This is a genomic window from Roseburia yibonii (assembly GCF_014297335.1).
GTDB classification, from domain to species: domain Bacteria; phylum Bacillota; class Clostridia; order Lachnospirales; family Lachnospiraceae; genus Roseburia_D; species Roseburia_D yibonii.
In genome coordinates, this window is record NZ_JACOQH010000001.1 from 288,358 (window position 1) to 519,043 (window position 230,686).

General features: G+C 47.1%; 208 protein-coding genes, 1 pseudogene and 1 riboswitch (2 of these 210 running past the window's edge). Of the genes and pseudogenes, 19 read left to right on the forward strand and 190 right to left on the reverse strand.

Annotated features, from left to right (window positions below; all coding sequences use genetic code 11):
* The 11 genes and pseudogenes from pflB to H8Z76_RS01515 form a co-directional block, all read right to left on the reverse strand.
* Positions 1–1,698 carry the 5' portion of a formate C-acetyltransferase gene (gene pflB, locus H8Z76_RS01465; RefSeq protein ID WP_022515509.1) on the reverse strand. 555 nt of this gene lie to the left of the window's left edge, so only the first 1,698 of its 2,253 coding nucleotides appear in the window; it begins with the start codon at positions 1,696–1,698; its stop codon lies beyond the left edge, outside the window.
* A gap of 67 nt (positions 1,699–1,765) precedes the next feature.
* Positions 1,766–2,059 (reverse strand): DUF2325 domain-containing protein, encoded by a 294-nt coding sequence (locus H8Z76_RS01470; protein ID WP_022515508.1) that lies wholly within the window; start codon positions 2,057–2,059, stop codon positions 1,766–1,768.
* A 216-nt stretch (positions 2,060–2,275) separates the two neighbouring features.
* Positions 2,276–3,340, reverse strand: a complete 1,065-nt coding sequence (locus H8Z76_RS01475; RefSeq protein WP_147617923.1) for an iron-containing alcohol dehydrogenase family protein — start codon at positions 3,338–3,340, stop codon at positions 2,276–2,278.
* A 156-nt stretch (positions 3,341–3,496) separates the two neighbouring features.
* Positions 3,497–3,973 (reverse strand): transcriptional repressor, encoded by a 477-nt coding sequence (locus H8Z76_RS01480; protein WP_022515506.1) that lies wholly within the window; start codon positions 3,971–3,973, stop codon positions 3,497–3,499.
* Between the two features lie 15 nt (positions 3,974–3,988).
* The gene (locus H8Z76_RS01485; protein WP_022515505.1) at positions 3,989–4,126 is read right to left on the reverse strand and encodes a FeoB-associated Cys-rich membrane protein; all 138 of its coding nucleotides are present in this window, start codon (positions 4,124–4,126) and stop codon (positions 3,989–3,991) included.
* 30 nt (positions 4,127–4,156) lie between these two features.
* Positions 4,157–6,308, reverse strand: a pseudogene (feoB, locus tag H8Z76_RS01490) (ferrous iron transport protein B).
* A gap of 51 nt (positions 6,309–6,359) precedes the next feature.
* Positions 6,360–6,581: a FeoA family protein gene (locus H8Z76_RS01495; protein ID WP_022515503.1), complete on the reverse strand. Its 222-nt coding sequence runs from the start codon at positions 6,579–6,581 to the stop codon at positions 6,360–6,362.
* 33 nt (positions 6,582–6,614) lie between these two features.
* Positions 6,615–6,827, reverse strand: a complete 213-nt coding sequence (locus tag H8Z76_RS01500) for a FeoA family protein (RefSeq protein WP_022515502.1) — start codon at positions 6,825–6,827, stop codon at positions 6,615–6,617.
* 170 nt (positions 6,828–6,997) lie between these two features.
* A complete protein-coding gene (locus H8Z76_RS01505) occupies positions 6,998–8,485 on the reverse strand; it encodes an ATP-binding protein (protein WP_186981432.1) in 1,488 nt (495 codons plus the stop codon).
* Positions 8,482–9,813, reverse strand: coding sequence for a vWA domain-containing protein (locus H8Z76_RS01510; RefSeq protein ID WP_186981433.1), 1,332 nt, complete (start codon positions 9,811–9,813; stop codon positions 8,482–8,484). Before H8Z76_RS01510 ends, H8Z76_RS01505 begins: the two co-directional genes overlap by 4 nt.
* A gap of 38 nt (positions 9,814–9,851) precedes the next feature.
* Entirely contained in the window at positions 9,852–11,030 is a 1,179-nt protein-coding gene (locus H8Z76_RS01515) for a leucine-rich repeat domain-containing protein (RefSeq protein ID WP_186981434.1), read from the reverse strand.
* Positions 11,031–11,137: 107 nt separating this feature from the next.
* Between H8Z76_RS01515 and H8Z76_RS01520 the strand changes: the two genes are divergently transcribed.
* Both H8Z76_RS01520 and H8Z76_RS01525 read left to right on the forward strand, forming a co-directional pair.
* A complete protein-coding gene (locus H8Z76_RS01520; RefSeq protein WP_022515498.1) occupies positions 11,138–11,860 on the forward strand; it encodes an AzlC family ABC transporter permease in 723 nt (240 codons plus the stop codon).
* Positions 11,850–12,158, forward strand: a complete 309-nt coding sequence (locus tag H8Z76_RS01525) for an AzlD domain-containing protein (RefSeq protein ID WP_022515497.1) — start codon at positions 11,850–11,852, stop codon at positions 12,156–12,158. The genes H8Z76_RS01520 and H8Z76_RS01525 overlap by 11 nt, the downstream gene beginning before the upstream one ends.
* 5 nt (positions 12,159–12,163) lie before the next feature.
* On the opposite strand, the gene H8Z76_RS01530 is transcribed toward H8Z76_RS01525, so the two are convergent.
* From H8Z76_RS01530 to H8Z76_RS01545, 4 genes are read right to left on the reverse strand one after another with little or no spacing between them, the layout of a single operon-like run.
* Positions 12,164–12,823 (reverse strand): HAD family hydrolase, encoded by a 660-nt coding sequence (locus H8Z76_RS01530; RefSeq protein ID WP_186981435.1) that lies wholly within the window; start codon positions 12,821–12,823, stop codon positions 12,164–12,166.
* Positions 12,820–13,230: a CBS domain-containing protein gene (locus H8Z76_RS01535; RefSeq protein ID WP_186981436.1), complete on the reverse strand. Its 411-nt coding sequence runs from the start codon at positions 13,228–13,230 to the stop codon at positions 12,820–12,822. The genes H8Z76_RS01530 and H8Z76_RS01535 overlap by 4 nt, the downstream gene beginning before the upstream one ends.
* 26 nt (positions 13,231–13,256) lie before the next feature.
* Positions 13,257–13,406: a hypothetical protein gene (locus H8Z76_RS01540; protein ID WP_022515494.1), complete on the reverse strand. Its 150-nt coding sequence runs from the start codon at positions 13,404–13,406 to the stop codon at positions 13,257–13,259.
* Positions 13,407–13,424: 18 nt separating this feature from the next.
* A complete protein-coding gene (locus tag H8Z76_RS01545) occupies positions 13,425–13,691 on the reverse strand; it encodes a hypothetical protein (RefSeq protein ID WP_022515493.1) in 267 nt (88 codons plus the stop codon).
* A 119-nt stretch (positions 13,692–13,810) separates the two neighbouring features.
* Here H8Z76_RS01545 and H8Z76_RS01550 point away from each other — a divergent pair, with 119 nt between their 5' ends.
* Positions 13,811–14,569 carry an exodeoxyribonuclease III gene (locus tag H8Z76_RS01550; RefSeq protein WP_186981437.1) on the forward strand — a complete coding sequence of 253 codons (759 nt, stop codon included), beginning with the start codon at positions 13,811–13,813 and terminating at the stop codon, positions 14,567–14,569.
* On the opposite strand, the gene H8Z76_RS01555 is transcribed toward H8Z76_RS01550, so the two are convergent.
* From H8Z76_RS01555 to H8Z76_RS01600, 10 genes are all read right to left on the reverse strand, one after another.
* Positions 14,566–15,747: an alpha/beta hydrolase gene (locus H8Z76_RS01555; protein ID WP_186981438.1), complete on the reverse strand. Its 1,182-nt coding sequence runs from the start codon at positions 15,745–15,747 to the stop codon at positions 14,566–14,568. The two genes, H8Z76_RS01550 and H8Z76_RS01555, sit on opposite strands and share 4 nt — an antisense overlap.
* Positions 15,748–15,760: 13 nt before the next feature.
* A complete protein-coding gene (locus tag H8Z76_RS01560; protein WP_186981439.1) occupies positions 15,761–18,397 on the reverse strand; it encodes a bifunctional diguanylate cyclase/phosphodiesterase in 2,637 nt (878 codons plus the stop codon).
* Positions 18,397–19,872: a methyltransferase gene (locus H8Z76_RS01565; protein WP_186981440.1), complete on the reverse strand. Its 1,476-nt coding sequence runs from the start codon at positions 19,870–19,872 to the stop codon at positions 18,397–18,399. Before H8Z76_RS01565 ends, H8Z76_RS01560 begins: the two co-directional genes overlap by 1 nt.
* A 65-nt stretch (positions 19,873–19,937) precedes the next feature.
* Entirely contained in the window at positions 19,938–20,585 is a 648-nt protein-coding gene (locus H8Z76_RS01570) for a peptidoglycan recognition protein family protein (RefSeq protein WP_186981441.1), read from the reverse strand.
* A 2-nt stretch (positions 20,586–20,587) separates the two neighbouring features.
* Complete coding sequence (locus H8Z76_RS01575; RefSeq protein WP_186981442.1) at positions 20,588–21,112, reverse strand: cob(I)yrinic acid a,c-diamide adenosyltransferase; 525 nt, start codon at positions 21,110–21,112, stop codon at positions 20,588–20,590.
* Between the two features lie 75 nt (positions 21,113–21,187).
* Positions 21,188–21,607, reverse strand: a complete 420-nt coding sequence (locus H8Z76_RS01580) for a hypothetical protein (RefSeq protein ID WP_186981443.1) — start codon at positions 21,605–21,607, stop codon at positions 21,188–21,190.
* A 1-nt stretch (position 21,608) separates the two neighbouring features.
* Positions 21,609–22,079, reverse strand: coding sequence for a helix-turn-helix domain-containing protein (locus tag H8Z76_RS01585; RefSeq protein WP_147617910.1), 471 nt, complete (start codon positions 22,077–22,079; stop codon positions 21,609–21,611).
* A gap of 221 nt (positions 22,080–22,300) precedes the next feature.
* Positions 22,301–22,858, reverse strand: coding sequence for a hypothetical protein (locus H8Z76_RS01590; RefSeq protein ID WP_186981444.1), 558 nt, complete (start codon positions 22,856–22,858; stop codon positions 22,301–22,303).
* A gap of 86 nt (positions 22,859–22,944) precedes the next feature.
* Positions 22,945–24,735 (reverse strand): aminopeptidase P family protein, encoded by a 1,791-nt coding sequence (locus H8Z76_RS01595; protein ID WP_186981445.1) that lies wholly within the window; start codon positions 24,733–24,735, stop codon positions 22,945–22,947.
* Positions 24,736–24,752: 17 nt separating this feature from the next.
* Entirely contained in the window at positions 24,753–25,745 is a 993-nt protein-coding gene (locus H8Z76_RS01600; protein ID WP_022515482.1) for an asparaginase, read from the reverse strand.
* Positions 25,746–25,885: 140 nt separating this feature from the next.
* On the opposite strand from H8Z76_RS01600, the gene H8Z76_RS01605 reads away from it, so the two are divergent.
* Positions 25,886–26,923, forward strand: coding sequence for a M42 family metallopeptidase (locus H8Z76_RS01605; protein WP_186981446.1), 1,038 nt, complete (start codon positions 25,886–25,888; stop codon positions 26,921–26,923).
* A gap of 60 nt (positions 26,924–26,983) precedes the next feature.
* Here the strand turns inward: H8Z76_RS01605 and H8Z76_RS01610 are convergent, their stop codons facing one another.
* The 8 genes from H8Z76_RS01610 to H8Z76_RS13740 all read right to left on the reverse strand — a co-directional run bounded on the left by H8Z76_RS01610 (position 26,984) and on the right by H8Z76_RS13740 (position 36,518).
* Complete coding sequence (locus tag H8Z76_RS01610) at positions 26,984–27,199, reverse strand: helix-turn-helix domain-containing protein (RefSeq protein ID WP_147617906.1); 216 nt, start codon at positions 27,197–27,199, stop codon at positions 26,984–26,986.
* 17 nt (positions 27,200–27,216) lie between these two features.
* On the reverse strand, positions 27,217–27,930 hold the full coding sequence (locus H8Z76_RS01615; RefSeq protein ID WP_186981447.1) for a DUF2975 domain-containing protein: 714 nt from the start codon (positions 27,928–27,930) through the stop codon (positions 27,217–27,219).
* A 255-nt stretch (positions 27,931–28,185) separates the two neighbouring features.
* A complete protein-coding gene (locus H8Z76_RS01620) occupies positions 28,186–29,934 on the reverse strand; it encodes a peptide ABC transporter substrate-binding protein (protein ID WP_186981448.1) in 1,749 nt (582 codons plus the stop codon).
* Positions 29,935–30,003: 69 nt separating this feature from the next.
* Complete coding sequence (locus tag H8Z76_RS01625; RefSeq protein WP_147617903.1) at positions 30,004–30,978, reverse strand: ABC transporter ATP-binding protein; 975 nt, start codon at positions 30,976–30,978, stop codon at positions 30,004–30,006.
* Positions 30,968–31,978: an ABC transporter ATP-binding protein gene (locus H8Z76_RS01630; RefSeq protein ID WP_022514233.1), complete on the reverse strand. Its 1,011-nt coding sequence runs from the start codon at positions 31,976–31,978 to the stop codon at positions 30,968–30,970. Before H8Z76_RS01630 ends, H8Z76_RS01625 begins: the two co-directional genes overlap by 11 nt.
* Before the next feature lie 14 nt (positions 31,979–31,992).
* Positions 31,993–33,066, reverse strand: coding sequence for an ABC transporter permease (locus tag H8Z76_RS01635; RefSeq protein ID WP_147617902.1), 1,074 nt, complete (start codon positions 33,064–33,066; stop codon positions 31,993–31,995).
* An 11-nt stretch (positions 33,067–33,077) separates the two neighbouring features.
* Positions 33,078–33,989: an ABC transporter permease gene (locus H8Z76_RS01640; protein WP_147617901.1), complete on the reverse strand. Its 912-nt coding sequence runs from the start codon at positions 33,987–33,989 to the stop codon at positions 33,078–33,080.
* A gap of 576 nt (positions 33,990–34,565) precedes the next feature.
* Positions 34,566–36,518: a [Fe-Fe] hydrogenase large subunit C-terminal domain-containing protein gene (locus H8Z76_RS13740; protein WP_186981449.1), complete on the reverse strand. Its 1,953-nt coding sequence runs from the start codon at positions 36,516–36,518 to the stop codon at positions 34,566–34,568.
* A gap of 207 nt (positions 36,519–36,725) precedes the next feature.
* Here H8Z76_RS13740 and asnB point away from each other — a divergent pair, with 207 nt between their 5' ends.
* Entirely contained in the window at positions 36,726–38,579 is a 1,854-nt protein-coding gene (asnB, locus tag H8Z76_RS01650) for an asparagine synthase (glutamine-hydrolyzing) (RefSeq protein ID WP_186981450.1), read from the forward strand.
* A gap of 4 nt (positions 38,580–38,583) precedes the next feature.
* Here asnB and H8Z76_RS01655 read toward each other — a convergent pair whose 3' ends face one another.
* Positions 38,584–38,949, reverse strand: a complete 366-nt coding sequence (locus H8Z76_RS01655; protein WP_186981575.1) for a winged helix-turn-helix transcriptional regulator — start codon at positions 38,947–38,949, stop codon at positions 38,584–38,586.
* A 131-nt stretch (positions 38,950–39,080) separates the two neighbouring features.
* On the opposite strand from H8Z76_RS01655, the gene H8Z76_RS01660 reads away from it, so the two are divergent.
* Complete coding sequence (locus H8Z76_RS01660; RefSeq protein WP_186981451.1) at positions 39,081–39,407, forward strand: cupin domain-containing protein; 327 nt, start codon at positions 39,081–39,083, stop codon at positions 39,405–39,407.
* 108 nt (positions 39,408–39,515) lie between these two features.
* Here H8Z76_RS01660 and H8Z76_RS01665 read toward each other — a convergent pair whose 3' ends face one another.
* The 13 genes from H8Z76_RS01665 to H8Z76_RS01725 all read right to left on the reverse strand — a co-directional run bounded on the left by H8Z76_RS01665 (position 39,516) and on the right by H8Z76_RS01725 (position 53,683).
* A complete protein-coding gene (locus H8Z76_RS01665) occupies positions 39,516–40,100 on the reverse strand; it encodes a dipicolinate synthase subunit B (protein ID WP_186981452.1) in 585 nt (194 codons plus the stop codon).
* 3 nt (positions 40,101–40,103) lie between these two features.
* On the reverse strand, positions 40,104–40,883 hold the full coding sequence (locus tag H8Z76_RS01670; RefSeq protein ID WP_186981453.1) for an NAD(P)-dependent oxidoreductase: 780 nt from the start codon (positions 40,881–40,883) through the stop codon (positions 40,104–40,106).
* Positions 40,884–40,943: 60 nt separating this feature from the next.
* Positions 40,944–43,520: a heavy metal translocating P-type ATPase gene (locus H8Z76_RS01675; protein ID WP_186981454.1), complete on the reverse strand. Its 2,577-nt coding sequence runs from the start codon at positions 43,518–43,520 to the stop codon at positions 40,944–40,946.
* Between the two features lie 27 nt (positions 43,521–43,547).
* Positions 43,548–43,865, reverse strand: a complete 318-nt coding sequence (locus H8Z76_RS01680; protein ID WP_147617895.1) for a metal-sensing transcriptional repressor — start codon at positions 43,863–43,865, stop codon at positions 43,548–43,550.
* A gap of 98 nt (positions 43,866–43,963) precedes the next feature.
* A complete protein-coding gene (locus H8Z76_RS01685; protein WP_186981455.1) occupies positions 43,964–45,103 on the reverse strand; it encodes a hypothetical protein in 1,140 nt (379 codons plus the stop codon).
* An 18-nt stretch (positions 45,104–45,121) separates the two neighbouring features.
* Positions 45,122–45,637, reverse strand: coding sequence for a shikimate kinase (locus tag H8Z76_RS01690; RefSeq protein WP_022515525.1), 516 nt, complete (start codon positions 45,635–45,637; stop codon positions 45,122–45,124).
* Between the two features lie 12 nt (positions 45,638–45,649).
* Positions 45,650–46,414 carry a type I 3-dehydroquinate dehydratase gene (aroD, locus tag H8Z76_RS01695; RefSeq protein WP_186981456.1) on the reverse strand — a complete coding sequence of 255 codons (765 nt, stop codon included), beginning with the start codon at positions 46,412–46,414 and terminating at the stop codon, positions 45,650–45,652.
* A 17-nt stretch (positions 46,415–46,431) separates the two neighbouring features.
* A complete protein-coding gene (aroE, locus tag H8Z76_RS01700; protein WP_186981457.1) occupies positions 46,432–47,301 on the reverse strand; it encodes a shikimate dehydrogenase in 870 nt (289 codons plus the stop codon).
* A 51-nt stretch (positions 47,302–47,352) separates the two neighbouring features.
* Positions 47,353–50,034, reverse strand: coding sequence for a translation factor GTPase family protein (locus H8Z76_RS01705; protein WP_186981458.1), 2,682 nt, complete (start codon positions 50,032–50,034; stop codon positions 47,353–47,355).
* A gap of 41 nt (positions 50,035–50,075) precedes the next feature.
* Positions 50,076–50,480, reverse strand: a complete 405-nt coding sequence (locus tag H8Z76_RS01710) for a hypothetical protein (RefSeq protein WP_147617891.1) — start codon at positions 50,478–50,480, stop codon at positions 50,076–50,078.
* A 32-nt stretch (positions 50,481–50,512) separates the two neighbouring features.
* The gene (locus H8Z76_RS01715; protein WP_186981459.1) at positions 50,513–51,886 is read right to left on the reverse strand and encodes a hypothetical protein; all 1,374 of its coding nucleotides are present in this window, start codon (positions 51,884–51,886) and stop codon (positions 50,513–50,515) included.
* 6 nt (positions 51,887–51,892) lie between these two features.
* A complete protein-coding gene (locus H8Z76_RS01720) occupies positions 51,893–52,363 on the reverse strand; it encodes a hypothetical protein (RefSeq protein WP_022515518.1) in 471 nt (156 codons plus the stop codon).
* Positions 52,364–52,663: 300 nt separating this feature from the next.
* Positions 52,664–53,683 carry a LacI family DNA-binding transcriptional regulator gene (locus tag H8Z76_RS01725; protein WP_186981460.1) on the reverse strand — a complete coding sequence of 340 codons (1,020 nt, stop codon included), beginning with the start codon at positions 53,681–53,683 and terminating at the stop codon, positions 52,664–52,666.
* Between the two features lie 383 nt (positions 53,684–54,066).
* Here H8Z76_RS01725 and H8Z76_RS01730 point away from each other — a divergent pair, with 383 nt between their 5' ends.
* Positions 54,067–56,502 carry a GH36-type glycosyl hydrolase domain-containing protein gene (locus H8Z76_RS01730; RefSeq protein WP_186981461.1) on the forward strand — a complete coding sequence of 812 codons (2,436 nt, stop codon included), beginning with the start codon at positions 54,067–54,069 and terminating at the stop codon, positions 56,500–56,502.
* Between the two features lie 100 nt (positions 56,503–56,602).
* Here the strand turns inward: H8Z76_RS01730 and H8Z76_RS01735 are convergent, their stop codons facing one another.
* The 63 genes from H8Z76_RS01735 to H8Z76_RS02045 all read right to left on the reverse strand — a co-directional run bounded on the left by H8Z76_RS01735 (position 56,603) and on the right by H8Z76_RS02045 (position 135,691).
* On the reverse strand, positions 56,603–57,502 hold the full coding sequence (locus H8Z76_RS01735; protein ID WP_186981462.1) for a glycosyltransferase family 2 protein: 900 nt from the start codon (positions 57,500–57,502) through the stop codon (positions 56,603–56,605).
* Positions 57,503–57,525: 23 nt separating this feature from the next.
* Complete coding sequence (gene arcC / locus H8Z76_RS01740; protein WP_186981463.1) at positions 57,526–58,458, reverse strand: carbamate kinase; 933 nt, start codon at positions 58,456–58,458, stop codon at positions 57,526–57,528.
* A gap of 118 nt (positions 58,459–58,576) precedes the next feature.
* Positions 58,577–60,034, reverse strand: a complete 1,458-nt coding sequence (locus H8Z76_RS01745; RefSeq protein ID WP_022515632.1) for a S1C family serine protease — start codon at positions 60,032–60,034, stop codon at positions 58,577–58,579.
* A gap of 129 nt (positions 60,035–60,163) precedes the next feature.
* Positions 60,164–61,996: a glutamine--fructose-6-phosphate transaminase (isomerizing) gene (gene glmS, locus H8Z76_RS01750; protein WP_022515633.1), complete on the reverse strand. Its 1,833-nt coding sequence runs from the start codon at positions 61,994–61,996 to the stop codon at positions 60,164–60,166.
* 97 nt (positions 61,997–62,093) lie between these two features.
* Positions 62,094–63,449 (reverse strand): LCP family protein, encoded by a 1,356-nt coding sequence (locus H8Z76_RS01755; protein ID WP_147617883.1) that lies wholly within the window; start codon positions 63,447–63,449, stop codon positions 62,094–62,096.
* 100 nt (positions 63,450–63,549) lie between these two features.
* Complete coding sequence (locus H8Z76_RS01760) at positions 63,550–64,284, reverse strand: glycosyltransferase (RefSeq protein WP_186981464.1); 735 nt, start codon at positions 64,282–64,284, stop codon at positions 63,550–63,552.
* 16 nt (positions 64,285–64,300) lie between these two features.
* The gene (gene cps2T / locus H8Z76_RS01765; protein WP_186981465.1) at positions 64,301–65,461 is read right to left on the reverse strand and encodes a beta 1-4 rhamnosyltransferase Cps2T; all 1,161 of its coding nucleotides are present in this window, start codon (positions 65,459–65,461) and stop codon (positions 64,301–64,303) included.
* 1 nt (position 65,462) lies between these two features.
* Positions 65,463–66,872, reverse strand: a complete 1,410-nt coding sequence (locus H8Z76_RS01770; RefSeq protein WP_186981466.1) for a sugar transferase — start codon at positions 66,870–66,872, stop codon at positions 65,463–65,465.
* Between the two features lie 111 nt (positions 66,873–66,983).
* A complete protein-coding gene (locus tag H8Z76_RS01775) occupies positions 66,984–67,187 on the reverse strand; it encodes a DNA-directed RNA polymerase subunit M (RefSeq protein ID WP_186981467.1) in 204 nt (67 codons plus the stop codon).
* Between the two features lie 39 nt (positions 67,188–67,226).
* Positions 67,227–68,777: a glycosyltransferase family 2 protein gene (locus tag H8Z76_RS01780; protein ID WP_186981468.1), complete on the reverse strand. Its 1,551-nt coding sequence runs from the start codon at positions 68,775–68,777 to the stop codon at positions 67,227–67,229.
* Positions 68,761–70,005: a lipopolysaccharide biosynthesis protein gene (locus H8Z76_RS01785; RefSeq protein ID WP_186981469.1), complete on the reverse strand. Its 1,245-nt coding sequence runs from the start codon at positions 70,003–70,005 to the stop codon at positions 68,761–68,763. Before H8Z76_RS01785 ends, H8Z76_RS01780 begins: the two co-directional genes overlap by 17 nt.
* Before the next feature lie 15 nt (positions 70,006–70,020).
* On the reverse strand, positions 70,021–71,796 hold the full coding sequence (locus tag H8Z76_RS01790) for a hypothetical protein (protein ID WP_186981470.1): 1,776 nt from the start codon (positions 71,794–71,796) through the stop codon (positions 70,021–70,023).
* A gap of 13 nt (positions 71,797–71,809) precedes the next feature.
* A complete protein-coding gene (locus H8Z76_RS01795; protein WP_022515642.1) occupies positions 71,810–72,751 on the reverse strand; it encodes a glycosyltransferase family 2 protein in 942 nt (313 codons plus the stop codon).
* A 32-nt stretch (positions 72,752–72,783) separates the two neighbouring features.
* Positions 72,784–73,137, reverse strand: coding sequence for a DMT family transporter (locus H8Z76_RS01800; protein ID WP_186981471.1), 354 nt, complete (start codon positions 73,135–73,137; stop codon positions 72,784–72,786).
* Between the two features lie 73 nt (positions 73,138–73,210).
* A complete protein-coding gene (locus H8Z76_RS01805; RefSeq protein WP_186981472.1) occupies positions 73,211–74,947 on the reverse strand; it encodes a glycosyltransferase family 2 protein in 1,737 nt (578 codons plus the stop codon).
* 163 nt (positions 74,948–75,110) lie between these two features.
* Positions 75,111–76,406, reverse strand: a complete 1,296-nt coding sequence (locus H8Z76_RS01810; RefSeq protein ID WP_186981473.1) for a hypothetical protein — start codon at positions 76,404–76,406, stop codon at positions 75,111–75,113.
* A 56-nt stretch (positions 76,407–76,462) separates the two neighbouring features.
* On the reverse strand, positions 76,463–77,659 hold the full coding sequence (locus H8Z76_RS01815; protein ID WP_243240378.1) for a UTP--glucose-1-phosphate uridylyltransferase: 1,197 nt from the start codon (positions 77,657–77,659) through the stop codon (positions 76,463–76,465).
* A gap of 168 nt (positions 77,660–77,827) precedes the next feature.
* Positions 77,828–79,870 (reverse strand): glycosyltransferase family 2 protein, encoded by a 2,043-nt coding sequence (locus tag H8Z76_RS01820; protein ID WP_186981475.1) that lies wholly within the window; start codon positions 79,868–79,870, stop codon positions 77,828–77,830.
* 19 nt (positions 79,871–79,889) lie between these two features.
* Positions 79,890–81,917 (reverse strand): hypothetical protein, encoded by a 2,028-nt coding sequence (locus H8Z76_RS01825; RefSeq protein WP_186981476.1) that lies wholly within the window; start codon positions 81,915–81,917, stop codon positions 79,890–79,892.
* Positions 81,918–81,977: 60 nt separating this feature from the next.
* A complete protein-coding gene (locus tag H8Z76_RS01830; RefSeq protein ID WP_186981477.1) occupies positions 81,978–82,523 on the reverse strand; it encodes a hypothetical protein in 546 nt (181 codons plus the stop codon).
* 189 nt (positions 82,524–82,712) lie between these two features.
* Positions 82,713–85,892: an N-acetylmuramoyl-L-alanine amidase gene (locus H8Z76_RS01835; protein WP_186981478.1), complete on the reverse strand. Its 3,180-nt coding sequence runs from the start codon at positions 85,890–85,892 to the stop codon at positions 82,713–82,715.
* A 144-nt stretch (positions 85,893–86,036) separates the two neighbouring features.
* A complete protein-coding gene (locus H8Z76_RS01840; RefSeq protein WP_186981479.1) occupies positions 86,037–87,374 on the reverse strand; it encodes an ATP-binding protein in 1,338 nt (445 codons plus the stop codon).
* 197 nt (positions 87,375–87,571) lie between these two features.
* On the reverse strand, positions 87,572–89,587 hold the full coding sequence (locus H8Z76_RS01845; protein WP_186981480.1) for a DUF5722 domain-containing protein: 2,016 nt from the start codon (positions 89,585–89,587) through the stop codon (positions 87,572–87,574).
* A gap of 106 nt (positions 89,588–89,693) precedes the next feature.
* Positions 89,694–90,821 (reverse strand): acyltransferase family protein, encoded by a 1,128-nt coding sequence (locus H8Z76_RS01850; protein WP_186981481.1) that lies wholly within the window; start codon positions 90,819–90,821, stop codon positions 89,694–89,696.
* A 34-nt stretch (positions 90,822–90,855) separates the two neighbouring features.
* Positions 90,856–94,521, reverse strand: a complete 3,666-nt coding sequence (locus H8Z76_RS01855; RefSeq protein ID WP_147617868.1) for a hypothetical protein — start codon at positions 94,519–94,521, stop codon at positions 90,856–90,858.
* A 74-nt stretch (positions 94,522–94,595) separates the two neighbouring features.
* Positions 94,596–95,243 (reverse strand): HAD-IA family hydrolase, encoded by a 648-nt coding sequence (locus H8Z76_RS01860; RefSeq protein ID WP_186981482.1) that lies wholly within the window; start codon positions 95,241–95,243, stop codon positions 94,596–94,598.
* The gene (locus H8Z76_RS01865) at positions 95,236–96,183 is read right to left on the reverse strand and encodes a glycosyltransferase family 2 protein (protein ID WP_186981483.1); all 948 of its coding nucleotides are present in this window, start codon (positions 96,181–96,183) and stop codon (positions 95,236–95,238) included. The genes H8Z76_RS01860 and H8Z76_RS01865 overlap by 8 nt, the downstream gene beginning before the upstream one ends.
* A 63-nt stretch (positions 96,184–96,246) precedes the next feature.
* Positions 96,247–97,977: a hypothetical protein gene (locus H8Z76_RS01870; RefSeq protein WP_186981484.1), complete on the reverse strand. Its 1,731-nt coding sequence runs from the start codon at positions 97,975–97,977 to the stop codon at positions 96,247–96,249.
* Between the two features lie 5 nt (positions 97,978–97,982).
* Positions 97,983–100,523, reverse strand: coding sequence for a trigger factor (locus H8Z76_RS01875; RefSeq protein ID WP_186981485.1), 2,541 nt, complete (start codon positions 100,521–100,523; stop codon positions 97,983–97,985).
* A gap of 11 nt (positions 100,524–100,534) precedes the next feature.
* Complete coding sequence (locus H8Z76_RS01880; RefSeq protein WP_147617863.1) at positions 100,535–101,800, reverse strand: lipopolysaccharide biosynthesis protein; 1,266 nt, start codon at positions 101,798–101,800, stop codon at positions 100,535–100,537.
* Complete coding sequence (locus H8Z76_RS01885; protein ID WP_186981486.1) at positions 101,763–102,866, reverse strand: glycosyltransferase 87 family protein; 1,104 nt, start codon at positions 102,864–102,866, stop codon at positions 101,763–101,765. Before H8Z76_RS01885 ends, H8Z76_RS01880 begins: the two co-directional genes overlap by 38 nt.
* Positions 102,867–102,881: 15 nt before the next feature.
* On the reverse strand, positions 102,882–103,943 hold the full coding sequence (locus H8Z76_RS01890) for a polysaccharide pyruvyl transferase family protein (protein WP_186981487.1): 1,062 nt from the start codon (positions 103,941–103,943) through the stop codon (positions 102,882–102,884).
* 26 nt (positions 103,944–103,969) lie between these two features.
* Complete coding sequence (locus tag H8Z76_RS01895; RefSeq protein ID WP_186981488.1) at positions 103,970–105,259, reverse strand: glycosyltransferase 87 family protein; 1,290 nt, start codon at positions 105,257–105,259, stop codon at positions 103,970–103,972.
* Between the two features lie 33 nt (positions 105,260–105,292).
* On the reverse strand, positions 105,293–106,219 hold the full coding sequence (locus H8Z76_RS01900; RefSeq protein ID WP_147617859.1) for an NAD-dependent epimerase/dehydratase family protein: 927 nt from the start codon (positions 106,217–106,219) through the stop codon (positions 105,293–105,295).
* 17 nt (positions 106,220–106,236) lie between these two features.
* Positions 106,237–108,033 carry a thiamine pyrophosphate-binding protein gene (locus H8Z76_RS01905; RefSeq protein ID WP_186981489.1) on the reverse strand — a complete coding sequence of 599 codons (1,797 nt, stop codon included), beginning with the start codon at positions 108,031–108,033 and terminating at the stop codon, positions 106,237–106,239.
* A gap of 1 nt (position 108,034) precedes the next feature.
* Entirely contained in the window at positions 108,035–108,547 is a 513-nt protein-coding gene (locus H8Z76_RS01910; RefSeq protein WP_186981490.1) for a GtrA family protein, read from the reverse strand.
* Between the two features lie 8 nt (positions 108,548–108,555).
* Positions 108,556–110,154: an aldolase catalytic domain-containing protein gene (locus H8Z76_RS01915; protein WP_186981491.1), complete on the reverse strand. Its 1,599-nt coding sequence runs from the start codon at positions 110,152–110,154 to the stop codon at positions 108,556–108,558.
* Positions 110,155–110,163: 9 nt separating this feature from the next.
* Positions 110,164–111,513, reverse strand: coding sequence for a lipopolysaccharide biosynthesis protein RfbH (rfbH, locus tag H8Z76_RS01920; protein WP_186981492.1), 1,350 nt, complete (start codon positions 111,511–111,513; stop codon positions 110,164–110,166).
* Between the two features lie 12 nt (positions 111,514–111,525).
* Positions 111,526–112,581, reverse strand: a complete 1,056-nt coding sequence (rfbG, locus tag H8Z76_RS01925) for a CDP-glucose 4,6-dehydratase (protein ID WP_334299044.1) — start codon at positions 112,579–112,581, stop codon at positions 111,526–111,528.
* Positions 112,578–113,357: a glucose-1-phosphate cytidylyltransferase gene (rfbF, locus tag H8Z76_RS01930; protein ID WP_186981494.1), complete on the reverse strand. Its 780-nt coding sequence runs from the start codon at positions 113,355–113,357 to the stop codon at positions 112,578–112,580. The genes rfbG and rfbF overlap by 4 nt, the downstream gene beginning before the upstream one ends.
* A 153-nt stretch (positions 113,358–113,510) precedes the next feature.
* On the reverse strand, positions 113,511–114,521 hold the full coding sequence (locus H8Z76_RS01935; RefSeq protein ID WP_186981495.1) for an acyltransferase family protein: 1,011 nt from the start codon (positions 114,519–114,521) through the stop codon (positions 113,511–113,513).
* A gap of 16 nt (positions 114,522–114,537) precedes the next feature.
* The gene (locus H8Z76_RS01940; protein WP_186981496.1) at positions 114,538–115,296 is read right to left on the reverse strand and encodes a hypothetical protein; all 759 of its coding nucleotides are present in this window, start codon (positions 115,294–115,296) and stop codon (positions 114,538–114,540) included.
* Positions 115,297–115,310: 14 nt separating this feature from the next.
* Positions 115,311–117,674 carry a rhamnan synthesis F family protein gene (locus tag H8Z76_RS01945; RefSeq protein WP_186981497.1) on the reverse strand — a complete coding sequence of 788 codons (2,364 nt, stop codon included), beginning with the start codon at positions 117,672–117,674 and terminating at the stop codon, positions 115,311–115,313.
* 17 nt (positions 117,675–117,691) lie between these two features.
* Positions 117,692–118,426 carry an ABC transporter ATP-binding protein gene (locus H8Z76_RS01950; protein WP_147617850.1) on the reverse strand — a complete coding sequence of 245 codons (735 nt, stop codon included), beginning with the start codon at positions 118,424–118,426 and terminating at the stop codon, positions 117,692–117,694.
* A gap of 9 nt (positions 118,427–118,435) precedes the next feature.
* Positions 118,436–119,212, reverse strand: a complete 777-nt coding sequence (locus H8Z76_RS01955; protein WP_147617849.1) for an ABC transporter permease — start codon at positions 119,210–119,212, stop codon at positions 118,436–118,438.
* 10 nt (positions 119,213–119,222) lie between these two features.
* A complete protein-coding gene (gene rfbC / locus H8Z76_RS01960; RefSeq protein WP_147617848.1) occupies positions 119,223–119,798 on the reverse strand; it encodes a dTDP-4-dehydrorhamnose 3,5-epimerase in 576 nt (191 codons plus the stop codon).
* Positions 119,799–119,902: 104 nt separating this feature from the next.
* On the reverse strand, positions 119,903–120,781 hold the full coding sequence (gene rfbA, locus H8Z76_RS01965; RefSeq protein WP_147617847.1) for a glucose-1-phosphate thymidylyltransferase RfbA: 879 nt from the start codon (positions 120,779–120,781) through the stop codon (positions 119,903–119,905).
* 17 nt (positions 120,782–120,798) lie between these two features.
* On the reverse strand, positions 120,799–121,638 hold the full coding sequence (locus tag H8Z76_RS01970; RefSeq protein ID WP_186981498.1) for an NAD-dependent epimerase/dehydratase family protein: 840 nt from the start codon (positions 121,636–121,638) through the stop codon (positions 120,799–120,801).
* 41 nt (positions 121,639–121,679) lie between these two features.
* Complete coding sequence (gene rfbB / locus H8Z76_RS01975; RefSeq protein WP_022516607.1) at positions 121,680–122,765, reverse strand: dTDP-glucose 4,6-dehydratase; 1,086 nt, start codon at positions 122,763–122,765, stop codon at positions 121,680–121,682.
* A gap of 58 nt (positions 122,766–122,823) precedes the next feature.
* The gene (locus H8Z76_RS01980) at positions 122,824–122,982 is read right to left on the reverse strand and encodes a DUF2304 family protein (protein WP_022516606.1); all 159 of its coding nucleotides are present in this window, start codon (positions 122,980–122,982) and stop codon (positions 122,824–122,826) included.
* Positions 122,983–122,996: 14 nt separating this feature from the next.
* On the reverse strand, positions 122,997–123,683 hold the full coding sequence (locus H8Z76_RS01985; protein WP_186981499.1) for a glycosyltransferase family 2 protein: 687 nt from the start codon (positions 123,681–123,683) through the stop codon (positions 122,997–122,999).
* A gap of 24 nt (positions 123,684–123,707) precedes the next feature.
* Positions 123,708–124,532: a glycosyltransferase gene (locus H8Z76_RS01990; RefSeq protein ID WP_186981500.1), complete on the reverse strand. Its 825-nt coding sequence runs from the start codon at positions 124,530–124,532 to the stop codon at positions 123,708–123,710.
* A 1-nt stretch (position 124,533) separates the two neighbouring features.
* The gene (rfbD, locus tag H8Z76_RS01995; RefSeq protein ID WP_186981501.1) at positions 124,534–125,409 is read right to left on the reverse strand and encodes a dTDP-4-dehydrorhamnose reductase; all 876 of its coding nucleotides are present in this window, start codon (positions 125,407–125,409) and stop codon (positions 124,534–124,536) included.
* A 12-nt stretch (positions 125,410–125,421) separates the two neighbouring features.
* Complete coding sequence (locus H8Z76_RS02000; RefSeq protein WP_186981502.1) at positions 125,422–127,470, reverse strand: DUF2142 domain-containing protein; 2,049 nt, start codon at positions 127,468–127,470, stop codon at positions 125,422–125,424.
* Between the two features lie 13 nt (positions 127,471–127,483).
* Positions 127,484–129,145, reverse strand: coding sequence for a 2-isopropylmalate synthase (gene leuA / locus H8Z76_RS02005; RefSeq protein WP_186981503.1), 1,662 nt, complete (start codon positions 129,143–129,145; stop codon positions 127,484–127,486).
* 6 nt (positions 129,146–129,151) lie between these two features.
* The gene (locus H8Z76_RS02010) at positions 129,152–129,418 is read right to left on the reverse strand and encodes an HPr family phosphocarrier protein (protein ID WP_022516599.1); all 267 of its coding nucleotides are present in this window, start codon (positions 129,416–129,418) and stop codon (positions 129,152–129,154) included.
* Between the two features lie 24 nt (positions 129,419–129,442).
* Positions 129,443–130,792 (reverse strand): phosphoglucosamine mutase, encoded by a 1,350-nt coding sequence (glmM, locus tag H8Z76_RS02015; RefSeq protein WP_186981504.1) that lies wholly within the window; start codon positions 130,790–130,792, stop codon positions 129,443–129,445.
* A gap of 35 nt (positions 130,793–130,827) precedes the next feature.
* The gene (locus tag H8Z76_RS02020) at positions 130,828–132,066 is read right to left on the reverse strand and encodes a CdaR family protein (protein ID WP_186981505.1); all 1,239 of its coding nucleotides are present in this window, start codon (positions 132,064–132,066) and stop codon (positions 130,828–130,830) included.
* The gene (gene cdaA / locus H8Z76_RS02025; RefSeq protein ID WP_186981506.1) at positions 132,032–132,940 is read right to left on the reverse strand and encodes a diadenylate cyclase CdaA; all 909 of its coding nucleotides are present in this window, start codon (positions 132,938–132,940) and stop codon (positions 132,032–132,034) included. Before cdaA ends, H8Z76_RS02020 begins: the two co-directional genes overlap by 35 nt.
* A 32-nt stretch (positions 132,941–132,972) precedes the next feature.
* Positions 132,973–133,989 carry a hypothetical protein gene (locus tag H8Z76_RS02030; protein ID WP_186981507.1) on the reverse strand — a complete coding sequence of 339 codons (1,017 nt, stop codon included), beginning with the start codon at positions 133,987–133,989 and terminating at the stop codon, positions 132,973–132,975.
* 27 nt (positions 133,990–134,016) lie between these two features.
* On the reverse strand, positions 134,017–134,412 hold the full coding sequence (locus tag H8Z76_RS02035) for a hypothetical protein (RefSeq protein WP_147617835.1): 396 nt from the start codon (positions 134,410–134,412) through the stop codon (positions 134,017–134,019).
* A gap of 123 nt (positions 134,413–134,535) precedes the next feature.
* Complete coding sequence (locus H8Z76_RS02040; protein WP_022516593.1) at positions 134,536–134,940, reverse strand: class I tRNA ligase family protein; 405 nt, start codon at positions 134,938–134,940, stop codon at positions 134,536–134,538.
* Between the two features lie 13 nt (positions 134,941–134,953).
* Positions 134,954–135,691: a ComF family protein gene (locus tag H8Z76_RS02045; protein WP_186981576.1), complete on the reverse strand. Its 738-nt coding sequence runs from the start codon at positions 135,689–135,691 to the stop codon at positions 134,954–134,956.
* Positions 135,692–135,907: 216 nt separating this feature from the next.
* Here H8Z76_RS02045 and H8Z76_RS02050 point away from each other — a divergent pair, with 216 nt between their 5' ends.
* From H8Z76_RS02050 to H8Z76_RS02060, 3 genes are read left to right on the forward strand one after another with little or no spacing between them, the layout of a single operon-like run.
* Positions 135,908–136,921: an ABC transporter substrate-binding protein gene (locus H8Z76_RS02050; RefSeq protein WP_186981508.1), complete on the forward strand. Its 1,014-nt coding sequence runs from the start codon at positions 135,908–135,910 to the stop codon at positions 136,919–136,921.
* A gap of 10 nt (positions 136,922–136,931) precedes the next feature.
* Positions 136,932–137,849 carry an ABC transporter permease gene (locus tag H8Z76_RS02055; protein ID WP_022516590.1) on the forward strand — a complete coding sequence of 306 codons (918 nt, stop codon included), beginning with the start codon at positions 136,932–136,934 and terminating at the stop codon, positions 137,847–137,849.
* Between the two features lies 1 nt (position 137,850).
* Positions 137,851–138,645, forward strand: a complete 795-nt coding sequence (locus H8Z76_RS02060) for an ABC transporter ATP-binding protein (RefSeq protein WP_147617833.1) — start codon at positions 137,851–137,853, stop codon at positions 138,643–138,645.
* A gap of 65 nt (positions 138,646–138,710) precedes the next feature.
* Here H8Z76_RS02060 and recD2 read toward each other — a convergent pair whose 3' ends face one another.
* From recD2 to secA, 21 genes are all read right to left on the reverse strand, one after another.
* On the reverse strand, positions 138,711–140,933 hold the full coding sequence (gene recD2, locus H8Z76_RS02065) for an SF1B family DNA helicase RecD2 (protein ID WP_022516588.1): 2,223 nt from the start codon (positions 140,931–140,933) through the stop codon (positions 138,711–138,713).
* A gap of 74 nt (positions 140,934–141,007) precedes the next feature.
* On the reverse strand, positions 141,008–141,358 hold the full coding sequence (locus tag H8Z76_RS02070) for a hypothetical protein (protein ID WP_022516587.1): 351 nt from the start codon (positions 141,356–141,358) through the stop codon (positions 141,008–141,010).
* 12 nt (positions 141,359–141,370) lie between these two features.
* Positions 141,371–142,189 (reverse strand): flagellar hook-basal body protein, encoded by an 819-nt coding sequence (locus H8Z76_RS02075; RefSeq protein ID WP_022516586.1) that lies wholly within the window; start codon positions 142,187–142,189, stop codon positions 141,371–141,373.
* 28 nt (positions 142,190–142,217) lie between these two features.
* Positions 142,218–143,018 carry a flagellar hook-basal body protein gene (locus H8Z76_RS02080; RefSeq protein WP_147617831.1) on the reverse strand — a complete coding sequence of 267 codons (801 nt, stop codon included), beginning with the start codon at positions 143,016–143,018 and terminating at the stop codon, positions 142,218–142,220.
* 65 nt (positions 143,019–143,083) lie between these two features.
* The gene (gene mreB, locus H8Z76_RS02085) at positions 143,084–144,079 is read right to left on the reverse strand and encodes a rod shape-determining protein (RefSeq protein WP_022516584.1); all 996 of its coding nucleotides are present in this window, start codon (positions 144,077–144,079) and stop codon (positions 143,084–143,086) included.
* Between the two features lie 484 nt (positions 144,080–144,563).
* Positions 144,564–147,416, reverse strand: coding sequence for an excinuclease ABC subunit UvrA (gene uvrA, locus H8Z76_RS02090; protein WP_186981510.1), 2,853 nt, complete (start codon positions 147,414–147,416; stop codon positions 144,564–144,566).
* 8 nt (positions 147,417–147,424) lie between these two features.
* On the reverse strand, positions 147,425–149,416 hold the full coding sequence (gene uvrB / locus H8Z76_RS02095; RefSeq protein ID WP_207723083.1) for an excinuclease ABC subunit UvrB: 1,992 nt from the start codon (positions 149,414–149,416) through the stop codon (positions 147,425–147,427).
* A 65-nt stretch (positions 149,417–149,481) separates the two neighbouring features.
* A complete protein-coding gene (gene rhuM, locus H8Z76_RS02100; RefSeq protein ID WP_243240381.1) occupies positions 149,482–149,928 on the reverse strand; it encodes a RhuM family protein in 447 nt (148 codons plus the stop codon).
* Between the two features lie 407 nt (positions 149,929–150,335).
* Entirely contained in the window at positions 150,336–151,076 is a 741-nt protein-coding gene (locus H8Z76_RS02105) for a DUF2971 domain-containing protein (protein WP_186981511.1), read from the reverse strand.
* A 150-nt stretch (positions 151,077–151,226) separates the two neighbouring features.
* Positions 151,227–151,454, reverse strand: coding sequence for a hypothetical protein (locus H8Z76_RS02110; RefSeq protein WP_186981512.1), 228 nt, complete (start codon positions 151,452–151,454; stop codon positions 151,227–151,229).
* Complete coding sequence (locus H8Z76_RS02115) at positions 151,444–151,935, reverse strand: DUF3990 domain-containing protein (protein WP_186981513.1); 492 nt, start codon at positions 151,933–151,935, stop codon at positions 151,444–151,446. Before H8Z76_RS02115 ends, H8Z76_RS02110 begins: the two co-directional genes overlap by 11 nt.
* A complete protein-coding gene (locus H8Z76_RS02120) occupies positions 151,932–152,132 on the reverse strand; it encodes a DUF3791 domain-containing protein (protein WP_243240382.1) in 201 nt (66 codons plus the stop codon). The genes H8Z76_RS02115 and H8Z76_RS02120 overlap by 4 nt, the downstream gene beginning before the upstream one ends.
* 333 nt (positions 152,133–152,465) lie before the next feature.
* Positions 152,466–153,650 (reverse strand): lysylphosphatidylglycerol synthase transmembrane domain-containing protein, encoded by a 1,185-nt coding sequence (locus tag H8Z76_RS02125; protein ID WP_186981515.1) that lies wholly within the window; start codon positions 153,648–153,650, stop codon positions 152,466–152,468.
* Entirely contained in the window at positions 153,644–154,408 is a 765-nt protein-coding gene (locus tag H8Z76_RS02130; protein ID WP_186981516.1) for a glycosyltransferase family 2 protein, read from the reverse strand. The genes H8Z76_RS02125 and H8Z76_RS02130 overlap by 7 nt, the downstream gene beginning before the upstream one ends.
* Before the next feature lie 2 nt (positions 154,409–154,410).
* A complete protein-coding gene (locus H8Z76_RS13840; RefSeq protein ID WP_330594927.1) occupies positions 154,411–154,578 on the reverse strand; it encodes a hypothetical protein in 168 nt (55 codons plus the stop codon).
* Complete coding sequence (locus H8Z76_RS02135) at positions 154,575–155,276, reverse strand: DUF368 domain-containing protein (RefSeq protein WP_330594928.1); 702 nt, start codon at positions 155,274–155,276, stop codon at positions 154,575–154,577. The genes H8Z76_RS13840 and H8Z76_RS02135 overlap by 4 nt, the downstream gene beginning before the upstream one ends.
* 94 nt (positions 155,277–155,370) lie before the next feature.
* Complete coding sequence (locus H8Z76_RS02140; RefSeq protein ID WP_186981517.1) at positions 155,371–155,934, reverse strand: response regulator transcription factor; 564 nt, start codon at positions 155,932–155,934, stop codon at positions 155,371–155,373.
* Positions 155,935–155,993: 59 nt separating this feature from the next.
* Positions 155,994–156,146, reverse strand: coding sequence for an ATP-binding protein (locus tag H8Z76_RS13540; protein WP_243240383.1), 153 nt, complete (start codon positions 156,144–156,146; stop codon positions 155,994–155,996).
* The gene (locus tag H8Z76_RS02145) at positions 156,109–157,083 is read right to left on the reverse strand and encodes a sensor histidine kinase (protein WP_243240384.1); all 975 of its coding nucleotides are present in this window, start codon (positions 157,081–157,083) and stop codon (positions 156,109–156,111) included. Before H8Z76_RS02145 ends, H8Z76_RS13540 begins: the two co-directional genes overlap by 38 nt.
* Before the next feature lie 120 nt (positions 157,084–157,203).
* The gene (locus H8Z76_RS02150) at positions 157,204–158,406 is read right to left on the reverse strand and encodes an FprA family A-type flavoprotein (RefSeq protein ID WP_147617828.1); all 1,203 of its coding nucleotides are present in this window, start codon (positions 158,404–158,406) and stop codon (positions 157,204–157,206) included.
* A gap of 162 nt (positions 158,407–158,568) precedes the next feature.
* Positions 158,569–161,139, reverse strand: coding sequence for a preprotein translocase subunit SecA (gene secA / locus H8Z76_RS02155; RefSeq protein WP_186981518.1), 2,571 nt, complete (start codon positions 161,137–161,139; stop codon positions 158,569–158,571).
* A gap of 213 nt (positions 161,140–161,352) precedes the next feature.
* Here secA and H8Z76_RS02160 point away from each other — a divergent pair, with 213 nt between their 5' ends.
* A complete protein-coding gene (locus H8Z76_RS02160; protein WP_022514757.1) occupies positions 161,353–161,610 on the forward strand; it encodes a TIGR03905 family TSCPD domain-containing protein in 258 nt (85 codons plus the stop codon).
* A gap of 467 nt (positions 161,611–162,077) precedes the next feature.
* Here H8Z76_RS02160 and H8Z76_RS02165 read toward each other — a convergent pair whose 3' ends face one another.
* Complete coding sequence (locus H8Z76_RS02165) at positions 162,078–162,524, reverse strand: DUF2752 domain-containing protein (protein WP_186981519.1); 447 nt, start codon at positions 162,522–162,524, stop codon at positions 162,078–162,080.
* 157 nt (positions 162,525–162,681) lie between these two features.
* Here H8Z76_RS02165 and H8Z76_RS02170 point away from each other — a divergent pair, with 157 nt between their 5' ends.
* Positions 162,682–163,455, forward strand: coding sequence for a DUF975 family protein (locus tag H8Z76_RS02170; protein ID WP_186981520.1), 774 nt, complete (start codon positions 162,682–162,684; stop codon positions 163,453–163,455).
* Between the two features lie 28 nt (positions 163,456–163,483).
* Here the strand turns inward: H8Z76_RS02170 and glpK are convergent, their stop codons facing one another.
* The 7 genes from glpK to prfB all read right to left on the reverse strand — a co-directional run bounded on the left by glpK (position 163,484) and on the right by prfB (position 171,486).
* Positions 163,484–164,995 (reverse strand): glycerol kinase GlpK, encoded by a 1,512-nt coding sequence (gene glpK, locus H8Z76_RS02175; protein WP_147617825.1) that lies wholly within the window; start codon positions 164,993–164,995, stop codon positions 163,484–163,486.
* Between the two features lie 164 nt (positions 164,996–165,159).
* Positions 165,160–166,362, reverse strand: coding sequence for a cofactor-independent phosphoglycerate mutase (locus H8Z76_RS02180; RefSeq protein WP_022514752.1), 1,203 nt, complete (start codon positions 166,360–166,362; stop codon positions 165,160–165,162).
* Positions 166,363–166,412: 50 nt separating this feature from the next.
* A complete protein-coding gene (locus H8Z76_RS02185; RefSeq protein WP_186981521.1) occupies positions 166,413–167,615 on the reverse strand; it encodes a homoserine dehydrogenase in 1,203 nt (400 codons plus the stop codon).
* A 26-nt stretch (positions 167,616–167,641) separates the two neighbouring features.
* Positions 167,642–168,085, reverse strand: a complete 444-nt coding sequence (locus H8Z76_RS02190) for an ACT domain-containing protein (RefSeq protein WP_022514750.1) — start codon at positions 168,083–168,085, stop codon at positions 167,642–167,644.
* A 186-nt stretch (positions 168,086–168,271) separates the two neighbouring features.
* On the reverse strand, positions 168,272–169,570 hold the full coding sequence (locus H8Z76_RS02195; protein ID WP_186981522.1) for an SPFH domain-containing protein: 1,299 nt from the start codon (positions 169,568–169,570) through the stop codon (positions 168,272–168,274).
* A 43-nt stretch (positions 169,571–169,613) separates the two neighbouring features.
* Complete coding sequence (locus H8Z76_RS02200; RefSeq protein ID WP_022514748.1) at positions 169,614–170,342, reverse strand: zinc ribbon domain-containing protein; 729 nt, start codon at positions 170,340–170,342, stop codon at positions 169,614–169,616.
* Positions 170,343–170,357: 15 nt separating this feature from the next.
* Positions 170,358–171,486 (reverse strand): peptide chain release factor 2 gene (gene prfB / locus H8Z76_RS02205; protein ID WP_186981523.1). Its coding sequence is split into 2 segments (ribosomal slippage): positions 170,358–171,410 and positions 171,412–171,486, totalling 1,128 coding nucleotides; the frame shifts between segments, so codons are not numbered across the junction.
* 173 nt (positions 171,487–171,659) lie between these two features.
* On the opposite strand from prfB, the gene H8Z76_RS02210 reads away from it, so the two are divergent.
* A complete protein-coding gene (locus H8Z76_RS02210) occupies positions 171,660–172,682 on the forward strand; it encodes a LacI family DNA-binding transcriptional regulator (RefSeq protein WP_186981524.1) in 1,023 nt (340 codons plus the stop codon).
* Positions 172,683–172,702: 20 nt separating this feature from the next.
* Here the strand turns inward: H8Z76_RS02210 and H8Z76_RS02215 are convergent, their stop codons facing one another.
* From H8Z76_RS02215 to trxB, 21 genes are all read right to left on the reverse strand, one after another.
* Positions 172,703–174,481 (reverse strand): glycoside hydrolase family 13 protein, encoded by a 1,779-nt coding sequence (locus H8Z76_RS02215; RefSeq protein WP_186981525.1) that lies wholly within the window; start codon positions 174,479–174,481, stop codon positions 172,703–172,705.
* On the reverse strand, positions 174,478–175,323 hold the full coding sequence (locus H8Z76_RS02220) for a sugar ABC transporter permease (protein WP_186981526.1): 846 nt from the start codon (positions 175,321–175,323) through the stop codon (positions 174,478–174,480). Before H8Z76_RS02220 ends, H8Z76_RS02215 begins: the two co-directional genes overlap by 4 nt.
* Positions 175,320–176,207, reverse strand: a complete 888-nt coding sequence (locus tag H8Z76_RS02225) for a carbohydrate ABC transporter permease (protein WP_022515835.1) — start codon at positions 176,205–176,207, stop codon at positions 175,320–175,322. The genes H8Z76_RS02220 and H8Z76_RS02225 overlap by 4 nt, the downstream gene beginning before the upstream one ends.
* Before the next feature lie 30 nt (positions 176,208–176,237).
* A complete protein-coding gene (locus tag H8Z76_RS02230; protein ID WP_186981527.1) occupies positions 176,238–177,527 on the reverse strand; it encodes an extracellular solute-binding protein in 1,290 nt (429 codons plus the stop codon).
* Positions 177,528–177,685: 158 nt separating this feature from the next.
* Positions 177,686–178,117 carry a hypothetical protein gene (locus H8Z76_RS02235; protein WP_022515833.1) on the reverse strand — a complete coding sequence of 144 codons (432 nt, stop codon included), beginning with the start codon at positions 178,115–178,117 and terminating at the stop codon, positions 177,686–177,688.
* A 78-nt stretch (positions 178,118–178,195) separates the two neighbouring features.
* Positions 178,196–178,999, reverse strand: coding sequence for a class I SAM-dependent methyltransferase (locus tag H8Z76_RS02240; protein WP_186981528.1), 804 nt, complete (start codon positions 178,997–178,999; stop codon positions 178,196–178,198).
* Between the two features lie 63 nt (positions 179,000–179,062).
* Entirely contained in the window at positions 179,063–179,215 is a 153-nt protein-coding gene (locus tag H8Z76_RS02245; RefSeq protein WP_186981529.1) for a hypothetical protein, read from the reverse strand.
* Positions 179,216–179,381: 166 nt separating this feature from the next.
* Positions 179,382–180,095 carry an alpha/beta hydrolase family protein gene (locus tag H8Z76_RS02250; RefSeq protein WP_186981530.1) on the reverse strand — a complete coding sequence of 238 codons (714 nt, stop codon included), beginning with the start codon at positions 180,093–180,095 and terminating at the stop codon, positions 179,382–179,384.
* Positions 180,096–180,097: 2 nt separating this feature from the next.
* A complete protein-coding gene (locus H8Z76_RS02255) occupies positions 180,098–181,090 on the reverse strand; it encodes a zf-HC2 domain-containing protein (protein WP_186981531.1) in 993 nt (330 codons plus the stop codon).
* Positions 181,083–181,559: an RNA polymerase sigma factor gene (locus H8Z76_RS02260; RefSeq protein ID WP_147617815.1), complete on the reverse strand. Its 477-nt coding sequence runs from the start codon at positions 181,557–181,559 to the stop codon at positions 181,083–181,085. Before H8Z76_RS02260 ends, H8Z76_RS02255 begins: the two co-directional genes overlap by 8 nt.
* A gap of 80 nt (positions 181,560–181,639) precedes the next feature.
* Entirely contained in the window at positions 181,640–182,347 is a 708-nt protein-coding gene (locus tag H8Z76_RS02265) for a DNA alkylation repair protein (RefSeq protein ID WP_186981532.1), read from the reverse strand.
* Positions 182,347–183,600, reverse strand: coding sequence for a S41 family peptidase (locus tag H8Z76_RS02270; RefSeq protein WP_186981533.1), 1,254 nt, complete (start codon positions 183,598–183,600; stop codon positions 182,347–182,349). The genes H8Z76_RS02265 and H8Z76_RS02270 overlap by 1 nt, the downstream gene beginning before the upstream one ends.
* Before the next feature lie 72 nt (positions 183,601–183,672).
* Positions 183,673–185,004: a murein hydrolase activator EnvC family protein gene (locus tag H8Z76_RS02275; RefSeq protein ID WP_022515825.1), complete on the reverse strand. Its 1,332-nt coding sequence runs from the start codon at positions 185,002–185,004 to the stop codon at positions 183,673–183,675.
* A gap of 83 nt (positions 185,005–185,087) precedes the next feature.
* The gene (gene ftsX, locus H8Z76_RS02280) at positions 185,088–185,996 is read right to left on the reverse strand and encodes a permease-like cell division protein FtsX (protein WP_022515824.1); all 909 of its coding nucleotides are present in this window, start codon (positions 185,994–185,996) and stop codon (positions 185,088–185,090) included.
* On the reverse strand, positions 185,986–186,672 hold the full coding sequence (gene ftsE, locus H8Z76_RS02285; protein ID WP_022515823.1) for a cell division ATP-binding protein FtsE: 687 nt from the start codon (positions 186,670–186,672) through the stop codon (positions 185,986–185,988). The genes ftsX and ftsE overlap by 11 nt, the downstream gene beginning before the upstream one ends.
* A gap of 14 nt (positions 186,673–186,686) precedes the next feature.
* Positions 186,687–187,778 carry a PucR family transcriptional regulator gene (locus H8Z76_RS02290; protein WP_147617813.1) on the reverse strand — a complete coding sequence of 364 codons (1,092 nt, stop codon included), beginning with the start codon at positions 187,776–187,778 and terminating at the stop codon, positions 186,687–186,689.
* Positions 187,779–187,930: 152 nt separating this feature from the next.
* Entirely contained in the window at positions 187,931–188,788 is an 858-nt protein-coding gene (locus H8Z76_RS02295; protein ID WP_022515821.1) for a YitT family protein, read from the reverse strand.
* A gap of 12 nt (positions 188,789–188,800) precedes the next feature.
* On the reverse strand, positions 188,801–189,478 hold the full coding sequence (locus H8Z76_RS02300) for a WecB/TagA/CpsF family glycosyltransferase (protein ID WP_186981534.1): 678 nt from the start codon (positions 189,476–189,478) through the stop codon (positions 188,801–188,803).
* 221 nt (positions 189,479–189,699) lie between these two features.
* Positions 189,700–189,921 carry a hypothetical protein gene (locus H8Z76_RS02305; protein WP_186981535.1) on the reverse strand — a complete coding sequence of 74 codons (222 nt, stop codon included), beginning with the start codon at positions 189,919–189,921 and terminating at the stop codon, positions 189,700–189,702.
* 266 nt (positions 189,922–190,187) lie between these two features.
* Positions 190,188–191,537 carry a C40 family peptidase gene (locus H8Z76_RS02310; RefSeq protein WP_186981536.1) on the reverse strand — a complete coding sequence of 450 codons (1,350 nt, stop codon included), beginning with the start codon at positions 191,535–191,537 and terminating at the stop codon, positions 190,188–190,190.
* Between the two features lie 130 nt (positions 191,538–191,667).
* Positions 191,668–192,582, reverse strand: a complete 915-nt coding sequence (gene trxB, locus H8Z76_RS02315; protein WP_147617811.1) for a thioredoxin-disulfide reductase — start codon at positions 192,580–192,582, stop codon at positions 191,668–191,670.
* A gap of 164 nt (positions 192,583–192,746) precedes the next feature.
* On the opposite strand from trxB, the gene H8Z76_RS02320 reads away from it, so the two are divergent.
* Positions 192,747–192,935: a YjfB family protein gene (locus H8Z76_RS02320; RefSeq protein ID WP_022514548.1), complete on the forward strand. Its 189-nt coding sequence runs from the start codon at positions 192,747–192,749 to the stop codon at positions 192,933–192,935.
* 50 nt (positions 192,936–192,985) lie between these two features.
* On the opposite strand, the gene fliB is transcribed toward H8Z76_RS02320, so the two are convergent.
* The 10 genes from fliB to H8Z76_RS02370 form a co-directional block, all read right to left on the reverse strand.
* Entirely contained in the window at positions 192,986–194,188 is a 1,203-nt protein-coding gene (gene fliB / locus H8Z76_RS02325; RefSeq protein WP_186981537.1) for a flagellin lysine-N-methylase, read from the reverse strand.
* A 1-nt stretch (position 194,189) separates the two neighbouring features.
* Entirely contained in the window at positions 194,190–195,992 is a 1,803-nt protein-coding gene (pepF, locus tag H8Z76_RS02330; protein WP_186981538.1) for an oligoendopeptidase F, read from the reverse strand.
* 20 nt (positions 195,993–196,012) lie between these two features.
* Positions 196,013–196,876: a YitT family protein gene (locus H8Z76_RS02335; protein ID WP_147617809.1), complete on the reverse strand. Its 864-nt coding sequence runs from the start codon at positions 196,874–196,876 to the stop codon at positions 196,013–196,015.
* 24 nt (positions 196,877–196,900) lie between these two features.
* The gene (locus H8Z76_RS02340; RefSeq protein ID WP_022514544.1) at positions 196,901–199,039 is read right to left on the reverse strand and encodes a YhgE/Pip domain-containing protein; all 2,139 of its coding nucleotides are present in this window, start codon (positions 199,037–199,039) and stop codon (positions 196,901–196,903) included.
* Positions 199,023–199,457, reverse strand: coding sequence for a hypothetical protein (locus tag H8Z76_RS02345; protein WP_186981539.1), 435 nt, complete (start codon positions 199,455–199,457; stop codon positions 199,023–199,025). Before H8Z76_RS02345 ends, H8Z76_RS02340 begins: the two co-directional genes overlap by 17 nt.
* 16 nt (positions 199,458–199,473) lie before the next feature.
* Complete coding sequence (locus H8Z76_RS02350) at positions 199,474–201,822, reverse strand: YhgE/Pip domain-containing protein (RefSeq protein WP_022514542.1); 2,349 nt, start codon at positions 201,820–201,822, stop codon at positions 199,474–199,476.
* Between the two features lie 172 nt (positions 201,823–201,994).
* Positions 201,995–203,815, reverse strand: coding sequence for a glutamine--fructose-6-phosphate transaminase (isomerizing) (glmS, locus tag H8Z76_RS02355; protein WP_186981540.1), 1,821 nt, complete (start codon positions 203,813–203,815; stop codon positions 201,995–201,997).
* A gap of 327 nt (positions 203,816–204,142) precedes the next feature.
* Positions 204,143–204,745 carry an AAA family ATPase gene (locus tag H8Z76_RS02360; RefSeq protein WP_022514540.1) on the reverse strand — a complete coding sequence of 201 codons (603 nt, stop codon included), beginning with the start codon at positions 204,743–204,745 and terminating at the stop codon, positions 204,143–204,145.
* Positions 204,746–205,051: 306 nt separating this feature from the next.
* Entirely contained in the window at positions 205,052–205,549 is a 498-nt protein-coding gene (locus tag H8Z76_RS02365; protein WP_022514539.1) for a flavin reductase family protein, read from the reverse strand.
* A 90-nt stretch (positions 205,550–205,639) separates the two neighbouring features.
* Positions 205,640–206,347 carry a FadR/GntR family transcriptional regulator gene (locus tag H8Z76_RS02370; protein WP_022514538.1) on the reverse strand — a complete coding sequence of 236 codons (708 nt, stop codon included), beginning with the start codon at positions 206,345–206,347 and terminating at the stop codon, positions 205,640–205,642.
* Between the two features lie 212 nt (positions 206,348–206,559).
* Between H8Z76_RS02370 and hypB the strand changes: the two genes are divergently transcribed.
* The 4 genes from hypB (at position 206,560) to H8Z76_RS02390 (ending at position 211,418) form a co-directional block, all read left to right on the forward strand.
* The gene (gene hypB / locus H8Z76_RS02375) at positions 206,560–207,228 is read left to right on the forward strand and encodes a hydrogenase nickel incorporation protein HypB (protein WP_022514537.1); all 669 of its coding nucleotides are present in this window, start codon (positions 206,560–206,562) and stop codon (positions 207,226–207,228) included.
* Positions 207,228–209,960, forward strand: a complete 2,733-nt coding sequence (locus tag H8Z76_RS02380) for an FAD-dependent oxidoreductase (RefSeq protein WP_186981541.1) — start codon at positions 207,228–207,230, stop codon at positions 209,958–209,960. The genes hypB and H8Z76_RS02380 overlap by 1 nt, the downstream gene beginning before the upstream one ends.
* Positions 209,960–210,304 carry a hydrogenase maturation nickel metallochaperone HypA gene (locus tag H8Z76_RS02385; protein WP_022516577.1) on the forward strand — a complete coding sequence of 115 codons (345 nt, stop codon included), beginning with the start codon at positions 209,960–209,962 and terminating at the stop codon, positions 210,302–210,304. The genes H8Z76_RS02380 and H8Z76_RS02385 overlap by 1 nt, the downstream gene beginning before the upstream one ends.
* A gap of 76 nt (positions 210,305–210,380) precedes the next feature.
* A complete protein-coding gene (locus H8Z76_RS02390) occupies positions 210,381–211,418 on the forward strand; it encodes a DUF5692 family protein (protein WP_022516578.1) in 1,038 nt (345 codons plus the stop codon).
* 37 nt (positions 211,419–211,455) lie between these two features.
* Here the strand turns inward: H8Z76_RS02390 and pdxT are convergent, their stop codons facing one another.
* The 18 genes from pdxT to H8Z76_RS02480 form a co-directional block, all read right to left on the reverse strand.
* Positions 211,456–212,028, reverse strand: a complete 573-nt coding sequence (gene pdxT / locus H8Z76_RS02395) for a pyridoxal 5'-phosphate synthase glutaminase subunit PdxT (RefSeq protein ID WP_147617803.1) — start codon at positions 212,026–212,028, stop codon at positions 211,456–211,458.
* Position 212,029: 1 nt separating this feature from the next.
* Positions 212,030–212,908, reverse strand: coding sequence for a pyridoxal 5'-phosphate synthase lyase subunit PdxS (gene pdxS / locus H8Z76_RS02400; protein WP_186981542.1), 879 nt, complete (start codon positions 212,906–212,908; stop codon positions 212,030–212,032).
* Between the two features lie 115 nt (positions 212,909–213,023).
* Positions 213,024–214,694: a sensor domain-containing protein gene (locus tag H8Z76_RS02405; protein WP_186981543.1), complete on the reverse strand. Its 1,671-nt coding sequence runs from the start codon at positions 214,692–214,694 to the stop codon at positions 213,024–213,026.
* A 310-nt stretch (positions 214,695–215,004) separates the two neighbouring features.
* On the reverse strand, positions 215,005–215,487 hold the full coding sequence (ribH, locus tag H8Z76_RS02410) for a 6,7-dimethyl-8-ribityllumazine synthase (protein ID WP_022516582.1): 483 nt from the start codon (positions 215,485–215,487) through the stop codon (positions 215,005–215,007).
* A gap of 34 nt (positions 215,488–215,521) precedes the next feature.
* A complete protein-coding gene (locus H8Z76_RS02415) occupies positions 215,522–216,733 on the reverse strand; it encodes a bifunctional 3,4-dihydroxy-2-butanone-4-phosphate synthase/GTP cyclohydrolase II (RefSeq protein ID WP_186981544.1) in 1,212 nt (403 codons plus the stop codon).
* 14 nt (positions 216,734–216,747) lie between these two features.
* Positions 216,748–217,377 (reverse strand): riboflavin synthase, encoded by a 630-nt coding sequence (gene ribE, locus H8Z76_RS02420; protein ID WP_186981545.1) that lies wholly within the window; start codon positions 217,375–217,377, stop codon positions 216,748–216,750.
* Positions 217,362–218,468, reverse strand: a complete 1,107-nt coding sequence (gene ribD / locus H8Z76_RS02425; protein WP_186981546.1) for a bifunctional diaminohydroxyphosphoribosylaminopyrimidine deaminase/5-amino-6-(5-phosphoribosylamino)uracil reductase RibD — start codon at positions 218,466–218,468, stop codon at positions 217,362–217,364. The genes ribE and ribD overlap by 16 nt, the downstream gene beginning before the upstream one ends.
* A 175-nt stretch (positions 218,469–218,643) precedes the next feature.
* A riboswitch (FMN riboswitch) is annotated at positions 218,644–218,758 on the reverse strand.
* A gap of 36 nt (positions 218,759–218,794) precedes the next feature.
* Positions 218,795–219,502 carry an SDR family oxidoreductase gene (locus H8Z76_RS02430; RefSeq protein WP_186981547.1) on the reverse strand — a complete coding sequence of 236 codons (708 nt, stop codon included), beginning with the start codon at positions 219,500–219,502 and terminating at the stop codon, positions 218,795–218,797.
* A complete protein-coding gene (locus H8Z76_RS02435; protein ID WP_186981548.1) occupies positions 219,503–220,555 on the reverse strand; it encodes a spore photoproduct lyase family protein in 1,053 nt (350 codons plus the stop codon). It lies immediately after the preceding gene.
* Entirely contained in the window at positions 220,527–221,414 is an 888-nt protein-coding gene (locus H8Z76_RS02440) for a hypothetical protein (protein ID WP_186981549.1), read from the reverse strand. Before H8Z76_RS02440 ends, H8Z76_RS02435 begins: the two co-directional genes overlap by 29 nt.
* A gap of 92 nt (positions 221,415–221,506) precedes the next feature.
* Positions 221,507–221,926, reverse strand: a complete 420-nt coding sequence (gene atpC / locus H8Z76_RS02445; protein ID WP_022515950.1) for an ATP synthase F1 subunit epsilon — start codon at positions 221,924–221,926, stop codon at positions 221,507–221,509.
* Between the two features lie 12 nt (positions 221,927–221,938).
* The gene (gene atpD / locus H8Z76_RS02450; RefSeq protein WP_022515949.1) at positions 221,939–223,345 is read right to left on the reverse strand and encodes a F0F1 ATP synthase subunit beta; all 1,407 of its coding nucleotides are present in this window, start codon (positions 223,343–223,345) and stop codon (positions 221,939–221,941) included.
* 50 nt (positions 223,346–223,395) lie between these two features.
* Complete coding sequence (atpG, locus tag H8Z76_RS02455) at positions 223,396–224,286, reverse strand: ATP synthase F1 subunit gamma (protein WP_022515948.1); 891 nt, start codon at positions 224,284–224,286, stop codon at positions 223,396–223,398.
* A 6-nt stretch (positions 224,287–224,292) separates the two neighbouring features.
* Entirely contained in the window at positions 224,293–225,795 is a 1,503-nt protein-coding gene (atpA, locus tag H8Z76_RS02460) for a F0F1 ATP synthase subunit alpha (protein ID WP_147617794.1), read from the reverse strand.
* A gap of 4 nt (positions 225,796–225,799) precedes the next feature.
* Positions 225,800–226,303, reverse strand: coding sequence for an ATP synthase F1 subunit delta (gene atpH, locus H8Z76_RS02465; RefSeq protein ID WP_022515946.1), 504 nt, complete (start codon positions 226,301–226,303; stop codon positions 225,800–225,802).
* The gene (gene atpF, locus H8Z76_RS02470; RefSeq protein WP_022515945.1) at positions 226,284–226,790 is read right to left on the reverse strand and encodes a F0F1 ATP synthase subunit B; all 507 of its coding nucleotides are present in this window, start codon (positions 226,788–226,790) and stop codon (positions 226,284–226,286) included. The genes atpH and atpF overlap by 20 nt, the downstream gene beginning before the upstream one ends.
* A gap of 24 nt (positions 226,791–226,814) precedes the next feature.
* Positions 226,815–227,039, reverse strand: coding sequence for an ATP synthase F0 subunit C (gene atpE, locus H8Z76_RS02475; RefSeq protein WP_022515944.1), 225 nt, complete (start codon positions 227,037–227,039; stop codon positions 226,815–226,817).
* 39 nt (positions 227,040–227,078) lie between these two features.
* Positions 227,079–227,741, reverse strand: a complete 663-nt coding sequence (locus tag H8Z76_RS02480) for a F0F1 ATP synthase subunit A (protein WP_022515943.1) — start codon at positions 227,739–227,741, stop codon at positions 227,079–227,081.
* Positions 227,742–228,142: 401 nt separating this feature from the next.
* Between H8Z76_RS02480 and H8Z76_RS02485 the strand changes: the two genes are divergently transcribed.
* Positions 228,143–228,850, forward strand: coding sequence for a hypothetical protein (locus H8Z76_RS02485; RefSeq protein WP_186981550.1), 708 nt, complete (start codon positions 228,143–228,145; stop codon positions 228,848–228,850).
* Between the two features lie 54 nt (positions 228,851–228,904).
* Here the strand turns inward: H8Z76_RS02485 and serS are convergent, their stop codons facing one another.
* Together serS and H8Z76_RS02495 are read right to left on the reverse strand one after the other, a co-directional pair.
* On the reverse strand, positions 228,905–230,197 hold the full coding sequence (serS, locus tag H8Z76_RS02490; protein ID WP_022515942.1) for a serine--tRNA ligase: 1,293 nt from the start codon (positions 230,195–230,197) through the stop codon (positions 228,905–228,907).
* A 316-nt stretch (positions 230,198–230,513) separates the two neighbouring features.
* Positions 230,514–230,686: the end of an oleate hydratase gene (locus tag H8Z76_RS02495; RefSeq protein WP_186981551.1), read on the reverse strand. The gene runs 1,807 nt beyond the window's last position; only the last 173 of its 1,980 coding nucleotides appear in the window; its start codon lies beyond the right edge, outside the window — the gene reads right to left on this strand; the stop codon is at positions 230,514–230,516.

Below are 230,686 nucleotides of genomic sequence, written 5' to 3' on the forward strand. Positions count from 1 at the left end.
ACGTTCGTCATCGTTACCGTATTTCGGGAAGTCTCCGGTAGTCTCATAGTCAACTGCCAGTCCGTTCTCGTCACGGATTACTTTTACTTTTGCGTATTTGATCGCGCTTAAGGAATCAACTACATGAGAGAATCCCGCAATACCGGTTGCGAAAGTACGTCTTACATCGGTATCAATGAGCGCCATCTGAGATGCTTCATAGTAATATTTATCATGCATGTAATGGATCATGTTCAGGGTCTCAACGTATGTCTCAGCCAGCCATGTCATCATTGCATCGTATTTTTCCATTACTTCATCATAATCCAGATATTCGGATGTGATCGGGCGGTAAGCCGGTCCTACCTGGACTTTGTTCTTTTCATCCACACCACCGTTGATCGCGTAAAGCAGACACTTTGCAAGGTTTGCTCTCGCGCCGAAGAACTGGATCTCTTTTCCTGTCTCTGTTGCGGATACACAGCAGCATACAGAATAATCATCGCCCCATACCGGACGCATAACATCATCATTCTCATACTGAATAGAGCTTGTAGCGATGGAAATATGAGAAGCATATTTCTTGAACGCTTCCGGCAGATGAGAAGAATATAATACCGTAAGGTTCGGTTCCGGAGAAGGTCCCATGTTCTCTAAGGTATGTAAGAAACGGAAATCGGTCTTTGTTACCTGGGAACGTCCGTCCATACCAAGTCCTGCCACATCAAGTGTAGCCCAAACCGGGTCACCGGAGAACAGCTGGTTGTAAGATTCGATTCTCGCGAATTTTACCATACGGAACTTCATGGTCATGTGGTCAACCAGTTCCTGTGCAGCTTCCTCTGTCAGAGTTCCCTTTGCCATATCTCTTTCGATATAGATATCAAGGAATGTAGATACACGGCCAACACTCATTGCGGCACCGTTCTGTGTCTTGATTGCTGCAAGATAAGCGAAGTACAGCCACTGGAATGCTTCCTTGGCGTCTTTTGCCGGCTCAGAAATGTCAAATCCGTAAGATGCTGCCATTTCCTTCATGCCACGCAGTGCGCGGATCTGATCTGCGATCTCCTCACGAAGGCGGAATTCTTTGCTTCTCATGCCGCGTCTTGCGGTTCCTGCGAAGTCTTTCTGTTTTTCTTCGATCAGGTAATCAATACCATAAAGGGCAACCCTGCGGTAATCGCCTACGATTCTTCCTCTTCCGTAAGTATCCGGAAGTCCGGTTAAGATCTTGTTGTGACGCATCAGTTTCATTTCCGGTGTATATACATCGAATACTGCTTCGTTATGTGTCTTGTGATATTTGGTAAAGATCTCATGCAGTTTCTCGCTTGGTTTGTATCCATACATGGTACAGGACTGCTCTGCCATCTTGATACCGCCGTACGGCATGAATGCACGTTTTAACGGTTTGTCAGTCTGAAGACCTACAACCTGCTCAAGATCCTTCATGTCATCGCTGATGTATGCCGGACCATATGCTGTAATGGAAGAGACAACTTCTGTCTCCATATCCAGCACGCCGCCTTTTTTTCTTTCTTCTTTCTGAAGTTCCTGCAGCTTGCCCCATAATTTATCGGTAGCCTCTGTCGGTCCTGCCAAGAAGGACTCATCTCCGTCATAAGGCTTATAGTTGTTCTGGATAAAGTCTCTGACATCTACGCCTTCTTTCCATTTTCTTCCTGAAAATCCCTGCCACTGTTCAAATTCTTTCATTTCTGCATCCTTTCTTTTTTCTTTTTTATGAAATGATCGCAAAGCAAAGCTTCACGATGCTGTCTCATTACGCGCCTAATCTTTCTGTTGCTTCATCTAAGATCTCACAGAGCGCACTTCCGCTGCTGGTGTGGCATCTCACCACATCGGCATTTGATTTTTCTGCTTCTGTCACCGCACATTTCACCATCTTGTGGGATACGGTATTTGTAAACAGAATAATAAGATCCGGGCTTCCGATCTGATTTCTGAAGTTTCCCGGCATCTGGGTAAATACCTTTGCCTTACAGCTATGTTCCTTGCAGATTTTTTTATATTGACTGACCATGCGGTCATGTCCACCTATAATAACAACACTCATACATGTACCTCCTATTGATAGAGTTCCTTATTAGTTACCACTAACTCTTGTTTATAATATCTAATAATTCTCCAAAAAGCAAGCTTACTATTCATCTGCTTTTCTCAATAAGGGTCTTTTGCGCTGTTTCCTTTTTATGATATCGGATATATGAAAGAAAAGCAAGCCATATCATGACCTGCTTTTCTCATAGAATGAACGTATCGACAAACCGCCTTATTTTTCCTGTTTAAACACTCTTTTTAACGTCTCATCTTCCCATAGGATCTCTTTTGCCAGCCTGCGGTATTTTTCCTCGTGCAGATAAGTATGGCGGAACGGCTTGATGGATGGTGCAAGATCGATCGCGCGCTCAAAGTCCTCCCGCTTCATATCCAGTGTGGCAACATAGTCCCAGAATCCCGTGTCTGTAAAAATCGTATTGACACGCTTGTAACGGTGATCCTGCACCCGGCTCATCAGATAGGTCGCGACCCCGACCTGAATGCCGTGTAACATCGGCTGTTCCAATGTCTTATCCAACGCGTGCGAGATCAGATGCTCACTGCCACTCGTCGGTGCGCTGCTGCCCGCGATCTCATTTGCGATCCCGCTCATTGCGAGGGAATCCACCAGTTCGCGCAAAAACAGATCCTCATGGATGTCCGTAAACGGCGTGCGCACAAAACTGTTCACGGCTTTTTTCGCGATCATCATCGCAAAGTCATTGAGCGTTGTGTAGCCCATGCGGTCTTCATATACCCAGTCATAGAGCGCCGTGATCTTTGACACCAGATCCCCGATTCCGGAATATAAAAACTTCTCCGGTGCGCTCTTTATGATATCCGTATCCACAACGATCCCATACGCCAGTCTCGCCGGCACGGATGTTCTCCTTCCGTTTACGATCAGTGACGCGCTCGCACTGGAAAATCCGTCACTTGACGCGGATGTCGGTACACTGATGAACGGCAGCTTGCGCAGATATGCCGCGTATTTCGCTACGTCAATGACCTTGCCGCCTCCGATGCCCACGATGACCTGCGCCTTCGGTTCGATCGCAAACGCCAGTTCAATGATGTCTTCGATTTTTGTGGAATCCAGCTCTCGGTACTCCATGACCGTAACGCCTTCCTCTTTTAACGAATCCATGACATCATGCCCGAACATATCGATCAGCCCGTTTCCAAAGTAAAGGACTGCATGCTCCATGCCGTTCGATCTGATGTATTTTCCAAGATTTTTTAATGTTCCCTTCCCGACCTTTAAGATCGTAGGGATCGCAATGTGACTGCCTGCCATAATTTTCCTCCGTTTTCCCCATTTTTATGCTGATTCATCTGATAGTCCTGTAAATTTTATTATACCACATTTTTTCAGTATCATTGCAAAAAAACAAAGCGGCACAGCCCAAAGGCCATGCCGCTTCGCGGTAATAAACATATTTTTTTCGGTTCGCTACTTTCCGCACTCGCAGGGAGTCACAACTACATTTCTGACCTCCTGATTGTCGATATAGCCGCATGCCTTCATTCCGGCACGGATCACGGCATTCCACATTTTTGCGGAAAGATTGCAGGTCGTGTGGTCACTGAGTTCCACGCAGCATGCATTTTCCTCGAGGCACTCCTCCCCGCAGGAAATCTTATACATATTTTTCCTGCTGATCGCGCCGATTTCTTCCAACGTATTTACCATGCGGTATACCGTGGCAGAACCAATCTTCCCATCCAGTTTTGATGCTTTGTAGTAAATTTCCTTGCAACAGGAACAATCCTCTTCCAGGATAATATCAAGAAGCATCAACCGCTGTTTTGTAATACGGCATCCCTCTTCTTTTAATTTCTGGATGATCATTTCCTTCTGCATCTGTGTTCTGTGATAACTTCTGGCATCCGCCTTTCTTTCGCTTTTTCCGGAAAGATTTTTCGACATTTTCGCCCCTCCTTTTTAGCTGCAGTGTCCTCCACAATTCTTACAGTCACCGCCGCACTGGAGAGATTTGCCATTCTTCTTATCGCGGACCATGCTCCGGATCACCAGAGCGATCACTCCAAGAAAAACAACTCCTGTAATCACTGTTCCCATAGCTCACTACCTCCTTATTGCGTGCAGTGCTTATTTTGCGCTTGCTACGCTCTTTACATTTACATTTAATGTTTCGCTTTCTTTATACGGACGGAATAACAGATATAAGAATCCAGCCACGCATACGAAAGCAATGATTGTTCCGATTCCAAATGCTCCGGTTGTGATCAGAGTACCGATCTGGTAGATGCACATTGCTGCCACATAAGCCAGAATACACTGATATCCGATTGCGAACCAGAACCACTTTGTATTGTTCATCTCACGCTTGATAGCTCCCATCGCTGCAAAGCAAGGCGCGCATAACAGGTTGAATACCAAAAAGCCGTAAGAAGCGATCGGTGTCATAACGGTTGCAAGGCTTCCCCAGATTTCCTGTCCGTCTTCTGCGACTTCGCCGAATCCAAAGAGAAGACCAAAGGTTGCTACAACGTTTTCTTTTGCGATCAGACCGCTGACTGCGGCAACTGCCATCTTCCAGCCTTCGCCTACCTGTGTCCATCCAAGCAATCGCGCTACCGATCTTAGCCAGGATACTGTCGTTTAACTGCTCTGCTTCGAGCATTCCAAAGCCACCGTCAACCCATCCGAAGCTCATTAAGAACCAGAGAATGATAGTGGAAAGTAAGATGATGGTTCCGGCTTTCTTGATGAAAGACCAGCCACGCTCCCACATACTTCTTAATACGTTTCCAACTGTCGGCCAGTGATATGCCGGAAGTTCCATAACGAACGGAGCCGGTTCACCGGAGAACATTTTTGTTTTCTTTAAGATAATACCTGAGCAGATGATCGCTGCAACACCTACGAAGTAAGCACTCCATGCAACCCATCCTGCATTGTCGAAGAACGCACCTGCGATCAGGGCGATGATCGGTAATTTTGCTCCACAAGGGATAAATGTTGTTGTCATGATGGTCATCTTACGGTCACGGTCGTTTTCGATCGTACGGGATGCCATGACACCCGGCACACCACATCCACTACCGATTAACATCGGGATGAAGGATTTTCCGGAAAGTCCGAATTTACGGAAGATACGGTCCATGATAAATGCTACACGGGACATGTATCCACAGGATTCCAGGAATGCAAGGAAAATGAATAATACAAGCATCTGTGGTACGAATCCAAGTACTGCGCCGACACCGGAGATCACACCGTCAACGATAAGTCCGGTCAGCCAGTCTGCGCATCCGATGTTTTCAAAGAAGCTCTGTGCTCCAGGAACGATCCATTCACCAAACAGGGTATCATTGGTCCAGTCGGTAAGGATAGATCCGATTGTTGTTACAGAAACATAGTATACAATGAACATAACAACCGCAAAGATCGGTAATGCCAGGAAACGGTTTGTTACGACACGGTCGATCTTATCGGAAACAGAAAGTTCACCTTTCTTGGTTCCCTTTGTCACACATTCATCTATAATAGAAGAAATGTATTCATAACGTTCATTTGTGATAATACTTTCGGTATCATCATCAAACTCATCTTCCAGAGTTTTGATCTCAGCGGATACATCCGGTGAGTGTTTCATCTGCTCTTTGATCTTGTCATCTTTCTCAAGAAGCTTGATCGCGAAGAAACGTTTCTGATCTTCCGGAATATCATCAAACAGTTTTTCTTCTACTGTCTGGATAACGCTTTCCACCTGCGGATTAAATTCATGTACTCTGGCAGAAGCGTCTTTCTTTCCGGCTGCCGCAACTGCTTTTTCTGCAGCTTTCTGAACGCCGGTACCCTTTAACGCTGAGATCTCAACGACTTCACAGCCCAGTTTCTTGCTCAGCTTGTCGATATGTATCTTGTCGCCTGTCTTTTCCATGATATCAACCATGTTTACAGCCATGACAACCGGAATGCCAAGCTCCATGAGCTGTGTGGATAAGTACAGGTTTCTCTCGATGTTGGTTCCGTCTACGATATTTAAGATCGCGTCCGGTCTCTCTGTGATGAGATAGGTTCTCGCCACCACTTCCTCAAGCGTATACGGGGACAGTGAGTAAATACCCGGTAAATCCATGATGGTGACATCTTTGTGTCCCTTTAACTTACCTTCCTTTTTTTCAACTGTTACGCCCGGCCAGTTACCTACGAACTGGTTGGAACCCGTAAGCGCATTGAATAATGTTGTTTTTCCGCAGTTTGGGTTACCTGCTAACGCAATTTTCATTGACATTTTCATACTCCTATCTTTTATTAGTTTTCTCTAACTTATGGCAAAAAAAAATTACTCTACCTCGATCATCTCGGCATCTGCTTTTCTCAAAGAAAGCTCATAACCGCGAACGGTTACCTCAACCGGATCTCCAAGCGGTGCTACTTTCCTTACATAAACCGGAACACCTTTTGTAATTCCCATGTCCATAATACGTCTCTTTACCGGACCTTCACCCGTAAGTTTTTTTACGGTAACAGTCTGCCCGCAGGCAACTTCTTTCAATGTCTTCATAATCTGCTCCTTCTTGTGATTTTTTGAAAATTGTTAGATCATGATCTTATTTGCCATATCTTTTCCAATGGCAACTCTGGAATCCTTCACATTCACGATCATGTTCCCGCCTGTCTCTGATACAACAGTCACGGTACCACCTGTCACAAATCCGAGGTTTTCCAAAAACTTTCTTGTCTCTTCTTTTCCACCGACCTTCTTAATGATATTCGGTTCTCCGGCATTTGCCATTGTGAGCGGCATCATATCATCTCCTCTTTTCCGTTATCTTTATTGATAATCATTTTCATCACTTCGTTGGTTAGTATACTCTAACGATTATTAGATGTCAATAATGTTATTGATAATTTTTTCTCACTTTTTCTTCCGTTTTTGACAAAAAAAGACAGAGATTTTTCCCTGCCTTTTTCCTTCCTTTACCGGTTCAGTTCGGATAAGAGTTCTGCCTTTCTCGTTCCGATCAGAAGTGTTTCCTTATACTGTTCATATTTTTCCGATGGATGCTCCGCAAGGAAACGGGCCGATCCGGCGCTCACCGTAAGTTCGGTCACAAAAAGCACCATCTCCTCGCCGTCCTCAAACGCTTTCTCCATAAAGTCAAACGCATGTGCAAGCGCTTCTTCTGCGTTTCGCTCCTCGCGTTCTAACTTCTCACGCTCACGGTCAAATCCTTCTTTTGCCATAAAAAAGCTCTCTTTCGCGTCCAGCTGTTCTCCCGGCACGTTTTCCTTCAGGCACGCAAGCAGTTTTTCCCATCCGCTTTTTTCTTCTTTCGTCAGAAATCCGCCCTTTTTCTCCGCCTCATAAACTTTTTGCTTTTCTTCAAGCAAAGTCCGGTAGAACTCTGCCGGTGACGCGGCGTTCCCAACTCCGGCACGGTATTCTTTTAAGAAGGCATACCACGCATCCAGCAGACGTTTTGTCTTTTCCGCACAGTCAAGATATCCAAAGAGTCCGTCAAGCAGCAGGTGTACCACACTGAATCTCTCGTCAAACGCCGCCTGATAAACCCGCCCGTAGACATCGGATCTCACTTTTCCCGCAAGGATATCCGCGATCCCGTAATCATCCTCATATTTCTGATACAGATCCAGATATGCCGACACATCTTCCGCGACATCGGGATGATGCAGAAATTCGCCGATCACTTCCTCGGTCACCGGAATGTCAAGCTCCCGGTAAACCGCCATCAGACTGCTCAAATCTTCCCATCCGCGTGCCGTCACAAAACGCAGTCCATCCACATCCGCTTCCACACGGTAGAAATTTTTCGGCCGCAGTTCCAGATAGCTTAAAATCGCGCTGTTGATCCGTTTCTCCCTCGCATACGGTTTCCATACCGAAAAATCCGCCTCGATATCAAGCTCGCGCACACGGTCAAGCGTGACCATATCAAAATCACGCACCGACTTATTATATTCCGGCGGGTTTCCTGCCGCTACAATGATCCATCCCTCCGGTACCGCCTGGTTTCCGAACGTTTTACATTGCAGAAACTGGAGCATCGTAGGCGCAAGCGTTTCCGACACGCAGTTGATCTCATCGATAAAGAGGATCCCCTCTTTTGTTCCCTGATCCCGGATCTTGCGGTAAACACTCGCGATGATCTCGCTCATCGTGTACTCCGTCACCGAATATGTTTTTTCCGAAAAAGTCTCCTCACGGATAAACGGAAGGCCGACCGCGCTCTGTCTGGTGTGATGGGTGATCGTATAGGAAACCAGCCCGATCCTGCACTCGCGCGCGATCTGTTCCATGATCTGCGTCTTTCCGATCCCCGGCGGTCCCATCATTAAGATCGGACGCTGGCGGATCGCCGGGATCCGGTACGCACCACTCTCATCTTTCTTCAAATACGCCTGCACCGTATGTTTGATCTCTTCTTTTGCCTGTCTGATATTCATATCTGTTCTCCTGATCTCTCTCTTTTTTCTTTCCTGCCAAATTCCTCCGGCTCCAGCCGAAGCCGCATTGCCCATGGCGGAACCGCGCTCTCGTCATAATCGTCCAAAAACAGGAACGCCGTCTGATAGGCCGGCTTCTTTTTGGGGTAAATTCCTTTTCCATCCGTAAAATACAAAAGCCCTTTCAGGTTTTTGAAAACGCCCTGCTCCACCAGTTCATTGATATAGGAAAATGCCGGGCGGAAATCGGTTCCGCCTCCGCCCACGACCGTAAAATCCGTAAGCAGCTGCTTTAGCTCCTCCCTGCTTTTTATTTCCACATCACTTCTCACCTTCTCATCACACTGGATGATGTGCATCCTGCACTGCGTAAAAAAGCTGTCCTGCTCACTCAGCACTGCAAACGTTTCCTTTAAAAAGTTCCGGATCAGTTCCCCGCTTGTAGAATAGCTGGTGTCAAGCACCACGGCAAATTCCTGTATTTTTTTCACTTCCCGGCTCTCTAACGGTTCGATCAGCGGCATGTTCTTATATATATGAAGTCCGTATGTATAATAATTCAGATCAAATTCATCGGGATCGCATGTGATTTCCTCCCGCAGCACCGAAAATTTCTGTAAAAAATCCCTGTAACTGCGTCGGCTCTTTCCCGCCCGCACCTGTGCCGCAAGCAGCTGTTCTCCCTCTTCCTTTTCTTCTCCACGGCGTTTCTGCTCCAGAGTCATCTGCCTTGCGACTTTGTTCCATTTCTTCTGTGCCGCTCCTGCCGCCGCGCTTAACTTCTCCTCCTTCGGCCAGTATCTGTGGTCATCTGTATAAAATTCCATCTGCAATGCACGGATATATTCTGCATCTGTTTCTTCTATTAATATACGGTAAATGACCGCGGCGGAAACTGCCTGTTTCTCCCTTCGCATTTTTTCGTAAAACTGCTGCCTCATGTAACTGAGCGCCCGCCTGGTACATGGCTTGTCCAGCCTGTCGATCGTGTACTCCACCGCGATATCGCACGCCAGCCCATAAAGTGTCCGTTCAAAATTTCCTCCGATCCAGGGATGGGAAAAAATGCAGTGCAGTATCGTGTGCAGATACGCGCGGTCCAGATACGCCGGATTTTTGCGAAATACCGAGATCATCCATTCCGGTGCAAAATAAAGCCTGTTCCCGTCCGTCGCGAACGCGTTTAATTCGGTATCCGGTTTTCGTTCCAATACGGAAAATGCAGGCTGCAGGAAACGCAGATCCACACAGATCTCATTTCTCAAAAAATCCAGGATCTTTCCCGCCATGCGGGCTTCCCATTCGCTCTGTGTCTCAATATGCAGCATCTCTTTCTCCTTTCCCCGGATTTTTTTCCTGACATTCCTTAAAAATCATCAAATCCGTCAAATGTATAGCGCTCTTTTGTTCTTTCCACATCAAATTCTTTTTTCCACGTTAAAAGGCTCGCCGCACCCTCTGTCCATGCCGTTTCCGCAGCAAATGCCGCCGCTTCGTTTAACACTCCACCCGCGAGAAATTTCCGCTCGCAGAGAAATTTCAACTGTTCAAGATCCCTTTCCCGGATCAGTCTTTTGGCAAGAGAAAAGCTGTGCTCCCTGACATACGCTTCATAGAGGTTTTGCTCTGTCCCTTTTAAGTCCACCGGATAAAGCAGCCTTGCTGCCGCAAGTTGAACCAGCGTATCTTCATTTTCCTCCACACAGGCGCGCGGAAAGATCTTATCGTACTGCGCTGGCTGCACAACACCTTCTGAAAATGCCTGTCTCGCCCGGAATCCCTCTCCTTCTATATTCCGTCCAAAGATATGCGCGGGCGCAATCTCATCGTAAAATTCCTGATACTCCGGGTAAAAGATCTTTGCCCGGATATTTCCTCCACACAAAAAGGAAACCGTGATATCCCATGAGATCTGGGCGAGGATCTGCTTTAACCCGGTTTTCTCCCGCACATCCGCCATCACAATCAGAGCCTTTAGCTTCCGGCAGTTCATAAACGCGTCACTTCCGATCCCGCAAAGATTCTTTCCCACGGTAAGCTCTTTTAGATTTCCGCAATTATAAAAAGCCAGACTTCCGATCTTTTTTACAGACTCCGGCAGACGGATCACTTCCGGATAATTCCCGGAAAACGGTGCCAGTCTGCCCTCCGTTTCTTTTTCATCCACTCCGGCAGAAAAGACGCGCACACCCTCTCCCGGCAGATGCTCCGCCTCCGCAAAACAGTAATCTCCGATCTCGGTAAGCAGACATCCGTCTATCCTTTCCGGCAGCACCAGATCCGGCACCTCACAAAAAGCCCGGAGCAGCCTTGCATTTCCATCTTCTGTTTTCTGCCATAAAAAGCGGTATGCTCTCTCTTCTGTCACCTTTCCAATTTCCTTTCGTTTTGTCTCTCCTGTGTCTTTGACGGCTTCGACAAATTGCGTGGTATGTCCGACCATGCCATACAACTTCCACATACAGTTTTTCGATGTTCCCGCAAACTGCCGTGCCGGAGAACGGAGCGCCGTACTCTGCCGGGAAAAAGATCTGATACAACGCATTTCGTATTTCTCTGCCTTTTATTATAAATACTCACTGGACGAATTTCAAGAAAACGGTTACAATATCTGTTATGTAAAATTGGTATTACTAAGGAGAATAAAACAAAATGATCGAATCAAACAAGACCTGGTATCGGAAGGGACTGACCGATGGTGTTCCCATCGCGCTCGGTTACTTTGCCGTGTCTTTTACTCTGGGCATCACCGCGAAAAACGCCGGTTTTGCTCCGTTTCAGTCCATGCTGACCAGTATGCTCATCAATGCCTCTGCGGGCGAATTCGCAGGCTTCACGCTGATCGCCGCCGGCGCCGGCTTTCTCGAGGTTGCTGTCATGGAATTTATCGCCAACGCGAGATATCTGCTCATGTCCTGCGCGCTGAGCCAGAAGCTGTCCCCGGACACGCCGCTTAGGCACCGGCTGATCCTTGGCTTTTATATCACGGATGAATTTTTCGGGCTTTCGATCGCGCGCCCCGGTTACTTAAATCCCTTCTATACTTATGGGATGATCACACTCGGCGGACCGGCATGGGCACTCGGAACTCTGCTCGGATGTATCATGGGAAATGTGCTTCCGGTCAGCATCGTAAACGCGTTGAGTGTCGGACTGTATGGTATGTTCCTTGCCATCATCATACCGCCGGCAAGAAAGAACAGGGTGATCGCAGGACTCGTCGTCATCTCCATGGCTGCCAGCTATCTTTTTGAAAAGCTTCCGGTCGTGCGTGACATTTCATCCGGTATCCGCATCATACTGCTCACCATTCTGATCGCGGGCGCAGCCGCAGTACTTTTCCCGATCAAGGAGGAATCTGAACATGAACGCTAAAATATATCTCTACATCGGTATCATGGCACTTGTGACCTATCTGATCCGGGTGCTTCCACTGACACTGATCCGAAAAGAAATAAAAAACAGGACAATACGCTCCTTTTTGTACTATGTCCCATATGTCACGCTTGCAGTCATGACATTCCCTGCTATTTTGAGCGCCACCGGAAGTATTTACTCCGCATGGGCAGCGCTTATTGTGGGTGTCCTGCTCGCATTTAAGGGACGCAGCCTGTTTCAGGTCGCTGTATTCTCCTGTATCGTTGTATTCGTTTTAGAATTGTTTATCTGCTGATTCGATCAGCATTTATTTTCCTGTTCGATCACCGGAATGAGACCGTCCAAAGACTTTGCCACCGCAAAAAGCTCTTTTTTCAAGGTCTCGTCCGGTTCGGTGAGATCCGGTACCATAACCGTCTTTAATCCGGCATCGAGTGCCGCCCGAATCCCATTCGGGGAATCTTCCACGCCCATGCAGTCGCAGGGCTTTTCTTTTATCTTTTCACAGGCATACAGATAAATGTCCGGCTTTGGCTTGCCATTTGGCACCATGGTCGCACAGACAATATGATCGAACTTGTCGTAAATTCCGATTTCTTTTAAGTAACGCGCTGCGCGTTCTTCATCTGTCGCGGTTGCCACAGCGGTCTTTATGCCGTGCGCACGCAAAAAATCAAGCAGGGTATCCACACCCGGTTTTTTTTCGATCCCCTGCTCTTTCAAGACCTGATTCATCAGTTCCTTCCTGCGGTTTCTGACTTTCTCATAATCAAATTCTTTTCCAAACCGCTCCTGTAACAGAGGTCCCGCGTATTTCGCCGCAAGGCTGCGCAGCTCAAGTCCGTTTTCTCTTGTAAATGGAAATCCCGCTTCTCTTGCTGCCTGACACCAGCAGCGCACCAGATGTTTCTCTGTATCGATCAGCACGCCGTCCATATCAAATATAACTGCTTTTATCATTTTTCTTTTTCCCTTTGATCGTGAAAATATTTGATCACGTCTTTTCTTGTAATGATCCCCATAAAGCTGCCCCTGTCGTCTACGACCGGGACAAAGTTCTGATCCATGACACGGAGCAAAAGTTCGTCCATCGTCTCATCGATCTTGACCGGCATATTAAAGCCGCTCCGCATGATGTCCGTGATCCGGTACGCCTCCTGGTCATGCATATCCGCTGTTCCATGCGCTAACATATGCCAGAGAAAATCCCCCTCACTGACAGTTCCTACATATCCGCCGTCACGGTCAATGACCGGAATCGCTGTATAGCCATGTGTATGCATCTTTTCGAGCCCCTGGCGGATCGTATTGTCATTGTATATATACGCGACCTCACTTTTGGGCCGCAGCAACATTACTATGTTCATTGCCTCATCCCTTAACCCTGTTTTTCCTATTCTGCTTTGTCATACTGCATGACAAGCGCTTCAATGGCAAGATCGATCGTCCGGTCTGCTGTCATATCGTCAAAGCAGACTTCCAGATTCTGGTTTTTGATCCGGTTTAAAACCTCAAGTGCCTTACTGATCTCTGTCTTTTTCATGGCGTTTTCCCCGCTTTCTTATTTTTCCTCTTCCGGCAGGATAATCTTGTTTTGCATTTCCTTATCCATACCCTGTATGATCTCTACCGCTTCTTTGCGATGCGCCGGATGCGTCAGTACTACACAGACTTCCTTTGCGCCGTGATATCTGCTCCGTTTCAGAAACGGTACCTCATCCCACCGTTCCGCATAGGGCACTCTGTGGCGTATCAGTAAAAACATCACTTTTTCCTTTACTTTTACGTCTGTGATCCTGCACAGTTCAATGTCTTCTACACGTTCCATAATTCATAACCTCCAACATAAATACTATACTACGAAACAGGCTAAAAATCAAATTGAACAAAGCCGCGTAATCTCTTATAATAGACTTAAAAAAATGAGGCTTTAAATAAGGAGGCACTATGAAATTTATCTCTTGGAATGTAAATGGTCTGCGCGCATGCACCGGAAAAGGTTTTCTTGATTTCTTCCATGCGATCGATGCGGACATCTTCTGTTTACAGGAAACAAAACTGCAGGAGGGTCAGATCTCCCTTGACCTGCCCGGATATCACCAGTACTGGAATTACGCCGAAAAAAAAGGCTATTCCGGCACTGCCATATTTGCAAAAGAAGAACCCCTGTCCGTCCGCTACGGCATAGGGGTTGATCTGCACGATACCGAGGGGCGTGTGATCACCCTCGAATACCCGGCGTTTTATTTTATCACCTGCTATACGCCAAACTCCCAGAGCGAGTTAAAACGGCTTTCGTACCGTATGCAGTGGGAAGATGATTTTCTTTCCTATCTGAAAACTCTCGAAAAAGAAAAGCCGGTCATCCTCTGCGGCGATCTGAATGTCGCGCATCGGGAGATCGACTTGAAAAACCCAAAGACCAACCGGAAAAACGCCGGCTTCACCGATGAAGAACGCGCAAAATTCTCTGCGCTTTTAGACAGCGGTTTCACCGATACGTTCCGCCATTTTTATCCGGACGCGGAAGGCATTTATTCCTGGTGGTCCTACCGGTTTAAGGCAAGGGAGAAAAATGCCGGATGGCGGATCGACTACTTCCTTACCTCAAAGTGCCTGGATCCGCACTTAAAGGACGCGAAGATCTTAACCGACATCACCGGCTCTGACCACTGCCCGGTAGAACTTGATTTCGATCCGTCCTAAGACAGACGTGCGTGGTCTTTCCACACGGTTTCAAAAAAGTTAAGCATCTCTTCACTCCAGCGTCTGGATGAACAGCCATAGGCAAGCCCGACTCCATGATCTCCGGTCGGATAAAGCTCGCATAAGTGCGGCACACCTGCTGCCGCAAGCGCTTCATCCAGGCGTTTTGTATTGCTTGCCGGCACACAGCCGTCGTCCTCATTCGCAAACGCGTAGGTCGGCGGATAATCTGCCGTGACATGCGTCTCCACGGACAGCTTTTCTCTCAGTCCCGGCTTTTCCTTTGTGTTATTGCGGTAACTGCCCTCATGATATTCCAAGGTAAAACTGATCACCGGATAAAGCAGCGCCACGCCATCCGGACGCGCCGTAACTTTCTCATACTGTGCCGCTGCCTCTTTGGATCTTTTCTTCCACTCTTCTAAAATGTTTTCCTTTAATTCTTCGTACAAATACGCTTCACTCGCGCAGAGATGTCCGCCTGCCGAAGATCCGACCACAACGATACGCTCCGGATCTATCCCGTATTCTTTCGCGTGAACACGCACATGCATCACCGCAAGCGCCAGATCCATCTGGGACTGCGGATAGCAGTTCGGCGCGATCCTGTAGTTTAAAAGAAACGCTTTATAGCCTCCATCACGCTCCATGCGCTGCGCAAGCTGGATCCCCTCCGAATACATGGATAACATCTCATATGCTCCGCCCGGGCACAGAATGACCGCAGGTCTCTTTTCCGTAACATCTTTTGTTTCCTGCGCTGCCGCTTCCGAAGGATACGGCGGCACGGAAGCTTCTCCCGCTGTATGCGCAAATGCCATATTGTCCACAGCCGGATTTCCGGTAAACAGCCACACACCTTCCGCGCAGTTTAAATCCGCGTCCGGTATCCCGTCCTTCCAGCCGGCTGTCGCACCGTCTTTTTCCCAGAGCGGCACAAACATAAAGTTTTTCTTTTCCGCCGCCATCTCTAAGAGATTGGCACTTTCCACCAGCGCCTCCGAGAGGAACGGCTGTCCCCACTCCATCGTATCCTCTTCTTTTATCTTCGCCATGGTATCGCTGTAATGTTCTTCCTGTATCCGTGAGATCCAGCAGGATGGAAAGAGATTGCCCAGTGCCCGCCCGATCGGCTCTTTTCCTTTTATTTCTTCAAAGGTATGATCCTCTGTAAACATATGTTTTCCCCTTTTACAGATATTTTTCTTCAAAGTCGATCGCGCGCATCGGCCGGTTAAAATAAAATCCCTGGATATACTGCACCTTCATCTGGCGCAGCTTGTCCAGCTGTTCGTCCTTTTCCACGCCTTCCACGCACATGCGCACACCGATCGTATCCGCAAGCTCGGAGACCATCTTGACAAACACTTCCGAGTAATCGTCTTTTCCGATGTCCACAACAAAGCAGCGGTCGATCTTGATCACGTCGATCGGCAGTTCCCTGATGTGGTTAAGGGACGAGTAGCCGGTTCCGAAATCATCCAACGCCACCCAGACACCCAGCTGCTTGATCTGCGCGAGCACACGCTTCATGCGCGCCATATCATTGATCGCAAGGCTCTCTGTCACTTCGAGCGTCAGATTGGTCGGTTTTAATTTTGTTTCCTTTAGCACACGGCGGATGCGGTCAACCATGTCATTCTGTAACAGCTGGACGACCGAAAGATTCACGTTGATACGATATTCCGGATGTCCCATGTCGTTCCAGTATTTGCAGCGTTTGCATGCCTCCTCCAGGATGAAATCCCCGATCGGGTTGATCAGACCGAGATACTCGGCAAGCGGGATAAATTCGGAAGGTGAGACAAATCCCATCTTCTGGGAATTCCAGCGGATCAGCGCCTCCGCGCCGGAACACGGATCCCCGGGCTTTGAGATATCCACGACCGGCTGATAATACACCTCAAACTCCTTGCAGGAATCCAGCGCCGCGTCATGCATATTTTTTTCAAGTTCCAGCCGCTTAAAGGAGGTGGATTCCACATGGTCGTCATAATATTCCACGCGGTTCTTTCCGCTCTTTTTCGCCTCATAGAGCGCAATATCCGCCTTTTTGATCAGCTCCTGAACGGTATCTCCGTCCTTCGGGAAACGCACGACGCCCATACTCATGGAACAGTAATAATCGGCTCCCTTTAAGAACCACGGTTTGGTAAAGATCGCCTGGATATCCCCGAGGATCCGGTTTAACATGCTGAAATGATAATGTGAAACGATGATGATGAACTCATCGCCGCCCATCCGGTAGCAGGTCGTCTCGATTCCGGAAACATGCTGCAGGCTGTGTGAGATCGCCTTTAAGAGCACGTCGCCGTACTGATGACCGAGTCCGTCGTTGATATGCTTAAAGTCATCAAGATCGATGTAGAGCAGCGCGCCCTGTCCGCCCGCATCCTTGGTTCTTTTGATATATTCGGTCAGATCCTGTTCACAGCGCATACGGTTGTAGAGCCCTGTTAAGAAATCATTGTTTGCCTGGCGCTCGATCTTCTGCTGATATATCTTTTTATCTGTCACATCATAGATCGTACAGAGCATGACCGATCTGCCGTTGACCCAGTGGATCTGTGTGTAACAGATGTCATAGTAGCTGTTCTCAAGATCCGAATACACTTCCATGCTCTTTCCCTGCGGTCTTCCGGTATACTGTTCCTCTAAGAGCAGTTCAAATTCTGCCACGTCTTTTTCAGATTTGAACATCTCATGAAACTGCTGGTTGGTATAAAGTATCTTTCGCGTGATCGGATCTTTTACACAGATCCCGCATCCCACATTTTCCAGGATCGCCTCCAAGGACATGTAGGAGCTTGCCAGGGAATTGCTCGCGACCCGTCTCGCCAAAATGCTCTGCAGCACCTGCTTTGCGTCATGGATAAATTTGATGTCCGCCGATTCCCATATCCGCTCTTTTTCGGTCTCGTAAAAGCAAAGGTACATTCCGGTCTCTGCATGCACCTCGATCGGGATCGTCATGGCTGCCTTCGCGCCCATCTTTTCAAATACTTCCACAAAACGGGACGGAAGCGGTGTGTCGGAAGATATCACAAACGGTTTGTCCGTGAGAAACGGGATCTTCGCAACCGGAATCTTCTGCACGAGATCCCGATGGGATGGAAGCCCCTGTGCCGTCCACTCACAGATCATGTCCGCCGTTCCCTGATCCGGGCTTACTTTGAGCAGGCAGGCATTTCCGATCTGTAAAAATTCACACACCTCTCTTAAAATGCTCTTCGCGGTCTCCGTAAATTCCCGCTCGCTCACGATCTCCTGCACAATCGCGGACATTGCCTCATTCCGCTTTAACTCCGCTTCCGCGCGCTCTTTCTCCTCAATACTCTTAACCGATGCCTCCTGCGCGAACGCCTCATCGATCTTTGCCGCGAAATACTGTCTCGAAAGCGTGGTGAGAAAACGCATGGATTTGTAGAAGTGATCCGCGGATGTGGTTCCCATGGTCTTTGGCATATCTTCCGGGATTTCCCCGATGTCACTGAGTACCGCAAACACGATCCAGACTGCGATCGGTTTTCCGCCCATCCGGATCACCGCACCACACAGTTTGATGTTTTCCTCCGCAAGCGGTTCCTCGATCATATCCTCCACTTCCGTGGCATAAAGCCGCTCTAACAGCTCCCTGTACAGTTCTTCCGGTACTCTTCCTTTGATAAAAGCCTTTTCTTCCTCCGTACCATACAGTTCCCCGATCGTCCTTTTTTGGCTGTCCAGACACATCGTGTAAAGATCATTCGCCTCACAGAACCGCTCCTGCATTTCTTTTGTCAGCTGCAGATCGATCAGCCGTTCTTCCGGCACAATACTGCGTTCCATCACAACTCACCTCCCTTATATCCGATCACAAATACATAATATCCGTCTTTTTTCCGCATGCAGTACTCCTGTAAGAGCTTATAACTGCCATCCAGACGAAGCTGCTTTTTTATAAATCCGATCTCATTGGAATATAAAATAAGCACTGCTTCCCGCTCAAGATGTTCTTTTGCCTTCGCAAAAAAGCGCGCGTAAAACGCATCCTGTTCTTCTTTGGTCTTTTTTCCACGCGGCGGCATGTCCGTAATGATCTCATCAAATTTATAATCATGCGTGAAATCGAAAAAGTCGCGGTTGATATACCAGATGCGGTCGCCCGCGTTCTGTGTGTTCTCTCTCGCTTTCGCGATCGCCTCTCCAAACAGATCGATTCCGTACATCTCCCTTGCCGGTACCAGTTTGTTCCGCTCGATCAGCATCGTGCCAACTCCGCAGAACGGATCCATGATCTGGGCGTCCTCTTTTAGATAAGGCTTAACTAACTGCATGATCAACGCCGCCTGTGCGGGATGGATCGATGCCGCAATGCTCATCTTCCGGTAAGCAAACCGCTTCATCGGGATCGTCTGAAGTTTCACACACGGGAAAAATCTGCCACTCCTGGTCTGGATCAGGCGGAGCTCCACCTCATAATCCGTTGCCGAGTTTATGAGCTGCCGGTCCGTCTTTTCCTCGATCACTGCTGCCACCTTTTTGACAAACGCTGTTTTTTCATCCGGTGACATCGTGCTGCGCACTTCGATACGGAAGAAAAACGGTGCTCCGCTGTCGTGGCATTCCAAAAGCAACGGAAGCAGTCCACAGTCTGCAAGAATCTCTCCGGCTTCTTTCGCATCCGTGCCGATCTCTCTTTTATGCGGTACGACAAAAAGCAGTTCCCGGTATGTGCGGATCGAAAGCAGAGGTTTCAAATCCCGCGTTGCCACAAGCACACCGAGCGGATGTGGCTTCGTCTTTCCGTATACTACCTGTCTTGCCGTCACATCATAGAAATCTTTTCCGGTCGTAAGGATCACGACATTTTCCCTGTCATACCCGGTAAACGTATGCTTTTTTCTCTCTCCATACTTCGCCAGGATCCTGTCCAGTTCCTTGAGTTGGGCGTTCACATGCTTTTTGTCTTCCTCTTTGGGGCTGCACTCACCCAGTTCCCGGTAAATATGCTTTAATTCTTCAATAATTCCACCTGCGTCAAGCTTTCCGATCGCGGAAAGATAGGAACTTTTTACAAATTTTTTTTCTTCCTTTTCATACGCCTCATATAACGGTTTTAATGCCTCCTGTGCGCCCAGATCGCCAAGCACCAGCGCCGCGTTTTTCCGTTCTTTCGGATCTTCCGCAGAAAGCAGCCCTATAAACACCGACGTATCCGCCTGTTCCGGCACCGCCTCCTCTTTCATGCACTGGCGGAACTTCGACAGGTTCTGCCGCACATCTTCCCCGTTTTTTATTGCTTCATATACCGCTTCTATCATAAATTTTCCTTTTCGTTCTTTTGTCTTATCTGTTTCCATTATTTTACTTGATTCCCATTTATTTATCAAGACGTTTCCAGCTCACTCTTAAACTGCTCCCACGCCTCCGGGTGCTCCACATAATACTTCGGACACAGCTTTCCGGTCACATCATAATGCCGGATCACCTGATCCGCCGAAAGCCCGTAACGCCGGCAGAGCCAGGACGTAAGCGTCACAAGCGACTGGTACGTCTCCGGCCGGAACTGCCCGGTCTCATCCGGGATACAGCATTCGATCGAGATCGTATCATCATTCCTGTCATTCGACGCATAAGAGATCTCATTGCATGGGATACACTGTACGATCTCACCGTCTAACCCGATGATGAAATGACTGCTCGCGTGTGTCTCGCCGGAATCTTTTAACCCTTCAAAGTAATCACGGTTCTGACGCGCGCTGCTCCCCGGGTTTGCCGTATAATGGATCACGATCCCCCGGATCGGTCCGATCGCCGTTCCCGGTCTCGAATACGGATTGACCGTCAAAAGTTCCACATCAAGCGGCGGTCTCCCGTCGGCATCCTCCATTGCCGTCTGTGTCGCAGCCGTCCTTTTTTCCCTCTGCCAGATCAGCACCCCAGTCAGACACAGCCCGGTCACAAGAAGCACGGTCAGCACACGGGCGAGTGCCTGTTCTTTTTTGCGTCTGTTTCTTCTTTTGCTCTTTTTCATTGTTACCTTTCTATTCCGTCCCTGCCTGTGATGCCACGGTCGAACGGATGCTTTTCTTTTCGTATCTCCGAATCATAGTCGCTGCGTTCCCTTAACGCCGCAGAAGGATTTCTGCCGGTCAGGACTACCTCCAGCCCGTCCGGTCTGTGATCTAAAAAGGAAAGAAGCTCCTCCTCTTTTATCATCCCACTGCTGCACGCCCCGACGGCTTCGTCTAGGACTAACAGGTCATAATGCTCTTTTTTTACCAGTTGTCCGATCTCTCTTAGATAATTCGTATAATAGGCTGCCGCCGCTTTTTTTTCTTCCTCTGTCATCCGGAACGTAAAGCCGAATTTTTCTGTCGCGGAAAACACGGTGATCTGCGGGATCTTTTTTAACACCGGAATCTCCCCGGAAGTCCCGTCCTTTAAAAACTGGGTAAACAGCACGCTCCCGCCATTTCCGGCACACCGGACGCTGAGTCCGACCGCCGCTGTCGTTTTTCCCTTTCCATCCCCTTCATACAGATGTATCAGTCCGTACATAGTTTTCCTCCACTTTCTTTCTATTATTTATTATACCCGCTTTTTACCTGCCGGAAAAGAAAAAAATACCGGACTTTATTCTTCCGGTATTTCCTGAGTCTGTATCATATAATCTTCGGTCGGCGCATTATAATAGATGACCATGTCCTGCGTCGGATATGTCATGCCGAGTTTTCTCGCTTCCTGTTCGATCCACGCGTAGTCTGCCGCGTCCATCATGCGCTTTTTCGTGTCTGTGTTCTCGCTCACGATATGGTTTAACTCTGACTGGAGACCTGCCACATGGAGCGCCTGACTGCGCACCCGCATCTCCAGAAAGACCATCGACATGCAGAGTCCGATCATAACAAGTAAGACGGCGATATTTGCCGCTGTCTTGTATTTGTGTCTGCGCAGTTCTTTGCGTTTTTGTATCTCTTCGTATTTTCTTTTGTTTTCCTGCTCTATTTTATCATAATAGTAATCAATGCACCGTTCCGCAACGGTGGTTGCCATATCAATCTGCATCTTTTTTTAAGCCTTTTCTCACCTGGCGCGCCAGCCATTCGGTATCCTCCGGTCTGCCTGCCGCGACAACCCGAAGCATCTGTTCCTCACTTTTATATTCCCAGGCGATCTCCGGCCATCCTCCCCTTTTCTCATCGATCTGCTTTCGCAGCTTTTTTACGATATTTTTCCACAACTCTTCTGTTTTACAGGGGATATCCAAAATCCTGCATTCCATTTCCTGTGGTCGCTGTGACCCATGCAAAAAATCCGACACCAGCTCATCCAAAAGCTCCGTAAACGGCTCTGTGACATCCGCTTCCCGGAACAGGGATTCGATATCCTGTTGTGTGAAACGCCACTGGACTCCGACTTTCTTTCCGTGCAGGGTGCCCTCTTTTAAATAATTCCGAATCGTCCGGTCTGTCAGTCCGGTCAGCGCCGCCACATCCGCAACTGTGTACCACTTCTGTTCCAGCATACCGGCATCCTCCTTTATAGATTTCATTATATTTCATTTGTTTTCCTATGTAAACCTATATTTTACAAATTTTACACGTTTTTTGTTTTATTTTCCTTGTTTTTCATATATTTTCCTATTGCATTCCATTTCCAGCCAGCAGCCGTCAGGAAAGAATTTCCTATGATTCAAAAAGGCTGCCCCTGCGGTTTTCACCACAGGAACAGCCTTTTTGTTCTGTTCTATGCTTTTAAATTTAACAGGCTTCGTATTTTTGTCGGCGTTGTGACTTCCGTCGTCATCACATATTTCTGCACCCCGACCAGATAAGCCTCATCCGGGCTTCCTTCGTCTATGGGATCACAGGGCACCTCGTCTAAGGCACCGTCACCTGCCTGCGTTACCGGAACTAACACCCGCTTTAAGACCAGTTTTCTTTTGCGGATCGCTTCCCGTTCCTCTCTTCTTTGCTTCTGCTCTTCTTTTTTTCGTTTTTTCTCCGCGATCTCATCCGCTTTCTTCTGGTTTTGCTCTAAGATATCGCTGATATGGTCGCGTGCCCGGCTCATGCAGTCCGAGACGATCTCCTCACTCAGTGCCGCAAGAAGATCATTTGCCGCAGTGCGCGCCTCTTCCATGGACGTTCCTTTCTCCATTGCGGTCGTAAGGATATGCACTGCCTGCTTTTGTCCTTCTTCTTTTTTCCGTGCGGTCTCCTCTAACTGTTCCTTCCGCCTGCGGAGCGCGTTCTGATCTGCCAGCATTGCTGTCGCTCCGATCTTTTTTCCATCTACTGTCATGCTCTGCCTCCCGGAAAATCCAAATTTATCTTCCGGTATTTATATCGGCAGGAACCGTGACTTTCTAAAGCCGGATCTTTGGTTTCTTAAATCGCGCGGGTCTCATGCGCAAGCCATCTGGTTTCTTTCTCATCCAGATAAGGGCTGATCTTTTCAAAGACCTCTGCATGATATGCGTTTAAGCGCGCTCTTTCCTTTTCTGTCATAAGGGACGGATCTACCGCGTCAAGATCAAACGGCACAAAGGTGAGCGGTTTGAACTGTAAAAATTCACCGTATTCATTTTCCATGTATTTCTCGCACACGATCAGATTTTCCAGACGGATGCCGTATTTTCCTTCCAGATACAGACCCGGTTCGTCCGATGTGATCATGCCCGCCTCAAATGCTGCGCTCTCGTTACGCTCCGGAACCTGTTTCCAGCGGAATCCGTTCGGTGCTTCATGTACATTCAGATAATAGCCGACGCCATGTCCGGTGCCGTGGTTGTAATCGAGTCCCATCTCCCAGAGTGCTTCCCTCGCAAGATAATCAAAGTTGATCCCAAGGCAGCCCTTCCGGAATTTTGCGGAAACAAGATTCAGATTTCCTTTTAATACCGCGGTAAAATGCTTTTTCATCTCATCCGTGATATTTCCAAGCGCAACGGTTCTTGTGATATCGGTCGTTCCCTCGAGGTACTGTCCGCCGGTATCCAGAAGTAAGAAGCTGTCCGCTTTGATCTCCTTGTCTGTTTCCGGTGTCGCGGAATAATGCACGATCGCCCCGTGCTCCGCATATGCCGCGATCGGGCCAAAGCTCTGTCCCCTGTAATTTTCTCCCATCCGACGGAACTCATCTAATTTTTCCGCAACGGAGATCTCGGTCATCGGGATCTTTCCGACATTCGTCTTGATCCAGTGCAGGAATCTGCACACCGCCACACCGTCTTTGATGTGCGCTTTTCTTTCATTCTCCACCTCAACCGGTGTCTTGACTGCTTTCATAAGGACGGTCGGACACGGTCTGTCCAAAACGGGCACTTCCGCCGGGATATTGCTTACGATCGCGAAATTGGCCTTGGAAGCGTCAAGCAGTACGGTGTGCTTTTTATTGATCTTTTTTATATCCTCGTACATCTGATCGTAAGGATAGAAAGATACTCCTGCCGCCTCCAGTGCCTCGCGCACCGTGTCATCCAGAACCTTTTCATTGATGTAAAGGCGGATCTCCGTTCTGCCAAGCACCAGATAGGAGAGCACGACCGGATTATACGCCACGTCATTGCCACGGATATTTAAAAGCCATGCGATATCATCGAGCGATGACAGGACAAAGAGATCCGCGCCCTGTTCTTCCATCACTTCCCGCACTCTTCTTATGCGTTCTTCTCTTGACTCGCCGGTGTATTTTTCATCCAGCAACGTGACCGGTTCCGCAGAAAGCGCCGGTCTGTCCTTCCATACAAGATCGACCAGATCCTGCTCATAGACAACACCCGCTCCCTTCTCTTCCAGATCTCTTTTTAACGCAAATGCCTCTTTCGCATTGACCGTGCGCCCGTCAAAGCCTAACGTCTGTCCTTCTTTTAATTTATCTACCAAAAACGCGTGTACGGTAGGGACTCCCGGTTCTCCCATCTTAAAAAGATCGATCCCGCTTCCCGCAAGCTGCTTGCCCGCCTGTAAAAAGTATCTTCCGTCCGTCCAGAGCCCTGCCATATCCTGTGTCACCACAAGCGTGCCCGCAGATCCGGTAAACCCGGACATATAAGCTCTGCATTTGAAATGATCGCCCACATACTCCGATCCGTGAAAATCATCGGTCACAATCATATACGCATCGATGTTATGCGCTTTCATCTGTTTTCTTAATTCTGTAATAGTTTCCTTTGCCACGATATGCACCTTCCTCTTTATCTTTCTATATCGTAATTGATCTTTTTATAAAACAGCTTTCGTATATCCTCGTGGGTATATGCTTCCGCCATCACCCACATCATCTTGGTAACGATTGCTTCGATCGTCATGTCGTAGGCCTCTAAAATCCGTGGATTCTGTTTGAATGTCCGTCCCACTTCATAAATATCAAGATTGCTTCCCTCCATCGGCACCTGCGTTGTGATAACGACCTCGGTTCCGGCATCGATGAGCTCCGCGATCTTCTCTTTGTATTTCATGGATTCCAGACTCGGGATTCCGCCTACTCCGAACCCTTCTATTATAACCGCATCATAACGATTTTTCAAATAGTCCAAAATCCCGGCATCCATGCCCGGTACCAGCTTTAACACGAAAATATTCTCATTTAACCGGTCGTAAAATTTTACCGGTTCATCTCCCTGCTCTTCGATGTAATGGAACACCTTGTTGTCGCGTATCACTGCCTTGTGCGGAAAATTTACACTGGAAAACGCGTTGAAGCTCTTGCTGCGCACCTTTCTTCCCCGCGTGCCCGCGATCACTTCCCCGTCAAACACAAAGCTGACGTTTGTGGACACGTCCGATGTTGCGTACAGGATACTCTGTATCACATTGCTCTTTGCATCTGTAATGTCCTCATTGATCGGTTTCTGCGCGCCGGTCAGCACGATCGGTTTCCTGCTGTTCTGGATCAGATAGGAAAGCGCCGCCGCGGTATACGCCATCGTATCCGTGCCATGCAGCACCACAAATCCATCGTATCTGTCGTACTCCTTATGGATGGTGTCCGCGATCGCGATCCAGTTTTCCGGCTGCATATTCGTACTGTCCAGATTCATGAGCTGAACCGCGTGCAGACAGCACATCTCACGGATCTTTGGCACATAATTTAAAAAATCTTCCATCTCGATCTGCGGCATGAGCCCTTTTTCCGTAGAACGACAGGCGATCGTTCCTCCGGTCGCAATGACTAATATCTGTTTCATAGGTGTATCCTTTCCCAAAAAATACCGCTGTATTCCATTGTATTATCCCTTTTTCTGTTATATATTATCTAAGTATGAGATACCGGTTCTATCCGTATCTTCAATCTTTTACATTATATAAACAGAAAAGAGGTTTTTCAATGGATACCGAAAAGTATTTCGATTATATTTTATCTGAGACGCAAAAGATCCTCGCGATCGACAGTCCGTCCGGTTTTACCAGAAATGTTGCCGACTATGTACTCTCCGCTTACCGTGCGCTCGGCTATGAGCCGGTACAGACGGTAAAGGGCGGCGTGTTCTGTGAGATCGGCGGTGCCGACACGAAGGATGCCCTGCTCATGGAAGCGCATATTGACACTTTAGGTGCCATGGTTTCTGAGATCCGTCCAAACGGTTATCTCGCACTCTCTCCGATCGGCGGCATGAACGCAAACAATGCGGAGGCGGAAAACTGCACGATCTACACGAGAGACGGCAGAACCTACACCGGCACTTTCCAGCTGCAAAACGCCTCCATCCATGTCAATGGGGATTACGACTCCACAAAAAGGACTTACGAAAACATGGAAGTGGTGCTCGATGAAATGGTCTCCTCCAAAGAGGACACACTCGCGCTTGGTATTCTGCCGGGTGATATCGTCTGCTTTGATCCGCGCACGACATACACCAAGAGCGGCTACATCAAGAGCCGTTTTCTGGATGACAAGTTGAGTGTCGGCATTCTGCTCGGATTTGCCAAATATGTGAAAGAAGAACAGATCGCGCTTCCAAGAAAAGTATATCAGCACATTACCGTTTATGAGGAAGTCGGACACGGCGGTGCCGCTTCGATCCCATCCGATGTCACCGAAGTTCTTTCCGTAGATATGGGCTGTGTCGGCGACGGTCTTACCTGCCGCGAACACCAGGTGTCGATCTGCGCAAAGGACAGCAGAGGGCCTTATAACTATGACGTTGTATCCGGTCTGATCGCCGCCGCGAAACGCAAGAATCTGGACTTTGCCGTTGACATTTATCCGCATTACGGCTCCGATGCCGACGTGGCGCTCACCGCTGGCTACGATGTAAAACACGGGCTCATCGGCTCCGGTGTCTATGCATCCCACGGCTATGAACGCAGCCACAAGGACGGCGTGATCAACACCTTCTTACTGCTGACCGAATATCTGAAATAATTGTTCTTTAAACAACAGGGCGGAGCATCCTTTTGATGCCCCGCCCAATTTTTTTGCTTTTTACTCCTCATCCTTCTGATATTCCAAGATATCTCCCGGCTGACAGTCGAGCACCTCGCAGATCGCCTCTAATGTTGAGAAACGGATCGCGCTGATCTTTCCGGTCTTGATCTTGGAAAGATTCACATTCGACACACCCACGCGCGCTGACAGCTCATTCAAACTCATTTTCCGGTCTGCCATTACCCGGTCCAGACGTAATATGATTTTTCCCATTGCTTTTCCCTGCCTCTTTATAATGTCTCATCCGATTCTCTCTGCAGCACAGCGCCATACTGGAAGATATACGTCAGTGCCAGGATCATAAGCACAACAAATACCATATTGAAATTTACGGACAGTGAAAATTTTACCCGGTTGTTAAAAATTCCCTCGGATGCCATATCCGAAATGCTGGAAAATACCACCCACGGAATCAGCGAATACGCAAACATCCTCATCTTTTTGATGACATCCTCCTCAAATGGGGACTGGCACTTCCCAACTGCTTTAAAAAGCGCCCCGATAAAGAAAAGTGTGATCAGTGTCATAATAAGGTGAAGCGTCACCGCCACCAAAGGCCCTACCAGTTTTCTCAGATTAAAGTCACCCATTTTCCCGTTTCCGCTCATCAGGATATGACTGCCTTTGGTCTCAAATTTATCAATTCCATAGGAAACGCCCTCTAAATCCAATTCGGTTCCTTTTTCATATCCATATTCCGAAAGATCTATATCCGCTAATGCTTCCTCTGCCGCATTTTTCCCTACGACAGACGCAAGATTTACATCAATATTTGCCGTTCCCGCCATACGGATATGAAGTGTATCCTCCGGCAGTACCGCCAGCACGATCGCTGCCATGATCGTTCCAACCAGCCCGAGGATCACAAATATCCGCAGGATGATTGTGATTATACTTCCTGCCTTTCCCATTTTATTGATCTTACTGATCGCATCTTCTTTCATAGCCTCGTTCCTCCATTAACATTTTTCGTTATTTTTTTAATGTTTATCGTTAAATGTATTTTAACAGAGGCTTTTTCTCCTGTCAATAGATTTTTAATGTTTATCGTTAAATTTTATATGTTTTATCATAATTTTTTACTTTATCCTATATTTTCTATTAGTAGTCGCACCACAAAAAAACTGCTGCCCTGCGACCTTACGGTCGCAAAGGCAGCAGCCTTTTTGTTTTACATCAAATCACTGCTTACACTGCAATTATTCGATGGTTGCATACATAAAGTATTTGGTACCGAATTTTGTATTGTAGATGCCGGTTACATTTGTCTTGCACATATAATCGTCATTGTAGAAGTAGATCGGTACTGCAGCCCAGGTATCCATGAGCATATCTTCTGCCTGATGTAACATCTGTACACGGGCAGTGTTATCTGTTGTTGTTCTGATCTCGCTGATCAGGTTATCATATGCTGTCCAGTCCGGTGTTGCGCTGTTTTCCGGGTTCTTTCCTAACTGCGCATCATTGTTTCCGGAATCAGAAGTGAAAATCTCAAGCATGTTGATCGGGTCATCGTAATCTGCGATCCATCCTTCACGCGCAATAGAGAATGCACCTGCTTTACGATCATTTAAGAATGTATCCCACTCTTCTGTCTTAATGGTTACATCAACACCGATGGAAGACCAGTCAGACTGGATTGCTTCTGCAATTGCCTGATGTGCTGTGTTTTCATTGATCAGATATTCTACAGAGATCGGGTTCTCATCACTTAAAGTTCCGTCATCGTTGAACTTGTAACCGATGCTTTCCAGTAATTCTGTCGCTTCTGCTTTTGCAGCATCGAAATCATATTCTGCTGTGTAGTATCCATGAGAATCCGCATCCGGATAATCATAATCATCTTCACGGAAGATTCCGCCGTTACCATCAGACATTCCGTCCGGAACGAACGCGGTAGCAACCTTCTGTCCGGTCTGACCGATGTTCTCTGCAATGTAGCCACGGTCGATCAGGATGCCAAGTGCGTGACGTAAAGTCGCTGCGTCTTCTGCAGACATTCCGTCAAACATCTTGTCGTTTACGTTGAATGCGATATAGTAGTTTCCTAACTGATCATCAACATGGAAATCAGCGTTGTTGATCACAGATGCAACTTCATCACTCGGAATGCTGTCGATGAAGTCAAGGTCTCCTGCGTTGTAAGCGGAGAATGTAGCAGTATCATCTGCGGATAACATGAACTCAAGTTTTTCTACTTTTACATTATCTGCATCGTAAAAGTACGGGTTCTTTTCATATACCATGGATTCATTGTGTTTCCAGGATGTGCACACATACGCACCGTTGGATACGAATCCAGCTTCAGCGCACCATGCGCCCGGGTTTGTTCCGTCTGCGTTTGCTGCTTCTACTGCTGCCTGCGGTACCGGCATAAATACAGGGAATGCGCAAAGCTGCAGGAAATATGGGCACGGAGCAGCAAGAACTGCTGTTAAAGTATTTCCGTCTGCCTTTACATTGATGGTGTCACCATCTTTTGCAAATACATCGAACAGATAAGAATAATCTGCTGCAGTCTGAGGATCTGCTGCTCTCTTCCAGGAATATTCAAAATCTGCTGCGGTCAGATCAGAGCCATCGCTCCATTTCAGACCATCTTTTAAAGTAAAGGTGTAAGTAAGTCCGTCATCACTTACGGTATAGTCAGATACCAGAGCCGGGACCGGATTGCTGTCCTTGTCAAAGGTAAACAGACCTACAAAGCTGTTTGCTGCCAAAGCTGCGCCATCAACGGTTGTATTTAATGCCGGATCCAGTTTATCCGGTTCACTCGCAAGGTTGATGCGAAGGGTAGAGCCGTCAGAAGTAGATACAGAACCTTCTGTAGACGCTTCGGTAGACGCTGTACCTGTGGTGCTGTTGCTGCTTGCAGATGAACCACAGCCTGCGAACATGCTGGTAGCCATTGCTGCAATTAACATTGCTGATACAATTTTCTTCTTCATAATATTCCTCCTGAAAATATTTATTAATTAAACATACCGCAGACGGTACGAATAATTCTCTCTCATGTCCTAGCGGTTAAAGCAGGAAACCATATGTCCGTTTCCTCTGTCCGTCAGGGAAGGGCATTCTTTCGCGCACTGCTCGGTCGCGTAACGGCATCTGGTGCGGAACGCACAGCCGCTCGGCAGATTCATCGGGCTCGGAACATCTCCCTCTAAGATGATACGCTTGCGCTCTTTTGCCATGTTCGGATCCGGCATCGGGATCGCGCTGAGCAGCGATTCTGTATACGGATGCAGCGGATTTTCATTTAATTCATCCGCGTCCGCGATCTCTACGATCTTACCAAGATACATAACCGCGATACGGTCGGAAATATGATGTACGACCAGAAGGTCATGCGCGATAAAAAGATACGCAACACCTAATTTTTCCTGCAGGTCTTCAAACATATTGATGACCTGTGCCTGGATGGAAACATCCAGCGCGGAAACCGGCTCGTCGCAGACGATGAAGCTCGGATTTACCGCAAGTGCGCGGGCAATTCCGATACGCTGTCTCTGTCCACCGGAAAATTCATGCGCGTAACGTGTCGCATGCTCGGCATTTAAACCGACGAGATCCATCAGTTCGAGGATCTTTTCTCTGCGCTCCGCTTTGGAGCTGTAAAGCTTGTGTACATCCAGTGGCTCTCCGATGATATCTTCTACGGTCATACGCGGATTTAAGGAAGAATACGGATCCTGGAATACCATCTGCATCTCCTTGCGCAGTGACTTGATATTTTTATCGGTCACTTTTTCCCCTTTGAAGATCACATCTCCGCCGGTTGGTTTGTATAACTGGAGTAAGGAACGTCCAACGGTCGTCTTACCGCAGCCGGACTCTCCTACCAGTCCGAGTGTCTCGCCCGGTTTGATCGCAAAAGACACACCGTCTACTGCTTTTAACGGGATCGTCTTTCCAAATCCGGTCTTGATCGGAAAATACTGTTTTAAGTCATTTACTTCTACCAAATATTCATTCTTGTCATTACTGCTCATTGCTGATACCTCCGTTTTCGGCCTCATACTGGGCTTTTACATTCATCCAGCAGCTTGCAAGATGTGTTTCGCCTACGCGAAGTTCTTCCGGTACTGTGTCCAGACAGATCTTCATTGCTTTGTCACAGCGGGCACAGAACGCACAGCCCTTTGGCATATTTAACAGATTGATCGGTGTACCGCCGATCGGTACAAGCCGTTCTTTCATACGGCTTACGCTCGGAATGGAGCGAAGCAGTCCCTTGGTGTATTCATGACGTGGATCATAGAAGATCGCATCCGCGGTACCACGCTCACAGACACGTCCACCATACATGACGATAATCTCATCACACATGTCGGCAATCACACCGAGGTCATGTGTAACCATGATGATCGCCATTCCCATCTTCTTCTGCAGTTCCTGCATCAGCTCTAAGATCTGTGCCTGGATCGTTACGTCAAGCGCGGTCGTTGGTTCATCCGCGATCAGGATATCCGGTTCACAGGCAAGTGCCATGGCGATCATCACACGCTGGCGCATACCGCCGGACAACTCGTGCGGATACTGTTTCAGACGTTTTTCCGGCTCATTGACACCGACTAAGGTCAGCATCTCGATCGCGCGCTCCCTTGCCTGTTCTTTGTTACGGTCCGTGTGGAGCAGAATCGCTTCCATCAGCTGGTTTCCGATGGTAAATACCGGATTTAAGCTGGTCATCGGATCCTGGAAGATAATGGAACATTTCTTTCCACGAAATCCCTGCATCTGTTTTTTGTTCCACTTGGTGATATCCTCACCCTTATATAATACCTCACCACTTACGATCTTTCCGGTATCCGCAAGAATCTGCATAATGGAATACGCGGTAACACTCTTTCCGGAACCACTTTCTCCTACAATTCCAAGTGTCTTTCCGGCTTCCAGATTAAAGGAAACGCCGTTTACCGCCTTTACCTCTCCGGAATCTGTAAAAAATGATGTATGTAAATCTTTTACCTGTAATAAATATTCACTCACTGTCCATGCCTCCCTTATTTCTTCAGCTTCGGATCTAATGCATCACGAAGTCCGTCACCTAACAGGTTAAATGCCAACACGATAAGGACGATGGTAACAGCCGGGAAAATCAGTTTGTACGGATAACTGGTCAGTCCGTCTCTCGCCGCGTTCGCCAGGGAACCAAGCGACGGCATCGGAGCCTGTACACCAAGACCTAAGAAACTTAAATAGCTCTCGGTAAAGATTGCGGAAGGGATCTGCAATGCTACGGAAATAATGATAACAGAAAGACAGTTCGGCAGGATGTGCGTACGGATGATCCGGGATGCCGGAGTACCGATCGCTCTCGAAGCCAGTACATAATCGTTCTGCTTGATCGTAAGGATCTGTCCACGCACCAGACGCGCCATACTTACCCAGTATAACAGTCCGAATACGATAAACAAAGATAACATATTACTTCCGAGTTTTGCAAAGACCGTTCCCTTGATCGCCGTTCCAAGCGTTTCTCCAAGTACCACGCTAAGCAGGATGACCATTAGAAGATCCGGCAGTGAATATATGATATCGACAATACGCATCATGATCAGATCGACTTTTCCACCCGCGTAACCGGATATGGAGCCGTAGACCACACCGATGATAAGGACGATGATACTTGCGAACAGACCGACACTCAAAGAAACTCTTGTTCCGTAAACCACACGGATAAAGTAGTCACGGCACTGTTCGTCAGTTCCGAAAATGTGCGGGAATACAGTACCGCCTTTTTCGATGTATTTCTGTTCCATTTTTGAATAGGTAAACGGTGCGAGGTTCTTCGCTGTCTTATCTCTCACTCCGTCTACGGTAATGATCTCCGAATAACCGTACGGTACGATCTTCGGTGCGAAAATGATCACAAGAAGGATCAGGATCAGTACGATGATACTTCCCATCGCCAACGGGTTTTTCCGCAGACGTTTCATACTGTCCTTAAAGAAAGTGGTGGACTCACTCATGACATCCTGCTGCTTTTTCTCTTCTTCGGTCGCAAAATCAAATTTACTTAAATCTATCTGTGCGCTGAGCACATTCTTCTTCGGCATTCCGTTCTCATTAGACATATCCGGGCCTCCTATTCCAAATTAATTCGCGGATCAATGCACTTGTATGCAATGTCGGTAAGCAGGTTCGCAATGACCATGATGATCGCAAGGAACATGGTGGTTGCCATGATCATCGTATAATCACGGTTGTAAATGCTGGTAACGAATTTCTGTCCCAGTCCGCCGATCGTAAAAATATTTTCCACGACCATGGAACCTGTGATGATATACGCGATCTCCGGCCCTACATAGGTAACAACCGGGATCAGGGCATTCCGCAGTGTATGTTTGAAAATAACCTTTGCCTGGGAAACACCTTTGGCACGCGCGGTACGGACATAATCCTGTCCCAGCGCATCCAGCATACTGGTCTTTGTCAGACGGGTGATATATGCCATCGGATATAACGCCAGTGAGATCACCGGAAGCAGGTAGTTATGTGAGTGTGCGCTCCATACCTGGATCCATCCGAGTTTGATACAGAACAGGTAGAGTAAGAGCGTCGCCAGAACGAAACTCGGCATCGCCGTCATAAGGGTCGTAAAAAATACGATCAGACGATCCGGCCATTTGTTTCTTGTCAGGGCTGCGATACTTCCGAGTACAACACCGAAAATAACGGATATGAGAAGCGCCATGCCACCAAGCTTCGCACTGATCGAAAAACTGGTGGACATTGTCTGCCAGATATCACGTCCGGTCTTGATACTTACCCCCCAGTCACCGTGCAGCAGGTTTCCCATATAAATGAAATACTGTTCCACAATCGGTTTATCCAGGTTGTAACGTTTCTCTAATACTGCCTTTACCTCCGGGCTCGTTGCCTTTTCTGTGTCAAATGGTCCGCCCGGAATCGCATTCATGGCAAAGAATGTGATTAAGCTGATAATGACCAGCGTAACAATCGCAAGACCAATTCTTTTTATGACATACTTGTTCAAAAAAATCCTCTCCTTAACTTGTAGTATCGTTGTCATCACTGTCCGTCTGACATGTACGTTTGTCTTTTATTTACTTCGGGTAAAAAAAAAGCGTATAGTATAACCTATACACTCCCTTGTGTCATACCTTCCATTCTTATACAATTTCCGCATATCAGGCTTTACAGTCGTGAATGATTTTAAAATGTTTTTTTCAATCTGTCAAGGTTATTTTTTGCTTTCGGCATCTTGCATAAACGCCGTTTTTCTCCATTTTTCGCCATTTTTGTGTCGTGTTTTTATTAGTTTTTGCCGCATATATATACACCGTGTTTTTCATGCCCGGCAAGATGTCCGTCTGATGCGTACACCCGTTTTTCCTACCTCTGCACTCGGTTTTTTAGTTTTCGCTGACTTACGCCATTTCAATCAAAACGGAAGAACTGTGTTTTCCTGATTTTTTCAGATTGTTTTTCATTCAAACACAATTCTTCCGCTTTCTCATTGGCTTTTCTTTTTACTTTTATTCACTTTTTCTTCTTATTCTTTTTTTGTTACATTATAATAGGAAGAAACTTATTAAAAAATATTTTGTTTTTATTCCGAAACAAGCGACTGCAGGCTCGCTTTTACATGATCCGCCGTCTCTAAGATCACCTGTGCGGAAGCGGATATCTCTTCGGTGGAAGCTGCCAGATTCTGTGTACGGTCATTGACTGCATGCACGATCTCCATCAGCTTGTCGGCATCCGCAACGATCGAACTGATCGACGCGAGGATCTGCTCCTGGCTCTCACTGCTGCGGTTCGCGGTATTTCTGGAATCCGTAGCAAGATTGTTGATCTCTCCCGCAACAACCGCAAATCCTTTTCCTGCCTCTCCTGCTCTTGCCGCCTCGATACTTGCGTTTAACGCAAGCAGGTTTGTCTGGGACGCAATGGATACGACCTCGGCATTGTTCTTCGAAAGTTCTTCTAACAGCTTTTCGATATCTCCCATCGCGTTGCTCAAGTTCTCGCAGAACCGGAATACTTCCTGCATATCGCCGGAAATTCCCGTACTCTCGTTGGCATTGTTCTCATTTCCCGCCGCCATGTCATCCACAGACTGATACAGGGTCGCGAACTCCTCATTAATCGTGTTGACCGCTTCTAACACTCTCTTACGCCCGTTCTCTACTTCAATCTTTTCCTGCTTTACTTCCTCGGCCAGCTCTTCCGCGTGCTCTTTTTCGATCTGCACGATGCTCTTTACATAATGGATGCAGTTTTCTTTCCGGTTAAATCCGTTAAAGATCGCCTCTGCCATCTGTTTACAGGACTGATAACCGCATGCGGAACAGTCGATGGTCTGTTCTTTTTGTGTATTCTTATTCATGGAAGCAAATATCTCATTTAACTGTGTGGCACTTGGTTTCTCGTAGGTACACTGCGCAGAACGGTCTGTGTACCTGCGCAGATAATCGGAAAGATCCAGGTTCTTAAACTGCTGGTTTAATTTTTTTAAGCGCTGTTTCGGAGAAAGCTTCTTCGCCCACGCGCTCATGCCTTTATCTTTTTTAACGGATTCCCGGATCTTTAACAGTGCGCACAGCGCGTCATCGGTATTTGCTTTGTCCTCTTCGACCGCGGTACCGCAGATACAGCCGTTTGCACAGTTTAACGCATCGATGAAAAGATACGGGGTCTTGTCCTTCGCGATCTTCTCCCTGTTGCGCTCAAGGTATTCATACATGTGTTTTTCACCCTCGATCTGACGGATAAACACACTTTCACCAAGGAACCAGTATACATTTTCTTTGAGTCCGCCCGGTGTCGGGTAAATGGAACCAAGTCCGTACTCTACCTCATCGGTCGCATTCTCTCCTGAAATGCCGTGTTTGCGGATATACTGCATCAGATGGTCAAAGGTCACATTATAGGAAATATAACCACCGTTGTTTCCATCCTCGATCTCCATTTTCTTTGCGATACACGGGCTTAAAAACGCGAATTTGTCGGTAATGCCCATCTGCTTTCTGGCATAGATTGCCGCGCACATCATCGGGCTCTGTACCGGAAACAGCTTCGGCAGAAGTTCCGGCAGATAACGCTCGATATAGCCGACAACCGCCGGACAGGGCTGTGAGATCCCGCCGGTAAATCCATATTTGTCAATATAATTCAAATATCCCCAGGTAGTAATATCCGCTCCGAAGGAAACGCTGATCATGCGGTTCACTCCGAGCTTTTTCAGTCCTCCGAGCACCGTACCATATTCCGATGGGTAGTTGGCTTTGAATGCCGGCGCAATCAAAAGTGATATCCGTTCGCCCTTTTTCAAATCTTCAAAGAAGCGCTCTGTATCATCCGCAAATTCTCTTGCGTGGTGCTCACATACATCAAAACAGGCGCCACAGGCAATGCATTTGTCACTATCCACGTCAATTCGGTTAATTCCGTCCACGACATGTGACACACATGCACCCATGCAACTACAGACGCTGATACACTTATTGCATCCGATACAATTATCATTTGTAAATACAAGTGCGTTTTTCTCTTCTGTCATAAAACTCCCTCGCTCTCTAACTGTCTACTTGTTGTTTTATTGTCTGAATCTATTATATCATAATTGCATAGTTTTTTAAAGTTTTTTCGCACTTTTTCGTTTGTTTTGCACAATTTTATAAAATGATTCAGATGAAAAAACGCATGTTTTGTTCTGTTCTTTCATATCCTAGTTACTGAGAAATTATTTTTCAGGAACAGTATTCTTATGTGTGGTATTTCAGGTTTTTTTGATGCCTCCGCCGACTTTACGGCAAAGCGGCATCTTTATGAACAGATCTTACAGGATATGAAACAGGCACTCACCCCACGCGGCCCGGATGATTCCGGTGTTTTTCTCACACAGGACTGCGGACTTGCCCACACCAGATTATCAATCATCGATCCGGCGGGCGGGCATCAGCCCATGACGCGGACAATAAAGGACGCGTGCTGTCACATCGTATACAACGGGGAGATCTACAACACCGATGTATTAAAGCGCAGGCTTCTCTCACACGGCTGCGTCCCGAAGACCACGTCCGATACTGAGGTGATCCTGTTATCCTATCTGACATTCGGTGCCGATTTCATCCGGGATGTGGACGGGATCTTCTCACTCGCGATCTACGATGAGAGACACCATTCCCTCACCCTCTTTCGTGACCCGTTCGGTGTCAAGCCATTATTTTACACAATCCAAAACGGAACCTTTCTGTTTTCCTCCGAACCCAAAGGCCTGTTCTGCTTTCCCGGCGTAAAAGCCGTCTTAAAACGGGACGGACTCAATGAGCTTTTAGGGCTCGGCCCCGCGCGCAGCCCCGGACACGGGATCTTTTCCGGCTTTTTTGAACTTCCCGCCGGTACACGTCTCTGCGTGACAAAAGCCGGCATCCGAAGCTCCTCTTATTTTTCTTTAAAAAGCCATCCGCACGAAGATTCCTATGAGGAAACGATTGAAAGGACACGTTTTCTTGTCACTGACGCGATCAGACGCCAGATGGTGTCCGATGTCCCGGTCTGCACCTTTTTATCCGGCGGCGTCGATTCCAGCCTGGTATCCGCCGTCTGCGCCGCCGAGACAAAGAAAAAGGGGCATACCCTTGCCACCTACTCGTTTGATTTCACCGACAATCACCGTTATTTTCAGGCAAACCGTTTCCAGCCCTCGGAGGATCGCCCCTATGTGGAAAAGATGGCCGCTTTTCTGGGCAGCGAACACCACTTTTTAGAATGCACCAACCAGATACAGGCTGACTATCTGAAAAAATCCGTGGATGCCCATGACTTTCCGTGTATGGCGGATATTGACGCCTCTCTGCTGTATTTCTGCGAGCAGGTTTCGGCACACCACAAGGTGGTTCTGACCGGCGAGTGCGCGGATGAGGTGTTCGGCGGTTATCCGTGGTTTCACCGGGAAGAATTCCTCTCCTGCGGTACATTTCCATGGACACCTTCTTTGGCTCCGCGCATGCAGCTGTTAGATCCGGAGCTGCTTCGCACATTGGATATGGAAGCTTATGTAAAACAGGTTTATGACGATGCCATTACCCATGTGGATATTCTGCCGGGCGAAAATGAAACCGAGGCAAACCGGCGGCGCATCGGTTATCTCAACATCCGGTTTTTCATGCAGACGCTGTTAAACCGCATGGACCGCACCAGTATGTCCTGCGGTCTGGAGGCGCGCGTCCCGTTTGCCGACCGCACTCTGGTCGATTATGTTTTTAATATTCCGTGGGAAATGAAAGCAAAGGACGGTGTCGTAAAAAATATCCTGCGCCAGTCCGCAAGGGGACTTCTGCCCGACGAGATCCTGTTCCGCAAAAAAAGCCCATATCCCAAGACCTATGATCCCGGATATGAAGCGCTCTTAACAGACCGCTTAAAAGACGCGCTCTCAGATCCTGCCTCGCCCCTGCTTCCGCTGTTAAATCAGGAAGCGCTCCGGCTCTTTTTAGAGCATCCGAAAGATTACGGCGCACCCTGGTACGGGCAGCTTATGGCAGGCCCGCAGATGATCGCGTATCTGCTCCAGCTTGAATATTTTCTCCGCAAATACCATGTTTCGATAGAGCTTTAATCTCTTATTCGGAATCGTCGTTTCTGTGCTGTTCTCCCCAGGTACACATGGAGACCAGGATCGGGATCAGCGATTTTCCTCTTTCTGATAAACTGTACTCGACTTTTGGTGGAATCTGAGGATACTCATTTCTGATAATGAGTGAATCGGATTCCATCTCTTTTAATGTGTTGCTCAAAGTTTTATGCGAAATATTTCCCAGACAGCGCTTCAGTTCATTGTAGCGCATGACAGGCTTGCGCCCGGCAAGCCAGTAGATGATGATCAGTTTATATTTTCCGTTGATCAAAGATAGGGTATAGCCAAAATTGGTGTCACAGAGATCCTCTCCCGTATGGCAGCATTCTTTTGTTATCGTCTGCTTCGTCATTTCCATTCCTTTCCACGCTTTCCCAAAGGTAAGTATATAACCTTAATGTGCGTACTTTCTTTTTATTTTATCATAATTTATATTAGAAAAAACGGCAATCCTAAATGGGGGAATAAAAAAAGGAGACTACTATGAACCAGAATGTAAAAACAAATGAAGTATTCGCATTAAAAGACCTGATTTCCTACGAAGAGGGAAGCATTGCCAACATGGACGTGGCAAGCAACGACAGCATGAAATATGTCTTAATGGCCTTTGATGAAGGCACAGGGCTCGCACCGCACCGCGCACCGGGAAACGCGATCGTCTTCGCGCTGGAAGGAAAAGCAATGATCGGATATGAAGGCAAAGATTACGAGCTCTCTGCCGGTGAGTGCTTCCGCTTTGAAAAAAACGGACTTCACAGCGTAACCGCAAACAGCAGATTTAAAATGGCACTTTTACTGATCCTCGAATAAACTTCTGCTCTGACCAAAAAAGATCTCCGAATCGCAGTCTTCGCATTCGGAGATCTTTTTTTCATGCGGCTTAAAACTTACCGGAGGAGAAACGCGGACAGATGCGCGCTAACGCAAAAGCACCGGCTGTAACTGTCTGCCCGCGCATGCCGCCTCGATCGTATCCGGGATCCGCCCCACGTCCGAAATCAGGGAGTTTGGCTTCTTTGCCGGGTCATCCTGGCCAAACGGTACAAAGTAAATGTGCTTTACATTATATAACGCCCCGATATTCTTAAAATTCATTCCCATCGCGTCATTGGTGGAGAGTGCGACCACAAGCGGCCTTTCGTTGCGCAGATGGGCTTTCGCCGCCATGAGCACCGGGGTATCGGTGATCCCAAGCGACAGCTTCGCGAGTGTGTTTCCGGTGCAGGGAACGATGATTAAGACGTCAAACAGCTTTTTCGGCCCTGCCGGCTCCGCCTCCGGAATCGTGAAAATCCCGTGTTCCCCGGTGATCTTTTGTACTTCTGCCACAAAATCCGCCGATTTTCCAAAGCGGGTATCGAGCTTTGCCGCATTTTCCGAAAATACCGGGATCACACGCCAGCCATGCGCTTTTAAATCCCGCAGTGTTTCTTTTATCTTCTCATGTGTGCAAAAAGATCCTGTAATGGCAACACCCACAGTCTTTTTATTTTCTGTTTCCATTCCCTATTCCCCTTTTTTTCTCACATCCATCTCTTTTTCGATCACATCCGCCAGTATCTTCGCCGCTGCCTTCGGCGCGTAACGTGCCGGAAGTCCCGGACACCGTTTCGCGCAGATCCCATATGCTTTGCAGATTTCCAGATTCACACCGCCGTTCCCGGACGCGAGATCCAATATACAGACCTCTTTTTTGCATCGTGAAAGCATCTGTCCCGTAAAAAGCGGCTGTGGCACTGTGTTTACGATCAGTTCATAGGCTCCGGGATCCGCATGCGGCCTCCATGTGGCACCTGCTGCTTCCACTGCCTGCCTTTTTTGGTCTTCCTTTTCAAATACATCCACGTCCGCCTGACACGCCGCCAGCCGCTCGGCGATCCGGCTTCCGCATCTCCCGAACCCACACACCAGACAGCGGCTTCCACAGAGATTTTCCTTCATGGCGCAGATCGCCTCCGCAAGGATCCCTTCCGCGACGGACACCGCGTTTTTTTCCGCCACCCCGTCCGCTTTCATGTAATCCACGACCGTGATCTTTTTTTCTTTCGCCTGACACGCCACACTCTGCCCGAAATTTGCGCCGAAAACAATCTGCCCCGGCACAAGCTCCTCTTTGATCTTTCCAAAAAAAGTCTCTGTCTCCGGCAGCGGCAGCAAAATGGCATCAAAAAAACCGGCAGAAGACTCCTCCGCGTTTTTTGCGACATGCCCTCTGTTTTCGAGAATTTCTTTTAAACAGCGCTGTCTCTCATCTTTTCCATAGACAAGGAAACGAAATTGTTTCATCTTTCCATCCTCCTGCCTATATCTTATGCGGATTTCTTCTGCCGGTTCCTGATTTTTCTTTTACTGAATGCCCTTTACTTCATATCCCGCATCGGTCACTGCTTTCTTTAAGACCTCTGCTGTTACGGATTCTTCTGCCTTTACGACCGCGTTTTTATTTTCCAGGCTTACGGAGACTTCCTTTACCCCATCAATGCCTGCAAGTGCCTTTTCTACGGTTCCTGTGCAGTGTGAGCACATCATTCCTTCAATACTGATCGTTGTTTCTTTCATTCCTTTTTCTTCCTTTCTTATGATCTCTTTTTCTACCGGTTCCGGTTCTGTTTTCGCTTCTGCTTTCCCGGAGAGCTTTACGCCCTTTAAGCGGAGCGCGTTGCTGACCACGCAGATACTGCTTAAGCTCATTGCCGCCGCCCCGAACATCGGATTTAATTTTATGCCAAACGCCGGATAAAGCACGCCTGCCGCAAGCGGGATCCCGATGCTGTTGTAAAAGAATGCCCAGAACAGGTTCTGCTTGATATTGCGGATGACCGCCTTGCTTAAACGGATCGCGCGCACGACATCAAACAGATCGTTTTTCATAAGCACCACATCCGCGCTCTCGATCGCCACATCCGTTCCCGCGCCGATCGCGATACCGACATCGGCACGCGCAAGCGCCGGCGCATCGTTGATGCCATCGCCGACCATGGCAACCGTGTGTCCGCCTTCTTTGAACTGTGCAACCTTCTCTTCTTTCTGTGCCGGAAGCACACCTGCAATGACTTCATCCACGCCGACTTCTTTCTGGATCGCGCGCGCAGTCACTTCGTTATCCCCGGTCAGCATGATCGTTCGAATGCCAGCCTCACGCAGCGCTCCGATCGCATCCCGGCTGGTCGCTTTGACCACATCCGCAACGGCAAGGATACCGATCAGCGTCTTTTCCTTCGCAAATAAGAGCGGTGTCTTTCCCTCGCCCGCGAATGCTTCGATCCTTGCTTTGTGATCTGCCTTAAGCGGGATCCCGTTTTCTTCCATCATCTTTTCGTTTCCGGCGAAATACAGGGTTCCACCCACTTTTCCCCGGACGCCCTTTCCAAAGACTGCCTCAAACTGTTCTACCGGCTGCACGGTGATCTCATTTTCTTCACAGTATTTTACCACAGCCTCCGCAAGCGGATGTTCGCTGCCCTTTTCCAGGCTTCCCGCCACCGCGAGCAGTTCCCGCTCTGGCACTTCTCCAAAGAGCGCCACGTCCGTGACGACCGGTCTTCCCTCCGTGATCGTTCCGGTCTTATCCAGCACTACCGTATCTACGAGATGCGCCGTCTCAAGCGCCTCCCCGGATTTGATCAGAATGCCGTTCTCCGCGCCTTTTCCGGTTCCGACCATGATAGCCACCGGTGTCGCAAGTCCGAGCGCGCACGGGCAGGAAATAACAAGTACCGCGATCGCGCTGGAAAGCGCCGCCTCCACGCCGGTTCCGCAGAGCAGCCAGATGATCGCTGTCACGACCGCGATCGAAATGACCACTGGGACAAAGATTCCCGCGATCTTATCCGCCAGTCTCGCGATCGGCGCCTTACTGGAAGATGCCTCCTCGACCAGCCGGATGATCTGTTCGATCGTAGTGTCCTCTCCGACTTTGGTTGCCCGCGCCCGGATAAATCCGGATTTGTTGATCGATGCGGAGACCAGCTTATCCCCTGCCTTTTTGGATACCGGCATACTCTCTCCGGTGATCGCGGATTCATCGAATGAGGATTCTCCCTCGATCACAACGCCGTCTACGGCAACCGCCTCGCCGGGCTTAATGAGAAAAATGTCACCGAGTACGACATCCGCTGCCGGGATCACGGTTTCTTTTTCATCCCGCACGACTGTCACGGTCTTTGGCGCCAGATTCATGAGCTTTGTGATCGCCTCGCTGGTCTTTCCCTTGGATTTGGTCTCCAGATATTTTCCGACCGTGATCAGCGTCAGGATCGTTCCCGCCGATTCAAAATACAGATCATGACGGTACTGCATGACTACCATCATATCTCCGTGTCCGAGTCCGTAGCCGATCCGGTAAATTGCGAACACCCCGTAAACGATCGCCGCCGTTGCGCCGAGCGCCACCAGCGTATCCATATTCGGCGCCTTTTTCGCCAGTGTCTTAAATCCGTTCTTAAAATATTTCTGGTTTGCGATCAATATCGGCACCAGAAGCAGGATCTGGGTAAACGCATAAGTGATCGCGTTCTCATCCCCGTAGAGGTACTTCTGCTCAAATACCGGTCCCGCGATGCCGAGCGCTTCGTAAAGCATATGCCCCATGGAAACATACATTAACGGGATCCAAAATATAATGGATATGATCAGCCGTCTTTTCATCGCAAGCACCGGATCTTTCTTAACTCCGGTCTCTTTTTCTGCATTTCCTTTCGCCGCACCGTGCTCCTGCTTGACCGCTGCGCCGTATCCTGCGTCTTCCACCGCTTTTATGATCATGCCGGTGTCTGTGGTCTTCTCATCAAACTCCACCTGCATGCTGTTGGTGAGCAGGTTGACACTTACTTTTGTCACGCCGTCTACCTTGCTGACACTCTTCTCCACATGGGAGGAGCATGCCGAACAGGACATTCCCGTAACATCAAAATTTTCCTTCATAATCTCCTCTTTTGCTCCTTTCTTCCCTTATTTCATCAGTTTTTTCAACAATTCGCACAATTCATCCACTGCCTCTTCATTTCCTTCTTTAATATCCTCCGAAACACAGGTTTTTATGTGTCTCGCCAGCAGTTCCTTGTTAAAACTGTTTAACGCCGCCTGCACCGCAGACACCTGCGTTAAAATATCCACACAGTAACGGTCGTCATCCACCATCGCGCGGATACCGCGAACCTGTCCCTCGATTTTATTTAAGCGGGTCATCAGGCTCTTTTTTTCCTGCATCTCCCGATGTTTGTGCTTTACCGCATCATCGTCGCTGCCGCAGCAGTGTTCACATGCCATATCACATCCCCCTTTCATATACCCCCACGGGGTATGCATTATATATAAAACAATCCGGGCACTTTGTCAAGTACCCGGATCCTTTTTTACAATTTTTATCATTTACCACAATCAACCGGAAGCACCGGACTGTCCACACCGAACGCCTGCGAAAAGATATGAAGCCCGTCTTTTTCCTGTAAAAAAAACATCGTTCCATATTGGTTCCCGCTTTCCGGATCTTTCGCAAGAAAGCGCTCTTTCCCGGTAGTCAGATCATGCGCGTAAACGCCGCTTTTTTTCTGCAGATATACGATGTTTCCGCTGATCGAGAAACCGGCGATCTGCTCCCCTTTTCCTGCTTCATAGAGCAGTTCGCACCGCTTGTCTGCCGGATCGTATCTGTAATAGCAGTCCCTCACCTTAAAATCGATGGACGGATTTTTCTGATACCCCCATCCCCCTCTTGCATACTGGGACAGGAAATAAAAACAATCGCCTGAGACACCGGTAAGTTCCGGTGAAGTACCGCCCTTTCCGCCGCTGATCTCCAAAATCTCCGGCGCATATTTTTCCAGACAGACCATCTCTCCATCCATTCTGACGTAGGTATTGTACGGCAGACAGGAGTACACAAAGCCGGACGTTTCCTCCTCCACACAGACGAGCTGCGGTGTCTCCTGCGCAAGCGTGAGATCTGTCGTCAGCAGATAATCCCCGTACCGGTAGGCCGCGTAATGCTCATTTTCTTCCTCCGGCTCCTGCGTTTTTACCCATTCGGTCAGATCTTCCACAGTGCCGTCATCCTCACAGACGAAAAGCGCATAGGCATACGTCTCTTCCTTATTGTTTTTATAATCTTTCCGGCGCGCATTGACAAAGATCTCGTCTCCGTGCGCTTTCATTCCGGTCACATAATAATCCTGTGACAGTTCTTCTGTCTTTTCCTCTTTGAAGCGGTAAGCATACAGACTTCCGCCATACTCTGTGGTATAAAAAAGCAATTCGCTTTCCGTACACGCCATAAAAGCAAGATCGTCTGCGTGAGTAAGCGTCTCTCCCGTGTCCGCGTCACGGATCGCATCGTTTTCATACACATAGGTACTGCTGCCGTTTTCACACAGATAGGTACTTCCGCTGACACTTCCATCCACGGAAAGCACCTCGCAGTTGGTCACATTTTTTGAACCGCACCCACTGACTGTAACTGCCGCCATCCCACAGATGAACAGCATGCCAATATTATTTTTTCTTCTCATAGATTCCCCTGCGCATTTTTATGCAAATGCTGCCAAAATTTCCCGTGTGATCTCTTCCGCGCTCTTCTGATCTGTCGCAACGACCACATCCGCCACCGCAAGGTAACGATCTTTTCGTTTTTCCATCAGCTCACGGATATAGTCCACATTCATGTTACCGTTTAAGATCGGACGGTCTGTGCTGTCCTTCACACGCTCATAGATCGTCTCCGGTGTCGCGGTGAGCAGTACGATCTTTCCGCACTGTTTCATCAGTGCCGCGTTTTCATCACGCATGACCGCTCCGCCGCCACAGGAAATGATGATCCCCTTTTTTTCCGTCAGATCTTTTAACAGCGCGGTCTCCGCGTCACGGAAATATGTCTCTCCTTTTTCCGCAAAAATATCGGAGATTGCCATCCCCTCACGCTCCACAATGAGCGCGTCCATCTCTGCGCGCGGGATATGGAGCTGACGCTCTAACTCTGCCGCAACCGTGCTTTTTCCGGCGCCCATAAAGCCGATCAAAAATATATTTTCTTCCAGTTTTTTCATAATCCTCTCCTACTATGCCATATTTTCATGCAAAAGTGTCAGTACCTGCCGCAGCTCCTTCGCATCCATCTGCCCAGGCGCGGATGCCTTTCCCGCGGTTCCAAAGGTCAGTGCCGAGCCAAAAGCCTCTCCGCTGATACGGCTTATCAATCCCGTCCCCGCCATGGACATGGTGATGATGGGGCCGCTTATCTCTTCCTTGGCTTTCACAGTCGCCAAAAGCAACGTCAATACATCCGCTTTCTTTTCCGGCATCACCGCGATCTTCGGGATATCCGCTCCAAGCGCTTTCATACGAAGCAGCCGCTCTGTGATGACTTCCTGCTCCGGCGTCTTCTTAAAATCATGGTTGGACGCAATGACTTTCACACCCGCCGCATGCGCACACACGACCAGCTCTTTTAACGTATCCTCTCCGGTGAAAAGCTCTGCATCGATCAGATCAACCAGGCCACTTTCCGCCGCCCTCTGATTTAAACGGACATACGCCTCCTTATCAAGCGCGCGCTCGCCGCCCTCGCCTTTCGTCCGGAACGTAAATAAAAGCGGGATCTCACCCAGTATCTTCCGCAGTTCTTTTAAGACCGCGCACACCTTATCTTCATCTTCCACATCTAAAAACCAGTCCGCGCGCCACTCCACGACATCCGGTTTTACCGCCTCTGCCGCTTCTGCCGCAGCTTTGATCTCCGCCTCCGTCGTTCCGACGACCGGAACACAGATCTTTGGTATGCCCGCTCCGATCTTTACTCCGCGGACTTCTATATAATCTGCCATTTCTTTTCCTCTCGCGTTTAGCTGAAATATAACTCTTTGACCTCTTTGACCGGCATATCGCATCCGGTATAGAGCTTAAATGCCGCAACGCCCTGCCACAGAAGCATTCCTTTTCCTCCGATACAGGTGCATCCCGCCTCTTTTGCCTCTCTTAACAGTCTGGTCTCTTCCGGATTGTATACCGCATCCGCAACGACCAGTCCCGGGCGGAACGCCGTAAGATCCTTGACCACGCTCTCATTTTCCATCGGTTTCATGCCGACGATCGTCGCATTGGCAAATATATCACTGCTCTTAATTTCCTCGGTCATCTTTGCGACATCCGCGATGTCATAGACATTGACCACGATGCCCGGCACCTCTTTTTTGATCTTTTCCGCCGTCTCTAATGTTCTTTCAAAAAATTTGTCCTTGATGTTAAAGATCGTGATCTCTCTTGCGCCATCTAGGGCACACTGCACCTGGATCGCGGTCGCAGCTCCGCCGCCGCCGGCTACTGTGATCTTTTTCCCTTTGATGTCAATGCCATGATCCTTTAAATTGTTGACAAAGCCTTCTCCGTCCGTGATGTAACCGGTCAGCTTTCCATCATCGTTTACGATCGTATTGACTGCACCGATGATGCGTGCCGCAGGTGACAGTTCATCCATGTGTTTTGCTGCCTCTGTCTTGCATGGCATCGTCACATTCATCCCGCGCATCTTAAAAAGCTTCATTGAGGAAAGCGCGTCCGCCACTTCATTTTCTTTAATATCAAATGCCACATAGGCATAGTCCAGTCCGAGTTTCTCAAAGCTGTAATTGTACATTGCCGGTGAGCCGGAATGTCCGACTGGTGAACCGATCAACGCCAAAAGTCCTGTATGTCCTGAAATTCTTTTTTCCATTCCAATGTCCTCCATCTTCTTTATCCTGTCTTCTATCATAACTTTCCTTGGTCAGAATGACAAGTCCCCGTCTTCCCGGATCTTTTTTATCTGCTCCGCCATCTTCTCGTCCAGATCGTCTAAAAGATAGGTTTTCGTTTTTTCCTGAACCTGCGCTGCCTTATGGTTTACATAATTCTCATTCATGCGTTTTTTCGCGTCCGCGATCTCCGCTTCCAGTTCCCGCGATGAGATCAGCGCGCAGCCGGCTCCCCGTATGATGATCTGTTCCAGTCCATCCGAGGTTGCCACCGTAACGCAGTATCTGCGGCCGTTTTCATGCGCAAACTTCTCGATGAACTGATCCGCTGTCTCCGCCTCTTTCGTAAACACCACATGGATGTTGTGGTAGTCCGAGATCTCGGTCGGATGTCCCGCAACCCGGTAGGCATCAAAGACCACGATCAGCTCGCAGCCGCGGATGCCCTGATAATCACAGAGGATATCTAAAAGCTTTCCCCGCGCCCCGTCGAGATTTACCTTTGCAAGTTCATTTAACTCGTCCCAGGCAAAGATCACATTATAACCATCAACCAGCAGGTATTCCTTTTCCTGTACTTTTTTCGCGGCACTGCGCACCACCGGATCCGCATAGACCGGTCTGGTTTTGGGTCTACTCCATTTTCTGGTACTGCCGCTTTCTTTTTTATTCGCGTGATAGGTACGGTCCAATATCGCGTCAATCTCCTCCGGATCCAGCCATTCTTCCTCCGCATAGGCCGCCTGTTCCCTGCCCGCGCTTCCATCAAAAGACGGTTCCAAAGAGTGGTTTTCCTCTGCCTGGTTTTCGATATGCATGTAATTTTTTACTTCCTGCCAGGGAACGATAAATCCTGCTCCATGCGCGCAGAATACGGATCCCGTCGGATTTAGCAGATCCGCCTCCGGATCATAGCCGATCTGCCCGATCACTTCCTCGGCATTATGGCAGGGGCGATACCCCGCCAGGGTAAGCGATAATCTTCCGCGTCCTCTGGTGTATGCGGTTACATCCTTTGCGTAATCCTGCATAGTCGCTACCGGCGCGCTGCCGCTTAAATACGCTTTCCCGTCTTTTGTTTCCGGCGGCTGCATCGTGCCGTACCTGCGGTCAATGTCCGTCATCGCCCGCCCGATCAGCTCTTCCGGGATTTCCAGCCTAAAATCATACCATGGCTCCAAGAGCACGCTTTTTGCCTGCATGAGCCCCTGCCTGAGCGCCCGGTAGGTCGCCTGCCTGAAGTCTCCGCCCTCGGTGTGCTTCACATGCGCGCGTCCCGCGACCAGCGTGATCTTCATATCCGTGATCGCGGATCCGGTCAGAACTCCCACATGTTCTTTTTCCTTTAAGTGTGTCAGGACTAACCGCTGCCAGTTCTTTGCCAGCATATCTTCACTGCATTCTGTAAAAAACGAAAGGCCGCTGCCCTCTTCTCCCGGCTCCAGGCGCAGATGCACCTCCGCGTAATGGCGTAACGGCTCAAAATGTCCCACACCCTCCACGGTATCCGCGATCGTCTCACGGTACACGATATGTCCGGTGCCAAAATCGACCGACACCCCAAAGCGTTCCTCGATCCTCGTTTTTAAGACCTCGATCTGCACCTCCCCCATAACTTTTATGAGGATGTCCTTTGTCTTTTCATTCCATCCCACATGTAACTCCGGTTCTTCCTCCTCGATCAGCCGCAGTTTTTTCAGCATGACCGCCGCGTCCACTTCCTCCGGCAGGATCAGCCGGTACGTCAGCACCGGCTCTAAGACCGGCACGATCTTTCCTTTTTGTGTTCCAAGTCCCATTCCCGGCACGGTTTTTGTGAGTCCGGTCACTGCACAGACCATTCCAGCCTTGGCCTCATCCACCGTCTCGTACCGGTCGCCGGAATAAATACGGATCTGATCTGCCTTTTCCTCAAGTTCCGGGAACACAGTCTTCACCGGAAGGCTTCCTCCGGTCACTTTTAAAAACGTAAGCCGTTTTCCCGTCTCGTCCCGCATGATCTTAAAAACGCGTGCGCCAAAGTCCTCCGGGGACTCCGGCACACACGCGTATTTTCTTATGCCATCCAAAAACTCCTGCACGCCCTCTAACTTCAAGGCGGAACCAAAGAAACACGGAAATACCTTCCGCCGCGCGATCATCGCGCAGATCTTCTCCTCGGATACCCGGTTCTCCGCTAAAAATTCATCCAGCGCAGTTTCCTCGCACATCGCGATATTTTCAAAAAAAGCTTCACTCTGATCGTCCGTAAAGTCCACACAGCCATCCCCAAAGCAGTCCTTTAGTTCCTCCATGCGCGCTTCACGATCCGTTCCCGGCTGATCCATTTTATTGATAAACAAAAAGACCGGGATCCGGTATTTTTGCAGCAGACGAAAGAGTGTCTGCGTATGCCCCTGTACTCCGTCCGCGCCGCTTATCACAAGAATGGCATAATCGAGCACCTGAAGCGTGCGCTCCATTTCCGCGGAAAAATCCACATGCCCCGGTGTATCCAAAAGCGTGATACTGAGATCTTCCATCTTTAAGAGCGCCTGTTTGGAAAAGATCGTGATCCCGCGCTTTTTTTCCAGCGCATAGGTATCCAAAAAGGCATCTCCGTTATCTACTCTTCCCACTTTGCGGATGCTCCCGCCCGTATAGAGCATCCCCTCTGACAGCGTTGTTTTCCCGGCATCTACATGTGCCAGTATTCCTACGACCAAACGTTTCATCTGTTTCCTTCCTGCTCACACAGCTTTTGTATTGCTATTTATCAACGGTCGTTCCAGTGATGGATCAGGCTTAAGATCCCATGATAGATACTACGCACCAGCGCAAATATGAAAAACATCACAAAAAATCCGACCACACCAAACACGATATCCGCGAATTCCATATTTCCGGTATTCGTGACCTTCTGCCCGATCTCGATCGCGAATGTGATCACCAGTATCACCGTAAATACATAGATCCATGCGATCACCATGACATGCCCGGTTCTTGCCAGCCACTTAAACAGCGGGTATACAATAAAGATCAGTAACATGCCGATCGCGCCGATCACCAGAAAATGAAGCTGCTTATCTGAAAAATCATATTCATATTTATCATTCAGCCCCATGATATAATTATGTATCTTCGCGACATATTCAATCATCGCGTATAAAAACTTTTTCAAACCGTTCTCCTTCCTTTCTCACCGGACATCCCCTAGATCGCGGATGCCGCCATAAATCCTCCAAACAGGGAGATCACAAGCATACATGCGCCCGCAAGTCCGATTGCCTGCGCCGCCTTCGGATGTTCTTTCCACTCGGTATCATGCCACTCGATCAGTGCCGCCGCCGTCACAGCGATCGTCATATACAGATATAAAAATGTACGCGATTCCGACACAAAGATGGTCGGAGAAAATCCCATGACCACGCGGGACGCAAGTCCGATCGCAAGCAGGAAGAAGCAAAACAGAAATTCTTCCCAGGATCCCGCCACCCATGCGAGCGATACCAGGATGCACAGTAAAACAAGCAGATATAATACGAACGGCAGATAAGAATATCCCCATACATAATTATATCCGTTTATGATCTCATTTTTCTCCAGTACGCTTGCGAGTTTTGCATAATGCTCACTAAACGAATCTCCAAAAAATGTGAGCACAGCCGTGATACATACCGGGATCAGGGACACGAAACGCTCCATAAATCCCTTCATCCGCAAAAACACCAGGACGGCCAGCACAAGCGTGAATGCAAAAAACAGAAGATTTCCCGAAGAGATCAGGTGTTTCATGGTATCCACAAATCCAAGATCCGCCTTGTCGACCAGATTGTACATTTCATAATTCTGCAGATAATTTGCAATCTCCTCATTCTTTCGCGCCGCGTTTCCCGGGCATTTCAGAATGAATAAAAATTCCGCAAGCCCAATCAACAGATACGGCGCCAGCACAAGCACCTGTTTTCCCTGCTTTTTCACAAAGAGGATCCACAGGAAGCATAAGCCCTCTATTCCAAGTAAAACCGCGCACATCTGCTCGGCATTTGCCGCATAGATCATCGCCGGAAGATACAGGATGTGCATCCACCATGCCACCCGCTCACCGCGGAGTACACGCGCCGTCCCTGTAAGCACAAACACTCCGAGCGCAAGCGGCCAGATATAATTTGTTGTTGTCGCGATCCAGCCCGCGCCGCCAAGTTCCGCGAGCGGATAGATCAAAAGCAGACCGACCAGGACCCAGTTCGTGCGCGCTTTGTCTTTTGTTTTTCCAAAGACTGCGGAAAGTGAACACGCGAGCAGCATCCACATGCCCCAGTCAAGGAGCTTATACAGGCGCATATGTCTGGAAACATATACCAGTGCCGCCTCGATCACCAGTCTCGAGCTCCAGCCATGATAGCGGATCGTAAGATAATCCTTCAGGGAATAGGCATCGAGCTGGTTTCTGAAAAACCACATGGCATCCGTTCCCGGACCTTCCCGCATCATCCAGTGATAGATGAGCTGAACCCCGGCAAAAAACCAGAACGGAAGATATTCCTTTTTCGTAAGTTTCTTAAATAATGTCTTTAAACGTTCCATATTTCCTTACTCCACCTCCTGATCCGGATCGATCAGTATCCGTCTTCCATTGCATTCATACAAGAGCATCAGTTTTCCTTCCGCCTTCTTTTTATAAACCGCGCTCTTAAAGCCGCAGTAGTCATAATTATGCCCGTCATCCACATTCTCGGTGATCTCCTCACGTTCCACCGTCTCCGTCGGGAGCGCATAATAGATATTTTTTGCTTCATCATACATGAGTACCCGCATACAGGATACATTAATATCTTCCCCCGGGAGATATGCATACCCCTGCACCGAAACATAATTGTAGAAATTTCCAACCTCTTCTATCTGATATACGATCGTTCCATTGTCTGTCTCACAACCGGAAACATCGATCACTTTTACCCGCTGGTTCATTCCGTACAGCAACAGCAGAAAGAGTACTGCGCACACTGTAAACACTGCTGCCACAAGTGCTGCAACCTTCCTACCCTCATATTTTTTAAACATACTTCATCCTCCTGTTTCCTTCCTCATTTATGGCAGAAAACGCCTTTATTATAATACCGCTATGCCAGTTTTTTTTCAAGTTTTTCCATGCAGGCACAGCGTCCATTTTCATCCGCAATAAAATAAAGTGTGCGCTTACCGCACACTTTCGCGCGCGAGCGGTATGTTCAACATAAACTTCATCTCCGCGAGCTGCGCATCCCCGCGGAGCGTTTTTAAATCATAGGAAGGAATTTCCTATGATTCAAAGAAAGCCGCCCACGGTTTATCCGCAGACGGCATAAAGTTCTTCTTATTTTATTAAGTTTTCGGCGCATCCCCTACTGACTGTCCGGGCAACAGTGTCCCCTCGATCACCACCCGCTCGATAAACGTTGTTTTCGGATTTTCGATCGCCGTGATCAGGCGTCTTGCCGCCTCTCTTCCGATCTCATCCATATTCTGTGATATGGTCGTGATCTTCGGGTGCAGTAACTGCGACATCAGAATTCCATCGTAGCCCGCGATCGAAATGTCATCCGGGATCTTTCTGCCCGATTCAATGATCACATTTCTCCCGCCGATCAAAGAGGTGTCATCCGGGTACAGGATACAGGTTGGCGGATCATCCAGCTCAAAAAGCTCCCTGGTCTGAACCGCAGTTCCCTTCGTCTCAAGGTACGCGGCAGTCCGCACATATTCCTCCGGGACATCAAGCTTTAATTCCTCGCACACACGGTAAAAGCTCGCCAGACGGTCTTTCGTAACATAGGAATTGGTCTGCCCGTGAATGTAGGCGATCCTGCGGTGTCCCCTGCTGTATACATAGCGGACAAGATCTTCCATTCCCTTTACATTATTCGAACATACCGCAGTGCAGTTATAATGGATATAATCGATCGTCACTTCCGGCAGATTACTGTCCATAAGCTCCATCACCTGTGGATCGTGATAATCCGCGCAAACGATCGCGACTCCGTCAAAATTGCGGTACTTGCAGTGCTCATAATAAGACATCTTTCTTTTTTCAAAAGAAGTATTTAAAAACGTGATATCATAGCCCTGCGACTCCGCCTGTGTCTTAAAACCGTTTAAAACACTCGAAAAGTATTCATGTTTTAAGCCGCTCCCGGCCTCTTCCTCAAACAGTACACCAAGACTGTAGGAACGTTTTGTTTTCAATGCCCGTGCCGCAGAATTGGGGAAATAGCCCATCTCTTTCGCCGTTTCCCGGATCCTTGCCTTGGTGCTTTCGCCAATGTCCTTCTGGTCATTGAGCGCCTTACTCACTGTGGCGGTTGAAACTCCGCATTTTTTTGCAATGTCTTTCAGTGATACCATTTTTTACTCCTTGCGCGCCGCTTATCGCAGGTGCTTAATCGTTTTCGTCTTTTTATTATACGTCCATTCTCTCAAAAATGCAATAATAATTAGATGTTTTTATTGTATTTCACTGATTTTTCATGTGATATTTGTGCATTTTTATATGTTTACGAAACTTCTTTGCTTTTTTATCGCTCCATTTTCTGCCGCACCGTCCCTTGTCTCTTTCCACAAAAGTTTTTCTTTTTTTTGTGTAATCTGCTATTTTTCCTGTTTTCATCCGGTTATGAATTGCATTTTTACTTTTTCTACTATATACTTGGTATCAAGAACAATATTACTTAATCGTTTTCGTGATGTGTTGTAACATACGATTACATTGATATCAGGAGGATTATACTATGAAATTCGGACATTTTGACGACGTGAACAAGGAATATGTGATCACTTCACCGCGTACCCCGCTGCCGTGGATCAACTACCTCGGCTGTGAAGATTTCTTTTCCTTGAAATCAAATACCTGCGGAGGATACAGCTTTTACAAAGACGCGAAGCTCCTTCGCCTGACCAGATACCGCTATAACAACGTACCACTGGACAGCAACGGTCTTTACTACTTTATCAAGGACGGAGATACCGTATGGAATCCGGGCTGGATGCCGACCAAGACCGAACTTGACGACTACAAATGCCGCCACGGTCTTGGCTACTCCGTTTTTGAAGGAAAAAAGAACGGCATTTCCGCCGTCCTCACCGATTTTGTCCCGATGGGCACTGCGTGTGAAGTAAACAAACTGACTCTGACCAATGAATCCGATGAGAAAAAAGATTTCACCCTGTTTTCCTATGTGGAATTCTGCCTGTGGAATGCCATGGACGACATGACCAACTTCCAGCGTAATTTCAGCACCGGCGAAGTCGAGATCCACGGATCCACGATCTACCACAAGACCGAATACCGTGAACGCCGGAACCACTACGCGATCTTCTCCGTCAACACGGACATCGACGGATTTGATACCGACCGCGATTCTTTCCTTGGCGCATACGGAGAAAACCGCGCTCCGGAAGTTGTGATGACCGGAAAAGCCAAAAATTCCGTTGCAAGCGGCTGGGCTCCGGTTGGTTCCCACCAGATCAATATTTCCCTGGCTCCGGGCGAAAGCAGAGACCTCGTCTTTGTACTCGGCTATGTGGAGAACAAAAAGGACGAAAAGTGGGAAGGTTTAAATAAGGTAAACCGCAAACCGGCGGAAGCTATGCTCACCAAATTTGACACAACCGAAAAAGCGGATCAGGCACTTGCCGACTTAAAAGCTTACTGGAACGGTCTGCTCTCCCATTTCACCGTATCTTCTTCCGAAGAAAAACTGGATCGCATGGTCAACATATGGCACCAGTATCAGTGTATGGTCACCTTCAATATGTCCCGTTCGGCTTCCTACTTTGAATCCGGCATCGGCAGAGGCATGGGCTTCCGTGATTCCTGCCAGGATCTGCTCGGTTTCGTACATCTGATCCCGGATCGCGCAAGACAGCGTATCCTCGATATCGCTTCCACACAGTTTGAGGACGGCAGCGCTTACCATCAGTATCAGCCGCTGACCAAAAAGGGAAATGCCGATATCGGAAGCGGCTTCAATGATGATCCGCTCTGGCTCATTGCGGGAACTGCCGCTTACATCAAGGAGACCGGTGACTACTCGATCTTAGACGAGATCACACCGTATGATAACGACGCATCCAAGGCAACCGACTTTATGGAACATTTAAGACGTTCCTTCAACTATACCGTAAATCATTTGGGCCCGCACGGTCTTCCGCTGATCGGACGCGCCGACTGGAACGACTGCTTAAACTTAAACTGCTTCTCCGAAGAACCGGGTGAATCTTTCCAGACCTTCGGACCATCGGAAGGACCGAATGCAGAATCTGTCTTCATCGCCGGAATGTTCGTAAAATACGGCAAAGATTACGCAGCGATCTGCCGTCACAGAGGGCTTGAAGAAGAAGCAAAAGAAGCAGAAAAACAGATCGAAAAAATGGAACAGACCGTACTCGATGCCGGCTGGGATGGCGAATGGTATCTGCGTGCCTATGACCATTACAAACACAAGGTCGGTTCCAAAGAATGCGAGGAAGGAAAAATCTTCATCGAGCCACAGGGCTTTTGTGTCATTGCCGAGATCGGCTTAAAAGACGGCTACTGCTTAAAGGCCATGGAATCGGTAGAAAAGCATCTGGACACCAAATATGGTATCGTACTGCTCCAGCCATGCTATACCAGATATCATGTAGAGTTAGGTGAGATCACCTCCTACCCGGGCGGCTACAAGGAAAATGCCGGTATCTTCTGCCACAACAATCCATGGATCTCTATCGCAGAGACGGTAGTCGGACGTGGAAACCGCGCATGGCAGGTATACACGAGAACCTGCCCTGCCTACATTGAGGATATCAGCGAGATCCATCGCACCGAACCATATGTGTACTCCCAGATGATCGCAGGAAAAGACGCGCCAAACTTTGGTGAAGCAAAGAACAGCTGGCTGACCGGAACCGCCGCATGGACGTTCCTTGACGTTTCGCAGTACATCCTCGGCATCCGCCCGGACTATGACGGACTGGTTGTAGATCCTTGTATTCCGGCATCCTTAGACGGCTTCTCTGCAAAACGTGATTTCCGTGGCGTAACCTATCACATCACGGTCAAGAATCCGAATGGCGCAGAAAAAGGTGTTGCTTCCATGACCGTAGACGGCACTCCGGTAGAAGGAAATATGATCCCGTTTGACGGCTCCAAAAAAGAAGTTCAGGTTGAAGTTGTAATGGGATAATCCAGAAAGCGGGATGCGTTCCGCATCCCACTCTGACAACTGCCAATACAAAAAGAACATGTTTCGGAAATTCCGGAACATGTTCTTTTTATAAACGTTTTTATAACATCCGATTGATCAGATACAGCCCTTTCACCACGATGTTGTCCAGGCGTTTCTGACGATAGATCTTTTTGTTAAATATAAGCCGGATACGCGCCGCAAAACTGGTCTTCGATGCGAGGAGCAGCTGCACCAGCTCGTCCTTTTCTTTATTTCCATGATACTCTTTGGCAAAATTCGCGATCTGCTTTCCGAGCATCCCTCTCGTCTTTTTTAAGAACTTCCACTTGTTTTTTATCATTACAAGCGCACTTCTGCTCGATCCCAGCTGATTGTCGCCATGCTGACGATAGAGGATGTACGCGCCCTTGTCAAAAATGACCGTTCCAAGATAAGATGCCACCAGATAGCACCACCAGTCATGCCAGATCGCATTCTTTGGCAGATGTCCCTTTACCTCATCGATCAGCGCCCGGTTCATCACTGCGGTACACCCGGTACACATACTCTCAATCAGCGCGTTGCCAAATCCCGGAACCGCATCGGGAATCTCACCCTCCGGCAGACGGTTTAAATCCTGATCGACCAGAATCTGGTTGCTGCAATAAAGCGCCGGTCCATCAAGCGCCTCCAAACGTTCTACCGCAACCTCGATCTTATTTTCCAGCCAGTAATCATCCTGGTCTGAAAACGCCACATAATCCGCATCGCATTTCTGGATCAGTTCGAGGAAGCTTCTCGTAAGTCCCTCATTTTTCCCCGGAAATACATACAGATTCTCGTGCTGTTCCTGATACTTCTTTAAAATCTCAAGCGTCGCGTCCTTTGATCCGTCATCCCGCACCAGCACCTCGATGTTTGGCCAGGTCTGACGGAAAATACTGTCTAACTGTTCTGCAAGATACCGCTCCCCGTTATAAGTAGACATCAGTATCTGTACTTTTTTATCACTTTGCATATGGCATGATTGCCCTTTCATTTCTATTTGTGGATCAGAGTGCCGTTTGTCGTGTTCATTCCGCTGTGCGTCTCATCCAGCTTTGTAATGAATACTTTACGGATCGCAGAGTCACCGATGAAATCGATGGCAGCTTCAATCTTAGGACGCATGGTTCCTTCCTCGAACTGTCCCTCTTCCATATAGCGCTTTGCCTCTTCCACGGACATGGAATCGATCGGTTTTTCTGACGGTGTGCCATAATTCAGGCATACCTTCTGCACGCCGGTCAGGATAACGAGTGTCTCGGCGTCTACCAGTTCTGCAAGCTTTCCTGCCGCAAGATCTTTTTCAATGACCGCACTCGCGCCCTGTAAATTATTTTCCTGCATCAGAACCGGGATTCCGCCGCCGCCACATGCGATCACGACCTGATCCGCGTCACTGAGTGCGCGCACCGCGTCGATCTCCACAATATCGATCGGCTTAGGTGCCGCAACGATCCTGCGGTAACCATCCTCGGTCTTCGTCACATGGTTGCCCTTCTTTTCTTCCGCTTCTGCTTCCTCCTCGGTCATAACCCGTCCAATGACCTTGGTCGGATGATAGAATGCCTCATCATAAGGATCTACACACACCTGGGTCAGCACTGTCGCAACCGGCTTGTAGATCCCACGGTTCAAAAGCTCCGTGCGGATCGCGTTCTGTAAGTCGTAGCCGATATATCCCTGGCTCATTGCGGAGCAGACACTCATCGGAGTTGCTGTGTACTCCGGATAGAGACGGCAGAACTCGGACATTGCTGTGTGGATCATGCCTACCTGCGGTCCATTGCTGTGTGTGACAATGATCTGATAATCATCTTTTATAAAATCAGCGACTGCCTTCGCTGTCTTCTTTGTTGCTTTTTTCTGTTCCGGAAGCGTAGTTCCCAGCGCATCGTGTCCCAATGCGATCACAATCTTCTTTTTTTTCATCAAAGTCGACCTCCCACAAAATATATCTCTATGTTAGCACATTTTAGACTTCTCCACAACCTCTAAACCGGAAAAAGACCGGAGAAAGTCTCCGGTCTGTTCCTTATTCTATCATATTTTACTGCTGCGGCTTTGTACCGAGTGTTACGGTAACGGTCTGTTCCGTGTACTGTCCGTTCGCCGGCCGCTGAACGGTAACTTCTACCTGGGTACCCGGTGCGTAATACTCGAGCGTATCCTTCAAGTCAGACATGGTTTTTACATCGGTTCCGTCAAACTGAGTGATGATATCTCCCTGCAGAATACCTGCCTGTTCTGACGGTGATCCACTGACTACCTGCGCAACATAGATACCGATCGGCATCTTATAAGCAGACGCGATCTGTGAAGTTACGTTAACACCGTTGATACCGATGTAGGAAGCGGAATCCGCTGCCTGTCTGCTGATCAGCCGGTCAATGATCGGCGCTGCCTTGGAGATCGGGATGGAATAGCCCATACCTTCCACCTGGGTATCCGAATACTTCATTTCATTAATACCGATGACTTCGCCTTTCATATTAAGCAAAGCGCCGCCACTGTTACCAGGATTGATCGCCGCATCTGTCTGAAGCAGCTCGTTTGTGATCTCTTCACCGGTCGTCTCATCCTGCATGGAAACGGAACGGTTGACTGCACTGATGACACCGGTTGTTACGGACTGTCCGTATCCGAGTGCGTTTCCGATCGCGATCGCGCCCTCACCAACCTGAAGGCTGTCCGAATCACCAAGTGTCGCTACCTTTACCTGGCTTAAAGTATCCTGCTGCATGCTGCTCTTTGCTACCTGAACTACCGCAAGATCGCTGGATGCCGCAGTGCCCTTTACTTCCGCTGATGCCGTGGAGTCATCAATAAACTGGACGGTCAGTGTTGTCGCGCCCTCTACCACATGGTTGTTGGTCGCGATATATAAATAATCATCGTCCTGACTTACAATGATACCGGAACCGGCGCTCTCGCTTTCACGGGTTCCTGTCTGTCCAAAGAAGTTCTCATACTGCTGCTCACTCATATTGGTGATCGCAACGATGGACGGCATTACTTCCGAAACAATTCCGGAAACATCCGATACGGAGGTTGCTGTACTTGAGGTATCTGTCGTATCGACTGCGTCTTTTCCGGAGCTGTCCTTTGCGGACTGCTTTAAGTGCGTAGTCTCTTCTTCCTCCTGTTCTTTTACGTTCGCCGTCTGTGTGGTATTGCTTCCGGTCAGTCTGCCGACTGCGTAATTGGTTCCGGCAAATACACTGCCTCCGACCAGTCCGAATACCAGCGCGATCGCAACACATTTTGCAAGTTTTTCTCCAAAGCCGCCTTTTTTGCGTTCTTTCTTCGGGCGTTTCTGTTTCGGATCATTCATCCCGCCGCCCATGTTCGCGCCATTCATATTGGCTCCGGCATTTGCGCTCCAGGAATTCTGTGCGTTTCCCGAGCTGCTCCATGTTCCGCTTGTATTCTGGTTATCATTATTGTAATTGTACTGATTGTTGTTATATGAAGAACCAGAAAAGTTGTTGTTCTGATTGTTATCCATAACGATTTCTCCTTTCGTCTCCTCTGATATCAGTTCCTCTTTTTCTTTTGTGACATCAGTCTAGTATATAATTGTGACGCTTTTGTGATAATAGATAACAATTTCCTTTTCTTCACAAAAAATCCATAATTATTCAACCGTAACCGATTTTGCGAGGTTACGCGGCTTGTCTACGTCGCATCCCTTGCCGACCGCCACATAATACGCGAAAAGCTGTAATGGGATGATCGCGAGGGAATTGGTGAAATATCTGTTGGTCTGCGGCAGATAGATCACATAGTCCGCAGCCTTTTCGATCTCTGTATTTTCCTCGTTGGTGATGGCAAGCACAAACGCCCCGCGCGTGCGCACCTCGACAATGTTACTGATCGTCTTTTTATAGAGGTCCTTCTGTGTCACCACTGCCGTAACCAGAGTGCCGTCCTCGATCAGTGAGATCGTGCCGTGTTTTAATTCTCCCGCCGCATAGGCTTCGGAATGGATATAAGAAATCTCTTTTAATTTGAGGGATCCTTCCAGTGAGATCGCGTAGTCGATCCCCCTGCCAATAAAAAATACATCTTTTGCCGCAATATAGCGGTTCGCGAAACGCTGGATCTTCTCCTTATTATGGAGTAACATCTCGATCTGATCCGGCAGCTTCTTTAAATCCGTGATCAGCTCTGTCGTTTCACTTTCTGTGATCTTTCCACGCACCTGCGCAAACTTGATCGCAAGCAGATAAAGTGCTATTAACTGTGCGCTGTATGCCTTTGTGGTCGCCACCGCGATCTCCGGACCTGCCCAGGTATACATTACCTTATCCGCCTCACGCGCGATCGAGCTTCCGACTACATTTACAATGCCAAGTGTCATGATCCCGCGCTCTTTCGCCAGACGCAGTGCCGCAAGCGTATCCGCGGTCTCCCCGGACTGGCTGATGATCACAACAAGCGTTCCCTTCTCAAGGATCGGATCCCGGTAACGGAACTCACTCGCGACATCCACTTCCACCGGAATGCGCGCAAGCCCCTCAAAGATGTACTTGTTCGTCACACCCGTGTGATATGCGGAACCGCAGGCAACGATATGGATCTTCTGAATGGACGCGATCTCCTCGTCTGTCATGCCAAGTTCTTCGATCACGATCCTGCCGTCTTTGATCCTCGGGCTTAAGGTATCGCGCACGGTCTTCGGCTGTTCATACATTTCTTTTAACATAAAATGCTCATAGCCGCCTTTTTCCGCCGCATTGATATCCCACTCGATCGTTTTGGATTCTTTTTGTATGATCTCACCGTCCACATTAAAAAATTCAATGTTTTTCTCGGAAAGTCTGGCGATCTCCTCATTTTCGATAAAATATACTTCTCTGGTATATTTTAATACTGCCGGGACATCCGAAGCGATCAGATTTCCTTCTTTTCCTTTTCCCACGATAAGCGGGCTGTCTTTCCGCACAGCATAAACCACATCCGGTTCATCCGCGAACAGAATGCCGAGTGCGTAAGATCCCTCCACGCGGTGCATGATCTTTGTCACTGCCTCGAGCGGATTTTCACACTTTTTATAATAGTAATCCAGAAGATGTGCGATAACCTCGGTATCTGTCTCGGAAATAAAGGAATATCCCTTTTCGATCAGCTGGTTTTTCAGCTTTAAATAGTTCTCAATGATCCCGTTGTGTACCACCGCGATCGTATGATCCGCGTTAAAATGCGGGTGCGCATTGACATCCGACGGTTCTCCGTGCGTTGCCCAGCGGGTGTGTCCGATCCCAACGGTTCCCGGAAGCAGTTCCCCGCCATGCGTCAGCTCATTTAACACCTTCAAACGTCCGGTCGCTTTTTTGATATTGATCTGCGCTCCGTCATACACTGCCATTCCCGCTGAGTCATAGCCACGGTATTCCAGCTTTTCGAGACCATCCAATAAGATCGGCGCAGCCTGTTTTTTTCCAATATATCCAACAATTCCACACATAGTCTTTCCTCACTTTATCTTTGTTTTCTTTATACAACAAAGGTCTGCCCCCGCATAACCGCGGAAGCAGACGCTTCTTTTTACTGTTACTTACTATCTATTCGGTTTCGGTACTTTCTACATCATCTGTCTTCGTATGATCTTCCTCCGTCGGATCGGACGTCTTCACCGCATCATCTGCCGAATATCCTGTCTTGGTCGTGATCTTGTCACTGATCGCCTCTACTGTGTTGGACGGCGTATAATTCTCATCCTCAAACAGGAAGGTATGGAGTTCTTCCACGTTTGTCGTAAGATCGCAAGGAATGACACAGTCACCCTGTTTTCCGACATTGGCCGTGTTCTTATAGAACGGGAATCCACAGGTATCTGCCAGTTCATAACTCTGCAGATATACTGCCATGCCAAGAAGCTCCTTATTGGAGTAGCTGGTGGAAACTTCCTCTGTCATCTTATCCACGATCTTGGTCAGTGTGGCGACATCTGCCTTCTTTGCCTTTTCGATCAGCTTTGTGATGACAGTTCTCTGACGGAGCGCACGACGGTAATCGTCACCGGCTGTATAACGGATGCGGGCATAGGCCGTTGCCTGTACACCATCGAGGTTATACGTTCCACCACCATCCAGATAATGTGCTTCTTTTCCGGTTACCTGCGCAACCTCCCCGATGTAATCCTGGTGTTCGGTCTCACCGTTCATGATCGCAGCTTCTTCATCTGTGATATCCATGGTGATTCCGCCGAGCAGATCCACACAATCCGCAACCGCGTTAAAGTCTACAGATACATAATCTGTGATATCCAGATCGAGGTTTTTATTTAACATGGAGATCGCCTGTGTCGGACCTCCCTTGGAATATGCCGCATTTGCTTTCGCGAAGCTGCCGTCTGTGGTATCCATATCCAGATAAGTATCACGGTAGATGGAGACCATGCGGACTTCCTTGGTATCGTTGTTGATACTTACCACAATGATACTGTCGCTTCGTCCGGTATCAAAATCACCGTTGGAACGGTTGTCCAGTCCAAACAGCGCAATGTTCGTATAACCGGAAAGCAGCGCCTGTGTCTCACTGTCCAGCTGGTTGATCGTAAGATCTTCCTCTTTGATCGTACCGCGGTCGATCTTGTTTAATTTCATCCAGACGCCGAGGATCAAAAGTAAGATCAGCAGTACGATGATCTCAATGACATAAATGATCACTTTTCTCTTTTTGCGCTGTTTCTTGGTCACTTTCTTTCCACCCGGTCTGTTTCCGTTTGGATTCGGACGTGTATTTGTATTACGCTTTCCTCCCTGCTGGGATGTCGTTCTTCTTCTCTCACCCTGACCGGAATGCTGACTGCCGCTCCGCTGCTGCGCCGGTCTGCGTGTACCGCCGGAAGATGATGTATGTGCACCAGATGGTCTGCTTCCAGACGGTCTGTTTCGATTTCCATTCTGTTCGCTCATTGTTCTCTCCATTTCTCTCTATGTATTACGATAAACAACCAATTAACTATATAATAAATCAATTCTTGTGTCAATATTTTCCCCTTTTCTTAATAAAGGTTTAATTTTTAAGGCGCCGCAGCTGCCTGTGCAGCGCGCGCAGGAAAACAATCCGGTTCTTTATCATAACCGGTACCGTATTGTGGGAAAAATCTGAATTGTTATGCTCATGCCTGCGGTAAAAAAGCAGTTTTTCCGGCATAATACAGGTTCCGCTTCCCTTCAGGTCATTGAGTACCCCGATCCACTGGTCATGCATCTGGATCTCCTCCGGTATCGGCAGGATCCACTGCAATACTTCCCTGCGGAATGCCATACAGCAGCCCATATAAGTATTTTTTATGATATTGGCGCATGCCCCGGCTTTTGATCCACGATACGCAAAAAAAGAAGGCATGAGTTCTTCCGTATGATCCTCATTGACGACGACCGCGTCATGCATCACCAGCGAGACGCCCTTCGCTTCAAATACCCCAAGCATCTTTTCCACCTTGTCATCCGCCCAGATGTCATCCTGGTCTGCAAGGAAAATATAATTTCCCAGACAATGTTTTAACGCATTCTCAAAATTTTTCTTGATCCCGCTTCCCGGCCCCTGCACCACACGCACCCGCGCGTCCTCTTTTGCAATCTCCGCCAGAAATTCCGGGGTCTTATCCGTAGATCCGTCATCCGATATGACAAGTTCGTCCTCCGCGGTCAGATTTTTCAAAATGGATATTACCTGCTCCCTGATGTAGGGCAGTCCGTTATAGGCTGCCATCGCGACAGATACCCGCTTTTTGTTCTCTTCCATATTATTATCCTGTTTCCTACTTCTGCTCTAAAAACAGTTTTTCATATTTTTCTATGATATAAGGCCAGCTGTAATCTTTTCGGATCCGCTCCTTCGCCCGCTCACCAAGCTCTTTTCGCTCCGCTTCCTTCATCTCATCCGCACGCTTTAAGAGTCTGCCGAGATTTCCCGGCTCCTTGCTCCAGTATAACGCGCCGTCTCTTGCCACTTCTGAATTGAACCCGACATCCAAAAGCAGATTCAGATCCGTGCTTCCGAGCGCCTCAAGCAGGGACGGATTGGTTCCTCCGACCTCATGCCCATGCAGATATCCGTAGGCATTTTTCCGGATCAGCGCAAGCAGAGCCGCGTCATATACGGTTCCGACAAATTTGATCCGCGCATCTTTGTCAAATCCGGTCTCCGCCTGCAGTTTTTCATAGAATTTATTGTGCTCCACATTCGTGATCAGCACAAAGTCCTTATCGGTTCTGGACTCCATAAATTCCCGCAGCATGGTCTCATAATTATTCTCCGGCACAAAGCGTCCGACCACCAGATAGTATCCGCCGCTTTTCACGCCGTGTTCCTGATACCACGCATCCAGTTTCGCTGCGGTCTCCGCAGTTTCTTTTTTTGCTTCCGCCGCTCCATAGGCGATATATGTCGTTGCCGGATGATATTTCGCATAGCTTCTTCTGATATAGCTTTCGATATTCTTTGAATCACAGATCAGAAGATCTGCGTGCTTTACCATGAGCTTTTCGGAAAATTTCCAGTATTTCCGTATGAGATAATTCCACTTGGCACGCTTCCACTCATGTCCATCCGGGTTTACATAAAGTTTTGCCCCGCATGCCGCAAGGCGCTTCTTCCATGTTCCGATAAACGGCCCGATCCTGCATGCAAGCACATAGACCACCGCGTCTTTGATGTTATTCTTTCTGATATCATGCAGACACCAGGCGATCGCCTTTAAATCATAATAAACCGCCTTCGCAGGTCCTATGGACGGCACCACGAGATGAAAACACTCCGCGCCGTTATAGCGCACAACCTCTGCCTTTTCATCCATGCATGCCACATGATACACGATCTCTTCCGACTGGCGCCCCGCCGTCAGCTGCTCCACAAACGTTTCAAAACCGCCATAGTTTGCAGGGATTCCCTTGGAGCCTATAATATAAATATGTCTCATTTTATTCTGATCCTCGTCCGGTCACTACGACCTTGATAGTTTTTAACAGGATTTTGATGTCAAGTCCAAGATCCCAGTGCGCGATATAATAAGTATCCAGTCCGACCACTTCTTCAAAATCTTTGATATCGCTGCGTCCGCTGACCTGCCACATTCCGGTAAGCCCCGGTTTGATCCCGAGTCTCGCCTTGTGTTTCAGATCATAATTTTCAAATTCTTCCACGGTCGGCGGTCTGGTTCCGACCAGGCTCATATCGCCTTTTAAGATGTTCCAGAACTGCGGCAGTTCATCGATGGAATATTTCCGCATGAATTTTCCGATCGGAAAGATCCTCGGATCATTAGCCATCTTAAACATATGCCCGTCCATCTCATTTTGCGCCATCAGCTCTTTTTTCTGTTCCTCGGCGTTGACGTTCATCGAGCGGAACTTGTAAAACCTGAACTGTCTTCCGTTCTTTCCCACACGCACCTGCGCAAAGAACACCGGTCCCGGCGACTGCTTCTTGATGATCGGGGCGAAGATCACAAACGCGATCCCGGTCAGTGCCAGTCCGATCAGGCTTCCTGCAATGTCCATACAGCGTTTTAAAAACAGCTCTCGTGAAGAGGCGATCTTCATACTCGATGTGAGCACCAGATATCTGCCGACCTGCTCGATCATGCGGTTTGGCATCATCTGGGATTCCTCTACCAGGCTGAAATGCACAATGATCCCCATTTCTAACAGGTCATTTGCCAGTGCCTCACTGCTTTCTCTGGTGTTTCCGTTTATGAATACTTCATCCACCACGTTCGTCCGCACATACTCAAAGAAATCATCCGCGTTCGCCACAACCGGCACGCCACGGATCGTAGTGCCCTTGAGCTGTTCGTCCACGACAACGACACCGTCCACCGAGAATTCCGTGTATTCCATATTTTCAAAGTTTCTTAAACATTCCTCCACATATTCTTTGGTTGTCACAATGATCATCGTGGAACGGTAACGGCTGTTTAAGATCCGTCTGCGGATATAGCGCTTTAATGTTACCCTTCCGATAAATTCAAACACAATGGAAAGGAACAGATATACAAATAACATCTGTCTCGAATAGATTGCTGATTGTTTTGTCGCGTACATATATACCAGAAGTCCGAGAAAGATCACGGAACAGTGGATAATGACTGCTTTTAATTCCTGATATTTATTTCTGCGCAAAATCCCCTTGTAGGCTTCCGCGAAAAAAACAACACAAATATCGATCATGACCAGGATCACAGCAAGTCTCTGATACTGCTCATTTCGATATGGAAGAGAGATCCCCAGTCTTAGAAAGTAGGAAAGCAAAAACGCAAGCTGGAGACACGCAATGTCAAGCAGCGTAAAATCCAGATGCTTTGCCCAACTTTTATTTTCTTTTTTATACATCTTTTTGCCTCATTACAATTTCTGGTTTTTTTGTAATATTTTTGTAATATCTGTTTCTTATTTTACAATACAAATATCATTTGGACAACCGGAAATTATATTAAATGTTTCTTAACTCTGTTTATCGCCCCTGTGGATATACTGCCAGCTTTCCGCATAATCCGCCCGTTCCTGCGGTGTCATATACGCATACTTTTCATAGGTAAGTTTTACCGGCACCATCTGTTTCTCACCGCATTTAAAACATTCGACTTCTTTTCTCCGCGATACTTCACGCATCCATCCGCATTTCGGACATATAAATATCTTTATCATAGCTTTCCCATTTTCCTCCCACTCTATCACCGTTTTCGGTCATAACGTAAACGTTTTTCCGCTTTCCGCAAAGTTCGGATTATAGCACGGATCGTAAGATGATCCGCTTTCTTCCACGTCTTTTGCAAGTTTTTTCTTTGCTTCCGTAAGCGGCAGCACATCGGATCCTTTTTTTCCACAGATACTGCGGTAATCCGGTTCTTTTTCCACGACCGCTTCCACGCCGGATGCCTGCACGACTGCATACCCTGCCTTTCGGAGCCGCCTGCAGAAATCCATCTCGAGATACGGATGCGGAAGTGTCTCATCCACACCGCCCACGCGGTCAAACGCTTCTTTTTTGATTGCCGCAAACGCGAACGAGACTGCGCCGACCTCCTGGGCGAGCACCGCACGCCTGCAATAACCTTTATATTTTTCCGGAAGTCCGGCGAATAAAGTTCTCACTTCTCCGCCTTTTCCGCAGATATATCCATTCTGAAGCACCTTTCCGTTGGTGCCGATCGTCTTTCCGCCGACAATCCCGACACGTTCCTGCATACAACAGGAGATCAGTTCCTCTTTCCAGCCCCCGGTAATCGGTTTTACGCCATCCGGCAGCAGCAGGATATAATCTTCCTCCCGCTCTGCTTCTTTTCTTTTGTAGCGGATATGGAAACAGCCGACCTCGATGCGTTTTTCTACTTCGGCTTCTATCCCTAGACGTTTAAAATGCGCTTCAAGCGCCCGTTTTCCCGCGTCAAAGGTGTATTCCTTGCTGTCGCTGTCCCCGGCAGTCGATGCCGCGTGCATCCGCCAGTGATATAAGATCTTGGGAATATGACAGATCCGTTTTGCCTTTTCCGTTGCGCGCAGGATAAAATCATAATCCTGTGAGCCGTCGTATTCTTTTCGGAATCCTCCGATATCCGCAAGCAATGGACGTGACACCACAAGAAAATGACAGATATAATTGTTATCCCGTAAAAGTTCCAGGTTAAAATCCGGTTTAAAGTGCGGCTGTGTATGCCGCGTCAGGTCATGGGACACTTTGTCCTCATCCGAATAGATCACATCCGCATCCGGAAATGTGTTGATCACATTTACCACTTCAAAAAGCGCGTTTCTTTCAAGCACATCATCATGATCCATAAAACCGACATAGCTTCCGGTCACAAGTTTTAAACCTTCGTTTGTATTTTCGGAGATCCCGTTATTTTCTTTCAGGCGTTCGTAGCGGATCTTGTAGCGGCATCCCGCATCCTCATACTGTCTGATGCGCTCTTGGATCACCCGCTCTACCTGATCGGTTCTGCTCCCGTCCGCGATGCAAAGCTCCCAGTTATCGTAGCTCTGGCCTTCCAGTGACGCGAGCAGCTCCTTTAAAAACTGTTCGTTTGTCTCATATGCCGGAACCACAATGCTGATGCACGGCTCCACCAGGAAACGATGTTCCCGCTGTGCGCCGAGTTCTTCCTCCGTCGTCAGAAATTCTGCCACACGTTTTCCGTAGGTACGCATCGGAGAGCTTATCTTTTCATTCAGTTTTGTACAAAACCCTTTCAGTCCGTATCTTTTGTATACACCAACTGTTTTACTTACGATTCCCATTCATTTTCCTCACTTTGCGCACGATCAGAAACAGCTGGATCGCGATCTGAAGGATCAGTGTTCCCGCAAATGCCACGATCGTTCCGTCCAAAGACCATGTTTTTACTGCCGTCACCGATAAAAGAAACGCAGACGCGATCCCCGCAAGTCCGACCGCATACTGGCTTCTGATCTCACGGATCAGTGTGCAGACCGAAAAGAGACTTGCATTGACCGCGATCAGTACCGCGATAAAAAAGACCGGTATGAAAAGTCCGGTGTACGGTTTAATCTCCGCCCCGTATAAGATTCCAAGCGCGAAATCCGCTAAAAATACCGAGAGGATCACGCCGAGCACGGTCCCCGCCAGGATCAGCGCAAAGAATTTTAACAGGATCTTTTGAAATTCTTTTTTATTTTTTTCCTGATACTGTCTGGTCAGAACCGGCACCAGTGGCGCAAACAGTGTGGTTGCCGCCAGCTGTACCACGATCGTCGGGGATGACACGGAAGAATAGATCCCAAAAACCGTCTCCCCGTAATAACGTTCCAGATAGATCTTTGGTATGGTAAGCGAAAGATTATTCAAAAAGGCAACGATCGCAAGCGGCAGACAGGTGAGCAGCAGACTTTTGATCTGCGCAAACGCCGCCGTCCGCTCCGTTCCAATCAGCCCGTTTACGATCTTTCTATCATAGAAAAATACCACCGCAAAAGAAAAAACGGACATAAAAAGGACACACAGAAACAGATTTTTCGTCCACAGAAATACCACGCAAAACAGTACCAGAGAACCCAGTCCACGCATGGTTAGAGAAATTCCCGCATAGTCGAGACGCTCTTTTTTCTGGTCGATCCCGTAATAGACATCCGCCGCGCCCTCTGCCATCTTAAAGCACATGAACATCAGGATCACTGCTGCCTTGTCCCACGCATATCCATTGAAAATCACCACAAAAAGACAGACCGCAAAGGAGATCAGATTCGTATACACACGCGAGCGGATATAAACCGAATCCGAATATTGTCCCTTTAAGTCTGACACCTGATAGCTTCTGATATTGAACAGCCCGACGATCGCCGGCGCCGCTGTAACGCTCATTGCAAGCGACAGGACGCCCGCGTCTTCAAAGCCTGACATCCTGACGATGAGTACTGTCATGACCCACTGGCAGAAATAATATACCAGTGAGCCAACTGTATTGTAAATCATGTTCTGCTGAACCGATTTTTCCTGTCTGTTTTCCATGTTCACACCTAATCTTTATTTTACCTTTGCCACAAAACCGATCTCGTTTTCAAATACTTTTTCCATGGAATCAAAATATTCCTGATTGTCCACATAAATCCTGCTGTCGATCATTACACTGACATAATCACAGTTTTCTTCGAGATTCTCTTTAAATGTATCATAATCAGATTTCCAGTACATATAATCGGAAAGGCGCTGATTCGTCACACCCTCATACCAGTAAAACTGGTCATCGTTATACGCGCATGGAACCGGTTTGTCTGTCTTTCCGGTCTCAAGCAGCTCCTCATATATATAATGTGCCATCTCCATACGCGGTTCCGCATACGGCGGTTCTTTCATGGTATTTAAGTTAAAGCAGACCAGATCATTGTACTGTGGTCCTTTGATGCTGTCCATAAACAGGTTGTTGTTGTTATAGATCCGGTTTTCCAGCCCGGACACATAGAATAAAAGGACAAATGCCCAGGTACCAATGTAGCATGCCGTAACTGCGCGTGCCTCTTTTGTCATGCGATAAACACCGTAAAACGCGAGCGCACATACGATGAGCCACAGCATGTAATAATCTTTGTATAAGTAATAGGTAGATACCGAACGGTTATGGTACGCAAGCCCGAACATTCCGAGTGTGAATGCGGCAAAAAACGGTGCAAACCAGCTGATCATCTTATTCTTTCTGCTCTGGATCAGCTTCACGAATCCATAGATCGCGAGCGGCAGAAACGGCAGGAAGTTTGAATACAGATCACGGTAAATCGCTCCCTCCGCCGAGATCGCGGAGCCGACTGACACATCATCTTTTACAAACACATCCATGTAGGTGTACCACAGTCCCGAAATACACGGGAATAAAAATACCGCAAGGCAGGTCACTACCGTATCTTTTGAGATTAAGATCTTCTTCCGATACTGTTTTAAGAAGATAGCGAAAATGATCGCAAGGTAGGTCACCGGCATAAACAGCGCATAGCACTGGAACATCGCATGGCAGCCAAGCATCAGCAAAAAGATATGAAACCATTTTGTCAGCCGCTCTTCCATAAACAGATCCGTTACAACAAAAAGCATTGCAACCAGCGTAAGGCTCATGCCGAGATAAGTAAATCCGTAGATCGTGCTGTTTAACGGATAGCCAAGTAAAAAGATCAGAGAAGCGATCACACCTGCCGCCGCAAGGAACTTTCCTTTGATGTATTTGCGGATCACGCCAAAGAACATCACGCCGGACATCAAAAGCTGTACCACATCACTCAGCACATAAAAACGATAATAGTAGTCCACACGTTCAAACGGCGCGAGCAGCTCGATCATCGTGCCGTTCACCACCTGCGCGTAGAACATACGGCTGATGGACTGATCGTTGACAAAATCCATTGCCTCTCGGAAACGCGGTGCCGGATCTACCGTTTTATAATTGATGCTCAGATGAAAACCATAATAGCGGTTTCTCGCGAACCATACGACTGCCACAACCACAAGGATCAGGAATATGACATCCACGATCCCGTAAATATATTTCTGTGTCTCTTTCTTTTTATAGACCGGAAGCCAGAAATACACAGCCGCCACGAGATCAAAGATACCAAAGGTCACAAGGTTGACCGGTATATGGATGACATTGATCACCGCCGCTATAAAGACATGATAGCACTGTATCATAACAAAAATGAGTGCAAGCCAGGTTATGCCGTAAAACTTCTCATCCGATTTCTTCTGAAAATAAAATCCGCCTGCCAGTATCAGATAGGATACTGCGAAAAAAATTGATGCCGCCAGTGAAACCATAATACTCTCCTACTTATTTCTCCATTTTCTCTTCTTTGCTGTCATTGATATGCTGCAGTTCCATCTCGAAATCCTGACGGTTCTTCTGGCTGATCGTCTGTAAGATCATGCCGGAGAAAAACGACTGGATCGCTGCAAGCATCACAAAACCACAGACAAACAGTGTCGGAAAATTCGGCACAAGATGTGTCTGGGAATATTTTACCAGGATCGGGATCAAAAATCCGACAGAAAGCACTGCGAGCACTGCCGCAACTACTCCGTAAAAGTTCATCGGTTTATAAGTACGGTAAAGTCTTGCGATCGTGCGAAGCACACGGAATCCATCTGAGTAAGTGTTTAATTTGGAGACACTGCCCTCCGGGCGGTCACGGTATTCAATGATCACGTTCTCAACAAACATATTTTTGTCTGCCGCGTGAATGCTCATCTCGGTCTCGATCTCAAATCCCTTGGAAAGAACCGGGAAAGATTTTACGAACTGATAGCTGAATGCCCGGTATCCGGTCATGATGTCCTTGATATCGGTATTAAACAGCAGATTGATCGATTTGCGGACCAGCGAATTTCCAAAGTTGTGGAACGGACGCTTGTTCTCGGTGAAATAAGTCGAAGACAGACGGTCTCCCACTACCATATCCACGTTGCGCTCAAGCACCTTTTTGATCATTTCCGGTGCGGACTCTGCCGGATAGGTATCATCCCCGTCCGTCATGATATAACATTCCGCATCGATCTCACGGAACATTCTGCGGATGACATTTCCTTTTCCCTGACGATGCTCATAGCGTACGACCGCTCCGGCTTTGCGCGCGATCTCATCTGTATGATCCGTGGAATTGTTGTCATATACATAGATCACTGCCTCCGGCAGCACACGTTTAAAATCTGTCACTACTTTTTCAATGGTCTTGCTCTCATTATAGCAAGGTATCAATACTGCAATCTTGTCCATTTTTTTCTCCTAAAATTATATTCTGTGATTTTTTAGAATTTCCAGTTCATAATGATAACGCCTGCAATGATCATTGCTGCGCCAATTCCCGCGTTTAAGGAAAACTGCTCTTTGAATACAAAAAACGCAACGATCAGTGTTACGATCTGTACCACACCACTTAGGATCGGTGAGATATATCCGAGTTCAAACTTGCTGATGATGACCGTATAGAGTAAAAAGCTGATCCCGTAACACATATAACCTACCATTGAAAGCCCTGTGATACGAAGGTTCACAATCGGAACGATAAAGCCCTTTAAATTTTCCGCCATACTTCCAAGCTTCATAAAGGTGACCCCTGATATCGTAAATACAACATATACTGCACATAAAAGAAACTGCATGCTCTTTTTCCTCCATTTCTGCGCCTGCGTTCTATTCGCTCTATTGTATCAGATGACGCATGTGAATGCAAATTTAGTAGTCCATGGTGTAATCCGCGCGGTGAAGTGTCTGGTTCCTGTTATAGTACGGATCTCCGGCCTCCAGCTCTTTCTCCCACTTGGACTGGAAATACGCGATCTCACGGTTGAAACGTTCCTGTTTCTCCGGCGTATTCTCAAAACCACGGGATTTGGATTCATAGTGATGCAGTGTCGCATACGGATTGAACATAATAAGTTCTCCGCTCTTTCTGACTTTCATACAGATATCCACATCATTGAGTGCCACGACCAGCTTTTCATCAAATCCGCCTACTTTCTGGAAAACAGATTTTTTCATCATGAGGCATGCCGCCGTACATGCGGTAAACTCTCTCGCCGTCACGGAATACGGATAATAGCGTTCGTCACGGTCTGTCAGACTCCAGAGTGCGTTTGCCGCAAATCCGCCGATCTTTATCACAACCCCACCATGCTGGATCGTGTCATCTTCGTAATAAAGCATCGCGCCCGCCGCGCCCACGCCCGGACGGTAACAGTAACTGATCATTTCCGTCAGGCTGTCCGCGCTGATCAGTTCGGTATCGTTGTTCAAAAACAGCAGCAGCTCACCTGCCGCAAATTCTGCCGCAAAATTATTGATCGCAGAATAGTTGAATTCTTTTTTCCAGTATACGATATTGATCCGGTTGTCCACCTTTTTGATCTTTTCGTAATATTCAAAGGTTTCCGGCTCCGTACTGTTATTTTCCGCGATGATGATCTCAAAATTCTGATAATTGTTGTGGTGCAGAAGGGACTGGATACACTGGTCTAAAATATCGATGTGATCCTTGTTGGGGATGATGATACTCAGTAACGGATTTCCCTTGATCTGGTATTTCACATGGTAAAATCCCGGTACCTCGCTGTTTTCCACTACTGCGTCCACACCGGTCCGCTTTAAGTGACGCTCAATGTAACGCTTCTGTCCCCTGTCTTCGCTGCGCCCGAAACGTGTGGTATCCGCCCCGCGTCTGGAAAAAAGCACTTCCTGGATATGCGCGATCTTTTCTGTATGTTCAAAGCAGTAAAACAAAAGATCGTACCAGCCGTTTCCGAATACTTCCACATCCGTGTTGCGGAACTGCTCGAGCAGTTCTCTGCGCACTGCGAACATGCCGCCGACATACTGGAAGTTGCAAAGCAGCTCCAAACTCATATCCGGCTTGAAATAAGGTTTTACATAGCGTTTGCCATCCGGTGTAATGCGATCTTCATCTGTGTATACAAGAAGCGGCCGGAAGGTATCTTCCTTGCCCTCTCCCGCATACAGAAGCTTCACGTCTTCATTCATTGCCTTCACACAGTCATATATATACTGATTCCGCGGTTTGGTTCCTGCCGCCGCAAATACAAACACATCCGCGTCATCTTCGTTTAAAAGATGATCCAGTGACATCTGCTCCAACGCAACTTTCACCTTTGCGACACGGTAGGACTGCTTTTTAAACGCCGCTTTGGTAAAGCCCGCATCCGCTGCCTGTTCTCCGCAGCCTTCCACATACACCGTTACCTTTGGCATAAACGGAAACTTTTCTTTGCTCTGAAGTTCCAGTTCTTTGGTACTGCACTGCTGCTTGCGCACCCATGTCATGTATTCCGAATCCTCGTCCACCTTAAATCCGAGTTTTTTCATTGCCCGGCGCATGGTGTAATGAAAGCCGTACTCCCTGAGATAATACACGGTTTTCTGCGCTTTGTTCATATTCACTGTATCAAAATCATTCATAATCTTGTTCTCGCTTTCCATTTTTACATAAAAATACGAGTATATTCTACCATAATTTCGGGAAAATGCAAATAATCGGGACAGTAAAAAAACAGGTATGGAAGCCGGAAAGCTTTCATACCCATTTTATAATTTTTATCTTTTCGGATCTTAAAACACCGGTTTAGTAATATGCAACCACATAGGATACGTCATTGTATCTGTTATCCCAGTCGTCTCCGGCTCCAAGTCCGGAAATAGAACCTGTAAATGTAATGTCATCCCACTCGTTGCGGATCATATTCATGGACGGATTGGACTGATAGTTTACCGTATTCCATGCATGCGCCGTATAGTTTGACATACCCTTTTTCAGCTTTACATTTTTAAATGATGCTGTGACCTGATCTCCATTCTTTCTGCCGGAAGCTTCAATTCTGAGAGAGAGATCTTTTGCTGCAAGATTTGGATTGCTGAATGATCCGATCATTTCATTGTCCAGATATACGTTACCGGAACCATCCTGATTTACTACCAGCATCAGGTGGTAGGTCTGTCCGAGTGCCAGTTCTCTGTCACCAGGTCTGAAATACTGCTGCTGTCCCGGATCATTGGACATAACATTTTCTACCATTGCCATAGTCTTTCCGGTATACGGTGCTACCGCGCACGCATCATACTGGATACCAAAAGATACCGCTGCAGTCGGAGTTCCCATTACGATCTTCGCATGGCATCCAGTACCAGAACCAGTCAAAGTAACATCCGCTTCAATCGCGTTCTGATCATAACCTACGTTCTCGATCTGTGATACCACTTTCTTCGGAACCGGGAACTGTCCAAGGTAATGGCCGTCTGTCTCATCCATGTTGTAATAATATACATCATCTGTGATCAAGCCTCTCGCTACCATACCATTCCAGTGATAAAATACAACTCTTCCCCATGGATCATAGGAGAAACCATTTGTCATCAATGTTCCGTCACTGTTGGCGAAACCGTAATCTCTGCCATTCGCGAACTGAAACCAGCCGCTCTGTTTCATACGTCCGTCCCCATCCAGATAATATACTTTATCACCAACAAATGTAATCTGGTCTTTGTATAAATATCCCTGGCTGTCAAAATAGCAGATATATTGGACGCTGTCGCAATACTGGAAATTTGTGAATACCTCATGACCATTCTGGTCAAAATAAATGATGTGTTCCCCATCCGGATGATAGGTCAGTCTGTCTTTCATCGGTGAACCGTCAGCCTGTAAATAGTAGGTATAGCCTCCATCAAAGAAAAATGCATTTGTGATGGTTTCCCCATTCACAACATACTTTGTACCATCAAACGTACCACCGTCATCTTTCAGGCTGTAATACCCCTTTTCTGCAGCGTGAACTGCAGGCGCGTGTACCAGAAGCATCAAAAGCAGTGCCGCGAAAAACACTGTAAGCTTTCCGGCAAGATTTCTGTACATCAATTTCATTACTCTTCCTCCTTTATGTTTAGTTGTTTATAAAAACAGCAAATGCCGTTTTTTACTTATAACAAAACACCATTCCCCCGTAAAAGTTCTCTTGCCGTATCGATCGAATCTACGCCATCCCGGTTTTTAATCGGCGCAAATTCCTTTTCCCTCACGACCTCGTAAGGAATACAGTCATTCATCATATGAACCATATCAAGCACCAGCGTCTCAAATTTATATCCATTCGGCTTTTCCGGTTTTACACGATTGCCCTTTTCATCCATATACGGGATCTTCTTTTCCACCACATGGATCGGCATATGACGATCCGCGATCTCTTCCAGTTTATCTTCCCGGAACAGATAATTTAATATAACGCCAAATCCATACAAGAGATCTCCGTTTTCTTTCCGTGCGGTTGCCATCTCATCGGTCATCTCATAATATTCCGCGATCGACGGTCTGCCGTCCTCGGTACAGAGCACACCGACACGCTCATCCGGTGCCGCCTTGCGCACAACCTTCGCGCCACTCTCACAGCCGGACGCAAGTGTTGCGCCGATAAACAGCGGATCCGCGATCTGCTGTAATACGTTATCCACCGCGAACACATTGATCCACTCAATGCCGCGCTTATGTACGTCTTCTAACATTCCGTCTACAACCATGGAGGAAAACCATCCACCGTTTCCATTTGGCGCCATGGCAAGCTCCGTCTCGGACGCCATCAGTACGCGCCCCTTAAAATCAACGGTCGGTACCATTTCCTGTTTAAAAAACTTCACATAAGATCTGTCATATCCAAAATACTTATGTTCTTCAAAGAATTCGATCGTATCCCTGTTATTGCTCACACTGGTCATAATATAGAGCGGTACAGGCACGCCTGCCTCATCAGTCACCTTCATCAGGTTCTTCATCAGACACTCAAAAATGTAGATATCATGCTCGATCCCGATATTGACCGTTCCTTTTGGCTGATCATAGCCCAATCTTGTGCCCTGGCCTCCTGCCAGAAGCACCGCCCCGATCTTTCCGGCGCGGATCGCTTCGAGTCCTGTCTTTTTAAACTCATCCGCCCTTGCGGCTATCTCATCTACTTCGACTGCGTCAAGCGGCGCAAACACCCCGCGCTCCGTGATCGTCTCTCTGCGCTCTACCGCGTCTAAGATTGACCAGTCGATTTCATCTATCTTCTTTTGTAATTCCTGTTTTTCTTTCCCCTCTAATTTTCTCAGTTGTTTATCCACATAGTAAAACTGATCACCCATTTGTTTTGTCATCCTTTATTTGTAATATTCTCCAATTAACTATTTACCATATCTTATCAGTTTTTTTCGAAAATTGCAACTGTCGGGCACTCGTCCATTTTCCTCGTCGCCATTACAAAAAAGCCCCGGAAGCCTTTCTGCCTCCGGGACTGTGGTAAGTTTTTTAATTTATGAATTCATGTCATAGGTAAATGATCCGTCTTTCGCAAAATTCTTATTATAATACGGATCACCCTGTGCAAGCACAGTGCTCCACATTGTTTTCATTTCCTGCGCGTCTTTTTCACGCACTCTGTTTTCATCCAGCTTTGTCAGCCGCAGCTCATGTGTCTCATTGATGATATATGGTTCGAGCACAACCTGTTTTCCGGCTTTTCGCTGTCTTAAAGAGTAATCAATCCCAAGGTAATATACCCCCTGGAGCTTATTGTTAAAGCCTCCATTTTCAAGGAACGCTTTCTTTTCCACCATCATTCCCCACATGGAAACCGCACTGACATTGTGCGCATAGTACATTCTGCCGATATAACCCGGCGCACTGAACGTGTTTCCGTGTTCAACCGGATGCGCAATTCCATCCGCGCCGATACCAATGATATATCCGGCTTCCTGCACAAATTTTCCCGGATCAATGATCCTTGATCCGGTAACCGCAATATCATCCTGCATGGTATACATAAGCAGACGGTTCAGCCATCTCGAATCCAGTATCTCCATATCCGCTTCCAAAAATACCAGATACTCTCCCCTCACGCTCTCTGCCATCTGATTGCATGCTGCTGCCGGTGTCACATCCTCTTCGAATCTTCTCACCTGAATGAAAGGTTCCTGTTCTGCAAGCGCAAGAAACTGCTGCGTCTCGCGTGAAGATTTGCCAAAGTCTGCGATACAGATCTCATAATTGTCATACTCTGTACGCTTTACGATGGAATCAACCAGCCGTGCCAGTCCTTTCCCGCTGCCATTATTCACAACAAAGATGGAGACCAGCGGATTTTCCTGGAGTTCGTATTCCAGACGATAATGCGTAGCACAGATACAGGAAGAAAAAACTTCTGTCTTTCTTCCAAGCCGCGCTTCATTATCCTTAACCGCATTTCGTCCCGCATCGATCGCATAAGTCTTTGCGTTGATGTTCATGGAAACGGACTGCGGATGAACTCTCCAGAAATATAATACTTCCGGAATATGAGACACATGTTTTGCCACTGTGGTAAGTTTTAAGATCATGTCGTGATCCTGACTGCCATCATAGTGATTATCATAAAGTCCTGTCTTTTCTAACAGGGACTTCTTAAAAACGGATAAATGGCAGATATAGTTTACACCGTTTAAATTCTGCGGGGAAAACGCCGGTTTAAAGTGAAGCGTCACGATGTTCTGGATGGAATCCTTTTCAAATGTCATCTCGTCTGTGTAAATAAACTCCGCATCGTTTTTCTCAATCTCCTGCATGCACCTGAAAAGTGCTGCCGGATGTAACATATCATCATGATCGAACAACGCGATATAATTTCCGGTTGACATTCTGATACACTCATTGGTGTTCTCCGAAATTCCCTCATTTTTCTCCAGCTTGCGATATACGATACGGCTATCCTTTGCCGCATACTCCCCACAGATCCTGCCGACCTCCGCATGTTCCGCGTCACTGCCATCCGCCAGACAGAGTTCCCAGTTGCCATAGGTCTGTGCCTGTACGGATCCGATCATATCGCGCAAGAACTGCTCTGGTGTGTTATACAGTGGAACCACGATACTGAATTTCACATCTTTTGAAAATTTTGTATTTCTCTGTTCTTCCAGCTGCTCTTTGCTCAAAGTGATCTTCGCTATAAAGCGTTTGTTCCGCCGTTTGATCATGATCTTACTTAACAGCTTGTTTTTCATCTTCCGCACGATGCTTCCGATCACTTCTTTTTTGCTGGTCTTGCAGATCAGAATGATCCTCACCTTGACATTGGCATACAGTCTGTACAGCGGCGCGATGAACTTCCATATTTTTTTCTTTTTCAGCCGTTTGATCCGGTCACTCTGCCCGGCATAAACCGGGTTGTGCAGATCATCTTCTGCTGCCATCTTTTCCTGCTCTACGATCTCCCACTCGTTCGCAAACAAGCGTACATCGTCAACCATTTTATCTTCCGCGGTTACTGCAGCATGATTTTCCTGTATCCAGTTTTCAACCTGATTATTTTCAAATGTCTTCATATTCCTGTTTCTCTAAATCCTATTTGATATTTGCAAGAATCTGCTGCGCAATATAAGCAAATCCCGCATCATTCGGGTGCGCGCCTACCGCACCGTTTGTAATCGTGTGCCATGCGCCATCTTCTCCATAAACAGATCCGCCTGTTCCTGCACGATATGCCGGATTTCCGGAGATCGGAGAAAGATCGATAAAGGTTGCCCCAAGTTCATTGCAGGCGTTGATCTGTGCCGCCGTTACTGTCGGATCCGGCCAGCAGAAAGAACTTACCACCATGATCTGTGCATTCGGTGCCTTTTCCTTTACATGCGCTACGATATTATAAAAGTCATTGTATAATGTTTCTTTTCCCGCAACAATGTTGTCGCCAAGCTGGATCGTTACCAGATCCACATCCGCGTTCAGATACGGATCCATCTCGCCCAGATGATTGTTCCGGTTGGTATCCTCTTCCCAGGATTTCAGATAATGGCAGCTTGCAGTAACATTTGCGTAATCCTGCTGTAATCCGCTTGTTACCAGATGGAAATAATCCTTATCCGGTGTAGTTGCTGCCATTCCCCAGTTGCCCCACCACAGACCTGCTACGATCGGATGTGCGGTCAGGGAGTTACCAAACGCGACATAATTGAATTTGCTCTGTAAGTTTACGCCTTCACAATAAGAAACTGTTTTTCCGGCGCCATTTCTTGCTGTAACGTTTACCCAGTAAGAACCGCTTGATACGTTCCAGGTTGCCTGTGTCGATGCCGACCAGTCAGAAATGGTTGTCCAGGTGTTGGTTGACAGGTCGTAGATCTGCCACATGAAATTCATATTTGTATCGCCACTTGTGTAGTTTACATTCAGATCTACCGAATGACTGTGCTTGTTCATTGTAATTCCGTTGATTGCAATATAGTTCTTATCCTGGAGATTTACCCCCTGGCAGAAACTCTCTACTGTGCCCTTGCTTGTCCTCGCTGTGACATTTACCCAGTAGGAACCGCTTGTCACATTCCACGTTGTCCAGTTTGACTTGCTCCAGTTTGAAACTGTTGTCCAGCTTCCGGCATTTACATCATAGACCTGCCACATAAACTTCACATTGGAATCGCTGCTCTCGTAAGATACACCCATATCTACTTTGTTGTAATCCTGGATCATGCAGATTCCGTTTAAGTCTACATAATCTGTGGAATAGTTTTTCGTTGCCGCAAAGCAGATCGTATATGCCTTTACGTTTCCGTCAGCTGCTTTCGCCTGTACCTGCAACCAGTAATTGCCCTTTTTCGGTGTCCAGGTCGCCCAGTTTCCTCCGTTCCAGTCCGCAATGGTTTCCCATCCCTGGGTATCCAGATTGTAGGACTGCCAACGGAACTGTACCGAAGAACTTGCGGTGTCATAATTTACACCGACATCAATGGTATGTCCATGGTCAATATAGCAGATTCCGTTCAGTGCAAGATAATTATCGTTATAATCTCTCGGCGCGTAAAAGCAGATGGTGTAATCCGCTGTACGTCCGCTTGCGGTTCTTGCCTCCGCATGCAGCCAGTAATTTCCGGCTGTCGGTGTCCAGGTCGCCCAGTTTCCTCCATTCCAGTCCGCAATAACTGACCAGCTCTGGGTGTCCAGATTATATGCTTCCCAGCGGAAATCCACACTCTGTGCGTCTGTATCATACGCAACTCCGACATCTACGCCATTGTTTCTGATATTATAACAGATCCCGGTCAGATTCAGATAGCTGTCCGCCGCCTGTAATAATTCAGGCGCTACGTCCTCTTCCACGATCGGATTTTCCTCTTCCAGCTGCTGTTCTAACGCTTCTACCGCCGCTTCATTCTCCGTTTCCTCATCCGGTACCGCTTCTGTTTCCTCTTCCGGAACCTGTGGAATTTCTTCCATCTCAGAAGATGGTTCTACCTCTCCCGGTTCGGTTGGAACTTCTGTTTCCGTTTCCACTGGTACTGGCATTTCTGTTGCCAGCGCCGATACCGGTGATATCGATGTAAACATCATCGTCGCCATCAGCGCCACAACAAATCGCTGCATTCTTTTTTTCATATCTTCTCTCCTATCTTTTGGCTTCTATTGCAATCCACTTATTCAAGTGTCAGACAATACTTAGTAATTAAACCCGGTGATCCCGACTTTTCCGTCTTCCCCGGTTCCGATCGTAATATTGGGCTTTCCGCTTTCCCCGGACACCACATAGCCGGCATCATAAAGTTCCAGCGAATCAATATCCGTATTTTCGATCACATCGACCAGTTCCTCTGTAAGAACCTGATCCACATCCAGCGCCTCGAATTCTTCCTCACTCCGCACTGCGATCACATCCGGTATTCCGACATAACACGGATAGGCGACATACTGCGCCAGTTCTCCCATATTCCGATCCGCAACTGCTGTTTTTATCTGTGTGAGTACTTCCCGGTACTGCTCCTCAAGCTTATCGGTCTCTTCTTTCGGCAGATAAAATTCAGTTGTCTGTTCAGAAGCGTCTTCTATCACATACTCTGTTCCCGCTTCCTTCTCTGTCCGGACTTCCGTCCCCGTCTCTGCCTGTGTCTCTGTCTCCGGCTGCACGGGATCCTGTCTGTTTCCACATCCCACGACCCCGACACTGCACATGAGCATCAACGCCAATATCATTTTTCTTTTTATCAACTTTCCTGCTCTCCTGATTTCCTGTTATTGTGTCAGTCAGCATAGCTTAAAAATTGCTATACACCTAGAATATGATACTGCTAGTTGACTGACTTTGTCAATGTTCAATCCCATCCGCCCGAAAAAAGCAACAGCCGCCACTACACATGCTCGTGATAGTGACGGCTATTGCCTTTTCCTATTTCATTTTTATTTTGCAGCTGCCAGCAGTTTGCTGATGTAACCGTTTACAATGCTGTAGCCATATTTCTTTGCCGTAGCCCATCCTTTTCCATATGGGTTTTCAGAAATACCAAGCCATTCCACATACGGAGCGCATCCTCTGGAAACATAGGAGAAACGCTTATCCACACACGGGTAGCTTAATGATGCGGTTGACGCATACGCCTTTAAATGCTGTACCTGGGCACGCACACCTTCACGCACGGAGGAAAAGCTGTCGCCGGTTGCTCCGTTTCCGGTAGCGCCAAGTCCTGCAAAATTATACTGCGTAATGCTCACATCTCCACCGAATGTAAGAAATCCTGTTTCTTTCATCGTCTGACAAAATGCTACTTCCGGCTTCACGCCTTCCGCCGTACACTCCTCCACATAGATCCGGCAGAAGTCCATAATCGTCGGTGCATCCGAATACATATAAAACGTCGGATAGATTGCCTTGGAGTTATAGTAGTTGATCATCTGCGTCAATGTCGTCCCGGAAGATCCCATAATGGCATATCCCATATTTAAGGTAACTCCCTGACAGAACGTTGCCGTGCTTCCCTTGCTGGTACGCGCGGTCACATAGATCCAGTAAGAACCGGAAGCCGGTTTCCAGGTTGTCCAGTTCGCGCCTGTCCAGGTTGTGATCGTTGTCCACTGGCTGGAGGACAGGTCGTAGATCTGCCACATAAACTGCACATTGGAATCATTGCTTTCATAAGATGCTCCGAGATCTACCTTTCCGGTTGACTGAACCACGCAGACACCGTTTACTTTGATATAGTCTGCAGAATAATCCTTCGTTGCCGCAAAGCAGATCGTGTACGCAGCCACTGTTCCGGAAGATGTTGTTGCCTGTGCCTGTAACCAGTAATTTCCGGCATGCGGTGTCCAGGTTGCCCAGTTTCCTCCATTCCAGTCCGCGATGGTCTCCCATCCGCCGGTATCCAGATTATATGCCTGCCAGCGGAATTTCACCTTCGGATCTCCCGAATCGTAAGCCACACCGACATCTATACTGTGATCTTTGATCTGATAACAGATTCCATTTAAGTTTACATAATCATTCGTATGATCTTCTGCCGCGTGGAAACAGATCGTATAATTCTTTGTCACGCCATCATTTGTCTTTGCTTCTACATACAGCCAGTAATCTCCGGCTTTTGCATACCAGGTTGTCCAGTTTCCGGCATACCAATCCGAAATACTTGACCATTCCTGTGTTTTCAGGTTATACGCCAGCCAACGGAACTGTACACTTGAAGCATCTGTCTCGTAAGCAACTCCAGCATCTATACTGTGATCTTTGACCTGATAACAGATTCCGTTTAACGCCAGATAGCTCTTGCTGTAGTCTGTGTTATTCTGAAATCCGACCGTTGAAACTTTTGCAATGTTATTGCTGTCGATCGCGGAAACCTGGATCCAGTAAGTTCCCGGTGTCGGTTTCCATTTTACGCTGGATGCGGTTGTCCACTCAGAGATCAATCCCCAGCTGCCTTTATTTACATCATAGTAAGTGTAACGGAACTGAATACCGGATGCATTGGTCGTATAACCTACGTTTACCGTGAGCGCTCCCTTGGATTCCGTCGTTGTGATACTGTCGATCGACATGGATGCCTGTTTGGAAAGTCCAAAGTACTGTGCAATACCGGTCGCGTCCGCAACACCGACCCTCTTTAAGTTTGCATCCGATGAAAGGAAGCTTACATCTTTGCTGTTGGATAAAAACGCATGCTCTACGATGATTCCCGGAAATCCTTTGATCTTCGCATTCCGGATAATGGAATAGTAATCCGCCTTGCTTCCGTCCGGATAAGTAGTATCGTTCGCGTTTCTGATCTTGGTTCCGCGGTTTGTAAGTCCAAGTGCCGTCAGCTGGCTTAAAATCCTGGAGGCAAGCGCAGAGCCCTGGCTTCCAATCTGGCTGTTATAATTGCTGTTCGGATAATAAATCTCCACACCGGACGCCGATGTGCTGCTGGAGTTGTTGATATGGATACTTACGATCACATTTGCGCCCCAGTTCTTTGCCATTGTGGTTCTGTCATCCAGACTCACATAGGTATCGGTTGTCCTTGTCATATAGACTGTCACACCATAATACTGCTCTAATTCCGCCTTGCAGTACTGTGCGATCTTTAAGTTCAGATCTTTTTCTTTTAAACCGCCGCCGGTTGTTCCGGAATCGGATCCACCATGTCCCGGATCCAGTACAACAACTACATTTTTCGCTGTCAGCAGTGTCTCATCCGCACTCTGTACACTGACCGCTGACTCCGGTGTTCCCTCGCTTGCGGCATCGATCGCCTCCGCGATGGAAGATTCCTGTACTTCATTTCCATTTTCATCAATAGAAACCACACTGATCGCGCCATCCAGGTCTGTCTGTGCTTCCTCGTCTGCTTTATCATCCGTCATAACAGCATCCGGATTGGTCTCAGTCTCCTGATTTACACCGTATTTCGCATCAATTCCATTTGCCGCAAAGTCTGCGTAAAATGTCTGCTTGCCGATTGTATATGTAACGCCACTCAGCTGATATACCGAACGTTCGCTGGTATCTGAATAGCTCATGGAGAAAAGAACAGCTCCCGGTTTGATCGTGCCTGCCGCAACCGTTTTTTCCTCTCCTGTTGTCACATTCTTATAAGAAAGTGTCGCACTGTCTACTGTCGTATCGTCACTTCCAATGCTGACAACTACATTCTGTGTTCCCGGAGCCTGAATCTGCGCAGCATCGACAGTAAGATAATTGATACTTCCCGCCAGTAAGGTATCGGCTTCCTCTGTATCATCCTCTTCCTCGAGTGCTTCATCCTCTGCGTCCATCTGTTCTTCCATGGCTGCATCCTCTTCCGCTTCCGCCTCTACTGCTTCATATGCGGCTGCGTCCGATTCTACGGCCTGTTCTGTGTCCGCCGGTGCCTCTGTCTGCTGTTCCGTGTCTACCGGCACCTCTGTCGCCGGCTGTTCCGTGTCTACCGGCACCTCTGTTGCCGGCTGTTCCGTATCTCCCGATACCGGAACGTCTGTTGTTACTTCTGTCGCGCTTTCCGTGCTGCCGGTATATTCCGCCGCAAATGCATCAAGCGGCAGCATGGATGTACTTACCAGCAATGCCATACAAATGGCAGCCATGCGCTTTTTCAAGTTCTTCATCTGTTCTCCTCTCCTTAATTTGATTTCTGCTTTTTAGTTTACTCCACATCCCGGTATCCGTCAAATGGCAAACCTTTCCATGTGAAAAGTTTTTTCTTAAATTTTTCTTAATATGATGTCTTCGGTTATTCTGCATCTGCTTTTTTACCACCCCATCTCATGAATTACATATTCTTTTAATTTGTAAATTGCATATAACGGAAGACTCCATATGTGTGTATCACCATCCATGTTATCCCCCACATTTTTCAAAGAAGTCTTAATTGCCATCCGGGGATGATATCTGTTGCAGAACAGGTGCAGACTCTTGGCTTTCGTATTATCCGCTGATTTTACCTCTATAGGAAGAAGTATTCCCTCATAATCTGTGATAAAGTCTATTTCCGCATCTGCTTTTGTTCTCCAAAAATAACTTTCGACTCCCATACATTTCAACTGTGTCATAATATAATTCTCTGTCAATGCCCCTTTAAAATGAATATAAGAAGCATCTCCCTCAAGAACAGTTCTATAGTTCACATTTGATTTTCTCCGAAGAAGCCCTACATCTGACATATAAACCTTAAAATACGTATTATCTGCCATTCCTGCTAACGGAAGTTCCGGTGTCGATACCAGATTCAGTTTATAGGCAATTCCCGCATTAACGATCCACTCCAACGCATCTTCCAAATCCTTTGCTCTCGCACCTTGCTTTACATGCGAAAAAATAAACTTATTATTATCTCTTGCTATCTGTGAAGGAATCGCATCCCAGATCAACCGCACCTTCGTCGTAGTATCTGATATCGTATGCTTACCAAAATCGTCAGCATAATCTTTAAGAATCCTGTCCTGAACTTCTTCCACCTCTTTGTAATCATGAGTATCTACCCAAGTCTGCACCGCTTCCGGCATGCCTCCGACAATATAATAATTCTTTAAATATTTCTCCAACGGCACAGTATACATTTCCGGAATTTCTCTTTCAAATGCCATTTTTTTAATTCCGTTAATGTATTTTTCTCCACCATCTGCAATCACGAACTCCTCAAAGCTCATTGGATACATTTCAACACGGTCTACCTTTCCTACCGGGAAGGATATACCTTCTTTTCGAAGTGCTACGCCAAGCAGGGAACCCGCAGCAATAACATGAAGTTCCGGCATATTTTCACAAAAATACTTAAGTGACTGTATGGCACGCGGACAATCCTGGATCTCATCAAAAACAACCAATGTCCTGCCCGGAACAATCTTGTCTCCGTAAACCACATTCGCAAGTTCATCAACAATCCGCCCTACATCAAAATCAAAATCAAAAACAGACTGTAATCCAGTGTTTCCATCAAAATTAAAATATGCTGTATCCTCAAATTCTTTTTTTCCAAATTCTTTTATAATATAAGTCTTTCCACACTGCCGAACTCCTGTCAAAAGCAGGGGTTTTCTGTTTTTCTTCTCTTTCCATTTCAGTAATTCATTTAAAGTTTTTCGTTCCATACGCACCTCGTTCCCTGAATCTTTTATTTAGTGTAGCATAGTTGAACCGAAAAATCCATTTTGAATTGCATTTTTCAACCAAATAAGTGGTAATTTTTTGCGTTTTTCAACCGAATAAGAGCAAAAATTAATAAAAATAAATAACCGTCCAACTTCAGGCTATGCAAGAGCCCCAAATTAGACGGTTATTCTTTTTCTTAATTCCAGTTTACCAGACTGTTATAATTCGGTACGATCTGCGACCACCCGCTCACACCGATCACTGATAGATACGGATCTGTGTAGGAAGTCCCATTTGCCGTATCCATGTATTTGAACACCTGATATGCCGGTCGTTCCCTGCCTCCGGTCTCTTTCAGTCCAAGGTCAAGTCCCTCGTCATTCGGATCCGTCTCATAGGATCGGAAGATCACCGCATCGATCATGTTATTAAACTGCGCCGCGTAAAACGTATACGCAAGTGCCGCCGCCTGATATTCTTCTCCTTCACGGCTGGTAAAGCCCTGCTCGGACAGGATGATCCTCGTTCCCGCGCCAAAATGGTTCTGCACATAATCCGTCAGCACATTCAGATTGGCTGCGCTGATGTACTGCGCATTCTCATTGTTTGGCGTATATTTCGTATACTTCGGCAGCCACATTTTGGAGCTTGTCAGCACCGGCGGATACAGATGATACGCAATGTTCCAGTTCACACCCGGCTGTCTCGCATTGACCGCCAGCCAAAACGCCGTCAGGTAATTCTTTGCCGCGATCCCGGTTCCTTTTTCATTGCTCGTCCAGTTATGATCAAACGGGATATATGCCCGCGCCCCCGGATTTAAATTCTGAAGCGCATTATACAGCTGAATGAATGTCGCCGCATAGATCGACGCGTTTGTATTTAAGTCGAGTGTTCCACAGTAATTATAGGTATTCGGGATGTTTACTTCATTTCCCAGAATCCAGTTATCAATGTGGCAGTCCGCCTGTCCGTAACGCTGTGCCAGGAAGCAGAACGTTGCAGCCACCGTCGGATCATCCGGATTCATCGCGTAAAACTTATGCCCGGATTTTCTGCCGCCCGCATAGATCAGATTCTGTTTTGTCTCATCCCACGGCATCAGAAGAATGATACTTACCGTAACTCCCATCTGATTTGCCTTTTTTACATACTCATCAATCCCGCCCGGATCCGTGAAATAGTAATCTGTTCCATTGTAATTAAAAGACCACTTGGTCGGCTCCTTTGAGACAAGCTGGTTGATCATGACATTGATTGCCGAATGCTTCACGCCAAGTCCCGTATCCGACAGCACACCTTCTGTCCCCTGCAGTCCCTTCTTGGAAGTCATGGTTACCGATGTATTCGGAAACTGTCCGATATAATGTCCATCCGTTTCATCCATGTGATAATACCATGCGCCATCCGTGATCAGCCCACGTGCGACCATGCCGTTCCAGTGGTAGAACACAACTCTTCCCCATGGATCATAGGAAAAACCATTGGTCATCAGCGTTCCATCCCCATTCGCGTATCCGTAATCTCTTCCGTTTGCAAACTGAAACCAGCCATTTTGTTCTAACGCACCATTCGCATTCAGATAATACACATTGTTTCCAACAAAGGTAACCTGATCTTTGTAAATATAACCATTGGAATCAAAATAACAGGTGTAGCCCACACTCGGGCAATATTGAAAATTCGTAAACACCTCATGACCACTGGCGTCAAAATAGATGATATGCTCTCCGTCCGGATGGTATGTCAGGCTGTCACGCATTGGCGTTCCGTTACTCATCAGATAATAAGTATAGCTTCCATCAAAAAAGAACACGTCCTTTGCCATGCTTCCGTCTTTTTTGTAGTAGCGCGTGCCTGTCCAGCTTCCGCCGTCTGCCGGCAGACTGTAATAATCTACCGTTCTTCCGTCTGTGCCAAGCAGTTCAGCCGTTTCATCGGTAGTTACCACGGTCTGCGCTTCTTCCTCACGCATGCCCTCCTCTGCGGCAGAATCTGTTTCAGTGGATTCATTTTCTGTTTCCTGCCCGATATCCGCCGAATAATCCGATGTAAACAGCATATCATCCGCTTCATCGGTGCTCAGTTCATCTGCTTCCACGGCCTGTTCTGTCTGCTGTATCTCAGCCGCCCCCGTCGGCGCGACATCCGCGAAGATCAGACCAACGCTCAATGCCAGTGCCAGACAACGTCTTACCTTTTTCATTCTCATTTATATGCTCCTTGCCTTCCTTCCCCATTCAAGCATTTTCCATTAAAATTATTAATATCTTTATTATACACCACCTATTACTTGCGTGTAAACATTGAAGCAGCCTTTAATCGTGTAATAATTGCTGTACTCTTCTCTGAAAAGGTTTCAAAATTTCTTCAGAAGCTTTTGTAAAAAATGTTGCCATTACAGACGTGAGCACAAAAACAATTAACAATAATTTTATATGTAATGCCAATGGTGTTCTTCCTGTAACCATTTGAAATATACACCTTAAAATCAAAGAATGCCATAGATAAAATTGAAACGATATTCCAGAAAACCATGAAATGATACGATTGATCCACTTTATAATTCTTGTTTCATTTTTTACTTCTATGTTTTGTAATATCAATAAACTCACTGAAAACAAATAAACTGAAGGAAAAACATACTGATACACAAACATATATTCTATTCTCCCCAAATCTGCTTCCAAGTATAAATAGCAATTTAATAATATAGCAACTATAAATATCCCCCAGGCAATTATATGCTTACTCATTTTCTTCTCCGGCTTTTTGACATAGTTTAAAACTATCCCTCCAATAAACAAATCCAGATTTGCAGGTGAAAATGTATAAACTCTATTGTACCAATTTACACCAGATTTATAAAGAATTACTCTAACTACTACCCCCACTGCCAAAAGCAATATCCAAAAATATCCAAAAAAGTTTGCATTGTTCTTCATTACTGTCTTTATTTTTTCCAGTAAAAAGACAATTCCCGGCACAATAAGATACATCTGCATTAATGAAGATACATACCACGTTGCCCCTATACCATCAAGTCCCGGAACCCCATTATATGTAAATGTCATCATTCTTAAAAGAACATATTTATCACTAAAAATAAAATCTGGATATAAAAGTGTGCAACACAAAAATACAAAAAAATACGTCGGTATTCCAATTTTTATAAATCTAAGTATATAGTATCTCAGAATTCCTCTCATGTTTAACGTATATTTATTCTCCGCGAATCCCTTCCCCGCAAAATATCCTGAAAGAATAAAAAATATCCATACTCCCGCCCATGCCGGTGCTTTAAATATAAATAATCGTCTAAAATACTCATTCAAATCCACCCCCACTTTTTGTGATGTAAATATCAGCGTATGCAACATGAATACCATTAATGTAGCAATTACTCTAACATAATCTAATGTATTTATCTTTCTCGCTTTTTCCATAAATTTCCTCCATTTTATCTGCCACTTTATCCGCTTAATCCTGTTCTTCCTTTTCCTGCAACATTTTTGATACTATATCGTTGCGCGTTCCACCTTCTTCCAAAATCTGCTCATAAAATCTGTTATTCTCTCCTGATTGTCCAAATACAACTCTATACATTTCGTTTACAAATTCTTCATCATCCATCTTGTCAAACATCATTGTATACTCATCATAAACCGTCTGATATACTTGTTCCCATGTCATATTTCCAAATACTACAGCCTTAGTCATGTCCAATTTCGCAGTCTGAACTTTCTCATCTTGTTCATTTGGTTCTTCACCTGTTCCCAGATTATACAAACGTTCCACATAGTCCCAAGCAGATTTATAATCATACAACGCCTGATCAACAAAATCTTTTCGGATATCCGCTCGTGCCACAAGCTCTATCAGCTTGTCATACTCTTCTTCTGTACACTGCAAGTAATCATTTATAAAGCAGCTCTCCGAAATCCCGACCGTATTAAAATATGCTTTATATGCTTCTCTTGCCGCCGCAATATGACGCTGCAACAACTCGGAATCACTGTCATCCGCCACATCTACCGTATTTAAAAGAATTTCTTTTTCCACACTCTGCGAAACGTTCTGCCATATACTCCATTCCGCATTGTTATACGCACTGTCACATTCCTGCGCAGTATAATCAGAAAAATCACTGTGCCATTTTCCAATTATTTCGACTGGAGTTAATTTAAAGGTAATCACATGTCCTGCATTATCACCTGCCATCATATAATCCTCGGGGATTTTGCATGCCACTTCAACCGTATCGCCAATTTGTGTATCCACCAAAGCATCTACTATCCCATCCAACAGCTTTCCATCTTGAACCACAATATTTTCATAAATATGACCTGATGCATTTCCAAGATAATCAATGCCAATCTCTTTTCCGTCTTCATCATAAGCATAAATATCAAGATCGATCACATCATTTTCCTGTACTCTGGATCGCTCGGTATCCTCCAATTCCATAATGCTTCCCTGTGACAGCCGGTTCCAGTCCAGTCTGTCGTTAATCCGCATCTGCCCCCACTGCTGTTTCTCTATCGCGTCTACGACCATCTCTTTACAGCTTTCTTCCGAAAACTCACTTCCTGTCTGCTCGTTTTTCAATGCATCCAGATACTCTCCTAAAGACGCAACACCATAGGAATCTTTTTTTATCATATTATAATAATCAATCGTTCCTCCATATGCTGAAACCTGTTCTTCCTCCGGCAGATAAAAGTATTTGGAAAGAAGATTTACATTTTCTTCCCTGTTATCCTCATAATACGGGATAAAATAGAGCATTGCACGGTCACTCATTTTGTCTGAAACGACACAGTCTTCCTCTTTATACGGAAGCATTCCCAGCAAGGATTCAATGGACAGCGATCGGATCGTTGCATTCTCATCATTAAATACCCGCTTTCCATGCACTGCATCCCAGGTGATTGGATAGGCACTTCCATTTCCATTCAAATGTGTTGCAACCGATCCTTTTCTTGTCATAATGACCTGCATATCCTCATCATAATTTACCTGTCTTAGCATTTTATCAAATGCCTTATCCAGCCAGCTGTACTGATAATTACATACCAGTCCATCCCCATAATAGTCAAATCCCAGTGATGAAAACAGCATTTTATGCCCATTTCCAATATCTGCTGTACCAAAAACAGCTTCCGACACCGGATCGATACACCAGAACGACTGCACGAGCAGTAAAAGAACTGTCACTGCACGCACAACCACCCCGGTCTTTTTCCATTTCATCTGAACTGCCGCTTCGTAAACCACACATACCGTAATCAAGGTAAGTGCAAGCGCAAACATAATATTGTATCTTTCCAGTGTATATGTCACATAAAGAAGACCAAACGCCACAAACGCAAGCATTGCCCCTATGATTCCCATCATCTTACGAAGTACATCGCTTTTCTTTTTACGCACCAGTAAAAAGATAAGCGCCACCAGCAAAGCAATCGTCATAATCCATGCGAAATTCATGATAAAATACTGTTCCAGCTTATAGCATATATATTTCGGCTGAATTCCGAAACAATTTATTCCACTGGATGACCACGCCATCGTTGATGTTGCTCTTTTACTCTGTACCCAGCCGGATATCGATCCAAGCCGTATTACCATACACGCATAAACCGCGCCCGCAAAAAAGGCTGCCCATGTACCGGTATATTGAAAACATGCAGCAATGCGTTCCCGAATCCCACGTTTTGTTCTAAGAAACCGAATCAAAATCTGGAATCCAAAATAACCGACTACCACTACAACACCAGTTTCCTTGGTCTGGCTCAGTAAAACGGCACAAAAACCAAGCAGCACATACCATTTCCGATACTCTGCATATATGATATAAATAAATAATACCGCCAACAGATAATCTACATTTACATAGGCAAATGTTCCAAGGAAAATCGGTGTACACGAAACAAGGAAAGCCAGTACCGCCGCCGTTTTCCTGTCACATTTCAGCCAGTAATTTTTCAAAAGATCATATATCGCGTATACCGCAAGCAATGTAAAGATCATATTTACGACAAAGATTCCTCTGCCGGTCTGCGGAGAAAAAAATTCTCCGATTCCCATCAGGAAAGAAAATCCCAGATTGGAATGCGTACACAAACGGAAATTATCCAGAAAACTTTTTAATGAAAATTCATAGCTCGCGCAGGCTCTTCCCAGACTCCGGTAATATTCACCGGCATCCCATTTCTGCAAAGTACCATACATCGGAAGGCGCACTGCCATTGCGAGAAGCAAAAGAATCACCGGCTCTTTTTTCTCTGTTATCACTTTTTTGATATTCCAGGTTCCCGTCTGTTCCTTTTTTGTCTGCCGGAGCAGATACCAAAGGAAAAGTAGTGTAATGCCACAGATCAGCACGACCTTTACGGTATGTACTGCCGTTCTCTCCACTTCCACTGCCGAAGAGAAATAAGCGCCAAAATTGAATGCAGCGATCAGCGCAAGCACGACCCATATCTGCCATAACGTTCTTTTATCTGTTATCTTTTTACCAAACTTTTTCCAGCCATCAAAAAATGTAATATAAAAAATCGTTATCCCAAGTAATACACACACCATCCAGAACATAAGCGTCTGTATTTTATTAAAATCGCTCTGATAAAAATAATTGATACAAAGCACGGTTTCTTCCTGCGTTCCATCGTAAAAAAATTCTGTGCTGGACTCTGCATTTTCCCCTTGCTCTTCTGTGCCAAATTTAATATTTCTGTCTGATGAGAGTCCTATCTGAACATAATACCCGGAGCCGGAATTCACTTTACAGTCAGTTCTTATATAATTGAAACTGTCTTTATCCAGAGATTCGAGCGGTACTTCTTTACGCACCAGCTCATTTCCGCCCTGTTCCCCGATGATAAGTTCTAAACTGCCATCCTGTTCATATCCTACATCCGTCAGATAGATCTCTACTCCCGCTAATTTCTTATCCTGCGCGACAAAATTCTGTGTAATATAATCATTTTCAGACAGAGAATATTCCTGCGCAATCTCACCGGTTCCTTTATCCTGGATACTGTTTCCCCAGAACAGGTTTAGCGGCCATGCTGCCACCATGAATGCCACCAGCACTATTATTCCAAATCCCGCTATGATCTTTTGCCCCTTACTGATTTTTTTCATTTTTTTCCTTTCCGTGTTCCTTATATTTGTAAGAAAGGCTTTTCATGTAAAACACAAAAAGCCTCTCCCTCATCTTAAAAATATTTTTTCAGTTCCATGCAGTTCTCTGCTATTCCAATATGATCTAAGGCTTCTATCTCTTTTTCGGATTTAAAGCCAAATCCATATAAAACACCTATAAATTTCAATCCGGCTTCTTTTGCTCCAACCGCGTCATTTAAACTGTCTCCGATCATTACTGTTTCCTGCGGCGGAACTGCAAGATCCCTTATGCACAAATTCACAACATCCGCTTTTGTCAGTTTCCCGTCTACATCAGAGCCATGGATCACATCAAAGAATCTGGCTAATCCCTTTTTCTCCAGTAAACTCTGCGCCTGATCCTCTCTTTTGTATGTGGCAACACCTAACAGATATCCCTTTTGTCTTAACTCATCAAGCAACTCTGTCAATCCCGGATACGCCTCTGCCTTATACAGATCTTCCCTGCCATAATTTTGCCGGAAACACTCCATTGCCGTTCCTGCAAGTTCATCCGAGATTCCATAGACCTCTGCCATTTTTTTCCTAATCGGAGGACCGATGAATTCCTCTAACGCATCTTCCGAAAGTGACTGAAAACCCATTTTTTCAATCGTGTATTTTACACTGCTCAAAACCCCCGGTGAAGTATCCAAAAGTGTTCCATCCAGGTCAAATAACACTGCTTTTATCTTATTCATTGCCATCCTCAAAATTAATTCTTTCTTCCTCAATAACCAACGGTCTGTTCATCACACGAACATTAATGCTCATTATGTATTCTCCGATCAGCCCTATAAAGAACAACTGAACCGCTCCAAGGAAAAATACGCCGATCAGCATCGGAGCCATTCCCACTGTAAACTGATGCCAGTGCGTCAGCTTCATGATGAGATAAAACAGACCTATAATAAAACTGATACCTCCGATGATAATCCCAATAAAGCTGCATAACCGGAGCCCGATCTTTGTATAAGATGTAATGCTGAGCATAGCCGCATCATATAATCTCAAAAAATTATTGCTCGTTTTTCCTGCCCGTCTTTTTGGCTGCTCATACTCTATCTCTTTTCTCTTATAACCGAGTTCAGCCACGATTCCCCGTAAAAACGGTGTCGGATCTTTCAAATCTCTGAGCACATTTATAAACTCTTTATCGTAGAGTCCGGATCCTGTAAAATGTTCGATCTGATCTACTTCTGAAAACTTTTTGATAAATTTGTAATACATGCTTCTAAACCAGTATAAGAGCTTATTCTCCTTACTGCTGGTCTTGATTCCAATAACGATCTTATATCCTTTTTCCCATTCGGCAACATACTTTGGAATCATCTCTACCGGATCCTGGAAATCGCAAACCATAGAAATGGTACAATCACCGGTTGTCTGAAGCATACCATAGTAAGGTGAATTAAACTGCCCAAAGTTCTTCGCATTAAAGATCGCCTTTATATGTTTATCTTCTTCGCACATCCTGCGGAGAATTTCTCTGGTTTTATCCTGTGAATCATTATCGATAAACAAAATCTCATAATCATAATTAGATAACTGGGTCTTAAACACATCAATAATTGCCTTGCTTATCGGCTCTACATTTTCCTCTTCATTGTAGCAGGGAATCATTACACTAATTTTTTTCATTTCCATCTTCCTATCGTACAAATTTAAACTCAATATTATTCATTATATATAAATCTCCACCTTTTAGCAAGATGATTCTTTTTTCAACATTTTTCCTGCATGAATCACCATCGCCACCAAAATATATAAAAATATTCCGCCAACGATGAAAAATGGTATTCTGCGCACCATATCCCATTTATTTACAATCTCTGGCACTTCCGACGCATCTCTAAAAGTCAGTCTTCCATCTTCTGTTTTCCAATAAACGCCATCCATCTTCCGGTATTTTGCCATTTTCCCGAGATCATAGACATTGCGATTCAAGGTATCTACAAATTTCTGGCTGTTTATATCATCTGGTGAAACCACTTCTATATCTACAATGTTTCCCCAAAATTCCTCTGACACACCATCCTTTATCGCGTAACACTTTTCAATATTAAGCGCTGTGTATGCGCATATTCCGCCCGCAACTGGTGCATCCACCTCTCCCACATTCCAGCAATTTGCGACATTTCCAGCAAAACTGTCCACAATTCCGGACGCTCTCGTCGTCCCATGCAATGCAGCTTTGTTGTAACAGTTTATGATATTGCCATTATGTCCCTCGGACATACATGCGATACTTCCAACACAATTTCCCGAAATAGAACCAGACTCAATCCCAAAATTTTTTACAGTTCCGCCCAATACACCAAAAAGCCCGACATTATCCTCACTGTCTATCACTAAATTATTAATATAATGTCCTGCTCCATTATATTCTCCATAAAAGTAATTTTCTGTTCCAAATCTTCCGATTGGAATCCACTCTGCATTTTCCGGTATGTCTATATTTACAGTCTGCTCCACATACTGTTCTGCGAAATCCATTCCCATATTAACTTCTGCCGCAAACACACATAAATCATCATAGGATTGAACCAGATACGGTTTTTCCTTGCTTCCGGCTCCTTCCAATGGTATCTCCTGCTCCATCAGGCCACTCTGTGAAAATCCACATTTCCCGGCTTTCATTTCCCATAGTTTCAGATCTCTTACCTCATTTTCCTCTAACAGCAGAGAAACTTTATATAATTGTTTATTAAACGCCTGCTCAAAGTCCTCTGTATCGATCCGCGCAGCCTCTATACTCTGATTGCCTGTTTCATCGGCGACTCCCTGTTCCCCGATCAGCTTTTCCTGATCTGAAAAACAGTACGATACGTCCTTCGCGCAATATCCGACTATCCCGCTTATATCTCCACCCGAATAGTTTCCTTCCGTCCAACATCCTATCACGTTTCCAGAAAAATCGTCCACAATGCCGCCGACCCGGTTTCCATCCAAATCCAATCTGCTGTAACAGTTTACGATATAAGAGGTATCATCCACAGAATGATTTGCAAATGAAGCGACACAATTTCCTTTGATTTTTCCATCTTCAAGACCCAGATTATAAACAGAGCCTCCCAGCACATTAAACATCGCCGCGTCATTTTCTTCTTCCATATTAAGGTTTTTGATCACATGCCCTCCTCCATCATAGAGTCCGCAGAAATAAGCTTCTTCCTCCATGTTTCCGATTGCGACCCACGCATCCTCTCCCAGATCAATATCTTCTGTCTGTAAGAAATATCTGCCCTTGTAAGTCTTCCCCTGCTCATTGACTCCATCACGCAGATTTAACAGATCGGTCTCATTTTGAATCAAATAGGGACTTTCTTTCGTTCCATTTCCCTCAAAATTTTTTGTTTTATCCTTCGCATAGACATGTCCCGGCAATACCAGTAAAACGATTGCCATCATAATTCCTACTTTATACTTTTGCATATGTTCTATTCCTCATTCAATTCTTCCTGCTTCACCAAAACCATCTTACTCAATTTCTGGATCCGTTTATAATACTCTTCCTCCGAAATTCCAAAATACCGCGTCAGCATTTCTTCAAACGATTCCCCTGCTTTTCTCGCATAAGTATGATAATAGTTATCCACATCATTTAATACCGCAGACACTTCATCGTCATTCTCATAAATATCCCAGTACCGGAATGCATATTCCTCTGCACTGCTTTCTATCTGTAATGCAACCTGCTCCTGCCGGTTCGTTTCCATATCTTCCGCAATCCCGACGATCTGTAACGGTTCAAGAACAAAAGTGAGCTCTTTTCCCTGATATTTACCTGCACTCGGATAGTGATCCGGGACTTTGCAATTTACTTCAATCTGCTCTCCGATCCTTTTGCCGATCATTTCCCGTTCCAACTCCGGCAGGTACAAATTACTGCCGATACACATTGTGATCCTGTTGTTGTCATAATTTCCGACATAATTGATCGGAACTTCTTTTCCCTTATAAAACGCAGAACATGTCACATCTACAATATCACTCTTTTGTATCACATCTCTGTTCTCCGTCATTTCCACTTGATTCCAGGTTACAGTCTCTTTATCATCATAAGCGGTCTTACTTTTTCCATCCCCAAGATCATTCAGAGAAAACCCTTCATAATCATCCTTTTTTGTCAGTTCATAACATCTGACCTTCCACTGTCCCTTTTTTATTTCCACACATTCTCCAATATAATACAATTCGGACAGTTCCGCCAGTTTTTCATCCTCATCTTCCTGATAATATGGTATGAAGTAGACTATTCCCTTATCCGACAGATTATCTGCATTTTTTACCCCACTATAACTGTAAGGCAACTTTCCAAAAATTTCCTCACTTCCAATAATATTTATATTGATAAGATCTGACTGAATCTCGTCACTGTCTGTCATTTCTCTCTTTTTACTGTCTCTGTTCCACTTAACTATATACCTTTCTCCATTTCCATTCAACTGCGTTCCTGCTGCCTGTGTCCCCGGATTTATGATCTGCATCTTCTCACTGTAACCCACCTCAGAAAACATCTTGTCTAAAATCCCGTCCAGCCCCAGATACTGGGCATTATAAACAAGTCCGTCACCAAAATAGTTTTCGTTGTTCGTAGTCTGCAAAATGAATCCGTTTCCGGTATCCAGCTTTTTAAACACCAGGTTTGAAACCGGATCGATCGAGTACCCGGTCTGTAAAATTTCTATCCCTGCAAACACAAGAAACAGTGTCTTTGATACTCTATGATCCACTTCCCGCAGCGCATGAGAGATAATGATGAGACTCAACACTGTTATGATCTGTACCGTAAATACATGATACCGGTACAAGGCGGATGTAATATACACACAAAAGAAAGCAATATATGCAAATGCTGCTCCAAAGAGTGCTATTGCCGAATCATTCACCTTTATCTTTGTTTTTTTTCTCCATAAATACAGGCTCAGACATACGGCGGCTCCTACCAACAGCCATGTGAAATTTAACGAAAAGATCTGTTTGAGTACACATAGAATATACTTCCATTCCACTCCGAAATAATTTGTTTTTACAGATCCGTTCTTTGCGCTTTTTAAAGTATCCGCAATCTTCGTCTGACCTGCCCAGGCAAACAGACTTCCCTGATATACCGCATACAGGATATAGACTACGATCCCGCCCAATAAAACTCTTATCCTGCTATCCCAAAAGAGCGTTCGGATCCTATTTGTGATCGCTGTTTTTCCCGCAAAAAATACCTTAAACGCCAATACCATATAATACCCTGCAACTACGATAACTGCCGGTTCTTTTGTCATCAACAGTACACACAGCCAGAAAAACATCAGGATATATCTTTTTTTATACTCTTCATAAACGAAAAAGATAAAAAATATAAATATAAGATAATCTACGTTGAAATAAGAACATGTACCTAAAAATAACGGTACAAACGAGATCATTAATGTTGCCGCCAATGCTTCTTTCTCATTGAAATCTGTCCAGTAATCCTGCAGCAGCTGATAGACGCACAACAAGGCTGCCACCGTCAGTATAAGAATGACCGCAAATACTCCTTTTCCCTCTCTCGGATCCAGAAATTCACCCATAGCATAAAAAAAGGACGCACCCAATGTCGGGTGTGCCACCAATCTGAAATTATCATAGAACGACCGGAAAGAGAAATCAAATTTTTCACATGCAGTTCCAAGCTGATAGTAATACTGTCCTGCATCCCAACGCTGAATATGATCAAACAGCGGAATTCTGCACAGAATTACAACAGCTGAGATAAAAATGGGATTTCTGTTTTCACAGATTGCCTTTTTTAAATCTGGCTTTGTTCTTCCCAAAAATAAAACGCAAAAGAAAATGGTTATCCCCCAGATAAAAAAAACATAGCCTTTTCTGCTTTTTTCCTCCATAACTGGGGAAACCCATGCTGAGACCAAAAATAATGACCAGAAAAACATAATGACCGTAATCTGCTTTATCCATTTTTCCAATTTTGTTTTCATCATTCTCTCCATTATTTCAACTCTACTCTTTTTCTCACAATACCAATAATCAAAAACAGGGCAAAACATATGCTGAGCACTAACATCAGTAACAGGTACAGTACCGAAGCTCCGAAAATCTCATATTCCGCCACGATTTTATCCGATAAAAGAAACGCAAGCACTGAAACAACCGTATATCCGACCAATAAACTCTTCTGATATCTGATTATTGTAATAACTGTACTAAACAGTCCCGATATTCCAAGCAGCCCTCCACCAAGCAATAATATGATCAGTTCCATCTTATAATCTGACAGATCAGTATTATATAACACCGACAAAACCGGAATACCTATCAGCCATGCTCCCGCAACGCAAACTCCGGTAAGTCCCAGGACAATAAAGAGCTGCCTTATTACTCTTTTACAAAAATCCAAAATTTTACTCTCATTCCACAAAATCGACATTTCCCGGATCACCGGATTAAAAATGATGCCATTTAATAAACTGATCACCAAAACCGGCATGGAAATAAAGCCATAACATGCCTGTAATTCATCCGACAGCAACGCATCTATTGCATATTTGGGCGCGTTACTGATATATATGGACAAAAAAGCTCCAAAAAACAACGGAAAACAGTCAATCAACAGCTGCTTCACCTGATGCCAGTCAGCCGGATTTCTTTCCCCTTTAAAAGGCTCTATCGTTATCTTCAAAACATAAAACAACATGACATAGGATAACAGGATAGAAACCATGAGCGTTCCCAGTAAATCTTTTGATATCACGAGCATCACAAGAAACACGACCGTTGAAAAGCTGACTCTCAGTGTAATTGCCTTTGCCGCAATATCCAGTCTTCCCATCTGCTGATATCTTCCAAAAAATATATCCTCCACAACGTCTACACTTTTAAATACGCACATCAGAAAAATAATACTCATTTTTCTTACAGTATATCCATTGGCTCCAGATACCCATAAAACATAGACCGCGACCAGCAAAAGCATCAGGACGGTGGTTACTACTCTTGACATAAGATAGTCCTTAAACGTATATCTCTCCTTTGGATCCGACGCCTGAAAATATCGCATTCCATATTTTCCGATTGTAAAAAACAGATTCGCATTTGCGTACGCGATCGTAAAAATTCCTGCCTCACTAAGATCACATATGCGCGTCAGCACCATTAATATGATCACCGACTGAAATGCAAGCAGGAAACTGCCTGCCATGTTCCATATATAACTATCTCTAACTGGATTTTTGCTCTGATTTAAAAATGTTTCCATATCTTCCACTTTTCTCTTTTATCAAAATTATGATGCAACCTGCTGCCGCCATCATCACACATATAATTTTTACCACTGTCACATCACTTCCCAAATACAGTAAAACTGCCATGAGCCCCTGAAAAATAATGCATAATATTTTTTCAACTGTAGTCCGTTCCTCATAAACGCAATCTATGATTAACGGTACAAGCAAACAGGACAGCGCATATTCGCGGCTTCCATAAAATATAATATTGACCAGCAATGATACACATACTGTTTTCTCCCAATCATTCCCACACTTTAGCGGAATAACCATTAGCAGAACTCCAAACGCGAAAAACAAAATGCCCCATCCGTCAAACACCTCATGCGAAAGGACCAACACATAATCTTCCAGTCCACTCAAGCCACCAGCTATCATGCAGCTAAGTCCTGTGATAACCACTGCGTAAACAACCGTTCTTATCCGTTTTTTCCAGTCTTTCAAAAGGAAGATGTATAACAGCAGCGATACCTGTAAACCGGCCGCTATCCCAAGACATCCATAGGAAATTTCTTCTAACGCCTTATTCTCTGACTGGTAATTATCCAAAAAGATCATCAAAAAAATCAAGGTAAGAAATCCCATTCCCCCGTCATTTATAATCGTAAAACCAGGAAGCGAAAAGAGGAAAGCAAGCAAGATCCATGTAATGTATACTTTTTTACGGCTTAATACCGTAAGACACGCAAATATCGCGAAACACAGAAACATAAAACCCACACATACAATATTGGCCTGCTGTGTAAACCGGAAGTCCTCAACCGGTAACCCGATAAGGTAGGACGGCATCGCAAAACTTAATACTTTATATACCAGCATTGCAAGCGGCATCCCTAAATATTCCACCTCTATCTGTCCTGTTCTGGCATTCTGTATCCCAGCAAAAAATGAATAAAAAATCGAATTTTCACTCATTCCGAACGCTTTTTGTATGTATTGTCCATCGCTCAGCGCCATCATGACCAATATAAATGCCGATAAGCAAAACATGATCATACCGACGACTACTTTGCCTGCTCTTTCATATGTAAATTTCATTTCACATATCCTTTTCTATATCTCTGAATTTTTTCTCGCTGTCGCAACTGTAAATCTTCTAAATACTACTTCCCGCAAAAAATCTGCTGTTTTCGGAAACTTTTCATGCATTCTGATATATGCTTTCGTATAAAACGGCACTCTTATTTTCTGACGCTCTCTGTCCATATAATAAGAATGTATCTGTTTCATCAGCTCTTCACTTCCCGGTTCCCGTAAAATTGCTTTCTTTGCAAATTCGATCAATACCGGTTTTATCGCAGAGAGGTCTACTGCTTCCGGGTACCAGTTAATCTGGTCAAATTTATCCGGTGTATAAAATGGCAGATACTTATCGATCCAGCCATATCTGTCATCAAAATAGTTTCTCGCCAGGATCACTGGTATCCCCATTCCGAGACATGGACCTGCGCAATGCAGTCTGGATGTCACCACCAATGTTGCTTCATCCCGGTACCGGTCAAGCAATTTTCTTGCTACACCTTCCACACGTTCAATCTCTTCTTCCACATCACATTCTGTATTGATTGGAATTTCCTGTGTGATATAGCTTACATTTTCTCTCAGCTCTTCCGGCATATATTTTTCAATTCCCTTAGGCGCATCCACCAAAAAAACATGTGTTTTTTTAGGAGTTGTTTTGCGTTCCGGCAACGTGATCGTCATACACCCCGTCAAATAAGCCGGCACATTCTTTTTCTTCATTTTTTTATATGTTTTCTCATCCCTGCAGCAAACCGGACTATACTCATTATATGTCGCAATATGCTTAGGTGTATAAAGCGCCTTGGATGTACAGTTATATCCTAAAAATACCGGTCTTATTTTCTCCGGCAGGGGAAAGATCTCAATCCCCTTGATATAACCAAACCACCCCTGCATAGGTAATGTCAGTTCTTCCCCTTCATATTTATACAATTCGGATCTGTTGATCGTCACAATGTCTTCTTCTTTGATCTGTAATTCCTTGTAAATATTATCTATTGCAAACGTCTGAAAATAATCGCCCAGATTTGCGTACTGAACCACTGACATTTGCTTATTATTCTTCCCATATACTAAACGTGCATATTTCATATTACTATAACTCCACCATTTTCATCCTATTTCATTTTTATTTTCTTACCTACCAAGCAGATCATTCTTATTAATCCATCAAAGATCAGCATCATCTCCATTAGGATTATGGCAACACTCTCGGTCAATGTGAATAGATTTATCCTGACTTCTCCGTCCAGCGCTGGCAGTATATTCTGTCCTCCAAAAAACATTGGCGCAAACAGCAGTACAAACAGCAGAATATACGCCATGTTTTCATGTGTTATCCCCGGTTTTGTATTTAAAAACATAATCAGTGCCGGAACCAAGATCAAAATCCCGTAACTTCCGCTGAACGTTGGATAAGACAATGTCAGTAACGAGAGTAAAGTAACTGCTTTCCATTCTTCCTGTACAAAAAGCGACATCACAAAACCCAAAATCAGAAAAATATAATTGAAACAAGTTCCTACCCTTCGTATATTGCCACCATAATGAAACAGATCTCCCACAATATTGATCGTATTTGTGATATCTATCTTAAATCCCAAACCACTGTCATTAAAAATAGATGTTGTATTAAATATGTTCTGGAGCATCAATACTACACCATGCAAACCTCCAAACACAAAAAAAGGGACAAAAAACACAACTATCCCACACCCAATACATCCCCATATTTTTTTTGCACTTTTTTCGCGTAACAATAAGATTCCCAAAAAGACAGGGTATATTTTCAGCGCCACCGCAGCTGACAGCGCTACAAACGCCAGCACCCTCGTAAAAACACTTTCATGGTCTTTGAATAATATAAAAATATAAACACATATTACACTAACCATCACCAGATTTGCCTTTGAGATCTCACGGACATACGGTGCACTGAGCAGAATTGTCAGTACCAGACAGAGCTTTTCCGCTCTGGTTCCCTGAAACTGATAACAGATCAGGGAAATAAACAGTGTTACTGTAAACAGTAAGAACCACATGATTACCAGCATTCCTATCTGGCTGTCTCTCATCGCATTGATTCCATCCATATAGGATTCCAGAGAAAACATCTTACTTAAAAGTAAACATATTATGTTCGCTCCCGGTGGATATATCACGCCTTCCTCGTAAGGCATTCCGGCATAATTATGAAAAATACTCGTTATGAGATCCCAATAATGATTGTTCATATTTGGGATCAGCATATCATATATCGCGTTTCCATTTGACACAAAGATGTTTACAATACCAGCCAGGATAAATCCCAACATGGCTACAAAGTATATATGTAATATTTTTACATCACTGCTCAATTTTTTCCCATTCAACGAAAATTTTTCAAATATAAGCTTTTTCGGCTTCAAAATCATAATTCAACCCAATCTGTACTACTTCATTTACTTCTTCGTTTTACAATATTTAATCAGTTCATCCTGTCTCACTGCATCCAGATCCAGTTCATCCAGATGTGAGAGATAATACTGATACAGTTCTCTTATTCCATCTTCATAGGATGTAAATTCAAATTCTGTTCCGATATTTTTCCGCAGTCTTGTATTGTCCGCAGTATACTGAAAATTCAGGCCGTCATTCTTTACAATGATCTCACTTTCGTGATCACCACATGTATTGATGATCTTTGCGATCGATACCAGATCGATCGATTCTGTCGGCGTAATATTAAATTCCTGATACGCAAAATCTTTTTCTATCATCGCATCGATGATCCGCAAAAAATCGCCCAGATACAGGTAGTCAAAAACCACATTCTGGTTAATTACGATCGGCATGTTCAGGATATTTTTTAAGATGGCATTGGAAATAAATTTGAACGTGTAATCCTCTTTCTGTCCATACAAACCAAAAATGATCGGATTATAAATATTCTTTGCGCCCTTTGCCTGAATGTACTTTGACATCACATACTTGCTATATCCATAGTCATCCTTCGGGATCACATCTCCGATTGTTTCTTCCTTGACCTTTACCAGATCCCTGGCTTTATTGTACTGTGCACCACTTCCAAAATTGATCATCTTCATATCCGGAGTCAAACATCTTTCAATGTTAAAAAACATTTTTAAGTTATTTCCGATAACACTGGCTGTCTGCACATCATATCCGGTCTTTCTCGACCCACCCTGGTTTGCGCAGTTTATCACGACCTCGATCTTCTGCTCCTTTAAGAATTCTTGCACTGCGATCTCATCCAGAAGATCTATTTCATTTCTCGTAATTGCAAATACTGTATGCTTTCCCGTCAAATGTTCCACGAGGTTTTTTCCAACAAAACCCCGTGCTCCTAAAATTGCGATTCTACTCATCCAATACCTCTTCCGTACTACTGTAATTTATTAGCCTCATATTCATCTCTGTCCAGGAACGGGAACATATCATCCAGTGGCGGTGATACGATCTTTCCACTCGGCAGTACCTTAGAAGAAAGCTTCGGCGCAAAATACTGTGTTTCATCCAGAACAGCTTCACATAAAACCGGTCCGTCCGCATTCAATACCTCTTCCAGTTTTGCCTCGATCCCATCCAGAGAATCAATTTTAAAATATGTAAATCCAAAGGTGTCTGCCAGTTTATCAAACGGTGGGAAATTCACCCCGTTTCCATCGCAAACGCCGATCAGTCCATCTTTAAAAAGATTATTCTGTGTTTGACGTATGGAATGATACCCATTATTATTCAACACAAAAAGTTTCATGTTGCAGTTGTTGTAATGGATCGTCTGCAATTCCTGAAGGTTCATCATCAGACTTCCATCTCCATCAATACAGATCACGCGATCTTTTCCTCTTGCGATGCAGCATCCCAAAGCTGCCGGCAGACCATATCCCATACTTGCGCAGCCGGAATTGGTAAACAGTCTCTGATTTTTCTTAATCTCAGCCGTCTGAAATGTAATAACGCAGGCACTTCCGTTGCCGGTTACCACAACATCTCCCTCTTTCCACGCCTCAGACAGTTTGCGCAAAAATACATAAGGATTCAACTGCTTGGATTCATAATACTCCGGCAATACCGTCGGGTACTTTTCATTTGTCTTTCTGCAAAAAGCAAGCCATTCCTTCTGTTCCTGTGTGGTGCCGTCATAAGAAACTTCTAAAAGTTTTCCCATCAGATCCTTTACATCTGCATGCACTTTCATATCTGGTGCGATCGTTGGTTTATTCAACTCATTTTTGTCGATATCCACAACGATTTTATACGCGTTCTTCGCCCAGTCTTTATAATTATAACTGATCTGTCTGATATTCAGGCGGCATCCCAGTGTAAGTACCAGATCTGCGTTGCCTACTGCAAAGTTTCCACCACGATTTCCTACTGTACTCGGTCTTCCAACATACAATGGATGTTCATCCCAGAGCACATCATGCGCATTCCACGCCGTCACAACCGGGATCTGCAGTTTATCGATAAGACGTATGAACTCATCATGTGCTTTTCCAAGACGTATTCCGGTTCCCGCAAGTATCAGTGGTCTTTTTGCCGCTTTGATCCTTTTTATGATCTCCTCAGCGGCAGCCGTCTCTACTTTTGGCGGTTCTTCGTCTTTTTCACACTCTTTCGGATCAAAATGCAGAAGTTCTTCTGTTTCGATCGGCGCTGCCTGAATATCTAACGGAATATCCAGCCATACAGGACCTCCACGTCCGGCTTTGCTCAGATACAGGGCTTTTTCCAGGTGATATGCGATCTCATTTGCCTCTGTAACCATAACCGCATACTTTGTCATCGGTTCCACGCTCTTTACAATCTGATACTCCTGATCTCCAAGCTGTCGGATCGGCACATCAGTAGACCAGGTCGTTGTTTCTCTTTTTACCTGTCCGGAAAGGATAAACATCGGTATGGAATCTAACCAGCCGCCCAGTACACCGGTGATTGCATTGGTTCCACCAGGTCCGCTTGTGACACATACCGCCGCCAGCTTACCTGTAAGACGTGTATAACCTTCCGCTGCCACAGAGCATCCCTGCTCATTATGATTGTATACACAATGCAGTCCTTCTTTATGCCCCAGGCTGTCATCAAGATGCATCGCTCCGCCACCGGTGATCATAAACATTGTATCAATACCGTTTTTTACCAAAAAATCCGCAACATAATCTGATAACTTCATTTTCATTTTATTCTTTTTCCTTTCCATTCGCCTTAAATGCCCATAATTTATTTAACAGGAAATTTATAGGTGTTGTTATTATTAAATTTAAAATTGGCCCGACAAACTCAGGTAAACTCAGAATATTGTTCCAGAGAAACAACAGTATGTTGGTAAGGATCAGACCCGAAAAAGCATATGACATATACGTTTTTACCAGGCTTCTCCACCAGACTCTTTTTTCTCCTGATTCTACTTTAAATACATACTTATTATTCCAGTAAAATGAATTTAACACACTGATCAAGAATCCTGCAACACTCCCCACGATCCAAGGCGAATGTATCCACAGGAAAAAGAGATAAACCCCATACGAAATTACGAAATTACCCACTCCGACAAAGGCAAATTTCACAAACTGCATGAATTTTTCCCACTGCTCATCTGAAATTTTAATTTTAAATAGACCAAATAGCCAAAACAAAACTGTTTTAGCTATCTGTTCCAAAATAATCCATATTTTATGTCCCAGTCCGTTCATACTCTCACCTATGCTTCATAGAGAGAATCTGTCACGAACTCAAAATCCATATCCTCTTTCATGTCCTTTAATATGTCTGACACATACTGGTTCAGTTTCAACGCCTGCTCATCGGTGAAATGATATTCCATATCAGCCTGAACATAGTTCGGCTTTGTTCCACCTGCATAGCCATCAAAGCCCGCCAGCAGGATCTTCTTGACGCCAAGTTTTTTCATAACTTTCAAAAGCATGATGAAAGAATCATCGATGATCTCCGCCTTTTCGTCGATCAAAGAGCTGTAATTTAATGTATAATCAAACTTTCCATTTGTTTTCGTGACATTGGATGTTGCGATCACTTTGTATGAGTGTTCCTTCAAAGACAATGCCGTTGCAAGCTGCACATATCGCTTGGAATTGCTGAGGAAGATATAATCCGTGGACGGTTTTTCCGGAATAAAATTAACAGAAATCACGATCGGTTTTCTTCTGTCACTTACCTCCGCGATCGCGTCACACTTGGTATTGGCACTGGTTCCCGGCCCGATCATCAGCACTTCTCTGTCTGCAAACGCTTCTCTCAATGCTGCGATATCTTTCTCATCATCCACTACAACATCCTGATATTCTTTATAAAGCTGCTCAATATAGTTCTTATCATAAAGCAGTTTCTTTTCTCCCTGAAGCTTTCCAAGGATCTCATTGATCGAGCTTACCGACAGTGTCCGCTTATCCATCAAAAAGGACACATAGTTTGGATGGCAGTCATTCGAAGCTGCCAGATAAAAGAACATATTATACCCCCAGGTTGCCGGTGTATAAAAACTGGTAATGTTCGAATCGATTGCTTCAAGGAACTGGCTGATCTGATAATTCTTTCCATAAACATCATTCATATGCATGGCAACTAACTCGATTGGCGCATTTCCAGCGCTCTTACCCATTCCGTAGATCGTACCATCCACAAGCATCATACGGTCTACTTTGTGGGAAAGCATCTCAATACAGTTCGCATAGCCCATCTGAAAGTTGTTATGCGCATGATATCCAATCCCGATTTCCGGAAGCAGATGTTCATTTAACAGGCTAAAATAATGCTTCAGATTGTTCTGGTGCATCAATCCGTAGGTATCTACCATGGATACCGCATACGGTTTTACTTCATTTGCCAGACGGATCAGATCCATCATCTCATCATCTTCATAACTGGTCACAGACACCAGCTGCGCAAACACCTTATAACCAAGTTTCTTTAATTCCGCACAGTACGCTAACGCTTCTTCTCTCAGATGTTTCTTAAAAATCACACGGATACCATCTAAAAAAGACTCCGCGCATGGTTTGATATTCTCCAGCTTGCAGGTACCATAATCGATCATTCCTACTACCATCGCCTGCTTGCGGTCCAATCCTCCATAGATCTTCTCCATGCAGTCTGTATCCGGCATAATACTGCGGTTGATATCAAACGGTCTGCGATCATCCAGAAACCCAACTTCGATCACATCTACGTTTGCATCTACCAGACGCTCAAATATACTTACCAGATTGTTATGTCCAAACTCCCAGTCGTTCACATAGCCACCATCGCGTAATGTACAATCCAATAACTTTAATTCACCCATATAAACTCCTTACTGATTTACTGCCTCTTTAATAATTTGTGCCATATAATCAATTTTCTCATCCGTCATTCCCGGATATACACCCACCCAGAATGTGTGTGTCATAACGAAATCTGTGGTTTCGAGGTCTCCAACCACCCGATATGCGTCCGTGCCGCGGATCTGGTCAAAACACGGATGTTTGATCAGGTTTCCGCTGAACAGCAGTCTTGTCTGGATATTATGATCCTCAATGTATCTGGTAACTTTGTTGCGATCCAGTCCACTCTCTTCCCGGACGCTCAGCAGAAATCCAAACCATGACGGGCGGCTTCCTTCTGCCGGTTCCGGCAGGATCAGTTTGTCCTGAACATCTTCGAGTGCTTTACGCAGTCTGTCCCAGTTATGACGACGTGCCTCAATAAAGGAAGGGAATTTCTTTAACTGTTCCACTCCGACTGCCGCCTGCATATCTGTAACTTTAAGGTTGTATCCAAAATGACTGTATACATATTTGTGGTCATATCCCTGTGGCAATTCTCCATACTGACCATCAAAACGATGTCCGCAAAGATTATCCATTCCTGATGGGCAGACACAGTCGCGTCCCCAATCACGAAAACTCTTGATCAATCTGTTTAAAAGAGGGTCATTTGTATATACGCAGCCGCCCTCACCCATTGTCATATGATGTGGCGGATAAAAACTGGATGTTCCAATATCTCCCCAGGTTCCGGTAAAGCGGGTCTCCCCGTCTATTGTATACTGTGTTCCAAGTGCGTCACAGTTATCCTCAACCAGCCATAAGTTATGTCTGTCACAGAATTCACGCACACTCTTTAAGTCGAACGGATTTCCAAGTGTGTGTGCGATCATAACTGCCTTTGTTTTTGGGCTGTATGCCTCTTCCAGTTTTGTCACATCGATATTATACTGAGGTACCGTCACATCTACAAATACCGGTATTGCTCCATACTGGATCGCCGGCGTTACTGTTGTCGGGAATCCACATGCTACCGTGATGATCTCATCGCCTTTTTTGATCTGGCGTTCTCCAAGTTCTGGTGCTGTCAGTGCCATAAACGCGATCAGATTTGCAGAAGACCCACTGTTTACCAGATTTGCGAATTTAACGCCAATCCACTCTGCGAATTTCTTTTCAAATTCATCTGAAAATCTTCCTGTGGTCAGCCAGAAATCCAGTGCCGCATCAACAAGACTGCACATTTCTTTTTCATCATATACTCTGGAAGCATAGGAAAGACGGTCTCCCGGTTTGAATTCTTTTTCCTGTTCCGGTTTTTTAAACGCTTCATAATAATCTTTTACCAGATCCTTGATCTGATTTCTTGCTTCCGCTTCACTTGTCCATTTAGACATCTTATACTCTCCTTATTCAAAAAATTCTTTGATCTGTGCATCCATGCACGCCGGTATATCACCCTTCGTGAAATATACCTTCGACCACTCTACGGTCTTTTCAATGGCCTCTTCCACGCCCCAGCGCGGTTTCCATCCGAAAACGCGTTTGATCTTCGAGCAATCCAGCTTCAGAAAATTCGCCTCATGAGGGCCTCCGTCATAACGGTTTACCCATTTCATGTCCTCGCCCCATTTCGCGCAAAACAGATCCACCAGCTGCCCGGTCGTAATACAGTCGCGGTCATCCGGTCCCACATTATAAAATCCCGCATATTTCTTATCCTGATACTGCATCTCCGCGATCGCAAGATAGATTGCAAGCGGCTCTAATACATGCTGATATGGTCTTGTCGAATGCGGGTTGCGTACAATGATATCTGTCTTTGTTCCCGCCGCGCGCACACAGTCCGGAATGATACGGTCATTCGCGAAGTCCCCGCCTCCGATCACATTACCGGCGCGTGCCGTTGACACTGCGACTTCCATATCGTTAAAAAAGGAATTGATATAACTGTGTGTCACAAGCTCCGAGCAGGATTTGCTGTTCGAATACGGATCGTAACCATCAAGCGGTTCATTTTCACGATAGCCCCATTCCCACTCGTTATTCTTGTACACCTTATCTGTCGTGACATTCAAAAAAGATTTTACGCAGGAATTCCGGCGGACACACTCACAGATATTCACCGTTCCCATTACATTCGTCTCATAAGTGTAGACCGGATCCTTGTAAGAATCGCGGACGATCGGCTGTGCCGCCAGATGAAATACGATCTCCGGCTGTGTATCCGCGAACACCTTTGCCAGATGATCCAGATCACGGATATCACCGATCACTGAATTCATATGTCCCTCCACATCACACAGTGCGAACAGGTTCGGCTCCGTAGGAGCACTCAGGGAATATCCCGTCACTTCAGCCCCGGCTCCAACCAGGATCCTGCAAAGCCAGGATCCTTTAAACCCGGTATGCCCGGTTATCAGTACCTTCTTTCCTTTGTAAAAACTTAAATCTGCCATTTTTATTTCTCCCATACCATCCACGGAGCCTGTTTCTCCTGGATCATCTTTTCCAACATATCTTTATCACGCTTTGTATCCATGCATTTCCAGAATCCTGGATGCATATACGCCTTTAACTGACCTTCTGCCGCCAGCCGTTCGAGCGGAGCTTTCTCAAAAACAGTGTCATCTCCATCTATATAATCAAATATTTCCGGATTCAATACCATATAGCCGGCATTGATCACATTTCCGTCTCCTTCATTCTTCTCACGGAATTTCTCGATCGTTCCTTCTTTATTGATCTCGATCACGCCAAACTGCTGACCAATATTTACTGCTGTCATCGTTGCGATCTTTCCGTGTGACTGATGAAACTTTAACAATGCATTCAGATCCACATCGGACACTCCATCGCCATATGTAAGCATAAACGGCTCATTATTGACATAATCGCGGATCCGCTTGATACGTCCACCGGTCATTGTATTTAATCCCGTGTCGATCAGGGTAACCTTCCATGGCTCTGCCACATTATTATGAACGGTCATCTTATTATCCTGTGAAAAATCAAAGGTAATATCACTGTTATGTAAATAATAATCCGCAAACCATTCCTTGATCACATGCTGCTTATATCCACAGCAGATTACAAACTCATGAAACCCAAAAGACGAATAATACTTCATAATATGCCACAAAATCGGCTTTCCACCGATTTCGACCATCGGCTTCGGCTTCAGATAACTCTCTTCACTGATTCTTGTACCAAATCCACCTGCTAAAATAACTACTTTCATATATTCTCCATTCATCGTATTTTTTACATTCCCCATTACTCCAAACATTTTAATAATACTACAAAATTTTACTACACACAAGCCGTTTTGCGCCATTTTCCGCCATTTCCCATTTTACAGCAAATAAGACCAGAGCAACTTCTGGTCTTATTACTATTTTTTATGGAAAAGAGAGATCTCTTTCATCACTGCTCCATGCAGTTCATACAACAGTTTCGCGAACAGCGCGATCACGACACAGCAGGCAAGGAACAGCAGATAGCTGTAAAACCTTGAGATCTGTGTGAGATCAAAGGTTCCCATCATTGCCATGATAATGACATGATGCACCAGAAAAACCGCGTAGGAATATTTGCTGATCACCGAACAGCACCGGTGCACCCCCGCGAAGTCCAGATAATCCGAAATAAACGCGAGCACCAGAAACGCGGAAATCCCGATATACGTCGTCTGGATCGTGACATCAAACTGCGGCGCCACGATCGTATTGACCACCAGGACTGCCAGCGCGCCAAGCGCTACCGGCCACTTGATCTTTTTTATGTATTTGATATAGTACATACCAAACAGGATCTCCGGGATACGCAGTGGCAGCACTTCCACCGGATTCAGCCGCCGTGGAATCAATAAAAATATCACATACAGAACCATTGCCACGACCGCAAGCAGCACCGGATGTGTCCGTATCAAATACCGAAGCAAAGGAAACACAATATAGATCAAAATGATGCAGCCCAAAAACCATTCGCCCAAAATGTAAAACGTTGGTATCACCGCCGCGAAATAACCGTCAAAGCCCAAAATTGTCAATAAGATATTGCGTTTCGGCACCGTCAGGTCGATTCCCTTGTTGACATAAAACTGATACAGGAACGCGATAAAATAGGCGATCCAGAACATCGGGTAAATGGACAAAAAGCGTTTTTTGTAAAAATTTATCAGTTCACACTTTTCATCATATACATACATAAGCGCCGCTCCGGATATGATAAAGAACAGCGATACGCCAAAGTTTCCGATGTAAATATTTCCAATCTGTGCTGTAATAAACACCTTGTCCGGCTGTCCCGCATACAGGTAAACCGCATTGTAGTGCGTCATCAGGATCAGAACCACCGCGATCGCACGCACAAAGTCAAGGTAGAATATTCTTTCTTTTTTCATGCTCTGCTTCTCCCGTCTATCTTCTGTGATACTTGCTCTTTAACTCAAGCACCTCCACTTTTCTCTCATCCAGTTCCTTTAATACGCCCTGATATAATTCAAGTGTCGTTTTGTTTTCTTTGCGCATCTGTTCGATCTCTTTCACCTGGGCTTTTAACTGCTCGTTTTCTGCTGTCACTGCCTGCAGCTCATTGTCCAGTTCTGTCGCATGCACCTGCAGATTTTTCATGTAATTCTCTGTTGAGGTCGTATATTCACGCAGACTGTAGTAAGACTCATTCACGTTTTTATAACGCTCATTCAAAACAGAAAGATTGTTTTCCAGCAATTCCACCTTGTTCTGATAGTAGCTGCTCTTATCTTCGCCGCTCTGCACATTATTTCTGCTCTGTTCCACATAAAACGCGATATGTTTTTCTTCTGCCACATGCTTTATACTGCCATAGGTTCCATTCGCGAGGATCGACTCAGCACCTGCCGCATCTTCCCCAAAAAGCTCCAAAAGCCAGTTTTCAAATTTCTCATTCCGCTGAATAACGAGCAATGTCGCGCGATCCGCCGCCTGTTCAACATTCTCGTCTACTTCTTTCAGAATATCTTCCGGGATCACCTTCAGGTAATCTCCCTTTTCTTCTTCCGGCAGTTTGTCTGCATATTCTTTCGAAGCTATGACCCACGCCTGTTCTTTGACTGCCTGACGGCATCTTGTTTCAAATGCATCCATATATTTCGGCGCATGATCTTTGTCTATTTCCAGAAATACCGCTATCTGCATATTAATCCCTCTCTTTAATTTCTCCTTAATATCTTATCAATGATTTTCTGTTTGATCGGTCTTCTTGCATGATCCAGTAATATCTGCATCGATTCAAGCTGAAGATCCTTGTGCTGCAGCATGATCTCTTTCTGACGCAGCATCTCAAATTTCTGTCTGGTACGATCGATATACTCCTGCGGGATCTTGCTCAGTACGTTTGCCGTGATCACAACACTGCGGATCTCTACCGGCTCATCCAGCGTGATAAAGACCTTCGGATCTTTTGTGACAAATACAAGTTCATTATCCAAAACGATCGCCGAGCTTTCTACATCTTCAACCGTCTTTACAATCTCTTTTCCGTCCTCGGTAAATACCGTCACGGTAAAATCATTGATCACGATTCCCGCTCTTTCTCCCGGATCCCACCGAAGTTCTTTGACTTTTCCAAATTCACTCAGTTTTTCATAAACAAACTCTGCTTTTGCCGTAATCTTAGATTCCGTAACACAGGTGTCGTTTTCATCGAAATCCTTATTTTCCTCTTTCAGATACAGCTTCGCGCTCATCGCGACATCTTCCGGGGCAAGTCCGGAAAAATAACGCCATTCCTGAAAAGCCACCTTCGCTTTGCGTATCACTTCCTCGCCATTTCCGGCTCCGGATCCTTCGTAAAATACGACCGTGTTCAAATTGCGCAGCATGTGATGAAGATTGGTCACTTCAATTCTTGCGCCTTTTTCAGAAAACAGCCAGCCCGGATAATAGCCCTCCTGCTGCACCACATAACTGTAAATGCGTTCTACTGCATGAAGCAGCGTACCATCAGTCTTGTTCGGTTCCGGCGGGAAATCCGTATATTCCCAATCCTGGTCAAAAAGCAGCTTCATCGCCTTCGGGCGGAACCAGAACATGGTTCCAAGCGGAGCGATCGGTTCTTTATCCTTTGAGATCGGCACAGTAATTCCGAGTTTCTTCGCCAGTTTCTTTGTGATCTTATAATTTTTGCCCCACTCCAGTCCAACAGTGATATAGTAATCACCATGATTTGGCGGCGGCGGCGTAAGCAATCCGGCTCTCGGGTTTTCTTCCAGCGCACAAAGTACATTGTTTACAAAATCTCTGCTTGCCAGTAAGTTCTCAAAGCATTTGTAGGAAAATCCGGCACCGATCGTATCCGGCTTTAACTGTTTGACCTTCTTGTCATGAACAAAGCACACATAATCATAATCCATGATAAAATCCTTTGTTCCTACAAGCAGGGCACTGACATCACGTCCACGGTTCTCGATCAGGATCACCTTTACCTTATTCGGCAGTACAGAAAATGTTTTCTCGATCAGCTCTTTCTTTTTCTCAGAACCGGTCGTAACATAAATGTCCGCTTCCGGTGGCATGGACTGCGCATAATGCAGGCAATAGTCTGCCAGATCTTCAAAATAGAAATGCAGCACCAAAGCGATCTTTCTCTTTTTCACGATCTCGTCCACCGGTTTTGAAATGTCTTCCGGAAGGACAAAATTAAGCTGCATGTTTTTCTTGATGTCCGCCTGGTTTTCCAGTCGCAAAATATTCTGCCAGATCATGTCCACGTCATAATCGGTGTGATCCTTGATAAATTTATAGGTCTCGATCGCATTTTCGCCGACCGTATCTGTCAGAATATTGTCATAGTTCTGCATAAAAGAACGTCTCTTAAAGATAGGACAACGTTTCTCTTCCAGCATACGTTTTGTCGCGCAGAGGATCGGATGATTGTTGTAATCCGGTTCAAGATCCGCATAAACATCCCATTTAAATCCAGCATCTGCAAATCTCTTTGTAAATATTGCCTCATGACAGCCGACCGCTTCCCGGTAATCATGGATCATCTGCATGTGATCCCAGTACATCTGATATTCCAGGCTGTTTAACATCGGTTTACGCACTGCGATAAAATGAGACTGGATATGATTCGGGATATAACCATATGGGATCGTGCCAAACGGATCCCCCTCCTTGTATTCATGGAACATCGTGATGCCCCAGAAATCCAGATCTCTCTGATCCATGGTTTTAAACATCTCTTCTAACGGATATACCGGTCCCATGATCGTAAAGTTCATCATAATCACTTCGTCAAAGGATCTGATCTTGTCCCATCCGTAATATTCAAGTCCTGTCTTATACGCCCAGACATCAAAACCTTTATTTTCTCTGACCAGAACATTAGGTGTAACTTCCTGCAGTTTTTCACGGCTTTCCCGTGTCAGCTTTCCGTTACATACGACCAGAATCTCTGTCGAATTTTTCTTCAATTCACGCAGCATATACGGAACATAGTCATCCACAATTCCGTCTTTATCATACATAAAGTATAAAATGAGCCTTTTCGCATTTGCTGAATCTAAAATCATAATCGTTAATCCTTTTCCTACATTTTGGTATATATATTACAAACCGTGTTTACATCATCTTCAAGCAGCATGTTTCCTTTTCTGAGCAGAACCGCGCGGTTACAGATACGCTTTACCTGTTCCGTGCTGTGGGATACCAAAAGGAGTGTCGTTCCTCTGTCACGCATCTCCTGGATACGTTCCTCACACTTATTCTGAAATTTGAAATCTCCCACGGATAAGATCTCGTCCACGATCAGGATATCCGGTATTGTTACTGTCGCGATCGCAAATCCCAGACGGGTGATCATACCGGAAGAATAGTTTTTGATCGGTACATCCACGAAATCTTCCAATTCAGCGAACTCAATGATATGTCCCGCTTCTTCTTCCAGAAGCTCTCTCGGATAACCAAGTATCGCTCCGTTTAAGAAGATATTTTCTCTCGCAGTCAGTTCCGAGTCAAATCCGGCACCCAGTTCGATCATAGGCGCGACTGAGCCTTTTACCGACACGGTTCCAAACGTTGGTTTGATAACTCCCGCAATCACCTTTAGCATCGTACTTTTTCCGGAGCCGTTCTTTCCAACCAGACCGACCGCCTCTCCACGTTTCACATCAAAACTGACATTCTTTAACGCCCAGAAATTCTCATACGCCAGCTCGTGCTTTAAGAATTTGATACAGTATTCTTTTATACTGTCTACTTTTTCTTTGTACAATCTGAATTCAAGTGATACGTCATTAACTTCAATCACTGTTTCCTGTTCCATAAGTATCTCCTACAATTTCAAAATAAAATTATCCTGTTTCTTGTTAAAAATGTATAACCCAAATCCTACCACAAGGACGCACCAGGCAATCGAATATGCATGATATTTTAACGGTGCAAGAGAGTCATATAAAACAGCATAACGCAACAATTCCACAAACGACGTGATCGGATTCAGCTTGATAAGGCGTCCGATCGACTCCGGCAGCATGGAAATCGGATAAAAGATCGGTGTCAGATACAGCCATGCCGTGATCACAACACCATACAGATGCTGCAGATCCCGGAATGTCACAACTGCTGTCGCAAGGACAAGTCCAACACCAAACGCAAACATACTGACATACAAAACCGGAAATACCGCTGTGATGATCGTCCATGTCACCGGTGTCCGGGTAACAATGATAACAATGATCAGCGCTATAAAGGATGTCAGCATGTTGACCAGACTTGAACACACACGGGACAGTGGGAACAAATACTTCGGGACATACACCTTCTTGATCAGTGAGGCATTTCCCAGAATAGATGTCATTGCCATATTACTTGCTTCATTAAAAAAGTTAAACACCAGCTGTCCACACATCAGGTATACCGGGAAATTCTCGATGTTCTGACGGAAAACAGTGGAAAATACAACCGTCATAACTAACATCATTCCGAGCGGATTTAAAACAGTCCAGAGAACTCCCAATACGGACCTGCGATATTTCGTTTTCAGATCTCTGCTGACCAGCTCGAAAAGCAGCGGCTTATATTTTTTGAAATTTTCTATTGTGCTATTCATAGCCTACCTCTTACTTCTGGTTCTTTACATACTCGCTGAAAGAAGGATGTACTTTGTCCTTATCGGATAAGATCAGATCTTTCTCTGTCATTCCTTCCGGCATCGGCCATTCCACTCCGATCTCCGGATCATTCCACATCAGTCCGCCCTCATCATTCGGATGATAGAAGTCCGTTACTTTGTAGCAGAATTCTGCTTCATCACTTAATACGATAAATCCATGTGCGAAATCCTTCGGGATAAAGAACTGCTTTTTGTTTTCTGCGGAAAGAACCACGCCGTACCACTTTCCGAAGGTCTTGGATCCTTTTCTCAAATCGACCGCAACGTCAAATACTTCTCCGTTTACCACGCGAACCAGCTTGTCCTGCGGAAAATTGATCTGGAAATGAAGTCCTCTTAAAACACCTTTGGTGGAAGAAGACTGGTTGTCCTGTACGAATTCACAGTCAATGCCTGCTTCTTTGAAATCGTTGTAGTTGTATGTTTCCATGAAATAGCCTCTGGCATCTCCGAATACTGCCGGCTCAATTACCTTTAATCCTTCAATTCCGTTGCAATCTGATGTTACTTTAATTTTTCCCATTTCCAATGTCCTCTCTTTCTAATTCTAAACATAACAATTTCGCTGAAACCGGCAAAACGCCATATAATGGCAGTTTTACCAATCCCAGCGAACAGTTTCAAGCTTTATAAACCTTCTGCAATTTCTAATAAGTACTTTCCATAATTGGTCTTCAGTAACGGCTGTGCCAACTGGATCAACTGTTCTTTGTCTATGAATCCGCGTTTAAACGCAATCTCTTCAATACAGGAAACATACATGCCCTGACGTTTCTGGATCGCAGATACAAAATCCGCAGCTGCAAGGAGCATGTCATGGTTTCCGGTATCGAGCCATGCAAATCCACGTCCGAGTGTCTCTACGGAAAGTGTTCCTCTCTGTAAATATTCATTGTTGACACTTGTGATCTCGATCTCACCACGGGCGGACGGTTTTACATTCTTCGCGATCTCCACAACACTGTTGTCATAGAAGTACAGTCCCGGAACCGCATAATTAGACTTCGGTTTTTCCGGTTTTTCTTCGATGGAAAGTGCCTTTCCATTCTCATCGAATTCTACCACGCCGTATTCACGCGGATCTCTTACATAATATCCGAAAATTGTTGCTCCGCCTTCGTTTTCCACTCGGTCTGATGCGGAAAGCAGTACTTTTGAGAAGCTCTGTCCATAGAAGATATTGTCTCCAAGCACCAGCGCAACTGCGTCATTTCCGATGAAATCCGCACCAATGATAAATGCGTCCGCAAGTCCTCTCGGGCTCTCCTGTACCGCATACTGAATGTCCATTCCAAGCTGGGATCCATCCCCAAGCAGTTCCTTGAATACCGGAAGATCACGCGGTGTTGAAATAATCAACACTTCACGGATGTTCGCCAGCATCAGTGTTGATAACGGATAATAGATCATCGGCTTGTCATAGACCGGCATGATCTGCTTTGATATTGCCTTTGTCAATGGATACAGTCTTGTACCGGAACCTCCGGCAAGTATAATACCTTTCATCTGCTCATCCTCCAGCTTTAACAATTTTTCATAATCTGATTGATTTTTTCCGGATCTCCCCAGACGCCCGGTGAATCATACGGTCTGTCCGGAAAAGCTCCATACTCAGGTCTGATCTTGTAATTCTTTTCTTTGATAAACTCTTCCACCTTGTCTGCCAGTGAGACCGGATTTCCGGTACAGCAGTTGATGATCCCCTGTACTTCGGTCTGGATGGTTGCGGCAGATATCTGTGCCGCGAGTTCATCTACATTGATAAAGTCATATTTATTCTTTCCTGAAGTAAATGGAAACGTAGGGCTTCCTTCCTGTTCCAGTTTCACGATCCGGGAGAAGATCGAATTGTTCTTTAAATCATCTCCGAGGATGTAGTATGCGCGAAGCCACTGCAAAATAACTCCCTTCTCCTTTGCGAGCTGTATCGTGATCTGACGCAGCGCGTTTTTCGCGATCCCGTATAAGGAGATCGGGTTTGCCGGCGTGTTTTCTGTGATCGCGCCTTCCCAGTAACCGATCTCATGCATGGTACCCATGACTGCGACCTGCTTTAATCCGCCCTCCATCATGTTCTTTAAAAACAGATAGTGGTTTGGCAGATCTGTGATATGTGTCTCGGCATTGTGCTGAAATCCGTTGCGCCAGGCCATGTGTATACAGGCATCCGGTCTGCCCATTTTGTCAAAGAGCTCCGGATCATCACTAAAGATTGGTGTTTCATTGCGGATCGCGCGTTCATCCACACCGTCAAAAGCGAAGTCTGACGCAATGACTTCACAGCCCATGTCCAGTAAAGCTGTGACCACATGTCTTCCAATATATCCGTTTGCTCCTGTTACCAGAATTTTTTTCTTAGCCATTTGTTTCCTCCATCTGTACGCTCCCCATTTTTCTTGGCTGCTTAGCGTCCTTCATACATATCGGTATAGTACTTCTGGTAGTCACCGCTTGTTACATTCTTCATCCAGTCTTCATGATCCAGATACCAGCGGATCGTCTTTTTGATACCTTCCGCAAACATAGTCTCCGGTTCCCAGCCGATCTCAGCTTTGATCTTGTCCGGAGCGATCGCGTAGCGTCTGTCATGTCCTTTACGGTCTTCTACATAAGTAATGAGATCTTTGCTTACATTCTTCTTGCGCGGGTCATCATCCGGCAGGATCTCCTGTAAGGTATCTAAGATGATATTGATGATCTCGATATTGCGTTTTTCGTTATGTCCACCGATGTTGTAGGTCTCGCCCAGGCGTCCGTTCTCCTGTACCATGTCGATTCCCTTTGCATGGTCATCTACATATAACCAGTCACGGATGTTCATACCGTCACCGTATACCGGAAGCTTCTTGCCCTGCAGTGCGTTGTTGATGATAAGCGGGATCAGTTTTTCCGGGAACTGGTAAGGTCCGTAGTTGTTTGAGCAGTTTGTGATGTTTGCCGGGAAATGATATGTGTCAACATATGCCTTTACCAACAGATCAGAAGATGCCTTGCTCGCAGAGTACGGGCTGTGCGGAGAATATGGTGTTGTCTCATAGAAATAGCTTGTACCATCATCCGGCAGAGAACCGTATACTTCATCGGTAGATACATGAAGGAATTTCTTTCCTTCCCTGAAGCTGCCGTCCGGAAGCTCCCATGCTGCCTTTGCGCAGTTTAACATAACAGCGGTACCAAGTACGTTTGTATTTACAAATACTTCCGGATGCTTGATACTGCGGTCTACATGGCTTTCTGCAGCAAAATGTACCACGCGGTCAATATCATTTTCGGTAAAGATCTTTGTGATCGCCTCTTTGTCCGTGATATCCGCGCGGATGAATGTATAATTGTCTCTATTTTCAATGTCTTTTAAATTTTCCAGATTGCCTGCATATGTCAGCGCATCGACATTGATGATACGAATCTCATTGTCATATTTGCGAAACATGTAGTGAATGTAGTTTGAACCGATAAATCCGGCTCCTCCCGTTACTAAATAAGTTCTCATTTAGTACTTCCTCCTTAATTTTCAAGTTTTTTTATTATAACATATTACTTACAAATGTTCAATGGCGCGTTTTTTCGTTAAGAAGTGCCACGCGTTGGGCAAGCCATTTCTCCTGTTTTTCCAGTCTTGAAATGCGAAGCATCATCCGGACAGCCGCCGCTGTCAGCGCAATGATGAGCACGATCAACACACGGTTTACCAGTTTTTCATTCTTCATGCGTTTTCCTCCTGTCACTGAAAGGCTGCGCGGATCACTGCCATCGTCACCTGAAACATATATTCCACGGATTTTTTTAAGGAAATGGATGATTTTCCCGTTTTCCGTTCATTCATGATCACCGGTATCTCTTCCACCCGGTATCTGCGCTTTAAGATCATCGTAAGGCTCTCCGGCTCCGGAAAAGCTCTCGGATACTTTCTGGCAAACAGCTCCATGGTCCGCTCATTTACCATGCGCATACCTGAGGTTGGATCGGTGATCCGCTTTCCGGTGAGCAGCCGGATCAGAAATGTAAAATAGCGGATGCCCATTCTTCTCGCAAAGGAAGACTGGAAGCCCTGGCATTTGATATAGCGTGAACCGATCAGCATATCGAGGTCATGTTCTTTTAAGTATTCTGCCATTTCTTCGAGATAAGACGCATTATGCTGTCCATCCCCGTCAAACTGAACCGCGATCTCATAGCCATGTTTGACCGCGTAGAGATATCCGGTCTGTACACTGCCGCCGATCCCGAGATTGGTCGGCAGACTGATAAACGAAAATCCCTGCTCCTCACAGATCTTTGCGGTATCATCGGTCGAGCAGTCATCGATCACGATATAGTCAAAACTCTTTGCATTCTCTCTGATATCGTTTACTGTCTTCTCTATATTCCCCATCTCATTGTATGCCGGAATGATCGCCAGTTTTTTCATGCATCCCTCTTCCATCCAAGAATGTTAGTCATGTACAAAAAGCTTCAGATAAACAGAACCCGCGAAGTTGCGGAGTCTGCGGATCAAAACGCTCAGTTCCACTTCAACTTTTGACATATGGAGCTCTTTCGCGTGTTTTTCCACCAGATACCGGTGTTCCTTCACATAAGTTTCCGTCTTATCCCCCGCCATGACCTCTCCGGTATTGGAATCGTTCCGCACCCGGAAAAAATTCAGCGGTTCATGTATAATATATACATTTCCAAGGCACGCTATGCGCACCCAGAGATCGTAATCCAGAATATAATAGTAGTTCGTATCAAATCCGTGGACTTCATCCAGCACACTCTTCCGGAACATGTTCGCGAGCGGCGCGCCGAAATAATTCTGGGAAAAGAACCCTTTTCTCGCAATCTTCTTTCCGCTCTCCACGCCCTTCGTGCGGTATCTGCGGTACCATCCTTTGTACTTTCCGTTCAGATCGACCAGCCTAGTATCGCTCTCCGCCATAACCACATCCGGATGCTCGGTCAGCGCCCGCGCTTCCTTTTCTATCGCATCCGGCGCCAGCATATCATCCGCGCAGATCAGCTTGATGTATTCTCCCTTGCAGAGTTCCAGGCAGTGGTTCCAGTTACCCGACATGCCGAGGTTCTTTTCATTTTCATAAAGCCGGATTCTCTCATCCGGTATGCTCTTTATGACCGCTACCGTATCGTCCTTCGACTTGTCATCTACGATGACCAGCTCCAGATTTTTATAGGTCTGGTTCAATATGGAATCGATCGTATCTTTGATGTACGCTGCATTGTTATATGCAGGAATACATATGCTTACCAGCGGTTCCATCCTAATACCCCATTTCTTTCATATAAACATCGAGTGCATCGTGCCAGTCTGCCATACGGTAATCCGTTGTCAGCTTGAGCATGAAGTCTTCAAGGATCGAGTAGGCCGGGCGCTTTGCGGATGCCGGATTCATTCTCGCATATTCCTCGGATGTCACATGATTTACTTTTGTCCTGATGCCGGCTCTCTTAAAGATCTCTTCCGTAAAATCCGCCCAGTTGGTATCTCCCTCACAGGTTGCATGGAACAGACCGTAATTTTCTGTTGGCTCCAGGAAGTGGATCATTTTTGCCAGTTCCACCGCACTTGTCGGTGATCCTACCTGATCATCTACAACAAAGAGTTCATCATGTGTCTCTGACAGTTTTAACATTGTCTTTACAAAGTTCTTTCCGTCCCCGTAAAGCCATGCGGTACGCACAATAAAATAGCGGTTTGCAAACTGCTGTACGAATTTTTCACCTTCGTATTTGCTTCTTCCGTAAGCACTGATCGGTGCCGGTGTGTCATATTCCACATAGGGACGGGTTCCATCTCCCGCAAACACATAATCGGTAGATACATGGACCAGTTTAGCTCCTACTTCCGTTGCCGCAATACTTAAATTTCTAGGACCGATCGCATTGATCTTATAAGCCAGTTCCCACTGTTCCTCACACTTATCCACGTTGGTGTGTGCCGCGCAGTTGATGATGACATCCGGCTTTTTCTCTCTTGCCAGTTTCATCACTTCATCAATACTTGTAATATCGCACGCTACAATGTGATCTCCTGCAGCCACGTCGGTATTGATGATCTCCACAGATTCTCCCGCGTATTCCTTATTGATTGCACGACCAAGCTGTCCATTACAGCCTGTCACCAAAATCTTCTTCATAGTTTTTTCTCCTTACATTACAGTCTGAGTACTTGACAATATATTGCTTATCACAATAACGTTCAACGCTATTCCAAAATACATGATAGCATTATCCACATTATGTGCTATTTTTATAAATTTCCCACGGAACAAAAAGAAAAAGTAAAACAGGATCGGCGTAAAATAACGTCCCTGTATACCGCTGATCGTGGTACTTCCTTTTCCGGTCCAGGAAACAAACATTGCCGCTGTCACCATCGCAACTGTGGCAAGAAGCGCCAGGGCGATCCATACTCTCTGTTTTTTCGTGATATATTCCGGCTCATCTTTTACTGCCGTCAAACCAAGCAGCATCAGTCCCGCCATCAGGTATCCCCACATTGGATTGATCCCGATATTGAGCCATCCAAGCGGTCCGGCAAAACTGCCTTCAAAATAAAAATCAATGTACTGCAGAAATGTCGTGATCAGTACGCGCACCGTATTGCCCGGATTGAACAGTACGTCCGAAACCGTATAACAGTTCAGCGAATTGGAATACTGCTGTAATTCCGTTGTTGCCTCTGTAATTCCAAGTACCATCATAAGATACGGAATACTGTTGATCAAAAACCCCAGGATCATCACGACAAGAAAACCGATCCGCATTCTCCTGCACTGCTTTTCGCTCTCATATTTTTCCTTCGGGATCAGGAACAAAAGCAGACATTCCGGAATATAAGTACCCGCCTTACACGAGGCGATCACAAACGCAAGTGCCGAAAGTATGATGATATCACGTTTTTTAATCTTCCGGTCTTCATACAGAACAGAAAACAGTTCCGCCACGAACAGGGTCGTAAGTTCAATCGGCATCGCGTCATACGAATATGAACAGCTCTGCTGTATGAACATCGGCGACAGAACGATAATAAACATCGCAGCCTTGCCGACCGGAACCCGCTTGATCGCGAAAAACGCGAATATCAGATATACAAACATCATAAAAAAGCGTCCCGCGTACAGTGTTGTGATACCGTTTAATCCGATCAGCCTGCCCGCCGTCACACCCAGTATCGCCGGTGCATAGAGCAGCCAGTTATCCGATCCCTTGGTCGCGTCGATCTTGACCAGTTTGGTATCATCCGACCGGTGTGTGATATTTAAGATAAAATAATTGTATTCTTTTAATGTTGGTGTTGTCTGTAATTTTCCGATCGCTTCCTGGTCCGTTTTTCTCACATAGATTGATTCCGCATCCGGTTCTTCGATCCCCAGCAGCTTATTGGAATAGTAGTAGGTCGTCTCAATATGACCGATCTCATCCGGAACTGTTCCCGGTGGAAGCAGAAACGCATAGCAAAGTGCCATACAGGTTCCCGCGATCACAAAGATCTGATGCGGTTTTGCGCGGAATACCATGATCAGGATATAGCAGCCAGCCAGCATAAAGTAAATGACATTGGTTCCCCATTTAAAGAACTCCGCCCAGTAACCGTAATGATAGCAGTATCCACGCACTACTATGTTGAGCGGATCTTCTGTGTCCGCCCCGGTGACCTGCGCCTGATTATATTTTGTATTTCCGTTTGCGTAAAGATATACGCTGGATTTCTCGGAAAGTGATACTACCGAAAATTCGATGCGCATATACCGGTTCTCATTGCCTGAGATATCGTTCGGCGTCCCCACGTTAAAGTAGGACACGTCATCGATCGCTGCTGCTCTCATATCTGTCAGCTGGGACGCGTCAAAGGTATCTTCTCCCAGAAGCTCATTTGTCTCCATGTCATACACTTTCATAGAGAACTCACCTTTGTTTTTGTATGCGTCCGAATACAATTCCACGCCGACCGCCATCATCTGATCCTGCGGATACACAAAAGTCTGTGTGACGGTCATGCCTTCTTTCAAAGGCAGCATGGTTCCCTTTTTATCACCAGAAATGACATCCGCCGTGTATACATCTTCACGCCGCGGTTCGATCTCATTCACATAAACGACCGATCTTCCCACCATGAAGATCACAGTCATGACCACAAATCCGAGAATGACTTTCAGATTCAGATTCTCTTTTACTTTCTGAAGCAACTTATTCATAAATGATAACTCCTTATCTTGAAAGTCTGTTCAGTGCGCTGAACATTCCCCGTATGGAGGCTCTTGTGATATTAGAGCTTACGCCGACACCAAATGTGATCCTGCCGCTCTTTGCATCCTCCATCTGTATGTAAGCCGCTGCTTTCGCCTCGGAGCCTTCGCTCAGTGCATGCTCGGAATAGTTGAGCACATGTACGTCCACGCTCGGGACTTTTCCACGGATCGCCTGAATCGCCGCATTGATCGGTCCGTTTCCTTCTGCCTCCGCAAGCATTTCCTCTCCTTTGTAGCGGAAACGCAGGGTAACACGGGTCTCTCCTTCTTCTTCCGGCTCTTCTACTTTTGCCCGGATAAAAGCAAACGGTTCTTCCGCGTCTAAATATTCTTCTCTGAATTTATCCATGATCGTAGACGGGGAAACCTCGCCCTGTTTTTCGGAGATCTTCTGGATCACGTCCGCGAACTCACGCTGCATCTCTTTCGGCAGCTTGTAGCCATATGCCGCATCCATGACAAATGCCACACCGCCCTTGCCGGACTGGCTGTTGATACGCACGATCGGCTCGTACTGTCTTCCGAGATCGGACGGATCGATCGGCAGATACGGTACTTCCCAGATACCGTCTCCACGCTTGTTCATCGCATGGATTCCTTTGTTGATCGCATCCTGATGTGAGCCGGAAAATGCGGTGAATACCAGTTTTCCCGCATACGGATGGCGCATGCCGACTTTCATCTTGCAGCAGCGTTCATACACCTCACGGATCTCATTGATGTCCCCGAGTTCCAGACCCGGATTGATCCCCTGGGAAAACATATTGTATGCAAGTGTTAAGATATCCACATTTCCGGTGCGCTCGCCGTTTCCAAAAAGCGTGCCTTCTACGCGGTCAGCCCCTGCAAGCAGCGCAAGCTCTGTTGCCGCCACACCGGTTCCTCTGTCATTATGCGGATGTACACTCAAGATAATATTATCTCTGTCCTCAAAATGTTTATTCATCCACTCGATCTGATCTGCGTAAACATTCGGTGTGGTCATTTCAACCGTCGCCGGCAGATTGAAGATGATCTTGTTGTCATTCGCGTGATCCCACGTTTTTTGTACCGCGTTGCAGATATCCAGCGCAAATTCCATTTCTGTTCCGGTAAAGCTCTCCGGAGAATATTCCAGTGTGATGTTACCCTCACAGTTTTTCATCCGCTCTTTTACCATATTGGTGCCATCGATCGCGATCTGCTTGATCGCCTCTTTGTCCATATGGAATACCACGTCGCGCTGAAGCACTGAGGTGGAGTTGTAAATATGTACGATCACATTTTTGATGCCTTCGATTGCTTCAAACGTGCGGTCGATCAGGTGCTCTCTGCACTGTGTCAGCACCTGGACGGTAACATCATCCGGTATCATGTTTTCCTCTACAAGTTTGCGCAGGAAATCATATTCGATCTGGGACGCTGCCGGGAAACCGATCTCGATCTCCTTGAATCCCAGTTTTAATAAAAGCTGAAACATCTCGATCTTTTCATCTACCGTCATCGGATCGATCAGTGCCTGATTTCCGTCACGCAGATCCACGCTGCACCATGCCGGTGCTTTTTTAATTTCTTTGTCCGGCCACTCCCGATTCGGATAGTCCAGTACCGGCACACGTTTGTACTTTTTAAAATTCATCATAATCGTCTATTCTCCCAATCCACTGTTTACTGCATCTACCATTGCCTGAAGTGCTGCTTCTTCATCCTCGCCCTCGCAGGTAAATTCTATTTCGTCCCCTGATTTTACGCACGCACCGAGTACGCTGAGCACACTCTTTGCGTTCGCTGTCATGTTTTCGCGATATGAAAACGTAATGCGGGATTTATACTGCATTGCTTCTTTGCATAAAATACCAGCCGGTCTCAAGTGCAGTCCGGTCGGATTTGTCACCTTAACTTTCTTGCTTACCATATTTACGTTCTAACCTCCAATTTGCTATAACATGATCTTTGTGATCAGATCTGCCAGTTTTTTCGCCTCACTGTCAATTTCTTCCTGATTTTTTCCTTCTATCATAACACGGACTAACGGTTCGGTTCCGGACGGACGGATCAGCACCCGGCCTTCTCCTCCAAATCTCTCCTCCACTTTTTTTATGGCATCTGAGATCTCCGCATACTCCATGAATTTATCTTTTTTATGATTTGGTACCTTTGCATTCACAAGCGCCTGTGGAAGCACTTCCATCACAGCCGCCAGATCAGACAGCTTTCTTCCGGTTTCAACCATGACCTGCAGCAGATGCAGTGCACTGAGCAGTCCGTCTCCTGTCGTGTTATCGTCCAGGAAAATGATATGCCCGGATTGTTCACCGCCGATATTATAGCCGTTCTGCAGCATATTTTCAAGCACATAACGGTCTCCGACCCTGGTCTTTTCGACATGAATACCCTTTTCTTCTCCCATCAGGGTGAATCCAAGGTTTGTCATAACCGTTACAACGATCGTGTTTTTCTTTAATGTGCCTTTCTCTTTCATGTAATTTCCACAGATCGCCATCAGCTGGTCACCGTCTACCATCTTACCATTTTCGTCTACCGCGAGCATACGATCCGCATCCCCGTCAAACGCGATCCCGAGATCCGCTTTCTCATAGACCACTCTCGCCTGCAGCTCATCCATATGTGTGGATCCGCAGTTTGCATTGATGTTCGTTCCATCCGGTGTGATATGGATCGGGATCAGATTCGCCCCGAGGTCCTCTAACGTGCGCACGGAGGTGTAATAGGAAGCGCCTTCCGCACAGTCCACAACGATTTTTAAGCCTTTCAGATCGACCGGAACACATTTTTTCATGAACTCCACATATTCATCCCTGAGGTCAAACCGGTAGTCGATGCGTCCCACGCCGGAACCGGTCGGCAGTGTCACGCCGTCCATATTGCTGCGTATCAGTGCCTCGATCTCGTCCTCCAACGCATCCGACAGCTTGTAACCGTCTCCGTTGAAAAATTTGATCCCGTTAAATTCCATTGGATTGTGGGAAGCGGATATCACAACTCCGGCATCCACTTTGTGTTTTCTTGTGAGATACGCGATCGCCGGTGTCGGAACCACGCCCACATATATCGCATTTGCGCCCACAGAACAGATTCCTGCCATCAGCGCGCTCGCCAGCATTCCCCCTGAGATTCTTGTATCACAGCCCACAATGATCGTCGGCTGATGTTCCTGCTCCTTTGTCAGCACATATGCCCCCGCCTGACCAAGCTGAGTCGCAAGTTCGATCGTAAGCTCCGATCCGGCAACGCCTCTTACGCCATCCGTTCCAAACATTCTAGCCATCTTTTTTCCTCCAGCTATCTTTTTATTTCTTTTCTTTACTTCTTTACAATATGAAATGTCGCCGTCTGCGTACCTGACGCAGAATACTGATCCGGCAGATCCAGCTTTAAGGTAAGTGTATGTTCCCCTTCTTTTAATCCGCTCGCATCTATGGTACCGGTCAGTTTTGACGCGTCAAGGTCGTTTAGATCCGACGCAAATCCGGCAATGATCACTTTCACTGTATTTCCTTCAAATTCGGCTTCATACCCGGATTTCAGGTTGTTTACCGTGATATTGGCAACCGGCATGTCAAATACCTTTGTGGATGCCTGCTCGATCTCAACCGTGACAGAAATATCTTTTGCCGCAGTATCCACCAGTTCCACGCCGTCCGGCAGATAAGAACTGATATCCACCGTCTTTGTGATATCTCCCTCGGCATCGCTGATATCCAAAACGTCCTTCGGGATCGTGATCATATCCAGTTTTTTCAAATCTTCCGCCGCGCCCTTTACCTGTACCGTTTCCGGTTCGTACGATACGCTCGTCAGCTGATAGCCATCCGCCGGTTTTCCCGTCGTCTGGAAGTTCAATCCGACCTCTTTTGTATTTAATATTTCCGCACTGACTGTCACCGTTGAAAGATTCATCGAAAGATTGGTCGTATCGATCTCCGCGCCGCCACTGTCATAGAGCTTCGGTATCACATTATCCGAAATATCCATGGACATATTGGAGACATCGATCGTTGCCGTCACCTTGTCGATCGTCGATACGATCTCCGCCGGTCCGGATACCTTTAACACGTTTGGAGAAACGCTGACACTTCCCACCACAGAACCACTCGCCGGTGTACCGGAATCTCTTGGAACAATGATAAACGACTGCGTCTGAAGATTGCCGACCGTGACATCCAGATACTGATTTCTCGTAATGATCGAAATCTGGTTGGTATAATGAAGTGCCGATATTTCAATCGGAACCCGGCTTAAATCTTCGATCAAGCTCATGTCCGCAACCGCTTTGAAATCCGATCCGCTCAGATCCTCGATCAGGGAGCGCTTCGCCGAAACCGCAAATGTCACCGTATTTTTTCCATCTACAACTTCATAATATTTTCCCATATCACTGATCGCGGATTCGTTGGTAATTGAAACCGTTGTCGTAAAGGTCTTTGTTATCTTGGGATCGTCGATATTGACCACGACCAGCCACATAATGATCGCAAATATGATCGATAATACTTTAAGGCCAAAATTATTTGTTACCACGCTGCCGAATTTTTTTAGCATTCTTCAGCCTCCTTTTCAACAGATCCAGTCCTCCGTTTGTCTCTATGTCGTGCTTGCGCAGGAAATCCAGCTTACTGCGCAGGAAATCCGCGTCCACATTGCGGTAGAGCACACCCTGTGTCGCGATCGACACCTTTCCGGTCTCCTCGGACACGACAATGGTAAGGGAATCGCTCACTTCGCTGATCCCGACCGCCGCCCGGTGTCTGGTTCCAAGCTCCTTGCTCAGCTCCATATTGTCAGAAAGCGGCAGATAGCAGGTCGCCGATACCACACGGTCTCCCCGCACAATGATCGCGCCATCGTGAAGCGGCGTATTTTTTTCGAATATATTGATCAGAAGCTGGCTGGTCAGGATCGAATCCAGCGCAATGCCGGTTCTCTCATATTCCGCCAGCGAAACATCGTTTTCAATGACAATGAGCGCTCCTGTTTTTACCTTTCCCATCTCGTAGCACGCCTTGACCAGTTCATTGACCGTACGCTCACTGAACTTTTCCTCGCTGCCTCTTGAAAAATCAATAGAGACGATCGACGACACAAAATTCTTGCGTCCAAGGTCTTCGAGGGCTTTTCTGAGCTCCGGCTGGAACACAACAACCAGTGCCACGATGCCGACATTAAATGCCTTTCCGGCGATCCACAGGATCGTGTTCATCTGAAACAGTGCCGCCACAAAGACAAATACCAGTATTACGATCAGTCCCTTAAATAAGGTCCACGCTCTCGTATTTTTAAACCACAGCATGACATGATAAATCAGAAACGCAATAATGATGATTTCTATAATATCGGTCTTTGTGATGCTCGGCAGGTTCATCCACGCCAGATATTTTTCTTTGAACGCTCCCAAAACGCCCACCATGTTCTGCATGCAGTCTCACTTCCTTCCGTCTTTTTGTCTGCCTATTTTAACAGTTCCCTGTCAATATCCATATCTTTTGCAAGCTGTTCTCTTGTTATGCGCTCTCTTCGCGCATGATCCTGAGCGGATGTTTTTCCCGCAAATTTTTTCACCTGTTTTTTGGACTGGGTCACCGAGATCTTCGGAACCGCCTTTACATAGTAATAATACTCATCATCCTCAAACTGCACCCGCTCGGTCCGCATATAATCCACATGGAAAAACAGGAATTTTAAGGCAAATGCGATCAGCGCCGAAACCGCGCTTCCCACCGTCAGGGCAATGGTCTTTCCACTGATCGCAAGGAACATATATCCCGCAAACAAAATGGAAAACTCCATCAAAATCCCGACTACGATCGCGATCGTCCACGCGTGGTCTATGCTCATTCTGCGGATCAGATAAACCACAAGCATCGTCAGAAGAAACGCCGCGAGCACCAGATACATCTCTTTATTTCCGATCAGTTGATTGATCGAAGCGGCAAATTTCGAGGTCATCGTGTCATCTTCTGTCACACCGCCCAAAACCGCTTTATTCATCTTTACTCCGTCTAAAAAATAATAAACAACCGTTCCGCACACCACCGAAAACATTGCGTACGGCTGAAACAGCAGTCCCTCTGTCAGCGGCATCACATACGGGATGCGGAAAACGAAGCAGATCGGTGTCATCACCGCAAGATAACCTTCCTTCGGCGCAAAGCGGAAATATAGCAGTGCCAGTATCAAAAACAATACCGCCCCGGTCAAAAACACTTCTTTGGAAAGTGCGTACAGATGAAGCAATGTCAGCACAACCGCAAACAGCACCATCATATTCGGGGAAAGAATCGAACAGAGCAGCGCCAGTATCAAAATGACCGGCAGACTGTCCAGGCGTTCCATAAACCCGATATTTTTATTGATCACAAAGAACAGCACGAACGCCAGCACGAATTTGAGCACCGGCATCATATAGATCTCATACTTGCTGTAAAAGTTCTTCAGTCTGTCCTTCAACTCCAGTAAGGTTTCCATGTATTATCCTCCTAATCGGCAGAATTTTTATTTTTCTTCCTGCTCATAGATCTTATTCACCTTCTTCACATGCGTGTAGAACTGCTTTACATGCTTTCGTCCCACACTGTAACGGACATTATAGACCACATAGGTGACAAGCAGGTAGGCTGCCATAAAAATTCCGTATTTCACAAGAATACCCGTCACAAAACCGACCAGGTCGATGCTGTTGATATTCTCCATCAGATTTTCCATCTCACAGGACAGATAAATGACCACAAACAGTGCAAAAGCAAATGTCCCAAGGATCACACTTTTTACCATTTCCTTACCAACATAATCATGGCGAAAGTACTGTGTCATCGGCACATACTGCTTCCCTTCGCCCTCCTCATATATTGCCATCTTTGTCATTTGTTTCACGCGTTCTTCGTCGATCATAGTCCACCCCATCTTATAAGCATTGCTTTCATTATAGCATAGTATAAATCCCTTGAAAAGTTTTTTGCCAAAATCCACAAAAAAAACTGCCGTCAAAAAACGGCAGCTTATTTTCTGTATTTCTTATTTTTCGAGGAAACGCATTCTCTCGCCATCACGCACTGGTTTCTTCGGTTCTACTTTCTTAGGCTTGTCGATCGCGCTCATAAGATTGTTCTGAAGCTTTGATTTGCAGGCATCGCAAAAACGTCCGGTTTTGATCATCGCTCCACAGTTCTCACACTCAATTCCAACCGGTGAATCGTCTGTAAACGCAAGGCGCTCCTCACGGATCCACTGCTTGATCTGCTTTGTGGACACATCATTGTCCTCAGAGACCTGATTCACGGATGCCTGTGGGTTATTGCGGATGTACTCTTTGACTTCCACGAATTTTTTTTCCAGGTCTGCGACACATGCCGGGCACAATGGCGGTCCTCCAAGGTAATTGAATAATCTTCCGCATCCTTTACAATTTCTTACTTCCATAGTAAACTGCCTCCTAAAATCCTCTGCCGCTGCTGACGCAGATAAAATATATATGCGTTCCGCCCGCCTTTTTTAATGCCAGGGCGGCGGCGTCTATCGTGCTTCCAGTGGTATAAATATCGTCCACTAATAAGATATAGGATAAGTGTACTATATTTTTCGTAATTTTAAAAGCATTTTTCAGATTATTTTTTCTTTCTGCCTCATTTAGTTCCTTTTGCGGGACTGTATTTTTCTCCCGGATCATCAGATCGGTGCATACCGGGATCCCCAGTCTCGCCCCGATCACCCGGGCGAACAGTTCCGCCTGATTGTACCCGCGTCCGCGCTGTCTCTTTTTGTGCAGCGGAATCGGGATGATAACCTGTATCTTCTTATTTAATATCCATTTTTCATAACGGCGCAGCGCTTCCTCTCCGTAAAAGTCCGCGTACTCTCTCCGGTTACTGTATTTGAACCGGTACAGCGACTCCCTTATGCCGCCGCTGTATACAAAAACCGCCTTTCCCTGCTCAAATTCGTGTTTTTTCTTCTTACAGTCTGTGCAGAGTTCCCTTTTTTCATCATCCAGCGGTTTCCCGCACTTTTTACACAAAGGCTCCTGTATCCGCTCTATCTTCGCGCTGCATCCCGGACAGATCAGGCGTGACTCCTCCCAGGCTGCCACAACCGGAAGTACCTCATCGCAAACCGGGCATCTGCGCGGAAACAGGATATCTTTGATCCATTCTTCGATTCTCTTTTTTATGATTCTGCCTTTCTTCTCTCTTTGCGTTTCAAATCATAGCACAGGCTCTGTCGAAATACCATTATATTTTTCTTAAATTTTCCTGAAAATTCCGCTGTCCATCCGCATTTGGGGATTGACTTTGATTTGCCCTGTCTCTATAATTTATGGTGTTTATTACTTTAAAACTTAAAAGTTAAAAAAGGTTAAACCGATAAAGATAACAGGAGGGGCATTTTTATGAAAAAGAAATTATTATCCACACTCATGGCGACTGCCATGGTACTCGGACTTGTGGGCTGCGGAAACGCTTCATCCACCCAGACCGCTTCCGGTTCAGCATCTTCCACCGAAGCAGGAACCGACGGAAAAGTCTACCACATCGGTGTATGTCAGCTCGTTGAACACGAAGCGCTCGACGCCGCTACCCAGGGCTTTCAGGATGCTTTAAAGGATAAGCTCGGAGAAAATAACGTTGTGTTTGATGTGCAGAACGCACAGGGCGAGGAAACCAACTGCGCTACGATCTGTACCGGTTTTGTTTCCGACAATGTAGACCTGATCCTCGCAAACGCAACCGCATCTCTGCAGGCTGCATCCGCGGCTACCAACAGCATTCCGATCGTCGGAACTTCCATCACGGACTATGCAACCGCATTAAACGCGGATGACTGGAACGGAACTTCCGGCACCAACATCACAGGTACTTCCGATCTCGCTCCGCTCGACCAGCAGGAAGCCATGATCAAAGAACTGGTTCCGGATGTCACACAGGTCGGCATCGTATACTGCTCCGCGGAAGCAAACTCTGTTTTCCAGGCAAATCAGATCGAAGCCGCTCTGGAAAAAGACGGCATTGCATACAAGGAATACTCCGCTGCAGACTCCAACGAGATCCAATCCGTTGTGACCAAAGCCGTATCTGAATGCGACTGCCTGTATGTTCCGACCGACAACACCATGGCTGCCAATGTTGATATCATCAAAAACGTCACTGTTCCGGCAGGCATCCCGGTCATCGCCGGAGAAGAAGGTATCTGCCAGGGTGCGCTCGCAACACTCTCCATCAGCTACTACGATATCGGTCAGGCAGCTGGTGAAATGGCATATGAAATCCTTGTAAACGGCAAAGATCCTGGAACTATGGAGATCGAATACGCAAGCGCAACTACCAAAGAATACAATGCGGACGTTGCTGACGCGCTCGGTATCACCATTCCGGACGATTATGTAAAATTATCAACCGAAGAATAGAGGGAATATTATGAATGTATTATCACTTTTCCGCGCCATGCCAGGTTCGGTCGCACAGGGACTGATCTGGGGCATCATGGCACTCGGCGTTTATATTACTTTTAAGATCTTAAATTTTGCCGACCTTACCGTAGACGGTACTTTAGGTACCGGCGGCGCGGTCGCGGTCATGCTGATCCTGAATGGTTTTCCTCCATCTGTCGCATTGATCTTCGCTTTCGCGGCAGGCATGCTCGCCGGACTGGTTACCGGTATCTTACATACGGTTCTCGGCATCCCGGATATCCTATCCGGAATCCTGACGCAGATTGCGCTTTACTCCGTCAACATGAACATCATGGGACGTTCCAATCAGGCTGTCAGCGTTGACAAGTATAACCTCGTTGTTTCACTTCGTTATATCCCGGCTGCCATTGTGACCACGATCCTTTTCCTGGTCGTGATCATCGGCGTACTCTACTGGTATTTCGGAACAGAACAGGGCTTTACGATCCGTGCGACCGGATGCAATCCGAACATGTCACGGGCACAGGGTATCAACACCAACTTTGCGAAAGTTCTCGCGCTTGTCATCTCCAACGGACTGGTCGGACTTGCCGGCGGTCTGTACGCGCAGTATCAGGGTAACTCCGATGTCAACATGGGACGTGGCGCGATCGTTATCGGACTCGCCGCTGTGATCATCGGTGAAGTACTTGGCGAAGCCATCTTTGGCAAACGTCTCAATTTCATCGGCCGTCTCGCATTCGTAGCGATCGGCGCGATCATTTACTATGTTGTTATCGCATTTGTATTATGGCTCGGGCTTCCGTCCGAAGACATGAAGCTGTTCTCCGCCATTGTCGTTGCGATCTTCCTCGCGATCCCGTATCTGCGCGGAAAATCCAAGACTTCTTTCAAACGCGCGGCTAAGAATGGAGGTAACTGATATGTTAGAGATCAATAATATTTATAAAACCTTCAACATCGGAACAATCAATGAGAAGCACGCTTTAAACGGCGTTTCACTCACTTTAAATGATGGTGATTTTGTTACCGTCATCGGCGGAAACGGTGCAGGAAAATCGACTCTGCTCAACGCGATCGCCGGTGTATGGCCGGTTGATTCCGGTTCTCTCGTCATTGACGGAACCGACGTGACCGGTCTCCCGGAATATAAGCGCGCTTCCTATCTCGGACGCGTTTTCCAGGATCCGATGACCGGAACCGCAGCCACCATGGAGATCGAGGAAAACCTTGCGCTCGCCGCAAGACGTGGTTCTTCCCGTGGTCTGAAATGGGGCATCACACACGAGGAACGGAAAAAATATCACGAGATTTTAAAGGAACTGGATCTCGGTCTCGAAGACCGCATGACTTCCAAAGTCGGTCTGCTCTCCGGCGGGCAGCGCCAGGCTCTGACACTTTTGATGGCAACATTAAAGAAACCAAAGCTTCTGCTTTTAGATGAGCACACAGCAGCGCTTGATCCGAAGACAGCCGCAAAGGTTCTCGCATTGTCTGACAAGATCATTGCTGAGAACCATCTGACTGCCATGATGGTCACACACAATATGAAAGATGCGATCATCCACGGCAACCGTTTGATCATGATGAATGACGGAAAGATCATCTTTGATATTTCCGGTGAGGAAAAGAAAAAACTCACGGTCGAAGATCTGCTTTTGAAATTCGAGGAGATCAGCGGCGAAGAATTCGCAAACGATAAGGCACTGCTCGCATAAGCAGTGTATGCAAAAAGGGAAACGTTCTGTTCACGCAAACGTTTCCCTTTTTTTATTCCAGCTGTTTATATTCCGGCTGTTTCTTCTGCCTGTTCTAAAATGCGATCCCGCAATCCACTGTATCGCTTCTGCTCCGTAATGTTTTCCACCATCTCATAAAACGTCTTTTCATTGCCAACAAGCGTAACGCACTTTCTCGCTCTCGTCACCGCCGTGTACAAAAGATTCCGGTTCATAAGCATCCGTGGACCGGAAAGCAGTGGAATGACGACTGCCGGATATTCACTTCCCTGTGATTTATGTATCGTGATCGCATAGGCAAGTTCTAATTCCTCCAACATCTTAAACGGATACTCCACGATCCTTCCCTCATCGAATTCAACTGTGACTGTCTCCGCATATGTATTGATCTTTTTCACGATCCCCATGTCTCCATTGAAGATCCCCATTCCTTTTTCGATCGCAAATCCGTATTTGGACTGAACCTCCCACTCGATCTGGTAATTGTTCTTTGTCTGCATCACTTTATCGCCCTCACGAAACAGCCCGTCGCCATACTCATGCTCCACCTTGCTTTTATCCGGCGGATTTAAGTATTCCTGCAAAATACGGTTCAACCGTTCCACGCCAAGCAGTCCCTTCCGCATCGGTGTCAGCACCTGGATATCATAAGGCGTTGCATCCACAAATTTCGGCAGTTTCTGCCGGATCAGCTGTATCACGACACTGATAATCACGTCCGCGTCGTAGCGTTTCAGGAAGAAGAAATCCATGCTCTTATTGTCCAGCACTACTTCTTCACCACGGTTGATCTTATGCGCATTGACGATAATGTCACTCTGGCTTGCCTGCCGGAAAATCTTGGTGAGTTTCACCACATGAAAGCACTCCGAGTCAATGATATCTTTGAGAACACAGCCGGCTCCCACACTCGGAAGCTGATTGACATCCCCTACCAGGATCAGTCTGGTTCCCGGAACGATCGCTTTTAAAAGCGAATGGATCAGATTGATATCCACCATGGACATCTCATCAATGATGATCACATCCGTTTCCAGCGGATTGTTTTCGTTCCGCTCAAATCCGGCATTGCCTTCCGCGCCACCGGAGATCTCAAGCATCCGGTGGATCGTGCGTGCCTCATATCCGGTCATTTCACTCATCCGCTTGGCTGCGCGCCCGGTTGGTGCCGCGAGGAAAATATCCATTCCTTCCAGCTCAAAATATTTGATGATCGTGTTGATCGTTGTGGTCTTTCCGGTACCCGGACCACCCGTGATCACCAGAAGCCCGCTGCGCACCGCTTCTTTCACCGCATCCATCTGTTTTTCGTCCAGCGTCATTCCCGTCTGCTTTTCAATCCGGCGGACCCGATCCTGTATCTCCTTATCCGCCACATCATACTGCATGTCCAGGTTTTTCAGCAAAACGGCGCAATTGTTTTCCACATAATAATAAGATGCCGCATAGATCTGCATCTGTCCGTCTTTTTCTTTCAGCACCAGTTTCCGCTCGATCGCCAGATCCATGTAATGCTTTTCGATCAGCGCGCCATCCACGCCAAGCAGGTCACTCGCCCGTCTGGTCAGTTCAGCTTCCGGCAGATAGGTATGTCCGTCCACCGACGCCTGAAGCAGTGCATACAAAATACCACTGCGCACGCGGAAATCCGAATCCGTCCGGATCCCTACCCGCGCCGCAATCTCATCCGCAATACGGAAGCCCACTCCGTCAACGTCATCCGCCAGTTTATACGGATTTTCTTTTATGATCCCGTAAATCTGCTGTCCATAGGTCTGATAGATCTTCACCGCGAGTCCCAGCGATATTCCATATTGCTGCAAGAATATCATGGCCTGGCGGAGGTCTCTTTTCTCCGCAACCTGATCGGAAATCTCCATTGCCTTCCGCTCACTGATCCCCTTAATCTCCGCCAGCCGCTCCGGTTCTTCCTCTATGATGCGGAATGTATCGGCTTTAAAGCGCCGCACGATCCGTGCCGCAAGCGCTGCTCCCACTCCCTTGATCGCTCCGGATCCAAGATAGCGTTCGATGGAAAGTTCATCGGTCGGCTCCTTCTGTTCATAATGATCTGCCTTAAACTGCTTTCCATACGTGGGATGATCTACATACTCACCGGTAACTTCTATATTTTCTCCTTCGCTGACTGCGGAAAATATGCCAACGCAGGTGATCTCCATCTCGGAATTGATCAGATTCAAAACCGTATACCCGTTATCTGCGTTGCGATATACAATATGATCCACATAGCCCGTTATTACATCCAAAAATTTCATCCTTCCCGTCAAACGAAATAAAACTGCCAGAATACCCTGACAGTTTTATCCATCGCTTTTATTTCTTAGAGATTATAATTTCTCTTCATCTGCTCGTACATCATCTGTGCAAAGCTTCCGCCTTCCTGATCCGTGATCTCATCCGATATCGTCTGGATCGCCGTATCCTTGAAGTAATCTACCATCTGGGAAGCATAGGAATTTTCATCATCCTTGTCAAACTTGACTGTCTTCTCAACCTGTTTTAACACCTGCTCCAAAAAGTAAGATTCAAAATCCTTACATACCGAAAGCAGTTCTTCATCCGACGCATCCGAAAAGTCTGCGTTCAGTTTGCTCTCGAGTGCGCTCGTATCGTTCTGGCTTGCCTGCGTATTTGCATAAGATGTAAGTGCATCCAATCCCATCATACTCATAGATCATTCTCCTTATCTCTTCAGCTGATTTGCTATACCAAGCATATCGTCCGATGTCGTGATCACTTTGGAGTTCATCTCATACGCGCGCTGCGCAACAATAAGATTTACCATTTCATCTGCAAGCTGTACGTTGGATCCTTCCAGATAACCCTGTACAATCTTACTTCTCGTAAGATTGTTATTGGTATATTCACTCATTGCATCACCGGATGCCTCAGTCACGGAAAGCAGGCTGTTGGATTCTTTTTCCAGTCCTGCCGGATTGCGGAACTGATAAATGCCGATCCGCCGATTCAGTGCGTGATAATTTCCTGCTCCGTCCTTATATCCGATCTCGCCGGAGTTGGACTGAAATTCCACACTTTCAGAAGAAACATTTGCCGGAAGTGAAATTACATTTCCATTGGAATCCAGCACATGATATCCTTCCTGTGTACACAGGGATACTACGTTACCATCCTTCACCCAGGAAAAATTACCATTTCTTGTGTAATACGTCTCGCCATCCGCTCCTCTGACAGAAAAAAGACCATTTCCCTCGATCGCGAACGCAGACTTGCTTTCATTTGCGATCAGAGAGCCCTGTGTAAAGATGGAAGTGTTAGACGCCACTCTTGTACCAAGCCCCACCTGTGCGGAGATCGGTTTCTCTTCCCCGTTCGCAGACGTTGTTTTGGTCTGAAGGGTTTGATAGAGCAATGATTTAAACTCTGTCTTTTCTGACTTATAACCGCTTGTATTTACATTTGAAAGGTTGTTTGCTATTGTATCCACATTGGTCTGCTGGGCAATCATTCCAGATGCGCCAGTCCACAATGATCTCATCATATGTCACACATCTCCTTTTATCTCATCATCACACTTTGCCAACATTGTTTGCTGCCTTATCCAGTGTCGTGTCGATCGTCTGGATCAGTTTCTGGTTCGCTTCATACGCTCTTGAAACAGTGATCATATCTACCATTTCCGTAACAACATTGACATTTGATTTTTCAAGTGTTCCCTGCTCTATCGCCGCATCGGATGCCACTGCCTGTCCGCCGTCCACAAGATCATACATGTTTTCGCCGTACTCCTGCAGGTAATTGTAATCTTCAAAATCAACAACGCCAACCTGTGCAACGATCTGATTATTCTGAATGATATTGCCAAGTTCATCAACACGGAATGTCTGTGTCGGATCCAGCCGGATGTAACTTCCCGCTCCCGGATCTCCATTCAAAGCTCCGTTCCGGTTCAAAACATAATCTCCGTCCTTTGTCACCAGATATCCCTCGGTATTTACCTTAAACGCTCCGTCTCTGGTATATTTGACCGAAGTCTCTCCCTGCTTGTTCGTATATGACAGCGCAAAGAAACCATCGCCTGCGATTGCAAGATCTTCCGCGTTATCTGTCACCTCAAAATTTCCCTGGCTCCAGTCTGTATAGGTCTCCCCAATCTTCACACCCATATTGACATATCCAAGCGGCTTCGGGATATTGTATTCCGAGGTATCTTTGATCTTGAGTGCCAGCTGATCTTCAAAAGATTTTGCTGTACACCCTTCCTTCTTATAACCATTTGTCGCACTGTTTGCGAGGTTATTTGACAGGATATCCATCCGGTTCTGTTCCATGATCATCCCGGTATACGCTGTATAAAGGCCTTTTACCATATGTGCGCTCCTTCCCCCAGGCGTTCTTCCGCCTTTCTCTCTACTATTTTATATCGACATTTTCTTTAATCATCATCACGCTTTCCGGCAAGAAATTCCACAAATTTTCCGGTTCCGATCGCCACGCAGGTCATCGGTTCGTCCGCTGTCATGGTATTGATCCCGGTTCTGTCTTCGATCAGCTCTTCCAGTCCGCGAAGCAGGGATCCGCCTCCGGTCAGAACGATTCCACGGTCTGCCACGTCGGCTGCCAGTTCCGGCGGAGTCTTCTCAAGTACGCTGTGTACCGCTTCCACGATCTGAAGTGTCGGCTCACGCAGCGCCTCCTCTGTCTCCTCGGAAGATACGGTAACGGTCTTCGGAAGACCTGTCACAAGATTTCGTCCGCGCACATCCATGGTATCCGCCTGTGCAAGCGGGAAACAGGTTCCGATCTTGATCTTGATGTCTTCTGCGGTTCTCTCACCGATCAGAAGATTGTGTTTCTTTCTCATATAACGAACGATCGCTTCGTCGAAATCATCACCGGCGATCTTAATAGAGGTGCTGACTACAGAACCTCCGAGTGAAATTACCGCTATATCCGCAGTACCACCACCGATATCTACGATCATGTTTCCACACGGTCTTGAGATATCAATGCCTGCTCCGATCGCTGCCGCGATCGGTTCCTCAATGATCGCTACCTCTCTGGCTCCGGCCTGATAGGTCGCATCCTCAACTGCCTTTTTCTCTACTTCCGTAACGCCGCTCGGCACGCATACGCTGATACGCGGTTTGCGGAAGCTCTTTTTGCCAAGTGCTTTCTGTATGAAGTACTTGATCATCTGTTCGGTAACCTTGTAATCCGAAATAACACCCTGACGAAGCGGTCTTACCGCAACGATATTTCCAGGTGTTCTTCCAAGCATCAGTCTTGCTTCCTCACCGATTGCCTTGATCTTATTGGTATCTCTATCGAATGCCACTACAGACGGCTCTTTTAATACAACGCCTTTTCCTTTAATATACACCAGAATGCTGGCTGTTCCCAAATCGATTCCTATATCTGTTGAAACCATATGATATGTTTCCCCTTTCATCTGTTTCCATTTATGTCGAATATCTGCCCAATTTCTAAAGACAGAGTATGCATTTAATCATATTCTTACATATATAATCCTATTATATACAATAACTTCCATTTTTTAAAGTGTTTTTTTCTAAAATGTCAAAAGTCAATATTTTCTTAATAATTTCGCAATAAAATTCTTCATTTTTTAGATTTTATATCTTTTTTATAATTTGTTCATACTTTAGACACATTTATACCGTATAGTAACAAGCGTACTAGCTAATTAAGCTAATATAATTTTTCATAACTCATGCTTCCCAGGTTCTTCGGAATTTGGGAAGTACTCCCCGAAACTATTGCTGATATGATTTTCATATCAGCTTTTTTTATTCCAGGTTTGCATCTGATCCGGGCGGATCCGGATATGTCCGGTTTCCTGACAGGAACGCCCGCGCTGCATCTTCCGCAGCACAGGCGCCTTTTTTATTTCTCTATTTTTTCTTTTTTCCCTGCTCTAAATATTTTTTGACATACTGACCGGTGTAGGATTTTTTCACCTTCGCCACTTCTTCCGGCGTTCCCTCGGCGATCACCGTTCCGCCGCCGTCTCCGCCTTCCGGCCCCATATCAATGATATAGTCCGCAGTCTTTATCACATCCAGATTGTGTTCAATGACTACGACCGTATTTCCGCTGTCCGAAAGTCTGCGCAGGATCTCAATCAGTTTGTGGACATCCGCGAAGTGCAGTCCGGTCGTCGGTTCATCCAGAATATAAATGGTCTTTCCGGTACCACGTTTGCTGAGCTCCGTTGCCAGCTTGATACGCTGCGCCTCACCGCCGGAAAGTTCTGTGGACGGCTGTCCGAGGCGGATATAGGAAAGTCCCACATCATAGAGCGTCTGTATCTTCCGATGGATCGACGGCACATTTTCAAAGAACTTTAACGCCTCTTCAACCGTCATATTGAGCACATCATAGATACTCTTTCCTTTGTATTTTACTTCCAGCGTCTCACGGTTATAACGCTTTCCGCCGCACACTTCACACGGGACATAGACATCCGGCAGGAAGTGCATCTCAATCTTTAAGATTCCGTCTCCGGAGCATGCCTCACAGCGGCCACCTTTTACATTGAAGCTGAAACGTCCTTTTTTATAACCTCTCGCCTTTGCATCCGGTGTCGCCGCAAACAGATCACGGATCATGTCAAACACGCCCGTATAGGTTGCCGGATTGGAACGCGGGGTACGTCCGATCGGGGACTGGTCGATATCGATAACTTTGTCAAGCTGATCCAGTCCGAGGATATCGTCGTGCTTACCCGGGATCACACGCGCACGGTTTAAATCCCTCGCCAGATGTTTGTAGAGGATCTCGTTGGTCAGTGAACTCTTTCCGGAACCGGACACACCGGTAATGCAGGTCATGATGCCAAGCGGGATCTTCACGTCGATATTCTTCAGATTGTTCTCCCTTGCACCTTTGATCGTAAGGAATCCGGTCGGTTTTCTCCGTTCTTCGGGAACCGGGATCTGAATTCTTCCACTCAGGTACGCCCCGGTCAAAGACTTTTTGTTTTTCATGATCTCTTCGGCATTTCCGACCGCAACCACTTCTCCACCATGTTCGCCGGCTCCCGGCCCGATATCCACGATATAGTCCGCCGCACGCATGGTATCCTCGTCATGTTCCACCACGATCAGTGTGTTTCCGAGGTCTTTTAAGTGCTTTAATGTAGCAAGCAGCTTGTCATTATCGCGCTGATGCAGACCGATGCTCGGCTCATCCAGAATATATGCCACTCCGACCAGACCGGAACCGATCTGTGTCGCCAGACGGATACGCTGTGCTTCTCCGCCGGAGAGCGTTCCGGTTGCGCGCGCCAGTGTCAGGTAATCCAGTCCGACATCGACAAGGAATCCTACGCGTGCCTTGATCTCCTTGATCACCTGTTCCCCGATCAGAAGCTGCTGCCTGGTAAGCTGCATATCATTTAGAAATTCCTGCAGTTTTCGTATGGACAAGGAAGTTACTTCATAGATGTTTTTATCCGCAACCGTAACCGCCAGCGCATCTTTTTTCAGACGCTGTCCGCCACAGCATTTACAAGGGGTAATTCGCATGAATTCCTCATACTGCTGCTTAATCGCATCTGACCCGGTCTCACGGTAACGCCGGTTTACATTCTGGATCAGTCCCTCGAATGCAACGTCATACACGCCCTCTCCGCGCTGTCCGCGGTAATGCACCTTGACCGTTCTGCCTCCGGTGCCATAGATCAGCATATGGCGCACATCCTCCGGCAGTTCCTGATACGGGGTATTTAAGGAAAATCCGTATTCTTTTGACAGTGCTTTTAATGTCGCGTAAGTATAACTGGACGGATCCGCAGACGACTGCCATCCCATAACCTGGATCGCACCTTCCGCAAGTGAAAGCTGCTTATCCGGGATCATCAGATCCTCGTCAAACTCCATCTTGTAGCCCAGTCCGTAACATTCCGGGCAGGCACCGAACGGATTGTTGAAAGAAAAGCTGCGCGGCTCGATCTCATCAATGCTGATCCCGCAGTCCGGGCAGGAAAAGCTCTGGGAAAACTGCACCGGCTCCCCGCCGATCACATCCACGGTCATAAGCCCTTCCGCCAGATTTAAGACATTCTCGATCGAATCGGTCAGACGTTTTTCGATGCCCGGTTTTACGACCAGACGGTCCACAACGATCTCGATGTTATGCTTTTTGTTTTTGTCCAGCCTAATCTCCTCAGTTAGCTCATACACACTGCCATCCACCTGCACACGCACATAACCGCTTCGCTTTGCACGCTCTAACAGCTTCTGGTGCTCACCCTTTCTGCCCCGGACCACCGGAGCCAGCAGCTGTATCTTTGTTCCCTGCGGCATGGACATGATCTGATCCACCATCTGATCCACGGTCTGCTTGCGGATCTCCCTGCCACACTTCGGACAATGCGGGATACCGATACGCGCATACAGCAGACGAAAGTAATCATAGATCTCTGTCACCGTTCCGACCGTCGAACGCGGATTGCGGTTCGTTGACTTCTGGTCGATCGAGATCGCCGGTGAAAGGCCTTCGATCTTCTCCACATTCGGTTTTTCCATCTGCCCTAAGAACTGTCTCGCATAGGAAGACAACGACTCCATATAACGTCTCTGCCCTTCCGCATAGATCGTGTCAAACGCAAGGGATGATTTTCCCGAACCGGAAAGACCGGTCAGCACCACAAACTCGTCTCTTGGAATGTCCACATCGATTCCCTTTAAATTATGTTCTTTTGCTCCCCGTATTTTTATATATTTCCGTTCCTTTGCTGCCATGTTCTACCTCACTGCTTTTTGGTTTCTTCATACATTTTCTTTAAGTTTATCATCTTGTCACGCAGCTCTGCCGCAGCCTCGAAATTGAGTTCCGCCGCAGCCTTCTGCATTTTTTTTGTCACATCTTTGATCAGCTTTTCCAGTTCTTTTTGGCTCATGGATTCCGGGTCTTTCTCGAACTCCATCTCCTCCTGCGCCACTTTCTTTGAGATGCTGATCAGATCACGCACAGACTTTTTGATCGTAGTCGGTGTGATGCCATGTTCCTCATTGTAAGCCTGCTGCACCTTCCTGCGCCGCATGGTCTCATCGATCGCCACACGCATGGAATCCGTGATCGTATCCGCATACATAATGACATGTCCTTCCGAATTTCGCGCCGCACGCCCGATCGTCTGGATCAGCGATGTCTCCGAACGCAGGAAGCCTTCCTTATCCGCATCCAGGATCGCCACCAGCGTGATCTCCGGGATGTCCAGACCCTCACGCAGCAGGTTAATGCCGACTAACACGTCAAACACGTCCAGACGCAGATCCCGGATGATCTCGGCGCGCTCAAGAGTATCGATATCGGAGTGCAGATATTTCACCCGGATGCCGATCTCCCGCATATACTCGGTCAGATCCTCCGCCATCTTTTTCGTCAGCGTTGTGATCAGAATTTTGTTTTTCTTTTCGATTTCCTTATTGACCTCTCCGATCAGGTCATCGATCTGTCCCTCTACCGGACGGACCTCCACCTCAGGATCCAGCAGTCCGGTCGGACGTATGATCTGTTCCGCACGCAGCAGCTCATGCTCTTCTTCATACACATTCGGCGTTGCGGAGACAAACAGCATCTGGTCGATCTTGCCTTCAAACTCCTCAAAGTTGAGCGGACGGTTATCCAGTGCCGATGGCAGCCGGAATCCGTAATCCACCAGAGTCATTTTTCTGGAGCGGTCGCCCGCATACATTCCGCGCACCTGCGGCACCGTGATATGGGACTCGTCAACGATGATCAGATAATCATCCTTAAAATAATCCATCAGGGTATGCGGCGTTGCCCCCGCCGGAAGCCCGGCAAGCGGTCTCGAATAGTTTTCGATGCCGCTGCAGAATCCGGTCTCTTTTAACATTTCGATATCAAAGTTCGTCCGCTCCGAAATGCGCTGCGCCTCCAACAGCTTGTCCTCACTCTTAAAAAAACGCACCCGTTCTTCCAGCTCTTTTTCGATCTCATCACACGCACGATTGATCTTTTCCTGCGGCACTACATAATGCGATGCCGGAAAGATTGAGATATGCTGCAGGCTGTTCTTGATCTCGCCGGTCAGCACATCGATCTCCACAATGCGGTCGATCTCATCTCCGAAGAACTCCACGCGGATTGCCGTATCCCCACGGTCTGCCGGAAAGATCTCCAGGACATCTCCATGCACCCGGAAGGTACCACGGTGAAAATCCATATCGTTTCGTGTGTACTGGATATCAATAAGCTGGCGGATCACATCATCACGATCCCGCTCCATACCCGGACGCAGCGACACCATCATTCCCAGAAAGTCTTCCGGGCTGCCCAGGCCGTAAATACAGGAAACCGAGGAAACCACCACCACATCCCGCCGTTCCACCAGCGCCGCTGTCGCAGACAGACGCAGCTTGTCAATCTCCTCATTGATCGCCGAATCTTTCGCAATGTAAGTGTCCGTAGACGGAACATACGCCTCCGGCTGATAGTAATCGTAATAGGAAACGAAATACTCGACCGCATTTTCCGGGAAGAATTCCTTCATCTCCCCATAAAGCTGTGCCGCGAGCGTCTTGTTGTGTGATATGATAAGCGTCGGCTTGTTGAGCGCCGCAATGACATTCGCCATTGTAAAGGTCTTACCGGAACCGGTAACACCAAGCAGTGTCTCAAACTGATTGCCCTCTTTAAAGCCCTGTACTAATTTTTCGATTGCCTGCGGCTGGTCACCGGTCGGCTGGTATGGGGAATGCAATACAAAATGATCCATTATAGATCCTCTCCTTTATATTTTCTACTTCTAGACAACATTCTTTTTTTCATGACATTTTTATCCTAACCTTTAAGATATTTTTCTACTTCCCGATCAAATTCAGAAACATATTCTCTATCCTGTTTAACCCTAAATACTTCATACTCTTTCTCAGCTTTTTGCATAGCAGCATCATGAGAAACCTTTCCTTTTCCAGCCAGTACCTTTCGCCTATTATTCTCCAAAAACTGATTCGTTTGATCAACCCAGTCTTGCATGCTCATTAATATCTCATCTTCAGCCATTAATTCTGCATAATCAATAAACATCGTTACCAGTCTGTTTAAGCGTGATACTTCTTTTAATGTTTTAGTAACCCACTGTCGAAAACGTGTATCCTTCTTAGAATTTACTCGATAGCCAACAGCTATAATCGCATCCAAATTATAACATTTTACTTTTCTTTTAACGTTACGCTGTCTCTCATTTTGAACTATCGAGAATAACTCGGTAGTTGCGTTTTCATCCAAAAAGTTTCTTCTTTAAACATTACATTTACACAAATATTCGTGCCTTCCACCTGGTATAAAACAACTTGATGTTCTTGGTTCATTAATTTATCCCCTTATTCTTACCGTTCATAAAACATCTCATTTTATCTTCTAACGTTTACATCTATTTACCATAATTTTCCTTGTGATAATATCCGTCACAAGCCCTGTTCATGTCCACTTTTTCTCTATACGACACCAGTTGCCACTTCCATAATATCTGGATGTACCGACATCATTCTTCTCTGCTATTATTCCATGAACTGTCTCTGATTATAGCAGAATAAAAAAGAAAAGTACAGAGCAAAATCGAACTTTTGTTCTGTACTTTTCATATAAAAAATTTTGTCAACTCATGGTCGAAATAATCTGGCCATGTATCACATTTATCTATAAGTTGCTTTCGACGTCTTTACATGCTGATTCCATTTTTCTTTATTTTCCTCCCACTTGAAGCCCTGTTGTTTTAAAAACAAGCATAAATTTCTATTATTTATTAATGATTTGGGACCTATCGTAATGTCTTTTATTAGATTATGTTTAATCTTACCAAAACAAATTTCCCGATACGGAAAAATAACTTCATTATTTATTCTAAATTTAATTTCACTAATTTTTCCTTCATCGCTCTTATTTGGCACGCAAGATATTCTATACTCGTCTTCCTCACTAAATGCAGGATTCTTGCATTTGACTGCATCTTCTAAAAGATATGAAACCAATATTCTAATTTTATTATAAGTCGTTGCCTCATCATCATTGATAATTGCCCTGTTTAATTCACCAAGCGGCTTATCAATCCCCTTTCCGCCCAATAATTTCATCTGCTCTTCCGAATTATATATTATTTCGTTCCCAGATAATAAATTACTATATCTCAACAATACATCTACATCAATTCCTATAGCAACTCCTTTTCCATCATTCGCATACGAACGCCATTGACTCAAAACATCACTACTTTTAGAGAGACATAAAATATACGGAAAATCTATTTCATGTATGATGCTTTTCATCATTTTTTCTACTAGTTCCCATTTCTCAGATATTTCCCTATAAATTCCTTTTTGATCAACATATTTTTCTACTAATTCTAAGAACCATATAATTTCTGCTGAATCGTTCATTGACAGAGGATTTCCCAATCGTAATGTTGACGTTTGCATAATATTAAAAAAAGTATCTACCGAACAATAATGATAATATATTTTTTCATTCACTATACATTCCCCCATGTCATTTGAAATATCAATTTCATGTAAATAAATTTCCAATTTTTACTCAAAAAGTTCCGGTTCATTTTCAATCAGATCTTCCGCAAGATATTTTGCATCCATATTTTCTATTCCATAACCGCCCTTTTCAACTTGTTCTGCCAATCTGCTTGAATAATATATATCAAATGCTTTTCTCAAATCAATCCCCTTCATCTCTGAAACCGCATTGATGATATCGTCCTCCAAGTTCTGTTTATATACTTCTTCCAACTGTTTTTTATCCGTCATCCCGTTCTACCTCATATGCTCTCTGAAAAGTGATTACCCGGTTCAACGTTTCCTGATTCACAATACAGATCTGGTTATTCATCTTATAATACCGCAGTTCTTCCAGAACCTTTTTCTTATCCCACAATCCTCTGAAATACATATCAACCGTCTTAAACACATCATCATCCGCTACATTTCCTATAATAATATCATACTCCTGATTTAATGACTCACCTTTACGGCACGCACAGACAAAATCAAGCCATTCCTCATTCTCTTTTTCAAATGACAGTACCCGAAATCCACTCCAGTCTTCCAACAATTCGTAGACATTGATAATGGCTGATTTTTCCTGACGCATGCCTTTGCGCACTGCCCACTTTTTTGCTTGCTGCTCAAATGATGTAATATAAAACCCTCTGCCAAAATCCAAATATTTTTTTGAATGAACTACATCCGGATTTTTTATGATTTCTGTTGAGCCATGATAAACAATCATACATTAACCCCTTTCTCCCTCGCAAATTCCGTAATATCTTCCACCAAATATTCTTTTCCCTGCGTATGGAGAACATCATAACATCCGATCACATAATCATCCAGAATACCTGTCTTATTTAATATCTTATATACCTCAGTCGGCGTCATTTTCCATTTGTCTGCAAGACTGTATAATACAAATATTGAAAAACTCAATTCCTTTTTCCTACACATAACGCCCCAACCTTCCTCATATATTTTCTTTTTAACTCGCATACGACAATCATTTGTTATTCGCAAAATCTCTGCTGAGTAAATAATAATTTTTCCTTAAAGATAAATTCCCAATATTCAAATCTGTTTTATCCAATTTCCTTCGTTAATATAGATTATTAGAACTATAGTTAAACCTTCAATATCATCATTTATATATTTATCCCCTCCAAAACATATCACCGGCAACTATTATTCTACAAGTTATTTTAATTATAGCAGAATAAGAAAGAAAAGTACAGAGCAAAATCGAACTTTTGTTCTGTACTTTTCTTTTTACTTTTTGTTCTTTCCGCCCATCATCCTCACCCCAAACACGATAAGCCCGATCAGCAGATTCAGGTAAAAACTGATGCCGCGCGTCACGCACATGGACACCAGAAGGCTCGTTCCGGGAAAAATACCGGAAAACGCCGTATGATAGACTGCTTCTGAAATTCCCTGCGCACCGGGAAGCGGCAGGATCTCCACGGTAATGTAAACAGCCGCCTGAAGCAGCGCAATGTCCATCACTCCGGTTCCGCAAAGCCTAAGTCCTCTGTATACTGCATACGTTCCAACGCAGGACAACAGACGCTGCAGACAGGTCACCGCAAATATGACTGCGATCACTTTTCTGTGGGATTTAAAAAAGCAGACCGTTTCGCGGTATCCGTCCAGAAACGCATCTGTTTTCTTCTTTCTTCTATCTGATTTTTTCCAGATTCCGATGCGGGTAAAAAGATCATCCATCCGGTATATAAATGCACGGATCTTTTCCGGCGAGAACATGACGAAAAGCAACAGCAGGACAAACGCCGCGTTACAGAGCAGTCCGAAAAAATACAGTCCGTAATACCCTTTCATATAATCTTTTAACGACATACGCCAGAACAGCCCGATACCTGCTCCCAGCAGAACAAGCACCACTTTATAAAAAAGCGCTACGGTCATCAGTACCACCGAAGATGCCGACAGCGCGATTCCATCCTTTTTCATATCATACAGCTGCACGGGCTGCCCACCGGTCGCGGACGGCGTGATCCCCGAAAAGAAAAATCCGATAAACGAACAGGAAATGCAGCGCCAAAGAGATGTTCCACACATGCCTTTTAACAGATACCAGATCATCCATCCTTCTGCCGACACATAACCGACTGCGAGAACAACGGCTACCGCAAGATCCGCTTTTCGCATTTCCCCGACTGCCCGAAGCACCCCCGAGAGATCCGGGCTGGTGTAAGAAGTATCCGTTGCCACGACCGTATCGGTAAATTTATCCGCAAATTTTGCGTGCCAGTCCGTGGTATCCCGTCTGATCTGTGTCCTCTCAAAGATCTGTACCCCTGCCCCGATCTCCGCTACCTGTGTTTCTGCCCTGATCCCGCTTTGCGGCAATTTATAAGAAAAGATCCAGACTGCCAGAAGGATCAGCACCGACACCGAAAGATCCAGCAAAACTGCAAGGATTCTTCTTAACATCTTTTCACTCTCCCATGTACATGTTCTTTCGGTGTCAATGACACATTAAATTTTAAAAGTTCTTTATAAATACGGAATGAATCCCGGAATCTCCGGAAATGGGAACCGGTATTCCTGCGGTCTGTGTAAATCGTATGGATTTTTATCTCTGCGATCGGAATATGTGCTTTCACCGCTTCGATAAGAACATTCATCTCATATTCATACCGTTCGCCCTTCACGGCAAGCAGTTTCGGGAGAAGCCCTGCGCCAAACGCGCGCATGACCGTCTGGGTATCCGAGACCCTGGCGCCACTCACAAACCGGAATACTGCCCGTGTGATCCGGTTTCCAAGCCGCGATTTTAGCGGCATCTCCCGTTCCACCGTCCGCGTGCCGAGCACCAGCGTCTTTGTGTGACTTTCCGCATATTCAAGCAGCTTTATCATGTCTTTTGTCAGATGCTGTCCATCCGCATCCATCACTCCGATCACGCCGGCATCCCATATTTCTTTTCTGATATAGTCAAGTCCTGTCTTAATGGCTGCTCCTTTTCCACGGTTTTCTCCATGGTGCAGCACAATGCAGGTGTCATTTAACTTTTCAAAGATATGCCGGTACTGTGCTCCGCTTCCGTCATCGACCACAATGATCCTGTATCCGTTCACCCACAGTTGGTCTGTAATCTCCACCAGTCTGTTGTCCGGCTGATACGCCGGTATCATCACAACTGCCATCACGCCATCCCTTTCCTCTTTTGTCCCCATTTCCGTTTTCAAATTTAACGGTCGCCAGAAGCACTTCTTTCTTTTACCACCTGCATGCCGAGTACCATTGCTACACCAATAACCGCTGCGATCAGGTTAAAATTCGCAAATCCAAGCGCCGGCTGTACGGTTTCTAACGTGGTTGGTCCCATCTTGATCGCGTAAAAAGAACCGATCATCATGCCAAGGAAGATATACCGTCTGCGGCCGGAATTTTTCCAGGCAGACCTTGATCCCCTTTACGACGGTTGCCGCGCCTGCTAACACACCGCATCCGAAGAACACAAGACACGGGAAATAGGAAAAATGCACGCACTGCGGTAATGACCGGGATATAGGCGCCGAAGATCAAAAGCCGTGTGGAACCGGAAATGCCCGGCAGAAACATTGCCGAGATCGCAACCATACCGATAAAAAACAGCTTAATGCCAAGCCCGACGGAAAAATTCCCAAGGTTCATCGATGCACTGCCTACTCTGCCGTTTAACCAGGTGATCCCCGCTACGATCACGATGCCAAGAATCCCGAAGAGGATGCCCTTTTTTACCTCACGGAAGCTGTCTTTTTCCTCTTTCAGGATAAGCGGGATCGCCCCCGCGATAAACCCGACAAACAGTGAACTTACCGTATAGATATGGTTTTCAAACAGTGCCGACAGCGCAAGTACCGCAAGCACCATTCCAACGATCCACCCGGCACCAAGCTTTACCAGATAACGGGCACTCTCCTTTTTTTCCTTCATTCCTCCAAATGCCATATCATGAATAGCACCGATAAAGCGGTCATAAAATCCCATGATAAACGCGACCGTCCCGCCGGAAACTCCGGGCACACTGTCCGCCAGTGCCATGCAAAATCCATTTACTCCTTCTTTTAACATAAAAAAGACCTCCTGTTTTGTTTTCTGTGGCTATCATAACAGTCCACGCTAAACAAACAGGAGGTAATTTCCTAAACAGTTTCTAAACTTTATTCTATTTATTGAGTCGGTATCCCGCGCCCCACACAGTCTCCAGGATCTTCGGATTTTTGCTGTCATCCTCGATCTTTTTGCGGATGCGGTTGATATGCATCATGACGGTCGCGCTGTCATCGGCATAATCATAGCCCCAGATCTTTTCAAAGAGCTGCTCGTTGGAAAACACAATGTTCGGATGCAGTGCGAGAAATTTTAACAGCTCAAATTCGCGGTTCGGGAAGCGGATCTCCTGATCGCCTTTGTATACTTTCCAGCTGTCTACCAGAATACGCAGATCCTGGATCCGGATCTTATCCATGGACTCTGTTCTTGCCGTAACCATAAGGATCGGGATATCCCACTTATCCCGGATCTCCCGGCATACCTCATATCCGCTTTTTCCCGGGAGCATCAGCTCCAAAAGGATCAGCGCGAAATCCCCGTTTTCCAGTGTTTCCGCCACTTTCATCCCGTCTGTCACGATCTTTGTCTCAAACCCCGCCGCTTCCAGATAAGCTTCCTCGACCATGCTGATATCTTCATCATCCTCCACGATCAGGATTTTTTTCTCTTTTGGCATTCTTCTACACTCCCTTCTTTTCCGCAACCGGCAGCTTTATACAGATCACCAGTCCGTTTTCATTTTCCGCCCCGGACGCTTCCGCCCATTGCCTCAACCAGATATTTTACAATATAAAGCCCGAGTCCGTTGCCCTTTTTCTCATTTCTGGATTCATCCACCCGATAAAATTCATCAAACAGAAACGGCAGTTTGTCCTCCGGCACGCCCATACCGTTGTCCGAAAACCGAATGTTTTTGCAGTGTGACCCTTATCTGAAGCGGTTCTGCCCCGCTGTATTTTTCACTGTTTTCCAGAAGATTGTCCAATATCCGCCCAAACTGCTGCGTATCTATGAAAACCTCCGCACAGGCTCCGTTGGTTTCAAATCCGATCTGTTCTTTTTCTTCTTCCAAAAATTCTATCTTTTCATTTACATATTTCCGCAGGAAAGCGGAGATCTCCACAACCTGTGGTGATAACGGCATCCCGCCCGTCTCCAGTTTCGAGAGATAAAACAGCTGATTTAACAGCACATCCATATCCCCGGTCCGCTTATACGCTGCTTTTAGGAAACGCTCCTGCTGCTCGGGTGTCGCGGCAATCCCGCCCAAAAGTCCCTTTACCGTACCGCGGATCGCCGTAAGCGGTGTCTTAAGGTCATGCGAGATCCCGGCGATCATATCCGTCCGCGCTTTCTCATACTTTAGGTTTTTCTCCTGCTCCTCCAGGATATGCCTCTGCATATCGTTAAACGTTTCACAGACGGTTTCAAATTCCACTTCTCCTCTGTATACAATATCCTGTGTCAGTTCGTTGCTCCGGATCCTGCGCGCCCCTTCCTCCAGCGCATCCAGAGGCTCCATGATACTGCGGGTCAGACGCCTCGTAAATATCTGGCTTAAAAGAAGTAACGCCGTGATGCACAGCACGCCATCCAAAAGAAACAGCAAAAGGAAACTGTTTCTGTGGATCGTCCAGTCCTCCACCAGATCTTTCAGTTCATTTTTACTCACATACTGACCAATGCCCGCTTTCAGTTCCTGTTCCACCGATTCGGAATATATTTTCACCACCGCCAGATTGATCAGGAAAAATACGGCCAGTGTGACAAGCACCATCCGCGCATTGGAATAAAAGATCCTCTTTTTGACCGTGTTCTCTCTCATATGTCGCTCCAGCCTCTCTGCATTTTTATCCTATAGAATCATTATACCGCAGACCGGCGCAGACACAACTAAACAATTCCTAAACAAAAAGGGATGCATTCCGCATCCCTCTCTGATCCGTTATTCCATTGATGCCACGATCTTGTCTGCCAGTTCTTCCAGTGACGCATACTGGTCTTCTTTCAGCGCAGATTTCACTGTAAGCGTATCCGAGATCACCGTCATCTCCTTCAACGCCGCTACCTGCTCTGCCATCTGCTTTCCACTGGTTGCCGCCCAGGTTCCATTCTCTAAAAATGCCACCTTACGCTTCTGGACGTTCAGTGCTTTCATGTCCGCAAGAAAATTCTCCATTTTCGGGTAAATGCCGCCGTTATAGGTCGGTGCCGCAAGAACGATGTGGCTGCAGCGGAACGCCTCTGAGATCAGTTCCGACACATCCGTGTTTGACACGTCATATACCACGATCTTCTTTACGCCCTTGTCGGCAAGGATCCCCGCCAGCACATTTGCCGCATTCTCGGTATTTCCGTACATGGAAGCGTATGCGATCATGACTGCCTGATCTTCCGGTGCGTAGCTGCTCCAGGTATTGTACTTATCCAGAATGTAGCCGAGATCTTCACGCCAGATCGGGCCGTGCAGCGGGCAGATCATCGCGATATCAAGTCCGGCCGCTTTCTTTAACAGGTTCTGCACCTGCATACCATATTTTCCGACAATGTTTGTATAATATCTTCTCGCGTCATCCAGCCAGTCGCGGTCAAAATCCACTTCATCCGCAAAGATATTTCCGTTTAACGCTCCGAACGTACCGAAGCCGTCCGCAGAAAACAGGATCTTTGTTTTCTCCTCGTAAGTCACCATCGCCTCCGGCCAGTGTACCATCGGTGCCATCACAAAGTGGAACACATGCTCTCCGCTTGAAAAAGTATCTCCTTCTTTGACAACTGTGGCATGCGCATCCACATCAAAGTCGAAAAACTGCTTCATCATCTGAAATGTCTTCGCGTTTCCGATCAGCGTGAGATCCGGGTAGCGGAGCAGCAGCTCCTCGATCAGCGCGCAGTGATCCGGTTCCATGTGATTTACGATCAGATAATCCAGCGTCCTTCCATCCAGCACATGAGTCAGATTTTCAAAAAACTGTCTGCTGATCGAACTGTCCGCCGTATCCAGAAGAACTGTTTTTTCATCCATTACCACATACGCGTTATAAGATACGCCTCTTTTGATCGGAAAAATGTTTTCAAACAGGGCAAGACGTCTGTCGCTTCCGCCCACCCAGTAAATATGATCCGTTACTTTTCTCGTACAATGCATCTCGTATTACCTCCTGTTTCTTCGTCTAAAACTCTTCCGCCCCTTGTATTCGTTCGTATTATAACGAATTCTTTTCCCGGAATCAACCCTTTCTTATAAAGTAAAAGATCCGGCATTCCGTTTTCCCGGAACACCGGATCTTCTTACCATTCCTGTCTTTTTTTACTGCTTGTTCATGCAGCAGTATTTATACTTTTTACCGCTTCCGCACGGGCAGAGATCATTTGGATATACCTTTGCAGCTTCTCTCTTTTTCGGAGCATTCTGCGCACTCTCGTCCTTGTTGGTTCCGGTTACCTTTGCCACCTGCTCACGTTCTACTTTCTGCTCGATGCGTACATGGAACAGAAGACGTACGGTATCTTCCTGGATGCTGGAGATCATGGCATCAAACATATCAAATCCTGCCATCTTGTATTCTACGAGCGGATCTCTCTGGCCGTATGCCTGAAGTCCGATACCCTGACGCAGCTGATCCATATCATCGATGTGATCCATCCACTTGCGGTCGATGACCTTTAAGAGGATGACACGCTCTAATTCACGGACTGCTTCTGAATCCGGGAACTCCGCTTCTTTGGCTTCGTATAATTTCACTGCCTTTTCTTTGAGGCTGTGCTTTAATTCTTTATTGTTCTTGTATTCCTTAATGGATTCCGGTGTCAGCGGCTCTAACGGAATGAGCGGGATCAGAAGCTGGTTCAGCTCATTGACATCCCATTCTTCCGGCGGAAGCTCAGAGGAAATACAGGTATCCACTGCTGCTTCCACACGGTCTGTGATCATCTTGTAGATCACGTCACGCATACTCTCTCCGTTTAATACACGGCGTCTCTCGTCGTAGATGATCTCTCTCTGGTCATTCATAACCTGATCGTAATCCAAGAGGTTCTTTCTGATACCAAAGTTGTTTGCCTCGATCTTCTTCTGTGCTTTCTCAATCGCGCTTGAGAGCATCTTGTGCTGGATCTGTTCTCCTTCCGGCACACCAAGTGTGTTGAACATATCTACCAGTTTCTCGGAACCGAACAGACGCATCAGATCATCTTCCAGTGAGATGAAGAACTGGGATTCCCCCGGATCTCCCTGACGTCCCGCACGTCCGCGCAGCTGATTGTCGATTCGTCTGGATTCATGACGCTCGGTACCGATGATCTTTAATCCACCGGCCGCTCTTGCCTCGTCATCCAGCTTGATATCCGTACCACGGCCTGCCATGTTGGTCGCGATCGTTACCGCTCCGTGCGTACCTGCCTGTGCTACGATCTCAGCCTCCAGCTCATGGTATTTCGCGTTTAAGACCTGATGTTTGATCCCGCGTTTATTTAACATGCCGCTCAAAAGTTCGGATGTATCGATATTGATCGTACCGACCAGTACCGGCTGTCCTTTTGCGTGTGCTTTCTCCACCTCATCGACAACCGCCTTGAATTTTTCCTTCTTGGTCTTGTATACCGCGTCCTCATGATCGATACGGGCGATCGGACGGTTCGTCGGTACTTCGACAACGTCCATGCCGTAAATATCACGGAACTCTTTTTCCTCTGTCAGAGCGGTACCGGTCATACCGGCTTTTTTGTTATATTTATTAAAGAAGTTCTGGAATGTGATGTTCGCGAGCGTCTTGCTCTCTCTCTTGACCTTCACATGTTCCTTTGCCTCGATCGCCTGATGCAGTCCGTCCGAATAACGGCGTCCCGGCATGATACGTCCGGTAAATTCATCTACGATCATGACCTGATCATCTTTAACCACATAATCCTGGTCACGGAACATCAGATTGTGCGCGCGCAGCGCCAGGATGATATTGTGCTGGATCTCAAGGTTTTCCGGATCGGCAAGGTTTTCGATCTTAAAGAAGTTCTCAACCTTCTTTACCCCCTGCTCGGTCAGGTTTACGACTTTGTCCTTTTCATTGACAACGAAATCGCCGTCTTCTTCCACTTCCACGCCCATGATGGCATCCATCTTGGTGTATTCCTGCTGATCTTCGCCACGCTGCATCTGACGCGCAAGGATATCACATGCTTCGTAAAGTCTGGTGGACTTGCTGCTCTGTCCTGAAATAATAAGCGGGGTACGCGCCTCATCGATCAATACGGAATCGACCTCATCGATGATCGCATAGTGGAGGCCTCTCTGCACCAGCTGTTCCTTATAGATGACCATGTTATCTCTCAGGTAATCAAATCCAAGCTCATTGTTGGTCACATAAGTGATGTCGCAGTTGTATGCCGCCTGACGCTCCTTATTGTCCATTCCGTTTAAGATCACGCCAACGGTAAGTCCGAGAAATTCATGTACCTTTCCCATCCACTCCGCATCACGCTTTGCCAGATAATCATTGACCGTAACGACATGAACGCCTTTGCCTTCCAGTGCGTTTAAGTATGCCGGTGCCGTGGAAACCAGGGTCTTACCTTCACCGGTCTTCATCTCCGGAATACGTCCCTGATGCAGGATCACACCACCGACCAGCTGTACCCGGTAATGCTCCATGCCAAGAACACGCTTTGCCGCCTCTCTTACCGTGGCAAAAGCCTCAGGGAGGAGATCATCAAGCGTCTCACCGTCTTCCAGTCTCTTTTTATATTCTTTCGTCTTTCCCCTGAGCTCCTCATCAGACAATGCCTGCATATCCGGTCGCAATGCCTCGATCTTATCGATCAGTGGGTAAATACGCTTCAGTTCTCTCTCGCTGTGGGTTCCAAAGATTTTCTCTATTGCTTTCATCCAAATACTCCTATCTTTTTTTCCTAAATCCAAACAACTTTTCTAATTGTACCACTATCTGGTTTTTTTCACAATAGACAATCCCATGAACGATTTATGAATTTTTTATAAATGAATGTTTCCCTTTTCCACGGAATCGTGCTATACTCACACTTAACAAAAAGAAGCATATGGTAATTGCAAAGCAGTTACCGTTCAGAAAGGAGTTACACCATGTCATATATTTATCAGACAAAGGGGACCTGCTCCAGCAAAATTGAAGTGGAGCTGGACGGAAATGTTGTAAAGCATGTAAAATTTACCGGCGGCTGTCCGGGAAACCTTCTCGCGATCCCGAAATTAGTAGAGGGGCTCACCGTAGAACAGGTCGAAGAAAAACTGACCGGCATCCACTGCGGTATGAAGCAGACTTCCTGCGGAGACCAGCTGGCACATGCCTGTCGTGAAGCATATGAAGCAAGCCAGAAATAGGCCTGCTTCTTTTTTTACTAATATTGCACAATTATCCCGCATTATTTTCTGACACTTTGCTGGTTTTATTTTTATTTTCTTATTATACATTGACATTCTTCTTTTTTGCGTTATAATGTAATTACAAAAACAAAAGAAGTTCACACTTCTTAAAAAGGAGGAGAGACCACCAGGAACACAAATTGATACATCCTAAAAAAAGAAACAAATGATCATTGTCCCATCTTTATTTTCCAAAGAAACGACACTATGAATGAAAAAAACAAAAGAATGAACAGAACGATCCAAAAGGGATACGGTTTCAAAAATCATAGAAAGACAAAAGATTCTTAGAAGATAATACAAAAGAAAAGGGACATCAAAAAAAGACAAAGAGAGGAAAGGTCCAATGGACAACGCAGTCTGAAAGGCGTCATCAATGAGCTAAAAGAAATTGATGACGCCTTTTCCTATTGTATATTTGCCTGTCAAAGCAATGGAATATGAAAATACAGCAGTATGAAGTTTTTCACAAAGCAGTTGATCACCACCAGCGCCAGCGCGATCCAGAGATAGGCGGGTCTGAAATGCACCACTGCCCGGAATCGTCCGCGGCTCAAACGCCCGATCGTCTGCGTGACCAGAAAAGCTGCTCCGACCACCACCGTGTAAAGCACGATCGGATGGTAATAAAACGATAACAAAGGTTTCCCACACAGCAGCGCGTACGCTGCCCTGGTGCCGCCGCAGCCCGGACAGTAGATCCCGGTCACCGCATGTATCATACAGGGCGGAACCGGCGGTATCGGCGACTTTCCGGTTACCTTCCACCAGATCACGCAAAGCGCCACAACAAGTACACCAAGCATCCCCGCAATAAAAAATACCCGGTCTATGATCTCGGTTTCTTTTTCTTTCTGGGTGGTCAGATCCATGTCCGTACGCTCTCCTTTCCGGTTCTTTCCGATTCTTTTCGCTGTTTTCTGTCGTTTTAGTATAACAGCAGTGATACCGTTCTGTCAAAATCCTCTCTCTTGTCTTTCATCTGTTTTATGCTATAATGAATGCAGTTTACCAAAAAAGGAGTATTTCATGAAACGTGATCTTACCGAATTAAAACGTCTGGCAAGAGAAACTCTGACCGGACATTACGCTGCGCCAATGGCAGGCATTATCATCACCGGCGCGATATCAAATCTGCTGCTTCTGCCGTTCGACCTGACTTTAAGCAACTCCGCATCACAGTCCGTTATTTTTTATGTTGCGAGTTTCTTTATCGTACTGCTTTCGATCCTGTTTTCCTGCGGTCTGTGCTATATGCACCTAAAAATGCGCAGAAATCTTTCTTATGGCATGCGGGATATTTTTTACTTTTTTAAAAGCCATCCCGACCGCCTTTTGCTTTCGTACCTTTTGCTGATCGGACTTGCTGTCCTTGTCTTTCTCCCTGCGATCGTTATCACTGTGACCGCCGTCCGTCTGGAGCAGACCGTTCTTCTCTGGATCGCAATCCCGGTCTTTATCCTTTCCGCGCTATGTCTGCTTCCGCTGTTATACCGCTACGCGATGGTCTTTTATCTTCTGATCGATCATCCGGAGATGAAACCGGCCGCCGCCTTCCGTGAGAGCAGTCGTCTGATGAAGGGGAACCGGATGCGGCTCTTTTTATTACATTGCAGTTTCCTCGGCTGGCTGCTCCTCGGCATCTGCTCCTGTTTCATCGGATTTTTGTGGATCGAGCCTTATTTCGAGCAGACCTGCGTCAGCTTCTATTTTGAACTGACCGGTGAAAATGATGCTCTCGCGCAAAAAAAGGCTGCCGAATCCGGCAGCCCGCAGACACCTCACTTTCAAATGTATGTCTGAAAAGCCGATCCGCCATACCCTTTGGGTGTCAGGAATCTTCTTCCTCATCATCTTTTGCCCACCCAAAGGCGTATCGGACGGCCTTGTTCCATCCTTTCATCTTCTTTTTCCGTTCTTCCTCATCCATCGACGGTTCAAACACGCGCGCGATCCTCTGATTTCTGCGCACATCTTCCTTATCTTTCCAGTAACCGACCGCAAGCCCCGCAAGGTAAGCGGCACCTCTTGCCGTAGTCTCGATACATTCCGGCCGTTCCACCGGCGCATGGATCATGTCTGCCTGGAACTGCATCAGGAAATTGTTTGCGCTGGCTCCTCCGTCCACGCGCAGTGACTGCAGCTTGATGCCCGCGTCCTCTTCCATGACCGAAATTACATCACACACCTGATACGCAATGGATTCGAGCGTGGCGCGGATGATATGGTTTTTGTTCGTTCCACGCGTGATCCCGACGATCGTTCCACGCGCGTACTGATCCCAGTGCGGTGCCCCAAGCCCGGTAAATGCCGGAACGACATAACAACCATGGGTTCCTTTCACTTTGGTCGCCATATACTCGGAATCCTCCGCCGAATCGATGAGTTTCATATTATCCCGCAGCCACTGGATGACCGCTCCTGCTACAAAAATAGAACCTTCGAGCGCATAGGTCACTTTTCCATCCAGCCCCCATGCGATCGTTGTGACCAGTCCGTTTGCCGAATAAACCGGTTTCTCCCCGGTATTCATCAGAAGGAAACATCCGGTTCCGTAGGTATTTTTTGCCTCGCCCCGCGCAAAACAGGTCTGTCCGAACAATGCCGCCTGCTGGTCTCCCGCGGCTCCGCCGATCGGGATCGCCCCTCCGAGGAACGCCGGATCTGTGTAGCCGTAGATCTGGCTTGACGGCACAGGCGTCGGCAGCATATTCGCAGGAATGTCCAAATCCCGCAGGATATCCTCATCCCAGGTCAGTGTATGGATGTTAAAAAGCATCGTCCGGGACGCATTCGAGTAATCTGTCACATGAACTTTTCCTTTGGTCAGTTTCCAGATCAGCCAGGTCTCTACCGTTCCAAACAGCAGCTTTCCTTCTGCGGCGAGCGTTCTCGCTCCCTCCACATGATCCAGGATCCATTTGATCTTGGTCGCGGAAAAGTACGCATCGATGATAAGCCCTGTTTTCTTCCGGTACTCGTCCTGCAGGCCTTTTTTCTTTAATTCGTCCGCGATATCCGCCGTCCGTCTGCACTGCCATACGATCGCATTGTAGATCGGTTCTCCGGTCTCTTTGTTCCACACGATCGCCGTCTCACGCTGGTTCGTAATACCGATCGCCGCGATATCACTCGCTTTCGCCCCGATCTTTAACATGGCTTCCACCGCGACTCCAAGCTGTGTTGACCAGATCTCATTCGCATCATGTTCCACCCAGCCCGGATTCGGGAAAAACTGGCGGAATTCTTTCTGCGCCATGCTGCAGATTTCTCCTGTCTCGTTGAACAGGATACACCGGTTGCTCGTTGTCCCCGCATCCAGTGCCATTACATACTTTGCCATGGTTACCCCTCCCATACATTTCGTTGGTCATATTATACAATATTTTTGCGCAGATTTGTAATTTTTTTGCTTTCTATGGATGGGATTTCAATTCATGATTTTTATAAAAGATCCGGCAGATATTTCATCCGCCGGATCTTCCCGCTTTTTTCTGTTTTTCTTTGTTATTTTGAAAGCAGATAATCGACCAGAGTATGTCCCTCCGCGATATAATTGTCGGTCTTTGCCGCCTCTGCCTCATTGTATTTCCAGTCATGCTGCTGTTTGTCCGTGCTGTCGTATAAAAGATACGGCACACTGTCTCCGGTATGTGTACGCAGTGAGATCGGTGTCGGATGATCCGGCAGAATGACCATGCGGAAATCTTCGCCCGCAGCCTCAAGCCCTGCAACGATCGGATTTATGATCTTCTCATCCAGATTCTCGATCGCCTTTACTTTTTTCTCGACACTGCCCTGGTGTCCCATCTCGTCCGGTCCTTCCAGATGCACATAGACAAAATCGTATCCGTCTTTGGTTAAGACATCCACAGCCGCCTGTGCCTTGCCGGCATAGTTGGTATTTAGTCCGCCGTTTGCTCCCTCTACATTGATGACCTTCATGGATGCGCCAACCGCGATCCCCTTTAAGAGATCGACTGCTGAGATCATCGCGCCCTTCAAATGGGTCTTCTCAGAGAAAGATGAGAGTGACGGTTTTGTTCCGGCTCCCCAGAACCAGCAGGAGTTTGCAGGATTTAAGCCGCGCTTTTTCCGCTCAATGTTGATCGGATGATTGACTAAGATATCGTAACTCTTTTTCATCATGTTACGCAGATCTTCGTTCTCCGGCAGCTTGTCTCCGATCTTCTGTCCAAGCACATCATGCGGCTGCACCAGATCCACAACCTCGCCCTTGTCCCAGATCAGCAGATGACGATAGCTTGTTCCGACATAGAACTTGTAAGTATCGGTCTCAAGTTCTTTTCTCACCGCCTCAAGCAGCACTGCTGCATCCTCGGTACTGATCTCGCTTGAGCTGTGATCGATGATCGTGCGGTCCTCATAATTGTCCTCTTCCTCGGAGAGCGTCACAATGTTGCAGCGCAGCGCGATGTCTGTGTCTTTCATCGGCACACCGATGCTTAACGCTTCGAGCGGAGAACGGCCGGAATAATATTTTCTCGGATTGTAACCCAGTACGGACAGATTTGCCGTATCGCTGCCCGGCTTCATGCCATCCGGAACCGTATGTACCATACCGATCTCTCCCATGGATGCCAGTTTATCCATCGTCGGTGTCTTTGCGTATTCCAACGGTGTCTTGTTTCCCAAACTCTCAATCGGACGGTCTGCCATTCCGTCTCCTAACACTACGATATACTTCATATCTCCTCGCCTTTATCCTTTCTCCCTGTTTTCCTGCCTGTCATGCCATCTTACGCAAGACGGATCATCTGCAGTACTTTGCCGAGTTTCGCTGCTTTTTCCTCATAAGCCGCTTCTGTCATGTTTCCGGTCACAAATCCCATCTCGCCGGAAATTCCGTCTGCATGAACCAGTTCCACCTCACCGAAGGCTGCCTTTACTGCTGCCTCGTCCGCTTCGGTACGAACGAAAAATCTCTTTTCATTTTTCTTATAATCTGCCAGCGGAAGCTCTTCTTTGCTCCATTCTACCGGAATATTCTGATCCAGATGTTTTGCCATCTCAACCACATCCGCAACTACCGCACTCGCGGTCGGAAGCTTTCCTGCCCCACTGCCGTAAAACATTGCGTCGCCAAGTACATTACCATGTACGAAGACAGCGTTAAATACATCATTTACACTGTAAAGCGGATGCTCCGGGGAAAGCAGATGCGGTGCTACCAGCGCGCTGTATGTTCCGTCTGCCTGTCTGCTGGTCGCAAGCAGCTTGATCGATCTTCCCATTGCCTTTGCGTATTTAAAATCAACCGCGGAGATCTTTGTGATCCCTTCGGTATGGATCTTTTCAAAATCAACCTGTTTTCCTGCCACAAGAGAAGTTAAGATCGCGATCTTTCTGCATGCGTCAAAGCCTTCCACATCCGCAGTCGGATCTTTTTCCGCATATCCCTTGTCCTGCGCATCCTTTAATACATCCGCAAATTCCAGTCCTTCATTTGCCATCCTGGTCAGCATATAGTTTGTGGTTCCATTTAAGATACCGGTGATCTCCTCGATCTTGTCCGCAGTCAGACACTCATTGATCGAGCGGATGATCGGGATTCCGCCGCCGACACTGGCCTCAAACATGAAATTCACATTTTTTTCCTTTGCCACAGCAAGCAGTTCCGCGCCTTTTTCGGCAACCAGAGCCTTGTTTGAAGTCGTAACGCTCTTTCCTGCCTCAAGCATTGCCTTTACGAAAGTAAACGCCGGTTCCACGCCTCCCATGGTCTCCACTACGATCTTTACTTCCTCATCTGCTGTGATGTCCTTGTAATCATGTACGATCTTCTTTTCGATCGGATCCCCCGGGAAATCCCTCAGATCCAGTACATATTTTACTTCCACTTCCTCACCGACACGTTTTGCGATGCTGTCACGGTTTGTTTCCAGTACCTCCACAACACCTGAGCCGATCGTTCCATAACCCATTACTGCAATTTTTATCATAATATTTACTCCTTAAAATGTGATTTCTACTCTCTCGCAAGAATCTTCAGATAGTGGATCCCTTCCACACTCTCGATCTCATCCACCATCGTAGCGACATCCCCTGTCTCCGGCAGTACATCCACACTGAGTGTAAGTGACGCGATCCCATTGACCGGAATACTCTGATGAATGGTAAGAATGTTCGCGTGATATTCCGCGATCGTCTTCAGTACAATAGACAAAAGTCCCGGTTCATCATCCAGCTGAACCACCATCGTGACCGTTTTTCCCCGGACATTGTCATGAAACGGGAAAATGTCATCCTTATATTTATAGAAAGAACTCCTGCTGATCTCCACCATATCCGTTGCTTCCTGCACGGACGCGGCACGTCCCGACTCAATGAGCCGTTTTGCTTCCACGACTTTCAACAGGACTTCCGGCACTGCTTTTTCTTTTAAAACATAATAAGTCGTTTTTTCTGCCATTGGTTTCCTCCATCTGTACGCGGCACAAATACATTTGTGCTTACTTGAAAGATGATAACACAAAGCCTGCGTTCACGCAACACTTTTCTGAAATGCAGTCATAAACTGTCCGATCCGGCAAAGGATCGTGAAATACAAAGCGGGATGCGTACCCGCATCCCGCTTTTTGTCTGCATTTCTTTTTTCTTATGGGCGTGTCTTTCCACACTCGGAACAGAATTTTCCGGTATTCACATGACCGCATTCACACGTCCACTCTGCTGCCGGTCTCGGTTTTCCGCACTCCGGGCAGAATTTTCCGGTGTTTACATGACCGCATTCACACGTCCACTCTGCCGGCTCCGGCTTCGGTTTTCCACACTCGGAGCAGAATTTTCCGGTGTTCACATGGCCGCACTCACACGTCCATCCAGCCGCGCCTGCTGCTCCGGCCGCTGCCCCTGATACTCCTGCTGTCTGAGGCGCCTGACCGGACACTGCCTGATTCGCCTGATTCATCTGCATCTGCTGCATGTTGGCTGCCGATGCCGCACCCATCATATTTCCGGTCGTGTTCATGCCCATGCCGACACCCATAAAGCCTGCCATCGCGCCGTTCGCATTGGAGCCCGCAGCCTCCATGCCTCTTGCTAACGCGCCCTGTACATAGCCTTCACGGACGCCCGGATCACTCAACATCGCGCCCTGGTTGCGCATGTTAATTAACTTCTGGGACTCCTCGTCATAGGAAATACTTGCGATACCGACGGACTGGATCTCCATACCGCGGAGCGTATTCCATTTCTCATCAAGTGCCTTCTCCATGTAATTTCCAAGTTCCATGCCCCTGGATGCCACATGGGAAATACGGATGCCGTCCGCAGACATCTGGTTGATCGATGACTGCAGCGCCTCTAAGAACTCTGAAATATACTGCTCATTGATCTCCGTGATCTCGACATGATTCTTATTTCTCGGCACTGCCTCGGCATAAAAGCGAAGCGGCTCCACGATCTTGATCGAATAAGTACCATGCGCGCGCAGGAAAAGTTCCGCATTGTAGAAATTATCAAAGTAATTGATCGGTGTTCTTGTGCCGAATTTGATTCCCTTGATCTCCTGAAGATTGATGTAGAATACTCTCTGCTCTCTCGGTGTCTCACCGCCATATTTTACCCTCTGGAATGTCTCTTTTACGCTGTCCCCGAGCTGCCCGTTGAATAACGATGGCAGAGAGGAATTATCCACGGTAAAATATCCCGGTTCTGCCGTGTAATCCACGATCTTTCCTCCGTCCACGACCATCATGAACTGGTTTTCATATACATGGATCACGGAACCGTTGGAAACGGTATTATCCGTTCCTTTTACATTACTGCCCTTACGGATTCTCACACCGCTTGTAAAAACGGTCTGGTCTCCCATGTCACCCGGCTCAAATACCTCTAACCACTGATCCGCAAAGTTCTTTCCGATTGCTGTTGTCACCGCTTTAATTAAGCCCATTTTTCATTCTCCTTTTCGAATTGCTTCTTATGTAATTGCTCCTCTATACTTCATAAAAACGTTCGAGACTCCACACGTTCACGTTGACCGGGGTCAGTGCTGCCCCGCAGTATTCACAGTGCTTTGCGCCGAGGGATGTGACCGGTGCTCCGCAGTTCGGGCAGTTCACCCCGCACGCGTCCGCTTCCCCGAATTTTCCCGCATCCTGTATGTACATAAGCTCTGTGTTGTATCTGGTCTGTGTGAGACGCTTCTCATCGCCCTTGATCACTTTTCCGCCTTTGTTCGAATAATGCAGATATTCCACGGCGCTCTGAAGCGTGATCATACACGTCCCGTTCTTTTTCTCATAACGCGCGATCTCCGTGCGATGGATCCGCGCGCGCTCATATATTTCCGTAATACCGTTTTCCCGATCGGACTGGATCTTATTTTCCACCTGCTCTCTTACTGTCCCGGATGCCTCTCTTAAAAGTCCCGCGTTCTGGTTCTGTATCGCGGCAAACGCAGACAGTAGCATATTCTCTGCACGCGCACAGAACTCTCTCCAGTTAAATTCCGGAAAATCTTTTTCGATCTGCGGCTCTAAGATCCTTGTCATCCCGCAGACGGACTTTGGCGTGAGCGCCTGTTCATCCGCCTGCTTCTCCAGTCCCTCCTGTATGGATTCTGTTCCAAACAGCTGGAGCGAAAGTTCTTTTAATTTCTTTTTCGCATAGCAGAGCGCTCCGATCAGAACGATAAGAATGATAAGTGCAATGATAAGTTTCACTGCGCAGCTCCTTTCCTACTCTGCTTTTACATCCGGCCTTCCAAGCGAAAGCCACTTTAAATAACCATTGATAAAAAGATCGATCGATCCGTCCATGACCGCATCCACATTTCCGGTCTCAACACCGGTTCTGTGATCCTTGACCATCGTGTATGGCTGCATGACATAGGAGCGGATCTGGTTGCCCCAGCCGATCTCTGTCACTTCGCCACGGATATCTGCCGCCTTGTCTGCGTTCTCCTGCTGTTTTAACAGATATAACTTTGCCTTTAACATCTGCATTGCCTTATCTTTATTCATATGCTGGGAACGCTCATTCTGACAGGTCACCACGATTCCGGTCGGGAAGTGGGTGATACGGATCGCCGACGAGGTCTTGTTGATGTGCTGTCCACCGGCTCCGCTTGAGCGATAGGTATCGATACGGATATCCTCATCTTTTACCTCGATGTCGATATCTTCCTCGATATCCGGCATGACGTCACAGGACACGAACGAAGTCTGTCTTTTTCCTGCCGCATTGAACGGGGAAATACGCACCAGACGGTGCACACCGTGTTCGGATTTTAAATATCCGTAGGCATTCTCGCCATCCACCTGGAATGTGATGGACTTGATCCCCGCCTCGTCTCCGTCCAGAGAGTCAAGCACTTCCACGGAAAATCCCTTGTCCGCCGCCCATCTGGTATACATGCGGTACAGCATCTGGCACCAGTCGCAGGACTCGGTACCGCCGGCTCCGGCATGTAAGGACACGATCGCGTTGTTTTTGTCATACCGCTCGGAGAGCAGTGTCTTGATGCGGATCTTCTCAAATGCCTCCTCAAATTCTGTCATCGCCTCTTCCACTTCCGGGACGAGATCCGGGTCATTTTCCTCTTCGCCCATCTCGATCAACGTCTCGATGTCTTCGAATTTTTCCTCGAGTCCGGCATAGACCGCAACGTCATCCTTTAAACTCTTCAGCTCCTTCATCTTCTTCTGGGAGCCTTCCACGTCATCCCAGAAGCCCGGAGCCTCCATTTCTTTTTCTAATTCTTCTATCCTTTGATCCTTGTTAGCGAGGTCAAAGTGAATCCCTCACTTCCTGCAGCGGACTTTTGTAAGAATTCAGTTTTACTTTATACGAATCTAATTCTACCACAGAATCACCAGCTTTCTTTTTTTCCTCCCCTGACGGATCAGGGGGATTCTTACCGTTTCATTATATCGGTATTGCGCTGGTTCGTCAACGGCGGACAAACCTCCTTTTGCTTGATTTTTTCCGGCAAAAAGCATACCATAAATGACAGAACAGACGAAAAGGCAGGGAATCAGATGAACATTACGATCAAAGATGTCGCGAAAGAGGCGGGCGTTTCCATCGCCACCGTATCCAAAGTGATCCATGAAAAACCATCCATCTCGGATGCCACCCGGGCACATGTGCTTCAGGTCATGGAGCAGTTAGATTACCACCCGAATGCACAGGCAAGCAATTTTGCCAGAAAATGCTCCGAGAACATCATCTTTCTCGCCGTCACGGAACCGCATGTGGCGTTTCATAATCCGCATATGTTTGCCATCCTCTGCGGCGCGCAGGATAAGATCCGGGAAAAGAATTATAATTTCAGCTTTATCGGCGTTCCGGACAAGGATACCGCCTGCAAAAAGACAAAAGAGATCATCGGCAGACGATCCGCGGACGGACTTCTGATCCACGGCTCGGCGACTTCGCGTCCGCTTGTCTCCCTGCTCACAGAGAGCGGATTTCCACACGTCATCATTGGGAAACCGCAGTTTTCCAGTACGGCATGCTGGATCGATATCAACAACCATGTCTCCGGCGATATGGCAGCGAAATATCTGACCCGGTGCGGCTACGCAAAGATCGCCTTTATCGGAGGTCCTGAGAGCGACGAAATTTCCAGACACCGTCTGAAAGGCTTTTCTTCCGCCTTACAGCTTGGCGGTCTGTCCGTCGATCCCGCTTTCCTAAAATACGGTACCTACAGTAAGGAAAGCGGTTTTCAGATGATGGAGGAACTGCTGCGCGGCAGCTGCCTTCCGGACGCGGTGATCTGCGAAAACAACCAGATCGCGGTGGGCGCTGTCAGCGCGATCAAAAAGCACGGCATGTCCATCCCGGACGACATCGGTGTCATTACCTTTGATGACTACCCGCTGTCGCAGCTGGTGGATCCCCCGCTTACGGTCGTTGATATCGACATGGATGAGATGGGACAGCAGGCGGCAACGATCCTGTTAAAAAAGATCAAAAATCCCGCATTCCAGATCCAGTCTTTTTCGACGCTCCCCTCTCTCATCATCCGTTCTTCCACCAAAAATCAATCCGAATAGAAAAAAAAGCGGAGCAGGGGTTATCTTCCCTGCTCCGTCCCATTTTGAAAGATCAGACATCCATTTTCTTTTAAAATGCCATGCTCATATCCATCTGAAAAGAGGATCTCCGTTTCCGGTATTTTTCCGATCTCCTCCGGCTGTCCGGCATTTAACACCGCCGTAAATCCGCTGTCCGCATTTTCTCTCAAAAACGCGAACATCCCGTCTTTGATCCAGTCCCACTTTGGACGGTACGCGGTCTTTTCTCCCACATACGCTTTCCGGATTTCTGTCAGTTCCCGGATAAACGCGCAGAGGGAATCCTTATCCTCCCACACCATCGCCCTGCGGTACTCTGTTTCCGTGATCCCCATGATCTTCTGCTCGTCTCCGTAAAAGAGACTTGGCACACCAGGCATCAGCATCAGCAGCACACACGCCAGTTTCAAACGCGCCACGTCCCCGCCGCAGAGCGATAAGAATCTCGGCACATCATGGCTGTCGAGCAGATTGAGCTGACCGTTTACGATGTTTGTCGGATAGCGCAGCCGCATCTGTTCAAACTGCCACGCCGCCTGTCTTGCATCCGCTTCTCCTTCTGCCAGATACTCCGCGCAGATCCTTTGGAATTCGTAATTCATAACCGAATCAAAGGCATCGCCGCGCAGCCAGGTCTTTGCGTTTTCCCACACTTCCCCGATCAGCACCGCCTCCGGGTTTTCTTTTTTTACCGCCTCACGGAATCTGCGCCAGAAATTGCGGTCGATCTCATTTGCCACATCCAGACGCCAGCCGTCCACATGATATTCCCGGATCCAGTAAGCGCCGACATCCGCAAAGTACATCTGCACTTCCCGCTCCGCCGTGTTCAGTTTCGGCATTTTCCGCTCATAGGCAAAGCATGCATAACCCGGTATCTCATCGGGATCTTCCGGCCGCCTCACCGGAAATTCCAGCTCGTAAAACCATTTGCAGTAGCGGGACTTCTCTCCTTTTTCCACCACATCCTGAAACGCGAAGAACTCCCAGCTGCAATGGTTGAACACGCCGTCGATCACGAGCTTCATTCCTCTCGCGTGCAGCTCCTCCACGAGTTCTTTCAGTTCCTCCTCCGTTCCCATGCACGGATCGATATGATAATAATCTAACACATCATACTTATGATATTCTCCGGCTGTAAAGATCGGATTTAAATACAGACAGGTAAATCCCATCTTCTGGATGTAATCGAGGTTCTCACGGATTCCCTTTATGGTTCCGCCAAGCCTGGATCTGCAGATCCTGCCGTCTGCCAGACGTTTTTCTTTTTTCTCTGCCACAAGCCTGTTTTTTCCACTCGCGAAACTGTCCGGGAAAATATTGTATACCACCGCCTTTTTAAACCATGCCGGCACATCGGGTATTTCCTCTCTCAAAATAAAAGGATACTGATAATACCCGCTTCTGCCGTCGATCACCTGATCGTCCAGCTCAATATCCGATAACTTCTTCGTAAAACGATCCGCATAATAGTACGTCCATTCTTCGCCCTTTTCCAGTCTGAAATAGTAGCAGACGCGGTTAAACGGAGACTCTATTTTTGCCTCATAATAGGAAAACCAGGCATCCTCGGCGCAGATCTCCATCGGGATCTTATAAAAATCGATCGGTGTCTTTTTGCATACACGATCCGCGTAATACAATTCGCAGCCGGTAAGATCCCGCTTCTTGGCGCGTATGCGGATAGTCAGGCCATATTCCGACTCCGCAAACGCGTACTCTGACAGCGGGATATGTAAAATCGCGGCGCGTTCCATCTTATCGTTTTGCGTCATCATCCCTTTACTCCTCCTGCCGTAAGCCCGGATACCATATATTTCTGGATGGCAAAAAACGCGATCAGAATCGGAATGGATACCAAGATCGCAGCCGCCGAAAACAATGGCCAGCTCCTGCTGTAATCACTTGCCTGCAGCTGGTAGAGTCCGGCCGCCAGCGTATAACTGTCCGCATTCATCATAAATGTCGTGGAAAACAGGTATTCATTCCACACAAAGATCAGTACCATAACAGCTGTTACGATAATGGCAGGTCTCGCAAGCGGAAGCACTACCCGCACCAGAAGCTGCCCTGCCCCCGCGCCATCGATCCTTGCCGCCTCCTCGATCTCAACCGGGATCGTATCAAAATATCCTTTCATATTCCAGATACTGAAGATACACATGCTGCCCGCGTATACGATAATCAGCCCAACATAAGAGTTCAGCAGATGAAATGTCTTAAACAGCCGGAATATCGCAAACATCGATAAGATCTGCGGGAATGCGTTTAATATAAGAAGCAGCTCAAGCACGCCGTTCCTTCCACGGAAACGGTATCTCGAAAACGCGTACGCCGCCGTCACTGCGGTTCCCATGGCAGCCACCATGGTTCCGATGCTTAAAATCGCGGAATTTTTAAGCCACAGCAAAAATGGTTCCTCGACCAGGATTACCCTGTAATTTTTGAATGTGGGGGACTCCGGAAAAAAGGATAATCCGGAGCTTATCGCCGCACTTCCGTTTCCCAGTGAAAGGGATACCGCATATAAGATCGGGATCAGCGCGGCGGCACAGATCACGAGGAAAAACAGGTTCAGCAAGATGTGTCCCACAGTGTATTTTATTTTTCCAAAACTCATACTTTCTCCTTCACCCCCCGGTTTGTAAACAGTGAAAAGAGGACAATAAATCCAAAGATCACGATGGATACCGCCGAGGACAGTCCATAGTTATTTGATACAAACGCATTCTGATGCGCATAGGTAATGATCGTCTGTAACGTAGCACCGGAAAGCGCGCCCTTCTGCATGGTGAGCAGATACACGATATCAAACTGCTTAAAGGTCGTAAATGTCGTCATGATGACGGACGGAAGCAGGATCGGCCGGATCGACGGAACCGTGATGTACCAGTTCTGTTTGAAAAATCCCGCTCCATCCAGTCTCGCACTCTCGTAATAGCTCTTGTCAATGCTCTGCAGTGCGCCGTCCATCATCATGATCATAAAGGGCAGCGCCATCCACAGATTTAAGATCATGCAGGAGAAAAACGCCGGTACATTTTCGGACAGAAAATTGATCTTTTCAAACCCCAGTGCCGCAAGCACTTTATTGAAAAAGCCAAATTCCGTGTTATACATCCCGACCCGCCATAATAAAATGGACACATACGCCGGCATTGCCCAGGGAAACATCAAAAGCGTCTTATACACTCTCGCCAGTTTCAGTCCTTTCGCATTCAGTCCGAGCGCGATAAAAAAGGATACGACCACCTGTATGACCATATTTACCACCGTCCAGAGGATGGTCGTCAAAAGCGCGTTTAAGAACCCGGAATCTACCTTTAAAAGCGCCCGCTTAAAGTTGGAAAGCCCGATCAGATGGTAGTCATCCCAGTGATACATGTTCATATTGGTAAGTGATATGTAGCCCGTATATAAGATCGGAAAGATCACAATGATCCCAACTAAGACAAGCGCGGGCAGACTGTACATCCACGGAAGGATCTTCTGTCTGTTTTTCATACTGCACACTCCTTCTTTTTGTATATTTCCCTACTGCATATCCGCGATCGCAGTCTCTGCCTCTTCCTCATACTGATCCGCTGCCGCGTCCACGTCCTCGCCGGATTTGTTTACCGCTGCGAGAAGGGATTCCGCCGGTCCCCACATAACACTCATTTCCGGGATATTCGGCATTGGCTGCGCTGTCTCTGCTGTTTTCTTCATTGCCGCGATCATTTCATTTTCGGAAACTTCGGGTGTGTCATAGGATTTCGCGTTTGCCGGTGCGCAGTTTGCCTGACTCGCAAGCGCCACGCCGACTTCCGGTTGTGCAAGTGCCTTTAATACCGCTGCAATGGCATCCTTTTTCGTATCCGCCGCATGTTTCATCACGCCAACGCCCTGCACACCCGCATACGGTGCCAGTGCTTCGCCGTTTGGCAGGGTAAAATCAGACAGTGACCGGATGCCAAGATTGATCCCCGCTTCCCGGATGCCGGATACCAGCCATGGTCCGCCAACGATCGCAGATGCTTTTCCTTCATTAAATAATGCTGTTACCGTATTGTAATCTCCATCCGCCTCAAGTTCCGCAAACTTCTTATTGTATGTGACCGCTTCTTTGGTCTTCTCATCATTCAGCCCCGGCTTTGCGTCCTTATCGATGATATAGCCGCCAAATCCGTTGATGACCGGCGCTACATTGTATGCCGTGGAATGCTGGTTGACTACCGCGTAAGTACCCGCCGCCGTATCGGTGTGCGCTTCCATATAACTGTAAAGATCCTCTGTCGTCGAAGGAACTTCGCCCTCCCAGGTGTCTTTATTGTACATAAATAAAAGTGTCTCAAAATAGACCGGAAGCAGGTACTGTTCTTCCTTGTACTGTCCCGCCTCCTGTGTCATCGGAAGCATATCCGCGTACACGCTCTCATCGATCACATCCGTGATCGGAGCAAGCACGCCCATCTCCACAAAAGTTCCAAGCGAATCATGCGCGTACAGATACATATCCGGTCCGCTCTCCGCGTCATTTCCATACAATTTGATCTGATCGGTCAGACCGCTCTTTTTCTCAAATTTTACTGTCACATGATCTTCCGCCAGAGAATCATTCACCTGATCCTCGATCACCTGCATGATCGTCTCATCCCCGTCATGCCAGATATGTATCTCATCTGTGTCCGCCGTCCCGTCGGTCTTTTCCTTTTCGGACACGCCCGTTTCCGTGCCGCCTGTCACAGTGCCACCTGATGAAGTCTCACTGTTTTCTGCCCCGCATCCTGCAAAAAGCCCCATTGCCATTGTCACGCCGAGCATCACTGCTATTTTTCTTTTCATACCTTTACCCTCCATTTTTGTAGAAACGTTTTCCTGTTTTTTGTTTACACCGGATATATATATCAGATATTTAAGTAATTTTTACCATACACGGCGTCTGACTTCAACAAATCCTGTCTGTTTCGCCCAAAAAAACAGGGAAAACGTTTACCCAATTTTTAGAGGTACGCACGCAGATCTTCCATAAAGTGCTGCTCCATCTTAATGACCTTCCGCGCAAGCGATATGCTCTCTTCGGATGCCTGCATATATTTGTTTAAGCATTTTGCGATCGTCTTCATTCCCATATTGCAGCCATCGGTATAAAAATCCGCCACGTCTCCCATGTCCTCGCACTTTGCGATCTTTAAGTCCGACATGAGTTTTGCGATAAGCGGCGGATTCTTTTCGTACTGGTCCTCCTCTTTTTGCTGCTCCTTTAACTGTCTTTTGCACTCCTCCTGTAATTTTGCGTGCTTGGTATAATAATCCTGAAACATGGTTTTAAATCCGGGATCACTTAACTTGGGCAGGGTCTGTTCCATGGAGCCGGTCGCCATTTTCAGTCCGGCTTCGCACTCGGTGAGGAGGGCAATGGTGTGTTCTTTCATTCTCGGGTCTCCTTTTTACTTTTTGGCAGTGACATCCAAATATCATCTGCCCTGTTAGTCTGTGAAGATTGGGATTTTTTATACGCGTTTCATCACGAGTATTTTATTTGAGAGATTGCGGACGAACGGGATCTTTCCGATCACACGGTAGACCGGCATCATTTGTTCCATCCCCTCGACAAGGCTTACGTCTCTTTGATTTTCAAATTGCGGCAGCAGCTTTTGCAGTTCTTTTCCGTTCTTGATACCCCAGCTGAATTTTGCCTGGCTGCCTTCGATCGATTTTTCTTTTATATGGGATGCGACAAACGGTGACATCGTCTCTGCCATCACGGTAACCTCCGCAAATCTATCTGCCAGGATACCAAACATCTGCTTTACCTCCTGCTCGCTTAAATACATGGTAAGTCCTTCAATGACCGCAAGTACCGGCTCCCCATCACATTTTACCGCGTCAGCGTAAGACGCATCCATCGCAGAACCCGCGATCTGATAGATCGGTCCATTCTCCCGGAGGAACCGCTCCCGCACCTGCATGGTCTCGGAGAGATCTACGTTATACCACCGCTTATATCTGCCCGCCATCCGATAACAACGGGTGTCCAGACCGCAGGCAATGTTTACAACGACTGCGTCCGGATTTTTTTCCAAAAATTTTCCCACCATCTGATCGAGTACGATCGTCCGCGCGATCACGCCGCTTGCCATTGCGGTATCTTTATCCGCCTTTGTAAAATCATAGTCCAGCTCCTCCACGATCTCGATCGCCTTCGCATCATAGATCACATGATCCGGTTTTTTCGATTCCTTTGCCCTCGCATACAACGTCTGCAGCATGGTCTCCGGTACCCCTTTTAAATTGATCGATTTCTTCTTTTCCATTCTTTTCTTCCTCTCTTTCCATAACATCTGTTATGATTTGTTATGTTTTATAAAAAAAGAAGCTCACAGCGAATTGCCATGAACCTCTTTTAACAGATGCTGTATTAATTTTTCTGTTCCGCCACCGGCATGTATGCCGATCTTTTTTGCGAGATACAAACTATATTCCATATCGTAATTTCCCTTGATGATCGAAAGACAGCCTTCCAGCCGCATCTTTGCCAGTATCCTTAGCAATGCCTCATCCGGCAGATCGTGCGAAGGCTCGCCTTGGCATAGCCCTTATCCAAAAATTCCAGCACCGCCGCTTTTTTTATCTTGTCGATCATCTCTTCTTTCTTTTTCATAACACCTGTTATGTTAGCACCGGCTAACTATTTTGTCAACTATTCCAGAAGCCACTGGCGGATCTTCTCCACATCCTCTTTGCTAAGCTCACCATGTCCGCCCGCTCCTCGTACTCCATGAAACTGTCCGCGAGCCCGGACCCCACAACCGCCCGGTGAATGCGGTCATCCGCGCGGAGTGCCTCGTATGTCATCATGCCGCCGCGTGACACGCCGAGCATATTGATATGATCTCCGTCAATAAACGGCATTTTTTCACACAGATCGACCAAATGGATCACGTCGTCCACATCCTGTCCGCCAAACGTATCGGTTCCCTCGCTTTTTCCACATCCCCGGTAATTGGAAGCAACACAGATCGTCTGATACTGATACGCATAGAATGTGGTCTCAACGCCTTCCAATGCGCCATAATCCCTGTTTCCCCCGTGATTATAGATCAGGCAGTCCGATGGCTTTTTCTGTTCCAGCAGTTCTCTCGGCGCACCAAGATACGCTTCTATCGCCAGCCCGTCACTCTCATAAAAAAAGTGATAGCTGACATAGTCATCCGCAAGTGCCACGCCCGCCTGCTGTTCATACGCCGACAAATCCATTTTTTCAAAGTCGGTGATCCCGTTTTCGGTAAACGCTTCCTCTACGCGCGCCTCCGCATCCTGCTCCACTTCTCTGCTTCTGCCGCAGGATATCAGCATGCCTGCCGCTAAAAATACCACCAGAAAACCAATTGCCTGATCTCTCTTTTTCATTTTTATCCCCTTTTTCTCTCTTTGATAAGCCCGGCCACAAACAAAAAGCCGCCAAGTACCAGACTGCCGATCAAAACGATCAGATACACATTCGCGTTGATCTGAAGATCGGTGTTCCAGCTTGAGAAATCGGCGGAACAGATCGTAAGCCGGATTCCTTCCCCTAAAAGCCAGTTACAGATATCCTGTCCGAATGCGGTCCAGAGCCCGCAGACTGCCGCAATACATCCAGCTTTTTTGAAACGATTGAGCTTTGCGTATCTTGCAAGCCAAAAAACAAGCCAGACTCCAAGCATATAGACAGCCGCGACCGTAAGCCCGCCGCGCAGTTCCTCCATCGAACCGTCACGGACACACACGATGCAGATCGTAAGGAACAGCCAGACCGTATCCCACGCCATTGTAAGCAGCCCTTTTTTATCCGAAAGTGCCGCAGGAAGCCTGACCGCATGCAAAAGCACCGGAAACAGCGGAACCGATAACCCAAGGATCGTCGGGATCGCAACGATAAGAAATCCACCGCCGCCATTCATCCGATCTACAAAAAACAGGATCAACAGCAATGCGCCCACACCACAGAGGATCGTGCGCGAAAGCCGGTTTTTTAAGGACAGAAGCGGCACCGCCGTCATTGCCCCGACGAGAAGCATACTCGCGAGCGTAACGAAAAATACGCCAAGTCCTCCGCCATTTGCCATCCCGACGATCAGTGTGATCAATACCGGCAGTATCAAAAGTCCCGCAATGATGATTCCCGCCTTAAAAGCAGCTGTCCTCTCCCTTTTTGCGTGATGCGCCAAAACACTCTCCGACTCTGCTGCGATCACGTCTTCCACCGTATGATCTTTTAATTTTTGAACCACCTCTCTGCACGCCGCACACTCCGCGAGATGCTCCTCTACTACTTTCTTACTCGATGCGCTGCAGGCATCATCCAGATAAAGCGGCAGCAGATCCTGTACCAGATCGCAATCTCTGCTATTTTCTCTACTCATTTTCCTCCATCCTTTCCTGTATTTTTAACCTCGCCCTGTGATAAGTCACCCTTGCCCAGTTCTCGGATTTTCCGAAGATCATGCCGATCTGCGAAAACGACAGTTCTCCAAAGATCCGCAGCTGGAACACTTCTTTATAGGGTTCCGGCATTTCGTGAAGAACAAGGTGAATCTGAAGCGCCATGTTCCGGTCTTCCGCTTCTTTCGCAATGTCTTTTTCCGAGGGCACTGCCTCACTCAGTTCTGCCGTTTTTGTATTCCTGCGGTACCCATCGATCGTAAGGCGTTTCGCAATACTGCACAGCCAGGTAAATTCACTGGATCTGCCCTCATATTTTTTCTTCGCCGTCATCGCCTTATAAAAAGTATTCTGTGTGATCTCCTCGGCAGACGCCTGATCTTTCACCATCGTGAGCACATAGGAATACACCTGCATATAGTAGGTATGATATAAATTCTCGAAGTCCAGAACCGTTCACCTCCTTTTCTTTCACTGATTAGACGGAGGAAATGTCATTTCGTTACAAACTTTTTTTGTTTTTTCTTTTTTTATTTTTTTGTCACACGCTTCATGCTCCGGATGCGTGCCTTGTCCTCTTTTGTGACGCGGTAAGACTCCGTGATCTTCTGAAGCGACTTATTGTAGGTAAAATCATCTAAGGTATTCTCACGCAGCAGCACCATCGTCTTTTCCTCAAATTTCACATAACAGATGGAAATTGCCCATGCAACTGCCATTTTGACATAATATCCGTCATGAGATACCTCATCCAAAACCTGAAGCACTTCATCGATATAAGTATCTGTTATAAAATGATCGAGCAGCATAACGATCCCGAAGCGCGCCACAAATTCCCGCCGGTCTTTTGCAAGGCAGACCGCATACGCGAAAAATGCCTCCACATCCTCCCCGCTCTGCGGCTTCATACCGCTGCATGTACTGTCGCACACCGACCAGTTATCGATCTTTCCCACAAAAACATCTAAATAAGGCTTCTTTTCCTCAAAAGAAGCCTTAACATAACCAAGCGTCATTCCCTGGAGCATGATCTCTTCCATCGAATCATCTGCCGCGCCTGTAAGATATTCCTGCCATTCCCCGCGCGCCAGCTTTTTCGCCAGCTTCCGCAGCACCGGAAGCCGGACACCAAGTATATGCTCCGTTCCCGGAAGCAGTTTCATCGTGAACGCGCGGTAATCCTCCTCAGCCTGCGCGAGGAGCCAGCTATGTATATTTTCATTGATCTCCTGTGCCATTAATCCAACTCGCCTTCCAGCACTTCGATCGCTTTTGCCACCTGATTATCGGAATAAATATCAAAATCCGCATCCGGGTCACCGGTGTATTCGTATTCCAACTCAATATCCGGGTCAATTCCGGTTCCCTGGATATTCTCGCCCTTCGGCGTATAGTATTTCGCGATCGTAAGTTTCACCGCATCGCCATCCGGGAGCGGAATGATCTTTTGTACCACACCTTTTCCGTAAGTCGTCGTTCCGATCAGCGTTCCATAATCATAGTCACGGATCGCCCCCGCAAAGATCTCGGAAGCGCTCGCGCTGTAACCGTTTACAAGCACTGCCATCGGATACTCCAGTTTCGTATCATCGGAAGATTTGAACTCCTGACGGTTTCCGTATTTATCCTCTGTGTATACAAGAAGTCCTTCCGGCAGGATATCATCGAGCATCTGTGTCACAGCCGTGATCATACCGCCGCCGTTGTTTCGTAAATCCACGATCATTGCTTTCATGCCCTGGCTTTCCAGATCCGCGATCGTCTTTTCAAACTGGTTCGCGGTATCCTCGCCAAATTCCGAGACATAGATATAACCGATCCCGCCATCCAGAAGCTGTCCGGTCACTGTCTCATAATTGACCTTGGCGCGTTCAATATCATACTCCAGATCATCCGATTCTCCCGGACGGTAAATCTCAAGATGGACTGTCGTTCCCTCTTCCCCGCGGATATGCTGGACCAGATCCGACACTTCCATACTCGTCGCGTCAATGTCATCGACCTTTACGATCACATCTCCTGCTTTCAGTCCCGCTTTCTCCGCCGGTGTATCCTCATAAACCTTTGTGATCGTCACCTGCATGCTTTCCTTATCCTGGGAAAGACCGGCACCGATCCCGTAGAAATTGCCCTGGGTCTGCTCCATCAGATCCTTGTATTCTTCTTCCGTATAATAAGCGGAATACGGATCGTTTAACCCTTCCAACAATCCGGAATAGAGCCCTTCCTGCAGGTCGGACGCGTCCACATCCTCATAGTAATTCAGATTGATCTGTCCCATCAGCTCATCCAGTTTGGACAGTGTCCCGTCATCCAACACGGTCTGTGCTGTCTGGGAAGTTCCCGCCGTCTCGCTCACCTTAAGATTTCCATGCGCAAAGAGAACCGCGCCTGCCGCTAAAACAACCGCCGCTGTTCCGAGCACGCCGGTCAGCACGCCGGACTTAAATCCATGCTCTTTTTTCTGTTCCAATTCCTTATTTTCTTCCATTTGCTATTTTCCTTCCATCCTGAAATTTTTTCTTTTCTCCCCCGAAAAAATGAAATCATTTCCTGTCTATGTCTATAAATAATCCCACGGACTGACATACGATCCGTTTACACTGACACCGAAATGCAGATGGTTTCCGGTCGAAATCCCGGTACTTCCCACTTTGGCAATGCTCTGTCCCGCGCTCACGGCATCTCCGACCGAGACATTGAGTGAAGACGCATGCATATATACCGTACAGAGTCCGTTCCCATGGCTGATGATCACATGGTTTCCCGCTGCGGAGGAATAACCGGAATAGATCACCTCTCCGTCCGCCGCAGCCACGATATCCGCCCCGTAGGAGGCTCCGATATCGATTCCCTTGTGGGAAGAAGAAGCTCCCTCGGTCGGAGAAAGTCTGTTTCCGTACTCACTGGTCACACGTCTGCTGCTCGGACACGGCCAGGTAAACGCGCCGCCTGTATAGCTTGGCGGTTCCACATAGTCCGTAGTGGAGCTTCCCGAATTTCCGCTGTTTCCGTTTTCCGTGGAGACTTCCGTTCCGCTGTTCGCCGCTTCTTCCGCCTGTCTTTTTGCTTCCGCCTCTGCCGCAGCTTTGCGTTCCGCCTCGCGCTGTGCCTGGAGGGCAAGCTGCGTCTTGATCTCCTCTATGACTTCTTCCTGCGCGGCGATCTCATTCTGATAAGTCTGTGCCGCATCTTCCGCGGTGTCTAACTGGGATCCGATGTTTGCAAGCTCCGTCTCCTTCTGTCCACGCAGTGCCGCAACCGCGCTCTTCTGATCCTGCAGTTCGGTCTGCATTGTCTCAAGATCCGCGTAATCCTGCTCCAACTGCGCTTTCGTATCCGCTACGGTCTGCGTGGCATTCTGATACTGCTCCAACATATTTCTGTCATACGCCGACAGTTCATACACATAGTCCACCGAATTCAAGAAATCCGATACACTGCCGGATGTACAGAGAAGCTCCATATAAGACATGCTCTGCGCGTTCTCATACATATACTGTATGCGCAGCTTCATGCTCGCATACTGCGCCGCCGCATTCTCCTCGGACTGGGCGAGCAGCGTTTCCGTATCGGAAATTTCCGAGTTTTTCTCGTCTAGCTTCTGTTCGAGACCTGTCATCTGATCCGAGATATCCGACATCTTCTGATCGAGTTCCGCAATCTTGGTCTCGGCATCCTCCTGGGAATTCTGAAGCTCCGTGATCAGTCCCTGTGCCTCCTGCAGGGCGGTCTCTAACTGTTCTTTCTCCTGCTGCGCATTGGAAAGGGAACTGTCACTGCTGCTGCCTGCCGTCTTCTCTGCCGCGTACACACCGCTCGCTGAAGTGATGGCAAGCACACCCACAAGCCCGGCAGCCATAACTTTTTTCTTTCTTTCTGACCAGTTTTTCATATAGTCCTCATAGCGGAATATGGGCGTCCAATACCGCAAAGCGGCATACGGGCACCCATCGTTCCTTTTTCTATCTTCGTTTACTAAACTCTCAAATGTTTATGGATCGTAATGCGGCTTCCCATAAATCCGATTCCGACACCGAGGATCAGTGCAACCGGAACCAGTGTACGGAACACCTCATTGACCGGCAGGAAATTCATCATATTACTCAAAAATGAGAATTTTCCCGCAATATATACCACTACTTTACTGTAAAGCACATAAAGCAGTGCGAGCGGAAGCGCGGATCCGATCAGCCCGATCAGAACTCCTTCCACCACAAACGGTGCCCGGACAAAAAAGTCCGTCGCTCCGATCAGTTTCATGATACCGATCTCCTCTTTCCGAACCGAAATACCGATCGTTACGGTATTGCTGATTAGGAATGTGGAAACCGCAAGCAGGATCATGATGATCCCGATCGATATGTAGCTGACCAGCGAATTGAAATCGGACAGCGTATTTGCCGCGACTTCCGACTGGTTGACCTTGCGGATGCCGTCTAATGACTGCAAATAGGTTACCAGCGCGTCCTGCATGGAAACATCATTCAGATAGATCTCATAGTGCGCGGAATTGGCAAGCGGGTTATCCTCCGCAAATCCGTCCGCGAGATCCTCCGCACCCTGAAAATATACTTTTTTGAAATCTTCCCATGCCTGCTCAGCCGACACATAATTGTAACTCGCGACTTCCGCGCGCTTTTCGATCTTATCGCCGATCGCCTGGATCTGCTCCTCGGTGATACCCTCGTCAAAAAACGCCGTGACCGCAACTCCCTCTTCGGCGCTCTTTACCATCGCCTGGAAGTTGGCCGCAAGCGAATAAAAGATACCGAACATGAAGATACATGCTGCCATCGTGGCAATGGAAGCCAGGGAAAAAAGGCGGTTGTTCCAGATATTTTTAAATCCCTGTTTTACTGTATAAAAAAACGAACTAATTCTCATAATTTCCCTCTCCCGGTAATTTATCGTACACGAGCACGCCCTTGTCGATCTTGATCACACGTTTGTTCATCTTCTTTACAAACTCAAGATTGTGCGTGACCACCAAAACCGTAGTGCCGCGTTTGTTGATCTCCTCCAACAGACGCATGATCTCCCACGCGTTGTTGTTGTCCAGATTTCCGGTCGGCTCATCCGCCAGAAGGATCTTTGGTTCATTTACCAGCGCCCGGGCAATCGCAACACGCTGCTGCTCACCACCGGAAAGCTGTTTCGGCAGGGATTTGTATTTCGCTGCAAGTCCGACCATGGAGAGCATCGTCGGAACACTGCTTTTGATCTTGCGGTTTGACGCGCCGATCACGCGCTGCGCAAACGCAACATTCTCATAAACATTCCGATCCTTGAGCAGACGGAAATCCTGAAAGACCACGCCGACGTTTCTGCGGTAGCGCGGAATCTGTTTTCTTCGTATTTTATGTAAGTTTCTGCCGTTGATCGTGATCGTTCCTTCTGTCGGTTCCAGTTCCTTTAACAGAAGCTTGATCAGCGTTGATTTTCCGGAACCGCTTTCTCCAACGACAAATACAAACTCTCCTTCTTCTATATTCAGATTGATATCATTTAACGCAGGGATTCCCGCTGAATATGATTTGCTCACATGCTCAAGCCTGATCATATGTTCCTCCTAGTCTAATAATCCAGTGACTCCATATATTTCATGTATTTCACGACCATAAGCGCGATCTTGAACGTGATCGCATCCTCAAACACCCTTAAATCCAGTCCGGTGCTCTTTTGCAGCTTATCCAGCCGGTAAACCAGTGTATTCCGGTGAATGTAAAGCTGTCTCGAAGTCTCGGACACATTCAGGTTGTTCTCGAAAAACTTGTTGATTGTTGTAAGTGTCTCCTCGTCAAAATCATCCGGTGATTTGTTATCAAAAATCTCCTTGATGAACATCTTGCACAGCGGGATCGGCAGCTGATAGATCAGGCGGCCGATTCCAAGCGTGGAGTAGGCGATGATATTTTTCTCCTCAAAGAAGATCTTTCCGACATCTAACGCCATGCGCGCCTCTTTGTAGGAACGGGATACTTCCTTGATCTCATTGACAACCGTACCGTAAGCGACATAGACATCCTTCTCGGTCTCGGTTCCCTTAAATACATTTAAAATGATCTCCGCTGTCTTCTCAAGATCGTCGTAGGTCTCATTTTCCGCAAGTTCCTTTACCACGATGATGTTCTTTTCGTCTACCGCCGTGACAAAATCCTTGGATTTTCCGCCGAAAAGAGAACGCACCTTCTCCAGTTCATTGCCATCCTTCTCACGGTTGGTCTCAACGATAAATACCACGCGTCGCACTTCCGTCTCGATATGGAGCTTTTTCGCGCGGTTATAGATATCCACCAGAAGCAGGTTATCCAATAACAGGTTCTTGATAAAGTTATCCTTATCAAACCGCTCCTTGTAAGCGACCAGAAGGTTCTGGATCTGGAAGCTTGCGATCTTTCCGATCATATAGACATCATCGCTGTCTCCGTTCACGATCAGCACATACTCGAGCTGATGTTCGTCAAACACTTTAAAAAACTGACATCCGGAGACAACCTGACTGTCTGCCGGAGATTCCATAAACGCGATCGCCGGACCTACAAATCCTTCGGAATCCTGAAAGGTCGTTGCCATTACCTTTCCCTCCGTATCAATGATGCACAGATCGATCCTTGTGATCCCTTTCAGCCCATCTATGGTACTCTGAAGTATTTGATTTGAAATCATAGACTCACTCCTTCTCTATTGTATTTCCTTTCTGGAATCATATACAATTTTCACAAAAAAATCCGGTTTTCTTAGTCCAAAACCAACTCTTTATTTTAACATTTTAATGCAAATCACCAAAAAAAGAAAGAGGAAAACCGATTTTTTTTATGCTAATATTCCAAAAATCCCTCTCCGACCACTTCCCGGGCATCTGTCACAATCACAAATGCGTTATTATCAATCTTTAAAATGATCTCTTTTAACACCACGATCTCTTTTTTGGAGACCACACAATACAGCATGCATTTTTCATCCCCGGAATACATTCCGACCGCGTCAAGTCCGGTCACTCCGCGATCCATCTGGGTCATGATCGCGTCCGAGATCTCCTTATACCGGTCCGAAACGATAAATACCGCTTTGGAATACTTCATACCTTCCATTAACGTGTCCGATACCTTTGAGGTGACATAGATCGCAACAATGGCGTAAAGCGCCGCCTTGACACCGAACGAATAGATACCGACCGCAACGATGATCCCGTCAATGACACAGATGATCTGCATGATCGTATAATGTCTTAATTTGTGCTGGATCAGAGCAGCTAGCATATCCGTTCCGCCCGTTGTGGCACGCGCAAGAAGCACCATTCCCATTCCGACTCCGCAGATCACACCACCGAAGATCGCGGAGAGCACATAGTCCCCCTCTGCCAGATTCCATAACGGTATCACATATAACCACGCGGAAAGCAGCACCGTCGCCACTGCGGTACGGGCAACAAACTTCTTTCCCTTGATCAGCGCCGCAAGCAGAAATAACGGTACGTTTAACACCAGGTTCGTCAGCCACAGCGGCACCGCACCTTTTGTTACATATTTCGCAATAATCGCAACACCGGTGAATCCGCCGGTAACCAGTCCTACCGGATCATAGATACACTGGATCGCCAGTGCCATAAGCCCGGTTCCGACCACCATCAGGATCGCGTCTATCCAAAGTGGTCTGCGGTTCAGTAATAAATTCATTTCCATTCAGCCTCATTTTTCATTGTTATTATATTCATTCAGACGGTTCGTCAGTTTTTTTCTGCGAATGTTCCGCCGCATCCAGCGCAGCGGAGAGTGTCCCTTCTCGTCTGCCGCGTAATGCTCGCCGAGCCCGTACCACACCCTGGCACTCAGCTTTCCCCGGTTATCCTCCAGAAAATGTTCCTGATACGGGGATGGCAGCACGGAAAAGATGACATCCGGTGTCTCCATATTGATGGCATTGACGACCGCGTCAAGGTCTCCGATGCAGGTTTCCATGGCATATTGTCCCACGATCTTCACCTTTTCATACTCATCCTGTAAAAAGGAATAAAGCCGCTCTACCGCGTCCGCTGTCTGCCCCAGCAGATACACGGTCTTTTTGTTGCGGATCAGCCGTTTCATAAATTCAAGAAAAAATTCATTCTCAACCGTCTCCCGGATGCGCTGCGTTGAAGCGGCACCCGCCGCTGTCAGGATCTCCTTTTCTCCGATCACCGCAAGATCCAGCTCCTGTAAGCAGTTATGCATCACTTCATCGCCGCCCGCCTGCTCGATCATGCGCATAGATATGGTCTCTACCGTGTTCATCACATCATTGTTCAGATAAGTCTCCACATTGAACATGGCTTCCCGTACGGTGTAATTGTCCAGTTCCAGTCCTAATATATCTAATTTTTTTAACATTATAGTCCTCTGTTTCCTGTTGTTCACTGCAAGGCAGTTTGATACAAATATGTAGTATATCAAAAACATGCTTATATTTCAACTTTCTTTCCAGCTGTTTACCATAATGTGTCATTCGATACAGTTTACAATTTTCTTCTTTTTTCATAAAATACTGACAAATTTTATGTTTTTTCACCAAATTTTCATTTTTGAAATGTCAATAGATTTCCGGTTTTATTTTAAGGCAGGTATATTTTTATGATTTGTATACAAAACGCCCGTTCTTTTTTTTCACTATGTAAACCACACAAGTTATCCACTTTTTTGTGGATAATGTGCATAACTTCGTGTATAACTCTGTTTTTCCTCCTTTTTCCCCTCTCCCATGTTGATAAGTTTCCACGTTCTTTTTTCCCGCCCGGATTTTTTTGTTCGGAATTTGTGCACTTTGCTTTTTTCATTTTCTTCTTCTCTTTCTGCTCCGTACCAGAGCAGTTCTTTCGTTTCCTTTTCTCCTCTCCTTTACATAACTCCGTTTTCACTTTACATAACTTGGCTTTTACTTTACATAACATCTTTATTTTGGAAGCCTGTTGAAATTGTCGCACATTTTGCCATACAAATCATGCGCTTTGTGCGTCCATTTTCCACGTTGCTAGTACACAAAAAGACAGCAGAAACGTTTTTTGCGTTCTCTGCTGTCTTTCTCTATTCCGTTCAAATGCAATTAGAAAATACGTCTTACTGCAAGGATGTCTCTGTAATATGCGGTAGAGATCTTGATACCGCTTGACGGTGTACTTGCGTGTACAATGGATCCATTACCGATATAAATACCAACATGTCCACTGTAGCATACGATATCACCCGGCTGCATATCGGAGGTGCTGACACCATATCCCACTCCGCGCAGTGCGCTTGAAGAATGTGGAAGTGAGATTCCATACGCGCCGTATACACTCATGACAAATCCGGAACAGTCCGCTCCGTTTGTCAGGCTGGTTCCGCCATATACATACGGATTTCCAACGAACTGGCACGCATAGCCTGCAACTGAGCTTCCACCGCCGCCAGACGGGGATGAATAGGATTTGGAAGATCCTGATTCCTTGGAGGAGGATTTATCCTTGTCCTTACCCTTGGTGCTCTTTTCTTTCTCTGCCGCTGCTGCTGCCGCCGCTGCTGCCTGCTGTCTCTCTGCTTCTTCCGCTGCAAGTCTTGCCTGTTCTTCTTCTACGGTCTCTCCGTATTTATACTCGGTGGAAAGGCCGACATAATCGGTAGATACATAACCTTCACCTTCCTCAATGGAAACCTTGACCCATCCGGTGATCGACTCATCTGTAACGGTAAGATCTTCTCCGTTCGGTACAAGACCAAGGATCTCTGCATCTGTGGACGGAGCGGTACGGACTTTCAATGTCTCCGTATTTACCGTAGCTACACGACGTCCTGCCTGTTTCGCCACATTCGCGTCACCGACGATCAGATATTCACCTTTTATGTATCCGGTGCAATTTCCAGAAGTGATCTTGTACCAGTCTCCCTCTACGCCTTCTACGGAAGCCATGCAGTTCGTGTACAGCTTTCCGACCGGTTCGCTGTCCTCACTCGCCGCGCTTCTGACATTGACGTAGCTCTCTACATTCGCGATCGCCACATCATTAAATTCTGCTGTCACCACCGACGTGCTGTTATTCACAACATCGGCTGCCGCTGCCTTCGCGTTGGAATCGCTCGCTGCCTGTGCATCCGCCTGCGCTTCCTCTGCTGCTGTCTGTGCTTCTGCCGCCTGGATCTCTGCCACATCGCTTGTTCCCGTCGACTGGATCTGCGACATCGTAGATGTGATTCCCGCTACGGTTGTTGTCTCATCCGCCAGCCCGGATACCGCCGTATCCGCCGTTGCATTCTGCGACTGCGTGGATGTCTGTGCCGCAGATGCCACCTGGGTGCTCGCGTTTCCGGATACCGCACATGCGCCCGCAAACGGTGCCGCATAAGTAACTACCGGTGTACCGGAAAGTGCCACAACACTGAGTGCAATCGCTGCCAGCTTCATGATTTTATTCTTCATCGAAATCCTCCATATCAGTTTTCGTACATTTCTCGTTTGTTATTTGTTACAAATTTATTACATTTATTACATGGTTATTATAGCAAAGGGTTTCCCCACTGTCAACCGTGTTATCCTGGAATATTTTTCCTTATAATCCATGCAGATACTCTTCCACTGCGGTGATCGCGTTCGCTCCGTCCGCCGCCGCGGTGATGACCTGTCTGAGCGGCTTTGTTCTAAGATCTCCTGCCGCAAAGATCCCCGGTCTGCTCGTCTTTGTATCTTCTCCCGCGATAATGTATCCGGCATCATCCATTTTTACGAGACCGGAAAAACTCTCCGTGTTCGGCATCGTGCCAACCGCAATGAACACTCCGTCCACCGGAAGGCTTCTTTTTTCCTTTGTCTTCTTATTAGAGATGTCGATCGACTGAACCTGTCCTTCTCCTTTGATCTCCTCGATAACGGTATCAAGTACCAGTTCGATGTTTTCGGTTTTTTTCACCTGTTCCTGCAAGACCTTCGCACCACGGAATTCGTCCCTGCGGTGGATCAGATATACTTTGCTGCAGCCACGCGCGAGAAAAAGCGCATCCTCCAGCGCGACATCGCCGCCGCCTGCCACTGCAACTGTTTTCCCACGGAAGAACGCGCCATCGCAGGTCGCGCAGTAGGAAACTCCCATTCCGCCAAGTTCCTGTTCTCCCGGCACTCCGAGTTTCCGGTGATCCGCTCCGGTTGCAAGGATCACGGTCTTTGCTTCATAGTCACCCTTGTCCGTGCTGATCTTCTTCACATCGCCATCTGCCGATATGCCCTTCACCTCTGCCGTGACAAATTCAGCTTCCATCTTTTTGGCATGTTCCATGAACTTCTGTCCGAGTTCAAAGCCGCCGATCCCCGGAAGCCCCGGATAATTATCCACCTCATCCGTATTTAGGATCTGTCCGCCGCTCATTGGCTGTTTTTCGATCACGAGCGTGCTCAAACGCGCGCGCTTTCCATATATTGCTGCCGCAAGTCCTGCCGGACCGCTGCCTATTATGATCACATCGTATGTCATTGTCGTTTTCCTTTCCCAAAAAACTACACTTCTTTTATACTATTACATTATTTTGAACATTTTATGAATTTTTGTACTTTTTTTACTTTTTTCTTGTTTTCCCGATGCTTCCATGCCATAATGAAATTAACTAAAGTTTATTTCCATGCAAGGAGGTGGATGCTATGGGAATTGATTCTTTGACTTCCATTGCGCTATCTGCACTGGATATGCCGAGTACCAGCACCGACATCGGGATTGCCGTACTTGGAAAGCAGCTCGATCTCAGTGAGACGATGGGCGACAGCATGGTTCGTGCCATGGAGCTTTCCGTCAATCCAAACGTTGGCAGCAACATCGACATTTATGTTTAAAAAGAAGCGGACTGTCGCTGTATGGCAGTCCGCTCTTTCTTTTCCGCCGCTTACCGGATCGCGCGCACCTGTTCACGCATCTGTTCAAGCGAAAATATTTCCTCAAAGTCAAAATCTTCCGCGAGATTTTCCAGATTTTCTTCGGAGTGCTCCATCTCCCTCGCGTAGATCCGCGCCACATCGACCCGGTCTTCGACCGAATAGCGGTGTCCGTTGTCGAGATAGCGCACCACATCCATATCCCGGATCATCAAAAAACTTGTCACCGCAAGTTTTGCCTGGCTGAGAAAACGGTAGTCATAGACCGCCCGCATAAAATGGCGGTAGGTAAAATAACACAGGATCTGTTCCCACTCATAATATCTGTCATGGTAAAACTCCGCAAATTCATTATGTAAACCAATGTAATCCGCTTCCGTTTTGTCCTCTCCCGCAAGCGTCTCGAGCAGATGTGCCAGCGTTCCCGGCCATTCCTCATCGAGTATTTCCATCGGCTCATAAAATCCCGCGCGTTCCCGCATGGCTTCCAGCTGGTTTAACGCAAAATCACTTTCATATTCCGGCAGTTTCTGTTCCGTCTTCATCTCTGCGATCACCGCTTCGATCTTCCACGGCTCCTCCCAGTTTAAGCATTCCTGCACCCGGTCGGCAAAGACCAGATATTCTTCCAGCCGCGCGCCAAGCGGTTTTTCCCGGTTCTGCAGCAGGGCAAGCGCGTAATCCCGCGCCTCTCTGATATATTCCCAGTCCTCTCTTGTATCGACATCTTCCTCATCTTCATCCACTTCCGGTTCATCCGTATCGTCCGCATACTGTGTCTCTTGCTCCGGCACCGGTTCATCCGGGATCTCCCGCTCCACGATCCGAAACGGTTTCTCCTCGGCAAAGATCAGGCGACAGGCCTCCTCACAGGAAAGTCCGAGACAGCGCTCCATGATATTTCCATAGGTAAACGTCACTCTCGGATAATCCGTACAGGTCTCGCAAAGTGTATCCTCGCCAAGTTCCGTATAGATATCACAGAGATTTTTTTCATTCAGAAACGGACAGCGGTTGTTGATCAGAATGAAACTGTCCTCTTCTCCCTCCGACATATTCTGCCGCAGGCGGTCTCCGAACGCTCCCGGAACCGCCTTGTAGTAATCAAAGGTTTTTTCATCGATCTCTACTTCCCAGCCGGCGCAGCAGCTGTGGCGGCAGCGCCCGGCAATACACTCAAATTCATCAAAATAGTCTGGAACCCGCAGTATCATCTTACAGTAATTCCTCCAATTCACTCACCAGTTCTTCAAACAGCTGCAGGGCATCCTCCACCGGCTTTGGTGTGGAGATATCCACTCCCGCCATTTTTAAGAGTTCGATCGGATCTTTGGAGCATCCGCCTTTTAAGAACTTCATATAATCGGCAACGCCCGCCTCTCCCATCTCGAGGATCCTTTTCGACAGGGCGATTGCACAGGAAAAACCGGTTGCGTACTGATACACATAAAATTCCGTATAAAAATGCGGAATGCGCGCCCACTCCAGCGCGATCTGCGGATCCGATACCATTTCCTCTCCGAAATATTTCCGGTTCAGATCCATATATACCGCGCACAGACGCTCTGCTGTCAGCGATTCGCCCTTCGCGTACATCTCGTGCGTGATCTTTTCAAACTCCGCAAACATGGTCTGGCGGAATAATGTTCCCTTAAACTGGTCGATAAAATGGTTTAAAAGATACGCTTTTTCCTTCTTATCTTTGCTTTCCTTTAACAGATACTGCATTAGCAGTGACTCATTGCAGGTAGACGCGACTTCCGCGACAAAGATCAGATAACCGGAATACACATAAGGCTGATTCGCGTTGGAATACCAGCTGTGCAGTGCATGCCCCATCTCGTGCGCAAGCGTAAACACGTCATCCAGTTTTCCCTGATAATTCAAAAGCACATACGGATGCGTGCCATAGGCACCCCAGGAATACGCGCCGCTGCGTTTTCCCCGGTTCTCATAGACATCGATCCAGCGATGGTCAAATCCCTCTTCCAGATGACTCACATATTCTTCGCCCATCGGCGCAAGTCCGCGTTTTACGATCTCTTTTGCTTCCGCGAACGGGATCTTTTTCGTCTGATCCGCCACAAGCGGCACATACACGTCGTACATGTGGAGTTCCTCCACGCCAAGCGCGCGTTTGCGCAGTGCCACATAACGGTACATTGCCGGCAGGAAACGGTGAACGGTTTCGATCAGATTGTCGTAGACTTCCGTCGGAATATTTCCCGGCGCAAGCGCGGCAGCAAGCGCAGAAGGATATTTTCTTACGTCCGCATAGAATTTCGCTTTTTTCACATTCGCGCTGTAAGTCGCCGCCAGCGTATTCTTAAACTGATCGTAGGTCTGATACAGTGCCTCAAATGCCTCTTTCCGCACCCTGCGGTCACTGCTCTCCATAAATCCGCCAAACCGCCCATGCGTCAGTTCCACTTCTTTTCCATTTTCATCCCGGATCGTTCCAAACTTCGCGTCCGCGTCATTGAACATGGAAAAAATATCATCCGGCGCAGTTGCCATTTCATACGTCTTTGCAAGGATCTCCTCCCCGGCAGCGGACAGCGTGTGCTCCTTTCTCCGCCATATCCGGTCGATCAGAAGCCGGTATTTTTCAAGCTTTGGATCTTCCTTTAAAAATCCCTGCATCCTGCTCTCCTCCATTGCAAGCAGCTCCGGCTCGAAAAAGGCCTCGGCAGCGGAAAGACGCGTCGCAGCGACCTGTGCCTGCGCGGCATATCCCTGATAAGTGGAATTTCCCATATCCTCGTGCATCTTCTCATTCGAGTAAACTAACACCTTTTCAAACAGATTCTCCGTCTCATCCGCAAGCGTCAGATACGCATAAAGTGCATCCGCAGATGCACTTACCTTTCCTGCGTAGCCTTTTAACTGCGCGAGCTGTTCTTCTAACTGTTTTACCGCCGCTTCCCAGTCAGCGTCCGTCAAAAACAGATCCTCCAATGCCCATTTGTCCGCCTCCGCGATTTCTGAACGCGCCGGCAGTTTTTCTATTTCTGCCATTGTTTTCCCCCTGTCTGATTTTAGTTGAGTCCCCGGAATCCTTTTCCTATGATCTCACTGCTGTTGGTGATCGCGATAAAGGCTCCCGGTTCCGTTTTATGGATAAAATTTCGAAGCTGTACTGCCTGAGAACGTTTCATGACAGTCAGTATGATCGTTTTTTCTTTATGTGCGTATGCGCCCTCCGCATGATAGATCGTTGCGCCGCGCTTTAACTCATTCTGGATGAATGTGCAGATCGGCTCCGGATTTTCACACACGATCGTAAAATACTTGCAGAGGTTGATGTTCTCGATCACGCCGTCAATGACAAGCGATTTTGCCATCAGTCCGCAGAATGAAAACAGTCCGGTCTCAATGTCAAAGACCAGGCTTGCCGCCACCGTGATCCCGAGATCTACCAAAAACAGTGCCATTCCGATATTTAAAGTGGAATATTTTTTTAAGATCATCGCGATGATATCCGTGCCGCCTCCGGAGGCGTTGACATTAAAAAGGATTGCGGAACTGAACGCCGGCAGTACGATCGCGTAGATCAGCTCTAAGACCGGCTGGCTCGTGAGCGGCCCCTGCATCGGGCAGAACACGTCAAGCAGGCTGAGTCCTAGTGAGGAAAGTACACTCACATAAACGGTCTTGATGCCGAAGCCTCTGCCCAAAAACAGGAAACCAAACACCAGAAGTACCATATTGATCACAAAGTTCAATGTACTCGCGCGCAGTGCCGTAACCTGGGAGAGGACAACCGCAAGACCGGTCACCCCTCCAAACGAAAAGTTATTCGGGAATTTAAAGAAGTATACTCCCACATCCAGAATGATCGTTGCGATCGTAAGTGTGATGTACTCTAAAATCTTCTGATCCCGCTTCATATTTCTGCTCATCTGTACTCTATTCCTCTTATCCTTTTATAACATGATCCCTGATTTTTCCTTGCTCTTGTCGATCATCCGGTTCAATTTGCGGAACGGTACCGCAACGACCAGTCCAATAAAAAGACCGACGCAGACAACAATACAGAGTTTTAAAATGCATTTCCAGTAAGTCATCGCATACATACCGCCGATCGTCTCACGCAGCGCGTTCATGCCAAATGAAAACGGCAGGAAACGATAGATTGCCTGATAGATCTTCGGCAGTGTCTCGATCGGGAAAGTACCGCCCGCACCCGCAACCTGGATTACCATGATCACGACCGCAACCGCTTCTCCGACTGTCTCAAATGCCACCGTCAGCGAATAGATCAGCATCGTAAACGCAAAACTGCTCATTGCGCACGCGAACCAGAACAAAAACGGATTGTGGCACTGGATCTTGATATAAAACAGATCCCCGAGCACCGCGATCAGTGTCTGCACCTGACCGATCAGAAAGAAGGTGATGTAACGTCCGAAAAACTGCTGGTATGGCTTTGTCTCCATGATCCCCGGTTCCGGATGCACCTTTACATGTATGATCGCTACCAGGATCAGCGCCCCTACCCAGATCGCAAGTATCGTATAAAACGGTGACATCGAGGAACCGTAATTTGCGATCTCATATACCGCTTCTGTGTCAAGCGCAACCGGTGATGAGATAAAACTGCCCAGAAGTTCCGGGTCTGTCTTTAAGACATCCAGAAGTTCTTTATACTGTTCATCCCCGGTAAGTGTCGTGATGTCGGTACGGATCTGATCGAGTTTCTCTTTCATATCAACCGCCATATCACGCGAAGACACCAGCCCTTCCATTCCGGAAGAAAGCGTGTCTCCGTATTCTTCGAGCACATCCGTCACACCGCTCAAATCCCCGTCCACGCCGGAGAGGATCGCCTGTGCCGAATTCAAAGAGCCCTGCATGGAATTGATTGTAGACCGGAGCTGTGGCTTGATCGAATAGGTATAAGTGTCACCCAATGCGTTTATCTTTGTCTTACATGTCGAAATCTCGCCTAAGATCTGCTGTTCCAGTGCTTTGACCGCATCCGAACCGGCTCCCGCATTTGTGGAAACCGCCTCCAGATCCGTGGAGATCTGATCGAGCTGTGTCTGGATCTCAATCACCTGCGCGTCCACGCCGTCATACACCACGATCGATGAGGTCGTAGAACCGAACATCTGCTTTAAATACGGCATAATCGCCTGTGCTCCCGCAAGTCCGTTCGTCACGCTTCCCTCTTTTCCCTCGAGGTTTGACAGGTCATTCTGTATCATGGACGATACCTGATCCAGGGTCGTGCCTATCATATCCAGGCTGTAGCTTACCATATCAGAGACGGTATCCGCGCTTGCCGTCCCGGAAGTGACTGCTCCCTGCATCGCGTTTACCGTATTCTGCCCGTTTCCGACCAGATCGTTCAGATCCGGGATCATCACCTGTGTCGTATCGATCAGGCTTGATGCCGAACCGGTCACGCTGATAAAGGAATTCATGATATTGATATAATTCTGCAGGTCTCCGTCAAGTTCATCCAGCCGTCCGGTCACCGCGTCAACCAGTGACACATTTCCATCCGTATCCACCAGTACATTGCTCACCTTCATTAAGGATTCCGCGATCGTACTCACGAACGTGCTGTTGACCTGTTCCTGCACTGCGGTCTTCGCCTTGGAAGTGATCTTTGGCGCGATCGCGTTCTTCTTTTCGTTTTCATAGTAGGTGATCTTCGGATGTGTGACATCTCCGCTCATGAAGCTGACCATATCCTTGGAAAAATCCTTGGAAATCACCAGTGCCGCGTAGTATTCCCCACTGTACACACCGTCCGTCGCTTCTTCCAACGTATCCGGGAATACCCAGCCTATCGTCTTGTTTTCTTTCAGCCCGGAAAGTACATTATCACCGATGTTCATCGAAATTCCCGCGACTTCTGTTCCCTCATCCTGGGAAACGACCGCGATCTTTAAATTGGATGTGGCTTCCTGCGCGTAAGGATCCCAGTTGGAAAGGATATTGAACCATGCATATAAAGACGGGATCACAGAAAGTCCCATGATCACGACCACCGCCACCACGTTGGTGCTGAGTCTTCGGAAATCCGCACAGAAAATCTTAATTATGTTCTTCATTCTTATCTGCTCCCTCTTCCTCTATTGCAAGTGTCTCGCTGTTTAATGTCGCGTCCAGCTTTTTCACCGCGTTCTTTAACGGCCCGTCAATGGCAGGCACGCCCGGTCCGATCAGCGCTTCCACGCCGGCATCGCCGCGTTCATCCAGCTCGTTTAATTTTTCCTGTAATTTATAATCACTGTATTCTACAAAGACCAGATACGCCGCAAGGATAAACAGCGACACGATCCAAAGTACCAGAAAGATCGTTTTTGAGCTGCCTGTCCAAAACAGCATTGCGAGGAAAATCAACGGTATGATGATCAGGCATTTCAAGCCGATACGGATCCTCTTCTGGTTTTTCAGGTGGATCTTCTGCTCATAATCCAAAAGAATGTCGTACATTCTCTCATACTTACTGTAATTGTCTGTATTCATAAATGCCGCCCTCCTCTTACATCATCTTCGTATCTTCCATACGTTTTTCCATAAAGTGGTTCAGCCTGATAAACGGAATCCGGATCACAAGTCCGATCATAAGCCCCGCGACCGCAAACACGAGAAGTTCGGAGAGCGCCGTCTCAAAGGTGCTTCCGTACATGCCCGCAACCGTTTCACGCAGCGCGTTGATTGCATATGGGAACGGGAAAAATATATATACTTTCTGATAAAAGTCCGGCAGTATCTCGATCGGATACGTTCCGCTCGATCCGGCGATCTGGATAACTACGATAACGACCGCAAAGGCTTTTCCCATGTCTCCAAACGCAATGGTGAGCGCGTAGATCAGCATGGAAAACGTAAAACTGGTGACCGATGCGGCAAACCAGAACAGTCCCGGATAGAGGATCTGGCATTTTAACAGGAAAATATCACCGAGCACAACGACTGCTGCCTGCACCTGTCCCAGGACAAAGAACAGCAGATATCTTCCGAAAAAGAGCTCATGATGCTTCGGATGATCCAGTTTGTCCGGATCCGCTTTTACCTTGATCAGAGATACTAAAAGCAGTGCGCCTACCCAAAGCGCCAGTACCGTATAAAACGGTGCAACTGCGGAGCCATAATTTTTCACTTCATAGACCGGTTCCGTCTCAATGGATACCGGCTGTGCAAAGAACTCTCCGTAGGTCTCCGGATCTCCTTCGAGAATATCCATCAGCACATCCACTTTTTCGTCTTCGCCTGCGGCATCGAGTTTGTCTGTGATATCGGTAAGCTCGCTGCTGACCGAACGGATCACCGCCTGGATCTGCACCAGACTGTCATCCAGTCCTGACATTGTCGTCTCCACGCCGTCAAACACAAGTCCCATGTTGCCAAGCGTGCTGTTTAAGTTGTTTAACAGATTGGTGACATTCGTCAGTGCCTGCGACATGCTGTCCAGCACATTCGACATTTCCGGCACAAGGTTGTTGGAATATACGCCCTTCATATTCTCGATCGACTGTTTGCAGCCGGAAAGTGTGCTTGAGATTCCCGCCGCATCCGAATCGATCGTAGTTTTCACATCATTTGCGATTTTGGAAGCGTCACTGCCCTGTTCCGCCTTGATATCCGAGATCGCTCCCTGGATCGTATTTAACGCCGTTGTGATATCACCGGCTCCGTTTTGCAGTGACTGGATCGCGTCCAGTGCCGCCTGGATCTGCTGCTTGGTCTCCTCACTGAGCTGGATATCGGATGGGATCTGAATATCCGGGATCTGGATGTCCGGAATCTGGATCCCGCTCTCTGTGCTCTGTTCTCCGCTCTCATCCAGTGCCATCTTCTGTTCGTCTGTCACATCTTGTAACTGCTGCTGTTTATTCTCCGCTTCCTGTCTGCTCAGTTCTTCGAGTGTCTGCTGCAGGGTACTAAGCTGCGCGATCAGCGCTTCCGTATCATTTTTTGTCTGCGCAATGCTCTCCGCCGTCACTTTTGCCTTGTCACCAAGTCCCGCATTGGAAAGATCCGTTGCCACAGCGTCCAGCGATGCCTGCACCTGATTGAGCGCTTCCTGCACATCCGTGTTAAAGCCCGCCAGCGTCGCCTGTGACGCGGTAAGGCTCGCATTGGTATCCGTCACATCCTGTGCCGTATCCGATATTTTGGTGCTGAGTCCCGGGATCTTGTCGCTTGCAGAATTGACCGACGCAGTCAGTGCCTCATTTCCCTGGATAAAGGTATCGATCATGCCGTCATACGCCTGTAAGCTCGCATTGATCTCCTTTAATTTATCCTCAAAGCTCTCGATCCCATCGGAATTTTTGAGATCCGCCGACAGCTGGTTCGTCTCTGTAAAGATCGTACTTGCCACCACTTCAATAAATTTCTCATTGATGCTGGTCTGTAACGTCGTCGCCGCAGTATCCGTGATCTTCGGCGCGATCGCGTTTTTCTTCTCATTTTCATAATAGGTAATGGAGGAACCCTGGAATCCGTTCGTGACCGATTCATACATATTGCTGGTAAAATCCTCGCCGATCACGACTGCCGCATAGTATTTGCCGCTGTAAACACCATCAAGTGCCTGATCCTTATCGGTAAATACCCAGCCTATGGTATCGTTTTCTTTCAGCTCATCGACAACTTCGTCACCCATATTGACGACCGACCCGTCCGACAGCGTGTAATCCTTATCCTCCGTCGCGACTGCGATCTGCACGCTCGATGTATTTGCGTAGGGATCCCAGTTGGAATAAATATTAAACCATGCATACAAAGACGGTATGATGCAAAGTCCGATGGCGATGACCAGCGCGAAAAAATTCTTCATCAGTCCCCGCACATCCGATAAAAAGATCTTGATTATATTTTTCATGAGTATTTCCTCTCCCTGTCCCGAAAAATGTATCTTTCCTGCCCAAAGGGCAATAATCAGACTTAGTATAGCATAGAAATTCTAAAACAGAAATGAAATTTTTATTAAATATAGAGCCATCCGGGCGCTGCCCGCCGCACGAAAAAACTGTTCTCCGATCGTTTGTTTCTTTCTATTCTACTGTCACAACTTTCGCAAGATTTCTTGGTTTATCCACATCATATCCCTTATCCGATGAAACGTAATAAGCCAGAAGCTGTAATGCGGCTGCCGCCGGCAGACACATAAACTCATCCCGTACATCCGGCAGTTCAAAGGTAAGATATCCCTCTTCCTCCTCCGGCATCAGCTGTTCTTTCGCGAACAGCACCACATCCGCTCCGCGCGAACGCACTTCCCGGATATTTGAGACTTCCTTGGACAAAAGCTGTTTCTGTGTTGCCACCGCAACCACCGGTGTATGCTCCGTGATGAGCGCAAGCGGTCCGTGTTTTAATTCTCCCGAAGCATATGCTTCCGAATGGATATAGGAAACTTCTTTTAATTTCAAAGATCCCTCCATCGCAATAAAATAATCGAGTCCTCTTCCGATCATAAAAATATCCTTCGCGCTGATGATGCGTCCGGCAATATGATGGATCTTCTCTTTTCCCGCAAGCACTTTTTCCATGGCATCCGGCACCCGCTTTAATTCCCGCACAAAATCTCTCGTCTCTGTCTCCGTGAAATCCCCTCTCACATACGCCATGCGCGCCACTAAAAGCGCAAACAGCGCAAGCTGGGATGTGTACGCCTTGGTACTTGCGACCGCGATCTCCGGCCCTGCATTGGTGTAAAGCACCGCGTCACTCTCTCTGGCAATGGAAGATCCCTTTACGTTAATGACCGCGAGCGATCCAGCCCCTTTTTGCTTCGCGTATTTCAGCGCTTCAAGGGTATCGATTGTCTCTCCCGACTGGGAAACCGCAATGACTAACGTCTTTTCATCCACGACCGGATCGGTATACATATACTCCGACGCCATTTCCACGCTGACCGGAATATGTAAAAACTTTTTCATAAGAAACTGTCCGGCAAGTCCGGCGTGCATCGCGGAACCGCACGCAATGATGCATACGCTTTCACACGACGTAAGCAGGGAATCCGGCACCTGTTCCCCGGAAAAGTCCGGCAGGTCTTCCGTCGTTTTTTCTTCCAGCATACGCGCGATCACCCGCGGCTGTTCCGCCATCTCTTTTTCCATATAAAACGGGAATCCGTCTTTCTCGCTCATATTCAGTTCAAAATCGATCTCCAGATACTCCGGTTCTTTCTTATTTCCGTCAAGATCCGTCAGTGTTATCCCGTCTTTTGTCATTGTAAGCACATGGTATTCCGGAACTACAAAATACTGCCCGGTATATTTTCCGATCGCGGTCACATCCGATGCCAGGATCGCTCCGTCTTCGGTTTTTGCCGCTACGATCGGGCTTACGTTTCGGATGGAATAGATCCGCTCCGGGAAATCCGCAAACATCAGCACAAACGCAAACGTTCCCTTTAATTTTCCGACCGCTTTTTTTATGCAGTCATAAGGATCCCCCGCGTAAAAGTGATCAAACACACCAGCAGCGATCTCCGAATCCGTCTGCGATCTCAATTTTCCCAAAAGACCATACTCCGCCGCAAGCTCCTCGTAATTCTCAATGATCCCGTTATGTACGAGCGTCACTTTTCCCACGCGATGCGGATGCGCGTTCGCGTCACACACGCCTCCGTGTGTTGCCCATCTGGTATGCCCGATGCCGCAGGTCTGTGTCAGCTTCCTGCCCTCACACAGTTTTCTGAGGTCAGCCACTCTTCCGGCACACTTATAGATTTCTGTCTTTGTTCCGTCCGGATCGGACAATGCGATCCCCGCGCTGTCATACCCACGGTATTCTAACAGTTCAAGTCCGTTCAATAAAACATCCTTTACGCTTTTTTTCCCTGTATAGCCGATAATTCCACACATAAATTTTCCTCATCTTTCTTTTCTATATCATAAAACGATTCATTCTCAGTTTATTTTTCTCATTCTTCCGTTATACCGTATTTGTTTTGCAGTTACCCGCATATTTGCCGGTATATCTCGCAGCGGAATCTACGAAAGGGCGTCCGCCGAATTTTCGATAACCCTTTTCCTCGTTAACCTGAATGTTCAGGTGCATGGCGCTGGATGGGAAAACATGTTTTTGTCATACAGCAAAAACAGCGTCCGGATGGCTCTGTATTTAATTGTCAAGGTTGTTTTCTCTTGCTATTACATTATATATAAGATAAAACAATAAGTGCAAGCAGATTAGCTTGCACTTATCGTCTCTTTCAAAATTCCGGTAATTTCTACCATGGATTCTTCAAATTCTTTTTCGTTGTTGTTCTTAAAGATCAAAAGACCATCCTTGCTGTCCGCATTGTCCAGTTCTTTCGGAATATTAAAATTACAGGATGCGATATACTCATCCCAGTGCTCTAATTTCCATGTATCACGGTCAGAATTGCGTTCGATCATACGCTCATGTACGATCTTTGGATCTGTCTGTACCCAGATCACAGAAAGTGTTGCGCCTTTTTTCGCAAGCTGTTCTTTTAAGTTGTCCATATAAGCGACATCACGCACTTCTCTGGTGAACGGTGCGTTGATCAGTACGATATCATCATACTCAAGCGCCTCTAATGCCAGATCTACCACACATTCGTACTCGTAATTGCGGATGTGCTCTTCAAAGAAATCACTGCTGCGGTTGTACGGTTCGCCGGCAACTTTAAAGATCTGTTTGGAAAGGACGATCAGTGTATCCTTGTCCAGATAAACGCAATGGTTCAGGCGTTTTGCCAATGCCTTTGAAATATACGTCTTGCCGCAGGCTGGCGGTGATGTTACGATGATTAATTTCTTAGTCATTCTAAATTTCCTCCCTGAAATTGGATAAATATATATTTTGATATTTTTTTAACATTCTTGAATATACATTATAAATATATTTTTCTCATTTTTCAATCATTTTCACTCCATGCTTTTTCACATAAAAGTATGTGTGATCCAGCATTTTTTTATTTATATCTATCCATCCATTTTTGGATCGCGCATTTTCTTCCGTCATTTTAACTATTTTCTACGTTGTCCGTCTCGTATTACCCGGTTAATCTGCTCGAAAAAGCACGAAATTTTATCAAAAAATTTTCATCAGGGAGGACGATCCGGTCATCTTTACGCGGTCAGAACCTTTTCGATCTCAACCACATACATCGTATGAAAATCATTTCCCGGATACCAGCGCTCGATATTGCTCTTATCGATAAAACAGTCCGCTTCTAACGGCTGCGCGTACAGTTTCTTACAGATAAACGCGAGTCTCGCGTCCGCAAAATACGGAACCCCGTTTTCCTCTGCGATACCCAGTCCGGATTTTGCGATCTTATCCTCGTCTCTGCCGGATACCGTACCAAAGTAATTTAACTCTTTCCGGTAAGCCTCCGGCAGCACGCTGATCGACATTTCCGCCGCCGCATCCACAAATTCCTTGGTATAACGCTGCGGGCGGATGAATAAAAATGCAACCTGTTTGCCCCACATTACGCCAACGCCGCCCCAGGACGCCGTCATGGTGTTCACCTTTCCATCCTTTTTCGCTGTCAGAAGCAGCCAGTCTTTTCCTATCATCTGAAATGCGTTTTCGTTCAGTGCTTCACATGTAATTTCCGTCATAATGATCTATGAACTCCTTTCTTACTTCTTATTATAATGCCATCATAACACAAAGCTATCTTATGCGGCAAGACCTGTACGTTTGCTCTCTTATTCATAGTAGATCTGTTCTTTTCCGCCGATCGCCATCTCCAGGTACTGATCGATCCACAAAAACGCGCCGTCCGCGTCCCGGTCACAGATGTAATTATAGAGGATCTCCGTATTTCTGCTTAAGCGCTCAATCCCGTACAGCTTACAGTACCGCTCCCAGAGCGTGATGACCACCGGTTTGAATGAGGAATAAAAGATCGGCAGGATGCTGTTTTTTGAAATAAACGCAAGCTCATGCTGGAACGCGAACGCCGCCTCCGCCGCAGCCTGCGGCGTTTCTGTCATCGCAAGTTCCACCAGCTTTCTGCCAAGCACTTTCAGTTCTTCTTCCGTTGCGCATAAGATTGCCTGCTCCGCAGCCATATGTTCCAGCGCGCGCCGGATCTCCAGAATAGAACGGATTTCCTGTCTGCCGAGCCGCCCGCCGTGATACTCCATGAGTGCGATCAGCGTGCTGATGTTCCCGTTTCTTCTATAATCAGAGACGAACGTCCGCCTGCGCGGCTGGATTTCCAAAAAGCCCTCCTCTGCCAGTTCCGCGAGTCCGCTGTTTACCACCGCGCGGCTCACCTGCATCTGTGCCGCCAGCTCGCGCTCCGAGGGAAGCGCGGTTCCGATCGGGATCTCCCCCGATAATATTTTATCCTGCAGCTGACTCACAAACAGGCTCTTTAACGTCGGCGCAGATAATCTTTCAAACTTCATAGTGCCCTCCTTGCTACTGGTTATACCAGATACCAGTGACTTTAGTTTATCATACTTTTCCTTAAAAACAAAGTCTGTTTTTCTTCCGAAAACTGTGAAAATTCAACATTTATACCAGAATGCCCCTGCGGCAAATTGACGGTATGCCAAATGCATGATAAAATAATAACAAAGTATTGGTATGTTCCAACTACAGATAAGGAGTTTATCGTATGAATCATGTAAAAGTACTCGAAATCAAGCAGAGTGTTTTTGCGAACAACGACAAGCAGGCGGACGAACTGCGTGATCTGTTGAAGCAAAAGCACGTTTTTTTACTTAATCTGATGTCTTCTCCGGGTTCCGGAAAGACAACCACCCTGCGTCAGACCATCGCCCTGTTAAAGGACGAATTTAAGATCGGCGTCATGGAAGCGGATATCGACTCTGACGTTGACGCGGCGGCGATCGCAGCGACCGGCGCAAAAGCGATCCAGCTTCACACCGGCGGCATGTGCCACCTCGATGCCGCCATGACAAGACAGGGACTGGAGGGACTCGGTACGGACGATGTCGATCTCGCCATCTTAGAAAATGTCGGAAATCTGGTCTGTCCGGCTGAGTTTGACACCGGCGCTGTAAAAAATGCCATGATCCTCTCCGTTCCGGAGGGACACGACAAGCCATTAAAATATCCGTTAATGTTTTCTGTCTGCGATGTTGTCCTGATCAACAAGATCGATGTCATGCCATATTTTGACTTTGATCTGGAAAAATGCAAGGAATATATCCACATGCGCAATCCGAAAGCCAAGGTCATTCCGATCTGCGCAAAGACCGGCGAGGGCATGGATGCATGGAAAGAATGGCTGACCAAAGAAGTAAAGGAGTGGAGAGCATAATGGCTGATTTTACTAATGAAAATAACAAAGAATTCCGTCCGCTGATCTTAAAACTCGGACAGAAGATCACCGACCGTCTCGGCCGCAAGATCACGCCGGATGACCCGGAATACTGGGGTCTTGCCTGCATCGTCACCGATGAGATGGCAGAGGTTGCGCTCAAAATGGACGTGCGCAAACCGATGACCTTAGAACAGATCGCAAAAAAGACCAAATCCTCCGATTTAAAGAAATTAGAGGATCTGCTTCAGGAAATGAGCGTTGCCGGTCTTTTGGAATACAACTGGGAAAACCCGAAACACGAAAAACAGTATGTTCTTCCGATGTTTGTTCCGGGAAGTGCCGAATTCACCAACATGAACCAGAAACAGCTGGACGAACATCCGGAACTCGGACGTTTCTTTGAGCGCATGTCACGCGAGCCGCTCGAAAAAGTCACTCCGATGGTTCCGCAGGGCGGCGCCGGTATCGGTATGCATGTCATCCCGGTCGAGAAAGCAATCTCCTCCGAAAACCAGTCGGTGGATATCGAACATATCTCCCACTGGCTCAAAAAATACGAGGGAAAATACGCGGCAAGTCCCTGTTCCTGCCGTCTGTCGAGAAGAACCTTCGATGAAGGCTGTGCCGATGATCCGGAAGACTGGTGCATCGGTGTCGGTGACATGGCTGACTACCTCGTTGAGACGAACCGCGGCCATTATGTGACCTATGAGGAGGTCATGGAGATCTTACAGCGTGCGGAGGACAACGGTTTTGTGCATCAGATCACAAATATCGACGGAGAGAACAAGATCTTCGCGATCTGCAACTGTAACGTCAATGTCTGTTATGCGCTGCGTACCTCGCAGCTTTTCAATACACCGAACCTCTCCCGCTCCGCTTATGTGGCAAAGGTCGAGACCGAGAACTGTGTTGCCTGCGGACGCTGTGTGGAATACTGCCCGGCAGGAGCTGTAAAGCTCGGTCAGAAGCTCTGCACCAAGGAAGGCCCGGTCGTTTATCCGAAACACGAGCTTCCGGATGCCACCAAATGGGGCCCGGAGAAATGGGACGAGGACTACCGCGACAACAACCGGATCAACTGCTACGACACCGGTACTGCGCCATGTAAGACCGCCTGTCCGGCTCACATTGGTATCCAGGGCTACTTAAAACTGGCTGCGCAGGGAAGATACCGTGATGCGCTCGCCCTGATCAAAAAGGAAAATCCGTTCCCGGCTGTCTGCGGACGCATCTGTAACCGCAGATGTGAGGATGCCTGCACACGCGGAACCGTCGACCGCTCTGTTGCGATCGATGAGGTAAAGAAATATATCGCGGAACAGGATCTAAACGCCGAACACCGTTATATCCCGCCGGTCGTACAGCCGTCAAACCGCGGCACGTTCCCGCAGAAGATCGCGATCATCGGAGGCGGCCCTGCCGGTCTCAGCTGCGCGTTCTACCTCGCGGAAAAAGGATATCATCCGACCGTATTTGAGAAAAACCCGCTGCCCGGCGGAATGTTAGTATATGGTATTCCTTCCTTCAAGCTCGAAAAGAATGTCGTTGCGGCAGAGATCGATGTCTTAAAGGAAATGGGCGTGGAGATCAAATGCGGCGTGGAAGTCGGCAAAGATGTAACGATCGCTTCCCTGCGCGAACAGGGTTATGAAGCTTTCTACATCTCGATCGGCTGTCAGGGCAGCCGCGCGCTCAACATTCCGGGCGAAGATGCCGAAGGTGTGATGTCTGCGGTAGAGCTTTTACATACTACGACCGAAAACGAATCCTATGCGATCAACGGACGCAGCGTTGTGATCGGCGGCGGTAATGTTGCGATCGATGTTGCCCGCACCAACACCCGCTGCGGTGCTTCCGAAGTCAGCATGTTCTGTCTCGAATCCAGAGACGAAATGCCGGCTGCCGATGAAGAAGTTGCAGAGGCTTTGGAGGAAGGCGTAAACTTACAGTGCGGATGGGGTCCGAAGGAAATCCTCACCGAAAACGGAAAAGTGACCGGTGTGGTATTTAAAAAATGTCTCTCCGTCAAGGATTATGACGGAAGGTTCAACCCGACCTTTGACGAAGACGATACGATCACCGTTCCATGTGAGAACGTATATTTAAGTATCGGTCAGAGCATCAAATGGGGAAATCTCTTAGACGGCACCAAAGTCGAGCTTGGACGCGGAAACGGAATCGTCGCGGATCCGCTCACCTACCAAACCGCGGAACCGGATATTTTTGCCGGCGGTGATGTATACACCGGGCCGAAATTCGCGATCGACGCGATCGCAGCCGGAAAAGAAGGCGCCATTTCGATCCACCGCTTTGTACAGCCGCATAGCAGCCTTGTGATCGGCAGAAACAGACGCAAATTTGTGGAGCTTGACAAAGACAATCTCAAGCTGGGAAGCTATGACAGCGGTTCCAGACAGGTTCCCGGCGTGGACGCTTCGATTGACAGCCACACCTCCTTCCGTGACGCGAAGCTTCCGTTTACCGAAGAACAGGTAAAAGCGGAAACCGCAAGATGCTTAAGCTGTGGTGCTTCCGTTGTGGATCCGAATAAGTGTATCGGCTGCGGTATCTGCACGACCAAATGCGCGTTTGATGCCATCCACTTAAACCGTGAGCTTCCGGGCTGCAGCAAGATGGTAAAATCCGAAGACAAGATGAAGGCTATCCTGCCTTACATGTTAAAACGTGAGATGAAGATCAAATTCCGTAAAAAGGATGAAGAATAATGCATGAACTTGGTATCGTATTTCACATTGCCGACAGCCTGCTTGCTGTCGGCAGAGAAAACAATCTGACTTCCATTTCAAGTGTGACGATCGAACTCGGTGAAGTCTCCGGTGTCGTTGACTCCTATCTCACCGACTGCTGGCGCTGGACAGCCGAGAAGCATGATCTGCTCCGCGGCTGTAAGATGCTTATCGAAACGCTTCCCGCCGTCACTTTGTGCGAGTCCTGCGGGAAGACGTATCCGACCGTAACCTACGCGAAGGTCTGTCCGTTCTGCGGCAGCGAAAAGACACACCTGGAAACCGGAAATGAGATCAACATCAAAGAAATCGAAGCATACTGACGTTTCTTTTTGCTTTCACCTTCTTTTACAGAAGTTGAAATAAATAAATTACATATTTATAAAGGAGGAGTTCGTTATGTTATTTCAGGTATATGGAGATGCCTCCATCTACAAATTTTTAGGCTGGATCCTGGTATTCGCAGGTCTTGTCCTTGCAAATGAAATTGCACGAAGAACTAAAATGGGAGGAATTCTTTTCTTCTTCGTCCTGCCGCTCATTCTGACCGTATATTTTATCGCAATATACGCAAGTGCAGCCGCAGGCGCAACATGGGCACTCGAAAACGACACCTATGTACATATGACCAGCTGGTTCCACTACGCGAAACTGTACGCCGCAACCGCAGGCTGTATCGGTTTTATGATGTTAAAATACGAGTGGGGCATCGGCAAAAAAGCCTGGTTTAAACCGTTCCCGTTCATCATCGTAGCGATCAACATCTTAATCGCAGTATGCAGTGACTTCGAATCCGCGATCCGTGGTTCCATGGCACTTGCGGAAACCGGTTCCAGATGGTGGTTATCTTCCGAGGGCGTATGGCTCTACGGCGGATGGTGGAACATCTTAAACGGTATCGCAGGACTGATCAACATCTTCTGTATGACCGGATGGTGGGGCATTTATTCTTCTAAAAAGAAAGACGATATGCTCTGGCCGGATATGACCTGGATGTTCATCCTTGCTTATGACATCTGGAACTTCGAATATACTTACCTCAATCTTCCGACCCACTCCTGGTACTGCGGACTGGCTCTGCTTTTAGCACCGACCTTCGCAGCGATCTTCTGGAACAAGGGCGGCTGGATCCAGAACCGTGCCAATACCCTGGCGATCTGGTGTATGTTCGCGCAGGTATTCCCATTATTCCAGGATCAGGGCAAATTCGCCGTTATCCCGGTTCTCTACGCAGACGGCTTCATGAAGAGCGACGTTCACCCACAAAGCGCAGATCCTAAGGTTATGGGATTTATCGCTGTCCTCTCTATCATGGCAAACGTTGCCGTATTCGCTGGAATCATGAAACGCGCGGCAGCGCAGAAGAAGAATCCTTACAAGAACGAGATCTTCGTTGGAACAAAGGATTACGAAGAGGCTATGGCAAGAGCAAAATAAGCCACCTCTCCATACAAAGAAAGCAGATGAGAATTTCTCACCTGCTTTCTTTTTTTGCCATTTCTAAGAAATACTGATGTACTCTTAAATCCGCGTCAAGTTCCGGATGAAATGCCGTGACCAGCTGATTGCCCTGTCTTGCCGCTACGATCTTTCCGTCAACCGTCGCGAGCACTTCCACATCCTCATACGCCTTTTCAATATACGGCGCACGGATAAATGTCATTGGAACCGTCCCGATCCCTTTAAATTCTTCCTCTGTAAAGAAACTGCCGAGCTGTCTTCCGTACGCATTGCGCAGCGCACGGATATTCATGGTTCCGAATGCCGGAGTGCCGCCCTCCACTTCTCTCGCGAGAAGGATCAGGCCGGCACAGGTTCCGTATACCGGAAGCCCCGCCTGTATCTTTGCAAGAAGTGGCTCATAAAGCCCGTCTTCCCGCATCAGCTTCGCCATAACGGTGCTCTCTCCGCCCGGAAGGATCAGCGCGTCAAACGGACGCTCCAAATCCTTCTTCTGGCGGATCTCAAAGACTTCCGCACCGAGTTTTTTTAACATCTGCTCGTGTTCGAGGAACGCGCCCTGCAGCGCCAAAACCGCAACTACCATTTTATTTTCCCCGCTCTGCCATTAAAATTTCAATTTCCTGCTCGTTGATACCGACCATCGCCTCGCCGAGGTCTGTGGACAGTTCCGCAAGCAGTTTCGCATCGTTGTAATTTGTAACCGCTTTTACGATCGCTGCCGCACGCTTCGCCGGATCACCGGATTTGAAGATACCGGAGCCAACAAATACGCCTTCCGCGCCGAGCTGCATCATAAGCGCCGCATCCGCCGGAGTTGCCACGCCGCCTGCCGCGAAGTTTACGACCGGAAGCTTGCCGTTTTCATGCACATACTGCACCAGATCGACCGGAACCTGTAACTGTTTTGCCGCCTCAAACAGTTCATCCTCACGCATATTCTGGATACGGCGGATCTCCGCGTTCATCATACGCATATGGCGGACTGCCTGGACAACATCACCGGTTCCCGGTTCTCCCTTGGTACGGATCATGGACGCGCCCTCCGCGATACGTCTGAGCGCCTCGCCAAGATCTTTTGCTCCGCAGACAAACGGTACTTTAAATTCATGTTTGTTGATGTGATATACATCATCTGCCGGGGAAAGCACTTCACTCTCATCGATGTAATCGATCTCGATCGCCTCTAAGATCTGTGCCTCCGCGAAATGACCGATCCTGCATTTTGCCATGACCGGAATGGATACCGCTTCCTGAATGCCGCGGATCATCTTCGGATCACTCATACGGGACACACCGCCCGCCGCGCGGATATCCGCTGGGATTCGCTCCAATGCCATAACTGCGCATGCGCCTGCCGCTTCCGCGATCTTTGCCTGCTCCGGTGTCGTAACATCCATGATAACGCCGCCTTTTAACATCTGTGCCAGTTCTTTATTTAATTCATATCTGTTTTCTTTTGCCATACCATTTTCCTCTTCCATCATGATTCTCTTTTATTTTTCGCTAGCTTATGATGGTATTATAATTCAAATTGGTATTATGAAAAGAACCAGTTTTTATATTTTTATACAGTCCAGTTTAATCTTTTATGAAACGATCGAAAAATTCTTCCTGCGGGCACGGTTTTCCATAATAAAATCCCTGGATAAAATCCGGGCCGAGTGTAAGGATCTGATCCAGCTCCTCTTTCGTCTCCACACCTTCCACGCAGATCTTAAGCCCGATGCTGTGAACCATCTGGATGATACAGAGCATCAGCCGGTTCTCATAATCATGCTGCAGTGCCTTTATCGTAAAGCTGCGGTCGAGCTTTACGATATGCGGTGTCATATTTCCGATATTCTGCAGATTGGAATAGCCGGTTCCGAAATCATCGAGCGCAATATACACGCCATATTCTTTCAATTTGTCCCAAAGCTCCTGGATCATCACCGTGTTTCCGACACCGCCGCTCTCTGTCAGCTCCGTGATCACGCTCGACGGCTCAACCTCCGTCTCTTCAATGCTGTGGATGATCTCCTCTAAGATCTGGCTTTTTAAGATCTGGATATAGGAAATATTGATACTGATCTTAAAATCCGGTTTCACGCTCTGACATTTCTTGCACATGAGCAGCGCGTTTTTTAAGATCCACTTTCCAACCGGGATGATCAGTCCGCTCTCCTCAAGCACCGGGATAAATTCCACCGGCGATACCATTTCCTGCTCGGACATATGAAACCTTAGCAGTGTCTCCGCCGCGAAAAGATTTCCCCCTTTCGACCGCATGATCGGCTGGAAATAGAGCTCAAATCCTTTGAAATCCTCCGCTACGGACTGACGCACCGCCCTTAGGATATCTCTTCTGCGCACAAATTTCCGGTAGTCTTCTTCCGCAAACAGATAGACCTGATTTTTTCCGTTTCCTTTTGCCTGACTGAGTGCAAACTGGGATATTTTCATCATTTCGCCGTAGTCCCGCGCCTTGATGTCCTCGCTCATCACAATACCGCCGGAAACCGTATACACCGCTTTATAGTGATCCTTTTCGATCGCCGCCTCGATCGCGCGGCAGATGCCATTGTAGATCGCCACTGCGTCCTCCGCCGTCCGGCCTGCGGCATCGAGCAGAATAAACTCGTCCCCGAGCATCCGGTATACCGTCTGTCCCGGATGTGCCGCTTCCTTCATCCGGTCGGCAAGTACGCGCAGGATATAATCCCCGTATTCTATGCCAAACCGCTCATTGATGTCTTTGATGTCATCAATTCCGATCCGCAGGACATACCCCTTTTTGTCCACTTCCTGCAGCTGCTGCACCTGCTCTTTAAACGCTTCCTCCCCAAGCAGGTTGCTGACATTATCCGCCGCCTGTCTGGCTCCGATCTCATTGATACAGCCGAGCAGAAACGTCTCTTTCTTTTCCCCGAGCACATAAATGCATCCTTTGCAGTTGATCCAGATCGGCTGACCGTTTTTTCCGATCCAGCGGTATTTGATATTATGCGACTCTTTTTCCCCGCGCAGCATCTTCTTTAAATCCTCGGACAATATCTTGATATCATCCGCGTAAACAAACACGTTATGCGCCTCCACCACATCATGGAACAGATTGGACGGCAGCGCGAAACGATCCAACGCCTTCTTTGATATGTAATAAGCATCGTTTGTGATGTCATATGCGTACAAATAATCATTCATACAGGGAGCAAATTTGTCTATGATGTCACAGAGCATCTCAAATGTGCTCGCCGATCGTTGTTTTTCCATGAAATATCCCTTCTCCTCACTTTTCAAAAAACTGCACTCTGGCTACTTTAAATCAAGTTTAGCACACTTCGCTCCTGTTTACTATGAAAAAAGCATACGTGTTTTGTTTTTGTGAATATTCTATAAAGAACTGCGACAGGCCTCCCCTCTGATGCCCATCGCAGTTCTTTCTTTGATTCATATGCTGCTGTCTTCCGAAACCTGCCGGATCCCGTCCAGCATATAAGACCATCTGAAATTCAGTCTATAGATTCAGTTTAACATAACTCATTTTTCAATTCATTCGTAAAAAAGCGGCATTTTCCGACTTTTACTGTTTTTCCATCTCGCGGATCAGATTTACCATCTCGATCGCGCTGACTGCACAGTCAAATCCCTTGTTTCCGGCTTTGGTTCCGGCACGCTCGATCGTCTGCTCGATATTTTCCGTGGTCAGCACACCGAACAGAACTGGCACCCCGCTCTGTAAGGATACATTCGCGATTCCCTTTGACACTTCACTGCATACATAATCATAGTGTGAGGTATTTCCACGGATCACCGCTCCCACACAGATCACGGCGTCATACTTTTTGCTCTGCGCCATCTTCTCCGCGATCAGCGGGATCTCGAACGCGCCCGGCACCCATGCGACAGTAATGTCGTCATCTTTCACGCCATGACGGAGCAGCGCGTCTGTCGCACCGCCAAGCAGTTTTGTTGTGATAAATTCATTAAATCTTGACGCAACGATACCGATGCGCATGTCTTTTCCTTCGTTTCCTGCTACTAATTTTCCTTCTAATGTCTTCATTTTTGTTCTCTCCTTTTTCTGTTTTGATGAATTTTTATTCTGCTTCTTTGATATCCAAAAGATGTCCCATGCGTTTCTTTTTGGTCAGAAGATAAAATTTGTCATAACGGTTTGCCGGTATTTCGATTGGAACCCGCTCTTTGATCTCCATGCCGAAATCGGAAAGCTGATAAACCTTATCCGGGTTATTGGTCAGCAGGCGGAGCGTCTTCACGCCGAGATCCTGCAGGATCTGCGCCCCGATGTAATACTCCCGCATATCCTCGGAAAATCCGAGCGCAAGATTTGCCTCCACCGTATCCATTCCTTCGCTTTGCAGTTCGTATGCTTTTAATTTATTCAAAAGCCCGATGCCTCTGCCTTCCTGCCGCATATAGAGTAAAATCCCCCTGCCCTCGGCTTCGATCTGCCGCATTGCCTGATCGAGCTGCTGTCCGCAGTCACAGCGTGCGGAATGAAAAACATCTCCGGTCAGACACTCGGAGTGTACCCGGCATAACACGTTCTCTCCGTCCCCGATCTCGCCCTTGACCAGTGCCACATGATGTTCCCCGTTTAACAGGTTGCGATAGCCGTAAGCGCGGAATTCGCCGTATTCCGTCGGAAGCAGCGGGCTTGCCACACACTCGACCAGCTTTTCGTGTTTTTTGCGGTAATCCTGGATCGCCTGGATCGTGATAAAGCAGATGTTCCATTTTTCTGCCAGTTCGATCAGCTGCGGCGTGCGCAGCATCCGTCCGTCGTCTCCCATAATCTCACAGCAGAGCCCGCATTCCTTTAAGCCGGCGAGCCGCATCAGATCCACCGTCGCCTCCGTGTGTCCGTTGCGTTCCAGCACACCGTTTTTCTTTGCGCGCAGCGGAAACATATGTCCCGGTCTTCTGAAATCCTCCGGCTTCGCGTCCTCTGCAACGATCTTTCTTGCCGTAAGTCCGCGTTCTTCGGCGGAAATACCGGTCGTTGTATCTTTATGATCCACCGATACCGTAAACGCGGTCTCATGATTGTCCGTATTATCCTGTACCATCTGCGGAAGCTGCAGTTTCTTACAGAGCTCCCCGCTCATCGGCATACAGATGAGTCCTTTTCCATGCGCTGCCATAAAGTTTACATTTTCCGTTGTCGCGAACTGTGCCGCACAGATGAAATCCCCCTCATTCTCTCTGTCCTCGTCATCCGTTACCAAAATGACCTTTCCGCTTTTTAATGCCTCAAGTGCTTCCGGAACTGTATTAAATTCAAACATCTTTTTTCCTCCCTCTAAAATCCATATTGCTGCAAAAACGCTGTATCGATCCCGCTTTTTGTCTGCACAAATTTTTCTATGTATTTTCCAACCATGTCGTTCTCAAGATTGACCGCATCCCCGATCTTTTTCCCGGAAAGCGTCGTCTCCGCCGCCGTATGCGGGATCACGGAAACCGAAAAGTTATCCCGTTCCACCGCTGCCACGGTAAGGCTGATGCCATCGATCGCGATCGAACCTTTTTCCACAATGTAGCGCATGATCTCCGGATCCGCCAGGATCGTGTACCAGATTGCATTGTCATCCCTCCTAATATGAAGGATCTTTCCGGTGCCATCCACATGGCCTGCCACCATATGTCCACCGAAACGCCCGTCTGCCGCCATCGCCCGCTCCAGGTTCACAGGGCTTCCGGGCCGCAGCTTGCCAAGCGTTGAACGGGAAAGTGTCTCATTCATGACATCCGCCGAAAAGGTCTTTCCCGTGATCTCCGTCGCAGTCAGGCAGACACCGTTTGTGGCAACACTGTCTCCGATTTTTAGATCCGAAAAGATCTTATTTCCACGGATCACGAGCACTGCGGACCGCGCTCCTTTTCGTATTGCGTCAACTGTTCCGATTTCTTCAATTATTCCGGTAAACATGAATATTTCACATCTCCTTCCACCAAAAGATCTGCTCCGATCCTGCGGACGCTTACATCGGACAGCTGCCAGCCATCGGACGGAAGCACGGCACCGGATCCTTCCACCGGGCTTTTCGCCTCCGCCCCGCCGAACAGTTTCGGTGCGATATAGGCCTGCACCCGCTGTACGATCCCCTGTTTCAGTGCGGAGAAATTTAACGTGCCGCCGCCTTCTAAGAGGATACTGTCAATGCCCTGCTCTCCGAGCATCCGCATCAGTTCACCCAGATCGATATGTCCTTCTTTTTTCGGAACCACCAGGATCTCACATCCCGCTTCCCGATAAGGTGCATGCTTCGCCTCATCCGCACATGCTGTCGCAAGGATCGTCTTTGTCTCATGCGCCGTGGTCACAACGTTGCTTTCAGGCGGTGTGCAAAGTCCGGTATCACAGATGATGCGGATCGGATCTCTTCCTCCCGGTATCCGGCAGGTAAGGCGCGGGTCATCCGCCCGCACCGTTCCGAGCCCCACCATGATCCCCATATAGCGGTTACGGTCCTTTTGCACATTTTTCCTTGCGTCTTCCCCGGTGATCCACTTCGAAGCGCCCGTTGCTGTCGCGATCTTTCCATCGAGTGTCATTGCGTATTTCATCACCACATACGGTCTTTTTGTTTTGATGTAATGAAAAAATACGGCGTTTAATGCATCGCACTCTTTTTTTAATACCCCGGTCTCCACGGTAAGCCCGGCCTCCTGTAAGATCCGGATTCCTTTTCCTGCCACGAGCGGATTCGGATCCGAGGATCCGATCACCACGCGGCGGATGCCGCTTGCCAGGATTGCTTCGGTACAAGGCGGTGTCTTGCCGTAATGACAGCACGGCTCAAGCGTCACATAAATTGTCGCCCCCTCGGTGCTCTCCTTACAGTCCGCAAGCGCGTTCCGCTCCGCATGAAGTCCGCCAAATCTTTCGTGCCATCCCTTTCCGATCACTTTTTCATCCTTTACGATCACCGCGCCCACGAGCGGATTGGGATTTACCGCGCCCATACCGCGCTTCGCGAGTTCCAGCGCCATATCCATATATGATTCATCTACTGTCATAAATTCCTCCTGTCACAGGCAGAAACAAAGTGCCCTGAAGAATCTTCTCCAGGGCACTTATCTCTGATGATCTGAAACTGCCTGTTTTGTCCTCATGCTGACCAACAAAAAACTCTGAAATGATAACTATCATCTCAGAGCATCTCACGCATATTTCAGATATCAAAATATATCATCGTATCTTCTTTCATCCAGACTGTACTGTCGGCTTCGGAATCACACCGAATCATGCCTTGCGGCTCGTGGGCTTTACCACCGGTAGGGAATCGCACCCTGCCCTGAAGATCTGTTTTCTTTTTACGAAATTTACCATACCACTTATCCTGTTATTTTGCAAGAGGTTTTTTTCTGATCCGGTGTAACTGCGGTTTTAAAGTAAGTTCCGACAGCACCATGCCATCCCGCACGCCGAGCACAAACGCGACCGCATCCGCGACATCCTCCGGCACCAGACGCGCCTCCTCTTCCTCCGCTTCCCTAAAGTCCGCGTTCCGGTAGAGATTGGTCTTTGTCATATCCGGGCAGATCGTCGTCACCTTCACCCCGTACTTTCGCGCCTCATCAAACAGGCTTCTCCCAAAACTGTAAAGTCCCGCCTTGGTGGCTCCATACGCGCAGCCGTGCGGATTGCTGTTTACCGCCGTGACGGACGCGATGTCTATGATATGGCCTTTATTCTTTTTTAAGGTCCGCAGCAGCTGAGCGCTTAAGATCATCGGCACTTCCAGATTCGTGCGCACCATCTCGGCGATCTTTTTCGCGTTCAGCTCCTCATGCAGCCCATAGTAGGCAACTCCCGCATTGTTGATCAGTACATGGATCTCCCATTCCGCCGCGATCCGCTTCACCTGTCCGGTCAGTTTCGCCGTATCCAGAAGATCACAAATGATCGGATGAAAGTTTCCTCTTTCCAGTTTACATAACTCAAAATTCCTGCCAAACCCGAACACCTCATAGTCCATATCACACAGCCGTTCACTCACTGCCAGACCGATCCCGGACGATGCCCCGGTTATGATCACTGCCTCTCTCATCTATGTTTCCTCCTTCTCCCACAAAAATATCTTTTCCTCCGGCAGATACTGCGACAGCCGCTCCACCAGAAAGCCTTCCATTTCCCGCGTCAGCCCGTCCCCATAATGGTAGACACCCCGGTCATTTTCATAGGGGAACTGGACGACTGCGGAATCCGGCGCGTTCTTCCGCATTTTCTTTAAATAATCCTGTGAGACACGGAAGCTTCCGACACTCACATCAAACAGTCTGCCCCAGTCCATCTGCTCCGCAATCGCAAGAAGCATCCTGTCATACGAGTCCTTCCAGCCCGCATGATAGATCATCGGATCAAAACAGAGCCGCACCGTGCACCCACACGCCTGTGCTTCCGCCGCTGCCGCAATGCGCTGTGCAAGCGACGGGGTGTAATGTTCATACCGCTCTATGACCTCCTGTGGCGACATCGTAAACGCGTACACGACGTGGGAGGACGGTTCTGCGTGCTTAAAAAAGCTGTGGTTCGCGCATTTCGTCCGAAGCTCGATGCGAAGCCCATTCCCGCCCTCTTGTTCTTCTTTTTCACATTCGTTTACAAAGCGCACCCATTCCCCTGCGTATCCGGTGATCTCCTCTAGCGCCAGAAGATCGGTATCATAGGATACACACAGGTACATTTCATGCTGCGCTATTATCTTTTTTACCTCAGCGAAAATGTCCTCCAGATTCACAAAGATGACCAGATGCGCGGACGGGTACATCCCCTTCAGGTAACAGTACTCACAGTCATAGATACAGTTCATCACGCAGGAGGTATAATAAAAATACGAGTTTCCGAAGTTCTGACAGACCGGCGCTCCGGGATAGATCAACGTCCCCTGTTTCGCCGCGAGGATCAGGCTCTGCGCCCGGTGCTGCCTCAGATAATCCTGCCCCCTCCGGCAGAACACATCCTTGTAATGATCGATCCAGACCACCTGCGCCTGCGGAAATTTCGCCAATATCCTTTTTGTGCGCGGATGGTCCTTCACTCCGCGTTCCACATAAATGTGGGAAAATGCCGTATTATAATAATTTTCGCCGGATCTCTTCAAAGCAGTTCTTCCCCTCTCTCTTATCCCTGCACGGGAGTTTTCCAGATGCGTACATTTCTTTAAGCACCGTCCGGTAATCGATCCCTGAAAGTGTCCAGTAACGGATATGCTGACGTACCATGGCCTCCATCGTCTTTGAAGCGTGCAGGTCTTCGGTCAGACGCCGGATATCTGTCTCCTCTTCGTCCTGTTTCGCCCCGCATCCGCATTCTTCCGCTGCTTCCTCTGTGATCCGGCGCAGGCTGTCGATGTACGCGCAGACCGCCTCCTCCTGTGCCGCGATCTTCTGCCCGATCTGCTCCGGCTGTCCGGTCTTTCCGTCACCGGCAACTCCGTGATCCGTCACAACCTTTAAAAACGTCATCTGGTGCGGTCCGAAATAGTAGGCTCCCGCCTGATAGACCGCCGCCGCTTCCATATCATAAAGACGTGCCCCTGCTCCGTTTTCCGGATCCTGCGTTTCGTTCGCTCCACGGTAGGGAACCGCCTGTGTCACGATCTCTGCCTCCGCAAACGGATGGCGGTAAATCACATCCGGGTAAAACGTCCGTCCGGTTGTCTGCTCTGTGATCTTATTACAGAGAAAGATCTCTCCATCCCGCACGGACGGATCATTTGCATCTGCCGCCGCGCTCCCGATATTGACAAGAAAATCACCTTTTCCGGGCGGAAATTCACCGAATGTGCCGCTGACTGCGCACGCCGCCGCGATATTTCCGGCACCGGTCAGGATCAGGCGTATCTTTAACTCCTCATTCTCAAAAAGCTGAAAATGAGTATGTGCCGTATCTTTTTTCAGTTTGTAATGCGCGATCACGCACTGTGCCTCCGCATAGAATGCCGTAAACAGATAGATCATCTTTTTTGTCCTGCCTTTTTATTCACTTTTCCTATTGTACCATCCAGACGCAAAAAAAGACAGCCAAAATGGCTGTCTTTTGCTGCTGCTTTTTAATAACCGATCGGTCTGTCGTGGCTGCTGGCTTTCAGTCGCTCCATCGCTCTCGCGAGGGACGCTTTGGAACGGTAATATTCCTGAATACTCTGTTTTTGTCTGAGCTGTTCCTCGGCACGCTCTTTTGCCTCTTTCGCACGGCGGACATCAATATCCTCCGGTGACTCACAGGTATCCACGATGACTGTGGCACGGTTATTCATGATCTGCGCAAAACCGGTTCCGGTAACACCGTAGATCCAGTTGCCGTTTTCCTCCTGGATCCGGATCTCTCCGACTTCCACGGCAAACGCCATATTCTCATGATGCGCCTGAATTGCTTTCTGGCCATCCTCAAGCGGAAGAATGACCTGCTTGCATCTTCCGTCAAAAAACACACGGTCACAGGCGATTACTTTAAGACTAAATGTATTCATGCTTCATTCCTCCTAGTTGGCGGAACCTGTGCCCTCCATCTGTTTTGCCTTTTCCTTTACATCCTCGATCGTCCCGACGTTAAAGAATGCAGCTTCCGGATAATCATCCATCTCGCCGTCAATGATCGCCTTAAATCCGCGGATCGTCTCCTTTAACGGAACGTATTTACCAGGCATACCGGTAAAGTTCTCCGCTACATGGAACGGCTGGGATAAGAATTTCTGAATCTTTCTTGCACGGTATACGGTCAGCTTATCCTCATCGGAAAGCTCTTCCATACCAAGGATCGCGATGATATCCTGCAATTCTGTGTATTTCTGCAGGATTTCCTGCACACGTCTTGCAGTCTCGTAATGCTCTTTTCCGACTACATCCTCTTCCAGGATACGGGAGTTGGATTCGAGCGGATCTACTGCCGGGTAAATACCCTGTTCCACGATCTTTCTCGAAAGAACGGTGGTTGCATCCAAGTGGGCAAATGTTGTTGCCGGAGCCGGGTCTGTCAGGTCATCAGCAGGCACATAAACTGCCTGTACGGAAGTAACGGATCCGTTCTTGGTCGATGCGATACGTTCCTGTAATTCACCCATTTCATTTGCCAGTGTCGGCTGATAACCAACGGCTGACGGCATACGTCCGAGCAGTGCGGACACTTCGGAACCAGCCTGTGTGAAACGGAAGATATTATCGATAAACAGAAGTACGTTCTGATGTTCCTCGTCACGGAAATATTCTGCCATGGTAAGTCCGGTCTCCGCAACTCTCATACGCGCTCCAGGCGGCTCATTCATCTGACCGAACACTAAGGCGGTCTTGTCGATAACACCGGATTCTGTCATTTCTGTCCAGAGATCATTACCCTCTCTGGAACGCTCGCCGACACCGGTAAAGATGGAATATCCACCATGCTCGGTCGCGATATTGTGGATCAGCTCCTGGATCAGTACGGTCTTACCAACACCGGCACCACCGAACAGACCGATCTTACCACCTTTTGCATACGGCGCAAGCAGGTCGATGACCTTGATACCTGTCTCAAGTACCTCTACGACCGGGCTCTGATCTTCAAAGCTCGGCGGATCTCTGTGGATGACCCAGTGCTTCTCTCCCTCGAGAGACTCACCACCGTCTAAGGTATCTCCTAATACATTAAATAAACGTCCTAAGGTTCCTTTGCCGACCGGAACTTTAATGCCGCTTCCGGTAGCTGTTACTTCCATATCTTTGTGAAGTCCTTCACTGGATGCCAGCATGATACAGCGGACGGTATTGTTTCCGATGTGCTGCGCAACTTCCATTACGCACCGCTTACCACCGTTGTCTACCTCTAACGCATCCTTAATAAATGGAAGGTCGTTATCTTCAAATTCAACGTCAACAACAGGTCCCATAACCTGTACGATTTTTCCTTTTTTCATTCCATTTACCTCTCAAATAACGGGAGGGAACCTCCTTTCTTTATTTTTATTTATTTCTTTTTCTTATTTTTCTGTGCCTTGGCACCACCGATCACCTCGGTGATCTGCTGGGTAATATCTGCCTGCCGGACACGGTTATACTGGATCGACAGGCTCTGTAACATTTCCTTCGCACTGTCAGTCGCGGTCTGCATCGCCATCATTCTTGAATTCTGCTCACTTGCGAAAGACTCAACCAGTGAACCGTAAATGATACCGGTGACACAGTTTGGAACCACATGCTCAAGGATCGCTTCCATGGACGGTTCCACCTTGATCTCCTCCTGATAGGTATCGATCGGTGCCCGCATAAAATCTTCCTTTTTGAGCGGAAGCAGCTGGATCTTTTCCGCGTTCATGTTAAACGCGTTTTCCATCTTGGTGTATACGATATACACCTCATCCAGTTCGCCCTTGTCGTACAACTCCATGACACGGTCTGTGATCACACGCGCCCTGTGCAGGGATGGATTCTGTACCGTATACTTAAATTCGGTATCTACTTCCAGTCCCTCTTTCGCGAAATACTGACGTCCCAGCTCGCCGACGACGAACAGCTTGTTGTTATTTCCCTGTTCGAAAAGCTCATGCGCCATTTTGATCACGTTATGATTGTATGCGCCCGCAAGCCCCTTATCCGCAGTGATCACGATGTAACCTCTTCTTTTCTCAGCGTCCGGGATCTCCGTCTTCTGATCAAAGTAACGGCTCTCCGTATCCGGAATATGTCTGAGGAAACGGGAAATCGCCATCTGCAGAGAATAAAAGTAAGGCTCGGTATCCTCAAGCTTCTGCTTCGCAACGCGGAGCTTGGAAGAAGAGATCATATACATGGCATTCGTGATCTTCATGGTATCCTGAATACTTTTCATTCGCTTTTGGATTTCCTTGGTATTTGCCATATCCTATCACCTGCTCTTAAACTCTTTGACTGCCTCTACAATGGACTCTGTGATCGCGTCATCCAATACTTTCTTTTCATTGATCGTATCCATGATGTCTTTGTGCTCTGCCGCGAAAAACTCCAACATCCGTTTCTGGAAATCCTTGGTCTCCCTAGTGTCCACATCGAGAAGCAGACGCTTGTTCGCTGCAACCAGTGTGATAACCTGCTCTGCAAGACTCATCGGATGGCAAAGCGGCTGTTTTAATAATTCCATCAGTCCTTTTCCGTACTGTAACTGCTCTTTGGTCGCGTCATCCAGATCGGAACTGAACTGTGTGAACACTTCCATCTCACGATACTGCGCAAGATCGATACGCACGCTTCCGGAAGCCTTCTTCATCGCCTTGGTCTGCGCCGCGCCACCGACACGGGATACGGAAAGACCAACGTTTACCGCCGGACGCATACCGGAGAAGAAAAGATCACTCTCAAGGAAGATCTGTCCATCGGTAATGGAAATTACGTTTGTCGGGATATACGCGGATACGTCACCTGCCTGTGTCTCAATGATCGGCAGTGCAGTGATCGAACCTCCGCCCAGTTTATCATTTAACTTACTGGAACGCTCAAGCAGTCTCGAATGTAAGTAGAATACGTCACCCGGATATGCCTCACGTCCCGGAGAACGCTCAAGTAACAGGGACAGCGCACGGTAAGCAACCGCATGCTTGGAAAGATCATCATAAATGATCAGTACGTCTTTTCCCTTGTACATAAAGTATTCTGCCAGCGCGGTACCCGCATACGGCGCGATATACTGTAAGGACGCGGAATCGCTCGCTGTTGCGGAAAGCACAACAGAATAATCCATCGCGTCATTTTTTGTCAGGGTATTTACCAGCTTTGCAACGGTAGATGCTTTCTGTCCGATCGCAACATAGATACAGATCACATCTTTTCCTCTCTGGTTTAAGATCGTATCAACGGCGATCGAGGTCTTACCTGTCTGACGGTCACCAATGATAAGCTCACGCTGTCCACGTCCGATCGGGAACATGGAATCGATCGCAAGAATACCTGTTTCCAGCGGCTGGTTTACAGACTGTCTGTCTACAATGCTCGGTGCTTCCTGCTCGATCGCACGGTAATCATCTGCAGGGATCTCGCCCTTTCCGTCGATCGGAGCACCCAGTGCATTGATAACTCTTCCAAGATAGGCATCTCCTACCGGGACACCCGCTTTTTTCTTTGTTCTGGTTACTTTTGTTCCTTCTTTTATTCCGGTATCTTTTCCTAAAACGATGCAGCCGATCTGATCTCTCTTGATATCCTGCACCATTCCCTTTACACCATTTTCAAAGATAACGATTTCGCCATACATGGCATGCTCGATTCCATAGATCGTCGCGATACCGTCACCTACCCAGATGACTTCGCCGACTTCCTGACCGCCACTTACCATGTCATAGTTTTCTATTTCACTTTTCAGAATGGAAATAATTTCTTCTGAACTTATGGAACTCACGTTATCACCTCCAAATCAATTCCTGCTTTAATTTATTTAAACGCCCTTTCATACTCCAGTCCTCTTCCCTGTCCTTCACACGAATCACGAACCCGCCGATCAGATCCGGCTGTTCGATCAGTTCTATCTGCACTTCATTTTTTCCATATTCTTTCTTCAGATGTTCTTTCATCTGCGCAAGCTGTGACTCTGTCGGTGGCGTGACATAGGAAAGTGTCGCGCGCAGAATCCCGTTGTGCGCGTCATAACAGGTGTGGTACGAAGAAAATATATCCGCAAGTTCACCCACACTGCCGTTGTCGCAGAGCACCTTTAAAAAGTTTCTCACTTCCTGCGGGAAGATGGAATCTATCAGTTTGTGTTTCTCTTTTGCGGAAACAATCGGGCTTCCCAGAGATTTCGACAGTTCCGGGGTAAGAGAAAAAATTCTTTCTGTCTCTGCTACGACCTCTCCTGCCACACCGAGTTCATAGAGGACAGTTCCGTAATTATTCGCTGTCTGTGTCATCCGAATCACCTGCTTTAGCTAAAAACTGATCATACAATGACTGGTTGCTTTCCTCCGTGCTCTTTTCGCCGATCACCTTTCCGGCTGCCACGAGTGCGAGATCCGCGATCTGTGACTGAAGATCCTGCACGGTCTTTTCGCGCTCCAGTTCGATTGTTTTCTGTGCGTTTTCAATGATCTTATCTGCCTGGGCATCTGCTGATTTTACCTTGCTGTCATATTCTTTCTGCGCATTCTTTCTTGCTTCCTCAAGGATCTTTACAGATTCTTCATGCGCACCTTTTAACATGTCTTCGTACTGCTGTTTCAGCTCACCCGCCTGCTTTCTCTTATCATCCGCGTCCGCAAGCTGTCCCTCGATCATTTCCTTACGCTTCTGCATAATACCGGTTACCGGTCCGATCAGGAACTTTTTCAGTAACAGATAAAGAACAATCAGATTTATGATGGTAAAGAGGACGTTCCAATCGATTCTTAATAATTGCATTCTCTACCAAGTCCTTTCTTTGGATTAACCCAGGAATAAGATGATTAAGATGGCAACAACCATACCGAAGATTGCAGTACCTTCTGCCAGGGCACAACCAAGCAGTAATGCTTTTGTGATCTTGCTTTCTGCTTCCGGCTGTCTTGCGATCGCGTCTACTGCCTTAGATGTTGCAAGACCGATACCGATACCTGCGCCAATACCTGTTAATGCTGCTAAACCTGCTCCGATTGCGATTAATGATGTCATAATGAAACAACTCCTTTTCTTTTTCTTGTTTTAATTTTTTTATTCCATAGTATCTTTAATAAATAAAGATGTTAAAAAGACAAATACATATGCCTGAATCAGCCCGTCAAAAATATCAAAATAGAAGCTGAATGGGATCGGCACCAAAAGCGGTGCGACGATTTTAATAAGTTCCATGATTACGAATGCGCCAAGGATATTACCAAAGAGACGCATACACAGTGACAATGGACGAATGAAAATTTCCAGTATGTTCATTGGGAGCATGACTGGAACCGGTTCCGCAAAACTCTTCAGGAATTTCTTCGGTCCCTTCTTCCGGATACCTGAAAATTCGATCAGAATTATGCTCATCAGTGCCAGGGCACCGGTGACGCCCACATCTTTCGTCGGAGATTTCATTCCGAGCAGTCCGATCATGTTTGACAGCGCGATGTAAAAAGCGACCGTCATCAGATACGGGATATAACACTTGCCCTCTTCTCCGAGAAGATCGTAAAAGAAGTCATAGATCGTTCCGATTACCGTTTCGAGTGCCAGCTGCCTCTTACCCGGGTTTTCCACCCGCAGTCCGCGCACCAGCAATATCGAACCTATGACCAGCACTGCCATGATAAACCAGGTGACAACGACGGATTCAGCAACCGGTATCCCACCAAATATGGGAATCGTGAACGCCGTCTCACAGTTTAATTCTTCCATCAGTGCTTTTGACAGATTCTCCGTATTTACCCCTTCCTTTCTTATTTAATATAGCATTTCTTAATGCCGAATGTATTCTACTGAAATCTACCCCGAATGTCAATTCTCGCTTTCTTCCAAAAACGGTGCTGTTTTTTTGGTTGTTTTGCACAATCATATTTCAATTTCCCCGTCATTTTTTCATGATTTTTAAATTCTTTTTTATCATTCTTTCCGATTTGTTTAATTTTCAAGCGCAAACCAGAACGAAATCCCGTTGAAATGACCGAACATTTTCTATACGTGTGTCAAATGGTTAAGTTCTCCCCCTGCTTTGACGATATATTATATAAATGACTGCCATGTCTATTTTGTATGGGCATGTGCTATCGATAGATTTTCGCAGAAAGGAGTATCCGATCATGCACACGAGTATTTCCGGTTCTTTTTCACGCAGTTCCTCCTTCTTTGGAGGTTCGAAGAAAACCAAACGCCAGTCCCTGTCTTTTAGCGTACACCGCAGTATGAGTGAGACCGGCTATCTGATGCGGCTCGCCTCAGCGCGCACACCGTCCCAGGTATCCGCTGTCATCGCCGCGGCACAGGCTGACGCAAAATCTGTAAAACAGAGTTCTTCCAGTTCTTCCGAGATCCAGAAGGCGAAAAAGATCGCCAAGTCCATCGAAAAACAGGGGACGTTAAAATCCGCGAAACTGCGCAGGGAAAAGCAGCTGGAAAAGGAAGCCCGGACGGAACTCGCCGCAAAGAACTTAAAGCGCGCGAAAAACACAGCTTCCAAGCTCGCCAAAAAGAGGCGTGTGCGAAAGGCGCAGGAGCAGGCAGCCATCGCGAACAGCATTCCGGTCTCCGATCACCGCAGGCGTCATATGGATGAATATGTGGACGACAGCACGCCGCTTTCCCAGTACTCCTTTGATAATCTAAAGACCAGGGAGGAAGCCGCCGCACAGGCAGCCGCGATCAACGCGGCAATAAACGCAGGGGAAACTCCATCTTCCGGCGATGCCGCAGCAGCCACCACTGGTTCTGCGGTTTCCAGTGCAGATGCCGCGGCCGCTGTTTCCGGCATCTCCGGTGTGTCCGGGTCTGCCATTGACTGTTCTATATAATTATAAAAAGATGACATCCGGGTACTTCCCTGATGTCACCTTTTTCTTTCGTAATTATTTCTGGTCCGGAACCAGTTTTTCCTTGCCGCCCATATATGGCTGCAGTACCTTCGGAATGCTTACGCTTCCGTCTGCGTTTAAGTTGTTCTCCAGGAACGCGATCAGCATTCTCGGCGGAGCAACAACGGTATTATTTAAGGTATTCGCAAAATATTTGTTTCCGTCTTTTCCTTTGACACGAATCTTTAATCTTCTTGCCTGTGCGTCTCCAAGATTTGAGCAGCTTCCGACCTCGAAGTATTTCTTCTGTCTCGGTGACCACGCCTCCACATCACAGGATTTTACTTTCAGATCCGCAAGATCTCCGGAGCAACATTCCAGGGTACGAACCGGGATATCCATGCTGCGGAACAGATCTACGGTGTTCTGCCAGAGTTTGTCATACCACATTTTGGACTCTTCCGGTTTGCAGACAACGATCATTTCCTGCTTCTCAAACTGGTGGATACGGTAAACACCACGCTCTTCAATACCGTGCGCACCCTTTTCCTTACGGAAGCACGGAGAATAACTGGTCAGTGTATACGGCAGCTTGTCCTCGTCCTGGATCGTATCGATGAATTTACCGATCATGGAATGCTCGGAAGTTCCGATCAGGTAAAGATCCTCGCCCTCGATCTTGTACATCATGGCATCCATTTCATCAAAGCTCATAACGCCGGTCACCACATTGCTGCGGATCATAAATGGCGGAATGCAGTAAGTAAAGCCACGGTCGATCATAAAGTCTCTCGCATAAGAAAGGATCGCGGAATGCAGTCTCGCAATGTCTCCCATCAGATAGTAGAATCCGTTTCCTGCTACTTTTCCGGCAGCGTCAAGATCGATGCCGTGGAAGCTCTCCATGATCTCCGTATGATACGGAACTTCAAAATCCGGTACGACCGGCTCACCGAATTTCTCGATCTCAACGTTGCAGCTGTCGTCTTTTCCGATCGGAACGCTCGGGTCAATGATATTCGGGATGACCATCATATCTTTGGTGATCTTTTCCTGCAGTTCTTTTTCTTTTGCTTCAAGCTCCGCAAGACGTGCCGCATTCGCGTTTACCTGGGCTTTGACTGCTTCCGCTTCGTCTTTTTTGCCCTGTCCCATCAGTGCGCCGATCTGTTTGGAAAGCTTGTTTCTGCTCGCGCGCAGATCATCTGCTTCCTGCTTTGCAGCTCTCGCTTCTTCGTCAAGGGCGATCACTTCGTCCACCAACGGTAATTTCTTGTCCTGGAATTTGTTTTTGATGTTCTGTTTTACAATTTCCGGATTCTCTCTTAAAAACTTCAAATCAATCATGCTGTTTTTTCCTCCTAAAATAAAAAACCTCCCGTCCCGTACAGGAATCTCCTGTATCTGGGACGGAAGGTAAATTTTCCGCGTTGCCACCCAAATTGCCATATTGCTATGACCTCTCTGACGTAGGATAAGGACTACGAACCCGCAGGTTTCCCTGCTGACTCCGGAAGTGGAAAGGTTCTTTGCCATATCGGTTCTCACCGGCCACCGACTCTCTGAAATGTCTACAAACCGCAGCTTCCATTAACATCAATTTTTGATATCATGTGTATTATACACTTATTTTTTGGATGTTGCAAGGAAATCTTCCCGCGATTTAGAGCATTCCGTCCTTGATCACATCATGGTCGCGCAGTACTTTCTCGATCACGGTTCCCTGAATCTTGCGTAACAGCGGTTTTTTGATCAGATTGAGCGGTCCCGGCAGCTCGATCTCAAGCGGGGATTTGCCATCCATCAGTTTCACACTGCTGTCGAGCAGTTCCCTGA

Coding starts and splice junctions, on each gene's coding strand:
- H8Z76_RS01470 (WP_022515508.1), bottom strand. CDS start 2,059: ATGAGTGTTGTTATTATAGGTGGACATGACCGCATGGTCAGTCAATAT.
- H8Z76_RS01475 (WP_147617923.1), bottom strand. CDS start 3,340: ATGGCAGGCAGTCACATTGCGATCCCTACGATCTTAAAGGTCGGGAAG.
- H8Z76_RS01480 (WP_022515506.1), bottom strand. CDS start 3,973: ATGTCGAAAAATCTTTCCGGAAAAAGCGAAAGAAAGGCGGATGCCAGA.
- H8Z76_RS01485 (WP_022515505.1), bottom strand. CDS start 4,126: ATGGGAACAGTGATTACAGGAGTTGTTTTTCTTGGAGTGATCGCTCTG.
- H8Z76_RS01495 (WP_022515503.1), bottom strand. CDS start 6,581: ATGAAGACATTGAAAGAAGTTGCCTGCGGGCAGACTGTTACCGTAAAA.
- H8Z76_RS01500 (WP_022515502.1), bottom strand. CDS start 6,827: ATGATGCCGCTCACAATGGCAAATGCCGGAGAACCGAATATCATTAAG.
- H8Z76_RS01505 (WP_186981432.1), bottom strand. CDS start 8,485: ATGAATATCAGACAGGCAAAAGAAGAGATCAAACATACGGTGCAGGCG.
- H8Z76_RS01510 (WP_186981433.1), bottom strand. CDS start 9,813: ATGCTGCATATTGAGACACAGAGCGAATGGGAAGCCCGCATGGCGGGA.
- H8Z76_RS01515 (WP_186981434.1), bottom strand. CDS start 11,030: ATGCGTTGTATCAGATCTTTTTCCCGGCAGAGTACGGCGCTCCGTTCT.
- H8Z76_RS01520 (WP_022515498.1), top strand. CDS start 11,138: ATGATCGAATCAAACAAGACCTGGTATCGGAAGGGACTGACCGATGGT.
- H8Z76_RS01525 (WP_022515497.1), top strand. CDS start 11,850: ATGAACGCTAAAATATATCTCTACATCGGTATCATGGCACTTGTGACC.
- H8Z76_RS01530 (WP_186981435.1), bottom strand. CDS start 12,823: ATGATAAAAGCAGTTATATTTGATATGGACGGCGTGCTGATCGATACA.
- H8Z76_RS01535 (WP_186981436.1), bottom strand. CDS start 13,230: ATGAACATAGTAATGTTGCTGCGGCCCAAAAGTGAGGTCGCGTATATA.
- H8Z76_RS01540 (WP_022515494.1), bottom strand. CDS start 13,406: ATGAAAAAGACAGAGATCAGTAAGGCACTTGAGGTTTTAAACCGGATC.
- H8Z76_RS01545 (WP_022515493.1), bottom strand. CDS start 13,691: ATGGAACGTGTAGAAGACATTGAACTGTGCAGGATCACAGACGTAAAA.
- H8Z76_RS01550 (WP_186981437.1), top strand. CDS start 13,811: ATGAAATTTATCTCTTGGAATGTAAATGGTCTGCGCGCATGCACCGGA.
- H8Z76_RS01555 (WP_186981438.1), bottom strand. CDS start 15,747: ATGTTTACAGAGGATCATACCTTTGAAGAAATAAAAGGAAAAGAGCCG.
- H8Z76_RS01560 (WP_186981439.1), bottom strand. CDS start 18,397: ATGGAACGCAGTATTGTGCCGGAAGAACGGCTGATCGATCTGCAGCTG.
- H8Z76_RS01565 (WP_186981440.1), bottom strand. CDS start 19,872: ATGATAGAAGCGGTATATGAAGCAATAAAAAACGGGGAAGATGTGCGG.
- H8Z76_RS01570 (WP_186981441.1), bottom strand. CDS start 20,585: ATGAAAAAGAGCAAAAGAAGAAACAGACGCAAAAAAGAACAGGCACTC.
- H8Z76_RS01575 (WP_186981442.1), bottom strand. CDS start 21,112: ATGTACGGACTGATACATCTGTATGAAGGGGATGGAAAGGGAAAAACG.
- H8Z76_RS01580 (WP_186981443.1), bottom strand. CDS start 21,607: ATGGCAACCACCGTTGCGGAACGGTGCATTGATTACTATTATGATAAA.
- H8Z76_RS01585 (WP_147617910.1), bottom strand. CDS start 22,079: ATGCTGGAACAGAAGTGGTACACAGTTGCGGATGTGGCGGCGCTGACC.
- H8Z76_RS01590 (WP_186981444.1), bottom strand. CDS start 22,858: ATGACAGTAGATGGAAAAAAGATCGGAGCGACAGCAATGCTGGCAGAT.
- H8Z76_RS01600 (WP_022515482.1), bottom strand. CDS start 25,745: ATGAAACAGATATTAGTCATTGCGACCGGAGGAACGATCGCCTGTCGT.
- H8Z76_RS01605 (WP_186981446.1), top strand. CDS start 25,886: ATGGATACCGAAAAGTATTTCGATTATATTTTATCTGAGACGCAAAAG.
- H8Z76_RS01610 (WP_147617906.1), bottom strand. CDS start 27,199: ATGGGAAAAATCATATTACGTCTGGACCGGGTAATGGCAGACCGGAAA.
- H8Z76_RS01615 (WP_186981447.1), bottom strand. CDS start 27,930: ATGAAAGAAGATGCGATCAGTAAGATCAATAAAATGGGAAAGGCAGGA.
- H8Z76_RS01620 (WP_186981448.1), bottom strand. CDS start 29,934: ATGAAGAAGAAAATTGTATCAGCAATGTTAATTGCAGCAATGGCTACC.
- H8Z76_RS01625 (WP_147617903.1), bottom strand. CDS start 30,978: ATGAGCAGTAATGACAAGAATGAATATTTGGTAGAAGTAAATGACTTA.
- H8Z76_RS01635 (WP_147617902.1), bottom strand. CDS start 33,066: ATGTCTAATGAGAACGGAATGCCGAAGAAGAATGTGCTCAGCGCACAG.
- H8Z76_RS13740 (WP_186981449.1), bottom strand. CDS start 36,518: ATGACAGAAGAGAAAAACGCACTTGTATTTACAAATGATAATTGTATC.
- asnB (WP_186981450.1), top strand. CDS start 36,726: ATGTGTGGTATTTCAGGTTTTTTTGATGCCTCCGCCGACTTTACGGCA.
- H8Z76_RS01655 (WP_186981575.1), bottom strand. CDS start 38,949: ATGACGAAGCAGACGATAACAAAAGAATGCTGCCATACGGGAGAGGAT.
- H8Z76_RS01660 (WP_186981451.1), top strand. CDS start 39,081: ATGAACCAGAATGTAAAAACAAATGAAGTATTCGCATTAAAAGACCTG.
- H8Z76_RS01665 (WP_186981452.1), bottom strand. CDS start 40,100: ATGGAAACAGAAAATAAAAAGACTGTGGGTGTTGCCATTACAGGATCT.
- H8Z76_RS01670 (WP_186981453.1), bottom strand. CDS start 40,883: ATGAAACAATTTCGTTTCCTTGTCTATGGAAAAGATGAGAGACAGCGC.
- H8Z76_RS01675 (WP_186981454.1), bottom strand. CDS start 43,520: ATGAAGGAAAATTTTGATGTTACGGGAATGTCCTGTTCGGCATGCTCC.
- H8Z76_RS01680 (WP_147617895.1), bottom strand. CDS start 43,865: ATGGCATGTGAACACTGCTGCGGCAGCGACGATGATGCGGTAAAGCAC.
- H8Z76_RS01685 (WP_186981455.1), bottom strand. CDS start 45,103: ATGAGAAGAAAAAATAATATTGGCATGCTGTTCATCTGTGGGATGGCG.
- H8Z76_RS01690 (WP_022515525.1), bottom strand. CDS start 45,637: ATGAAAAAACTGGAAGAAAATATATTTTTGATCGGCTTTATGGGCGCC.
- aroD (WP_186981456.1), bottom strand. CDS start 46,414: ATGGCAGATTATATAGAAGTCCGCGGAGTAAAGATCGGAGCGGGCATA.
- aroE (WP_186981457.1), bottom strand. CDS start 47,301: ATGGAAAAAAGAATTTCAGGACATACAGGACTTTTGGCGTTGATCGGT.
- H8Z76_RS01705 (WP_186981458.1), bottom strand. CDS start 50,034: ATGAAACGTTTGGTCGTAGGAATACTGGCACATGTAGATGCCGGGAAA.
- H8Z76_RS01715 (WP_186981459.1), bottom strand. CDS start 51,886: ATGGAACGTTTAAAGACATTATTTAAGAAACTTACGAAAAAGGAATAT.
- H8Z76_RS01720 (WP_022515518.1), bottom strand. CDS start 52,363: ATGTTTAAAAAATATGAGGGTAGGAAGGTTGCAGCACTTGTGGCAGCA.
- H8Z76_RS01725 (WP_186981460.1), bottom strand. CDS start 53,683: ATGGTATCACTGAAAGACATTGCAAAAAAATGCGGAGTTTCAACCGCC.
- H8Z76_RS01730 (WP_186981461.1), top strand. CDS start 54,067: ATGAAATTCGGACATTTTGACGACGTGAACAAGGAATATGTGATCACT.
- H8Z76_RS01735 (WP_186981462.1), bottom strand. CDS start 57,502: ATGCAAAGTGATAAAAAAGTACAGATACTGATGTCTACTTATAACGGG.
- arcC (WP_186981463.1), bottom strand. CDS start 58,458: ATGAAAAAAAAGAAGATTGTGATCGCATTGGGACACGATGCGCTGGGA.
- H8Z76_RS01745 (WP_022515632.1), bottom strand. CDS start 60,034: ATGGATAACAATCAGAACAACAACTTTTCTGGTTCTTCATATAACAAC.
- glmS (WP_022515633.1), bottom strand. CDS start 61,996: ATGTGTGGAATTGTTGGATATATTGGAAAAAAACAGGCTGCGCCGATC.
- H8Z76_RS01755 (WP_147617883.1), bottom strand. CDS start 63,449: ATGAGCGAACAGAATGGAAATCGAAACAGACCGTCTGGAAGCAGACCA.
- H8Z76_RS01760 (WP_186981464.1), bottom strand. CDS start 64,284: ATGGAAGAGAACAAAAAGCGGGTATCTGTCGCGATGGCAGCCTATAAC.
- cps2T (WP_186981465.1), bottom strand. CDS start 65,461: ATGAGACATATTTATATTATAGGCTCCAAGGGAATCCCTGCAAACTAT.
- H8Z76_RS01770 (WP_186981466.1), bottom strand. CDS start 66,872: ATGTATAAAAAAGAAAATAAAAGTTGGGCAAAGCATCTGGATTTTACG.
- H8Z76_RS01775 (WP_186981467.1), bottom strand. CDS start 67,187: ATGATAAAGATATTTATATGTCCGAAATGCGGATGGATGCGTGAAGTA.
- H8Z76_RS01780 (WP_186981468.1), bottom strand. CDS start 68,777: ATGGGAATCGTAAGTAAAACAGTTGGTGTATACAAAAGATACGGACTG.
- H8Z76_RS01785 (WP_186981469.1), bottom strand. CDS start 70,005: ATGGAAAACAGACAGGAAAAATCGGTTCAGCAGAACATGATTTACAAT.
- H8Z76_RS01790 (WP_186981470.1), bottom strand. CDS start 71,796: ATGGTTTCACTGGCGGCATCAATTTTTTTCGCAGTATCCTATCTGATA.
- H8Z76_RS01795 (WP_022515642.1), bottom strand. CDS start 72,751: ATGGACAAGATTGCAGTATTGATACCTTGCTATAATGAGAGCAAGACC.
- H8Z76_RS01800 (WP_186981471.1), bottom strand. CDS start 73,137: ATGCAGTTTCTTTTATGTGCAGTATATGTTGTATTTACGATATCAGGG.
- H8Z76_RS01805 (WP_186981472.1), bottom strand. CDS start 74,947: ATGAATGATTTTGATACAGTGAATATGAACAAAGCGCAGAAAACCGTG.
- H8Z76_RS01810 (WP_186981473.1), bottom strand. CDS start 76,406: ATGAAATTGATGTACAGAAATCTTGCCGGAAAGCTTACAGTGTTTTTC.
- H8Z76_RS01815 (WP_243240378.1), bottom strand. CDS start 77,659: ATGGGTGATCAGTTTTACTATGTGGATAAACAACTGAGAAAATTAGAG.
- H8Z76_RS01820 (WP_186981475.1), bottom strand. CDS start 79,870: ATGAAGACATTTGAAAATAATCAGGTTGAAAACTGGATACAGGAAAAT.
- H8Z76_RS01825 (WP_186981476.1), bottom strand. CDS start 81,917: ATGAAAAAAAGAATGCAGCGATTTGTTGTGGCGCTGATGGCGACGATG.
- H8Z76_RS01835 (WP_186981478.1), bottom strand. CDS start 85,892: ATGAAGAACTTGAAAAAGCGCATGGCTGCCATTTGTATGGCATTGCTG.
- H8Z76_RS01840 (WP_186981479.1), bottom strand. CDS start 87,374: ATGGAACGAAAAACTTTAAATGAATTACTGAAATGGAAAGAGAAGAAA.
- H8Z76_RS01845 (WP_186981480.1), bottom strand. CDS start 89,587: ATGAGAATGAAAAAGGTAAGACGTTGTCTGGCACTGGCATTGAGCGTT.
- H8Z76_RS01850 (WP_186981481.1), bottom strand. CDS start 90,821: ATGGAAAAAGCGAGAAAGATAAATACATTAGATTATGTTAGAGTAATT.
- H8Z76_RS01855 (WP_147617868.1), bottom strand. CDS start 94,521: ATGAAAAAAATCAGTAAGGGGCAAAAGATCATAGCGGGATTTGGAATA.
- H8Z76_RS01860 (WP_186981482.1), bottom strand. CDS start 95,243: ATGAATAAGATAAAAGCAGTGTTATTTGACCTGGATGGAACACTTTTG.
- H8Z76_RS01865 (WP_186981483.1), bottom strand. CDS start 96,183: ATGAAAAAAATTAGTGTAATGATTCCCTGCTACAATGAAGAGGAAAAT.
- H8Z76_RS01870 (WP_186981484.1), bottom strand. CDS start 97,977: ATGCAAAAGTATAAAGTAGGAATTATGATGGCAATCGTTTTACTGGTA.
- H8Z76_RS01875 (WP_186981485.1), bottom strand. CDS start 100,523: ATGAAAACAAAATTGGAAAAATGGATAAAGCAGATTACGGTCATTATG.
- H8Z76_RS01880 (WP_147617863.1), bottom strand. CDS start 101,800: ATGGAAACATTTTTAAATCAGAGCAAAAATCCAGTTAGAGATAGTTAT.
- H8Z76_RS01885 (WP_186981486.1), bottom strand. CDS start 102,866: ATGAAATTTACATATGAAAGAGCAGGCAAAGTAGTCGTCGGTATGATC.
- H8Z76_RS01890 (WP_186981487.1), bottom strand. CDS start 103,943: ATGAAATATGCACGTTTAGTATATGGGAAGAATAATAAGCAAATGTCA.
- H8Z76_RS01900 (WP_147617859.1), bottom strand. CDS start 106,219: ATGAGTAGAATCGCAATTTTAGGAGCACGGGGTTTTGTTGGAAAAAAC.
- H8Z76_RS01905 (WP_186981489.1), bottom strand. CDS start 108,033: ATGAAAATGAAGTTATCAGATTATGTTGCGGATTTTTTGGTAAAAAAC.
- H8Z76_RS01910 (WP_186981490.1), bottom strand. CDS start 108,547: ATGAACGGACTGGGACATAAAATATGGATTATTTTGGAACAGATAGCT.
- H8Z76_RS01915 (WP_186981491.1), bottom strand. CDS start 110,154: ATGGGTGAATTAAAGTTATTGGATTGTACATTACGCGATGGTGGCTAT.
- rfbH (WP_186981492.1), bottom strand. CDS start 111,513: ATGTCTAAATGGACAAGTGAAGCGGAAGCAAGAAATCAGATCAAGGAT.
- rfbF (WP_186981494.1), bottom strand. CDS start 113,357: ATGAAAGTAGTTATTTTAGCAGGTGGATTTGGTACAAGAATCAGTGAA.
- H8Z76_RS01935 (WP_186981495.1), bottom strand. CDS start 114,521: ATGAAAAAAGAAAGAATATTCTACCTTGACTTTGTGCGTGCGATCGCG.
- H8Z76_RS01940 (WP_186981496.1), bottom strand. CDS start 115,296: ATGCAGATAGCGGTATTTCTGGAAATAGACAAAGATCATGCGCCGAAA.
- H8Z76_RS01945 (WP_186981497.1), bottom strand. CDS start 117,674: ATGATTTTAGATTCAGCAAATGCGAAAAGGCTCATTTTATACTTTATG.
- H8Z76_RS01950 (WP_147617850.1), bottom strand. CDS start 118,426: ATGGAACAGGAAACAGTGATTGAAGTTAATGACGTATCACTTGAATTC.
- H8Z76_RS01955 (WP_147617849.1), bottom strand. CDS start 119,212: ATGAATAGCACAATAGAAAATTTCAAAAAATATAAGCCGCTGCTTTTC.
- rfbC (WP_147617848.1), bottom strand. CDS start 119,798: ATGGGAAAAATTAAAGTAACATCAGATTGCAACGGAATTGAAGGATTA.
- rfbA (WP_147617847.1), bottom strand. CDS start 120,781: ATGAAAGGTATTATACTTGCCGGAGGTTCCGGTACAAGACTGTATCCA.
- H8Z76_RS01970 (WP_186981498.1), bottom strand. CDS start 121,638: ATGGCTAAGAAAAAAATTCTGGTAACAGGAGCAAACGGATATATTGGA.
- rfbB (WP_022516607.1), bottom strand. CDS start 122,765: ATGAGAACTTATTTAGTAACGGGAGGAGCCGGATTTATCGGTTCAAAC.
- H8Z76_RS01980 (WP_022516606.1), bottom strand. CDS start 122,982: ATGAAGAATGAAAAACTGGTAAACCGTGTGTTGATCGTGCTCATCATT.
- H8Z76_RS01985 (WP_186981499.1), bottom strand. CDS start 123,683: ATGAAAAAACTGGCGATCATTCCGGCATACAATGAGATGGGGAATATA.
- H8Z76_RS01990 (WP_186981500.1), bottom strand. CDS start 124,532: ATGGAACCGCTGGTAAGCATATGTATTCCTGCATATAACAATGCAGCG.
- rfbD (WP_186981501.1), bottom strand. CDS start 125,409: ATGAAGAAGATTTTGGTGACAGGCTGTAATGGACAGCTTGGTCGTGCA.
- H8Z76_RS02000 (WP_186981502.1), bottom strand. CDS start 127,470: ATGAATAAGTTGCTTCAGAAAGTAAAAGAGAATCTGAATCTGAAAGTC.
- leuA (WP_186981503.1), bottom strand. CDS start 129,145: ATGATGAATTTTAAAAAGTACAAACGTGTGCCGGTACTGGACTATCCG.
- H8Z76_RS02010 (WP_022516599.1), bottom strand. CDS start 129,418: ATGGTAAGCAAGAAAGTTAAGGTGACAAATCCGACCGGACTGCACTTG.
- glmM (WP_186981504.1), bottom strand. CDS start 130,792: ATGGCTAGAATGTTTGGAACGGATGGCGTAAGAGGCGTTGCCGGATCG.
- H8Z76_RS02020 (WP_186981505.1), bottom strand. CDS start 132,066: ATGCTAAAAAAATTCGGCAGCGTGGTAACAAATAATTTTGGCCTTAAA.
- cdaA (WP_186981506.1), bottom strand. CDS start 132,940: ATGCAGAACATGGTGGGCGTTTTGGGAGCGTTCAAAGAAAAATATCTG.
- H8Z76_RS02030 (WP_186981507.1), bottom strand. CDS start 133,989: ATGGAAACCTTACTGGAGTTGAAGGACAGACTGAAGAACTTTTACAGC.
- H8Z76_RS02035 (WP_147617835.1), bottom strand. CDS start 134,412: ATGATCGACGAAGAACGCGTGAAACAAATGACAAAGATGGCAATATAT.
- H8Z76_RS02040 (WP_022516593.1), bottom strand. CDS start 134,940: ATGGAAGTAAGAAATTGTAAAGGATGCGGAAGATTATTCAATTACCTT.
- H8Z76_RS02050 (WP_186981508.1), top strand. CDS start 135,908: ATGAAAAAGAAATTATTATCCACACTCATGGCGACTGCCATGGTACTC.
- H8Z76_RS02055 (WP_022516590.1), top strand. CDS start 136,932: ATGAATGTATTATCACTTTTCCGCGCCATGCCAGGTTCGGTCGCACAG.
- H8Z76_RS02060 (WP_147617833.1), top strand. CDS start 137,851: ATGTTAGAGATCAATAATATTTATAAAACCTTCAACATCGGAACAATC.
- H8Z76_RS02070 (WP_022516587.1), bottom strand. CDS start 141,358: ATGAGTATGATGGGATTGGATGCACTTACATCTTATGCAAATACGCAG.
- H8Z76_RS02075 (WP_022516586.1), bottom strand. CDS start 142,189: ATGATGAGATCATTGTGGACTGGCGCATCTGGAATGATTGCCCAGCAG.
- H8Z76_RS02080 (WP_147617831.1), bottom strand. CDS start 143,018: ATGGTAAAAGGCCTTTATACAGCGTATACCGGGATGATCATGGAACAG.
- mreB (WP_022516584.1), bottom strand. CDS start 144,079: ATGGTTTCAACAGATATAGGAATCGATTTGGGAACAGCCAGCATTCTG.
- uvrA (WP_186981510.1), bottom strand. CDS start 147,416: ATGGCAGCAAAGGAACGGAAATATATAAAAATACGGGGAGCAAAAGAA.
- uvrB (WP_207723083.1), bottom strand. CDS start 149,416: ATGGATCATTTTGTATTGCATTCCCCATACCAGCCGACCGGTGACCAG.
- H8Z76_RS02105 (WP_186981511.1), bottom strand. CDS start 151,076: ATGAACGATTCAGCAGAAATTATATGGTTCTTAGAATTAGTAGAAAAA.
- H8Z76_RS02110 (WP_186981512.1), bottom strand. CDS start 151,454: ATGACGGATAAAAAACAGTTGGAAGAAGTATATAAACAGAACTTGGAG.
- H8Z76_RS02115 (WP_186981513.1), bottom strand. CDS start 151,935: ATGATTGTTTATCATGGCTCAACAGAAATCATAAAAAATCCGGATGTA.
- H8Z76_RS02125 (WP_186981515.1), bottom strand. CDS start 153,650: ATGTTAAGAAGAATCCTTGCAGTTTTGCTGGATCTTTCGGTGTCGGTG.
- H8Z76_RS13840 (WP_330594927.1), bottom strand. CDS start 154,578: ATGATGATCGGTTCTTTTTACGCGATCAAGATGGGACCAACCACGTTA.
- H8Z76_RS02135 (WP_330594928.1), bottom strand. CDS start 155,276: ATGTTAAAAGAAGGAGTAAATGGATTTTGCATGGCACTGGCGGACAGT.
- H8Z76_RS02140 (WP_186981517.1), bottom strand. CDS start 155,934: ATGCCAAAAGAGAAAAAAATCCTGATCGTGGAGGATGATGAAGATATC.
- H8Z76_RS13540 (WP_243240383.1), bottom strand. CDS start 156,146: ATGGGCGTGCCGGAGGACAAACTGCCGTTTCTGTTTGATGAATTTTAT.
- H8Z76_RS02145 (WP_243240384.1), bottom strand. CDS start 157,083: ATGAGAGAGAACACGGTCAAAAAGAGGATCTTTTATTCCAATGCGCGG.
- H8Z76_RS02150 (WP_147617828.1), bottom strand. CDS start 158,406: ATGCATTGTACGAGAAAAGTAACGGATCATATTTACTGGGTGGGCGGA.
- secA (WP_186981518.1), bottom strand. CDS start 161,139: ATGAAAGCAATAGAGAAAATCTTTGGAACCCACAGCGAGAGAGAACTG.
- H8Z76_RS02160 (WP_022514757.1), top strand. CDS start 161,353: ATGTCATATATTTATCAGACAAAGGGGACCTGCTCCAGCAAAATTGAA.
- H8Z76_RS02165 (WP_186981519.1), bottom strand. CDS start 162,524: ATGGATCTGACCACCCAGAAAGAAAAAGAAACCGAGATCATAGACCGG.
- H8Z76_RS02170 (WP_186981520.1), top strand. CDS start 162,682: ATGAAACGTGATCTTACCGAATTAAAACGTCTGGCAAGAGAAACTCTG.
- glpK (WP_147617825.1), bottom strand. CDS start 164,995: ATGGCAAAGTATGTAATGGCACTGGATGCGGGGACAACGAGCAACCGG.
- H8Z76_RS02180 (WP_022514752.1), bottom strand. CDS start 166,362: ATGAAGTATATCGTAGTGTTAGGAGACGGAATGGCAGACCGTCCGATT.
- H8Z76_RS02185 (WP_186981521.1), bottom strand. CDS start 167,615: ATGATAAAAATTGCAGTAATGGGTTATGGAACGATCGGCTCAGGTGTT.
- H8Z76_RS02190 (WP_022514750.1), bottom strand. CDS start 168,085: ATGGCAGAAAAAACGACTTATTATGTTTTAAAAGAAAAAGCAGTGCCG.
- H8Z76_RS02195 (WP_186981522.1), bottom strand. CDS start 169,570: ATGGGCTTAATTAAAGCGGTGACAACAGCAATCGGAAAGAACTTTGCG.
- H8Z76_RS02210 (WP_186981524.1), top strand. CDS start 171,660: ATGAACATTACGATCAAAGATGTCGCGAAAGAGGCGGGCGTTTCCATC.
- H8Z76_RS02215 (WP_186981525.1), bottom strand. CDS start 174,481: ATGATGACGCAAAACGATAAGATGGAACGCGCCGCGATTTTACATATC.
- H8Z76_RS02220 (WP_186981526.1), bottom strand. CDS start 175,323: ATGAGTTTTGGAAAAATAAAATACACTGTGGGACACATCTTGCTGAAC.
- H8Z76_RS02225 (WP_022515835.1), bottom strand. CDS start 176,207: ATGAAAAACAGACAGAAGATCCTTCCGTGGATGTACAGTCTGCCCGCG.
- H8Z76_RS02230 (WP_186981527.1), bottom strand. CDS start 177,527: ATGAAAAGAAAAATAGCAGTGATGCTCGGCGTGACAATGGCAATGGGG.
- H8Z76_RS02235 (WP_022515833.1), bottom strand. CDS start 178,117: ATGAAAGAACACACCATTGCCCTCCTCACCGAGTGCGAAGCCGGACTG.
- H8Z76_RS02240 (WP_186981528.1), bottom strand. CDS start 178,999: ATGGAAAAGAAGAAATCGATCAATTTAAAAGGGGTACCGGAGACCATG.
- H8Z76_RS02245 (WP_186981529.1), bottom strand. CDS start 179,215: ATGCGGCTGGAAGGCTGTCTTTCGATCATCAAGGGAAATTACGATATG.
- H8Z76_RS02250 (WP_186981530.1), bottom strand. CDS start 180,095: ATGAAAAAGAGAGATCAGGCAATTGGTTTTCTGGTGGTATTTTTAGCG.
- H8Z76_RS02255 (WP_186981531.1), bottom strand. CDS start 181,090: ATGAGTAGAGAAAATAGCAGAGATTGCGATCTGGTACAGGATCTGCTG.
- H8Z76_RS02265 (WP_186981532.1), bottom strand. CDS start 182,347: ATGGCACAGGAGATCAATGAAAATATACATAGCTGGCTCCTCGCGCAG.
- H8Z76_RS02270 (WP_186981533.1), bottom strand. CDS start 183,600: ATGGAAGAAAATAAGGAATTGGAACAGAAAAAAGAGCATGGATTTAAG.
- H8Z76_RS02275 (WP_022515825.1), bottom strand. CDS start 185,004: ATGAAAAACTGGTCAGAAAGAAAGAAAAAAGTTATGGCTGCCGGGCTT.
- ftsX (WP_022515824.1), bottom strand. CDS start 185,996: ATGAGAATTAGTTCGTTTTTTTATACAGTAAAACAGGGATTTAAAAAT.
- ftsE (WP_022515823.1), bottom strand. CDS start 186,672: ATGATCAGGCTTGAGCATGTGAGCAAATCATATTCAGCGGGAATCCCT.
- H8Z76_RS02290 (WP_147617813.1), bottom strand. CDS start 187,778: ATGATTTCAAATCAAATACTTCAGAGTACCATAGATGGGCTGAAAGGG.
- H8Z76_RS02295 (WP_022515821.1), bottom strand. CDS start 188,788: ATGAATTTATTACTGAACCGCAGACCACTTTGGATAGACGCGATCCTG.
- H8Z76_RS02300 (WP_186981534.1), bottom strand. CDS start 189,478: ATGTTAAAAAAATTAGATATATTAGGACTGGAACTGGACAATTACACC.
- H8Z76_RS02305 (WP_186981535.1), bottom strand. CDS start 189,921: ATGAAAAAAGCAAAGTGCACAAATTCCGAACAAAAAAATCCGGGCGGG.
- H8Z76_RS02310 (WP_186981536.1), bottom strand. CDS start 191,537: ATGAAGAATAAAATCATGAAGCTGGCAGCGATTGCACTCAGTGTTGTG.
- trxB (WP_147617811.1), bottom strand. CDS start 192,582: ATGACATACGATGTGATCATAATAGGCAGCGGTCCGGCAGGACTTGCG.
- H8Z76_RS02320 (WP_022514548.1), top strand. CDS start 192,747: ATGGGAATTGATTCTTTGACTTCCATTGCGCTATCTGCACTGGATATG.
- fliB (WP_186981537.1), bottom strand. CDS start 194,188: ATGATACTGCGGGTTCCAGACTATTTTGATGAATTTGAGTGTATTGCC.
- pepF (WP_186981538.1), bottom strand. CDS start 195,992: ATGGCAGAAATAGAAAAACTGCCGGCGCGTTCAGAAATCGCGGAGGCG.
- H8Z76_RS02335 (WP_147617809.1), bottom strand. CDS start 196,876: ATGAGCAGAAATATGAAGCGGGATCAGAAGATTTTAGAGTACATCACA.
- H8Z76_RS02340 (WP_022514544.1), bottom strand. CDS start 199,039: ATGAAGAACATAATTAAGATTTTCTGTGCGGATTTCCGAAGACTCAGC.
- H8Z76_RS02345 (WP_186981539.1), bottom strand. CDS start 199,457: ATGAATACAGACAATTACAGTAAGTATGAGAGAATGTACGACATTCTT.
- H8Z76_RS02350 (WP_022514542.1), bottom strand. CDS start 201,822: ATGAAAAATATAATCAAGATCTTTTTATCGGATGTGCGGGGACTGATG.
- glmS (WP_186981540.1), bottom strand. CDS start 203,815: ATGTGTGGAATTATCGGCTATACAGGGAAAAAAAGCGTAAAGGATGTT.
- H8Z76_RS02360 (WP_022514540.1), bottom strand. CDS start 204,745: ATGACTAAGAAATTAATCATCGTAACATCACCGCCAGCCTGCGGCAAG.
- H8Z76_RS02365 (WP_022514539.1), bottom strand. CDS start 205,549: ATGACGGAAATTACATGTGAAGCACTGAACGAAAACGCATTTCAGATG.
- H8Z76_RS02370 (WP_022514538.1), bottom strand. CDS start 206,347: ATGAAGTTTGAAAGATTATCTGCGCCGACGTTAAAGAGCCTGTTTGTG.
- hypB (WP_022514537.1), top strand. CDS start 206,560: ATGAATCATGTAAAAGTACTCGAAATCAAGCAGAGTGTTTTTGCGAAC.
- H8Z76_RS02380 (WP_186981541.1), top strand. CDS start 207,228: ATGGCTGATTTTACTAATGAAAATAACAAAGAATTCCGTCCGCTGATC.
- H8Z76_RS02385 (WP_022516577.1), top strand. CDS start 209,960: ATGCATGAACTTGGTATCGTATTTCACATTGCCGACAGCCTGCTTGCT.
- H8Z76_RS02390 (WP_022516578.1), top strand. CDS start 210,381: ATGTTATTTCAGGTATATGGAGATGCCTCCATCTACAAATTTTTAGGC.
- pdxT (WP_147617803.1), bottom strand. CDS start 212,028: ATGGTAGTTGCGGTTTTGGCGCTGCAGGGCGCGTTCCTCGAACACGAG.
- pdxS (WP_186981542.1), bottom strand. CDS start 212,908: ATGGCAAAAGAAAACAGATATGAATTAAATAAAGAACTGGCACAGATG.
- H8Z76_RS02405 (WP_186981543.1), bottom strand. CDS start 214,694: ATGGAAAAACAACGATCGGCGAGCACATTTGAGATGCTCTGTGACATC.
- ribH (WP_022516582.1), bottom strand. CDS start 215,487: ATGAAGACATTAGAAGGAAAATTAGTAGCAGGAAACGAAGGAAAAGAC.
- H8Z76_RS02415 (WP_186981544.1), bottom strand. CDS start 216,733: ATGTTTGAATTTAATACAGTTCCGGAAGCACTTGAGGCATTAAAAAGC.
- ribE (WP_186981545.1), bottom strand. CDS start 217,377: ATGTTTACCGGAATAATTGAAGAAATCGGAACAGTTGACGCAATACGA.
- ribD (WP_186981546.1), bottom strand. CDS start 218,468: ATGACAGTAGATGAATCATATATGGATATGGCGCTGGAACTCGCGAAG.
- H8Z76_RS02430 (WP_186981547.1), bottom strand. CDS start 219,502: ATGAGAGAGGCAGTGATCATAACCGGGGCATCGTCCGGGATCGGTCTG.
- H8Z76_RS02440 (WP_186981549.1), bottom strand. CDS start 221,414: ATGATCTATCTGTTTACGGCATTCTATGCGGAGGCACAGTGCGTGATC.
- atpC (WP_022515950.1), bottom strand. CDS start 221,926: ATGAATACATTTAGTCTTAAAGTAATCGCCTGTGACCGTGTGTTTTTT.
- atpD (WP_022515949.1), bottom strand. CDS start 223,345: ATGAAAAAAGGAAAAATCGTACAGGTTATGGGACCTGTTGTTGACGTT.
- atpG (WP_022515948.1), bottom strand. CDS start 224,286: ATGGCAAATACCAAGGAAATCCAAAAGCGAATGAAAAGTATTCAGGAT.
- atpH (WP_022515946.1), bottom strand. CDS start 226,303: ATGACACAGACAGCGAATAATTACGGAACTGTCCTCTATGAACTCGGT.
- atpF (WP_022515945.1), bottom strand. CDS start 226,790: ATGCAATTATTAAGAATCGATTGGAACGTCCTCTTTACCATCATAAAT.
- atpE (WP_022515944.1), bottom strand. CDS start 227,039: ATGACATCATTAATCGCAATCGGAGCAGGTTTAGCAGCATTAACAGGT.
- H8Z76_RS02480 (WP_022515943.1), bottom strand. CDS start 227,741: ATGGAAGAATTAAACTGTGAGACGGCGTTCACGATTCCCATATTTGGT.
- H8Z76_RS02485 (WP_186981550.1), top strand. CDS start 228,143: ATGCACACGAGTATTTCCGGTTCTTTTTCACGCAGTTCCTCCTTCTTT.
- serS (WP_022515942.1), bottom strand. CDS start 230,197: ATGATTGATTTGAAGTTTTTAAGAGAGAATCCGGAAATTGTAAAACAG.